153 protein-coding genes, 1 tRNA gene and 2 pseudogenes are annotated in these 173,760 nt (G+C 66.7%); 93 read left to right on the top strand and 63 right to left on the bottom strand.

What is annotated here, in order from left to right; all coding sequences use genetic code 11:
• The 6 genes from EZ313_RS18055 to EZ313_RS18030 form a co-directional block, all read left to right on the top strand.
• Positions 1 to 430, top strand: a 430-nt coding sequence (locus tag EZ313_RS18055; RefSeq protein ID WP_135264640.1) for a calcium-binding protein, incomplete at its 5' end; no start/stop codon positions are given.
• 82 nt (positions 431 to 512) lie between these two features.
• Positions 513 to 839 carry a hypothetical protein gene (locus EZ313_RS18050; protein WP_135264639.1) on the top strand — a complete coding sequence of 109 codons (327 nt, stop codon included), beginning with the start codon at positions 513 to 515 and terminating at the stop codon, positions 837 to 839.
• Positions 840 to 887: 48 nt separating this feature from the next.
• Positions 888 to 2,570 (top strand): type I secretion system permease/ATPase, encoded by a 1,683-nt coding sequence (locus tag EZ313_RS18045; RefSeq protein WP_135264638.1) that lies wholly within the window; start codon positions 888 to 890, stop codon positions 2,568 to 2,570.
• Between the two features lie 22 nt (positions 2,571 to 2,592).
• Positions 2,593 to 3,927 carry an HlyD family type I secretion periplasmic adaptor subunit gene (locus tag EZ313_RS18040; protein ID WP_135264637.1) on the top strand — a complete coding sequence of 445 codons (1,335 nt, stop codon included), beginning with the start codon at positions 2,593 to 2,595 and terminating at the stop codon, positions 3,925 to 3,927.
• 73 nt (positions 3,928 to 4,000) lie between these two features.
• On the top strand, positions 4,001 to 5,728 hold the full coding sequence (locus EZ313_RS18035; protein WP_240788700.1) for a multicopper oxidase family protein: 1,728 nt from the start codon (positions 4,001 to 4,003) through the stop codon (positions 5,726 to 5,728).
• Positions 5,729 to 5,754: 26 nt separating this feature from the next.
• Positions 5,755 to 6,393 (top strand): SCO family protein, encoded by a 639-nt coding sequence (locus EZ313_RS18030; RefSeq protein ID WP_135264635.1) that lies wholly within the window; start codon positions 5,755 to 5,757, stop codon positions 6,391 to 6,393.
• A 305-nt stretch (positions 6,394 to 6,698) separates the two neighbouring features.
• Here EZ313_RS18030 and EZ313_RS23355 read toward each other — a convergent pair whose 3' ends face one another.
• The gene (locus EZ313_RS23355) at positions 6,699 to 6,992 is read right to left on the bottom strand and encodes a hypothetical protein (protein WP_167772647.1); all 294 of its coding nucleotides are present in this window, start codon (positions 6,990 to 6,992) and stop codon (positions 6,699 to 6,701) included.
• A gap of 443 nt (positions 6,993 to 7,435) precedes the next feature.
• On the opposite strand from EZ313_RS23355, the gene fcl reads away from it, so the two are divergent.
• From fcl to EZ313_RS18000, 5 genes are all read left to right on the top strand, one after another.
• Positions 7,436 to 8,461 carry a GDP-L-fucose synthase gene (fcl, locus tag EZ313_RS18025; RefSeq protein WP_135264634.1) on the top strand — a complete coding sequence of 342 codons (1,026 nt, stop codon included), beginning with the start codon at positions 7,436 to 7,438 and terminating at the stop codon, positions 8,459 to 8,461.
• A 98-nt stretch (positions 8,462 to 8,559) separates the two neighbouring features.
• Complete coding sequence (locus EZ313_RS18020) at positions 8,560 to 9,195, top strand: sugar transferase (RefSeq protein WP_420849321.1); 636 nt, start codon at positions 8,560 to 8,562, stop codon at positions 9,193 to 9,195.
• A gap of 573 nt (positions 9,196 to 9,768) precedes the next feature.
• Complete coding sequence (locus tag EZ313_RS18015; RefSeq protein ID WP_135264632.1) at positions 9,769 to 11,043, top strand: lipopolysaccharide biosynthesis protein; 1,275 nt, start codon at positions 9,769 to 9,771, stop codon at positions 11,041 to 11,043.
• Positions 11,034 to 12,464, top strand: a complete 1,431-nt coding sequence (locus EZ313_RS18010; RefSeq protein ID WP_135264631.1) for a ParB N-terminal domain-containing protein — start codon at positions 11,034 to 11,036, stop codon at positions 12,462 to 12,464. The genes EZ313_RS18015 and EZ313_RS18010 overlap by 10 nt, the downstream gene beginning before the upstream one ends.
• A 428-nt stretch (positions 12,465 to 12,892) precedes the next feature.
• Positions 12,893 to 14,059, top strand: a complete 1,167-nt coding sequence (locus EZ313_RS18000; RefSeq protein WP_240788698.1) for a glycosyltransferase family 2 protein — start codon at positions 12,893 to 12,895, stop codon at positions 14,057 to 14,059.
• A 178-nt stretch (positions 14,060 to 14,237) separates the two neighbouring features.
• Here EZ313_RS18000 and EZ313_RS17995 read toward each other — a convergent pair whose 3' ends face one another.
• The 5 genes from EZ313_RS17995 to EZ313_RS17975 form a co-directional block, all read right to left on the bottom strand.
• Entirely contained in the window at positions 14,238 to 15,389 is a 1,152-nt protein-coding gene (locus EZ313_RS17995; RefSeq protein WP_135264628.1) for a hypothetical protein, read from the bottom strand.
• 258 nt (positions 15,390 to 15,647) lie between these two features.
• A complete protein-coding gene (locus tag EZ313_RS17990) occupies positions 15,648 to 17,882 on the bottom strand; it encodes a polysaccharide biosynthesis tyrosine autokinase (RefSeq protein ID WP_135264627.1) in 2,235 nt (744 codons plus the stop codon).
• A gap of 59 nt (positions 17,883 to 17,941) precedes the next feature.
• Positions 17,942 to 18,373 (bottom strand): low molecular weight protein-tyrosine-phosphatase, encoded by a 432-nt coding sequence (locus EZ313_RS17985; RefSeq protein WP_135264626.1) that lies wholly within the window; start codon positions 18,371 to 18,373, stop codon positions 17,942 to 17,944.
• Positions 18,370 to 19,536, bottom strand: a complete 1,167-nt coding sequence (locus EZ313_RS17980; RefSeq protein WP_135264625.1) for a polysaccharide biosynthesis/export family protein — start codon at positions 19,534 to 19,536, stop codon at positions 18,370 to 18,372. Before EZ313_RS17980 ends, EZ313_RS17985 begins: the two co-directional genes overlap by 4 nt.
• A gap of 144 nt (positions 19,537 to 19,680) precedes the next feature.
• Entirely contained in the window at positions 19,681 to 21,924 is a 2,244-nt protein-coding gene (locus EZ313_RS17975; protein WP_135264624.1) for a YjbH domain-containing protein, read from the bottom strand.
• Positions 21,925 to 22,058: 134 nt separating this feature from the next.
• Between EZ313_RS17975 and EZ313_RS17970 the strand changes: the two genes are divergently transcribed.
• Positions 22,059 to 22,637, top strand: coding sequence for a hypothetical protein (locus EZ313_RS17970; RefSeq protein ID WP_135264623.1), 579 nt, complete (start codon positions 22,059 to 22,061; stop codon positions 22,635 to 22,637).
• 54 nt (positions 22,638 to 22,691) lie between these two features.
• Here EZ313_RS17970 and EZ313_RS17965 read toward each other — a convergent pair whose 3' ends face one another.
• Positions 22,692 to 23,975, bottom strand: coding sequence for a DUF3443 family protein (locus tag EZ313_RS17965; RefSeq protein WP_205960427.1), 1,284 nt, complete (start codon positions 23,973 to 23,975; stop codon positions 22,692 to 22,694).
• Between the two features lie 217 nt (positions 23,976 to 24,192).
• Between EZ313_RS17965 and EZ313_RS17960 the strand changes: the two genes are divergently transcribed.
• Entirely contained in the window at positions 24,193 to 25,485 is a 1,293-nt protein-coding gene (locus EZ313_RS17960; protein WP_135264621.1) for a glycosyltransferase WbuB, read from the top strand.
• On the opposite strand, the gene EZ313_RS23350 is transcribed toward EZ313_RS17960, so the two are convergent.
• The 5 genes from EZ313_RS23350 to EZ313_RS17940 all read right to left on the bottom strand — a co-directional run bounded on the left by EZ313_RS23350 (position 25,426) and on the right by EZ313_RS17940 (position 29,430).
• Positions 25,426 to 25,581: a hypothetical protein gene (locus EZ313_RS23350; RefSeq protein WP_167772645.1), complete on the bottom strand. Its 156-nt coding sequence runs from the start codon at positions 25,579 to 25,581 to the stop codon at positions 25,426 to 25,428. The genes EZ313_RS17960 and EZ313_RS23350 overlap by 60 nt on opposite strands.
• Positions 25,582 to 25,749: 168 nt before the next feature.
• Positions 25,750 to 26,772, bottom strand: coding sequence for a hypothetical protein (locus EZ313_RS17955; protein ID WP_135264620.1), 1,023 nt, complete (start codon positions 26,770 to 26,772; stop codon positions 25,750 to 25,752).
• Positions 26,769 to 27,380 (bottom strand): hypothetical protein, encoded by a 612-nt coding sequence (locus EZ313_RS17950; RefSeq protein WP_135264619.1) that lies wholly within the window; start codon positions 27,378 to 27,380, stop codon positions 26,769 to 26,771. The genes EZ313_RS17955 and EZ313_RS17950 overlap by 4 nt, the downstream gene beginning before the upstream one ends.
• A complete protein-coding gene (gene bet / locus EZ313_RS17945) occupies positions 27,377 to 28,648 on the bottom strand; it encodes a phage recombination protein Bet (protein WP_135264618.1) in 1,272 nt (423 codons plus the stop codon). The genes EZ313_RS17950 and bet overlap by 4 nt, the downstream gene beginning before the upstream one ends.
• A gap of 95 nt (positions 28,649 to 28,743) precedes the next feature.
• Positions 28,744 to 29,430, bottom strand: coding sequence for a S24 family peptidase (locus EZ313_RS17940; protein ID WP_135264617.1), 687 nt, complete (start codon positions 29,428 to 29,430; stop codon positions 28,744 to 28,746).
• A gap of 222 nt (positions 29,431 to 29,652) precedes the next feature.
• Here EZ313_RS17940 and EZ313_RS17935 point away from each other — a divergent pair, with 222 nt between their 5' ends.
• From EZ313_RS17935 to EZ313_RS17925, 3 genes are all read left to right on the top strand, one after another.
• Positions 29,653 to 30,003 carry a hypothetical protein gene (locus EZ313_RS17935; protein WP_135264616.1) on the top strand — a complete coding sequence of 117 codons (351 nt, stop codon included), beginning with the start codon at positions 29,653 to 29,655 and terminating at the stop codon, positions 30,001 to 30,003.
• Positions 30,004 to 30,419: 416 nt separating this feature from the next.
• A complete protein-coding gene (locus EZ313_RS17930) occupies positions 30,420 to 31,316 on the top strand; it encodes a DUF2935 domain-containing protein (RefSeq protein ID WP_167772644.1) in 897 nt (298 codons plus the stop codon).
• A gap of 131 nt (positions 31,317 to 31,447) precedes the next feature.
• Positions 31,448 to 32,893 (top strand): FAD-dependent oxidoreductase, encoded by a 1,446-nt coding sequence (locus EZ313_RS17925; protein ID WP_240788697.1) that lies wholly within the window; start codon positions 31,448 to 31,450, stop codon positions 32,891 to 32,893.
• A gap of 347 nt (positions 32,894 to 33,240) precedes the next feature.
• Here EZ313_RS17925 and EZ313_RS17920 read toward each other — a convergent pair whose 3' ends face one another.
• From EZ313_RS17920 to EZ313_RS17910, 3 genes are all read right to left on the bottom strand, one after another.
• A complete protein-coding gene (locus EZ313_RS17920) occupies positions 33,241 to 33,423 on the bottom strand; it encodes a hypothetical protein (RefSeq protein ID WP_135264613.1) in 183 nt (60 codons plus the stop codon).
• 251 nt (positions 33,424 to 33,674) lie between these two features.
• Positions 33,675 to 33,914, bottom strand: a complete 240-nt coding sequence (locus tag EZ313_RS17915) for a hypothetical protein (protein WP_135264612.1) — start codon at positions 33,912 to 33,914, stop codon at positions 33,675 to 33,677.
• A gap of 619 nt (positions 33,915 to 34,533) precedes the next feature.
• Positions 34,534 to 34,947 carry a response regulator gene (locus tag EZ313_RS17910; protein WP_135264611.1) on the bottom strand — a complete coding sequence of 138 codons (414 nt, stop codon included), beginning with the start codon at positions 34,945 to 34,947 and terminating at the stop codon, positions 34,534 to 34,536.
• A gap of 766 nt (positions 34,948 to 35,713) precedes the next feature.
• On the opposite strand from EZ313_RS17910, the gene EZ313_RS17905 reads away from it, so the two are divergent.
• On the top strand, positions 35,714 to 36,445 hold the full coding sequence (locus EZ313_RS17905; RefSeq protein ID WP_135264610.1) for a hypothetical protein: 732 nt from the start codon (positions 35,714 to 35,716) through the stop codon (positions 36,443 to 36,445).
• Positions 36,446 to 36,457: 12 nt separating this feature from the next.
• Positions 36,458 to 37,417, top strand: a complete 960-nt coding sequence (locus EZ313_RS17900) for a polyprenyl synthetase family protein (protein ID WP_135264609.1) — start codon at positions 36,458 to 36,460, stop codon at positions 37,415 to 37,417.
• Here EZ313_RS17900 and EZ313_RS17895 read toward each other — a convergent pair.
• The gene (locus tag EZ313_RS17895; protein WP_135264608.1) at positions 37,395 to 38,102 is read right to left on the bottom strand and encodes a class I SAM-dependent methyltransferase; all 708 of its coding nucleotides are present in this window, start codon (positions 38,100 to 38,102) and stop codon (positions 37,395 to 37,397) included. The genes EZ313_RS17900 and EZ313_RS17895 overlap by 23 nt on opposite strands.
• A 454-nt stretch (positions 38,103 to 38,556) precedes the next feature.
• Here EZ313_RS17895 and EZ313_RS17890 point away from each other — a divergent pair, with 454 nt between their 5' ends.
• On the top strand, positions 38,557 to 40,107 hold the full coding sequence (locus EZ313_RS17890; protein ID WP_135264607.1) for a galactose oxidase-like domain-containing protein: 1,551 nt from the start codon (positions 38,557 to 38,559) through the stop codon (positions 40,105 to 40,107).
• Positions 40,108 to 41,017: 910 nt separating this feature from the next.
• Here EZ313_RS17890 and EZ313_RS17885 read toward each other — a convergent pair.
• The gene (locus EZ313_RS17885) at positions 41,018 to 41,386 is read right to left on the bottom strand and encodes a hypothetical protein (RefSeq protein WP_135264606.1); all 369 of its coding nucleotides are present in this window, start codon (positions 41,384 to 41,386) and stop codon (positions 41,018 to 41,020) included.
• Between the two features lie 374 nt (positions 41,387 to 41,760).
• On the opposite strand from EZ313_RS17885, the gene EZ313_RS17880 reads away from it, so the two are divergent.
• The 5 genes from EZ313_RS17880 (at position 41,761) to EZ313_RS17860 (ending at position 45,118) form a co-directional block, all read left to right on the top strand.
• Positions 41,761 to 42,297, top strand: coding sequence for a DNA-deoxyinosine glycosylase (locus EZ313_RS17880; protein ID WP_135264605.1), 537 nt, complete (start codon positions 41,761 to 41,763; stop codon positions 42,295 to 42,297).
• A gap of 68 nt (positions 42,298 to 42,365) precedes the next feature.
• The gene (locus tag EZ313_RS17875; RefSeq protein ID WP_135264604.1) at positions 42,366 to 42,761 is read left to right on the top strand and encodes a VOC family protein; all 396 of its coding nucleotides are present in this window, start codon (positions 42,366 to 42,368) and stop codon (positions 42,759 to 42,761) included.
• 154 nt (positions 42,762 to 42,915) lie between these two features.
• Complete coding sequence (locus tag EZ313_RS17870) at positions 42,916 to 43,362, top strand: PaaI family thioesterase (RefSeq protein ID WP_205960426.1); 447 nt, start codon at positions 42,916 to 42,918, stop codon at positions 43,360 to 43,362.
• 179 nt (positions 43,363 to 43,541) lie between these two features.
• A complete protein-coding gene (locus EZ313_RS17865) occupies positions 43,542 to 44,534 on the top strand; it encodes an aldo/keto reductase (RefSeq protein ID WP_135264603.1) in 993 nt (330 codons plus the stop codon).
• Positions 44,535 to 44,914: 380 nt separating this feature from the next.
• The gene (locus EZ313_RS17860) at positions 44,915 to 45,118 is read left to right on the top strand and encodes a hypothetical protein (RefSeq protein WP_135264602.1); all 204 of its coding nucleotides are present in this window, start codon (positions 44,915 to 44,917) and stop codon (positions 45,116 to 45,118) included.
• A 428-nt stretch (positions 45,119 to 45,546) separates the two neighbouring features.
• Here the strand turns inward: EZ313_RS17860 and EZ313_RS17855 are convergent, their stop codons facing one another.
• Positions 45,547 to 46,767 (bottom strand): serine hydrolase domain-containing protein, encoded by a 1,221-nt coding sequence (locus tag EZ313_RS17855; RefSeq protein WP_240788696.1) that lies wholly within the window; start codon positions 46,765 to 46,767, stop codon positions 45,547 to 45,549.
• Between the two features lie 541 nt (positions 46,768 to 47,308).
• Here EZ313_RS17855 and EZ313_RS17850 point away from each other — a divergent pair.
• Together EZ313_RS17850 and EZ313_RS17845 are read left to right on the top strand one after the other, a co-directional pair.
• Positions 47,309 to 47,500: a hypothetical protein gene (locus EZ313_RS17850; protein WP_135264600.1), complete on the top strand. Its 192-nt coding sequence runs from the start codon at positions 47,309 to 47,311 to the stop codon at positions 47,498 to 47,500.
• Between the two features lie 105 nt (positions 47,501 to 47,605).
• A complete protein-coding gene (locus EZ313_RS17845; protein WP_135264599.1) occupies positions 47,606 to 47,962 on the top strand; it encodes a hypothetical protein in 357 nt (118 codons plus the stop codon).
• Between the two features lie 324 nt (positions 47,963 to 48,286).
• On the opposite strand, the gene EZ313_RS17840 is transcribed toward EZ313_RS17845, so the two are convergent.
• The 4 genes from EZ313_RS17840 to EZ313_RS23490 form a co-directional block, all read right to left on the bottom strand.
• Positions 48,287 to 48,976: a terminase small subunit gene (locus tag EZ313_RS17840; protein ID WP_135264598.1), complete on the bottom strand. Its 690-nt coding sequence runs from the start codon at positions 48,974 to 48,976 to the stop codon at positions 48,287 to 48,289.
• A 217-nt stretch (positions 48,977 to 49,193) separates the two neighbouring features.
• Complete coding sequence (locus tag EZ313_RS17835) at positions 49,194 to 50,030, bottom strand: hypothetical protein (protein ID WP_135264597.1); 837 nt, start codon at positions 50,028 to 50,030, stop codon at positions 49,194 to 49,196.
• Positions 50,030 to 50,647 carry a hypothetical protein gene (locus EZ313_RS17830; protein ID WP_135264596.1) on the bottom strand — a complete coding sequence of 206 codons (618 nt, stop codon included), beginning with the start codon at positions 50,645 to 50,647 and terminating at the stop codon, positions 50,030 to 50,032. Before EZ313_RS17830 ends, EZ313_RS17835 begins: the two co-directional genes overlap by 1 nt.
• A 42-nt stretch (positions 50,648 to 50,689) precedes the next feature.
• On the bottom strand, positions 50,690 to 50,980 hold the full coding sequence (locus EZ313_RS23490) for a hypothetical protein (RefSeq protein ID WP_135264595.1): 291 nt from the start codon (positions 50,978 to 50,980) through the stop codon (positions 50,690 to 50,692).
• A gap of 351 nt (positions 50,981 to 51,331) precedes the next feature.
• Between EZ313_RS23490 and EZ313_RS17820 the strand changes: the two genes are divergently transcribed.
• Together EZ313_RS17820 and EZ313_RS17815 are read left to right on the top strand one after the other, a co-directional pair.
• A complete protein-coding gene (locus EZ313_RS17820; RefSeq protein WP_135264594.1) occupies positions 51,332 to 51,667 on the top strand; it encodes an H-NS histone family protein in 336 nt (111 codons plus the stop codon).
• Positions 51,668 to 51,840: 173 nt separating this feature from the next.
• Entirely contained in the window at positions 51,841 to 52,206 is a 366-nt protein-coding gene (locus tag EZ313_RS17815; RefSeq protein ID WP_205960425.1) for a VanZ family protein, read from the top strand.
• A 99-nt stretch (positions 52,207 to 52,305) separates the two neighbouring features.
• On the opposite strand, the gene EZ313_RS17810 is transcribed toward EZ313_RS17815, so the two are convergent.
• The 4 genes from EZ313_RS17810 to EZ313_RS17795 form a co-directional block, all read right to left on the bottom strand.
• A complete protein-coding gene (locus tag EZ313_RS17810; protein WP_135264593.1) occupies positions 52,306 to 55,173 on the bottom strand; it encodes a valine--tRNA ligase in 2,868 nt (955 codons plus the stop codon).
• A gap of 194 nt (positions 55,174 to 55,367) precedes the next feature.
• Positions 55,368 to 55,565, bottom strand: coding sequence for a DUF2783 domain-containing protein (locus tag EZ313_RS17805; RefSeq protein ID WP_135264710.1), 198 nt, complete (start codon positions 55,563 to 55,565; stop codon positions 55,368 to 55,370).
• A 14-nt stretch (positions 55,566 to 55,579) separates the two neighbouring features.
• Complete coding sequence (locus tag EZ313_RS17800; protein WP_135264592.1) at positions 55,580 to 57,304, bottom strand: FAD-dependent monooxygenase; 1,725 nt, start codon at positions 57,302 to 57,304, stop codon at positions 55,580 to 55,582.
• 89 nt (positions 57,305 to 57,393) lie between these two features.
• On the bottom strand, positions 57,394 to 58,011 hold the full coding sequence (locus EZ313_RS17795; RefSeq protein ID WP_135264591.1) for a VOC family protein: 618 nt from the start codon (positions 58,009 to 58,011) through the stop codon (positions 57,394 to 57,396).
• A 210-nt stretch (positions 58,012 to 58,221) separates the two neighbouring features.
• On the opposite strand from EZ313_RS17795, the gene EZ313_RS17790 reads away from it, so the two are divergent.
• The 3 genes from EZ313_RS17790 to EZ313_RS17780 are packed head-to-tail and all read left to right on the top strand — an operon-like array spanning position 58,222 to position 60,635.
• Complete coding sequence (locus tag EZ313_RS17790; RefSeq protein ID WP_135264590.1) at positions 58,222 to 58,644, top strand: rubrerythrin family protein; 423 nt, start codon at positions 58,222 to 58,224, stop codon at positions 58,642 to 58,644.
• A gap of 36 nt (positions 58,645 to 58,680) precedes the next feature.
• The gene (locus EZ313_RS17785) at positions 58,681 to 60,027 is read left to right on the top strand and encodes a heterodisulfide reductase-related iron-sulfur binding cluster (protein WP_135264589.1); all 1,347 of its coding nucleotides are present in this window, start codon (positions 58,681 to 58,683) and stop codon (positions 60,025 to 60,027) included.
• A 17-nt stretch (positions 60,028 to 60,044) separates the two neighbouring features.
• Positions 60,045 to 60,635 (top strand): DUF3501 family protein, encoded by a 591-nt coding sequence (locus tag EZ313_RS17780; RefSeq protein WP_135264588.1) that lies wholly within the window; start codon positions 60,045 to 60,047, stop codon positions 60,633 to 60,635.
• Between the two features lies 1 nt (position 60,636).
• Here EZ313_RS17780 and ugpQ read toward each other — a convergent pair whose 3' ends face one another.
• The 5 genes from ugpQ to ugpB all read right to left on the bottom strand — a co-directional run bounded on the left by ugpQ (position 60,637) and on the right by ugpB (position 65,636).
• A complete protein-coding gene (gene ugpQ, locus EZ313_RS17775) occupies positions 60,637 to 61,377 on the bottom strand; it encodes a glycerophosphodiester phosphodiesterase (protein WP_135264587.1) in 741 nt (246 codons plus the stop codon).
• On the bottom strand, positions 61,374 to 62,384 hold the full coding sequence (locus tag EZ313_RS17770; protein ID WP_135264586.1) for a sn-glycerol-3-phosphate import ATP-binding protein UgpC: 1,011 nt from the start codon (positions 62,382 to 62,384) through the stop codon (positions 61,374 to 61,376). The genes ugpQ and EZ313_RS17770 overlap by 4 nt, the downstream gene beginning before the upstream one ends.
• Before the next feature lie 61 nt (positions 62,385 to 62,445).
• The gene (ugpE, locus tag EZ313_RS17765; protein ID WP_135264585.1) at positions 62,446 to 63,300 is read right to left on the bottom strand and encodes a sn-glycerol-3-phosphate ABC transporter permease UgpE; all 855 of its coding nucleotides are present in this window, start codon (positions 63,298 to 63,300) and stop codon (positions 62,446 to 62,448) included.
• A gap of 1 nt (position 63,301) precedes the next feature.
• Complete coding sequence (gene ugpA, locus EZ313_RS17760) at positions 63,302 to 64,183, bottom strand: sn-glycerol-3-phosphate ABC transporter permease UgpA (protein WP_135264584.1); 882 nt, start codon at positions 64,181 to 64,183, stop codon at positions 63,302 to 63,304.
• Between the two features lie 148 nt (positions 64,184 to 64,331).
• Positions 64,332 to 65,636 carry a sn-glycerol-3-phosphate ABC transporter substrate-binding protein UgpB gene (ugpB, locus tag EZ313_RS17755; protein WP_135264583.1) on the bottom strand — a complete coding sequence of 435 codons (1,305 nt, stop codon included), beginning with the start codon at positions 65,634 to 65,636 and terminating at the stop codon, positions 64,332 to 64,334.
• Positions 65,637 to 65,879: 243 nt separating this feature from the next.
• On the opposite strand from ugpB, the gene EZ313_RS17750 reads away from it, so the two are divergent.
• The 21 genes and pseudogenes from EZ313_RS17750 to EZ313_RS17650 all read left to right on the top strand — a co-directional run bounded on the left by EZ313_RS17750 (position 65,880) and on the right by EZ313_RS17650 (position 90,030).
• Positions 65,880 to 69,758 (top strand): DUF3683 domain-containing protein, encoded by a 3,879-nt coding sequence (locus EZ313_RS17750; RefSeq protein WP_135264582.1) that lies wholly within the window; start codon positions 65,880 to 65,882, stop codon positions 69,756 to 69,758.
• A 132-nt stretch (positions 69,759 to 69,890) separates the two neighbouring features.
• The gene (locus EZ313_RS17745) at positions 69,891 to 71,246 is read left to right on the top strand and encodes a FecR family protein (RefSeq protein WP_135264581.1); all 1,356 of its coding nucleotides are present in this window, start codon (positions 69,891 to 69,893) and stop codon (positions 71,244 to 71,246) included.
• A gap of 69 nt (positions 71,247 to 71,315) precedes the next feature.
• A complete protein-coding gene (locus EZ313_RS17740) occupies positions 71,316 to 72,956 on the top strand; it encodes a ShlB/FhaC/HecB family hemolysin secretion/activation protein (RefSeq protein WP_135264580.1) in 1,641 nt (546 codons plus the stop codon).
• 11 nt (positions 72,957 to 72,967) lie between these two features.
• Positions 72,968 to 73,378 carry a gamma-butyrobetaine hydroxylase family protein gene (locus EZ313_RS17735; protein WP_135264579.1) on the top strand — a complete coding sequence of 137 codons (411 nt, stop codon included), beginning with the start codon at positions 72,968 to 72,970 and terminating at the stop codon, positions 73,376 to 73,378.
• Positions 73,379 to 73,420: 42 nt separating this feature from the next.
• The gene (ubiE, locus tag EZ313_RS17730) at positions 73,421 to 74,152 is read left to right on the top strand and encodes a bifunctional demethylmenaquinone methyltransferase/2-methoxy-6-polyprenyl-1,4-benzoquinol methylase UbiE (protein ID WP_135264578.1); all 732 of its coding nucleotides are present in this window, start codon (positions 73,421 to 73,423) and stop codon (positions 74,150 to 74,152) included.
• Between the two features lie 49 nt (positions 74,153 to 74,201).
• Positions 74,202 to 75,215 (top strand): Tim44 domain-containing protein, encoded by a 1,014-nt coding sequence (locus EZ313_RS17725; protein WP_205960438.1) that lies wholly within the window; start codon positions 74,202 to 74,204, stop codon positions 75,213 to 75,215.
• A 106-nt stretch (positions 75,216 to 75,321) separates the two neighbouring features.
• Positions 75,322 to 75,912 (top strand): hypothetical protein, encoded by a 591-nt coding sequence (locus EZ313_RS17720; protein WP_135264576.1) that lies wholly within the window; start codon positions 75,322 to 75,324, stop codon positions 75,910 to 75,912.
• Entirely contained in the window at positions 75,909 to 77,474 is a 1,566-nt protein-coding gene (gene ubiB / locus EZ313_RS17715) for a ubiquinone biosynthesis regulatory protein kinase UbiB (RefSeq protein ID WP_135264575.1), read from the top strand. Before EZ313_RS17720 ends, ubiB begins: the two co-directional genes overlap by 4 nt.
• Before the next feature lie 62 nt (positions 77,475 to 77,536).
• A pseudogene (locus EZ313_RS17710) lies at positions 77,537 to 78,994 on the top strand (high affinity choline transporter 1).
• Positions 78,995 to 79,079: 85 nt separating this feature from the next.
• Entirely contained in the window at positions 79,080 to 79,403 is a 324-nt protein-coding gene (locus EZ313_RS17705; RefSeq protein ID WP_135264574.1) for an FmdB family zinc ribbon protein, read from the top strand.
• A 20-nt stretch (positions 79,404 to 79,423) separates the two neighbouring features.
• Positions 79,424 to 80,041, top strand: a complete 618-nt coding sequence (locus EZ313_RS17700) for a DUF502 domain-containing protein (protein WP_135264573.1) — start codon at positions 79,424 to 79,426, stop codon at positions 80,039 to 80,041.
• A gap of 44 nt (positions 80,042 to 80,085) precedes the next feature.
• Positions 80,086 to 81,888 (top strand): aspartate--tRNA ligase, encoded by a 1,803-nt coding sequence (aspS, locus tag EZ313_RS17695; RefSeq protein ID WP_240788695.1) that lies wholly within the window; start codon positions 80,086 to 80,088, stop codon positions 81,886 to 81,888.
• Positions 81,889 to 82,377: 489 nt separating this feature from the next.
• Entirely contained in the window at positions 82,378 to 82,881 is a 504-nt protein-coding gene (gene nudB, locus EZ313_RS17690; RefSeq protein ID WP_135264572.1) for a dihydroneopterin triphosphate diphosphatase, read from the top strand.
• Entirely contained in the window at positions 82,878 to 83,606 is a 729-nt protein-coding gene (locus tag EZ313_RS17685; RefSeq protein ID WP_135264571.1) for an endonuclease/exonuclease/phosphatase family protein, read from the top strand. The genes nudB and EZ313_RS17685 overlap by 4 nt, the downstream gene beginning before the upstream one ends.
• 12 nt (positions 83,607 to 83,618) lie before the next feature.
• Positions 83,619 to 84,836: a cardiolipin synthase ClsB gene (gene clsB / locus EZ313_RS17680; protein WP_135264570.1), complete on the top strand. Its 1,218-nt coding sequence runs from the start codon at positions 83,619 to 83,621 to the stop codon at positions 84,834 to 84,836.
• Positions 84,833 to 85,870, top strand: coding sequence for a ligase-associated DNA damage response exonuclease (locus tag EZ313_RS17675; protein WP_135264569.1), 1,038 nt, complete (start codon positions 84,833 to 84,835; stop codon positions 85,868 to 85,870). The genes clsB and EZ313_RS17675 overlap by 4 nt, the downstream gene beginning before the upstream one ends.
• Positions 85,867 to 87,582: an ATP-dependent DNA ligase gene (locus EZ313_RS17670; RefSeq protein ID WP_135264568.1), complete on the top strand. Its 1,716-nt coding sequence runs from the start codon at positions 85,867 to 85,869 to the stop codon at positions 87,580 to 87,582. The genes EZ313_RS17675 and EZ313_RS17670 overlap by 4 nt, the downstream gene beginning before the upstream one ends.
• Before the next feature lie 24 nt (positions 87,583 to 87,606).
• Entirely contained in the window at positions 87,607 to 88,341 is a 735-nt protein-coding gene (gene folE, locus EZ313_RS17665; protein ID WP_205960424.1) for a GTP cyclohydrolase I, read from the top strand.
• 1 nt (position 88,342) lies between these two features.
• Positions 88,343 to 88,765 (top strand): BLUF domain-containing protein, encoded by a 423-nt coding sequence (locus EZ313_RS17660; RefSeq protein ID WP_135264566.1) that lies wholly within the window; start codon positions 88,343 to 88,345, stop codon positions 88,763 to 88,765.
• 18 nt (positions 88,766 to 88,783) lie between these two features.
• Positions 88,784 to 89,215 carry an acyl-CoA thioesterase gene (locus EZ313_RS17655; protein ID WP_135264565.1) on the top strand — a complete coding sequence of 144 codons (432 nt, stop codon included), beginning with the start codon at positions 88,784 to 88,786 and terminating at the stop codon, positions 89,213 to 89,215.
• A complete protein-coding gene (locus EZ313_RS17650) occupies positions 89,212 to 90,030 on the top strand; it encodes a DUF429 domain-containing protein (RefSeq protein WP_135264564.1) in 819 nt (272 codons plus the stop codon). Before EZ313_RS17655 ends, EZ313_RS17650 begins: the two co-directional genes overlap by 4 nt.
• A gap of 142 nt (positions 90,031 to 90,172) precedes the next feature.
• Here the strand turns inward: EZ313_RS17650 and EZ313_RS17645 are convergent, their stop codons facing one another.
• From EZ313_RS17645 to EZ313_RS17625, 5 genes are read right to left on the bottom strand one after another with little or no spacing between them, the layout of a single operon-like run.
• Positions 90,173 to 91,831, bottom strand: a complete 1,659-nt coding sequence (locus tag EZ313_RS17645) for a SulP family inorganic anion transporter (RefSeq protein ID WP_135264563.1) — start codon at positions 91,829 to 91,831, stop codon at positions 90,173 to 90,175.
• A 25-nt stretch (positions 91,832 to 91,856) separates the two neighbouring features.
• Positions 91,857 to 93,179 carry a sulfatase family protein gene (locus EZ313_RS17640; RefSeq protein WP_135264562.1) on the bottom strand — a complete coding sequence of 441 codons (1,323 nt, stop codon included), beginning with the start codon at positions 93,177 to 93,179 and terminating at the stop codon, positions 91,857 to 91,859.
• Positions 93,176 to 94,132: a Bug family tripartite tricarboxylate transporter substrate binding protein gene (locus tag EZ313_RS17635; protein ID WP_135264561.1), complete on the bottom strand. Its 957-nt coding sequence runs from the start codon at positions 94,130 to 94,132 to the stop codon at positions 93,176 to 93,178. Before EZ313_RS17635 ends, EZ313_RS17640 begins: the two co-directional genes overlap by 4 nt.
• Before the next feature lie 19 nt (positions 94,133 to 94,151).
• Positions 94,152 to 95,129 carry a Bug family tripartite tricarboxylate transporter substrate binding protein gene (locus tag EZ313_RS17630; protein ID WP_135264560.1) on the bottom strand — a complete coding sequence of 326 codons (978 nt, stop codon included), beginning with the start codon at positions 95,127 to 95,129 and terminating at the stop codon, positions 94,152 to 94,154.
• Positions 95,130 to 95,143: 14 nt separating this feature from the next.
• Positions 95,144 to 96,109, bottom strand: coding sequence for a Bug family tripartite tricarboxylate transporter substrate binding protein (locus tag EZ313_RS17625; protein ID WP_240788693.1), 966 nt, complete (start codon positions 96,107 to 96,109; stop codon positions 95,144 to 95,146).
• A gap of 112 nt (positions 96,110 to 96,221) precedes the next feature.
• Here EZ313_RS17625 and EZ313_RS17620 point away from each other — a divergent pair, with 112 nt between their 5' ends.
• The gene (locus tag EZ313_RS17620; protein WP_135264559.1) at positions 96,222 to 98,672 is read left to right on the top strand and encodes a ligase-associated DNA damage response DEXH box helicase; all 2,451 of its coding nucleotides are present in this window, start codon (positions 96,222 to 96,224) and stop codon (positions 98,670 to 98,672) included.
• Positions 98,673 to 98,751: 79 nt separating this feature from the next.
• Positions 98,752 to 99,225: a BON domain-containing protein gene (locus EZ313_RS17615; protein ID WP_135264558.1), complete on the top strand. Its 474-nt coding sequence runs from the start codon at positions 98,752 to 98,754 to the stop codon at positions 99,223 to 99,225.
• A gap of 1 nt (position 99,226) precedes the next feature.
• Here the strand turns inward: EZ313_RS17615 and EZ313_RS17610 are convergent, their stop codons facing one another.
• From EZ313_RS17610 to EZ313_RS17585, 6 genes are all read right to left on the bottom strand, one after another.
• A complete protein-coding gene (locus tag EZ313_RS17610) occupies positions 99,227 to 100,381 on the bottom strand; it encodes a zinc-binding metallopeptidase family protein (RefSeq protein WP_135264557.1) in 1,155 nt (384 codons plus the stop codon).
• A gap of 61 nt (positions 100,382 to 100,442) precedes the next feature.
• Positions 100,443 to 100,757 carry a BON domain-containing protein gene (locus EZ313_RS17605; protein WP_135264556.1) on the bottom strand — a complete coding sequence of 105 codons (315 nt, stop codon included), beginning with the start codon at positions 100,755 to 100,757 and terminating at the stop codon, positions 100,443 to 100,445.
• An 86-nt stretch (positions 100,758 to 100,843) separates the two neighbouring features.
• Positions 100,844 to 101,308 (bottom strand): hypothetical protein, encoded by a 465-nt coding sequence (locus EZ313_RS17600; protein ID WP_135264555.1) that lies wholly within the window; start codon positions 101,306 to 101,308, stop codon positions 100,844 to 100,846.
• Positions 101,305 to 101,685: a hypothetical protein gene (locus EZ313_RS17595; RefSeq protein ID WP_135264554.1), complete on the bottom strand. Its 381-nt coding sequence runs from the start codon at positions 101,683 to 101,685 to the stop codon at positions 101,305 to 101,307. Before EZ313_RS17595 ends, EZ313_RS17600 begins: the two co-directional genes overlap by 4 nt.
• Positions 101,686 to 101,693: 8 nt before the next feature.
• Positions 101,694 to 101,993, bottom strand: coding sequence for a hypothetical protein (locus EZ313_RS17590; protein ID WP_135264553.1), 300 nt, complete (start codon positions 101,991 to 101,993; stop codon positions 101,694 to 101,696).
• Positions 101,994 to 102,193: 200 nt separating this feature from the next.
• Positions 102,194 to 103,543 carry a CHASE3 domain-containing protein gene (locus EZ313_RS17585; protein ID WP_135264707.1) on the bottom strand — a complete coding sequence of 450 codons (1,350 nt, stop codon included), beginning with the start codon at positions 103,541 to 103,543 and terminating at the stop codon, positions 102,194 to 102,196.
• Positions 103,544 to 103,668: 125 nt separating this feature from the next.
• Between EZ313_RS17585 and EZ313_RS17580 the strand changes: the two genes are divergently transcribed.
• Entirely contained in the window at positions 103,669 to 104,301 is a 633-nt protein-coding gene (locus EZ313_RS17580; RefSeq protein WP_013902425.1) for a response regulator, read from the top strand.
• Positions 104,302 to 104,315: 14 nt separating this feature from the next.
• On the opposite strand, the gene EZ313_RS17575 is transcribed toward EZ313_RS17580, so the two are convergent.
• Positions 104,316 to 104,702 (bottom strand): response regulator, encoded by a 387-nt coding sequence (locus EZ313_RS17575; protein ID WP_205960423.1) that lies wholly within the window; start codon positions 104,700 to 104,702, stop codon positions 104,316 to 104,318.
• 247 nt (positions 104,703 to 104,949) lie between these two features.
• On the opposite strand from EZ313_RS17575, the gene EZ313_RS23340 reads away from it, so the two are divergent.
• Both EZ313_RS23340 and EZ313_RS17570 read left to right on the top strand, forming a co-directional pair.
• A complete protein-coding gene (locus EZ313_RS23340; protein WP_167772641.1) occupies positions 104,950 to 105,093 on the top strand; it encodes a hypothetical protein in 144 nt (47 codons plus the stop codon).
• A gap of 10 nt (positions 105,094 to 105,103) precedes the next feature.
• Positions 105,104 to 107,353: an AsmA family protein gene (locus tag EZ313_RS17570; RefSeq protein WP_135264552.1), complete on the top strand. Its 2,250-nt coding sequence runs from the start codon at positions 105,104 to 105,106 to the stop codon at positions 107,351 to 107,353.
• Here EZ313_RS17570 and EZ313_RS17565 read toward each other — a convergent pair.
• The 3 genes from EZ313_RS17565 to gpmA all read right to left on the bottom strand — a co-directional run bounded on the left by EZ313_RS17565 (position 107,350) and on the right by gpmA (position 110,538).
• The gene (locus tag EZ313_RS17565) at positions 107,350 to 108,111 is read right to left on the bottom strand and encodes a HesA/MoeB/ThiF family protein (RefSeq protein ID WP_135264551.1); all 762 of its coding nucleotides are present in this window, start codon (positions 108,109 to 108,111) and stop codon (positions 107,350 to 107,352) included. The two genes, EZ313_RS17570 and EZ313_RS17565, sit on opposite strands and share 4 nt — an antisense overlap.
• 78 nt (positions 108,112 to 108,189) lie before the next feature.
• A complete protein-coding gene (locus EZ313_RS17560; RefSeq protein WP_135264550.1) occupies positions 108,190 to 109,632 on the bottom strand; it encodes a S41 family peptidase in 1,443 nt (480 codons plus the stop codon).
• Between the two features lie 162 nt (positions 109,633 to 109,794).
• A complete protein-coding gene (gene gpmA / locus EZ313_RS17555; RefSeq protein ID WP_135264549.1) occupies positions 109,795 to 110,538 on the bottom strand; it encodes a 2,3-diphosphoglycerate-dependent phosphoglycerate mutase in 744 nt (247 codons plus the stop codon).
• Between the two features lie 79 nt (positions 110,539 to 110,617).
• Between gpmA and EZ313_RS17550 the strand changes: the two genes are divergently transcribed.
• The 5 genes from EZ313_RS17550 (at position 110,618) to EZ313_RS17530 (ending at position 113,638) form a co-directional block, all read left to right on the top strand.
• The gene (locus EZ313_RS17550; RefSeq protein WP_135264705.1) at positions 110,618 to 111,025 is read left to right on the top strand and encodes a rhodanese-like domain-containing protein; all 408 of its coding nucleotides are present in this window, start codon (positions 110,618 to 110,620) and stop codon (positions 111,023 to 111,025) included.
• 38 nt (positions 111,026 to 111,063) lie between these two features.
• The gene (gene grxC / locus EZ313_RS17545; protein WP_135264548.1) at positions 111,064 to 111,324 is read left to right on the top strand and encodes a glutaredoxin 3; all 261 of its coding nucleotides are present in this window, start codon (positions 111,064 to 111,066) and stop codon (positions 111,322 to 111,324) included.
• 89 nt (positions 111,325 to 111,413) lie between these two features.
• The gene (gene secB / locus EZ313_RS17540) at positions 111,414 to 111,878 is read left to right on the top strand and encodes a protein-export chaperone SecB (protein ID WP_135264547.1); all 465 of its coding nucleotides are present in this window, start codon (positions 111,414 to 111,416) and stop codon (positions 111,876 to 111,878) included.
• Between the two features lie 19 nt (positions 111,879 to 111,897).
• Positions 111,898 to 112,890, top strand: coding sequence for an NAD(P)H-dependent glycerol-3-phosphate dehydrogenase (locus tag EZ313_RS17535; RefSeq protein WP_135264546.1), 993 nt, complete (start codon positions 111,898 to 111,900; stop codon positions 112,888 to 112,890).
• A 55-nt stretch (positions 112,891 to 112,945) separates the two neighbouring features.
• Positions 112,946 to 113,638 (top strand): hypothetical protein, encoded by a 693-nt coding sequence (locus EZ313_RS17530; RefSeq protein ID WP_135264545.1) that lies wholly within the window; start codon positions 112,946 to 112,948, stop codon positions 113,636 to 113,638.
• On the opposite strand, the gene EZ313_RS17525 is transcribed toward EZ313_RS17530, so the two are convergent.
• A complete protein-coding gene (locus EZ313_RS17525) occupies positions 113,635 to 113,958 on the bottom strand; it encodes a thioredoxin family protein (RefSeq protein WP_135264544.1) in 324 nt (107 codons plus the stop codon). The two genes, EZ313_RS17530 and EZ313_RS17525, sit on opposite strands and share 4 nt — an antisense overlap.
• 83 nt (positions 113,959 to 114,041) lie before the next feature.
• Between EZ313_RS17525 and nadC the strand changes: the two genes are divergently transcribed.
• Both nadC and nadA read left to right on the top strand, forming a co-directional pair.
• Complete coding sequence (nadC, locus tag EZ313_RS17520) at positions 114,042 to 114,902, top strand: carboxylating nicotinate-nucleotide diphosphorylase (RefSeq protein WP_135264543.1); 861 nt, start codon at positions 114,042 to 114,044, stop codon at positions 114,900 to 114,902.
• A 10-nt stretch (positions 114,903 to 114,912) separates the two neighbouring features.
• Complete coding sequence (nadA, locus tag EZ313_RS17515) at positions 114,913 to 116,028, top strand: quinolinate synthase NadA (RefSeq protein WP_135264542.1); 1,116 nt, start codon at positions 114,913 to 114,915, stop codon at positions 116,026 to 116,028.
• A gap of 19 nt (positions 116,029 to 116,047) precedes the next feature.
• On the opposite strand, the gene EZ313_RS17510 is transcribed toward nadA, so the two are convergent.
• The 4 genes from EZ313_RS17510 to EZ313_RS17495 all read right to left on the bottom strand — a co-directional run bounded on the left by EZ313_RS17510 (position 116,048) and on the right by EZ313_RS17495 (position 119,433).
• Positions 116,048 to 116,653: a 3-keto-disaccharide hydrolase gene (locus EZ313_RS17510; protein ID WP_135264541.1), complete on the bottom strand. Its 606-nt coding sequence runs from the start codon at positions 116,651 to 116,653 to the stop codon at positions 116,048 to 116,050.
• A gap of 118 nt (positions 116,654 to 116,771) precedes the next feature.
• Positions 116,772 to 118,349, bottom strand: coding sequence for an L-aspartate oxidase (gene nadB / locus EZ313_RS17505; protein ID WP_135264540.1), 1,578 nt, complete (start codon positions 118,347 to 118,349; stop codon positions 116,772 to 116,774).
• On the bottom strand, positions 118,349 to 119,146 hold the full coding sequence (locus EZ313_RS17500; RefSeq protein ID WP_135264704.1) for a segregation and condensation protein A: 798 nt from the start codon (positions 119,144 to 119,146) through the stop codon (positions 118,349 to 118,351). Before EZ313_RS17500 ends, nadB begins: the two co-directional genes overlap by 1 nt.
• Before the next feature lie 53 nt (positions 119,147 to 119,199).
• Positions 119,200 to 119,433, bottom strand: a complete 234-nt coding sequence (locus EZ313_RS17495; protein ID WP_135264539.1) for a DUF3460 family protein — start codon at positions 119,431 to 119,433, stop codon at positions 119,200 to 119,202.
• 42 nt (positions 119,434 to 119,475) lie between these two features.
• Here EZ313_RS17495 and bamE point away from each other — a divergent pair, with 42 nt between their 5' ends.
• Entirely contained in the window at positions 119,476 to 119,976 is a 501-nt protein-coding gene (bamE, locus tag EZ313_RS17490; protein ID WP_135264538.1) for an outer membrane protein assembly factor BamE domain-containing protein, read from the top strand.
• Here bamE and EZ313_RS17485 read toward each other — a convergent pair.
• Both EZ313_RS17485 and metG read right to left on the bottom strand, forming a co-directional pair.
• A complete protein-coding gene (locus tag EZ313_RS17485) occupies positions 119,973 to 121,625 on the bottom strand; it encodes a SulP family inorganic anion transporter (RefSeq protein ID WP_135264537.1) in 1,653 nt (550 codons plus the stop codon). The genes bamE and EZ313_RS17485 overlap by 4 nt on opposite strands.
• Before the next feature lie 210 nt (positions 121,626 to 121,835).
• Positions 121,836 to 123,917, bottom strand: coding sequence for a methionine--tRNA ligase (gene metG, locus EZ313_RS17480; protein ID WP_135264536.1), 2,082 nt, complete (start codon positions 123,915 to 123,917; stop codon positions 121,836 to 121,838).
• A gap of 74 nt (positions 123,918 to 123,991) precedes the next feature.
• On the opposite strand from metG, the gene apbC reads away from it, so the two are divergent.
• The 12 genes from apbC (at position 123,992) to EZ313_RS17420 (ending at position 135,861) form a co-directional block, all read left to right on the top strand.
• Positions 123,992 to 125,080 (top strand): iron-sulfur cluster carrier protein ApbC, encoded by a 1,089-nt coding sequence (apbC, locus tag EZ313_RS17475; protein ID WP_135264535.1) that lies wholly within the window; start codon positions 123,992 to 123,994, stop codon positions 125,078 to 125,080.
• Positions 125,081 to 125,089: 9 nt separating this feature from the next.
• A complete protein-coding gene (locus EZ313_RS17470; RefSeq protein ID WP_338106327.1) occupies positions 125,090 to 125,647 on the top strand; it encodes a DUF3305 domain-containing protein in 558 nt (185 codons plus the stop codon).
• Positions 125,640 to 126,326 carry a DUF3306 domain-containing protein gene (locus tag EZ313_RS17465; RefSeq protein WP_135264534.1) on the top strand — a complete coding sequence of 229 codons (687 nt, stop codon included), beginning with the start codon at positions 125,640 to 125,642 and terminating at the stop codon, positions 126,324 to 126,326. Before EZ313_RS17470 ends, EZ313_RS17465 begins: the two co-directional genes overlap by 8 nt.
• Positions 126,253 to 128,331: a 4Fe-4S binding protein gene (locus EZ313_RS17460; RefSeq protein ID WP_205960422.1), complete on the top strand. Its 2,079-nt coding sequence runs from the start codon at positions 126,253 to 126,255 to the stop codon at positions 128,329 to 128,331. The genes EZ313_RS17465 and EZ313_RS17460 overlap by 74 nt, the downstream gene beginning before the upstream one ends.
• Positions 128,321 to 128,944 carry a TorD/DmsD family molecular chaperone gene (locus tag EZ313_RS17455; protein ID WP_135264533.1) on the top strand — a complete coding sequence of 208 codons (624 nt, stop codon included), beginning with the start codon at positions 128,321 to 128,323 and terminating at the stop codon, positions 128,942 to 128,944. The genes EZ313_RS17460 and EZ313_RS17455 overlap by 11 nt, the downstream gene beginning before the upstream one ends.
• Before the next feature lie 189 nt (positions 128,945 to 129,133).
• Positions 129,134 to 129,343: a formate dehydrogenase gene (locus EZ313_RS17450; RefSeq protein WP_135264532.1), complete on the top strand. Its 210-nt coding sequence runs from the start codon at positions 129,134 to 129,136 to the stop codon at positions 129,341 to 129,343.
• Between the two features lie 23 nt (positions 129,344 to 129,366).
• Positions 129,367 to 132,354, top strand: a complete 2,988-nt coding sequence (locus EZ313_RS17445; RefSeq protein WP_135264531.1) for a formate dehydrogenase subunit alpha — start codon at positions 129,367 to 129,369, stop codon at positions 132,352 to 132,354.
• A gap of 10 nt (positions 132,355 to 132,364) precedes the next feature.
• Entirely contained in the window at positions 132,365 to 132,982 is a 618-nt protein-coding gene (gene fdh3B, locus EZ313_RS17440; RefSeq protein WP_135264530.1) for a formate dehydrogenase FDH3 subunit beta, read from the top strand.
• Entirely contained in the window at positions 132,982 to 133,206 is a 225-nt protein-coding gene (locus EZ313_RS17435; protein WP_135264529.1) for a hypothetical protein, read from the top strand. Before fdh3B ends, EZ313_RS17435 begins: the two co-directional genes overlap by 1 nt.
• The gene (locus EZ313_RS17430; RefSeq protein ID WP_135264528.1) at positions 133,190 to 134,437 is read left to right on the top strand and encodes a formate dehydrogenase subunit gamma; all 1,248 of its coding nucleotides are present in this window, start codon (positions 133,190 to 133,192) and stop codon (positions 134,435 to 134,437) included. The genes EZ313_RS17435 and EZ313_RS17430 overlap by 17 nt, the downstream gene beginning before the upstream one ends.
• A gap of 11 nt (positions 134,438 to 134,448) precedes the next feature.
• Positions 134,449 to 134,973, top strand: a complete 525-nt coding sequence (locus EZ313_RS17425; protein ID WP_135264527.1) for a hypothetical protein — start codon at positions 134,449 to 134,451, stop codon at positions 134,971 to 134,973.
• A gap of 45 nt (positions 134,974 to 135,018) precedes the next feature.
• Positions 135,019 to 135,861 (top strand): formate dehydrogenase accessory sulfurtransferase FdhD, encoded by an 843-nt coding sequence (locus tag EZ313_RS17420; RefSeq protein ID WP_135264526.1) that lies wholly within the window; start codon positions 135,019 to 135,021, stop codon positions 135,859 to 135,861.
• Between the two features lie 11 nt (positions 135,862 to 135,872).
• On the opposite strand, the gene EZ313_RS17415 is transcribed toward EZ313_RS17420, so the two are convergent.
• Positions 135,873 to 136,706, bottom strand: a complete 834-nt coding sequence (locus EZ313_RS17415) for a polysaccharide deacetylase family protein (RefSeq protein ID WP_240788692.1) — start codon at positions 136,704 to 136,706, stop codon at positions 135,873 to 135,875.
• Between the two features lie 204 nt (positions 136,707 to 136,910).
• Here EZ313_RS17415 and EZ313_RS17410 point away from each other — a divergent pair, with 204 nt between their 5' ends.
• From EZ313_RS17410 to EZ313_RS17395, 4 genes are all read left to right on the top strand, one after another.
• Positions 136,911 to 137,678, top strand: a complete 768-nt coding sequence (locus EZ313_RS17410; RefSeq protein WP_135264524.1) for a 4'-phosphopantetheinyl transferase family protein — start codon at positions 136,911 to 136,913, stop codon at positions 137,676 to 137,678.
• Between the two features lie 19 nt (positions 137,679 to 137,697).
• Entirely contained in the window at positions 137,698 to 142,269 is a 4,572-nt protein-coding gene (locus EZ313_RS17405; RefSeq protein WP_135264523.1) for a MupA/Atu3671 family FMN-dependent luciferase-like monooxygenase, read from the top strand.
• 18 nt (positions 142,270 to 142,287) lie between these two features.
• Positions 142,288 to 148,611 carry a type I polyketide synthase gene (locus EZ313_RS17400; protein WP_135264522.1) on the top strand — a complete coding sequence of 2,108 codons (6,324 nt, stop codon included), beginning with the start codon at positions 142,288 to 142,290 and terminating at the stop codon, positions 148,609 to 148,611.
• Between the two features lie 66 nt (positions 148,612 to 148,677).
• Positions 148,678 to 151,197, top strand: a complete 2,520-nt coding sequence (locus EZ313_RS17395) for an ABC transporter permease (RefSeq protein WP_135264521.1) — start codon at positions 148,678 to 148,680, stop codon at positions 151,195 to 151,197.
• Positions 151,198 to 151,212: 15 nt separating this feature from the next.
• Here the strand turns inward: EZ313_RS17395 and EZ313_RS23725 are convergent, their stop codons facing one another.
• Complete coding sequence (locus EZ313_RS23725) at positions 151,213 to 151,344, bottom strand: hypothetical protein (RefSeq protein ID WP_276606968.1); 132 nt, start codon at positions 151,342 to 151,344, stop codon at positions 151,213 to 151,215.
• Between the two features lie 180 nt (positions 151,345 to 151,524).
• On the opposite strand from EZ313_RS23725, the gene EZ313_RS23720 reads away from it, so the two are divergent.
• The 3 genes from EZ313_RS23720 (at position 151,525) to EZ313_RS17380 (ending at position 154,531) form a co-directional block, all read left to right on the top strand.
• Complete coding sequence (locus EZ313_RS23720) at positions 151,525 to 152,358, top strand: helix-turn-helix transcriptional regulator (protein ID WP_135264520.1); 834 nt, start codon at positions 151,525 to 151,527, stop codon at positions 152,356 to 152,358.
• A gap of 102 nt (positions 152,359 to 152,460) precedes the next feature.
• Entirely contained in the window at positions 152,461 to 153,522 is a 1,062-nt protein-coding gene (locus EZ313_RS17385) for an aromatic ring-hydroxylating oxygenase subunit alpha (RefSeq protein WP_135264519.1), read from the top strand.
• A 22-nt stretch (positions 153,523 to 153,544) separates the two neighbouring features.
• On the top strand, positions 153,545 to 154,531 hold the full coding sequence (locus EZ313_RS17380) for a Bug family tripartite tricarboxylate transporter substrate binding protein (RefSeq protein ID WP_135264518.1): 987 nt from the start codon (positions 153,545 to 153,547) through the stop codon (positions 154,529 to 154,531).
• A gap of 20 nt (positions 154,532 to 154,551) precedes the next feature.
• Here the strand turns inward: EZ313_RS17380 and EZ313_RS17375 are convergent, their stop codons facing one another.
• Positions 154,552 to 154,965, bottom strand: a complete 414-nt coding sequence (locus tag EZ313_RS17375) for a VOC family protein (protein ID WP_240788691.1) — start codon at positions 154,963 to 154,965, stop codon at positions 154,552 to 154,554.
• A 60-nt stretch (positions 154,966 to 155,025) separates the two neighbouring features.
• Between EZ313_RS17375 and serS the strand changes: the two genes are divergently transcribed.
• From serS to radC, 4 genes are all read left to right on the top strand, one after another.
• Positions 155,026 to 156,336, top strand: coding sequence for a serine--tRNA ligase (gene serS, locus EZ313_RS17370; protein ID WP_135264517.1), 1,311 nt, complete (start codon positions 155,026 to 155,028; stop codon positions 156,334 to 156,336).
• Positions 156,337 to 156,390: 54 nt separating this feature from the next.
• A tRNA-Ser gene (locus EZ313_RS17365) sits at positions 156,391 to 156,480 on the top strand.
• A 333-nt stretch (positions 156,481 to 156,813) separates the two neighbouring features.
• On the top strand, positions 156,814 to 157,128 hold the full coding sequence (locus EZ313_RS17360) for a hypothetical protein (protein ID WP_135264516.1): 315 nt from the start codon (positions 156,814 to 156,816) through the stop codon (positions 157,126 to 157,128).
• Positions 157,128 to 157,805 carry a RadC family protein gene (gene radC, locus EZ313_RS17355; RefSeq protein WP_135264515.1) on the top strand — a complete coding sequence of 226 codons (678 nt, stop codon included), beginning with the start codon at positions 157,128 to 157,130 and terminating at the stop codon, positions 157,803 to 157,805. Before EZ313_RS17360 ends, radC begins: the two co-directional genes overlap by 1 nt.
• A gap of 432 nt (positions 157,806 to 158,237) precedes the next feature.
• Here radC and EZ313_RS17350 read toward each other — a convergent pair whose 3' ends face one another.
• The 3 genes and pseudogenes from EZ313_RS17350 to EZ313_RS17345 form a co-directional block, all read right to left on the bottom strand.
• On the bottom strand, positions 158,238 to 159,092 hold the full coding sequence (locus EZ313_RS17350) for a hypothetical protein (protein WP_240788690.1): 855 nt from the start codon (positions 159,090 to 159,092) through the stop codon (positions 158,238 to 158,240).
• A 45-nt stretch (positions 159,093 to 159,137) separates the two neighbouring features.
• Positions 159,138 to 159,323: pseudogene (locus EZ313_RS23800) on the bottom strand (HNH endonuclease); the annotation flags it as partial.
• 102 nt (positions 159,324 to 159,425) lie between these two features.
• Entirely contained in the window at positions 159,426 to 160,460 is a 1,035-nt protein-coding gene (locus EZ313_RS17345; RefSeq protein ID WP_205960421.1) for a hypothetical protein, read from the bottom strand.
• Between the two features lie 536 nt (positions 160,461 to 160,996).
• On the opposite strand from EZ313_RS17345, the gene EZ313_RS17340 reads away from it, so the two are divergent.
• The gene (locus EZ313_RS17340; RefSeq protein WP_135264512.1) at positions 160,997 to 162,049 is read left to right on the top strand and encodes a beta family protein; all 1,053 of its coding nucleotides are present in this window, start codon (positions 160,997 to 160,999) and stop codon (positions 162,047 to 162,049) included.
• Here EZ313_RS17340 and EZ313_RS17335 read toward each other — a convergent pair.
• A complete protein-coding gene (locus EZ313_RS17335; protein ID WP_167772638.1) occupies positions 161,967 to 162,623 on the bottom strand; it encodes a sce7726 family protein in 657 nt (218 codons plus the stop codon). The genes EZ313_RS17340 and EZ313_RS17335 overlap by 83 nt on opposite strands.
• Positions 162,624 to 163,029: 406 nt before the next feature.
• On the opposite strand from EZ313_RS17335, the gene EZ313_RS17330 reads away from it, so the two are divergent.
• Both EZ313_RS17330 and EZ313_RS17325 read left to right on the top strand, forming a co-directional pair.
• Positions 163,030 to 164,055 (top strand): M48 family metalloprotease, encoded by a 1,026-nt coding sequence (locus EZ313_RS17330; protein WP_135264510.1) that lies wholly within the window; start codon positions 163,030 to 163,032, stop codon positions 164,053 to 164,055.
• Positions 164,055 to 164,678: a hypothetical protein gene (locus tag EZ313_RS17325; RefSeq protein WP_135264509.1), complete on the top strand. Its 624-nt coding sequence runs from the start codon at positions 164,055 to 164,057 to the stop codon at positions 164,676 to 164,678. Before EZ313_RS17330 ends, EZ313_RS17325 begins: the two co-directional genes overlap by 1 nt.
• Positions 164,679 to 165,004: 326 nt before the next feature.
• Here EZ313_RS17325 and EZ313_RS17320 read toward each other — a convergent pair whose 3' ends face one another.
• The 3 genes from EZ313_RS17320 to EZ313_RS17310 form a co-directional block, all read right to left on the bottom strand.
• The gene (locus tag EZ313_RS17320; RefSeq protein WP_135264508.1) at positions 165,005 to 167,236 is read right to left on the bottom strand and encodes a phage/plasmid primase, P4 family; all 2,232 of its coding nucleotides are present in this window, start codon (positions 167,234 to 167,236) and stop codon (positions 165,005 to 165,007) included.
• A 582-nt stretch (positions 167,237 to 167,818) separates the two neighbouring features.
• On the bottom strand, positions 167,819 to 168,031 hold the full coding sequence (locus EZ313_RS23795) for a helix-turn-helix transcriptional regulator (RefSeq protein WP_135264507.1): 213 nt from the start codon (positions 168,029 to 168,031) through the stop codon (positions 167,819 to 167,821).
• A 187-nt stretch (positions 168,032 to 168,218) separates the two neighbouring features.
• On the bottom strand, positions 168,219 to 168,998 hold the full coding sequence (locus EZ313_RS17310) for a hypothetical protein (protein ID WP_205960420.1): 780 nt from the start codon (positions 168,996 to 168,998) through the stop codon (positions 168,219 to 168,221).
• 292 nt (positions 168,999 to 169,290) lie between these two features.
• Here EZ313_RS17310 and EZ313_RS17305 point away from each other — a divergent pair, with 292 nt between their 5' ends.
• Together EZ313_RS17305 and EZ313_RS17300 are read left to right on the top strand one after the other, a co-directional pair.
• Positions 169,291 to 171,543 (top strand): McrB family protein, encoded by a 2,253-nt coding sequence (locus EZ313_RS17305; RefSeq protein ID WP_135264505.1) that lies wholly within the window; start codon positions 169,291 to 169,293, stop codon positions 171,541 to 171,543.
• Positions 171,544 to 171,553: 10 nt separating this feature from the next.
• The gene (locus tag EZ313_RS17300) at positions 171,554 to 173,131 is read left to right on the top strand and encodes a DUF2357 domain-containing protein (RefSeq protein WP_135264504.1); all 1,578 of its coding nucleotides are present in this window, start codon (positions 171,554 to 171,556) and stop codon (positions 173,129 to 173,131) included.
• Positions 173,132 to 173,760 lie beyond the last annotated feature (629 nt).

Genomic DNA, 173,760 nt, shown 5'->3' with positions numbered 1-173,760 from the left:
TGGCAACAACGCGTCCAACGTCATCACCGGAGGCGCAGGTGACGACGTGCTCTCCGGGTTGGGCGGTCATGACACGCTGAACGGTGGCGCCGGCAACGACACGCTCCTCGGCGGCAGCGGCAACGACGTCCTGAACGGCAGTGTCGGCGACGACCTGCTCACCGGCGGCGCGGGCGTGGACACCTTCGTGTTCCACCCGTCCTTCGGACAGGACCAGGTCGTCGACTTCGACGCCGACGTCGCCGGCGGGCAGGACCGGATCGACATCAGCGCACTGGGCATAGCCGCCGAGAACTTCGGCGACGTCGGCATCGCCGTCGTCGAAGGCGTCGGGACCGTCGTCACGATCGGCACCGATTCCATCACCCTGCTCGGCGTCGACGGCACCGGCACCAACGTCATCACCCAGGCCGACTTCATCCTGGCCTGACCGCAAGAACCACGCTTCCATGGACCGGCCACGGCCGGCCCATGGAGGCGGGGCACACCCCAAACCGGAAGGAGAAACTGACATGAGCGAGCAAACCAACCCCACCGAAGTGACCCAAACCGCGGCTGTGAGCACCGAGCCGGGCAAACCGGCCGACAAGAAGCCCGCACTTCGCCCGATCTCCGATCCGCGCGAGGTCGCTGCGGTCGTCATGGGCCGCATGAAGCTGGTGAAAACCAAGAAGGACGAACTGTCGCTCGCGATCGACGGCCTGGTCGACATCACGCAGCAGCTCACGCGCGCCTATGCGGAGCAGCTGCTGACGATCGACAGGCTGCGCCGCCGCGTGAAGGAGCTGGAGCCGCCCACCACCGAGACGCCGGCGGAGCCCCGCCCGACGCTCCAGTAGTAGCAGCAGAAATCCAGCAGCGCCAGTCCGGTCAACCAGCGAGCCCCCATGAAACCTCTGCTCTCCGAACTGCGCCCCCTCATGGGCGCCATCGCGGCGTTTTCGTTCGTCATCAACCTCCTGTTCCTGGTGCCGGCGTTCTTCACGCTGCAGGTGTTTGACCGGGTGATTTCGACGAACAGCCACGAGACGTTGCTGGTGCTGCTCGCGGGCACCGGCGTGGCGCTGTTGATCCTGATGCTGCTGGACTATGTCCGCACGCGCCTGCAGAACGTCATCGGCAACCTGCTGGACGAACGGCTGTCGCCGCCCGTGGTGAATGCCATCGTGGTGCGCTCGGCTCGGGGGCCGTCGGGCGCGCGCGCCGACGGCGTGCGGGACGTCGCGTCGCTGCGGGCGATGTTCTCGGCCAATGGCCTGATCGCCGTTTTCGACACGCCCTGGGTGGCCGTGTACGTGATGGTGATCTGGATGTTCCATCCCTACCTGGGGATCGGAGCCGCGCTGTCGGCGGTGCTGATGCTCGGCCTGGCTTGGCTCAACGACCGCCTGAGCCGCCAGTCGCTGGAGAGCCTGCAAAAGGAAGGCCGGCGGGCCTCGCATTACGTCGAGAGCTCACTGCGCAACGCCGAAGTGCTGCAGGCCCTGGGCATGACCCAGCGCCTGCTGGCGCGTTGGCGCGGTCTGCAGAACCAGATCGCCACGGTGCAGGCCAGCGCCAGCCGCACCTCCGCGAGCTTCACCGTTGCAACCAAGACGGTGCGCCAGGCGATCCAGATCCTGATGCTGGCACTGGGCGCCTGGCTGGTGCTGTCGCAGGAGGCCTCGCCCGGCATCATGATCGCCACCAGCATCCTGCTGGGCAAAGCGGTGCAGCCGGTGGAGCAGCTGGTGGGTAGCTGGCGGGTCTTGACCGAAGCGCGCGCCGCCTACGCGCGCCTGACCGAACTGTCCAAGGAGTTCGACCGCGGCGAACAGCGCGTCGCCTTGCCCCGGCCCGAAGGGCGGCTGAGCGCCGAGAACGTGTCGTTCCGGATGCCGGGCTCGGACACCAACGTGCTCTCGGCCATCACCTTCTCGATGAAGGCGGGTGAGGCCCTGGCCATCGTCGGCCCGAGTGCGGCCGGCAAGTCCACGCTGGCACGACTGCTGACGGGCGTGTGGGCGCCCAGCAGCGGCCGCGTGCGGCTCGATGGCGCCGACATCGCCTACTGGCCTCGCGAGGAACTTGGGCCCCACATCGGCTACGTGCCGCAGGACATCGAGCTGTTCGACGGCACCGTGGCCGACAACATCGCTCGCCTCGGAAACCTCGACTCGGAAGCGGTGGTCGCGGCCGGCATGCGGGCCAATGCCCACGAGATGATCCTCACGCTCCCGCAGGGGTACGACACGCAGATCGGGGAGCGGGGCACGCGGCTTTCTCCCGGCCAGCGTCAGCGCGTCGCGCTCGCCCGCGCGCTCTACGGCAATCCGCAACTGGTGGTGCTGGACGAACCCAACTCCAACCTGGACGGCGCCGGCGAAGCCGCGCTCGCCCATGCGATGGGAGCGCTGCGCGAATCGGGCGTGACGACGGTGGTGGTCACCCACCGGCCTTCGCTCATCGCACACGTCGACAAGATCATGGTGCTGGCAGGCGGTCGCATCCAGCAGTTCGGCCCCGCCGGCGAAGTGATGAAGGAAATGCAGCGCCAGAACCAGGCGATCGTGGAACGCAAGGCCGCCTGAAGGCGCATCGAGGAGGACGGACATGAACATCGCAATGGCCCCGGAAGCGGGAACCGCTTCGCACAACACCCAGCGCGAGGCGGGGCGCCTCGTGCGCATCGGCGGCTGGATTCTGGTGGGGGCGGTGCTGCCCATCGCGTTGTGGATGGGCTTCGCGCCGCTGTCGATGGCGGTGGTCGCCCCGGCCGTGGTGAAGGTCGATCTCAACCGGCGGCCGGTGCAGCACCTCGAAGGCGGCACGGTGCGCGAGGTGCTGGTGCGCGATGGCCAGCACGTGAAAGCCGGCGAGCCGGTCCTGATCCTGGGCGACGTGCGGGTGGATGCGGACCGCAACCGCCTGGACTACCGAGTGCAGGTCGAGCGCGCCGCCCTGGCGCGCCTGGAGGCCGAGCAGAGGCTGGCGCCGGAACTGCGCTTTCCTGAAGACCTGCTGCAGGCGGCCAGGCTGGACTCGCGCATCGAGGAGGCGTTGACCAAGGAGATCGCCCTCTTCAAGGCGCAGCGCCACTCGCTGGACAGCGGCACCGCGCTGATGCGCACGCAGCGCGAACGCGTCGAGCAGGAGATCGCTGCGGTGAAGGCCCAGATCGAGCAGGCGCAGAAGTCGCTGGACCTGCAGCGCCGCGACCTCGAGAACAACCGCGGCCTGATCCGCGAGGGCTTCATCTCGTCCAGCCGCATCTCGCAGCTGGAAGCCACGGTGATGGACTACGCGGCCAAGATGGAAGAGCGCCGCACCGAGCTCGCGCGCGCCGACCAGCGGCTGGCGGAGATTGACCTGAAGATCCAGTCCACGCGCAACGAGTACGTCAAGGCGGCGAGCGACCAGCTGAAGGTGACGGCGCAGCGTCTCTCCGAAGTCGAGCAGGAGCAGCGCAAGTCCGAGGATGCGGCGAAGCGGCAAGTCGTCGTGGCGCCGGCCAGCGGCGAGATCATTGACCTGAAGTTCACGTCCGCCGGCGCCGTGGTGGGCCCGGGCGAAGCCATCGCCGACATCGTGCCGAGCGGCACGCCGCTGATGGTGGAAGCGCGCGTGCGGCCCGAAGACATCTCCAACGTGCACCTGGGCCAGCGCGCCCGCGTGAAGTTCACCGCCTTCAAGTACCGCAACACCATGATGGTGGAGGGCAAGGTCACCTACGTGTCGGGCGACCGGCTGGTCGAACGCCAGACCGGCATTCCGTACTACTCCGCGCTGGTGCTGGCCGATCCCAAGGCGCTTGCCGCGATCGGCGACTTCAAGCTGCAGGCCGGCATGCCCGCGGAGGTCTACATCGAGGGCTCCCAGCAGACCGCGCTGCAGTACCTGGCCGAACCGATCACGACCACGCTGCGCAGGGCCGGTCGGCAGATGTGAGACGAACCCTTACGAAACGAGGACAGCGATGGAACACAAAAAACAACCCAGCAAAGTCTCACGGCGCGCCGTGTTGAAGGCCTCGCTTGCGGCGGCGCCTATGGTGCTGACCACGCACAAGGCCGGGGCGCAGGTTCCCGTCGGGCTTCCGCCGAGTCCACCCACGACGCCTTGGGTCGAGGAGCTGCCCCTGCAGGACACCCCACTCGCTCCAGTCGCTGCGCCGGCCAATCCTTACCCGACGCTGGCCGCCAACATCGCCGGCGGCGAGTGCGGCCGGGACCCGCACCAGCGCTACGACGAACTGTGCGGGCCGGGCGGCGTCGCGGCGGGCGCGCCGCTGTTCTACGAGATGGCCGTCAAGCAGAACTCCTCCTGGCGCTTCAACGGGGACAACGCCTACTACCCGCCGCAGCCGATCTGGGGTTTCGAAGGCATCAACACGCCGGGCGCGGTCTCCCCGGGGCCGACGATCCATGCGCGCTACGGCAAGCCGATCATCTGCCGCATCCACAACGGCCTGCCGGCGCTGCACACCGGCTTCGGTTCGCCCGAGATCAACATCCACCTGCACAACATGCACACGCCGTCGGCGAGCGACGGCTTTCCCGGCGACTTCTACAGCGGCACGGTAAGCGGCCCGACCCTGTCGTCGCGGGGGAGCTTCCGCGACCACTTCTACCCCAACCTCTATGCCGGCTTCGATGAATTCGGCGGCATCGGCGACCCGCGCGAAGCGCTGGGCTCGCTCTTCTACCACGACCACACCGAGGGCGTGACCGCGCCGAACGTGCTGCGCGGCCTCGTGGGCCGCTACAACATCTTCGACGACCTCGACACCGGGGACGAGCTCACCGGCCTGCGGCTGCCCAGCGGCCCGTACGACTATCCGCTGACGATCTCCGACCGTCGCTTCGACGTCAACGGCCAGCTGACGTTCAACCAGCTCGATCCCGAGGGCGTGCTGGGCGACAAGATCGTGGTGAACGGGAAGATCGAGCCCGTGCTGCGTGTCGCCCGGCGCAAGTACCGGTTCCGCCTCCTGAACGCCGGGCCGACGCGCTACTACGAACTGGTGCTGCAGAACCGATCCGCCAACGCGATCTACGGCTTCACCAACATCGCCAACGACGGCAACCTGTTGCCCAACCCGCTGCTGCACCAGTACAACGTGCGGATGGCGCCGGCCGAGCGGGCCGACATCGTGATCGACTTCGCGAAATTCCCGCTCGGCACCGAGCTGTACCTGGTCAACACGCTGACGCAGACGAGCACCCGGCGGCCCGATCGCGTGCAGGCGCCCGGCACCCGCATCCTCAAGCTCGTGGTCGACCGCAACCCCCCGGAACCCGACATGAGCCGGGTGCCCAGCGTGCTGCGTCCGCTGCGTCCCTTGCCCAGCGAAGCGGAACTCGCGACGCTGCCGGTGCGCCGCTTCAACTTCGAGCGCTCGGGCGGCATGTGGGCCATCAACGCGCGCTTCTTCAACGTGTTCACGCCGGACGTGACCGTCCCCAAGGGCAGCGCCGAGATCTGGGAGTTCTTCAACGCCAACGACGGCTGGCAGCACCCGATTCACATGCACTTCGAGGAAGGGCGGATCCTGAGCAAGTCCGTCAATGGCACGGCCGTTCCGATCCCACCCAACGAGCGCGGGCGCAAGGACGTCTTCAACGTCGGCGAGAACATGACAGTGCGCGTCCTGTTCCGCTTCCGCGACTTCACGGGCAAGTACCCGATGCACTGCCACAACCTCACGCACGAGGACCACTCCATGATGCTCCGCTGGGACATCGTGTGAGCCCCGCGGCCCGCAAGGAGATGCACATGAACGCACGAAGACTCGGACTGGCCGGCGCTGGCGCCGCCGCCCTGTTCGGCCTGGGCTTGGGCATGCTGGGCCGGCCCGGCCCGGAAAAGGATCGCGCCGCTGCCCAGCCCGCCACCCGCGGCAACCCGGACGGCATCCCGAACGTCGCCCTCAAGACGCACACCGGCAAGACGGTGCGCTTCTACGACGACCTGCTGCGCGACAAGCTCGTGGTGATCAACATGATGTACGCGGGGTGCACCAACACCTGCCCGCCGACCACGCACAACCTGCTGCGGGTACAGCAGATGCTGGGCGACCGGGTGGGCAAGGACATCTTCATGTACTCGATCACGCTGAGGCCGGAACAGGACGCGCCGCTCGACCTGGCCGCCTACGCCAGGTCGCATGCGGTGCAGCCTGGGTGGCTGTTCCTGACGGGCTCGGCCGAGGACATCGAGCAGCTGCGCTTTGCCCTTGGCTTCTACGACCCCGACCCGAAAGTCGACAGGGAGGAGGGGCGGCACGTGGGGATGGTTCGCATCGGGAACGATCCATATCGGCGGTGGGGCATGGCGCCGGCGCTGGCCGATCCGCGGCAGATCGTGTCGTCGATCTTGCATGTGGATCGCAAGGCGACGCGACCGAACGCATGAACATGGTCGCAGGGCTGAAGTGCGCGTGATGCTGCGCGAGGACTGTTGCAAGCGACGCCATGGACGCGTACTACGAACAGCGGTGGGGCGATGGCAGACTCCGAGTGCGCCTGTGCAAGAACCGGCTACGTCAGGGCAGGAGCCACCTGGCGCGCCCGGAGCTCGAGCGACTATGGTCTGAACTGCGTTCACCGGTCCGAATGCGCCACCTCGCTAGAGCCTTTGGTCGACCTCATTCGATCCGGCTCCTCACGAATTCAGCCCGCATAAGTCGCGCGTGCGCGAATTGAAGAACAGGTGATCCTTCAGCGCAGGCTCGTAGACAATCCTCGCCTTTGGCCTTGATCCGCTTCATCACGCCCTGGATGGAGGACGCGCGGAATTTCACCTTCTGGACTGCGCAGGGCGGCCTCGACCTTACGAACTGTTCGTAGGTCGTAGTCCGTCGGCATCGCCGCGATGATGTACTCAGCCGACGCGTAGGAGGGCTTCGCGGCCTCGGAGCGATGCCGCCCATGGGCCAGGAAGTGCTCCCTTGGTTCGGTCAGGCTGTAGCACTTGTTGTGGGTGGACAACAGGCCGGCGTTCGAAAGGCCCACGTAGTTCCATTCACCTACGGCGATTTTCGGGTGCTTATCCGAAAGATTCGGACATTCAGCGCGTCCTTGGTTCTTGCGCGATCGCCTGAAAAGTGCGGCAGGCCGTCGCTACGCTGACTCACCGCCGGCGATTGCTGCACGGAATCGTCCAGCTGATCGCGTCCGCTGCAGGTTGGAGTGGCACTGCCGGGTCACCGTGCTTTGTTGTCGGAACGGGCGGCTAGAACTTTGGGCGGATTGCTGAAACAGTTCGTTGCTAATAGGATGAGCTGCTTCAATAAAGTCGTGTAACCCGGAAGTGCTCAAAGGAACTGTTCAGCCTGCATCCGATGCGGCGGCTCCGCTGCGCAAAGTGTGGGCGCTCCGCGCCCTGCAAGGGGTTCGGCGCGCTGCCGGAATCAAGACCAATACCGATCGAAGCAGTAGCAGGAGGGAATGCCGTCATGTCAGCCAAGCCAAGCCTTCAATGGGCCAACGAGCCTTTTGACCTCGACTCAAAGATCTACGTGGCCGGCCACCGCGGCATGGTGGGCAGCGCGATCGTGCGCCAGCTCAAGGCGCGCGGGTATCGCCGGATCGTCGGGCGCACGCACGCGGAGCTGGACCTCACGAACCAGGCGGCGGTGAACCGGTTCTTCACCATCGAAAAGCCCGAGCAGGTGTACCTGGCGGCGGCAAAGGTGGGCGGTATCCACGCCAACAACACGTATCCGGCCGAGTTCATCTACGACAACCTGATGGTGCAGGCCAACGTGATCCACGCTGCTCACGAGCACGGCGTGCGCAAGCTGCTCTTCCTGGGCAGCAGCTGCATCTACCCGCGCCTGGCGCCGCAGCCCATGGCGGAAGACGCGCTGCTCACCGGCGTTCTGGAGCCAACGAACGAGCCCTACGCCGTCGCCAAGATCGCCGGCATCAAGATGTGCGAGAGCTACAACCGCCAGTACGGCGAGAGCCACGGCACGGACTACCGCAGCGTCATGCCGACCAACCTGTACGGGCCCGGCGACAACTACCACCCGACCAACAGCCACGTGGTGCCCGCGCTGATCCGCCGGTTCCATGAGGCCAAGCTGGCCGGCGCTGCCTCAGTCGTGATCTGGGGGACGGGCATGCCGAAACGAGAGTTCCTGTACGTCGACGACATGGCCGCGGCGTGCCTGCACGTCATGGGCCTGAACAAGCGCGACTACCAGGCGCAAACGAAACCGCAGCAAGCGCACATCAACGTAGGTTCTGGTTGCGATATAGCGATCGGCGAACTGGCGATGCTGGTGAAGAAGACGGTGGGCTACGAAGGGCGCATCGAGTTCGACACCGACAAACCTGACGGCGCGCCACGAAAGCTGATGGACAGCGCCCTTCTGCGCAAGCTGGGTTGGACGCCCGCCGTGGACTTGCAGCGAGGTCTGGAAATTGCGTACTGCGACTTTATGTCGCAGCAGCAGGTCGAGGCCACCCTTGATTGACTGAAAGCAGGTGATCGAGGAAGCGCAACATGTATAGGACGGACGGAATCGGCGAGACCAGGGCTGCTGGGGCTAGGGAGGCGGAGTTCCGAGGCGACGTGCCCTTGCCCGAACTGCAGCGGCTTGCCGCGGTTTCGAAGCGGGCGTTCGACTTGGTGTTTGCCGGCGGCCTGCTGCTGGTCTTGTTGCCGTTGTTCGCCTTCGTCGCGTTCGGCGTGTGGCGCTCTTCCCGGGGGCCGATCCTGTATAACCAGCAGCGGGTAGGCATGCGTGGAAAGATGTTCCGCTTCTACAAATTCAGGTCAATGGTGACGAACTCCGACGAGTTCCTGACCAGCTTCCTGGAGAGCAACCCTGGCGCAAAGTCGCGCTGGGAGGAATTCCAAAAGCTCGACGACGACCCTCGCATCACGCCGTTCGGCCGCTTCATCCGGCGGAGCAGCCTAGACGAACTTCCGCAGCTCTGGAACGTGCTGAAGGGCGACATGAGCTTGGTGGGCCCTCGTCCCTGCATGGCCGACCAGCGAGCGCTCTATGGCCGGCATTGGGTGTCTTACTGCGCGGTGCGGCCTGGCATGACCGGCCTGTGGCAGGTGAGTGGCCGAAACAGGCTGACGTACCAGCAGCGCGTCGCGCTTGATACCGATTACGTCGAGCGATGGTCGCCATTCCTTGACGTGAAGATCCTCCTGCGCACCTTCATTGTCGTCCTGACAGGTGACGGTTCGCAGTAGCCCAGAACGCATCTGCGTCTGGCAGCAGTACCAAGCCGATGAACAAACTGGAACGCGCCGTGGCGCGCCACGCAAGCTGATCGACATCTCGCTGCTGCGCGATCTGGGTCCAAAGCCAGCTGCGCTCTGCCCCCGCGGGCTGCAGCAGTGCTATGAGGACCATGTGCCAACACGCGCCTCCGGTGCGGGTGCCCAGGCCCATTAACCTCATTCAAGCAACCAGCGTGACGCAAACCAAAAACGCGGTCGCCCGTGGCCGAGGCCTAAGTAGCAGTGCCGTCCGCGGCAACCGCGCCCCGGCTTTGAGAGGACGGGACGTGATGCGCGTGATCGGCGCTACGTTCGGTCGGGGTGATTGAGTAGCTACCAAGCGTAGCCCGAGCGAGAAGTGAATCAGTCAAATCGGAGCAGTGTTCATTCCCACACAAGGCGCAATGCGCGCGGACGATTTGGTGAATTCCAGGCGCTCGTTGCTCAAGTGAATGCTCCAGATCTTATGGACGCCATGATTCTGGAATCACTTTCCTAGGTGCGACTGAAGTGGGAAACACCGAACGTTCCTAATTTGGCGCCATGCAATCGTTGCCTCAGAACAATTTGGGTGCGCGGGTGAATTCCAACCACCGTGCCGGTGTCCTCTTAGCCGCAGATCAGGCGTTGGTGAGTGGAGGAAGCTTCCTGACGCTTGTGTACTTGGCGCGCGACCTTACGTCAACCGACTTTGGCGTGTTCACCATATGTTGGCTCGTCGTGCTTTTCGCTGGCACTGTCTTTTCCTCGGTAATCACATTTCCGATGATGACGACCTATCCTTGGCTAGAAAAATACGCTAGAGAGACTTACCTGATCGAGAACATGGCCTTGTTCATCTTGATAGGCGCGTTCACTCTTTTGGGCTTCGCAGTTGCTGCGATCGGCGCGTTCTTTTTTTCCGGTGCAGGATTCGGCTCAGTGGTCGCGTGGACGGGCGTGTGTGCCGTAGCGGTGCAGGCCCACGAGCTCGTGCGGCGAGTGTCAATCTTGAGGCGAGATGTGAAGGAGCTGCTGAAGATTGATACGGTGTCGTACGCTGTCCGCGCGGCCGCTTTCGTTGCGGCATCCGTGATGGCTGTGAGAAACGTTCAGGTCTCCTTGGCAATCATCGCGGGTTCTTGCCTGCTTAGTGTCTTCGTAGTTCGATTCCAAGGGTACCCAGGCGGGCGGTTGTTGAAGGTGGGTTTCGCCGCGTGGGGACGGAACAAGGCTATGGCATCGACGCTACTTCCGTCAGGCCTTCTTCAATGGGGATCAATGAACTTCTTCATGGCTGCCGCTTCCGTGATGCTGCCTGCTGCCGACGTGGGCCGTCTACGCATGTGCCAAGCCCTGACAAATCTTGCAAGTCCAATCATTCAGCTTTGTGAGAACGTGGTCCCCACGCGGGCAAGCGAAGCCATCACTCAAGGCAAGGCCGCTTTGAGCAGATATCTGCTTCGAGTACTCGGCGTGGGGCTTGCCATCCTAGCCGTCCCTGGCATCGCTGCGACTGTTTACGCCGACTCATTAATCCGTAGAATTTACGGCGTTGGATTCGACGAAGCCACGACCGTGGTCGGCTTGTTTGTTGCCGCGCAGCTGGGGATATTTGCCGCAATGGCGATTCGAGCGGGGCTCAGGGCAGCGGGAACGGCGAAGCATTGGTTGTTGGCGAACCTTGTCGCAACGATCGTTTCCGTGATCTCCGTGCTCGCCATAGGCCTGCCCACCATGAAGTATGTTCCGGCTTTGATGGTGAACGCAGTAATCGTCCTGGTCTTCTCATCGGCAATAGCGCTATATCAGAGCTTGAAAGTTAAGGCATGGAATTGAAGCTAAACCGAAACGTCGCTGCGTACGCGCAGGGGTTAGACGACCTGAACGTCGTCCTGCGCGAGCCTCTGAGTTTGCTCACCTTTTGCCGCTTTGATCTGATCCCTAAAGTGATCTATGCAGAGGATCGGCTCGGCTCGAGAAACTCAAAATGGGCCCGTGATCTCTATCTGGCACACATAGAAGCGCTGAACGGCTTTGTAGAGGCCGATGAATCTGAGAAGATTGGTGCAGACCAGTTTCTGTTCGCATTCGACGCACTGATCGATAGCATGCGTCGCAACGGTTTCGATGCGAGGAATGCAGTGCCCGTCACATCTTCAGGACGGATTCTGGACGGAGCTCACCGAGTGGCCGCAGCAATCGCACTGCGTAAGCCGGTGCCTACGATCAGTGTTTCTTCTGCCCCGCCGCATGATCTCAGCGCCGCAGCGCTGAGTTGTCGGGGTATGCGTGAACATGTGCTCGCCACCTGTGCGGCAAAGTACGCCGAACTCGATTCGTCGTCTCGACTAATCTTGGTATGGCCTGCTGCCCGCGGTGAGGAGGCCTCTCTACAGAGGATACTCAATAAGTACTGCGACGTTGTCTTCTCCAGGAAACTAAGACTGAGCCGTTTAGGGAGGCTGAATATCGTCAGAGAAGCGTATAGAGGAGAGGCATGGCTGGGCAGTTCGGCAGATGACTTTATAGGTGTAAAGAACAAGGCATCTTGGTGCTTCCCTTCAGATGGTGACCTCCGAATCTTTCTTGCAACGGGGAGTTCGAATTGGCTCGGGCTGAAGGAAGAAATCCGTGACTTATTCGCAATAGAAAAGAACTCGGTGCATATTACCGACACTGCTAATGAGGCGGTAGATCTTTGCCGATTATTGCTTACGAAGGCTGGTTTGCATTACCTGAACAACAGCGTTCCTGAGGATTACAGCTGGTTCACAACGCTGACGAATCATTTCAATGCATACTTGGCCCGAAACGCTTATTCCCCGAACGACTTCTGTCTGCTCGGCAGTTCTGTGCTTTCTGCATACGGCGTCAGAGAAGCCCGCGACCTCGACTTCGTTTCTCTTGCTCAAGTGAGCCCAACTGGATTCAAGGAAATTGATCACCACGACGGCGAACTCGAGCATTTTGGGCTTAGCGCGACTGAAATCATCTGCAATCCTGATTGTCATTTCTGGTTCGGCGGGCACAAATTTCTGGCTGCCGAGCATTTGAAGAGGATCAAGGCGCAGCGACGAGAGCAGAAGGACTTGCGGGACTTGGACCTGCTAAAGACGCTGGAGAATGATCAGATCAAGCCGCGCATACGACCAACGCTAACTGCTGCTCACGTGAAAGGGCGAGTGAAGTTTTATCTGCTGTGGGCTAGGTTCAACTTGCGCAGGCTCACAATGCTCGCTAGGCGTGCGCACATGTGAGGCCTCTTTTTTTAGAAGAGGCGCTTTTGCACGCTGACTCTTCCATGCGTTCCCCTAGCGGCGCGGGCGCCCTTGAAAACTGGTCTATTACTCCCTACCAATGAACGCGACAACGATAACTGGGGCCCCGACATATCCTTGGAGTCACCGGGCGTTTAGGCTGATCTGGAAGCTAGTCTGGCTACTTGCGGCATCGTGGACGCCGCCGCAGGCCAACTTGTGGCGGGTCTGGCTTCTTCGCTTGTTCGGTGCGCGGATTAGCTGGCAGGCCAAGATCTATTCCTCAGTGCAGATCTGGTATCCGCCTAACTTGGAAATGGCCGCGTACTCCTGCTTAGGTCCTCGTGTGAATTGCTACAGCATGGATCGGATCGCCATTGGCGCGCGGTCCGTGGTTTCACAAGGTGTGCATCTATGTGGAGGAAGCCATGACATTGAGGACCACGGGTTCCGGCTCGTTACGAGGCCGATTGTTATTGGCTCCGATGTTTGGATTGCAGCTGAGGCTTTCGTTGGGCCTGGTTCGCACGTCAATGATGGTGCAGTGTTGGGAGCACGTACCGTTCTTTGTGGCACCGCTGAAAGCCATAGTGTCTATGTCGGCAATCCTGCCAAAAAGGTTCGTGAGAGGAAGATTTACCGTGGCACTTAGTCTGGCGGCAGTTTTGCTGACGCGGAACGAGGAAATTCACCTTGAGCGGGTGCTACTGCTCCTTCGAAAGCTCGGCGCGAGGGTGTACGTGGTTGACTCCTACTCTTCCGACAGAACGGTGGAAATCGCGCAAAAACTAGGTGCGGCTATTCTGCAAAACCGGTTTGTGAATTACTCAAAGCAGTTTCAGTGGGCGCTGGACAATCACCAAATTACGGAAGATTGGATCTTGCGTATCGACGCCGACGAAGTACTTGAAGACGACCTCATTGATGAGATAAAAAATCGCCTCCCACGCCTGCCCCGGAGCACTGTTGGCATTAACTTGAAGCGAAAGCATGTTTTCATGGGGCGATGGGTACGATACGGAGGTCGATATCCGCTGGTGCTTCTTCGCATTTGGCGAAACGGATATGGACGCATTGAAGACCGTTGGATGGATGAGCATATGATCGTTTGCGGCGGTGACACCGTTACCTTCAGCGGTGGATTCGCCGATCACAACTTAAACGATCTAACGTTCTTCATTGAGAAGCACAACCAGTACGCGACGCGCGAGGCGCTCGATGCGCTCAATCAACGCCTCCACCTTTTTCCAAGAGATCATGCTCGCCTTGGATCCCCCGCTTCAAGACAAGCCGCCCTAAAGCGATGGGTAAAGGAGACCATCTACAACCGAATTCCCTTCACTGTCAGCGCCTTTGCATACTTCATTTGGCGTTACCTCTTTCAGCTCGGCTTTCTGGACGGTAAAACTGGGTTGATCTATCACTTTCTTCAGGGCTTCTGGTACAGATTTTTGGTTGGAGCCAAGATTCTGGAGCTCGAGAGCGCCGTTGCCGGCATGAGTTCGAAGGATGACATCTGCCGCGAGCTCTCAAAGCTGACTGGACGTGAGTTAGTCCAGCCGTCTGCACGTGCACCTCTGGCAGGTACGTCTTAGGCGGTTGGGGACTGTCCAAGCTATGTAGTGCCAGGTGGCGTCGTTCAACTGGCACTTTCAGCGTGCAACTATGAGCTTACCTTGCGATTAAAGACGCGGCGCACGGAGAACTTGTCTAGCGACCGAGTAAGGCGCTGCTACGCCACAACTGGAGTGCGTCGGGCGCAAAATCCAGTGGTTAGCGACGAATTGAGCCCACTCGCGCGGCGAGTTGGAGCGGCCGTAGCGCCAACATAAACATCAACCCGAGCGCTACGTACACGTTGTTGAGAGATGAAACTGAGAGTCCTGTTGCAACGATGATGGCCAGTACCGTCACGCGCACGCGACCGTTGTAATCGCGTTTGAGCAACAAGTTCACCGCGAACAGCGAGAGGGCAAAACCCAGCAGGCCATGGTCATAGATCACGCGAAGTACGAAGGAGTGGAGGATGACTGAGTAGCACTTCCACTCGCCCGTATAACTCATCAGGTTTTCGTAGTACGCGAGCATTCGACACGTACCAAGCGACAGCGGTGTCATAGCCGGAGCACCGAATAGCCACTGAGCGACCCCCCAGTCCTTCGTCTCCTCGACGAAAGCGCTGAGGAAAATGATGCGGTCAATGTCTTCGATCGACCTGTCTCCGAGTCTCAGAACCAGAACGTAGACCAGCAGACCAAATGCACCAGCGAGTACTGTCCACTGGAGTAGCTCTCGCGCCGAAAACTGCAGCCGTACGAGTACAGTTATTCCGATAGCTAGAGCCGCCATAGAAGAACGTGAACCGGAAATCGCGCACACATAGAGGAGCGCACCCCAGTCCCACGGGCTTAGCGGCTTCCCCTTCCCGTTCAGGGCCACGGCGGCCAAGATGAGCGGAATTAGTTCATAGTTGTTTTCAACAAGTACAGTCGGCCGCAGTTCGCCTATTGCGAAGCGCTCATACGTGTAAACCATAACGAACAACCACACGAATAGGCGGAGGCCCCAAGCTCCGCTCCTTGGCTGGATCCAATGATCAGATGAGACTAGCGCGAGTGCGGCCAGGTAATACAGAAATTTGTAGATCGTCGCGAAGTCCTTGAGGTCCGCTGAGGTGCTCGGAAGCGAGCTAAAGTAGCCCGCGGCTATATACGCGAGACAAACCAGAAAAATTCGAAATGGCGTCTGGAGGACTGCGGGTTCTCGCAGCACTCTCCAAGCGATAAAGGCGACGAACAGGATCTCAAGAATCAGTGTCGGTTCGCCAGAAAAGGCAAGCGCCGCCGCAGCACCCACGGCGACGCTGGAACGAACCGGCGGCCCACTAAGTGCCCTTCTCTCAGGCGTTGAATAACTCGAATACATGCGCGTGCCTCGACTGCTTTCAGTGGCAGCTTAGAGCAGCGAGCCGGTTTGCACCCGAGCATGACTCCGCGCATTCGGCCCGCATGACTCGCGTCCAACAACACTGATCCGAACGCCTTTTGGGCATCCTCCAACCTCAGGGCGTTTACCGCCTGCACCGGCGGGCATCACACTCCCTCTCGTCGTTCCCGACGAGCCTGGCAGAACAAGCGCGACGGCGCCGGGTTGGGCCACATATCCCGCTGATGCAAGCTGGGACTACTTAGCAGTAGCCCCGTAGCTGTACTGGCGATAACGGTAGGCGCCGTACTTGTAGCCATAGTTTCCGTAATGCCGTCGCGTTAGGTCCATCCCATTGAACAGCACGCCAGTCGCGTGCTTGCCCGCGTGCGCCAGGCGTCGCGCGCTCTCGTGCAACTCGCCCAGCTGCGTCTGGCCTGCGCGGGCTACCAGTAGCAGCGTGCCGACATGGGGCGCCACTGACAGGGTGTCCGCCGCGGCCAGTACCGGCGCCGTGTCCACGATCACCAGGTCGTACTCCGCGGACAAGGCTTCGAGCAGGTTGGCGAAGCTGCCGCTGGTCATCAGCTCCGCGGGATTGGGGGGCAGCACGCCGGTGGGCATGAAGTCCAGCTGCGGCAGCACATTGCGGCGGAGGGCCTTGTCGACCGGCAGGGTGCCCGCGATCAACTCCGACAGGCCGCTCGCGCGCCCGATGCCGAAATATTGATTCAGGTGCCCCTTGCGCAGGTCGGCGTCGATCAGCAGCACGCGCTTGCCCGCACTGGCCAGCACCGCGGCGAGGTTCGCGGAAACGAAGCTCTTGCCGATCCCCGGCGTGGCGCCGGTGATCAGCACGCGGTTGTTGGTCGCCTCCAGCATCGCGAACTGCAAGGCGGTGCGCAGGCTGCGCAGGCTTTCGATTGCGACATCTTGCGGCGCGGCATGGGCCAGAACGTGCACGCCCGGCTGCTTGTCGGCCACTTGGCGAGCGATGGTGTTCTGCACCTCGCTCAGCGGAATCGTGCTGTAGACGTTCAGGCCCGTATGCGCTTCGATTTCCTGCGGATTGCGGATGCCGCGGAAGAACGCGTTGCGAGCCAGGGCAAGTATCACGCCGCCCAGCAGGCCCAGGGCCATGGCCAATACCAGCGTGAGCCCGCGACGAGGCTTCACGGGGTCTTCCGGCGTCGCTGCGGGATCGATCAGGCGCACGTTCCCGACCTTGCCTTCGCGAACTAGCTGCAGTTGCAGTGCGTTGTTCCGCAGCTGCTGGTACAGCTCGTTGTTCACCTTGACGTCACGCTCCAGGCGCAGTGCGTCCTGCTGCACGCTCGGCATTGCTTTGACGCGCGCGTTCAAGCTGCCGATTTCGCGGTCCCACGCGGCGATCTGGGCATCGAGCGTTTGCACCGCCGGGTGCTCCGGCGTGAAGCGCGCGATCATTTCGCGGCGCTTCTGCTGCGACTCGACCAGCTTGGTTTGCAGTTCGACGGTGCGGGCCAGGACCAGCTTTGCTTCTTCGTCCAAGGCTACGGTGCCCTGCCGGTTGCGGTAGCGGTTGTAGGCCTCTTCGGATTCGTTCAGCTGCTTCTTGAACTGGGGCAGCTGCACGTCCAGGAACTGCAGGGTCTTCTGCGCCTCGGCTGCCTTGCGTTCGACGTTCTGCTTGACGTACTGCTCGCCGATCTCGTTGAGGATCAGGGTGAGCTGTTTCCGGTCGGAGTCTTGCAGGCGCGCGTCGATCACGCCGGACTGGCGGCCTTTCTCCGCCAGGCGCAGATTGCGTTGGAGGTCTTCGATCATCTCCAGGCGCGAGTAGCGCACTAGGTTGAACTCGGCGCCGGGCTTGCCCTCAAGGGATGCCACCAGCAGCCGGATCGGACCCATTTCGGTTTCTTGCACGAGGGGCCGGCCGACAGCGCCCGTGAGCTCTCGGTCCAGGTCAGGGTGCGTCACCGTGTACTTGCCGTCTGCATTTGCGGTCAGCCGGAAGCTCGTGCCTTCCAGCTCCTGCGGCACATCAAACGAGGTGACGCTGATCTTCTCCGCACCGGTGACATAGCCGCCGAAACCCACGAAGCCCGGGTCTGAGAGTTCCTTCGAGCGCCGCGCCAGCCAGCCCCCGACCAGCGGTAAGTACTGCGGAGTGGCGCTGATGTACAGGCGCGTGTTGTCTACGGCCTGCCCGATCACCATCCGCGAGCGAATGATCTCGATCTCCGCCGTCGCTGCCGTCTTCATCTCAAACAGGCTCGCCGCCTCGCCCAAGAAGCTCATGGGTGAGCCCGTCGAGTCTTCGACCTGGATCAGCAAGTTCGACTCGTACACTGGTTTGGCCAGGAACGCGTACGCGCCTCCGATGGCGACCGCCAATGCGGTGACCGCTGCAACCAACCAACGGTTGTCGACGACGATGTCCCAGTATTCCTGAAGGTTGATCTCGCGGTTGTCCTCGGCGGCCGCCGGCGCGGCCATCGCCATGGTGGGCATGGTCGCGGCCAGCTGCTGGTGCAGCGGATGGGGGGCATTCATCGTCGTGCCTCCTAGTTTCAAAGCTTACGGATTCGTCGAAGCCACTCGGCTACGCCCTCCTCGATGCGCGCGAGCGCGTCGCGGAAGGCCGTGTCGCCACGGCGATACGGGTCGGGGATGTCCTGGCCGGTGTATTCACCCAGCTTGAACACGCGCCCACGGGCCTGGGGGTACAGGGCCTCCAAGCGCTGCTTCTGGTCGGCATCCATCACCAGCACCATGTCGGCCTCGAGGCACAAGGCGCGGCTCACCTGCTGCGCGCGGTGCGGCGTGATATCGATGCCTCGGTCTTGCATCAGGCGGATGGCGCCGTCGTCTGCGGGCATACCGACCAGCGCTCCGAGCCCGGCTGATCGCACCTGCGCTTGCGGCAAGGCGGCGGCGAACAGCGCCTGCGCCATCGGGCTGCGGCAGATGTTGCCTTCGCATAGGACCAGGATGCGGTTCATCGCAGCGGTGCCGTGCCTTGGTTCAGCGCCGTCGCCGTCGGAACGATCAGCGAAATGATGCGGTTCCAGTTCACCAGCGGCACCGGATCGATGTACACGACGTCGCGCGCTTGGAGCGGGAAGGTCTCGGCCAATGCCAGCGCCGTCGGGGTTGCGGCATTCAGGTGAAACACTGCCGGCGCGCCACCTTGGGGTGTGTTGCGGATCACGTAGATCTGGCTGGTGTTCGCCGTGGTCAGGTTCGGGCCGCCGGCTTCACCGAGCGCCTCGTTGAGGCTCAGGCGGCCATTGCGCATCTGCAGCGCGGATGGGCGCGCGATCTCACCTGCAACGAAGACCTTGGTCTCGTCACGATGGCGCACCGTGACCAAGTCGCCGCTCTCGAGCAGGATCTGGTTGGGGTTGACGCCAAGCTCACGCAGCTGCATCAGATCGATCAGCGTGGTCTGGTTGTTCCGCGTCAGGAGCACGGAAGACCGATCGCCCGTGGCGGTGATGCCGCCCGCGCGGTTGATCGCCTCGGGCAACGTCATCGGAATGTCCGTGAAGATCTGCGTGCCGGGCGTGCGCACCTCGCCATCGACGTACGCGCGTCGGCTGCGGAACGAATTGATCCGCACCGTGATCTGTGGATCCTTGATGAAGCGCGAAAGGCGCTGGCGCACCAGCTCCGAGGCTTCGATTTCCGTGAGGCCTTCGACCTTTACGCGGCCAATGAAGGGAAACGAGATCTGGCCGTCGGCACCGACGATGAAGCCGGGTGCGGCGCTAATGCCGGTGGGGTCGGCCTGCTGGCTGATGACGGCGCCGGCGTTGGGCAGCAGCTCGGGGTGGTCGTAGACCACGATGCTGATCACGTCGCTGGGGCCGATCGTGTAGGGCTTGGGCGCCGCGAACAGCCGTTTCACTTCCGCCGGCACTTCGCGCGGTCGAGCCTGCTGCTGCGCGTTCAACAGTTGCGGCGTGATGGGCACCACCACGCCTTGCGGCGGGTTGTTTACGTCACCGGGGACGTACTGGCCCAGGGTGATGCTGGTGCGCGTCTTGGGGTCCGCGTAGTCGAACCCTGGCGCAGTGACCACGGCGCAGCCGTGCAGCAGGGCGGCCGTCACAAGCGAAAACGCCGCGCGCTGGGCGGCCGCGGCGATGGCACCTCTGTGCATGGGTCCTAGGGTCCTTTGGTGTGCTTTTTTGTTACACGCAGCCTGTGACTTTAGCGCATGGTTGAGCTCGCTGCGAGGTGCTTGCAAAACAGCGCGCGCCCTCCCCGCGAAGTGGGCACTTTGTCATGCGGCTGTGCAGCAACGTCAGCGCGCGGCGTCGCGGATGCGGCGGATGTTGTCCTCGAAGTAGGCGAGGCCGGAGCGGTCGGAGTTGAAGACGTCGTTCAGGTCGGGCGCGGGCGGGCGCATGCCATGGCCGCTGCGGATAGGGTTCCCACGCGCTTCGCGGATCGAGGTCTCGACGGAGTGCGCGAATCGCGGCGTGCCGCCCACCTGCAGGAAGGGCGAGGGCTGCCAATCCTGCCGAGGGCCGATCACCAGCGTGAGCTCGACGCCGGCAATCTGGCGCGCGGGCTGGCCCGGAAAGCTGGTGCGCTTGTAGTACACGCCGACCGAGACATCGGTGAACCACTGGCGCAGCGTGAGCTGCAGGCCGCGGTCGTTGTTCATGAACTGGCCGGCGGTGGCTTCGAGGTCGGTGCGCGTGGCCATCACGCTGTAGCGATAGCTTCCGAGCATCGGCTGGGCGCGGCGAAGCGAGCCCAGGGGCCCGCGCCCTCCTTCGAATTCGTTGTTCCGGAACACGCCGGCCTGGGCCGAGAAGCGGTGCCGGCCTTCGCCCGGTTCCCAGCGCAGCTCGCCCAGTGCGCCGTCGAAGAAGGTGCCGAGGCGGCCCACGGTGCCTTGGGCGGTGAGGGCGCCGGGGCTCCAGCGGAAGCCTTGCGATGGCTGCACCCAGCGCTCCAGCGGAACGCGCAGGGTCTGGGTGAACGAAAAGCGCTCCAGGCCCGACTGGATGCGGCGGTCGAAGAACACCCGGCCACGCTCGAAGTCGTCGGACTCGGCCAGGGGCGCGTTGACGCCGGCGTCGATGCTGGCGCCCGCCCAAAGGGGCAGCTGCGCGGCGGTGTTCACGCCAATGGCGTAGTCGAAGGCGCCGACCTCCGTGCCGACGGTGGTGCGCAGGACCGGGCTGACCCGCACGCGCACGGTTTGCCAGCCTGGCTTCTGGCGTTGCACCACCCACTGCGCGCCTGCGTGCAAGGGCTCTAGCGGCAGCGAGCCAGGCGTCGACAACTGGCCGGCCGTGCAGGTGTTGGTGGGCTGCTCGATCCATTCGCGCAGGCAGTCGGCCTGGCCGGTCACCGCCACGATGGGCACCTGGCGCTCGGTGAGGACGACGCGATAGCCGGTTCGTGTTTCGCTCAGGGTGCTTGCGACGGCGCCGAGCGCCGCACCCAGGGCGTCGGCCGAATTCCAGGTGTAGCTGGCGTTGTTGCCGCGCACGGCCACGGTGCCGTCTTCCATGCGGCCGACCCAGATTTCATCGAGGCCCTTGGCTTCGAGTGCGTCGGCCAAGGCGTGGAGTTGGGCCTCGGTCGCGGGCTGGATTGCGCGCGGCGTCGGTGCTGGCGAAGTCGCGGAGCGCGTAGGGGGAGTCTGCGGCGTGATAGATCGATCGGCCGGTGTTGCGGGCTGCGGCTGGCTCGGGACCGGTGCGGGGATGCGCGCCACATAGGCGGGCAGGGGCTGCTGGCCGGATTGCAGCGGCGGCAAAGGCGCTTGGGTGCGCCCCGGGAGCACTGGCACCTTGTAGAGCGGGATGGAGAGCGAGGCGTTCCACCAGGTCCGCTCCGTCAGGTTGTTCGAATTGAGGCGCGCGTTCGCCCCGGCGGAGAGGGACCAGCCCTCGGGCAGCCATTGCGCGGGAGCGAAAAGGCGCACGCCGGCCCAGGCGTTGCCATCCGCGTACTCGACGTGCGCACGAACGAGGGGCAGCGGCTGCCAGGCGGCCGCGGCAAACGGCCCGTCGAGAGGAGATAGCGATCCCGCGATGCCGGCGCCGCTGCGGCGTGCAATGCCTACGCTGCTTTCGAGCGAACCTTCGCTGTATGTGAGGACGCCGTAGTACGTGCGGAAGAACGTGACGGCGCCGCCAACGTCGGTCGCACCCGCGGCGATGCGGAACCGGTTGGCCGTATCCAGCCCGATGGCCAGCTTGCCGCCAGCCGACAGGTCTCTCGTACCGCACCCTGATCGGCCTAGGCAACTCGCCTGCAGCGTGTTGGTGGCCAGGCGGCCGCTGAATTCGAGGTTGGGCAAAAGCCCGAATGCCAGGACGAAGTTGTGGCCCCGAGGATTCGCGATGACGCCCGGCAACTGGCTCTCATACGAGGCTTCAAGGCGGCCCCATCCCAGGAGGTGCGCGTTGGGCGTGATGCCCAGGCCGGTGTAGCCCGCCGATGTCATGGTGGTGTCCACGGCGGCCGCCGGCAACGCGAGGAGGCCAAGCGCGATGGCGGAAAACTTCTTGGAGGGCAGGCGCATGGCGGCCGCGATGTTAGCGGCACGGCACAGTCAAGCGCCTTTTGTCCTTGCAAACTCATCCGTGCTATTTACCTCCGGATACGGCTCATGTACTCTTCCGCACCGAAACCAATCCAGACACGAGGAAGAGGGAAATGAGGATTTCGAAGTACTTGCTGGCCGGCCTGGCTGCTGCCGCCCTCGTGGCGTGCGGCGGTGGCGGTGGCGGCGACTCGACCACGCTGGTCGCGGCTGATGCGCAGCCGGTGACCGTGAACACTCAGACCGGCTCGGCTGCGGCCCAGGCCCTGAGCGGACAGGCACTGTCCTTCGCGAACGGCGTATCGACGTTCGGCACGACGGGCACCGCTACCAATCTCACTATCACGGGTGGCTCCGCCCCGACGTTCAATGTGGCGGCCGGCGGCAACACCGCCAGCGGCAACCTCACGTTCGGCTCGTGCATCTTCACCGTCACGGCCTCGACCTTCGCCTCGACGCACGCGCTTGGCTTGGGCAAAACCGCGACGGTCTCGAATTGCTCCATCGACTTCAGCACGGCTAACAAGGTCGCCACGGGGAGTGCGGTGACGGTCCAGGTCACGCTGAGCCTCGACGGCGCGATTTCGTCGCCCGTGAACACCACAATTGCCATCGAGTCGGACGGCGACATCCTGGTCAACGGCGTGAAGATCACCACGGTCAGCGTGACGCAGGTGACCGGCGGGTCCTGATCTCCGCTCGGGAAAGCAAAGGGCCCGGTAAATCCCGGGTCCTTTTTCTTTTCGCTAGAAAGCCCAGTAGGGCCCTTCCCCGGCTTGCGTTGGCGCGCCCGCGATCGCCACGTGGACCGTTCGACCGAAGAAGAACGGCAATCCGAAGTTCACGTGCGGTGTGGCCGGCCCGCCGCCGCCGATCCTTGCGCCGACCGTGCCTACCCGGAGGGATGCCGGTGATTCGAGGGTGAAGTCGATCGTCTGCGGCTGGCCCTCAGCGGCGGTGACGCTGATTGAGAGCGGCGTCGGCTGATCCGGGCAGTACAGACTGCCGCACTCGGGCAGCTCCGGGTCCGGAAACCGGACGCTGTTGGTTCCGGTGTCCAGGAAGGAGAGATACGTGGCGCCCTTGTAAGTGGCCCTCAGAAACCCCGCATCGTCGGGCGCGAACACTCGTGCGGCGCCCAGCTGGTTGTTGGTCGCGGTGGCAATCCCGAGCACCAGCACGCCCGTGATGCTGCGGGCGCCGCCCAGCGGAACCTCCGGCATCTGGATCGAAACGCCGTTGTTGTGGGCCGCCAGTGCAGCGACCGGGTTCGCCACCTGGGCGCTGCGGGCCAGCGCCGTCGCCGTGCAGCCGCCTTCGACGCACCCGAAGTAGATGGGGAGCGGCGTTTCGCCTTCGCAGGAGCCGCCGCAGTCATGGCGGCGCAAGCCTACGCCCAGGATGCCGTTGGCGTCGAGCACCCTGCTCAGGGCAACGGAGCTGGAGCAGGCCGCAGGGGCGGTCGCGTACGGGCCGGTGAAATCATCGAACACCTGGATGGCCAAGGCCTCGCCCTGCTGCCCGCCGAGCTGGACGTTTGCTCGCCGAACAGACCCCCACGTGTGGCCGCTGGCGAATTGCATGCACTGGCCCACGGGCACGTCCGCTCCCGCTGCATCACCGGTGATGGTCACCGGAGGCAGCGCCAAGCCCTTTCGCAGCGCCGACGCCGCGATCCGCAGGCCGGACGAGCCGGTGTCGAGCACCACGTGGTCGATGGTCTGGCACTCATGCGTGCCTGGAACGCAGATCGTCACGGACACGAAAGGCACGTTGAATGCTTCGCCGCGGGGGCCGTGGTCCAGGTGGATCGGCAGCACGTTCGACGCCGGCGCCAAGCCCACAGCTATTGGCGGCCGCGTGTCGGAGGCGAGTCTCGGCTGCACGGTCGCAGTGCCGTCCTGGGCGCCTCCGCCGCCGCATGCAACCTGGACGGCCAGCACCACGATCGCAAGCGCCCGGCGGAATTCCAGTGGGCGCGCACGAGGTGCGCGCTTCCGCGGCGAAATAGCCGATCGCGTGCAGGCCATAGGCCTCCTGCCGCAGCGAGTTGATGCTGCGTCGCACTCATTTTTCTGGGCGGGCGTGCCACCGTGTGTTGCACGCGTGAGCGCCGGCGCCTCAGCGATGACAGGCTGTAACGCTGAGGCTGTGTGCCAGCAGCTCAACCGTGGAACAATGTGCGGCCGCAAACGCGATTCGGTCACTTGGCGCGGCAAGCCGATCCAATTCAATCCAACCTGCAAAGTGCGCATTCTTCTCTACGGGATCAATTTCTCACCGGAGCTGACCGGCATCGGCAAGTACACGGGCGAGCTGGCGGCCTGGCTCGCGGCGAAGGGCCACGAAGTCCGCGTCGTCACGGCGCCGCCGTACTACCCGGAGTGGAAGGTCAAGCAGGGCTACTCGAACTGGCTGTGGCGCACGGAGCAGGGTGCGTCCCTTCGAGTGATGCGCTGCCCGCTATGGGTTCCGAAGAATGCCGGCGGGCTCAAGCGCATGCTGCACCTCGCCAGCTTCGCCATCACCAGCTTGCCCGTGGTGCTGCGGCAAATCTTCTGGAAGCCCCAGCTCGTTTGGGTGGTTGAACCCACGCTGGCGTGCGCGCCGGCGGCGGCCCTTCTCGCGGCGGTCAGCGGCGGCAAGTCGTGGCTGCACATCCAGGACTTTGAGATCGATGCAGCGTTCGAGATGGGGCTCCTCAAGGGCGATCACATCCGGCGTTTCGCCCTGGCCGCGGAACGCTGGTTGATGCGCCGCTTCGACCGGGTCTCGACTATCTCGGGGCGGATGATGGACCGGGCGCGCAGCAAGCAGCTGAAGCCGGGACAGCTGGTCTACTTCCCGAACTGGGTCGACATCTCGCTGATCCAGCGGCAGGTGCACAGCAGCTATCGCGCGGAGCTCGGCATCCCCGCCGATGCAGTCGTAGCGCTCTACTCCGGCAACATGGGCAACAAGCAGGGTCTTGAGATCTTGGCCGACGCCGCCCGACTTCTGCAATCGGAGCCTAGGCTGCACTTCGTCTTCTGCGGCCAGGGCACGGGCAAGCAGGAACTGGAACGGCGCTGCGAAGGCTTGACCAATGTGCGCTTCCTGCCGCTCCAGCCGCTCAGCAGGCTCAGCGACCTGCTGGCGCTGGCCGACGTCCACCTCTTGCCGCAGCGGGCCGATGCTGCGGATCTGGTAATGCCCTCCAAGCTGGGCGGGATGCTGGCGAGTGGCCGGCCGGTTGTTGCGACGGCGGCTGCCGGGACCGAGTTGTCGCAGGTGGTCGCGCAGCGCGCCGAAGCGGGTCTGGTGGTTCCGCCGGAACAGCCCGAGGCGTTCGCTCAAGCGATTAGCGCGCTGATGAACGACCCGCAAGAACGTGAGCGCATGGGCGCCAGCGGGCGTGCTTTCGCGGAGCGGGAGATCGAGTCGGGTCCCGTCCTGGGCGCCTTCGAGCGCGAGGTGCTTGCGCTGGTCGGGCAGCGGCCCTCAGAGGAAGAACGTGTAAAGGGCGTAGATCAGCAGCGCCCAAACCACCAGGCTGAGTAAGCCGCCGATCCAGAAGCTGCGGCTGGCCAGCATGCTCCTGCTGGGCTCGTGCCGCTTTTCGGGCCTGACTACCTGATCCGGCAGGTCGCGTTTCATGGCTTCATGGTCAGCCGGGTCGAAGCGCTGAGCTTATAGGACAAGACCCATCGCACGTGTCGGCCGCATTCTGCTGCGAGTCGCAGGGACGCAGTTACCGGCTGAGCTCGCGCACAGTATCTGGCTGCACCTGGTCGGCACCCGGTTACTCGCGAACCGCTTCTGAGCTCAACGAGTCAGCTGTGCGGGCAGGCCCTCCAGGGTCCCCCCAAACGCCGTCATCTGCGCCGCCCGTAAAAGCGTCGCCGGTCGGCTGGCAGCGAGGCTACGCTCCGCCGATACGTCCACGCCAGGATAGAGCTGCCCCGTGCGGCGCAGGGCTCGGGCTTGCGCGCCGAGGAACTTCTCATCGGCCTGCAGGCACTCGAGCGGCGCCTGCCCCGCCGCCACAGCACACACCAGTTGCCGCAAGTCGGTCACCTGCGCGGCATAGGTCGTACGCTCACTGATGCCTTCCAGCCGCGTGGTCGCGGCCAGCGCTCCGGCGTAGGTGACGACCTGGCCTTCCTCGGCCTGCTGTACCAGCTCCTGCGCTTTTGTCCAGCTGCTGGCCGCCCGCTGGCTGTATTCCGCAGCGCTGGCCCGCTCTTTCGCTGCCATGTCCAGATCGCCCGATCGGGCAGCATCGTTCGCGCGCGCTTGGGCCTCTTGCGCCGCATGCTCGTCTTCGCGGGCCGTCGCTTCCAGCTCGCGCTGCTCGCCCGCAAGGCGCGCCTGCTCTTCGCATTGGCGCTGCTGCGCCTCGCTGCGCTCGGCCTCTAGCCGCTCGCGCTCGGCGGCCGTATACGCCAGCATCGCCCGCTTGAGCATTGCTTCGGCTTCCTCCAGAAACTGTTTGGGCGCACGAAAGAGCGCGTTGACGGCGCGTAGCGCTTCATTGAGAGGCCGGGTAATTGCCACGCGCTGCGCCTCCACCTCGTGCTGCAGCGCCTTGACCGCCTGCAGATCTTCGCCGGCGACGCTGAACATCAGCTCGCTGTCCACCACCAGTGGCACTCGCTCGCGCCAGCTGCGGGCGCGCTCGCGTAACAACAGCGCCGCACTCGCGTCGAAGCTCACTTGACCTTTGGCGGGCGCTTGGCCTTTGGATGGGCGTAACAGTCGGCCACTTTCCGCCGCCGCCGGCGCACCGGCATTGCCGCTCGCGAGCTCTGTCTCGCCGCCTGTCTCGTGTGCATGCGAACTGCTCATGGCCTTCTCCCGTAATAAGGCGTGATCCGGTGCTGCTGACAGAAGTTGCGCAGCGTCAGCAGCGAGGCAAACACCGCCCAATCCGATGGGCTGTCGTACTCGCGCAGTTGGTAGTGGCCGCTTGCGTGCAGCTGCACCGCGAGGCGCCGGGTGCGTGCAGTCGTCGCGGGGATCGCGCGGGCGTACGCCGCCAGCTGCGGCCCCACCGACGGATACAGGCGCGACGTGGTCTTGAGATCGACCACCGCATCGACACCGTCGACAACACCATAGCGGTCCACCGTGCCGGCATAGCCCATGTCGGCGTTGAAAAGCGGCGCCTCCACCAGCTTCCAATGCGCGCCGTGCTCTTTGCAGAAGGTGCGCCAGGCGTGCAGGTGGCCGGCCAACTGCGCGTCCAGCGTGCCCTCATCCAGCGCACCCAGGTCGTCCAGCTCGCAGGCCTTGTGTACCGCGGTGCCGAACGCCGCCGCTGCGCGCAGCGCATGGATGGGCACACCGCGGAAGTCGCACAAAGGCGCCAGCACCTCGGTGACGCTGGGGACCACCCGCCCGTCCACCGTGTAGCAGTGCATCCTCGCAATGAACTGCGGCACCACCGCACTCATGCTGTCACCGCCATCAGCGCCGCCACCCCACGGCGCGTCAGATCGTCCAGCGCGTCGGCTGGCTCGAGTCCAGCGGCCTGCCGCGCCGCCGCGATGCTCCAGCCCTTGGCTTGCAGCCGCCGCTGCAGGCAGGCGCGCTCGCCGGCCGTGATGGCCCGCTCGTCGCCATCGCCCGGCGGGCCGCCCTGCAGCCGGCCCGATGCAACTGCAGCGCAGGCTTCAACACTAGCCGGAGCGGCGGCGGCAGCAGTGGGGAGCTGAGCGACCGGGCTCTCCTGCGAGTCCTTCTCCGAGGTCTCCAAGCTCTCCGAGGCATCGAAGTCTCCCAAGGCCTGCATGTTCTCTGATGCAGCGCCGGTTCTGACTGGCTCCGCCAGCGGCGCTGCGGGCGGAGCTGTCGTTCCAGCGTGCGGCGCTGTTCCGGTGCTGCGAGGCGCATCGTCCCTGCTGCGCGGCTGGTTGTCGCTGCCGCGCGGCGGCTCCGGCCGCTTGCGCGGCCCTGGTGCGCTCGGCGCCGTGCTCTGGCCAGCGTCTGGCTCGAGCACCAGCGATGCTTGCGAGCCGAGGTGCTCACCGTCTCGAGCGGCCCCGCGTGGGCCCCGTGGCTGCGGCATGGCGACGCGCGGCCGGGCGCTGGATTTGCCGCGCTGCGCGCCGCCCGCGGCGGCTTGGCCGATCGGCTCCAACAAGTTGCCTGTGAGCTCCTCGAGCACGGGCTGAGCGCCAACTTCCGGGAACCCGCGGCGGAGCGCCTGCGCTTCGGCACATTTGGCCAGCTGCCCAAACGGACGGCGGCGCCAGACTTCATTGGGCACCGCAGCGCCCGCTTCAGCGTCAGCCTCGAAGGCGACGTTCTCGGTCCAGAACTCGCGGGCGGTAAAGACAGCTACCTCACCTGCGGCTAAGCGCCGGCGCACTGTCACCCGGCACCAGGAGGGGTAGGCCACGCGATATGAGCCGAACTGCTCGGTGACTTCCGGCCCGAACTGCGGCTCGTCGATGCCCGCGCAGCCGCAGCGCGCGGCAATCGAGCGGTAGGTCCCTATGCCCGGCACGATGGCGGTGCCGTCGACGCCACCTTGCCCGTCGCGCAGCGAGACCACGTGAACGGGCCTGAGCGTCGGGTCCAGCCCCGCGGCGCGGCAGTAGCGCACGATCTGCGTGAGCATGTAGCGCTCGCACGTCGGATACACACTGGCCTGCAGCACGTCCAGCAACTGCTCGTCTTCTAGCCCGTGCAACTCGCTTGTTTCGGTGTTCGCGTTCATCGGGACCCCCCAATTGGAGGTTGAACATTACACCGTAACTAATGTGCAGACATCACTGTTTGTAAATAGCCGGTTGCCAGTTTGGTAAGCAGCGCCTAAAGCTGCTGTCCACGCCAAACCCAGACTGCTTGGCCGACGACGCGCAGCGAGCCCGCGGAGGCGATCTCGTTCGTGCCGCCGGCGGCACTGCCGGCACTGACCTCGGTGAGCCCGTCCAGGCGCGCGCGCAGGTACCTAACCAGCAGCCGTTCGCCGGCGCGTAACACATAGACGCCGTCGCGGCCGAACGCGCGCACGCCGCTGTCGACCAGCAGCAGGTCGCCGCGGGCCAGGAGCGGTGCCATGCTGTCATCCGGCATGTGCAGGTAGTGCAACTGAGGACCGGTGCTAGCCAAGACCGCTCCGACCCAATCGCCGGCGAGGAGCAGCGGCGCACACACTGGCTGCTGCGTACCAGCGGCGCCCCCGAGCGGATACGCTGAAACGATCTGACGATCGGTGGTGCCAAGCCGAGCGGGAGACTCTACCGCCCCTCGGGTCTCTAGTGCAGGCTGATCGAGCCAGCCGACTGGCAGCCCGGCGAACTGCTCGATGGCGCGCGCAATGCGCTCGCCAAACGACGCGCGCCCGCGCAGCAGGTCGCTGGTCTGGTTGGTGTTGCGGCCAATCGCGCGCCCGAGCTCGGCGGGTCCGCGCAGGCCGCGATCGGCTTGGAACTGCTTCAAGCGCGCGATGCGCGTGAGCTTCGGGGTCAGTGCTGCGCTGCTTTTCGTCTTCGGCACGGTTGCGGCCTGCAGAAGATATTACAGTAACTAATGATCATTGATCAGCTTTAAACGAGTGTAATCGCTTTCACGCCGCGCTAGCGCTTCGCGTTAGCAGTGAACGGGCGAGCAGAGCCCATGAAACGTTCTGGATTTGCGCGACCCCGCTACGTAACGCCTCCGCCAGCGCCGCCCCGCCCCTTGGCAGCCCGCGCTGTTCGCGCACGCATCAATCCGGCGGTGCCGCAGTCACCCCGACCCAAGCAGCAGGTGCTGGTGAGTGAGGAGTACCGGGCCCTGGTGCGCCAGCTGCCGTGTGCGCGCTGCGGCCACGCCGGCGCCACCCAGTTCTGCCATGCCGACCTGGGCAAGGGCGCCGGCTACAAGACTGACGACCGCCGCGGCTGGGCCGGCTGCGGCCCGCACGACGGCACCATGGGATGCCACTACCTGGTGGGCAGCAGCGGACACTACCCGAAGGAGCGCCGCCGCCTGCTCGAGGCGATCTACGCGCGCTGGACGCGCGAGCAGATCCTGCAGGCCGGCCTGTGGCCGTCAGCGCTTCCTCCTTGGGACGAGCAGAGCGAATAGGGGGCCGGCGGGCGCTTGGAACGACTTGCTGAGCTGCATGTTCAGGGGCTCGCTTACTTTCGCCTCATCGTGCCGCGCGGCTTCAGCCTGAACACACGGCGACACGGCTGCGCATTAGACACACATTTACATCACGCCGTGACATAACATCTGCTCGATTCACGGTCTGAAGACATTGGCACAGAGCCGTCTCCACCCAGCGCTGCACGCCCCCCATCAGTTGCGGGACTGCATCGCTGTCGCTCTCCAAAGCAGGAAATCTGGCATTCGGCATCCGCACGGCTACCCGCCGTGACGCGACGCTGTGAACGCGGCGCGCATGAGCGCCGCAGAACCCTTTTTTCCTCGGGTGCCCTGCGGGCACTGCAGTTCGACTGATTGGAGAGACCGAGATGAGTACGACACGCAGAACCTTGTTGAAGCTCGGTGGTGTTCCGGCGGCCGTCGGCCTGGCGGGCTGTGCCACCGCAACCGGGATCAATCCGGTGGTTCCACCGGTGGCGAAGGCGATCCAGGTCCCGGACCAGGTGCGAGCGACACCGGCCACGATGGGGGCCGCACCGGGTACGCAGTTCAATCCACGCGAGAAGCCGACCTACGTGCCGCAAACGAACGATCCACTCGGCTTTTCGATCGCGGACAACCTGTTCTGGAGCGACATCATGATGGAGCACGCGATGTTCATCGCCCATCTGATGCCCGGGCCCGAACTCGACGGGCCGCGCCGGCAGGCCGAGGAGTTCCAGCGCATGTTCGCACGCCACCTGGAGCAGGCGCGCGGTATCCGCCCGGACAACTACGTGAGCTTCAATCGCGCCTCAATCGACTTGGCCAAACGCATATCGGACTTCAAAAAGACGATGGGCGAGCAGCAGGCCGCGGGGAAGATCCGCAGTCTCGTGTGGCCCCTGTTCTTCACGCACACGGCGCGGGAGGCAGATCGCTACGCTCGGCGCCTGGAACTCTACAACCGCCGGCAGATCGAACTCGATCGCCGCGAGGTGGTGGAGTTCTGGAGCGCGACCATGGGTGAGCACTCGGCTTTCATCGCCCACCTGCTCGACCCCGACGAAAAGCTGCTGATCGAGCAAGCCAGCCGGCTGGAGAAGGCGTTCCGGCAACCTGCGCTGCGCGATGTCCGCGGTGACGACGTGATGAAGGCAGCCCAGGAAGTCCTCGACTTCAAGACGGTCGGCGAACGAGGAATCTACGCCGGCAAGATCAAGTCCATCATCTCGCCTCCCATCGCGTCACACGTGCGGCGGGAGGCCGTGCGCTTCATCGACGAGCTCAAGCGCACCCAGCCGGGCTGAAGCCCGCGGCAAGCACCGACGTTGAAGGAGACGGCATGCAGACCAATGGCAAAACGAAGTCCTTCTGGATGACGACCACGACCATGGGGTCATTCCCGAGGCTGCCGGGGTCCACCCAGGCGGATGTTTGCGTGATCGGCGGCGGCATCGCGGGGCTCACGACCGCCTACCTGCTGTCCAGCCAAGGCAGAAGCGTCGTTCTGATCGAGGCGCTGGATGCGCTGGGCGGGGGAGAAACCGGCCGCACGACCGCCCACTTCATGCCCCCCGACGACCGGTACTTCGAGATCGAGAAGTCGTTCGGTGCCGACGGCGCCCGCATGGTGGCCCGAAGCTTCCAGGCAGCGACCGACCTCGTCGAGGAGATCGCGCGCAGGGAGGCGCCCGAGTGCGAGTTCGAGCGCCTGGAGGGCTACCTGTACTGCCTGCCGGGGCAGGACCCGCAGGACCTGCAGCGTGAGCTCGAGTCCGCCTTGCGTGCCGGAGTGGCCGTCGAGCGGCTGCCGCAGGCGCCCGGACTCGCTTTTGACACCGGGCCGTGCATCCGGTTCGCCCACCAGGCTCAGTTCCATCCATTGCGCTACCTGGCCGGCCTGGCCCGCGCCTGCGTTCGACAAGGCGTGCGGCTGCACTGCGGCACGCGCGCCGTGGACATCCAGGGGACCGCGGAAGTCCAGGTGGTGACCACGCTTCGCGGCCAGATCCGGGCTCGGGCGGTGGTGGTCGCGACCAACACTCCCTTCAACGACCGCGTGGTGATGCACACCAAGCAATCGGGGTACCGCACGTACGTCGTCGGTATGGAGGTGCCGAGGGGGGCGGTCCCGCGCATTCTGCTATGGGACACCGGCGAGCCGTATTACTACGTGCGGCTCGCGTCCGCTGCTGCCGATTCGGCGACGGACACCCTGATCGTTGGCGGCAAGGACCACAAGGTCGGCCAGGATTCGCGCCCCGAGCGCCGATGGGACGACATCGAGCGCTGGGTGCGAGAGCGGTTCCCGATGGCGGGCGACGTCACCCACCGCTGGTCCGGGCAGGTGATGGAGCCCGCGGACCCTGTCGCCTTCTTCGGCCGCAACCCGAACGACGAGGGAGATGTCTTCATCATCACGGGCGACTCGGGAACCGGGATGACGCATTGCACGGCGGGCGCGATGGCCGTCAGCGACATGATCATGGGGCGCGCGAACCCGTGGGCCGATCTCTACGATCCGGCCAGAAAGATGACGCACGGCTTGGGCGAGTTCGTCAAGGAGCAAGCCAACACACTCGCCCAGTACAAGGATCTCGTCACCGGCGGCGACGTCGACGACGTGGATCACATCCGTCCCGGCGAGGGCGCGGTGGTCCGGCGCGGTGTGAGCAAGCTGGCGATCTACAGGGACGATGCTTCCATGCTGCACGTCCGTTCCGCGATATGCACCCACCTTGGCTGCGTCGTCGCTTGGAACGCGTCGGAGAAGTCGTGGGATTGCCCCTGCCATGCCTCGCGGTTCAGCATCGAGGGGGAGGTTCTTCACGGACCGGCGGGATCACCATTGCCTGAAGCGAAGCTGGATGTTCCGCCTGATTGACGCATCGGCGGCAAGACCCGCCAAAGCGTTGGCGTCTGCATTCGAGTGGCTGTGCCGACAGCCCGCATCCACTCGGAGCGCCTGATGGCACTCAACGGGGTGAACCAAGTTCAGCCAGTTTCGTTGCTGCTCGTTTCCAGTACGCAGTGACGGCCTTCACAGGGCCATGATGCGTGTGTGCCATCGCATTCTCTTGAGCAAGAGACTATCTTTTCTGGTGTCAGCAGAAGGCGAGTACGCAAAGAAAAGCCCCTGACCGGCAGGCCAGAGGCTTTTCAATCCCTCAATCACCCCAATCGCGCGCGGGCGATGTTCACACGCGTCCCACGCGCTGACTTCCCCGAAGTTCAATGCATGAGAGCCCCCCCGGGCACCACGAAAACTTGATCGGTCCCAGACTGCACAAGCGTCTTGCTGGCTGCTTGGTCGAAGGACCGAAGCATTACCTTCCAGCGTCCGCTCAGTAACTGCTCAAGCTCCACCACCCGGTATAGGTGAGGATCGTTTGCAAACCGCAGCACGTCAGCCATGCTCAGCTTCTGGATGGTTCGTCTTGCATTCCCGTTCATGTTTAGTTCCTGATGACCCATCACTCTCCTACAGATGTAGGCGATCGCCGACTGGGACGTAGGAAGTCTCCACAGGGCTGCTCGTCCATGCCCGTAACTGGCAGCCGAAGCTGTAAGTAAGCGTGCTAACACCAAACAACGCTCTCTTGCGACTGGCCTCTGCGCACCCTCCGAGCGAGGTGTCGACTTCTAGGGCGTGCCGCCGAGTGCTTCTAGGGCTCCGCTCGTTGCTCTCTTACCTCTCGGGCAAGCCTCTCCATCTCTGCGAGCGCTTCTGGCAGCAGAAAGTCTGCTCTCAAGCGCAGCGCCCTGGCGGCATCCAGCAAGTCCTGAGGAACTGGTGGCCCTCCACGGAGCTCCTGGAGGTGGGCGCGAGACAGCGCGAAGTGGGCCTGCTCCGCCGCCGCCTGTGCAGCAAGCCACTTGTCGAAGATTGGGTGGAGCTTGTCCATGCGCACCCCCGCGTAATGGAGTGCGAAGGCAACGAGGTGGCCTGCCTGTTAACCGGCGGCAGCTCAGTGCACCAAGAGAGCCGCATGGTCGAGAGAGTTGAACCTAATGTAGGCGGCGTCGGACCGAAGTAGGTCAACGCGCCGTGCTGGTCGGCCCGATGGCCTACGTGGGGCGTGCGCCCCTTTCCTTGACGCGCAACGGGCGCACGTGTGCTGATTAGCTAGACCACTGACTCCCCTGTTGGGCGTCATTTGCTGCAGGCGAGTGCTGCTTCGATGAGCCCAGTAGACGGCTGAGACAATCATCAGCAGCCCGACGCTTTTCCGAGGCGTCTCGCGTTAACGAGACTGCTTGGGGGCTGGCACTCAACTGACCTGCGTCCTTTAGCCTCTGCTCGGCTGCCCGCGCCTCGCCTTCGAGCTCACGCCAATGCTTCAACTCATCCTGAAAGGCTGGGATATCCACGGCGGCGCCTAGTCTCGTGCAGCGCGGATTATCATGCCGTGATGCAATCGCCGATGTAGGCGCCGATCTACTCAGCCTTGCCTAACACGCGCTGGTCCTTGCCACCCTGGACGCGGTCCGCACTCGCCTCAGGCTTCTTTGCCGGCCTGTAGGCTACGAGAGCGGAGTCCAATCCGAGACCCCGTGGAGCCGGAGCAACCCGGCCAACTCCTCGAAAGCCACAGGCTTGATCAGGTGCCGGTCGATGCCAGCCTGGGCGGATCGAACCCTGTCCGATTCCATGCCGTACCCCGTGACGGCCACGATCACGGCGTGCTGTGTGCGAGGGTCCCTTCGGAGTGCCTTGGCAACTTCGTAGCCGTGGATCACCGGCAAGCCCAGATCAAGCAGGATGACGTGCGGCAAAAACTCCTGGGCAACGCACAAGGCGGTCTGGCCATCCCGAGCCACCCGGACCTCGCACCCCTGCGTGGAGATCAGCTCCACCATCATTGCAAGGCAGTCCTCCTGATCCTCCACGACCAGGACGCGCCGGGCGGCTTCCTGAGAGTGAGGTACTGCGGGCATACGCTGCTTTGTAATGCTTCAATCGGCTCGGCAACAATCAGTATCAACGGCAGTTTTGCTGGGAAACGACAGCCCGCTCGCCGGACCGCTCGCCGGTTGCGTCCCGCTGGGCAGCGGGCCATCCGAAAACTTGTTCCGCACCCGTCGGCGCGAGCCGCGAACTGCTCGAAAAGGTGAGGCCCAGTGAGCGGCGCGAGATGGTTAAGAGCGCGACTGGTGTTCGCCTGCGGCCTTTGGACGCAAGGATGGCGTCGCTCTTCTGATCCGGTCTCTTGGACGCTGCAGGCGGGCAGCCGCTAGCCCCTGGCGTTCGCGGGCGGGACGCGGACCGCTTCGCGCAGGTGCCAGCCAGCCCGCCGCCGGTGCTGGGATTCAAGTTCGGAGGCGGACACGCCTCCTTTCTCGACACGCCCTTGCGCCCATAGCGAGCGTGCACTCGCGGCAGGTGTCGCGTCCCTCGGCCGATGGTGTCGGTCGCCACTACAAGGGGAGCGGAATGTCCGCATTCGACGTACAGACATGTCTCCCCAATGAGACCGATAAAGCCTTCGCTGGCGCACCGAGCGCTGGCGGCCGCAGTGCGGAGCAACGCAGCTGCTCAGGGGCGTTGCGTCTCCTGCATCGCACGCGATGCACAGAAACCTGCAACAGAAGCCACCCCCCGCTGTCGCGCGGGTCCTCGCGTCCAGCGTTCAGTATCACCCGTCACGAGCAAATCCTGTAAACATCAAGCCGACCAGGCTGGTGCCCGCCAAAGGAGGGCCTCATGAGTTATCCAGAAGAAGGGGCAAGGCTGAACGAGTGGTTTGTCCCGAGTTTCGGTCCGCTGCGATTTCGGGTCGCGATCGGTCTGCTGTTCCTGCCCTACACAGGGATGGTCCTGGCATTCACCGTAATCGGGTCGATGCTGGCCAACACTGTCCATTGGGATCGGGTGGCGGCCATTGTGGTCATCTACTTCTTGGGCTTGGGCGTAGCGGCCCATGCGCTAGACGCCGTGGGTAGCCGGGGCACCAAGCCTTGGGGCAGTGTCTTCTCACGGCGACAGCTCTGGCTGGTGGCCGCCGGCTCGCTAGTCCTCGCCTATGCGATCGGCACCTTCTACATGCTGCGCGATGCACCCATGCTCTGGTGGATTGCAGTGGCCGAGGGCTTTTTCCTGCTCGCCTACAACCTCGAGTGGTACCGCGGCCGGTTCCACACGGATGGCTGGTTCGCGCTTTCCTGGGGAGGTTTGCCCGTGCTGGCCGGCTATGTCCTGCAGACGAACACGCTTTCATGGGCGGCCATCCTCGGCGCCAGCGCGGCAGCCTTGCTGGCTCTCGTTGAGGTCAAGTCATCGCGTCCGTACAAGGACCTCAAGCGAAGGACAGGTATCGAGCCACTGTCCGAAACTGAGCGCCTCTGCGAGCAGCAATTCGAGTCGATCCTCAAGGTAGTGAGCCTGGGGGTGATCCTGCTTGGCGCAGGCCTCGCGACTTGGCGCTGGGCTGGCTGAGAAACGAACGAGATGACCCCGCTTTTTGACACTTCGTTCGAGGATTATTGGCGTGCCACTCGTGAGCGCCTCGATGACGAATTCGAACGCACCCGCCGGCGTTTTTTCGACCGGCTTCCTGCGTCCCATTTGGCCACCATCCGTGCGGTGCTGGCGGGTGGCAAGCGCCTGCGTGGCTGCCTCGTGTGCCTGTTGAACGACTCGTTGGGCGGAACGCGGGCGGCGGCCGTCCCGCGGGCGATGGCCGTGGAGTGCGTGCACGCGGCCTCGCTGATCCACGATGACTTGATCGACGGCGACACCTCGCGCCGCAATCGCCCCGCCACTTGGACCACTGAGGGCCAACGCAGGGCGGTGCTGCTGGCAGACCTGATGTTCGCCACCGCCTTGCAACGTATGGTGGAACTGAGCCCAGACGATGGTCTCACCTTGGCAGAGGCGATCGCCACCATGGCTACGGGCGCCTACCAGGAGCCGCTGGTGCCGACCGACCTGCGGGGTTTCAGTCAGGACAAGGCCCGGTTGTATCCTGAGCTCATTTACCTCAAGACGGGAGTCCTGTTCGGTACGGCGAGCCGCATGGGGGCCCTTGCGGCGGGTGTGTCCGCGCCACTTGCAGCACACGCATTCGAGTACGGCGCCCGAACCGGCGAGGCGTACCAAATTGCCGACGATCTGCAGGATCTGGTCGAGCGGGCAGCGGATCAAACCCCGACGCCGGCGCAGCTGAGTCTGCTTGCCCCTGCCGTCTGGCATTTCTGCGCCGACCTGGCACCGGAGTCTTCCTCACTCACGCCAGATCATGCGGCACGGCTGCGGCCGCAGCTTCGCAGCGCGATGCTGGCCGCGATCGAAGTACGCCTGCAGCAGGCAATGGCTGCTGCAAACCAGCTTCCAAGCGGCCCGTGCGATGTGCTGCTCGCGACCGCCCCCCGTCACATCGTGCGGGCTATGTCGCTCGGCGCGCCGTGACGATCGCCGAACCATAGAGGGTCAGGTCCAGCCGGCGGATCTCGGCGAAGCCGTGCGCCTGCAATGCAGCCGGCAACTCCTGTGGCCACCGGGACTGTTCAATGAGCTGCGGCAATCCCTGGAAGATCTCGCGCCAGGCTGGAAACAAGGGGCTGCCCAGCCGCTGCAAGGCCTTGAAGTAAAGGCGCCAGACGGACACCAGATAAGGCTTGGGCGGATAGGTGAAGTCATGCATCAGAAACAGTCCACCAGGCTCGAGCATGTCCCGCGCGTTGGCCACCAGCCGCGGCAGGTCGGCGTACTTCGCCAGATAGGAGGAGCTGATGCAGTCGAAAGGCGCCTGCGAACGGTAGTCCTCGGCGCGGCTGAGGACGAATTCGACGTTGGGCAGCGCTTGCCGGCGCGCCTTCTCCCGCGCGATAGCCAGATACTCCTCGCGGAGTTCGACTCCGACGACCTGGCAATGCGGCAGGCGGCGCGCGATCGCGAAGGTGGAAATACCCGTCCCGCAAGCCAGGTCGGCAACCCGACGCGACCGCGGTGGAACAAGTTGGGCGATCCGCCGCTTCCACAATCGATCAATGCCAAACGTGGCTGCATTGACCATCCAGTCGTAGCTGTTGCCCGTGCCCTGGAAGAATCGCTCTACCAACGCCAGCCGTGGATCTTTCGGTTCAGGCGGCATCAAAAGGGTCCTTCCAGCCTGCTGAGAACGATTGGGTGGTTCGCGGCATGCCTTTGCACAAGCCAGAATCGCCGCGCACTCGCGAAACTTAAACATCGCGCAGAGCCGGAGGGAGCGCAGTAACGAGCGGTAGGCGTGTATCACGAACTCCGACCGCAGTCGGCGGACCCGCAATCCATTGGTCAGAGCGGCTCCAGGCCGTCCGCTGCTTCGCAGGTCCGGCGCTTTGGGGCGGCAGTCACTCTGTTGAAGGATGGCGTTCGAAGGAAGGCGCTTGACGGCTCCGTTTCCCTCACCTTTGGGCGGTGGGGCGTGGGCCCCGTGGGCTGTGCGAGAAAACGAACCCGAAGGGCTGCATGAGCGCTTCTTGGCGCAGACCAAGCCATAGTCCAGAGGGGCTACTCCGGACGCCACAAAAAGTCCTATTGTCCGGGCGGGTCTGAACGGAGGCGCTATGAAGGTGGCGTTCAGGGTGGCGGTGGTCGTCGCTTCTGCCTTACTCGTCGCCCGTTGTGGCGGCGGGGGAGGCGAAAACCCGTCCCCGCCAATCTCGAGCAATGGTGTGAGGCCGGGTTCAATCAGCCTTCCTCCGCCGCCGCCTCCTCCGCCGGCTCTGCGACCGGAGCTTCCCGTCGACGCGGGCAATGTGTTGCCGCAGGCGAGCGTTACTGGCCAGTGGAGCCGGCTGCAGAATCTGCCGATCTCTTCGGTCCACAACGCTTATCTGCCTAACGGCAGGATCATGCTGGTGGGACGCAATCGCAACCAGACTCTCTGGGACCCCGTGACCCAGTCCGTCAGCGCCCTGCCGAGCCCCGGCTACGACCTATTCTGCGCAGGCCACGGCTTGCTGCCCGACGGCCGCGTGCTGCTGGCTGGCGGCCACATCGCTGATTTCGTCGGCTTGGCGAAGGCTTCGGTCTACGACCCGCGCACCAACAGCTGGACCCCGGCGCCCGACATGAATGCCGGACGCTGGTATCCGACGGTCACCACGCTGCCCAACGGCGACGCACTCGTCGTATCCGGGTCGATGAACACCTCGATGAGCATGAACACGCTGCCGCAGGTTTACCAGCGCGCGACCAACAGCTGGCGCGATCTCACCAGTGCGCAGCTGAGCCAGCCGATGTACCCGATGATGTTCGTCGCGCCGGATGGGCGGGTGGTCGACGTCGGGCCGGGCACGACGACTCGATCGCTGGACACGAGCGGCACCGGCAGCTGGTCGTTCGTCGCCAGCCGCAACCACGGCTTTCGCGACTACGGCACGGCGGCCATGTACGCACCGGGCAAGATCCTGGTGGTCGGCGGCGGTGATCCGCCCCAGGCCTCCGCCGAGGTCATCGACCTGAACGCGAGCAACCCGAGCTGGCGCACGGTACGTTCGATGTCGGTCGCGCGGCGCCACCACACCAGCACCCTCCTGCCCGACGGTACGGTGCTGGTGACGGGCGGAACCGCTGGCCCAGGCCACAACAACCCCAACTCCCCGGTTCTCTCCGCCGAGCTGTGGAACCCCGCTACCGAGACCTGGACCACGCTGGCCACCGGCACGGTCCCGCGGCTGTACCACTCCGCCGCGCTGCTGCTGCCGGATGGGCGGGTGGTCGTGATGGGCGGCGAGAGGAGTGCCTTTGCCGTGGAGCCCGCGGTTGAGATCTTCTCGCCGCCGTACCTGTTCAAGGGCGCCCGCCCGGCGATGAGCAGCGTGCCGGCGCAGCTCGCGTATGGCCAGCGGTTCACCATACAGAGTGCAGATGCTGCAGTCATCAGCAAGGTCACGCTGATCCGGCTGTCGACCGTCACGCACGCGTTCAACATGGACCAGCGCCTGAACGTGCTGCCGTTTACCGCAGGCACGGGCGCGCTCGACATCACGGCGCCGCTCAATGCAAACCTAGCACCGCCAGGCTTCTATATGCTGTTCCTGATTGATGCCAACGGCGCGCCGTCGGTCGGGAACATCCTGCAGCTCGGTGCCATTGACGCATCGACAGAGTAGCTGCCGCAATGCCAGCGGGACCGGACCGACCGCCACTCAGGGAGTCGAGTCCTGGAACAGCTGACCTCGGGCGGTCACGTCCGCTCTTGGCAAGATGATGTCCCCCTGGAGATCACGTACAACTTCGAACGCGCGCAGTGTTCGATGCTGCCTGCGTCAGGTGGCCGCGTGACCGTTGCCCTCACCATCAGCGGATCGCGCGCATTTTGCGAGGCATTCAGGGAGGTGCCTCGAAAAGGTGAGGCCCAGTGAGCGGATTGGTTAAGAGCGCCACTGGTGTTCGCCTGGGGACTTTGCGCGCAAGGACGGCCTCGCTCTTCCGATCCGGTCTCTTGGACGCTGCAGGCGGGCAGCCGCCAGCACCCGGCCATCGCGGGCGGGACGCGGACCACGAGAGCGGTAGCCGTGTATCACGAACTCCGACCGCAGTCGGCGGACTCGCAATTCCTGGCCTCGCGATCTGTTGGTCAGTGCGCTCCAGACCGGCAACGATCTTGTCTCCCGCCGTGACCGCAGCTTCGCGCGAGGTCAGCTTCTGGCCTAGCAGACAAGTGGAGGATGGCTCCAGCTTTTTGGGATGGAACGGGGTGGCCAGGAGGCGAAATAGTCCGCCATACCGCAGGTCAGGTTGACCGTCATGGAGGTCTCGAACGTCTTGCGCTGGCGGGTCTTGAACGACGCCAACAAATGGAGCAGGAAGACGCGGGCTGCGAATCGAGCAGCGGGAGGAGCGCTTGTCGGCCGCTTCCTTGTGGCACAGCACGCGCACCTGCGACTTCTCTTCCCCGGCCTTCACATCCGGCAAGGCGTGAAGCGGAACGCAAGCCATCACCATCAGGACGGCAAGCGAACGGCAAGGCCTCTCGTTGAAAGCGTGGCATCGCCATCCCCGACCAGAAGGCCGCGTTGGTCATTTGGTGGCAGGCTTTTTCGCCGACCTGCGCGCGGCTTCCAGCGCCGCCGCCTTCTCCGCGTGCTTCTCGGCGCGCGTTCTGCGCGGCTTGGGCTTCTTGGTTTCGTGGGCCTCCTGCGATTCCTTTCTGGCCTTCGGCTTGTCCTTGGCCTCGGGACGATGCGTTCGCACCAGCCGATCGAGGGCGCTCGGCCTCGGTTGCAGCGCCTGCGCCCTGCGCTTGTCGCGCTCCTCCTTGAGCAGCCGGCGCTCCTCGATCAGGGCGGACTCAGCTTCGGAGGGCTGAGCGTTCGCCCCGCCCGTTTCCATCCGGCTCATCATTGCGCGGTGAAGCGCTTGGCCGTTCGCCGCGATTCTCTTGGCCATCGATGCAGTACGAGTTGGCATGTGGCAGTTCCTCATGGTGCAAAGGCCACTGTAGGCCCGTGAGGCGCGCGACGCCAGCCTGTTTGCGCCATCGCGGCGCTTCAGGCGCATGCATGAGCAGGTACATGCTTAACGCTGCGGCAGGCCTCCGGGCGACTACCGCCCCGAAGCGGACGTCGCACGCGAATTGAGTCGGTGCCACTAACCGCGAAACGCGCGATCGGCCTCGAGTACACGCTCCTCTCTGCCTGACCCGGCATAGTGACCGTGATGTTGGCGAGCATCAATTGCTGGGCTCGAAACGAAACCCACGGATCAACAATCCGGCGGTGCGCGTGGCGTCCGCTTCTGGCCGTAAGCGGACAATGGGAAGAATGGAACCAGCAGACAGCAGCGGTTCACGGGAAGGCCTGAGATCCCGCAGCTTTCATGTGATCTCGCGCTCGGACGCTCGGATTTTGGTGCTTGGGACGCTGCCCGGGGAGCGCTCCCTCGCGTGTGGCGAGTACTACGCCCACCCGCAAAATCGGTTTTGGATGATCGTCGGCGAGGTCCTAGGCTTCGACCCACTCGGACCGTACGAAACTCGCGTGAAGCAGCTTTTCGACCATCGAATCGCACTCTGGGATGTCTGCGCCGCGGCAGAGAGGCCAGGCAGCTTAGACGCCAGCATCCGCTCAGCCAGCGTAATGCCCAATGATTTTTCCGCCTTCTTCGCTGGACATCCGGGGATCGTCCGGGTCTGCTTCAATGGGCAGCACGCAGCGAAGCTGTTCCAGCGCCTTGTACGCGAGACTCTTCCCACGGATGTGCGGTCGGAATGGGTGACGCTGCCCTCAACCAGTCCGGCAAACGCTTCGGTATCGCTGGAAGAGAAGCGACGTGCGTGGTCTCAAGCGCTTCTGAGCTGAGCTAGCCCTAGAGTACCACTGAGATAGCCGAAGCAAACGTCACGCCGAGCGCAAACGACAATGGGCCGATGCAGCAGTCGATCGGCTACGTCTCGCTGGTGGTAAGGGACTACGACGAAGCTCTGGCCTTCTTCGTCGGCACGCTCGGCTTCGAGCTCGTGGAAGACACACACATTCCGGAGCAGGACAAGCGTTGGGTCCTGGTCGCACCGCCAGGGTCCCGTGAGACGAGGCTCGTGCTGGCCAGGGCCAGCAACGACGAGCAATGCAGCCGAGTGGGTAACCAGACCGGTGGGCGGGTCTTCCTTTTCCTGCACACCGATGATTTCTGGCGTGACTACGAGCGCCTGCGCATCAAGGGCGTCGTGTTCCGCCGGCCGCCCAAGGAGGAGCCCTATGGAACGGTCGCCGTGTTCGAGGACCTCTATGGGAACCTATGGGATCTCCTTGAGCTGAGGAACTGATGTCTGCAGTCGACTGGTTGAATCCGCCGCCAAAAGCAGCCCTCAATCGAGGTGAGCAGCTGCGCACCTGTCGCTGCGGTGACTCGCGGTCGCGATAACGACAAGCACGCCAGGGCGAGGCTCCTAGATTGATCTTCCGTTTTAGGAGGATGCAATGTCCGAGACCTCCGCCTCCACTGACCCGCTGATGCTGGTCCGATCCGTCAATGCGACTGCCGCATTCAACCGATGGTGCGGCATTGAGGTGCTGAGCGCCGGCGACGGGCAGGCGGAGATCGCAATGCCCTGGCGCGCGGAAGCGGGCCAGTACGCGGGCTTCTTGCACGCCGGCTTGATAGGAGCGCTTATCGATACCGCGTGCGGCTTTGCCGCTGTCACGCTGGTCGGCCGCGTGCTGGCGTCCCACTATGCTGTCAACTGCTTGCGGCCTGCAGTCGGCGAACGCTTCATCGCCCGCGCGCGAGTGGTAAAGCCCGGCAAGACGCAGGTCTTCACTTATTGCGAGCTGTTCGCGCTCATGAACGGCTTGGAAAAGCTCGTCGCCACAGGTGAGACCCTGTTGACGCCTGTGTCACAGGAGCGCGCCTCAGACGAACACTGACAGCTTTCCGAGAGGCAGACGTTCTCCTCTGCGGCAAACAGGCCGAGCACTGGCGCCAGTGCCGCGCACGGGCCCGCCCGTCCGCCGCCCAGCCCTGGCCCTGGTACGTCAGCCGCGAGTGTTCTTTGATTCCGTCATGACCAACGATCTCGACCGCCGATCGTGGACACAATTGGGGAATGCAACACGTGCAATTTGGCCGCACCGGCCTGAAGGTGTCCCGCTTGTGCCTCGGCACCATGACTTTTGGCCTCCAGTGCGACGAGGAAACCTCCCGCGCGATCATGGATCACGCGTTCGAGGCAGGCATTGACTTCTTCGACACGGCCGACGTTTATCCCCTGGGCGGCGGCTTGGAGCTCGCGGGCCGCACGGAGGAAGTGATCGGCCGCTGGCTGCAGGGCCGACGCCACAGCGTGGTGATTGCCACCAAGGCGGCGGCGCGCGTCGGCAGCCGTGCCTGGGACGAAGGCAACTCACGCAAGCACCTGCTGGATGCGATCGACGCGTCGCTCAAGCGGCTGGGCACCGACTACGTGGACCTCTACCAGCTGCATCGGGACGACGAGAATACCCCCCTGGATGAATCGCTGGAGGCGCTGGACGTCATCGTGCGTTCGGGGCGCGCGCGTTACGTCGGCGTGTCCAATTTCGTGGCATGGCGCCTTGCAAAGATGCTCGGGCGCGCCGACTTGCTCCGGGTCGCGAGGCCTGTGTCGGTGCAGCCGCGCTACAGCCTGCTGTTCAGGCAGTTCGAGCGCGACCTGTTCCCGCTGGCGCAGGAGGAAGGCCTGGCCGTGATTCCCTACAACCCGCTGGCCGGCGGCATGCTCTCGGGCAAGTACAAAGTCGGCATGCAGCCGCAGGAAGGCACGCGTTTCACCTTGGGCAAGGCAGGGCGTATGTACCAGGAACGCTACTGGCACGAGCGCGAGCTGGCAGCTTCGACGACCTTCGCGAGCATCGCGCAGCAGCATGGCATCGTGCCAGCCCAAGCGGCGATCGCCTGGGTGCTGGCGAACCCCGCGGTCACCAGCGTCATCATCGGTGCGAGCAAGGCCTCGCAGCTCACCGACAGCGTCGCCGCCGTCGACGTGGCGCTGACGCCGGAGCTCGCGTCCCGGCTCGAAGACATGACACGCGAATTCCGCTACGGCGACGCCGTGCGCTGAGCATCGCCGCCGCTGGCGTTGTGTCTGTGTCCGGTCCCTCCGATTGCGCACATCTTGGAAGGACAGGTCAGCCGTGGTCAATGACCTGCCTTCTCCGCCGCGCATACCCAGGTAGTCAACACGAACCCTCAGTCTCTTACTGTCGTTCGAGGCCAGGTTAGCGCCGCCGCGGACTTCGCAGAACGCTGCCACCAAGCCCCCGCCTGCTCGGGCGAAACTGACTTTCACATTTCTCCTCCGGATTGAGGATGGCAGACACCTTCCTGGTTCTCTAGGCTTCATGACATAAACGCCAAACCCTGCTGCCGCTATGCGTCGCTTCAACTTCGACGCGCCTAGCAGGATGAGGACGAACGCTGCATCACTTCGGAGATAGCGACATGGACCACGTTCTTGAGCAAGTGCTCGTGCTGAAGAAAGCAATCGCGCTAGCTAGCGCTCAGCACTCGGAAGCTCTACGCGAAGTGGCGCTTCTGCGGGCCGAACAGAACAGAGTGACGCTTCCGAAAGCTCTTCGCGTGGTCAACCTCATTGAGTGTGAGATTTCTTACCTGCAGGGTGAGCTGCGCAGGCGGCTGCATTGAGGCTTGAAAGGCCGCGCCCACTCCGACGTCTGCGACCAGGCGATCTCGTGCGTGTTCGGCAGCGGCCGCAGCGCGGGGGTTCCACCTCGTCGAGACCGGGCAATCGAACGCTGATACAAGCGGAGAGCGTCGAAACACTGCGCAGAGGCTCGTATGAAGGGGGAGGCTGGGTAAAGTAAAGGCTTGTTTGGACGACAAGGAGGCTGATATCGAGAAGCGAAAAGGCATACCTTGATTTCTCTGTATCTCTCACTTGAGCCGGCCGCGTCGCCCACTGGCAGCGTGCGCCGGCTCTCTGTCGTCAGCGGCTTTAACGCACTCACGCGTGAAGTTCCGCTCTCCGGCCGCTACTGACCGACGAGCGTGCTAGACGAAGAAGGGACTCCCTATCTGATTGGAATCGTCCGTTGCTTCGAGCAACTGCGAGCTCAGCGTGATGCGCCAGCCTGCCCGGACGCGGCTTCGTCGTCTAGGGCCTGCTGCACGGCGCGGTAGAACGCCTCGCGGGCGTCGCTGGCGGTGCGGTCGGTCGCGCCACCGCTCCAGTTGGCATTGGACGCAATCACCAGCTTGCGCCTCGGGTCGATGAAGATGCCTTGGCCGAAGATACCGCGGGCCGCGTAGCTGCCATCGTCGTACGTCCACCACTGGTAGCCGTAGCCGCGGCCCGGCTGGCCGATGCCGGTGCGGGCGGTGGTGGCTTCCTGCAGCCAGCCATCTGGAACGATGGACTGGCCATTGGCGCGGGCGCCTTCCAGGATAAATAGGCCCGCGCGCGCGAAGTCGCGCGCGGCCGCCTGCAGGCAGCAGCCGCTGATCTCGCGCCCCGTGCGGCTGAGGATCCAGGTGGCCTGCTGCTCCATGCCGGCTGGCACCCAGATCTTTTCCGAAAGGTAGATCGAAAGCGGCTTCTTCGTCGCCTCGCTGACCAGCAGGCCCACGAGGTTGGTTTCACCGGTGCTGTAGCTCCAGCGTGTGCCCGCCGGCACCGCGCGGGGCAGGCGACGCAGGTAGCTCACGAGCGCGTCGACGCCCTCCTCGGGCTCGTGATTGTTGAAGCGCGCGACGTCGGAATTGGGGTCGCCGTAGTCCTCGTTCCAGCGCACGCCCGAAGTCATCGTGAGCAGCTGCCGGATGCTTACGTCGTCGTACGCGGAGCCTTTCATCTGCGGCAGGTAGTCGCTGACCTTGTCCTCCATGCTGCGGATGTAGCCGTCGCGGATCGCCGCCCCCACCAACGTGGACGTGAGCGACTTCGCCACCGAGAAGCTGGTCCAGCGCCCCCTGGCGTCGAAGTGCAGGCCGTAGCGCTCCAGCCGCACCTTGCCGTCGTGCACGATGATCAGCGCCGCGCTGCGCTGGGCGGCCATGTAGGCGTCGACATCCACCGGCATCTTGAGCGGAGCGCCGGTCGGCAACGCGCGCGGCGTACCGCCGGCTGGCACCACGCGCGCCTTGGCCAGGATGGGAAGGCGGTCCAGCGCGCGAAAGGCCGCGTCGCGCTGCGATTCGCTCCAAAACAGCAGGTCTCGGTTGGTGGGCACTGCCGCGATCAGCCCCCGAGTCTCCTTGTCCAGGCTGAACCAGCCACCGGTGCCGGCGATTGCCAAGGCGGTCAGCAGGCCAAAAGCGATTCGCTTGAGTTTCAAGGTGGCGCTCCGTGCAACTGCGGTGAGCCACATTGGACACGATGACCTCACTGAGCTCAACGTGTCCGCTGCAGCCCCGGAAATACCCGCAGCGCGCCAGCGCGCGGCACCAGCCCGGCGCCGGAAACGGGCGTGTGGGAGCAGGAGCGCCGTTCCTACAAACGGCCGTGCAGTTCCGGTTGCACAGTGCCTGCCCGAGCGCACGGAACATTCCGGCGCTTGATCCACAGTTTTCTCGGCCGGCGAGTGCCAGCTGTTTCCGGCTGCCGGTGAATGGCGTGCTGGGACAGCAGCTCGGTCGCGACCAACTATCCCGTCAGGAGGTGACGAATGGCATCGAAGAAGCCGAGCAACTCGAAGAAGTCCGAAGACCCCGGGCACCGGATCCCCCCCGAACAACAACGCCCGACGGGAACGCTGCCAACCGAGCGCCGTCGCCCGGCTGCCGAGCAGCGCACTACCCAGTCACGTCGAGACAAGACGAAGCCATACGAGCACCAGTGACGCGGGCTCGAGAGAGTCCAACCGAGGGAAACCATCCATGACCAAAGGCAAGAGCAAGACCGGCGGCCGCAGCGGCAGCGATTCGAGCAACGCCAGCCGCGCATCGGCCAGCGACCGCAAGCACGACAAGAAGAAGATGCAAGACGACAAGAGCATCAAGCTTGGAACCGAGCAGTCCGGCAAGATGAAGGACTCGCAGGGCGGCGCCAAACGCGAGAACGACAAGTAGCTCTCTCGCGCCGCGCCCCTTACGCGGAATCCGGCGAGGCGTGCGCCACTGATCGCCGACCCTGGGCATGGCCTTGGCCATGCTGGCGGAGTGCATGCTCAGAAGATGAAACTCGAGTATCTCCTCTTCGACTTCACCGATGAGGAGACCGGATCCTGCAGCTTCGATGCAATGGCGTCGGTGCTGCCGACCCGCTTGCCGGGCGTGCTCGATGAAATCAGGGCCGTGCTCAGTTGGGCGTATCGCGAGTTCGGCCCACCATCCGCCCTTGGCCAAGAGGGCGAGTGGGACTTCGAAGTGCAGGCGTCCGTCGAAGATGATGTCCCCCTGAAGATCACATACGACGTCGAACGCGCGCGGTTTTCGATGCTGCCTGCACCAGCTGGCCGCGTGACCCTAGCCCTCACGATCAGCGGATCCCGCGCATTTGGCGAGGCGTTCAGGGAGGCGTTTCCTGAATGACTAGCGCCGGGCACTTCTCAGGGTCGTCGCGCACGAGGGCACCGTCGAGTGGCGTCGGCAATCTCGTGCAAGAGCTCTTTGCAGGGGGTTGATGGCGGCCGGCGCCTCGAGCTTGTAGTTCCACATGCCCAAGTGCTCGCCGAACTTCAGCAGCGCCGGCAGCCGCGAGTTCTGCGCAGAAGCGCTCGTGCAGGGATTAGGAGCCCTGCGCAAGGCGTGATGGGGGGCTGTCTCCTCGAGCATTTCCCATGTGAACCTCCAGCGGGTGCAAGTTTCGGGTGTCGGGGAGCTACGGTGCTTCTTGTGCCGGGGGTGTGGTTCGCGTCATGCGGATGAACGAACGGCGCGGTACCGGCGTTTGACGGGCGTTGAAGCTGCACCGGGCGCAGCTTTGGCGGGCTCGGGCTCGACGTCCTGCGCGTCGCGCGGCGGGGGCAGCTCAGGGTCGTCGTGCACGATGGGGATCGTCGAGCCGCGGTCGGCAATCTCGTCCAGGAGCTTCGTCAGGGCGTTGACCGGCGCCGGCTTGAACTTGTCGTTCCACATGCCCAGGTGCTTGCCGACCTTAACCAGCGCGGGCAGCCGCGAGCGCAGCAGGATCTGCGGGCCGTGCTTGGTGACCTTCACGCTCCGCAACAGCATGCGCGCGCCCGGCGACAGGCTGCGCATGTCCTTGAGGATCACCCGTGTGTTGCCCCGGCCCGAGCACTCGGGGCACTCGGGATGGGGCTTGCGGCCAGCGTCGTAACCGGCGCCGCCCTTCTCGCGCATCGGCTTAGGATCGTAGGCCTCGCCCTCAGCGCGCTTGCGCTTGGCCTCGGATTGAACATGCTCGTGGAACGCGCGCTCGAATTCGGCCTCGGTGTACTGGTATCCGTGATACTGCCCCCAGCAGTTCCGGCACGCGCCGACGCGGATCTCCACCAGCTCGCGCGGGTCGGCGGTCGCCATCTCCCACAGCCTGACGAGCACCTGGTTCGCCGGAACGGCAGCGACCGTGGCTCGCTCGTTCATGAGAGGCTGCTGCGCACTGCCGTTAGACGAGTGGCTTGCGATGTCTGGCGGGATGTGTTTCGGCGCTTCCTTGCAGTCATCGGGGCTACTCTGCTGGGCTACGCAGATGCGAACCGGGGCAGGCGTTCATACATGCTGATGCCCTCCGGGTACTTCGTCAGGCGCGATCTGCAAGTTCCTGATTTCAACGAGCAGAGCGAGCAGCCGACGAACGACATCAGCGCCCCGACGCCGCCCGCCAAGGCCCAGACATTTCCTTGGCCGTGCTGGATGTGCTTGGCTGCAACGTGGCGCCTGCGTCAAACCGCAGCTTCAGTCCGATCGACTCGGCCCAGCGAGTGGCCTGCGCGGGATCCGCTTCGAGCCGGGCGATGCAGAATCCGATGCCATCGGCCATATCACGAACCAGCTTGATGCCAAGGAAAAGCCTCAGCTGTGTGCCCAGAAGGTCGCAGAACTCACCGGCCGCACTGGCGGACCAGTGCCTGTCGCGCCAGTTGTCGATGAAGAACTGCTGTTCGGACAGATCGACAGGAGAGGACATCCAGCGGCGGATGAGCCCGTCGAACTGCTCGTGATGCGACCACGGCGTCATGTCCACCCAGTTCTGCCAAATCGGCTCGCCGGGGGCGGCCAGCAGCTGCAGCTCGCGGCCGATCTTCTTGCGCCCGCGAGCATCGAGTTCGTCATCGAGGAATAGGCGCCGCTCGAGCGAACTCATGTGACCCAGCGCTTTGAACTGCAAGAACCGCTCAAGAGGAGGGCAGGCTCGCACCGAATCGCAGGCGTCCTGCGTGCTCACCCCCCGCCGCACGAATTCGTCGCCGCTAAACGGCGTAAAAGGTACAAACACCTCGCGGCGGCGCCGCGGGCCGCTCACGGCCGGATCACTGAGCGTCTGCACATTCACTGAGAAGTCCCGCTCCTCGGATGCCGCTTCGAGCCGCGGCCAGTTCCGCACGCACTCGAGCGCGCGGGGCTCACCCGCCCTTGCCGCCGTGATGATCCTGTCCCACGACGAGCCGGTATCACTATCGGTTCGGACTTGCTCCATTACGCACCCGGCCGTGCGTCGGGCTGCGGCTGTTGCGCCAATATGGTCGCGTCGCTGATATCCGCTTCATCTTGGCCGGGCAGCCTCAGGCGCCCAGCCGAAGCCGGCGCAGGCTGGTATACCCGCTCGATGTGCTCGATCAGGCGGCTGATCTGGCGCTCCAGGTTGATGCGCGCACGCTCGATGCTGTTGGTCCACTCGACAGGCGGCATTGCGGCATCAGCCATGATCGCCGCCGCGCTCGCGCGCCCCTGCGGCGTGTCGGGCAGCAGGCTGGCGACCGAGTTTTCCGGCCGCTCCCCCGCGATGTCCTCGGCGAACAGGCGCGCCTTCTGGTGCAAGGCGTTGTCGAGGCGCTCCAAGCGTCGCAACTTGACCGAGTTCGTAGCCAGTCGCTCGATCAGCAGCCTCACTACCGTCGTCGCCTGAGCGTATTGCTCCAGAAGCTCGCCGAAGAGTTCTTGATATTCGGCCTCTTCCTGCGGGTGATACCACCCGATTGCCGCCACCCCCGTCTTGAAAGCATTTCGGCTGGCGCTGACCTTGCCCTCCGGCGAGCGCGGCCCGCCGCTACGTCTGGCGTTTGGAATTCCCATCATCAAATCCTGGTGCGTCATTCATTTAAAAAATCAGGCGAGAAGCCAGTACTAGTTATGCGCTCAACTTTCGACGAACTCACGGTTGAGTTGAAACAGAAAAACAAATGCTCGACCAGGGCTTTGGCCGTGCCGCCGGCTGCGATGAAGGAATAAGAAGGACGCGCGCCGGCTCTTGTGCGCTGCGCAGTCTGAAGCAATAAAGAACATAATGAATCGATCAGTTACAATGGAGCTTGGTGCAGGAAGTACGCCGCGCAGAACGGACAAATTCTCATTCGGAATTGCCGGCAGCGACGGCGCCATACCGACGTCAGTGAGCGCTTTTTGGCCGATCGCCACACGCGCTGCCACGGCGAATGGCCAGTGGGCGCGCGCCTTCCTCCTGCCCGGGCTTGACGCAGCTGGTGCTCGCTCTGCCCGTAGTTGAGTGGTCAGGACGGAAGGCGCTCGGCCGCGCGCTTCTTTCATCCCTCTTTTTTCAACTAGCCGCAGGTACACCTACACACATGGACTGAAAAGACTCCTGCCACTGCTGAGGCACCGGGCTTAATTTCATTTGTCTTTTTCGCGGGTGCTGCTGCTGCCTACACATACACACATACACACATTGGAGTGAAGCAGAGCGTCAGTTGGCTGCTTCGAATTCCCATGCATCCAGCAAATGCGCTTTGATCCAATCTCTTTTTCCAGTAAGCTGCAGGTATGCCTACATACATTGAATTGAAGCAACAGGCCGAAAAGCTGATGGCGCAGGCCGAGGAGTTGCGCCAGCGCGAGATACAGCAGACCATTGAGGAGATCAAATCCAAGATGCAGGCCTACGGCATCACGCCGCAGGATCTCGGAATTGCGCAGGGCGGCCGCACGCGCGCCGCGCGAGGCAGCACCGCGAAGGCTGGCCGCAACACCGCTCCAAAGCCAATTAAGTACCGCGGCCCCAATGGCGAGGCGTGGTCCGGCGGACGAGGTCGCAAGCCCAAGTGGGTGACCGAGGCACTGGCCAGCGGGAAAAAGCTGGAAGACTTCCAGGCGCGCTGAAGTCGCTGGAGACCGAGCGTGGTGGTGTCGCGTCGAGCACGGCGGACACGACTCCTGTGCTCAGCCGCTCTGCGAGGTAGAGCGGGCGTGTTTGGCTCATGCGTGAAAATGCGCGGATGCAGCACCGACCAGCTTCACCCGCAGCAGTCTCTCTAACCCGGCGCCCCGCCGGGGTGCTGGCATTGGCCACGGTGGTCTTCATCCTGGCAGCGACCTTGATGCCGGTCGGTCCCAAGAACGACTTGCTCAGCCCCTTCCCGGCCTACCTCCATCTCGACAAGGTGGGGCACTTCCTGGGCTTCGCACTGCTGGGCGGTGCGCTACGGCTCACTGGCCGGATCGGTCCGTTGACGGCCTTCGTCATCGCCACGCTGCTGGGCGCGCTGACGGAAGCGCTGCAGTTCCTTGCCGAGGGCCGCATCGGCCGCGTCACCGACGTGCTGATCGATGGCGCGGGCGCGGCGCTGGGCATCGCTGTGGTGATGGCGCTGCTTCGCCTGCAGTTGCACGCAGGCCGGCGAGGCGCCGCCGCTCGCTGACCTGTTGGCTGTTGCTGTCACGACGCGATCGAACTCAGCCCAACCGCGCGCGCTGATGCTCAGCGCCATTGCGCCCTTTGAAGGATCAGCTCGCGCGCGTCAGCCGAGTCTCGCGAGCTGATCCTTCAGCTTGGTCAGCGTCGCCCCGAACTCCGCAATCCGCTTCCGCTCCTGCTCGATCACCGCCGCCGGCGCCTTGGCCACGAACGCCTGGTTCGCCAACTTCCCGTTCGCCTTCGCCAGCTCACCCTCCAGCCGCGCCGCTTCCTTCGACAGCCGCGCCTTCTCGGCCGCAACGTCGATCTCCATGTAGAGGCACAGGCGCGCGTCGCCGAGCACCGCCACAGGCGCGGCCTTGGCGGCGGCCGCCCAAGCCGCTTCGTCCTCGAACACCTTCACTTCACTCAACCGCGCCAGCGCCTGCAGCACCGGCGCGACCTCGCGCAGGAAAGGTGCATCGCCAACCGCATAGAGCGGCAAGCGCGTTCCCGGTGACACATTCATCTCCCCGCGCAATTGCCGGCAGCTGTCGACCATCGCCTTGAGCCGATCGACGTACGCGATCGCCGCTTCGTCGATCTTCTCGGGCTGCGCCTGCGGATACCGCGCGATGCTCACCGACTCGCCCGCGATGCCCGCGACCGGCGCCACCTTCTGCCAGAGCTCCTCGGTGATGAACGGGATCACGGGATGCGCGAGCCGCAGGATCGCTTCCAGCGTGCGGATCAGCGTGCGGCGCGTGGCGCGCTGCTCGCTCTCGCTGCCGTTTCGCAGCTGCACCTTCGCGATCTCCAGGTACCAGTCGCAGTACTGGTTCCAGACGAAGTCGTAGAGCGCGTTGGCCACGTTGTCCAGGCGGTACTCGGCGAAGCCCTGGGCGACGTCGGCTTCGGTCTTCTGCAGCATCGACGTGATCCAGCGATCCGCCTGCGAGAAGCGCAGGTAGCCGTGGAACGGACCGCCGGGGCGGCACTCTTCCTTCGTGTGTTCCTTCAGGCCGCAGTCCTGGCCTTCGCAGTTCATCAGGACGAAGAGCGAGGCGTTCCAGAGCTTGTTGCAGAAGTTGCGGTAGCCCTCGCAGCGCTTGGAATCGAAGTTGATGCTGCGGCCCAGTGAGGCGAGCGACGCGAACGTGAACCGCAGCGCGTCGGCGCCGTAGGCCGGGATGCCTTCGGGGAATTCCTTTTCGGTGTTCCTGCGCACCTGCGGCGCCGTCTCGGGCTTGCGCAGGCCGGTGGTGCGCTTTTCCAGCAGCGGCGGCAGGGCGATGCCGTCGATCAGGTCCACGGGGTCGAGCACGTTGCCCTCGGACTTGCTCATCTTGTGGCCATGCGAATCGCGCACCAGGCCGTGGATGTAGACGTCGCGGAAGGGCACCTGGCCGGTGAAGTGGGTCGTCATCATGATCATCCGGGCGACCCAGAAGAAGATGATGTCGTAGCCGGTCACGAGCACCGTGGAGGGCAGGTACAGGTCCAGGTCCTTCGTCTGCTGCGGCCAGCCGAGCGTCGAGAACGGCACCAGCGCCGACGAGTACCAGGTGTCCAGCACGTCCTCGTCGCGGCGCAGTGTCTTGCCGGGCGCCTTCGCCTGCGCTTCCTGCTCGCTGCGGGCGACGTAGACGTTGCCCTGCTCGTCGTACCAGGCGGGGATCTGGTGGCCCCACCAGAGCTGGCGCGAGATGCACCAGTCCTGGATGTTGTTCATCCACTGGTTGTACGTGTTGACCCAGTTCTCGGGCACGAAGCGCACCTGGCCGGACTGCACCGCATCGATGGCCTTCTGCGCGATCGACTTGCCGGTCGGGTCCTTGTCGCTGACCTTGCTCATCGCGACGAACCACTGGTCGGTGAGCATGGGCTCCACCACCTGCCCCGTGCGGGCGCAGCGCGGCACCATCAGCTTGTGCTTCTTGGTCTCCGCGAGCAGTCCCTGCGCCTCGAGGTCGGCCACGACCTTCTTGCGCGCGACGAAGCGGTCCAGGCCGCGGTAGGCCGCCGGCGCCTTGTCGTTGACCTTCGCGTCGAGCGTCAGCACGCCGATCATGGGCAGGCCGTGGCGCTGGCCGACGGCGTAGTCGTTCGGGTCGTGCGCCGGCGTGACCTTGACGACGCCGGTGCCGAACTCGCGGTCGACGTACTCGTCGGCGATCACCGGGATCTCGCGGTCGCACAGCGGCAACTGGACGGTCTTGCCGATCAGGTGCCGGTAGCGATCGTCCTCGGGGTGAACCATCACGGCCACGTCGCCCAGCATGGTCTCGGGCCGCGTCGTGGCGACGGTGAGCGCGCCGCTGCCGTCGGCGAGCGGGTAGCGGATGTGCCAGAGGAAGCCGTCCTCTTCCTCGCTTTCCACTTCGAGGTCGCTCACCGCGGTCTTGAGCTCGGGGTCCCAGTTCACCAGGCGCTTGCCGCGGTAGATCAGGCCCTGCTCGTACAGCCGAACGAAGGTCTCGGTCACGATCTTCGAGAGGTTCTCGTCCATCGTGAAGTACTCGTGCGACCAGTCCACGCTGTCGCCCATGCGGCGCATCTGCATGGTGATGGTGTTGCCCGACTGCTGCTTCCACTGCCACACGCGCTGCGCGAACTTCTCGCGGCCGAGGTCGTGGCGGCTCTGGCCCTCCTGCTGCAGCTGGCGCTCCACGACGATCTGCGTGGCGATGCCGGCGTGGTCGGTCCCCGGCACCCAGACCGTGTTGAACCCGCGCATCCGGTGGTAGCGCGTGAGGCTGTCCATGATGGTCTGGTTGAACGCGTGCCCCATGTGCAGCGTGCCGGTGACGTTCGGCGGCGGCAGCTGGATGGCGAACGACGGCTCGCCGTCCTTGGGCGCGCCGGTGCCGCGGAAACCCGCGCGCCCATAGCCGCGCTCCTCCCATACCGGGCCCCAGCGCGCCTCGATCGCGGCGGGCTCGAAGGACTTGGGCAGGCTGTTCAGGCCGGGTTGGGCAGGGGTGTCGCTCATGGCAGTGCGAAAAAACGAAGCGGCACCCGAAGGTGCCGTCGAGAAGCGGGGGAAGGGCCCGATTTTATTCGGGGGGACGGGAACTGCCGTTCGCAGAGGACGCAGAAAGAACGCAGAAATCGCAGAAGAACATCCATGAGGTTTTTCACCGCGCTTTCTGCGTTCTTTCTGCGAACTCTGCGTACCGAGTTTTTTCAGCTTTCGCCAGAGGGCAGCCGCGCGGCCGCTTCGATGCAGCCGCGCAGGATCGCGGCGTCGCCCACCTGGTTGGCCAGCAGCAGGATGAGCCGCGCGTTGAGCAGCTCGGACTGGTCGCGGTCCAGGCCGTGGTGGGCGTCGAGCAACTGCTCGTAGAACCCGTCGGCGTCCTGCAGGTTCAATGTGGTCTTCATGCTGGTGGGCAGCTTCATTGGGCGGCTCCGTTGGCGCCAAGGGCGCGGCTGACGGCTTGCACCAGGCCGGCATCGACGCTCTCGCCGGTGGCCGCGACGTAGCTGTCCGGCCGCACGAGCGCCCAGGCGTGGCCGAAGACGTGGCAGGCGCCCTGCAGGTGGCCTTCCGGGTCGCGCACGTGCTCCAGGGCGCCGGGCCTGTCGGTGGGACCGAGCACCTGCACGCAGCGCAGAGGCGCAGCCTGGACGAGCTCGCGCAGCCGCGCCAGCCCGGCCCGGCCGGGATCGCCGAACACCAGCAGCAGCAGCCGGCCTTCGGCCCACTGGAGCAGGTCATTGACCACGCCGCGCGTGCCGTCCGGCCAGGCGAAGGAGACGTTCTGGACCGACTGGCCGCCGGTCTTCTCGCACACGCTGGAGCGGGTGTACGGGTTGGCGATGGCCATGCGGCCGGTGTTCACCAGCTGCCGCGCGAACGGGTACTGGCGCGCCAGGCTCACCGCCGCCGTGCGAAACACCTTCTCGATGCCGTCCGCCGGCCGCAGGAAGCGGGCGGTGCGGTTGGTCACCAGCACGTTCTGCGTGGCGGCCTCGTGGCGCTCCTCGTGATAGCTGTCCAGCAGGGTGGCCGGCGCCCGGCCCTTGAGCACCGCGGCCAGTTTCCAGGCCAGGTTGTCGGCGTCGGCCACGCCGGTGTTGCCGCCGCGCGCGCCGAAGGGGCTGACCACCTTGGCCGCGTCGCCGATGAAGAACAGGCGGCCGTGCCGCATCGCGTCTACGCACTCGCTGCGGTATTCGTAAGGCCCGACCCAGACGATCTCGACCTCGCAGTCCGCGCCGAACTGCCGCGTGAGCCGCTGTCGCACCACGTCTTCACGGCTGACCTCCGCCGGGTCGGCGTTGGGCGGCATCTGGTAGTCGATGCGCCAGACGTCGTCGCCCATCAGGTGCTGCCAGACCGCCCGGTTCTCGTTGAACGGCGCCTCGATCCAGGTGTGGCGCTCCACCGGCGGATGCTTGGAGAAGCGCACGTCGGCGATGCACCAGCGGTCGTCGCCCCTCTTGGAGGTCACGGACGCGCCGACCCAGCGCCGGAAGGGGCTGTGGCAGCCGGTCGCATCGATCACGTGCTCGGCTCGCAGCTTGTAGTCGCCCGCGGGCGTGGTGACCGACAGCATCGCGCCGTCGGCGTCCTGCTCGAAGGCCGTTACCCGGTTCTTCCAGCGCAGCTCGACCCCGCCCAGCTCCTGGATGCGCTCGACGAGATAGCCCTCGATGTAGAACTGCTGGATGTTGATGAAGGGCGGCTGCGTCGAGAGGTTGTAGGCGCTCTGCTGGCGCAGGTCGAACGAATAGACCTCATCCTTGCCGGCGAAGGTGCGGCCCACGCTCCACTGGATGCCCTTGCGCGCGATGCGCTCGTAGATGCCCAGCCGATGGAAGATCTCCAGCGACTTCTGCGTGTAGCAGATGCCGCGCGACGACGCGCCCTTCACGCCGACCGTGTTGTCCTCATCCAGCACCACCGCGGGAACGCCGTACTTGGCGAGCGAGCAGGCGAGCGTCAGGCCCGCCAGTCCGGCGCCGACGATCACGATGGGGTACTCGCCGGGGCGGCCTTCGCGCAGTTCCGCCGGTTCCTTGAACGGATATTCCGGCAGCTGGTAGCCGCTGCCCTCGGTGAACTCGTAGCCGTTGCTGAACGACGTATCGGCGTAGCCGGTGCGCAACTCGTCCATGGGGTGAATGCCTCCTCGTCTTTTCTGCCGCCCGCGTGCGGGGCGCTGCTGGATTCCCGCCTGGGCGGGAATGGTGGCGATGAGCTGCCTTACTGCTTTGCGAACTCGGGGCGGTCGTTCTGCTGCGGCTTGAGCGGCTGGGCCGCCTTGCCTTCGGCGCGTTCCCGGCGCCACTGCTCCTTGCGCGCGGTCCATTCGTTCAGGCGGTCGTGGGCGGTCTTGCTCTCCTCGAGCATCTGGAACTCATCGGCCTGCTGGGCCGTGAGCTCCAGCCGCACGCCGTTGGGATCGAAGAAGTAGATGCTGTGGAAGATGTGGTGGTCGGTGATGCCGAGCACCTCGACACCGTGCGCCTCCAGCCGCGCCTTCATGTCCTTGAGCGCCTGCACGGAATCGACGCGGAAGGAGATGTGGTTGACCCACTTCGGCGTATTGGGCGAGGGCTCGCAGGCCTGGTCGTCGCCCAGGTCGAAGAAGGCGATGAACGAGCCGTCCTGCAGGCGGAAGAAGAAGTGGGTGTACGGGCAGTACTCGCCGGTGCTGGGCACATGGTCGCTCTGGATGATGTGGTAGAGCGGCAGGCCCAGGATGTCCTCGTAGAAGCGCCGGGTTTCCTCGGCGTCGCGCGCGCGGTAGGCGTAATGGTGGAGCTGCTGGATCGGCGCGGGGGCGGGAAGGGCGCCCGCGTCTTTCAGAACTGCGGCCATGGTGACTCCTGCATTCAACATTGCGTAATGCATTTACTATACCGAAATGCTGCGCTTGCCCGAAAGCACAACGGGCGCGGGTGCATGAGAGCTATCGGCCTCTTAGGCAAGCCCTATGGTGCGGCGCAGGGCGGCGGCGCTAAATTGCGCTGTCCTTCGGGCGTGCCCAGGCGCCCGGTCCCCTCCGATCAACTCATGAAGGAGTCATCCATGGCAACTCTCAAAGGCTCGAAGACGGAAGAGAACCTGAAGGCCGCGTTTGCCGGCGAGTCGCAGGCGAACCGCCGCTACCTGTATTTCGCGAACAAGGCCGACGTCGAAGGGCAGAACGACGTGGCCGCCCTGTTCCGCTCCACCGCCGAAGGCGAGACGGGCCATGCGCACGGTCACCTCGAGTGGCTGGAGCAATGCGGCGACCCGGCCACCGGGCTGCCGATCGGCGCGACGCGCGACAACCTCAAGGCTGCCGTGGCCGGCGAGACGCACGAGTACACCGACATGTACCCGGGCATGGCCAAGACGGCGCGCGAGGAAGGCTTCGACGAGGTCGCCGACTGGTTCGAGACGCTGGCCAAGGCCGAGCGCTCGCATGCGAACCGGTATACGAGGGCGCTGAACGAGCTGGTCGACTAAGGCGCGCGGCCCCCCGGGGCCGCTTTGCTACCCACCATGGCCCCACGCGAAGGCAGCCTCGAGGCGCCCACCCGGCATCCGATCGACTGGCGCAACCCCGAGTTCTACGACGAGCCGGCGGCGTTCAAGGAGCTGGAACGCATCTTCGACATCTGCCACGGTTGCCGCCGTTGCGTGAGCCTGTGCGGATCGTTTCCCACGCTGTTCGACCTGGTGGACGAGGGCAAGACGGGCGAGGTCGACGGCGTCGACAAGCAGGACTACTGGAAGGTCGTCGACCAGTGCTACCTGTGCGACCTGTGCTTCATGACGAAGTGTCCGTACGTGCCGCCGCACGAGTGGAACGTCGACTACCCGCATACCATGCTGCGCGCCAAGGCGATCAAGTTCCGCAAGGGGCTGCCCGCCGGCGAGAAGTTCCTGGCCTCCACGGACACGCACGGCAAGTTCGCGGGCATCCCGGTGGTCGTGCAGATCGCCAACGCCATGAACCACACCAAGCCGGCGCGCGCCGCGATGGAGAAGGTGCTGGGCGTGGACCGCGACGCGTGGCTGCCGGACCTGGCCACGCGCAAGTTCCGCTCCGGCGCGCCCAAGTCGAAACCGTTTGCGGTGCAGGACGGCGCCAAGTCGCCCGGCAAGGTGGCGATCTATTCCACCTGCTACATCAACTACAACGAGCCCGGGATCGGCCACGACCTGATCAAGGTGCTCGAGCACAACCAGGTGCCCTATGTGCTGGTGGAGAAGGAGAGGTGCTGCGGCATGCCCAAGCTAGAGCTGGGGGACCTGGAAGGCGTGGACAAGCTCAAGCAGGTGAACATCCCGGTGCTCGCCCGCTACGCGCGCGAGGGCTACGCCATCCTGTCGGCCGTGCCCAGCTGTACGCTGATGTACAAGCAGGAGCTCCCGCTGATGTACCCCGAAGACGCCGACGTGCAGGCGGTGAAGGAGGTGATGTGGGACCCCTTCGAGTACCTCTCGGCGCGCCGGCGTGACGGCCTGCTGCGGACCGACTTCAGCCAGCCGCTGGGCAAGATCAGCTACCACACGCCGTGCCACGGCCGCGTGCAGAACATGGGCAAGCGCACGGAGGAAGTGCTCAAGCTCGTGCCGGGCACCCAGGTGTCGACGCACGAGCGCTGCTCGGGGCACGCCGGCACCTACGGCGTGAAGAAGAACTACCACCAGATGGCGATGAAGATCGGCAAGCCGCTGTTCCGCAAGATGTCGGAACACCCCGCCGGCGGCGCGCCCGACTACATCAGCTCCGACTGCCCGCTGGGCGGCCACCACATCGCGCAGGGCTTCGAGGTGAACCAGCTCGGCGAACCGAAGCTCGCGCATCCGTTGAGCCTGGTGCGCAAGGCGTACGGCATCTGAAGACGCAATCCTTCCCCATGCAACTGACCGGCAAGATCACCCGCGACAGCCTCATGACGCTGGAGGCCTACGCCAAATGGCGCAAGGCCCACAAGGCGGAGGTGATCGAGCACCGCAAGCTGCGCACGGTGCACCTGGGCGAGCACATCACGGTGCAGTTCGAAAGCGAGATGAGCATCCGCTACCAGATCCAGGAGATGCTGCGCCTGGAGAAGATCTTCGAGGAGGAAGGCATCGAGCAGGAGATCGAGGCTTACGTGCCGCTGGTGCCGGAGGGCAGCAACTGGAAGGCCACGATGCTGATCGAGTACCCCGACATCAGCGAGCGCAAGCGGGAGCTGGCGCGCCTGATCGGCGTGGAGGACCGCATGTTCGTCGAGGTCGAGGGGCACGAGCGCATCTACGCCATCGCCGACGAGGACCTGGACCGCGAGAACGAGGAGAAAACCTCGGCCGTCCACTTCCTGCGCTTCGAGTTCAAGCCGGTCGCCGTCCAGGCCGTGAAGGCCGGCGCGGCGGTCAAGCTGGGTTGCGACCATCGCAACTACCCCGCGCACGTGGTGATCCCGGCCGAGACGCTGGCGTCGCTGGCCGGCGACCTGAAGTAGCTCAGGCCGGCGAGAACAGGTCGACGCGGTCCGTGATGATCGCGTCGGTGCCCAGCGCCAGCAGGCGCTCCGCCACCCACTCGTCGTTCACCGTGTAGCTCAGGCAGCGCATGCCGGCGCCTTTCACTTGTGCGACGGTCTGCTCATCCCACAGCGCGTGGTTGCAGACGATGGCCACGCAATCAAGCCGGCGGGCGATGTCGAGCCATCCGGACCAGAGCGAGTCCAGCAGCAGGCCACGCGGAAGTTCCGGCGCGGCTTGAAGTGCGCCCTGCAGCGACTCGGGCCGGAACGAGGTGAGCAACGGCGGCACCGGTGCGCCTGTCCATAGACGCGCGGCTTCCCGGCCCACGACTTCGCCGGTGCGCCGCTCAACGCCGGGCGTGGGCTTGATCTCGATGTTGAGGAAGTGGTCGTTGGCGCGGCAGAAGCGGGCCAGGTTCTCCAGCGTGGGCAGCGGCTCGCCGGCGTAGGCGCGCGAATGCCAGCTGCCGGCGTCGAGCTGCGAGAGTTCGCTCCAGGGCCGCGCGCCGCCGAGGCCGAGCGCATTCGTCGTGCGGTTCAGCGTCGCGTCGTGCATCAGGAACACCACTTCGTCGGCGGACAGCTTGGCGTCGCACTCGAACATGCGGTAGCCGTACTCAGCCCCGAGGCGGAAGGCGGCCAGGGTGTTCTCGGGCGCGAGCCGGCCGGCGCCGCGGTGGGCCACCCAGCGAGGGTAGGGCCACGGGCGGGTGGTCATGCCTGCAGCCGCTTGCCGCTGGCCGCGTCGAACCAGTGCAGGCGGTCCTGCCGCGGCGTGACGCGGATGACGCTGTCCGGCGCGGGCGCCGGATGGCCTTCCTCGTTGCGCACGATGATCTGCTCGTCGCCCAGGCGGCCGTAGATCAGGCGCTCGGCGCCGAGCAGCTCGATGGTCTCGACGCGCACTTCCCAGCCCGGCCCGCCGATGTCCAGGTGTTCCGGCCGGATGCCCAGGATGGAGCCGGCGCGGCCGCCCGGCGCGTTCTTCAGCAGGTTCATCGGCGGCGAGCCGATGAAGCTGGCGACGAAGGTGGACGCGGGGCGGTGGTACACCTCCTCGGGCGTGCCGAACTGCTCCATCACGCCGGCGTTCATCACCAGCATGCGTTGCGCCAGCGTCATCGCCTCGACCTGGTCGTGCGTGACGAACAGCGAGGTGATGCCCAGCTCGCGGTGAAGCTTCTGGATCTCCAGCCGGGTCTGCGCTCGCAGCTTGGCGTCCAGATTGGACAGCGGCTCGTCGAACAGGAAGACCTGCGGCTGGCGCACGATGGCGCGGCCCATGGCGACGCGCTGGCGCTGGCCGCCGGAAAGCTGCCGCGGCTTGCGGTCCAGCAGGTGGCCGAGTTCGAGGATCTTCGCGGCCTTGTCCACGCGGGTGCGGATCTCGTCGACCGGCATCTTGCGGATCTTGAGGCCGTAAGCCATGTTGTCGAACACGCTCATGTGCGGATAGAGCGCGTAGTTCTGGAACACCATGGCGATGTCGCGCTCGGCCGGTTCGAGCTGGTTGACCACCCGCCCGCCGATGGAGATCTCGCCGCCGCTGATCTCTTCCAGCCCGGCCACCATGCGCAGCAGCGTGGACTTGCCGCAGCCCGAAGGCCCGACGATCACGATGAACTCGCGGTCGGCGATGTCGGCGTTGACGCCGTGGATCACCTGGAGCTCTTGCTTGCCTTTGCCGTATTTCTTGACGACGTTCTTGAGCGCAATTGAAGCCATATTTATCCAGTCGAGGACAGAGCAACCGCGCTTCGCGCTCGTTGGTCTGTCCCCGAAGTCCTTACTTTTCTGTATCCACCAAACCCTTGACGAACCACTTCTGCATCAGGATCACCACGACCGCGGGCGGCAGCATGGCCAGGATCGCGGTCGCCATGACCACGTTCCACTCGATGTAGACCTCGCCGAAGATCAGCCGCTTGATGCCCATGACGATGGGGTACATGCGCTCGTCGGTGGTCACCAGCAGCGGCCAGAGGTACTGGTTCCAGCCGTAGATGAACTGGATGACGAACAGGGCCGCCATCGAGGTCTTGGACAGCGGCAGCAGCACGTCCTTGAAGAAGCGCATCGGACCGGCGCCGTCGATCCGCGCGGCCTCCACCAGTTCATCCGGCACGGTGAGGAAGAACTGGCGGAACAGGAAGGTGGCGGTGGCCGAGGCGATCAGCGGGATGGTCAGGCCGGCCATCGAGTTGAGCATCTTCAGGTCCGAGATCACCTCGTAGGTGGGGCCGATGCGCACCTCCACCGGCAGCATCAGCGTGACGAACACCATCCAGAACACCAGGCCCTTCGCCGGGAAGCGGAAGTAGACGATGGCGAAGGCCGACAGCAGCGAGATCGCGATCTTGCCGATGGCGATGATGAGCGCGCTGCCCAGCGAGATCATCATCATCGGCAGCGCCGGCGCGACGGTGGCGCCCGCTTCGGTCTTGCCGCCGAACAGCGCGAAGCGGTAGCTCTCGAAGAAGTTGTCGCCGGGCAGCAGCGAGATCGGGTTGCTGGACGAGATCTGCTGCGCTGTCTGCGTGGACCCGATGAAGGTGACGTAGATCGGGAAGAACACCAGCGCGACCCCGACGATCAGGATCAGGTGGGTGAAGAAGTCGAGGATGGGACGGCGTTCAATCATGTCAGTAGTGCACCTTCTTCTCGACGAAGCGGAACTGCACGACCGTCAGCGCCACGACGATCGCCATCAGCACCACGGACTGCGCGGCCGAGCCGTTGATGTCCATGGCCTTGAAGCCGTCGTAGTAGACCTTGTAGACCAGGATCGACGTCTCCTTGCCCGGGCCGCCGTGCGTGGCGGCGTCCACGATGGCGAAGGTCTCGAAGAACGAGTAGATGATGTTGATCACCAGCAGGAAGAAGGTGGTGGGCGACAGCAGCGGGAAGACGATGCTCCAGAAACGCTTCCAGGGAGACGCGCCATCGATGGTGGCGGCCTCGATGAGCGACTGAGGGATCGACTGCAGCCCGGCCAGGAAGAACAGGAAGTTGTAGGAAATGTGCTTCCAGATCGCCGCCATCACGATCAGCGCCATCGCATGGTCGGCGTTGAGCAGGTGGTTCCAGTCGTAGCCCATCTCGATCAGCGCGTAGCGGATCACGCCGTAGGGCGACGCGAACATCATCAGCCACAGCACGCCCGCCACCACCGGCGCGACGGCATAGGGCCAGATCAGCAGCGTCTTGTAGATGCCCGCGCCGCGGATCACGCGGTTGGCCATGACGGCCAGCAGCAGCGACACGGCGAGGCCCCCAACGGCCACCAGCACCGAGAAGATCGCGGTGATGCGGAAGGAGTCGAGATAGCCGGGATCGTTGAACAGCCGCTCGAAGTTCTCCATCCCGACGAAGATGCTGCTGGAGCCGAAGGCGTCCTGCTGCAGCACGCTCTGGTACAGCGCCTGGCCCGCAGGCCAGAAGAAGAACACCAGGATGACGGCCATCTGCGGCGCGATGAGCACCCAGGGCAGCCACGCCGACTTGAACAGGACCCTCTTCTCCATGTCTCGTATTGTGCCGAACGGTTGAGTAATCCCAAGCGGCATCGTTCCCGCGGAGGCGCCGGACCCAGCGGCTTCCAAGAGAAAAGCCCCGCGTCGCGGGGCTTCCTCGAAACGCCGTGGTTCCCGGCTGCGTGGGAATGACGGGCGGTCAGCCCTTGTTGGCCTTTTCGAAGCGCTCCAATTGCTCGTTGCCGCGCTTGACCGCCGTATCGAGCGCCTCCTTCGGCTGCTTCACGCCGCGCCACACGCCTTCGAGTTCCTCGTCGATGATGGTGCGGATCTGCACGAAGTTGCCCAGGCGCACGCCGCGCGATTTGTCGGTGGTCTTGCGGACCATCTGGTTCACCGAGACGTCGTAGCCCGGGTTCTGCTTGTAGAAGCCGGACTTGTCGGTCAGCTCGAACGACGCCTTGGTCACCGGGAGGTAGCCGGTGCGCTGGTGGCTCTTGGCCGCCACTTCGGCGTTGGACAGGTACTGGAAGAACTGCGCCACGCCCTTGTATTCCTCGGGCTTCTTGCCGGACATGACCCACAGGCTGGCGCCGCCGATCACGGTGTTCTGCGGCGCGCCGGGCACGTCGGGGTAGTAGGGCAGGGTGCCGATGCCGTAGGCGAACTTGCCGTTGCGCTTGACGCTGCCGGCCAGGGCCGAGGAACCGGTGGCCATGGCGCACTCACCCGAGACGAAGGTGGCGTCGGCGGCGTTGTTGCGGCCCTTGTAGACGAACAGGCCGCTCTTGGCCATGTTGGCCAGGTTCTCGATGTGGCGCACGTGCAGCGGGCTGTTGAACGCCAGCCGCGCGTCGGTGCCGCCGAAGCCGTTGTTCTTGGTCGCGTACAGCACGTTGTGCCAGGCCGAGAAGCTCTCCAGCTGCGTCCAGCTGATCCAGCTGGTGGTGAACGGGCACTTGTGGCCGGACGCCTTCAGCTTGGCGGCGGCCAGGGCCACCTCGGGCCAGGTGGTCGGCGGCTTCTCCGGATCCAGCCCGGCGGCCTTGAAGGCGTCCTTGTTGTAGTGGAAGACCGGTGTCGAGCTGTTGAACGGGAAGCTCAGCATCTGTCCGTTGGGCGCGGTGTAGTAGCCGGACACGGCGGGCACGTAGACGCCCGGATCGAACTTCAGGCCGGCTTTGCTCATCACCTCGGCAACCGGGACGATCGCGCCCTTGGACGCCATCATGGTCGCCGTGCCGACTTCGAACACCTGCAGGATGTGCGGTGCGTTGCCGGCGCGGAAGGCCGCGATCGCCGCGGTCATCGACTCGTCGTAGCTGCCCTTGAAGGTGGGCGTGACCTTGTAGTCCTTCTGGCTCGCGTTGAAATCCTTGGCGAGGTCGTTCACCCACTCGCCGAGGGCGCCGCCCATGGAGTGCCACCACTGGATCTCGGTCTGCGCCGACGCGGGCAAGGTGAAGGCGGCGGCCAGCGCCACCGCGGCGAACTTCAGCTTCATGAAGAAAACTCCTGGATGTGAAGGGGACGGGTCACGGGGCGTGACTCTACGGTCGTTTTGTGACAGGTCATTAAACAGAGCTGACGGCCGCGGTACAACGGGGTTTGCCATGAGGGTCGATGCCTGCGGCGCCCGTGGGCCGCACGGGTCTTGTTGCACTGCGGTAACATCCCCCGTCAGCCGCCTCCCGCACTCGTTTCGGCTGACACCCGCCCCACGCCTCCAGGGGCAAGACCCGCAACGATGAACGCACCGACCAAGCTCGACCAGCTGCTGGTGGCGGCTTCCGACGAAGCGCCCCGCCTGCGCGAGATCCCGTACAACTACACCTCGTTCTCGGACCGCGAGATCGTCATCCGCCTGCTCGGCCCGCGCGCCTGGGAAGTGCTCTCGCGCCTGCGCGACGAGCGCCACACCGGCCGCTCCGCCCGCATGCTGTACGAGGTGCTGGGCGACATCTGGGTGGTGCAGCGCAATCCCTACCTGCAGGACGACCTGCTGGACAACCCCAAGCGCCGGCGCCTGCTGGTCGAGGCCCTGCACCACCGGCTGGCCGAGATCGGGAAGCGCCGCACGCCGCAGACCGACCCCGAGCGCGATGCCCTCGTCGGTGAGTTGCTCGTGGCCGCGCAGCAGGCCGTGCAGACGTTCGACGCTTCCTTCCGCGAGACGGCCGACCTGCGCCGCCACGCGCAGAAGGTGCTGCGCCGGCACACGGCGCGCGACAACATCAAGTTCGACGGCCTCTCGCGCGTTTCGCACGTCACCGACGCCACCGACTGGCGCGTCGAGTACCCCTTCGTCGTGCTCACGCCCGACACCGAGGCCGAGATGGCCGGCCTCGTCAAGGCTTGCATCGAGCTGGGCCTGACGATCATCCCGCGCGGCGGCGGCACCGGCTACACCGGCGGCGCGATCCCGCTCACCTGGAAGAGCGTGGTCATCAACACCGAGAAGCTCGAGGCCATGAGCGAGGTGGAACTGGTGTCCATCCCCGGCCACCCGCAGCCGGTGCCGACGGTCTGGACCGAAGCGGGCGTCGTCACGCAGCGCGTGTCGGACGCGGCGGAGCGGGCCGGCTTCGTCTTCGCGGTCGATCCGACTTCGGCCGAGGCCTCCTGCATCGGCGGCAACATCGCCATGAACGCGGGCGGCAAGAAAGCCGTGCTGTGGGGCACGGCGCTGGACAACCTGGTGTCCTGGCGCATGGTGACGCCGCAGGCCGAATGGCTGGAGATCACGCGCCTGGACCACAACCTGGGCAAGATCCACGACGCGCCGGTGGCCAGCTTCGAGCTGGTGTACTTCGCGCCGGACGGCCGCACCGAGCGGCGGCGGGAGACGCTCGCGATCCCCGGCGCCACCTTCCGCAAGGAAGGCCTGGGCAAGGACGTCACCGACAAGTTCCTCTCGGGCCTGCCCGGCATCCAGAAGGAAGGCTGCGACGGCCTGATCACCAGCGCGCGCTGGGTCGTGCACCGCATGCCCGCGCACACGCGCACGGTCTGCCTCGAGTTCTTCGGCAATGCCCGCGACGCGGTGCCCAGCATCGTCGAGATCAAGGACTTCATGTTCGCGCAGAAGGACCGCACGGGTGTCCTGCTCGCGGGCCTGGAGCACCTGGACGATCGCTACCTGCGCGCCGTGGGGTACTCGACCAAGTCCAAGCGCGCCGGCCTGCCCAAGATGGTGCTGATCGGCGACATCGTGGGGGACGAGCCCGATGCCGTCGCGCGCGCGACTTCGGAAGTGGTGCGCATCGCCAATTCGCGCAGCGGCGAAGGCTTCATCGCGATCAGCCCGGAAGCGCGCAAGAAGTTCTGGCTGGACCGCAAGCGCACCGCGGCCATCAGCAAGCACACCAACGCCTTCAAGATCAACGAGGACGTGGTGATCCCGCTGCCGCGGATGGCCGAATACACCGACGGCATCGAGCGCATCAACATCGAGCTGTCGCTGCAGAACAAGATCCGCTTGGCCGACGAACTCGAAGCGTTCTTCCGCCGCGGCCACCTGCCGCTGGGCCGGCTGGACGACGCGGGCGAGATCCCTTCGGCCGAACTGCTGGAAGACCGCGTGGGCCAGGCCCTCGCGCTGGTGCAGGAGGTGCGCGGCCAGTGGCAGACCTGGCTGGCCAACGTGGAGTCGCTGTTCCCGCAGCTGCAGGACCACAGCCTGCGCGCCAGCTGGAAGACGCAGATCCGCGCGCCGCTGGAGCAGATCTTCTCGGGCCAGCCGTTCCGGCCGATCCTGGAGGAGGTGCAGGCCATCCACAAGCGCGTGCTCAAGGGCCGGGTGTGGGTCGCGCTGCACATGCACGCCGGCGACGGCAACGTGCACACCAACATCCCGGTCAACAGCGACGACTACGAGATGCTGCAGGCCGCGCACGGCGCGGTGAAACGCATCATGGCGCTGGCGCGGTCGCTGAACGGCGTGATCTCCGGCGAACACGGCATCGGCATCACCAAGCTGGAGTTCCTGACCGACGAGGAGATCGGCCCGTTCGCCGACTACAAGGCCAAGGTCGATCCCGAAGGCCGGTTCAACCAGGGCAAGCTGCTGCGCCCGTCCACCCAGCAGGACGGCCCCATGTCGGTGTACGCCGACCTGACCAACGCGTACACACCCAGCTTCGGCCTGATGGGGCACGAGTCGCTGATCATGCAGCAGTCGGACATCGGCGCGATCTCCGATTCCATCAAGGACTGCCTGCGCTGCGGCAAGTGCAAGCCGGTGTGCGCCACCCACGTGCCGCGCGCCAACCTGCTTTACAGCCCGCGCAACAAGATCCTCGCCACCTCGCTGCTGGTCGAGGCCTTCCTGTACGAGGAGCAGACGCGCCGCGGCGTGTCGATCAAGCACTGGCAGGAATTCGAGGACGTGTCGGACCACTGCACGGTCTGCCACAAGTGCGTCAACCCCTGCCCGGTGAAGATCGACTTCGGCGACGTGTCGATGAACATGCGCAACCTGCTGCGCAAGATGGGGCAGAAGAGCTTCCGGCCCGCCAACGCGGCGGCGATGTTCATGCTCAACGCCACGAACCCGGACACGATCAAGCTGGCCCGCGCGGCCCTGGTCGACGTCGGCTTCAAGGCGCAGCGGCTGGGCAACGACCTGCTGCGCGGCCTGGCCCGCAAGCAGGTCACGCTGCCGCCTTCGACGCACGACCGCGCGCCGCTCAAGGAGCAGGTGGTCCACTTCATCAACAAGAAGCTGCCGGGCGGCCTGCCCAAGAGGACTGCGCGGGCGCTGCTGGACATCGAGGACAAGGACTACGTCCCGATCATCCGCGACCCGAACGCCACAACCACCGACAGCGAGGCGGTCTTCTACTTCCCGGGCTGCGGCTCCGAGCGCCTGTTCTCACAGGTCGGCCTGGCGACGCAGGCGATGCTGTGGCACGCCGGCGTGCAGACGGTGCTGCCGCCCGGGTACTTGTGCTGCGGCTATCCGCAGCGCGGTGCCGGCCAGTTCGACAAGGCCGAGAAGATGATCACCGACAACCGGGTGCTGTTCCACCGCGTGGCCAACACGCTGAACTACCTGGACATCAAGACGGTGGTGGTCAGCTGCGGCACGTGCTACGACCAGCTGCAGGGTTACGAGTTCGAGAAGATCTTCCCCGGCTGCCGCATCGTCGACATCCACGAGTACCTGCTGGAAAAAGGCATCACCCTGCCCGGCGGCGGCGCCTACCTCTATCACGACCCTTGCCACACGCCGATGAAGCTGCAGGAGCCGATGAAGACCGTGAAGGCGCTGGTCGGCGAGAACGTGCGCAAGTCCGAGCGCTGCTGCGGCGAGTCCGGCACCTTCGGCATCAGCCGTCCCGACATCTCCACCCAGGTGCGCTTCCGCAAGGAGGAACAGCTGCGCGCGGACGAGGCCGCGCTGCGCGAGGCCGGCGCCATCGGTGAACGCGAGAACGTGAAGATCCTCACCAGCTGCCCCAGCTGCCTGCAGGGCCTGTCCCGCTACGGGCACGACCTGCAGAACGGCCTGCTGGAAGCCGACTACATCGTGGTCGAGATGGCCGGCAAGATCCTGGGCGAGAACTGGATGGCGGAATACGTGCATGCCGCCAACGCCGGCGGGATCGAGCGCGTGCTGGTCTGATCCGAGACTTTCTTCCTCAATCCAGCGCGCATCCGCGTGAATTCCGCACGCCCAGCCTGACTTCCGCCCTTGCGCGGTGATTCGCGCCAGCCCAGCCGCTGTATCCTCTGGTTACATTTTCCGGAGGTTGCGATGGACTCGCACAAGATCGGCCGCACATCGTTCGGGCTCGCGTTGGGACTGCTTCTGGCGCTGGCGGGCAGCACAGCGCTCGCCCAGTCCGCCGGAGAGGTGGAATTCGCGCGCGGCGTTGGCTTCGCCCAGGCGCCCGGGCAGGCGCCCCGCACGCTGGGCAAGGGCCTGCCGCTGCGCGAGGGTGACCGGCTGACGACGTCCGAGGGCGCGTCGGCCATCGTCCGGCTCGAGGACGGCACCCGCATGACGGTGCGGCCGAACTCCGAGATCGTCATCTCCCAATACCAGTTCCGCGAGAACGCGCCGGACAACGGCATGCTGCTGCAGATGATTCGCGGCGGCTTTCGCGCCGTCACCGGCCTCATCTCCAAGGGCTCGCCCAACGCCGCCCGCATCCAGACGAGCACCGCGACCATCGGCATCCGCGGCACCGACTTCGACGCGCGCCTGTGTTCGGTCGACTGCGGCGCCGAGGCCGCGCGGGTGCAGGAATCGGCCCGGCCCAACGCGGTGCTGGCCAGCGCCAAGGTGGTCCAGTCGCAGGGCGCCGTCTACGCCGTGGACGCGAACAACGAGCGGCGCCGGGTGGTCGACGGCGGCAGCATCTATCCCGGCGACGTCATCGAGACGGCGCCCGGTGCGCGCGCCGTGGTCGCTTTCCGCGACGAGAGCCGCATCACGCTCGGTTCGTCCACGCGCTTTCGCGTCGACAACTTCGTCTACGACGAGCAGAACGCGGGCGAGGGGCGCTTCCTGGCTTCGCTGCTGCGCGGCTCGGTGCGCGCGCTAACCGGCCTGATCGCCCGGGCCAACAACCGCAACGTGGGCTTCTCCACGGCGACAGCCACCATCGGCATCCGCGGCACCGGTTTCGATGCGTCCTGCGGCGGCGACTGCGAGCAGGGGCAGCTGACGCTCTTCACCTGGCTCGGCGCGATCGCCGTCACGCCCCAGGGGCAGACCGCGTTCCAGGTGCTGCAGGCGGGCCAGGGGCTGTCCATCTCGCCCACCGGCATGCAGCCGCTCACCGCACCGCCGTCCATGGACGGCCCGCGACCCGACGAGGTCAACGTGCCGCCCAAGCTGTTCGCCAAGGAGAACGTCTCCGACGCGCAGGAGGGCCTGTTCGTGTTCGTGCGCGACGGCCACATCGAGGTGGCCACGGCGGGCGAGGTGCTGCACCTCGGCCGCGGCGAAGCCGGCTTCGCCGGCCAGGCGGGCACCGCCGCGCGGCCGTTCACGATCCCGAAGTTCATGGACTTCGACTTCGTGCCGATGCCCACCAGCCGCAATCCGCTGCTGCAAAGCGTGCTGCAGGACAACAACATCAAGGCCAGGAACACCTGCAGCTGATGCAACAGGGGCTCGCCGCTCGGCGGGTGAGAGACAATCCCGCAAGACTGAGAAGAGGGGCGAGAGGACATGAGCAAGGGCAATCGCGCGCCCGCCGCGCGGCGCTGCGCCGCGGCCGTGAGCGTGCTGGCGGCTGCACTGGCCGGCACATGGGGGCCGGCCTTCGCCCAGACCCGTTCGCCGACCAGTCCGCCGCCGCTTCGCTCCGCGCCCGAACCGGTCTTCCAGATCCGGGGCTTCCATGTCACGGGCGACAACCCGCTGCCTGCGGGCGAAACCGCCCGGGTGCTGGCCCCCTTCCTGCGCACCGAGGCGACGATGTCGACGCTGCAGCAGGCCACCGTGGCCCTGGAAACCGCGCTGCGCGAGGCGGGTTACGGGCTGCACCGCGTGGCGCTGCCGCCGCAGGAAGTGGGCAGCACGGTGCGGCTGGAAGTCGTTCGCTTCACCGTGAGCAGGGTGACCATCGAGGGCGCGCAGATCAACGGCGAGGGCAACATCCGGCGCACGGTGCCCGAGCTGCAGGAAGGCCAGACGCCCAACTTCAAGCGGCTCGCGGTCCAGACGGCCATCGCCAACGAGAACCCGAACAAGCAGGTGCAGGTCGGCCTGCGCGAGGCCGACGAGCCGGACCGCATCGACGCCACGATCACGGTGAAGGAAAGCCGTCCCTGGAACGTCCTGGTCAACGCTTCCAATACCGGCTCGGACTCCACCGGCCGTGACCGCCTGACGGTCGCGGGCAGCCACAGCAACCTGTTCGATCGCGACCACCAGTTCACCGGCGCGTACACCACGTCGGTCGAGCGCACGTCCGACGTTCGCCAGCTCGGCCTGGCATACCGCGCACCGCTCTACGAGCAGGGCGGCGTGCTGGGCGCGAGCTACACGCGCTCCGACGTGGTCGGCAGCTTCGGTGCGTTTACCAGCACGGGCGCGGGCCACACCACGGCCGTGAACTACACGCATTACCTCGCACCCCAGGGCGGCCGCCGCAGCTACCTGAGCCTCGGGCTGGAGGACAAGGTTTTCAACGCCGCGAGGATCAACGACGTCGTGGTGCCCGGCGCGCTCGACCGCCGCAGCCGGCCCCTCGTCCTGGGCTACAACGCGCGCACGGAGACCAACACGTCGACGTGGGGCTACAACCTTGCGCTGGCCTTCAACACCGGCGGCGGCCGCGCCAACAACCTCGTCTCGTACCAGAGCGAGGACCCGCGCATCACCACCACGAGCTGGAAGGCGCTGCGGGGCAGCTTCAACTACGCGACGCCGCTCGAAGACGGCTGGCTGCTCTCCTTCCGCACCGAATACCAGTACAGCCCGGACGTGCTGATCTCGGGCGAGCAGTTCGGCATCGGCGGCTACGGCTCGGTGCGCGGCACCGCCATCGAGCGGCCCCTGTCCGCGGACAAGGGCGTTGCCGCGACCCTGGAAGCGCTCACCCCCGAACTGCTGCCGGGCCTGCGCCTGTTCGGCTTCGCCGACGCCGGCCACCTCTGGAACAACGATCCCAACGGCCTGAACAAGCCGTCCACCGACCGACTGGCCAGCCTCGGCCTCGGCCTGCGCTACAACCAGGGCGCCTTCGTCGGCTCCCTCGAATACGGACGCCTCGTGACGGGCAGCCGCGTTCCGGTCGAGCTGAATTCGGCCGCTCCCGAGCGGGGCGACGACCGGCTCTACGTGAACCTCGGCCTGCGTTTCTGAGTCCCACCTCCATGGCAGCAACCACTTCCAGCGGCGCGACGCCGCAATCGCTCACCTTGCACGGCCGCTCGCGCGTGCTGGAGATCGGCTTTTCCGATGGCAGCCTGTTCCGCATCCCGTTCGAGCTGATGCGCGTCTACTCGCCTTCGGCCGAGGTGCAGGGCCACGGCCCGGGGCAGGAGGTGCTGCAGACCGGCAAGCGCGAGGTGGACATCGAGACGCTCGAACCCGTGGGCAACTACGCCGTGCAGCCGCGCTTCTCGGACGGCCACGACAGCGGCATCTTCTCGTGGGACTACCTCTATTTCCTCGGTTCGCAGCAGGACCAGCTGTGGGCCGAGTACGAGCGCCGGCTGGCCGAAGCGGGCGTCGACCGCGACGCGCCGATGGCCGCAGCGGGCGGCCACGGTTGCAAACACTGACACACGGAGCGGCTGAACGGGGATTGCCCCTACCATGACGGCATGAGCAGCACCCACTTCGGCTACCAGACCGTCGACGAGAGCGAGAAAGCGCGCCGGGTGCGGGGCGTCTTCGATTCCGTGGCGCCGCGCTACGACCTGATGAACGACCTGATGTCGTTCGGCCTGCACCGCGCCTGGAAGGCCTACACGGTGCTGGTCGCCAACGTGCAGCCCGGCCAGCAGGTGCTGGACATCGCCGGCGGCACCGGCGACCTGGCCCGCTCTTTCGCGCGCAAGGTCGGTCCCACCGGCATGGTGCTGCACACCGACATCAACGAAGCCATGCTGCGCAACGGCCGGGACAGGCTGCTGGACGCGGGCGTGGTGCTGCCCACCCTGGTGTGCGATGCCGAGCGGCTGCCGTTCGCCTCCGGCCGCTTCGACCTTGTCAGCGTCGCCTTCGGGCTGCGCAACATGACGCACAAGGACGCCGCGCTCGCCGAGATGCAGCGGGTGCTCAAGCCCGGCGGCAAGCTGCTGGTGCTGGAGTTCTCCCGGGTGGCTCGGCCGCTCAAGTCTGCCTACGATTGGTATTCGTTCAGGGTGCTGCCGCGGCTGGGCCAGGCGGTGGCGGGCGATTCGGCCAGTTACCGGTATCTCGCCGAATCGATCCGCATGCACCCCGACCAGGAAGAGCTCAAGGCCCTCATGAAGAAAGCCGGTTTCGGCCATGTGGACTATCACAACCTGACGGGCGGCGTCGTCGCCCTGCATGTTGCAATCAAGTGCTGAAGCCCCATCTGGGGACCAACGACATCCGAGCAGGAAGAAGGAAGGACCGATCATGAAGCTGTGGACCGCCGTACTCGCCAGCATGCTGGTGTTCGCAAGCGTCGACGCCGACGCCGCACGCCGCCTCGGCGGCGGCAGCTCGATCGGCCGCCAGTCAGGCAACGTCACCCAGCGCGATGCCGCGCGCCCCGCGCAGCAGCAGCCGCCGGCCAACAACACGGCCACGCAGCAGCAGCCCGGACAACCGGCCCAGGCGGCGCAGGCCCGTCCGGGCACGCCCGCCGCGGCGCCGCAGGCGGCCGGATCCCGCTGGGGCGGCATGCTCGGCGGCCTCGCCGCCGGACTGGGCCTGGCGTGGCTGGCCCACGCGCTGGGCTTCGGCCCCGAGCTCGCCCAGTTCCTGATGTTCGCGCTGATCGCGCTGGTGGTGATGGCCGTCATCGGCTTCGTGATGCGCAAGCGCGCCGGCGGCGCGGCCGGCGGCCGCCCGATGGCCTACCAGGGCGCATCGCCCGCCGATTTCGCCACTTCGCCGCGCCAGTACAGCCCCGACAAGGTGGGCAACGACTCCTCGGCTCGGCCGTGGGAGCGCGGCGTCACCCCGTTCGAGAACACCAAGTACATCGGCGGCGGCGTGCAGATCGGATCCGGCCTGGCCGGCTCGCAGAACTGGGGCATCCCCGCCGGCTTCGACGTGCAGGGCTTCGTCGAGGCCGCCAAGCGCAACTTCCTGACGCTGCAGGACGCCTGGGACCGCTCGGACATCCCGAACCTTCGCTCGATGATGACCGACGAGATGCTGTCCGAGATCCGCCACCAGCTGGCCGAGCGCGAGAAGCACATGGACGGCCAGCCGAACAAGACCGACGTCGTCCTGCTCGAAGCGCAGCTGCTCGGCATCGAGGACCTGGGCGACGGCTACATGGCCAGCGTGGAGTTCTCCGGGATGATCCGCGAGGAACCGTCCGCCGGGCCGAGCCCCTTCCGCGAGGTCTGGAACATGACCAAGCCGAAGAGCGGCAACAGCGGCTGGCTGGTCGCAGGGGTCCAGGCGCTCCAGTGATCGCCGCGCTCCGCGCATGAAGGACAGGGCTCCCACGGGAGCCCTTTTCGTTTGCACGGCCCTTTCCTGCGGCCGAGCAGGCGGCCATCATCAATAATCCGGGACCATGGCAACACGGTCCCCCTTCCCCTTCGTGGACAGCCTGCTGGACGCCTTCGGCCAGCGGTTCGCGCCGCCGCCCTGGGCGGTGCAGGAGGCGCAGCGCCGGCTCGTGCTGCTGCTCAACCACGTCCTGATGCAGGAGCCGCAGGCCATGGAGCGGCTGCGCCGCCAGGCCGGCCGCATCGTCGAAGGCCGCTGGCGCGTCTTCCACGTCCGCCTGGTCGCCACGCCGGCCGGCCTGCTGGACCTGGCCAGCCCCGCGGGCGCTCCGGACCTCACCCTCACCATCACCGAAGAGTCGCCCTGGGCACTCTCGCAGGCTGCGCTGCGCGGCGACAAGCCGCCGGTTCGGATCGAGGGCGACGTGCAGTTCGCCGCTGAGGTGAACTGGCTCGTGGACCACGTGCGCTGGGACGTCGAAGAGGACCTGGCCCGCGTCGTCGGCGATGCGCCGGCCCATGCGATCGGACAGGCGGCGCGCGGCATGGCCGACGCACTGCGCCGCTTCATCCCGGGGGCCGCTCCCGCGGCGCCCGCCGGCCCGGCGCCTGCCACAGGCACCACGGCCGGGGCCGGGGGCCCGGGACCCGCATGAGGAGGTACCTGCGCGGCGCCTTCATCCTCTGGGTGATCCTGCGCTACGGGCTCGACGAGCTCGTCCTCAACAGCTTCCAGCGTCCCTGGCTGCACCGGCTGGCGCGCATCGTCAGCTTCGGCCGGCGGTTGCACGCGCCGCGAGGGCAACGCCTGCGCGAGGCGCTCGAGCGGCTGGGCCCCATCTTCGTCAAGTTCGGCCAGGTGCTGTCCACGCGCCGCGACCTGCTGCCCCCCGACGTCGCCGACGAACTGGCCTACCTGCAGGACCGCGTGCCGCCGTTCGATCCGGCGATCGCGATGGCCACCATCGAGCGCGCGTTCCGCCGTCCGGTGGAGACGCTGTTCGCGAGCTTCGAGCGCGAGCCGGTCGCCAGCGCGTCGATCGCGCAGGTGCACTTCGCGACGCTGCGCGACCGCCAGGGGCTCACCCGCGAGGTGGCGGTCAAGGTGCTGCGCCCCGGCATGCTGCCGGTGATCGAGAACGACCTGGCGCTGATGCGCATGATGGCCGGCTGGATCGAGGGCCTGTCGTACGACGCCAAGCGGCTCAAGCCGCGCGAGGTGGTCGCCGAGTTCGACAAGTACCTGCACGACGAGCTCGACCTGCTGCGCGAGGCGGCGAACGCCGCGCAGCTGCGCCGCAACATGACGGGCATGGACCTGGTGCTGATCCCCGAGATGTTCTGGGACTGGTGCCATCCCGAGGTGATCGTGATGGAGCGCATGTACGGCGTTCCGATCAGCCAGAACGAGCGCCTGGTGCAGGCCGGCGTCGACCTGCGCCGGCTGGCGCGCGACGGCGTCACCATCTTCTTCACCCAGGTGTTCCGCGACGGCTTCTTCCACGCCGACATGCACCCGGGCAACATCCAGGTGAGCCTGGATGCGGCGACCTTCGGCCGCTACATCTCGCTGGACTTCGGGATCATCGGAACGCTCACGGAGTTCGACAAGGAATACCTCGCGCAGAACTTCAACGCGTTCTTCCGGCGCGACTACAAGCGCGTGGCGGAGCTGCACATCGAGTCGGGCTGGGTGCCGCCCACGACGCGCGTGGACGAACTCGAGTCCGCGGTGCGCGCCGTGTGCGAGCCGTACTTCGACCGGCCGCTCAAGGAGATCTCGCTGGGCATGGTGCTGATGCGCCTGTTCCAGACCTCGCGCCGCTTCAACGTGGAGATCCAGCCGCAGCTGGTGCTGCTGCAGAAGACGCTGCTGAACATCGAAGGCCTGGGCCGCCAGCTCGACCCCGACCTGGACCTGTGGGCCACGGCCAAGCCGTTCCTGGAGCGCTGGATGCTCGAGCAGGTCGGCCCGCAGCGACTGATCGACGAACTGCGCGACCAGGCGCCGCGCTACGCCAAGCTGCTGCCCGAACTGCCGCGCCTGATGCACGACTACCTGCGCCGCCGCGCCGAGCCGGAACGGCGCGAACTGCAGACGCTGATCGACGAACAGCGCCGCACCAACCGGCTGCTGCAGGCCTTCCTGTACGGCGGTGTCGGGTTCGCGCTGGGCCTGCTCGCGATGCAGGTTCTGGTGCGCGTCCGGCTGTTCTAGCGCGCCACTGCCGGGCATAATTTCGCGGGCCCGCCTACGGGCCTTCCAAAGGAGGACCGCTGGTGAACTACACGCTGATCTCGTTCGTAGTCCTGTACCTGCTCGGCACGCTGGCCATCGGGGCCTGGGCCGGCACCCGGATCAAGAACACCGCGGACTTCGCCATCGCCGGCCGCAGCCTGCCGCTGGTGATGGTCGTCACCACCACCTTCGCGACGTGGTTCGGCGCCGAGACGGTGATGGGCATCCCGGCCAAGTTCGTGCAGGGCGGCCTGAACGCCGTCGTGGAAGACCCGTTCGGCGCCGGCACCTGCCTGGTCCTGGTCGGCGCCTTCTTCGCGGCCAAGCTGTACAAGCAGAACCTGCTGACCATCGGCGACTTCTACCGCCAGCGGTACGGCAAGGGCGTCGAGGTGTTCTGCTCGCTCGCCATCATCCTGAGCTACCTCGGCTGGGTGGCGGCGCAGATCACGGCGCTGGGCCTGGTGTTCTCGGTGCTGACCGGCGGCGCGATGTCCGAGACCACCGGGATGATCGTGGGCACGATGGCCGTGCTGGTCTACGTGGTGATCGGCGGCTTCCTGGCCGTGGCCTGGACCGACTTCATCCAGATGATCGTGCTGGTGGTGGGCCTGGCGATCATCGCCGTCTTCGCGGCCGACCTGGCCGGCGGCGCGGGGTAGGTGATCTCGATGGCCTCCACCCAGAACCTGTTCAACTTCCTGCCGCCGCCCACCTTCACCGACATCGCCTTCTTCATCGGCGCCGGCCTGACCATGATGCTGGGCAGCATCCCGCAGCAGGACGTGTTCCAGCGCGTGATGTCGGCCAGGGACGTCGACACGGCGCGCAACGGCGCGATGATCGGCGGCTTCAGCTACATCCTGTTCGCCTTCGTGCCGATGTTCATCGTGGCCAGCGCCGTCGTGGTGATGGGCAACAGCGCGATGGAGATGGCCAAGGACGACTACCAGCGGCTGCTGCCCACCTTCGTGCTGACCAAGATGCCGCTGATCATGCAGATCCTGTTCTTCGGCGCGCTGGTGTCCGCCATCAAGAGCACCTCGTCGGCCACGCTGCTGGCGCCCTCGACCAGCTTCGTCGAGAACATCCTGAAGAACCTGCGCCCCGGCATGAGCGACCGGCAGCAGCTGCTGGCGATGCGCATCACCATCGTGGTGTTCACCGCCATCGTGCTGGCCTACGCCATCGCGATGAAGGGCACGCCCATCTACGACCTGGTGTCGTCGGCCTACCAGGTCACGCTGGTCGGCGCGTTCATCCCGCTGGTGATGGGCCTGTACTGGAGGCGCGCGACGACGCAAGGCGCGATCGTCTCCATCGCCCTGGGCATCGGCACCTGGCTGCTGTTCTTCCCTCAGCTCAACGAGAAGCTGGGCGAAGCCTTCCCGGGCCAGCTCGCCGGCCTGATCGCCGCCTTCCTGGGCATGGTGATGGGTTCGCTGGCGCCGCAGGTGCTGCGCAACCGGCACGAGCCGCGCGCGCCGCTGCACGCCTGACGCGGCGGGGTGGCCGGCGGGGCTTGAGCTTCGCCCCGCCGCCTATAATTGAGGGCTTTGCCACCCTGCACCACTTCCTGACGCCATGCCCATCTACGCCTACAAATGCGGCTCCTGTGGCCATGCCAAGGACGTCCTGCAAAAAGTGTCGGATGCGCCGCTGACCGCCTGCCCCGCCTGCGGCGCCGAAACGTTCTCCAAGCAGATCACCGCCGCCGGCTTCCAGCTCAAGGGATCGGGCTGGTACGCCACCGACTTCCGCGGCAACGGCTCCAGCGCCAAGAGCGAAGCCTCGGGCGACGCCAAGCCGACCGAATCCAAACCCGCCGAGGGGGCGAGCACCCCGTCCAAGCCCGACGCGCCTTCCGCCTCGGCCGGCGGCTGCGGCAGCGCCTGCGCCTGCCACTGAAAGGCCGGGTCCCCCACGCGATGGCCGCTCTCCGCCGCTGGCTGTTTGCCGGCCTTCTCGTCCTGGCGCCGCTGGGCATCACGCTGTGGGTGCTGCAGTGGATCATCGGCACGCTGGACCAGACGCTGCTGATCCTGCCGATGGACTGGCAGCCCGACCGGTTGCTGGGCTACAAGGTCCCGGGCCTGGGCGTGCTGCTCGCACTGGCCATCCTGCTGGCGGTCGGCGCCATCACCAGCAACTTCGTGGGCCGCAAGCTGGTGGCCTGGAGCGACGCGATCCTGCACCGCATCCCGGTGGTGCGCTCGATCTACTCCAGCGTCAAGCAGGTCTCCGACACGCTGTTCTCGCCCTCGGGCAACGCATTCCGAACCGCGGTGCTGATCGAGTGGCCGCGGCCCGGCATGTGGACCATCGCGCTGGTCACCGGCACGCCGGGCGGCGACGTGATCAACCACCTGTCGGATGACTACGTCAGCGTCTACGTGCCCACCACGCCCAACCCGACGGGCGGCTACTTCGTGATGCTTCGCCGCAGCGACTGCATCGAACTCAAGATGAGCGTCGACGAGGCCCTGCGCTACGTCATCTCCATGGGCGTCGTGGTGCCCTCCAGCCCCGCGCTCAACGTCCGCTGAACGCGCCCAAAGCGCGCGCAGCGTCCTTCCGGAAGGTTTCTCCCATGTCCTCACAGCAAATGCGCACCACCTACTGCGGCCTCGTGGACGAGTCGCTGCTCGGCCAGACCGTCACGTTGTGCGGCTGGGTGAACCGCCGGCGCGACCATGGCGGCGTGATCTTCGTGGACCTGCGCGACCGCGAGGGCTACGTGCAGGTGGTGTGCGATCCCGACCGGCCCGACATGTTCAAGGCCGCCGAAGGCCTGCGCAACGAGTTCTGCATCCAGGTCAAGGGCCTGGTGCGCGCCCGGCCGGCCGGCACCGTCAACGATCACCTGCGCAGCGGCCGGATCGAGGTCCTGTGCCACGAGCTGAACGTGCTCAATCCGTCCGTCACCCCGCCGTTCCAGCTCGATGACGAGAACCTGTCGGAGACCACGCGCCTGGTCCACCGGGTGCTGGACCTGCGCCGTCCCTACATGCAGAAGAACCTGATGCTGCGCTACAAGGTGACGATGGAGGTGCGCAAGTTCCTCGACGCCAACGGCTTCATCGACATCGAGACGCCGATGCTCACCAAGAGCACGCCCGAAGGCGCGCGCGACTACCTGGTGCCCAGCCGCGTGCACGACGGCATGTTCTTCGCGCTGCCGCAGTCGCCGCAGCTGTTCAAGCAGCTGCTGATGGTGGCGGGCTTCGACCGCTATTACCAGATCACCAAGTGCTTCCGCGACGAGGACCTGCGCGCCGACCGCCAGCCCGAGTTCACCCAGATCGACGTGGAGACCTCCTTCATGAAGGAGGAGGAGATCCGCACCATGTTCGAGGGGATGATCCGCAGCACTTTCCAGAACGTGCTGGGCATCGACATCGGCGCCTTCCCGGTGATGAAGCACACGGATGCGATGCGCCTGTACGGCTCGGACAAGCCGGACCTGCGCGTGAAGCTGGAGTTCACCGAACTCACCGACGTCATGAAGGACGTCGACTTCAAGGTGTTCTCCGGCCCGGCCAACCAGGAGGACGGCCGCGTGGTCGGCCTGCGCGTGCCCGCCGGCGGCGAGATGAGCCGCGGCGAGATCGACGGCTACACCGAGTTCGTCAAGATCTACGGCGCCAAGGGCTTGGCCTGGATCAAGGTGAACGACGTGGCCGCCGGGCGCGAGGGCCTGCAGTCGCCCATCGTCAAGAACCTGCACGACCGCGCGATCGCCCAGATCCTCGAGCGCACGGGTGCGAAGAATGGCGACCTGATCTTCTTCGGCGCCGACAAGGCCAAGGTGGTCAACGACGCCATCGGCGCGCTGCGAGTGAAGATCGGGCACAGCGAATACGGCAAGTCCCGGGGCCTCATCGAAGGCGAGTGGAAGCCGCTGTGGGTGGTCGACTTCCCGATGTTCGAGTTCGACGAGGAGGCGCAGCGCTGGAACGCCGTGCACCACCCGTTCACCTCGCCCAAGGACGGCCACGAGGACTGGCTCGAGACCGATCCCGGCCGCTGCCTCGCCAAGGCCTACGACGCGGTGCTCAACGGCATTGAACTCGGTGGCGGCTCCGTCCGTATCCACCGCGAGGACGTGCAGAGCAAGGTGTTCCGCGCGCTCAAGATCGGCGAAGAGGAAGCCAAGGCCAAGTTCGGCTTCCTGCTGGACGCGCTGCAGTACGGCGCGCCCCCGCACGGCGGCATCGCGATCGGCCTGGACCGCTTCGTGATGCTGATGACCGGCGCCGAGTCTCTGCGCGACGTGATCGCGTTCCCGAAGACCCAACGCGCGCAGGACCTGCTCACGCAGGCGCCGGGGCCGGTGGATGAGAAGCAATTGCGGGAACTGCACATCCGGTTGCGCAATCCGGCGGTGGCCTGACCTGTCTTCCTCCCTCTCCCCCCGGGAGAGGGCTGGGGTGAGGGCACGCACCGGCGCTTGCGGTGGCTCGAAGCTCATTTGGCCTTGCGCCCTCGCGTCAGGCGGTGCCTGGCCCGGGCTCATGCTGTGCCGGTCCGGCGTGCTCGCCTGGGGCTCGCACGCGGACGCGCGTGGCCTTCAACGCGGCCCGGCCTCCCGCGGTAGAACTCACAGAGAGAGCGGCCTGAAGGCCGCTCTCTCTGTTCAGACACCTCCCGCGAGTCAGAAGTTGAAACGGACTCCGCCCTCGCATGCGCGAGGGCTCGCGTCGGCCGGGCCGCTGCGGCCCCGCTCGTCCCGGAAATCGCCCGGTCCAGGCACCGCCTGCCGCGTGGGAACACTGTGCTTCATCGACGCGAAAACCGATCGCTCCACTCCCGCGAAGGCGGGGATCCAGTGCTTCCCGACCAGGCCGTGAAAGCGGACGCACTGGATTCCCGCCTCCGCGGAATGACGGGTTTGGGCTCGTCCCTCCGAAGAGCCGCAGGTGGGCAGAATGTCCGCGTGCCCAAGCCGTTCAAGATCCCCCAGTCCGTCCTGGTGGTGATCCACACCCCCGCCCTCGACGTCCTGCTCATCAACAGGGCCGACGCGCCCAACTTCTGGCAGTCGGTCACCGGCGCCAAGGACCGCGAGGACGAGCCGTTCGAGGAAACCGCCGTCCGCGAAGTGTTCGAGGAGACCGGCATCGATGCACGCAAGGGCGTCCTCACCGACTGGGGCCTCGAGAACGTCTACGAGATCTACCCGCGCTGGCGCCACCGCTATGCCGACGGCGTGACCCACAACACCGAACACGTGTTCGGCCTTCGGGTCCCGGAAGGCACCGACGTCAGGCTCAACCCGCGCGAGCACACCGGCTTCATGTGGCTGCCCTGGCGCACCGCCGCCGACCACTGCTTCTCGCCCAGCAACGCCGAGGCCATCCTGCTGCTGCCACAATTTGCGAAATGACGTTGTTGCGCGTCGCCACGTACAACATCCACAAGGGCGTCCAGGGGTTCGGTCCGGCGCGGCGGCTGGAGATCCACAACCTCGGCCATGCGGTCGAACAGCTCGATGCCGACATCGTCTGCCTGCAGGAAGTGCGCAAGCTCCATCGCCGCGAGGAGCGCTACTTCAGCCGCTGGCCCGAGCTGCCGCAAGCCGAATTCCTGTGTCCGGAAGGCTATGCCGCCGTGTACCAGACCAATGCGACGACACGGCACGGCGAGCACGGCAACGCGTTGCTGTCGCGCTGGCCGGTCGTGTCGCACGGGCACGAGGACATGTCGGACCACCGCTTCGAGCAGCGCGGCCTGCTGCACGTGCAGGTGCGCGTCGCGCGGCACGTGGTGCACGTCATCGTGCTGCACCTCGGGCTGATCGCGTCCAGCCGCCTGCGGCAGATCGAGCAGCTGGGCCGCTACGTCGACCGGGAGATCCCTCGCCGCGCGCCGCTGATCGTGGCCGGCGATCTCAACGACTGGGGCGGGCGGCTGCGGCCCGCCATGAACGACATCGGCCTGCGCGACTTCCAGGGCGACAAGGCGCGCACCTATCCGTCGCGGCTGCCGCTCACCCAGCTCGACTACGTCTATGCGCGCGGACTCCGGCCGCAGGGACTGGAGATCCCGCGCGGGCGTGCGTGGGGGCAGATGTCGGACCACCTGCCGCTGATCGCGACCTTCTCGATGTAGAGAGACGCCGCCATGCCGCACCGCATCCCGCCCCTGCGCGCCGGCCATTCGCTGCAACTGCTGGAGGGCAGCGCGGAGTACTTCCCGGCGCTGGTCACGGCCATCGATGCCGCGCGCCAGGAAGTCTGGCTGGAGACCTACATCCTGGACTTCACGGCGGCGAGCGCCGAAGTGGTGTGGGCGCTGGAGCGCGCCGCGCGGCGCGGCGTGAGCGTTCGCGTGGTGGTCGACGGTTTCGGCAGCGGACCCATGCCGGCGGCCTGGCGAGAGCGGCTGCTGGAGGCGGGCGTCGACTGGCGGGTGTTCGCGCCGGTCGGGCGCTTCGGCGTGCTCACGCCGTCGAGCTGGCGTCGCCTGCACCGCAAGCTGTGCGTGGTCGACGAGCGCGTGGCCTTCTGCGGCGGCATCAACATCCTGGACGACCTGCACGATCCCAACCACGGCCCGCTGCCGGCGCCGCGGCTGGACTTCGCCGTGCAGGTCACGGGTCCGCTGGTGGCGCAGGTCCGCGCGGCCATGCTGCGCCTGTGGCAGCGCATGCGCGCCTTCGAGGCATTGCGGCGCGGCGGGCTGAGCGGCGCGCTGACCTCCCTGCGCGCCTCGCGACCCGCCGAACCTCTCCCCCGGGCCGCCCCGACGGCGCGGCAGGGCAGCCGTGCGGCGCTGGTGCTGCGCGACAACTTCCGGCACCGGACGAACATCGAGCGTGCTTATCGGCGCGCCATCGGCCGCGCGCGATCCGAGGTCATCATCGCCAACGCCTACTTCGTGCCCGGACGCAAGATGCGGGAAGCACTCATCAATGCCGCGCGACGTGGGGTGCGCGTGGTGCTGCTGCTCCAGGGCCGCTACGAATACTTCATGCAGTACTACGCGGCGCGACCGATCTACGGCGCGCTGCTGCGTGCAGGCGTCGACATCCACGAGTACTCGCCCAGCTTCCTGCATGCCAAGGTCGCCGTGATCGACGGGCGCTGGGCGACTGTCGGTTCCTCCAACATCGACCCGCTCAGCCTGCTGCTGGCGCGAGAGGCCAACCTGGTGATCGAGGATGCCGGATTTGCGCAGGCGCTGCGCGCGCGGCTGCTGCATGCGGTCGCGCAGGAAGGCGAGCCGATGGAGGCGGAGCAGTACGCGCAGCGGCCGCTGCGGCAGCGGCTCCTGGAGCGGATCGCCCAGGTCGTGATGCGCCTGGCGCTCACCATCGAAGGCAAGAGGACGTACTGGTGAAGCCGCAGGACCTGGTCGTGCAGCGCCCGGAAGGCCTCTACTGCCCGCCGGGCGACTTCTACATCGACCCATGGCGGCCGGTTCCGCGCGCCGTCATCACCCATGCGCACGCGGACCATGCGCGGATGGGCAACGGCCACTACCTCGCGGCCGCGCCCGCCGAAGGCGTGCTGCGTGCGCGGCTCGGCGAGATCGAACTTCAGACGCTGCCGTACGGCGAGGCGATCACGCACCACGGCGTGCGCGTGTCGCTGCACCCGGCGGGCCACGTGCTCGGCTCGGCCCAGGTGCGGCTGGAGCACGGCGGCCAGGTGTGGGTGGCCAGCGGCGACTACAAGGTGGCGCCGGACCGCACCTGCGACCCTTTCGAGCCGGTGCGCTGCGACGTGTTCATCACCGAATCGACCTTCGGGCTGCCGATCTACCGCTGGTGCGCCGACCACGAGCTGTTCGCGCAGATCAACGGCTGGTGGTCCCGCAATGTGCTGGCGGGCCGCGCGAGCGTGCTGGCCTGCTACAGCTTCGGCAAGGCGCAGCGCATCCTGAGCGGAGTCGACCCGACCATCGGGCCGATCATCGTGCACGGCGCGGTGCGTCCGCTGAACGATGCCTATCGCGCGGCCGGCGTGGCATTGCCCGACACGCGCATGGTCACCGAGGTGAAGGACCGCGCCGAACTGCGCCGCGCCCTCGTGCTGTGCCCGCCCAGCGCCGTCGCCAGCACCTGGCTGCGCCGCTTCGGCGAGAGCAGCACGGCTTTCGCCAGCGGCTGGATGCGACTGCGCGGCGCCCGCCGGCGCGGCGGCTACGACCGCGGCTTCGTGCTGTCCGACCACGCCGACTGGCCCGGCCTGCTGCGCGCGATCGGCGCCACCGGCGCGCAGCGCGTCATCGTGACGCACGGCAGCGTGCCGGTGATGGTGCGCTACCTGCAGGAGCAGGGGCTGGAGGCCGAGGGTTTCGACACCGAGTACGGCGACGACGTGGTGGAAGCGGACCAGTCGGCGCAGGAGCCGGCCGGCGAGGGCACGTGAAGCAGTTCTCCCAGCTCTTCGCCGAACTCGACGCCACCACCTCCACCAACGCCAAGGTGGATGCGCTCCAGCGCTACTTCGCGGCCGCGACGCCGGCGGACGCGGCGTGGGCCGTCTACTTCCTCGCGGGTGGCAAGCCGCGCCAGGTGATGAACATGGGCATCCTCGCGCAGCTCGCGTGCGAGGAGGCCGGCATCGAGCCCTGGCTGTTCGACGAGTGCTACCAGGCCGTGGGCGACCTGGCCGAGACCATCGCGCATGTGCTGCCGCAGGCAGCCGAGACGTCGGACGTCGGGCTGGCCGTGTGGGTGGAGGAGCGCCTTCTTCCCTTGCGAGGACTGCCGCCCGACGAGATCGCGCAGCGCGTGCGCATCTGGTGGCGCGAGCTGGACGACATGGGCCGTTTCCTGCTCACCAAGCTGGTGGGCGGAGGCTTTCGCGTGGGCGTCAGCAAGCTGCTGGTGCAGCGCGCGCTGGCGGCGCACGCGGGGATCGATGCCAAGCGCGTGGCCCAGCGCATGATGGGCTACACCGACGGCAAGGTGATGCCCTCGGCCGAGCGCTTCGCGGCGCTCGTTGCGCAGGCGGAGGAGGGCGTGCACGAACGCGTCGACGAGGGCCAGCCCTATCCGTTCTTCCTCGCGCACCAGCTGGACGGGCCGGCCGAGGTGTTCACCGCGCGGCTCGGGCCGGTGAGCGACTGGCAGGTCGAGTGGAAGTACGACGGCATCCGCGGGCAGATCGTCAAGCGCTCGGGAAGGATCTGGGTCTGGTCGCGCGGCGAGGAGCTGGTCACCGAGCGCTTCCCGGAGATCGTCGCGCTGGCGCAGTCGCTGCCCGATGGCACGGTGCTCGACGGCGAGATCATGGTGTGGAAGGAAGAAGAGGGAGGCTTCGGCCGGCCGGCGCCGTTCGCGCTCCTGCAGCAGCGCATCGGCCGCAAGACGCTGACGAAGAAGGTGCTCGCCGAAGCGCCCGTCACGTTCATGGCCTACGACCTGCTCGAGCAGGGCGGCCTCGACATCCGCGAGCTGCCGCAGCGCGAGCGGCGTGCGCGCCTCGAAGCGCTGCTGGCCGGATCGCGCATGAAGCTGTCGCCCATCGAGTCCGCCGCGTCCTGGCTGGCGTTTGCGCAACAACGTGCCCGCTCGCGCGAACTCGGCGTGGAAGGCTTCATGCTCAAACGCCTGGACGCGGCCTACGGCACCGGGCGCACCAAGGCCGACGGCCTGTGGTGGAAGTGGAAGATCGACCCGATGAGCGTGGACTGCGTGCTGGTCTACGCCCAGGCAGGCCACGGACGCCGCGCGTCGGTCTACACCGACTACACCTTCGCGGTGTGGAGCCGCCCGCCCGCCGACAAGGCCGAGGCCGACGCGGTGCTGGAGGCCATCGCGCGCAAGGAGCCGCCGCAGCCCGGCGCGCTGCAGCTGGTGGCCTTCGCCAAGGCCTACTCGGGCCTCACCGACGAGGAGTTCCGGCAGGTCGATGCCATCATCCGCCGCACCACCCTGGAGAAGTTCGGTCCGGTGCGCAGCGTCCGGCCCACGCTCGTGTTCGAGCTGGGCTTCGAGGGCATCAACCGCAGCAGCCGGCACAAGAGCGGCATCGCCGTGCGCTTCCCGCGCATGCTGCGCATCCGGCACGACAAGCCGCTGCATGAGGCCGACACGCTGCAGCAGCTGGAGGCCCTGCTGGGCGCCGGGCGCTGAGCGGCCAACCTTGCTACCATCCCGATGCTCATGAAAGCAGATCCGACCCAGCAGCTCCAGCCTGCCGCCGACGAAGGCACGCCCGTGTCGGTCAGGATCCGCGAGCGCCTCCTCGCGGCGCGCAAGCGCTTCCATTCCAACGACAACATCGCCGAGTTCATCGAGCCCGGCGAGCTCGAGGCGCTGCTCGAGGAGGTCGAGTCCAGGATGCAGGGCGTGCTGGACAGCCTGGTGATCGACACGGCCAGCGACCACAACACCGGTGACACCGCGCGCCGCGTGGCCAAGATGTACCTGAACGAGGTGTTCAGGGGCCGCTACACGCGCCCACCCAGCATCACCGAGTTCCCGAACGCCGAGCACCTGAACGAGCTGATGATCGTCGGCCCGATCACCGTGCGCTCCGCCTGCAGCCACCACTTCTGCCCCGTGATCGGCAAGGTCTGGATCGGCGTGATGCCCAACGAGCACACCAACGTCATCGGCCTGTCCAAGTACGCGCGGCTGGCCGAATGGGTGATGGGCCGCCCGCAGATCCAGGAAGAGGCGGTGGTGCAGCTGGCCGACCTGATCATGGACAAGACCCAGCCCGACGGCCTTGCGATCGTGATGGAGGCCAGCCACTACTGCATGGCGTGGCGCGGCGTGAAGGACATGGACAGCAAGATGATCAACTCCGTCATGCGCGGCGTGTTCCTGAAGGATGCGGCGCTGCGCCGCGAATTCCTCGCGCTGATCCCCAAGCGCAACGGTAACTGAGATGCTTGTTCGACTTCTGTATTGCAGCCGCGCGGTCGACACCTCGCCCGCCGCGATCGAATCCATCCTGGCGCAGGCGCGCCAGCACAACCCGGTCAGCGGCATCACGGGCATCCTCTGCTACGGCGGCGGCATCTTCCTGCAGGCCATCGAGGGCGGGCGCATGCAGGTGTCGGACCTGTTCGGCCACATCCAGAAGGACGACCGCCACAAGGACGTGGCGCTGCTCCACTACGAGGAGATCCTGGAGAGGCGCTTCGGCGGCTGGACCATGGGCCAGGTCAACCTCAACAAGCTCAACCACTCGATCCTGCTCAAGTACTCCGAGAAGCCCGAGCTCGATCCCTATGCCGTCTCGGGCAAGGTGTCGCTCGCGCTGCTGGAGGACCTGATGGCCACCGCCGCCATCTGCGGCCGCGTCTGACGAAGCGCCGGGACTGCGATGGCAGCCGTCACCTTCCGCCTGCGCCGCTCGCTCAGCTGGGGCGACTGCGACCCGGCCGGCATCATCTTCTATCCCACCTACTACCGCTGGATGGACGCGGCCACCTGGTCGCTGCTGGCCGAGTGCGGCTGGCCCGGCACGCGCATGCGCGAAGAGCACCTGAGCATTCCGCTGCTGGACTCGCAGTGCGCCTTCGTCGCTTCCCCGCGGTTCGGCGACGAGATCGAGGTGCGGTCCACGCTCGAGCGCATCGGCCGCAGTTCGTTCGCGCTCCGGCACGAGTTCTTCCTGCTTGGCGAGGACAGGGTGCTGGCCCGCGGAATGGAAGCCCGCGTGTGGGCGCGCTACGAAGCGGGCCCTGGCACCACGCTGAGGAGCACGCCCGTTCCCGACGAGCTGCGCGCCGCGCTCGGCGGCACTCCCGCGTGACCCAGGCGGCCCTCGTCGGCTGCGACTTCTCCAGCAGCCCGACGCGCCGAAAGCCCATCGTGCTGGCCACGGGGCATGCGGACGCCGGCCGCGTGGTGCTCGACCGGCTGGTGGCGCTCGACAGCCTTCCGGCCTTCGCCGCCTGGCTCGCGCAGCCCGGTCCGTGGATCGGGGGCTTCGACTTCCCGTTCGGCTTGCCGCGCGAGCTGGTCGAGCACCTGGGCTGGCCTGTCTCCTGGCGCGAATGCATCCAGCACTACGCAGGACTCACGCGCGCCGAAATCCGCGAGACCTTCGCCGCCTTCTGCGCGGCCCGGCCGGCCGGCAACAAGTTCGCCAACCGCCGGTTCGACCGGCAGGCCGGCTCGAGTCCCTCGATGAAGTGGGTCAATCCGCCGGTGGCGTACATGCTGCACGCGGCCGTGCCGCTGCTGCTGGCCGCCGGCGTGCACATGCCGGGGCTCCACGAGGGCGATCCCAACCGGGTCGCGCTCGAAGCGTATCCGGGCCTGCTCGCCCGCGAGCTGATCGCGCGCCGCAGCTACAAGAGCGACGAACGCAGCAAGCACACGCCCGAACGCCTGATCGCGCGCAAGGACATCCTCACCGCGCTGGAAGCGGGCCGCACGCGGCTGGACCTGCGGCTGAAGCTGACGAACGCGCAGCGCGACACGCTGGTGCACGACGCCAGCGGCGATTCGCTCGATGCGGTGCTGTGCCTGGTGCAGGCCGCGTGGGCCGCGCGGATTGGGCCACCGAGCTGGGGCCTGCCGGAGGAGCTGGATCCGCTCGAAGGCTGGATCGTTTCGGCGTGATCGCCCGACAGAATCAAACAGCCGTACGCAGAAAGCGCGGAAAGGACGCAGAAAGCGCTGAAGAAATAGATGGAAGGATTCTTCTCTGCGTCCTCTGCGTCCTTTCTGCGTTTTCTGCGTACGGCTGTCCTCTCCCCCGCCGTTACGGGCTCAACCGCCCGAACGCCAGCAGCGCCTCCACATCCGTCCGGTACAGCTTCAGCAGCGGTCCTTCCTGCAACTCGCCCGCCTTGCGCAGCACCGTCTCCACCGGCAGCTTCATGCCGCTGACGTGCAGGGTCATGCCGCGTCCCTGCACCATGCGCCGCAACGTGCTGAACACTTCGACGCCGGTGGCGTCGATGCGGTTGATCGGCTGCGCGAACAGCACGACATGCTGCGTGTCCGGATGCGCCGCCAGGTGTTCCACCATCACCCGCTCGAGATCCGAGGCCGAAGCGAAATCGAGCTCCGCATCCATGCGCAGCGCATACGTCTGCGGCGCGATGGGCGCAAGCTGCCACAGGTGGCGGTCGCGCAGGCTGCCGTCGGGATGCAGGCCCACTTCGATGATGCGCGGATGCAGACGCGTGTAGAGGAAGTGAGCGAGGCCCACCAGCACGCCGCTGAGCACGCCCCAGTAGATGCGAGGCGCGGACAGCAGCGTGACCGCGAAGGTGATGCCGGCGGTCACGGCTTCGACCCGGTTGATCTGCCAAAGCGACGAGAACACGCGCGGCTTGAGCAGGCCCATCACGGCGGCGACCACGACCGCCGCGAGGACTGCTTTCGGCACGTGGTACAGCGCCGGCGTGGCAACCAGCAGCACGAGCAGCACGAACGCCGTGACCGCCACGGTGGCCCAGCCCGTACGCGCGCCCGAATGCAGCGTGATGGCCGAACGCGAGAAGGAGGTGCTGGTCGGAAAGCTCCCGGAAAACCCGGAGACCAGTTTGCCCACGCCTTGGCCCACCAGGTCCTGGTTGGCATCCCAGCGCTTGCCGTCGCGCTGGCTCTCGATCTTGGCGCTGGCGGCCATTTCGAGCGAACTGACCAGCGCGAGGACGACCGCGGGGGCCAGCAGGTCGCGCAAGGTGTCCCATGCCGGCAGGCCGGGCCAGTAGAAGTTCGGCAACCCGGCCGGGAGTTCGCCGACCACCTGGCCGCGGTCCGCGTAGCCGGTTGCAGCACTTGCCGCCGCAGCGGCCGCCAGCACCAGCAGCACCATCGGAACGCGGGGCGCCATCCGCTTGCCCAGCTCGAACAGCAGCACGCTGCCCAACCCGTACGCCAAGGCTTCGGTGTCGATCGACGCGGGGCCCTGAAGGATCGACGAGAGCGGGCCGCGCAGGCCCAGCAGCGAAGGAAGCTGCGACGCGATGATGAGGACGGCGGCCGCCTGGCTGAAGCCGGTGAGCACGGGCGAGCTGACCAGGTTCAGCATCCAGGCGGACCGGCTGGCGCCCACGGCCAGCTGGATCGCGCCCGACAGCAGTGCAAGCCAGACCGCCAGCTCCACCCAGCGGCCGCTGCCGGGCTCGGCCAGGCCGACCAGCGATGCGCCGATCAGCACGCAGCTCAAGGCAGACGGCCCGACCGAGAGGCGGGTCGAACTGCTGAAGAGGACGGCTGCCAAGGCGGGCAGGAAAGTGGCGTACAGGCCCGTTACCAGCGGCATGCCGGCCAGACCGGCGTAGGCCACCGACTGCGGGATCATCACCACCGTCACCGTGAGGGCCGCGATGATCTCGCCGCGCAGCAGCGCCCCGGTGGGCCGCGGCCAGCGGAGGAAGGGCAACCAGCGGGACAAGCTCGGCGGCATCACGCGAGCTTAAGCGACCGTCGACTCACCGCTGCGGCATGTCCTTGATGCCGTAGCCCAGGCTCACCGTTGCGTCGCCAGGAATCGGCGGCATGTCCGCGTTCCACGCCTCCCACTGCGCGCGCATTCGCTCCAGCCGCTGCGGATCGCGCGATCCGAGGTTGGCGCGCTCGCGCTCGTCGGCTTCCACGTCGAACAGGTAGTCGTGGCCGTCCACGCGCAGGTACTTCCAGCGGCCCTCGCGCAGTGCGCGCTGGCCGCGGTGGTTCATGCGCCAGTGCAGCGGACGCTGGAACGTCGCACCCGCGTCGCGCAGCACCGGCAGCAAAGACACGCCGTCCAGCGGGTAATCGGGATGTGCTCGGGCGCCGGCCGCTTCGATCATCGTGGCCGACCAGTCCATCGTCATGCAGTGCTGCGGCGTCACGCCGCCCGGTGCGATCACCGCCGGCCAGTGCGCGATCCAGGGCACGCGGATGCCGCCTTCGGTCAGGTCCATCTTGCCGCCCACCAGCGGCCAGTTGTCGGAGAAGCGTTCGCCGCCGTTGTCGCTGGTGAAGACCACCAGCGTGTCGTCGGCGAGGCCGTGGCGGCGCAGCGCCTGCATCACCCAGCCGATGCCTTCGTCCATGTGGTGGATCATGCGGCGGTAGGTGTGGATGTTGCCGCCGTGCAGGTGGAACAGGTTGTCCTTCACTTCGCCGGCCAGGTGCGCGTCGTCGCGCGTCTCCCAGGGCCAGTGCGGCGCCGTGTAGTGCAGGCTCAGGAAGAAGGGCGCGCCGCCGGCCGCCATGCGGTCGATGTAGTCCACCGCGCGCTTCGAGATCAGGTCGGTGAGGTAGCCCTCCTCGTGCTTCTCTTCCTCGCCGACGTAGAGGTCGTGCGTGCCGTTGTTGCTCGCGTGGCTGAAGTAGTCGACGCCGCCCGACATGGGGCCGAAGAACTCCTCGTAGCCCGACTTGAGCGGCCCGAACACCGGCGGATAGCCCAGGTGCCACTTGCCGATCAGCGCCGTGCGATACCCCGCGTCGCGCAGCAGCGAGGGCAGGGTGGGATGCTCCGGCGGCAGGCCGAGCGTGGTGCTGCCCTTGCTGCGGCTGCTGATCGGTTCTTCCGCCGCGCCGCGCAGCCGGTACTGGTAACGCGCCGTCATCAGCGCGAATCGCGTCGGCGAACACACGGGCGAGTTCGCATAGCCCTGCGTGAACTTCAGCCCCGCGGCGGCGAGCCCGTCGAGCACCGGCGACACCGCACCGAAGTCCGCTTCGCGGCCGCCGTAGCAGCCCAGGTCGGCGTAGCCGAGGTCGTCGGCGACGATGAAGATGAAGTTGGGGCGGCGCGGAATCATTCGACCTTCATCCCCGTGGCGCGGATCACCTTGCCATAACGCTCCGAGAGGTCGGCCAGCCGCTTGGCCGCGGCCGCGCCTTGCTGCCCCTCGTGGTGCATGTCCAGGCTTTGCAGCCTGGTGCGCATCTCGGGCCGTGTCAGGGCCTCGGCCACGCCCTGCTGCAGCTTCTGTGCGATGGGCTCGGGCGTTGCCGCCGGCACCATGACGACGTAGAGCACCTCCTGCTCCAGCTGCGGCAAGCCGGCTTCGCCGACCGTCGGCACGTCGGGCGCGAGCTGCGAGCGCTGGCGGCTGGTGACGGCCAGCGGCGTGACCTTGCCGGCCTTGACGTGCGGCAGCATCCCCGGCGTCGCCAGCACGCCGCCGGTGACCTCGCCCGAGAGCACCGCCGTCACCGCCGGCGCGTTGCCCTTGTAGGGCACGTGCGTGATCTTCATGCCGGTGGCGTCGGTGAACATCTCGGCGGCCAGGTGGCCGGGGCTGCCGCTGCCCGCGCTGCTGAAGCTCACGCCCTTGGCCTTGCCCGCGGCGACGAGGTCGGCCATCGTCTTGAAGCCGTTCGACGGGTGCACGCCCACCAGCAGCCCGGAGGAACTCATCACCACCAGCGGCCGCAAGTCCGCCGGCTTGAACGCCATGCCCTTGTAGATGTGCGGATTGACGGTGAACGTCGAGTCGATGCCGAACAGCACCGTGTGGCCGTCCGCTGCGGCCTTGGCGACGGCGTCGGCGCCGATGTTGCCGCCGGCTCCCGCGCGGTTCTCGACGACGAAGGGCTGCTTGAACTGGCCTTGCAGCGCCTCGCCGACCGAGCGCGCCAGCACGTCGAGCGGGCGGCCTGCGGGGAAATTGACGATGAGTTTCACCGGCCTGGAGGGCCAGTCGCCCTGCGCGAATGCGGCGGGCACGGCTGCCAGCGCGAGCGCCGCGCCGAAGACCAGTTGTTTCATGGAATGAGCTCCTTGCACGTCAGTCCGCCTTGAGGTCCAGCCGCTTGACCAGCGGCTCCCAGCGCGCGATCTCCGTCTTCATCACCTGCTGCGCCTGGGCCGAAGTCGTGCCCTGCGCCACCAGGTCCGATGCCTGAAGCCGGGAGCGGACCTGCGGGTCCTTCATGATCTCGGCGGCCGCGCGCTCGATCTGCGCGACGACGGCGGGCGGCGTGCCGCTGGGGGCCTGCAGCACGAGACGGAAGGTCGCGTCGAGCTCCGGCTGGTTGAGCGCCTTGGCCAGCGTCGGCACATCGGGCGCCAGGGGCGAAGGGGTGGAGGAGGACACGGCCAGGGCGCGCAGCTTGTCGGCCTTGACGTGCTGGATGACCGTCGGCGTGGCCAGGAATCCGCAGTCCACCTCGCCCGCGAGCACCGCCTGCGTCGCCGGAGCGGGCCCGCGGTAAGGCACGTGCTGCATCTTCGCGCCCGAGGCCTGCAGGAACATCTCGGCCGCCAGGTGTCCCGGCACGCCCGGGCCGCCGCTCGCATAGGTCATGCGATCGGACTTGGCCTTGGCCGCGAGTTCGCCGAGCGTCTTCACGCCGACCTTCGGGTTGCACACCAGCATCTGCGTGAAGCTGGTGAGCACCGAGACCGACAGCAGGTCGTTGCGCGCGTCGAAGTTCTGGTTGCGGTAGACCAGCGGGTTCACCGTGAGGACCGTGTCGGGGCTGAGCACGAGCGTGTGCCCGTCGGCTTCGGCTTTCGCGGCGACGCCGGCCGCGAGGTTGTTGCCCGCGCCGGGCCGGTTCTCCACCACGACCGGCTGGCCGCCGCGCTTGTTCAATTGTTCGGCGAACAGGCGCGCCGTGATGTCGGACGGGCCGCCGGGCGGCGAGCCCACCAGGATCTTCACCGGCTTGCTGGGCCAGGCGGGGGACTGTGCCGCGGCCGGTGCCGTGGCGGCGGCAAGAAGGGCGCTCGCGACCGCGAGCAGCGAAATGCGTTTGTTCATCTTTCGTCTCTCCTTCAGTCCAGCACCACGCCGGTGGACTTGATCGGCTTCTCCCAGCGCGCGAGGTCGGCGCGCTGCGCCGCGGCCAACTCGGCCGAGGTCGAGCCGATCGGCTCATAGCCCAGCTTCAGGAATCGCTCGCGCAGTTCGGGCGTCTTTACCGCCCTGGAGACGGCGCGTTCCAGTCGGGCCAGCGCTTCCTGCGGAACGCCGGCCGGTGCATACATCGCGAACCACGCCGTGGCTTCCATGTTCACGCCCGATTCCTTGAGCGTCGGCACTTCGGGCACCTGCGGATCGCGGCTCGCGCCGGTCACCGCGATGATGCGCACCTTGCCGGTGCGGTGCAGTTCGGCCGTCTCCGACACGACGTCGAACTTGTAGCCGATGTGCCCGCCCAGCAGCGCGTTGTTGGCCGGCGCGCCGCCCTGGAACGGCACGTGGGTGAAGGGGATGCCGGTACTCTGCTCCATCAGCACGCCCATGAAGTGCGGAAGCGTTCCCTGCCCCGGCGAACCGTAGGTCGCGCTCTTCGGATCGGCCTTGGCCTTGGCCAGCATTTCGGCCACCGTCTTCACGTTGCTTGCGGGACCCGAGACCACGCCGAACTGGAACCGCGCCAGCTGCGAGACGGGGGTGAAGTCCTTTACCGGGTCGTAGTCCAGCTTCCGGTACACGTGGGGGAACAGCACCATCGGGCCGCTGGGCAGCACGATCACGGTCTGGCCGTCGGGCTTGGCCTGCTTGACCGCGGCGAGCGCGATGCGGCCGCCCGCGCCGGGGCGGTTCTCCACCACGATGGTCCCGAAGTCCTCGCGGATCGCATCGCCCACCAGGCGCGCGATCACGTCGGCCGAGCCGCCCGGCGGGAAGCCGACCAGGATGCGCAGCGGCGGCTTGTCCTGCGCGGCGGCATGCGGTCCCCATGCGCCGAGCGTCGCGATGAACAGGACGGGAAGTATGCGAAGGCGCATGCGCATGGGCTGGTCTCCTCGGGACGGAACCGATCACTCTAGCCGCACAATCGACCGATCGAATCGATCTATCCCTCAAAACCCTGTGTCCCGCCGGCTGGATGAGCCCGACCATGAGATGAGGTCCACGAGCCCCGGCCGGGAGTGGATGGCTGCTCGCGGCTGGCAGCCCTTCGCCTTCCAGCGCGACGTCTGGCGGGGCGTTTCCGAAGGCCGCAGCGGATTGCTGCACGCGACGACGGGCGCGGGGAAGACGTACGCGGTGTGGCTGGGCATGCTCGACGCGCTGCTGCAGCGGCATCCGCCCGGCCGCTCGGCCGAACCCCTGCGTGCTTTGTGGCTCACACCGATGCGCGCGCTGGCGGCGGACACCACGCGCGCTCTCACGCAGCCGCTGCAGGACCTTGCGCCCAACTGGACCATCGGCCAGCGCACCGGCGACACGGCCGCGGGTGAGCGGGCGAAACAGGACCGGCGCTTCCCCACCGTGCTGGTGACCACGCCCGAGTCGCTCAGCCTGATGCTCACGCGCGAGAACAGCCGCGACGAACTGGGCGCCGTCGAGTTCGTCGTGGTCGACGAATGGCACGAGCTGATCGGCAGCAAGCGCGGCGTGCAGGCGCAGCTGGCGCTCGCCCGGCTGCGCCGCTTCAATCCCGGCCTGGTGACCTGGGGGCTGAGCGCGACGCTCGGCAACCTGGAAGAGGCGATGAAGGTGCTGTGCGGCGAAGCCGCGCAGCCTTCGCCGGTGCTGGTGCGCGGCAAGATCGACAAGCAGCTCGTGATCGACACGCTGATCCCGCCGGACCCCGGCAAGTACTCCTGGGCCGGCCATCTGGGCAAGCGCATGCAGGAGCCGGTGGTGGACGAGATCGCGCGGGCCGAGGGCACCACGCTGGTCTTCACCAACGTGCGCTCGCAGGCGGAGATCTGGTACCAGCTGCTGCTGGAAGCCAGGCCGGAGTGGGCGGGACAGATCGCTCTGCACCACGGCTCGCTGGACCGCGCCACGCGCGAGTGGGTGGAGCTGGGCCTCAAGGACGGCACGCTGCGCGCGGTGGTGGCGACCTCCTCGCTCGACCTCGGCGTGGATTTCCTGCCGGTCGAGCGCGTGCTGCAGATCGGATCGGCCAAGGGCGTCGCGCGGATCATGCAGCGCGCGGGCCGCAGCGGCCACGCGCCGGGCCGCGCCAGCCGGCTCACGCTGGTGCCCACGAACACGATGGAGATCATCGAGGCGGCGGCCGCGCGCTGCGCCGCCTACGAAGGCCGCATCGAACGACGCGAGTCACCGGCCAAGCCCCTCGATGTGCTCGTGCAGCACGTGGTCACGATCGCGCTCGGTGGCGGCTTCACGTCCGATGAGCTGTTCGACGAAGTGCGCACGGCCTGGGCGTACCGGACGCTCACGCGCGAGGAGTTCGACTGGGCCCTGACGTTCTGCGAGCGCGGCGGCGAAAGCCTGGCGGCGTATCCGGACTACCACCGCATCCGCCGCAACGACGAGGGCGTGTGGCATGTGCCCGATCGGGGCATCGCGCGCCGGCACCGAATGTCGGTGGGCACCATCGTGAGCGACGCGTCGATGCAGGTGAAGTACCTCTCCGGCGGCACGCTCGGCACGATCGAGGAAGGCTTCATCGCGCGCCTGCGCAAGGGCGACTGCTTCTACTTCGCCGGCAAGCTGCTGGAGTTCGTCCGCGTGCAGGAGATGGCCGCGTACGTTCGGCGCGCGACGCGCAACAAGGGCACGGTGCCGACCTGGAGCGGCAGCAAGATGGCGCTCTCGACCGAGCTGGGCGACGCGGTGCTGGAGATGATGCAGACGGCCGCCGCCGGCCGCTATCCGCATCCGGAACTGCAGGCCGCGCGGCCGATGCTCGAAACGCAGGCACGGCTGTCGCGCATCCCGACGCCGCTCACCGTGCTGGTGGAGAGCTTGCGCTCGCGCGAAGGCCAGCACCTCTACATCCATCCGTTCGCGGGGCGCCACGTGCACCTGGGGCTGGCCAGCCTGCTGGCCTGGCGGCTCGCGCGCGACCGGCCCAACACCTTCAGCATCTCGGTGAACGACTACGGCTTCGAGCTGGTGAGCGCCGAGCCGTTCGACCTGGCGCCGGTGCGCGACAAGGGCATCTTCGCCACCGGCGACCTGCTGCACGACGTGCTGGATTCGCTCAACTCGTCCGAGCTGGCGCAGCGGCGTTTCCGCGAGATCGCGCGCGTGGCCGGGCTGGTGTTCGCCGGCTACCCGGGCCAGCCCAAGAGCATGCGGCAGCTTCAGGCGTCCAGCGGCCTGTTCTACGAGGTCTTCCGCAAGTACGACCGTGGCAACCTGCTGCTGTCGCAGGCGGAGCAGGAGGTGCTCAGCCAGGAGCTGGAGATCTTGCGGCTGCGCTCGACGATGGAGCGGATCCGCGAGCGCGAGCTGGTGCTGGTGGAACTGCGGCATCCCAGTCCCATGAGCCTGCCTTTGATGGTCGAGCGGTTTCGCGAGAAGCTCACGACCGAGCAGCTGTCCACCCGGCTGGATCGCATCCTGCGCGACATGGAGCGCGACACTCGATGAGTTGCTGCGCGAGTGCTCCTACAGGAGCTTGCGTGGATGCGAGACGACACGCCGTGCATCTCCGCGCCTACAGTGGGCCATGGACATTCGACCGATCGGCTTCGCCATCTGGATCACCTCCGTGGTCGCGGTGGCCGCCTGCAGCCCTCGCGAGGACGAGCGCGACCTGCACACTCCCGTCGCGCAAGACGCCGCCACTCGCGCGACGGCAACGCGGCAGCAGCAGACCGGCATGAGGCAGGCCACCAACCCGGCTTCATCCACGTCATCCACTGCGCAGCGCGCCGGCGATCCGACCACCGTCATGGGCGGTGCGTCGTCTTCCGCCGCGCCGCGCGCCGACGATGCTCAGATCACCGCGCGCGTGAAGGCGGAACTGGCCGCCGCGCGCGACCTCGCCGGCGCGCGCATCGACGTGGACACGCGCGATGGCGTGGTGACGCTGAGCGGACCGGTGCGCACCGCGGCCGTGAAGGCGCGCGCGAGCGAGATCGCGCGCATGGTGCCGGACGTTCGCGACGTGAACGACCAGCTCACACTGGTCATGAGCTGATTCAGGTCGGCTGCGGCTGCGGCTGCGCGGCGGGCTCTTCCTGCGCCATGGCGGACTCGTCCGCCGGCTGCGCCTGCCTGGCGCGGCGCGGGCTGTGGATCACCTCGTGCACGAAGCGCAGTTTCTCCAGCGAGGCGCTGGTCAGCGCGAAGGGATAGGCGTCCTCCTGGCCCAGGCTGCGGTTGAGGCTGTTGACCAGCAGCGTGACCGGCACCCATTGCTCGACGAGCTTGTCGAAGTCGGCCTCGCTGGTGGCGAACGGGTCGTCCACCTCGTCGCTCTCGCCGCCCGGAACTTCCACGCGCGTGTTGTACGAAGCCGCGGTCTCCAGCAGGTCGACCATGTGCAGGTAGTGGGCCCAGGTCTCGGCCCAGTCTTCCCAGGGATGGGAAGTCGCGTAGGCGCTGACGAAACGCTCTTCCCATCCGGGGGGGTGGCCGCCGCTCGCATAGTGCCGCTGCAGCGCCTGCGCGTAATCGATGGATTCGTCGCCGAAGAGCGCGCGGAATTCCGGCACGCGGCCTTCCTCGTCGATCAGGCGGTCCCAGTAGTAGTGGCCGGACTCGTGCCGCAGGTGGCCGAGCAGGGTGCGGTAGGGCTCGTGCAGTTCGATGCGGCGCTTCACGCGCTCCGGGTCGTCGGCCTCGGCGACGTTCAGGGTGATCACGCCGTCGGCATGGCCGGTCATCACCATGTGGCCGGGCGTGTCGGCGAGGAACTCGAACACCGGGCCGTCGCGCTCGCCGTTGGGCGGGCAGACGTTCACCAGGCGCAGCTGCGCCAGCGTGTAGAACAGCCGGCGCTTGGCCACCTCGACCTTGTACCAGCGCTCCACGTTCTCCGGCACGGAGAGGTCGGGCAGCAGGCGCGTCTGCCGGCAGGAAGCGCAGTACGGGTTGGGGTCGTCCTCCGGCACCGCGAAGTTGCAGGCCTGGTGCTCGGTGTGGTTGCGGCACAGGCGCCAGAAACGCGCGGCGGGCTGCCGGCGTTGGGGCAGCTTGCGCTGGAAGAGCCCCTCCTCGCGATCGGGCGCCGGCTCGATGGCGCACAGCGCCAGCCGGTCGGGCAGGAAGGCCAGCGCGCTGCCGCACTGCAGGCACTGCACGTTCTCGAAGAAGAGGGGATGGCCGCAGTTGTCGCAGCGGAAGGTTTTCATGCTCGCTCGATTCAGGCAAGGGGCGTGCCGCCGGGCGCGAGCGGCCGGCGGCGCCGCCGACTCAGGGACGGACGATGATGGCGTTGCGCACGGAGCGCACGCCCTTGGTGTTGCGCGCCAGGTACTCGGCCTGCGCCTTTTCGGCGTTGGACTTGGCGAAGCCGGACAGCTGCACGGTGCCGTTCAGCGTCTCGACCCGGATGGCTCCGGCGTCGACGGTCTTGTCCTCGACGAACTTGGCCTTCACCGCGGTGGTGGTGGCCGCGTCGTCGACGTACGCGCCCGCGGTTTCCTGGCCCCGGACCACCGCGCAGCCGGTGCCGGCCAGTGCCGCGACCGCCAGCGCCGCGGCGGCCAGCAGGGTCCTTGCGTTCATGTTCATCATCGACTCCCGAACATCCGTTCCGGTGCGCTCCTGCATCGTGCTCGCCGGCCGGTCCGCACCAAGCCGCCGGTTCGCCTTCATTCCTGCACCGGCTCGTCGTCGCGCGGGTTCTGCGAGGCGGACATGGCCTGCATGACGAGCTGCGCCACGTGCGGGGAGCGGGCCAGCGCCACCAGCACGCCGGTGATCGAGATCAGTTTCCAGGGCCGCATGAAGAACAGCCCCGCGCCGAGCAGCGCGGCCGCGCCCAGGTAGGTCGCCGGGTTGCGGCGGGCATAGGAGCCGAGGGCGGGGCGCGCGATATCGAAGGCCATGTGCGCCGGGTGGTACTTCCACCAGTCACTGACCACCTCGCGCAGCGTCTCCAGCCAGCCGCCCGCGCCGGGCCGGTGCGCCCGCCGGTGGCTTTGCCAGGTGCCTTCGTCCGCGTGCTCGGGACCGGTGTCTTCCGGCGCACGGCCGCGGCGGCGCTGCTCCTTGTTGTGGAGGTGCTCGAGGATGGCGAGCCGGCTGCGTTCGAGGCGATCCGAGCCGGCGCTCACGGCCGGCCTCCAAGCGTGCGCAGCACCTGCGCGTCGGCATCGATCTGCGCCTTCAGTTCGGCGAACGCCTTGGCCGGCATCGGCTGGCGGGCCTTGCCGAAGGCGACGGCCGCCACCGCCAGCGGGATCGCCGGCACGATGACCAGCGCCCAGTGGAATTCCTCGTGCATGGCCCCGAGCATCACCGCGACCCCGGCGAACACCAGGAACAGCAAGGCGCCGACGCCGCATGCGGCCCACGCGGCGGCGCGCTTGGCGACCTCGGTACCCGCGGACGTCGCTTCCTCCTGGACCAGTGCCGCGTAGCCGGCGACGTGGTCGATGACCAGTTCGGGCTTGCTCACCAGCACCGAAAAGATCGGGTGCACGAGGCTCATCGTGCCGCTCAGTAGTAGTAGCGGTTGCGGCGGCTGCGGGCCACCATCACGATCGCCGCGACGGCGGCGCCGACGGCGGCTGCGATCAGCGCCGACTTGACCGGCTGCTCGCTGACGTACCGTCCGGTGACGCTCGCGTAGCGGCCCAGGCGCTCCTGCGCGACCTGCGCCGATTCGCCGACGGCGCTCAGGCTGCGATTGGCCAGGTCCTGCACGCCATAGCGCAGGTCCCGCACCCGCTCGAGCGCGTCGTCGGCCAGGGATTGGGTGGTGGCTCCGGCGCGAGCCGATCTCGTTGCAATGGCCATGTCGTGTCCTCTCGTTCGTGGTCGTGATGCAGCCGCGTGGCGTGCGCGGCCCCGTCGCAAGCGCTGCGCGAGCGATGCGCTTTTCGAGAGGTGAGCGTACGCGGCGAGGTCAGCCGTAAATGATCAGCCGCAGGCGTGACCGGCTGTCGGTGGGCAAGGTGCCGACCTGTAGGAGCCCGCCGACAGCACGACGGGCCTTTTCAGGCCTGCAGTACGCGGGTGGGAAGCACGGCCGAAACGCGCGTTCCGGCGCCCGGTTTCGTGTCCAGCGTGAGCCGGCCGCCGGCCGCCTCGACCCGGTGGCGCATGCCCGCCAGCCCGTGCGTGGAGGGGCGGATGCGGGCCGGATCGAAGCCCTTGCCGTCGTCGCGCACCGAAACTTCTACATGGTTGGCGTACGCGCGCACCGTCACCTCGGCATGGCGTGCATGCGCGTACTTGGCCATGTTGGTGAGCGACTCCTGCACGAGGCGGTAGACCGTGAGCTGGTGCGACTCGTCCAGTTCCACCGGCTCGAGGCTGGTGACCACCTCGACCCCGGAGCGCTCGGAGAACTCGCGCGCCAGGATCTCCAGCGAGGCGTGCAGGCCGAGGTTCGACAGCGACGAGGGACGCAGGTCTTCGATGATGCGGCGCTTGAGCGCGATGCCGCTGTTCAGCGTCTCGGTCAGGTGCTGAAGGCGCTGGGACACCTCGGCCGGTTGCGAACCCAGGCGCGACTTCAGCCGTGCCACGTCCAGCTTGGCCGCAGTGAGCAGCGCGCCGAGTTCGTCGTGCAGCTCGCGCGCCAGGTGGCCGCGTTCCTCCTCGCGCACCTGCTGCAGGTGGGTGGCCAGTTCGGCCAGGGTGGCGGTGCGATCGCGCACCTGCTGCTCGAGCAGGTCGCGTTCCTGCTGCAGCGCGCGCTGCTGCTGGTCGCCTGCGGCGCGCAACGCGGTGGTCTGCCGCAGGTACAGCCAGAACGCCAGCAGAGCGGCAAGCGTGACGACCGCGATGCCCAGCCTTGAGTACAGCAGCGAGGTCCTCACCTGGTCGTCGCTGGCTTCGATGCGCCGCGCGGTGGACTCCAGCAGCCGGCCGGACTGCGCGCGGATCGACTCCATCTGCTGCTGCCCGACGTCCGAGAGCACCACGAACTTCCAGGCATCCTCGTTGCCCTGCCTGCGCATGCGCACCGACAGCTCCATCTCGGCCAGCTTGCGCTGCACGTCGGCGCCGAGCTGCTGCAGGATTGCGGATTCCTGCGGCCAGTGGGCGTATGCTGCGTGCAGTGCGTCCAGGCTTTGGCCGATACCGGCCACCGCGTTGTCGTATGGAGCCAGGTACCGTGCATCCCCTGTCAGCAAGAACCCGCGGGAACCCGTTTCAGCATCCAGCACCTGCTGCAGCAGACGACTCATCGCGGTGCGCGTGGCGAAGCCGCGCTCCATGTTGTCGAGTTCGGCGCGCGCGCGGTTGTGGGCGGTTTCGTTGATGCCGATCAGTACGCATGCGGCCAGCAGAGCCAGCAGCAGACTGATCGCCGTCTTCGGTAGTGCTTTCGAGTGGATGAAGTTCACCGGCAAGCGCACCCAATGACAATAAAATCCAGAATAATCATGACTGAAGGGTAGGCGATTCCAGCAGATGCTGGCCGCCCGGGAAGCCCGCGAGAGGGCGCTGAAAGAGAACAGACATGATCAAAGTCGGCATTGTGGATGACCACGCCATCGTCCGGTCGGGACTCAAGCAGTTCTTCTCGGAGCAGGTCGACCTGCGCGTGGTGGGAGAAGCGGCCAGCGGCCGCGAAGCCATCGACCTGGTCCGCACCACGGAGCTCGACGTCTTGGTGATGGACCTGTCGATGCCCGGCCAGAGCGGAATCGATGCGCTCGGCATGATCCGCGCCAAGGCGCCGGACGTCGGCATCCTCATCCTCTCCGGCTACCCGGAGGAGCACTACGCGATGAACCTCATCCGTCAGGGCGCCAGCGGGTACCTGAACAAAGAGTGCGAGCCGATGGAGATCGTCAACGCGATCCGCACCATCGCCCTGGGCCGCCGCTACATCTCGCCGGCCGTGGCCGAGCTGCTGGCGCAGCAGCTCAATCGCAAGGAAGGCGGCGCGCCGCACGAGCAGCTGTCCGAGCGCGAGTTCCAGGTGTTCCTGAAGCTCGCCAAGGGCGAGACGGCGGGCGACATCGCCAAGGCCCTCTCGCTCAGCGTCAAGACGGTCAGCACGTACCGCACGCGGCTGATGGAGAAGATGAGCCTCGCCTCGAACAGCGACCTCACCTACTACGCCCTGAAGAACAAGCTGATCGACTGAGCCGCACGCGCAAACTAGGCGCGCGAGCGGGCATCGGCCTGCTGCACGCAGTAGTCGATCAGGGCGTCGATCTCGTTGGACTTGTCGAACACCGCATCGGCGCCCAGCTGCGAGCAGCGTTTTCGCATGTCGGTGGTGGCGTAGTTCGACAGCACCACCACCCGCTGCCCGGGCGAGCGTCCGCGGCACGCTTCCAGCACTCCCAGCCCGCTGCCCTGTTTGAGGAAAAGATCGATGACGGCCAGGTCCCACTGCTCATGGGACTTGCGCAGCCACGCGCGCGCATCGGCTTCGTTGTCGGCCCACCCGAGCGCCTTGATGCACGCGAGCTCCTCCAGCGTCCCGATCAGGTTCTCGCGGATGGTGACGTTGTCCTCGACGAAGAAGGTTCGCAGTTCCAAGGGCAGGCTCGTTGCGGGCGCGGACCAAAGCGTGCATGCGGCGCACGACGCGGCGATTGTGCCAGCCGCCTCCCAGCGCGGCCGTAGGATCGCGCCTACCGATGCCCTTCCGAAAGAGCCCCCTTCCATCCGGGCGCGGCTGTAGGCTCGGGACGACGACACCTGACGCACGGCACTGACCGGAAGCGCTCTCCTCAACAGCCACACTCGCCGCAACTTGCATGCGTGCGTCCGCACGCCATTCGGCATGAAGCTGGTCCTGCACACCCTCATCGTTTTTTTCGGCACGCTCGCCGCGGCCGGGCTCGTGGCCCTGGGCGAACCGCTCGAGGCTGCGCTGCAGTCGTTGACCTCGCCGCAGGCGGTGCCCGCGCCGTTCCACGACGAGTGAAGGCACTCGCATGAGCACCGCCGCCGCGTCGCCCCTTCGCAACCGTCTCTGGTTCAAGGTCGTCGCGGGGATCGTGCTCTTCCTGCTCGCGCTGGTGCTGCTGGCCGTCTTCTTCCCGTGGGACACGCTGCGCGGCCCGGTCAACCGCTACGTCACCGAGAAGACCGGGCGCCAGTTCGAGATCACGCGCCACCTCGACGTGAAGCTCGGGAGGACGACGCGCGTGATCATGGACGGCATCGAGTTCGCCAACCCGCAGTGGGCGCAGGATCGCCACCTCGTGAAGGCCGAGCGCGCCGAGGTCGAGGTGCGCCTGTGGCCGCTGCTGTTCCGCCGCGAGATCGTCCTGCCTTCGATCCACCTCACCAAGCCTCAGCTGGGCCTGCAGATCGAGCCGGATGGCCGCCGCACCTGGGCGCTGGGCGAAGACACCAAGGACGAGCGCAACGTGCCGTCGATCGGCGCGCTGGTGATCGACGAAGGCAGCGCGCACTACGTCGCGCGGCACCAGGGCGCGGACATCCGCCTGCAGTTCGCGATGGACCGTCAGCAGGCGCAGGCGGCAGCCACCAGCACGGGTTCGCGCATGCCGCTTCGCTTCAAGGCCGATGGGCGCTGGCGCGAACAGGCCTTCAATGCCGAAGGCCGCACGGGCGACGTGCTGTACCTGAGCGCACCGTTGCAGCAGCCTTTCCCGGCGGAGGTGCACGCCAATGCCGGCGGCACCCAGCTGCACGCCCGCGGCTCGATCGCGAGCCTCGCGACGCTGGACGGCGCCAACGTCAACTTCCAGCTGCAAGGCCCGAACCTCGCCGAGCTGTACCGGCTGGTGGGCGTCACGCTGCCCGACACCCCGCCCTACAGCGTGGCGGGGCAGCTCTCCAAGCAGGGCGAGGTGTGGCGCGTGCGCGAGATCGGCGCGAAGCTGGGCAAGACCGACATGGCGGGCGAGCTGGCCTTCGACAATTCGCAGAAGGTGCCGCAGCTGGCGGGCAAGCTCCAGTCGCGCACGCTGGACTTCGAGGATCTCGCGCCGGTGATCGGCCTGAAGGACGAGCGCCGCGGTCCGCCCGGTGAGCAGCAGCGCGTCGCCAAGGCGCAGCCGCAGGACGCGAAGGCCAGGGACGGCAAGAAGGAACCCAAGGACCCCAACCGCAAGGTGCTGCCCGGCGCGCCGCTGGACGTGAGCCGCCTCAATTCCATGAACGCCGACGTGCGCGTCGACGCGGCGCGCGTGGTCAATGCCAAGGGCCTGCCGCTGGACCGCATGGGCGTGCACGTACGCCTGCAGAACGGCTTGCTGGTGCTGGACCCGCTCGACCTCGGCGTGGCCGGCGGCCGGGTGGCGGGGCAGGTGCGCATCGATTCGAATGCGAAGCCCGTCGCGGTGCAGACCAGGCTCGATGCGCGATCGCTCGAATTGAACCGCCTCTTCCCGAAATCGGAGTCGGCCCGCAACAGCTTCGGCAAGATCCAGGGGCAGGTGGACCTCACGGCCCGCGGCGGCTCGGTGGCGCAGATGCTCGCCAACGCGAACGGCAACGTCGCACTCCTGATGGGCAGGGGCGAGATCAGCAACATCCTGCTGGAATTCGCCGGCCTCGACGGCGGCGAGATCCTCAAGTTCCTGGCGCGCGGCGACAAGCGCGTGGAACTGCGCTGCGCGGCCACGGCGTTCGACGTGAAGGACGGCGTGATGACGTCGCGCGCGCTGGTGCTCGACACGGACGACACCGTCTTCCACGGCGGCGCCGAGATCAACCTGGCGCGCGAATCGATGAATGCCCTGATCAAGCCGCAGCCCAAGGACACCAGCATCCTGAGCCTGCGTTCGCCGCTGAAGGTCGCGGGCACGTTCGGCGCACCCGACGTCGGGCTGGAGAAGAGCGCGCTCGCGGGGCGTGCCGCCCTGGCCATCGGCCTGGGAGCGATCAACCCGCTGCTGGCGCTGGCGGCGACGATCGAGACCGGCCCCGGCAAGGACGCCGACTGCGTGGGCACGTTGAAGGAAGCGGCCGCGTCGCGCGCCGAGACGCGAGTCGGAAAGTCGGCGCCGCCGGCCGAGGGACCGGGCACCAAGCCGTCCGAAGCACCTGCCGGCACGCGAATGGGCGCGGGGCCCGCACCCAACAACAGCAACGCGCGTGCCGCCGGCAACAACGCTGATGCCCGCCGGCCCGGCAACACGCAGGCGGCCGCTCGGGCGCCCGCAGCCGATGCGCTGGGCACCGGCACGCCCGGCAAGCCGATCGCGCCCTAGGCGGTCATCGCCCGGGTCGCACAGACGGGGCAGTCCGCGCGGCGCGGTGTTCGCATCCGCGTCCATTCCATCGTCCGCGCATCCAGCATCAGCAGCTCGCCGGCGAGCGATTGACCGGCACCCGAGAGCAGCTTCAGCGCCTCGGCCGCTTCCATCGACCCGATGATGCCCACCAGAGGCGCGAACACGCCCATCGTGGCGCAGCGCGTTTCTTCCGGCGCGCTGTCGGCGGGGAAGAGGCAGGCGTAGCAGGGCGAGTCCGCACGCCGCGGGTCGAACACGCTGAGCTGCCCGTCGAAGCGGATCGCGGCACCCGAGACCAGCGGCACGCCGTGCCGGAAGCACGCGGCATTGACGATCTGCCGCGTGGCGAAGTTGTCGCAGCAATCGATCACCACATGCGCCTGCGGCACCAGCCGGTCGAGCAGCGAGTCGTCGGCGCGCTGCACGATGGCTTCGACCTGCACGTGCGGGTTGAGCGACGCGATGGCTTCGCGCGCGGAGTTCGCCTTGGGATGTCCGACGCGCGCCATCGCATGCGCGATCTGGCGCTGCAGGTTGGTGACATCGACGCTGTCGTGGTCCACGAGCGTGATGCGGCCGACGCCCGCGGTGCCCAGGTAGAGCGCGACGGGCGATCCGAGGCCGCCCGCGCCGATCACGAGCGCATGGCCTTGTCCCAGCTTCTCCTGGCCTTCGACGCCGATTTCCTCGAGCAGGATGTGGCGCGAGTAGCGCAGGAGTTCGTCGTCTGTCATGGCGCGCATTGTCGGCAAAAAGAAAAAGCCGGCTGGCGCCGGCTTTCCTGGACAGGTTTGGGCTACGACCCGTCGGGATCAGTTTTCCTTCTTCTCGGCCTTGTTCTCGATGATCTGCGTCTTGCTCACCAGGACCGGGCGGCCCTTGAGCTGGTTGAGGGCTTGCACCAGCTGGAAGTCCTTCTCCGGCGTGCCGAACTCCGGCGTCTTGCGCTCGGAGACCGGCTTGCGGGACTCCTCCTCCGCTCGCTTGCGCGCTTCTTCGCGCAGGCGCTCGCGCAACGGGTCCTTCGCTTCGGGGCCCTGGCCGCTGCCCAGGTGCTTGTCGAGGTCGGCCTCGCGCGTGCGCAGCATCGAGAAGATGTTGCCTTCCTCGCTCTCGTCGACCAGCACGTCGGGCACGATGCCGCGGGCCTGGATGGACTTGCCGCTGGGCGTGTAGTAGCGGGCGGTGGTCAGCTTCAGGCCCGTGTCGGGGCCGAGCGGGCGCACGGTCTGCACCGAGCCCTTGCCGAAGGTCTGGCTGCCCAGGATCATCGCGCGCTTGTGGTCCTGCAGCGCGCCGGCCACGATCTCGCTCGCCGAGGCCGAGCCTTCGTTGACCAACACCACCAGCGGCACCGTCTTGATGGAGGCCGGCAGGCGGCGCAGCGGGTCGCTGCCGGAGCGGCGCTGATAGAACTCCGGCGACGCCTTGTAGACGAACTTGCTCTCCGGCAGCTGGCCGTTGGTGGACACCACGGTCACGTTCTCCGGCAGGAACGCCGCAGACACGGCGACGGCTGCATCGAGCAGGCCACCGGGGTCGTTGCGCAGGTCGAGCACCAGGCCCTTGAGGTTGGGATCGGCCTTGTAGACCTCCTCGACCTTGCGCACGAAGTCCTCGACCGTGCGCTCCTGGAACTGCGACAGGCGGATCCACGCGTAGCCGGGCTCGACCACCTTGCCCTTGACGGACACGGTCTTGATCTCCTCGCGCGTGATCGTCACCGGAAAGGTGCGGTTCTCGTCCTTGCGGAAGATCGTGAGCGTCACCTTGGTATTGGGCTCGCCGCGCATGCGCTTGACCGCATCCGACAGCGACAGGCCGCGGACCACGGTGTCGTCGATCTTGGTGATCAGGTCATTCGGCTTGAGGCCGGCGCGGTAGGCGGGCGAGCCTTCGATGGGCGACACCACCTTGACCAGGCCTTCTTCCTGCGAGATCTCGATGCCAACTCCGACGAAGCGGCCGGACGTGCCTTCGCGGAATTCCTTGTAGCTCTTCTTGTCGAAGTACTGCGAGTGCGGATCGAGGCTGGCGACCATGCCGGCGATCGCGTCACTGATGAGCTTCTTTTCGTCAACGGGCTCGACGTAGTCGCTCTTGACCATGCCGAACACGGCGGCCAGCTGCTGGAGCTCTTCCAATGGCAGCGGGGCCAGGGAGCCACGGGCGACGGTCTGCAGCGAGACCGTGGTCAACGCGCCGGCCAGGGCGCCCGCCGAAATCCAGACGGCGATCTTCAGTTTGTGGCTCATAGGGGAAAACTTCAGTCCTCTCGACTTTCAATATACACCTGAGAAGACACTATGACGCGCCCGTTACCGGCGGGTTCCGGAAGAGCGCGCCATCGCGTGAAAAAAGGCTTCCGGCCTTGGTCTGGCGCAAACTCGGCAGCAGCCTGGCCGAGCCTTGGTTTGTCAGGCCTTGCCTTGGTTCGCCACGGCCGCGGCAGCCTTGGCCGCGGCTTCCGCGTCCCCCAGGTAATAGTGGCGCAGCGGTTTCAGGTCCGCGTCCAGTTCGTAGACCAGCGGGATCCCGTTCGGGATGTTCAGGCCGACGATGTCCTGGTCGGAGATGCCGTCGAGGTACTTGACCAGCGCGCGGATCGAGTTGCCGTGGGCCGAGACCAGCACGCGCTTGCCGGAGCGGATGGCCGGGGCCATCGCCTCGTTCCAGAACGGAAGTACTCGCGCCACCGTGTCCTTCAGGCATTCGGTCAGCGGCACCTCTCCTGAAGCCAGCCGGGCATAGCGCGGATCATTGCGCTCGCAGCGCGGATCGTTCGCTTCCAGCGCCGGCGGCGGGATGTCGTAGCTGCGGCGCCAGACCAGCACCTGATCGTCGCCGAATTTCTTGGCGGTCTCGGCCTTGTTCAGGCCCTGCAGTGCACCGTAGTGGCGCTCGTTGAGCCGCCATGACTTGACCACGGGCAGCCACTGCCGGTCCATCTCGTCCAGGCAATGCCACAGCGTGTGGATGGCCCGCTTGAGCACGCTGGTGTGGCAGACGTCGAATTCCCAGCCCTCGGCGCGCAGCAGGCGGCCGGCGGTCTTCGCCTGCGCGATGCCGGTGGGCGTGAGCGGGACGTCGGTCCAGCCGGTGAATCGGTTCTCCAGGTTCCAGGTCGATTCGCCGTGGCGGATCAGGACGAGCTTGTGCATGCGCAAGGCCCATGCCGGGCAAAAAACGTCGATTCTAGAATCACGCCTTTGCGCCGAGGGGGCGCTTCTCAGGACAACGATGGATTTCGTGATCAACAACTGGATGCTCTTCGCCGTGGCTTTCGCCTCCGGAGCCATGCTGCTGTGGCCCGTGGTGCAGGGCGGCGCGGCGGGCGGGCTGTCGACTTCCAATGCCGTGCAGCTCATCAACCGCGAGAAGGCCGTCGTGGTGGACGTGAGTGAGACGGAGGAGTTCGCCGCCGGCCACATCGGCGGCGCGCGCAACATCCCGCTGAACCAGCTGGAGCAGCGGCTGCCCGAAGTGGTGAAGAACAAGGCGCTGCCGGTGCTGCTGGTGTGCCCCAATGGCATGCGCGCCAATCGCGCGCTGGGCGTCGCGAAAAAACTCGGCTACGAAAAGGCCCAAGTGCTGGCCGGCGGGCTGAAGGCGTGGAAAGAGGCTAACCTGCCCGTCGAGAAGGCCTGAGGGCCGCTTCGACAACCGCAGAGAAACCGTCGACCGACATGCAACCCGTCACCATGTACACCACCGCCGTCTGCCCGTACTGCATCCGGGCCAAGCAGATCCTCAAGGCGCGCGGGGTGGAGAACATCAACGAGATCCGCGTCGACGCGCAGCCGCAGGAGCGGCTGAAGATGATGGAGATCACCGGCCGGCGCACCGTGCCGCAGATCTTCATCGGCGACACCCACGTGGGCGGCTGCGACGACCTGATGGCGCTGGACAGCCGGGGCGGCCTGATGCCCCTGCTGAACGGCGGGTAGGGCCTGAGATAATCCGGCCCCGACCCGAATCCCGGCCCGCTTCGGTTGCACCCGGCGGGCCTTTTCCTTTGCACGAAAGCACCACTGCCATGGCCGACTCCCAGGACCCCGTCTTCCAGATCCAGCGCGTCTACCTCAAGGAAGCTTCGCTGGAACAGCCCAACTCGCCCGCGATCCTGCTGGAGCAGGAGCAGCCCAACGTGGACATCCAGCTCGGCGTCGAGGCCACGCAGGCCGCCGAGGGCATGTTCGAGGTCGCCGTGACCGCCACTGTCACGACCAAGATCAAGGAGCGCACGGTGTTCCTGGTCGAAGTGAAGCAGGCCGGGATCTTCGAGATCCGCAACGTGGGCGACCAGCTCAACGCCATCATGGGCATCGCCTGCCCGCAGATCGTCTACCCGTACCTGCGCGGCAACGTGGCCGACATCATCACGCGCGCCGGCTTCCCGCCCGTGCACCTGGCCGAGATCAACTTCCAGGCCATGTACGAGCAGCAGCAGTCGCAGCTGCAGCAGCAGGAACAGCCCTCGCGCATCATCACCACGGCCTGACGGCGGGGCGGCGGCTTCGATGCGGCTGCTCGTGCTCGGCGCCGGCGCCTGGGGGACGGCCCTGGCCGCCAACGCCACGGCGCGCCACGACGTCGTGCTCTGGGCGCGCGATGCCGACCAGGCGCGCGACATGCAGTCGCGCCGCGAGAACACGCGCTATCTGGCCGGTTTCGCGCTGCCGCAGGCGTTGCGCATCGCATCCGGCGACGTCGGTGCGGTCGCGCAAGACCGTGAACTGCTGGTCGTCGCCACACCGATGGCGGGCTTGCGCGAGATGCTCGTGGCGCTTGCGCAATCCAACGCGCCGGTCGCATGGCTGTGCAAGGGCTTTGAAGCGCGCGAGGACGGGCCGGGCCTGCTCGGGCACGAGGTCCAGCAGCAGGTCGCGCCCGGTCTCGCCGCCGGCGTCCTGACCGGTCCCAGCTTCGCGCAGGAAGTGGCGCGCGGGCAGCCCACCGCGCTGGTCGCGGCGAGCGCGCGCCCCGAGGTGCGGCAGGCGCTGGTCGAGACGTTCCACGGTCCGCAGCTGCGCGTCTATGCGAACGACGACGTCGCCGGCGCGGAGGTCGGCGGCGCGGTGAAGAACGTGCTGGCCATCGCGACCGGGCTGTGCGATGGCCTCTCGCTCGGCCTGAATGCCCGCGCCGCGCTCGTCACGCGCGGGCTGGCCGAGATGACACGGCTGGGCATCGCGCTCGGCGGCCGCGCCGAGACCTTCATGGGACTGTCGGGCCTGGGCGACCTGGTGCTCACGGCGACGGGCGACCTCAGCCGCAACCGGCGCGTGGGCCTGCTGCTGGCTCAGGGGCAAAGCCTCGACCAGGCGCTGGCGGAACTCGGCCATGTGGCCGAGGGCGTCTACTGCGCGCGGACCGTGGTGAAGCGCGCCGCTCAGCTGGGCATCGAGATGCCGATCGCGGAGGCCGTTGCCGCCGTGCTCGAGGGTCGCTTGCAGCCGAGGCAGGCCGTCGCCCGGCTGATGCAGCGCGACCCGACTCCGGAGTCTTCCTAGGGCGCACGCGGCGGCTGCGGCGCTAGCCTGCGTTCTCCACTCCAGGAGACGCCCCATGCAACCCCTGCCCGCCGTTCTCGCCGCCGTTTGCTCCGCCACGTTGTTGTCCGCCTGCGCCGGATCGCCGCCCGCGGGTTCCGGCGCAACCGGTGGAACCGCGGCCCGGAACAACATGAGTTTCTTCGTGACGAGCGCGAACCCCGGCAAGGGCGCGGACTTCGGCGGCATCGCCGGCGCCGATCGCCACTGCCAGGCGCTCGCATCGAGTGTCGGTGCCGGTCAGCGCACCTGGCGCGCCTACCTCAGTTCGACGGCGGGCGACGGCCGCACGCCGGTGAACGCGCGCGATCGCATCGGCCGCGGCCCCTGGCAGAACGCCAAGGGCGCAGTCGTCGCAAGCAACGTGGACGAACTGCACGGCCAGAACAAGCTGACCAAGGAAACGGCGCTCACCGAAAAAGGCGAGACGGTCAGTGGCAGCGGCGACCCGGTCAACCAGCACGACATCCTCACCGGCAGCACGCCCGACGGCCGCGCCACCACGGCGGCGACCGGCGACACGACGTGCCGCAACTGGACGTCCGGCGCGGAAGGATCGGCCATCGTCGGGCACCACGACCGCAGGGGCCTGCGCGACGACGAGCCTTCGCGCTCGTGGAACTCGTCGCACGGCTCGCGCGGCTGCAGCCTGGAAGCCCTGCGCGGCACGGGCGGCGGCGGGCTGATGTACTGCTTCGCGGCCGACTAGCGCGCTTCGATCTGCGCCAGCGCGTCGGCGATCGCCTGCGGGTCCTGCGGCCGCACCAGCCGGGCCACCTCGCGGCCGTCGCGCAGGAAGACCAGCGTCGGCCACAGCTTGATGCGGAACGAGCGGCCGAGCGGGCGGCCGGGGCCGTCTTCGACCTTCACGTGCCGCACCGACGGATGCGAAGCGAGCGCCTGCGCGATCTTCGGCTGCGCGCTGCGGCACCAGCCGCACCACGGCGTGCCGAATTCGAGAAGCGCGGCGCCGGGCCAGGCATCGACCTCCGCGCGCGCGGGTTCCTTGTCGAGATACGCGGTTTCCATGCGCGGATTGTCCGTGCGGCGGCCGGGCACGCCCGTCAGCCGGGATGCCGACGAAGGCATCGGGCAAAGGCTATGCTCGCCGCATGCAACGCTTCGATTTCAGCCCGGCGGCGATCGCCGAACTGGCCCGGCAGGACGCCGCCCGCGCGCTGGCCGAGGACGTGGGCGAGGGCGACCTCACCGCCAGCCTGGTCCCGGCCGCGCGGCAGGCGCAGGCCGTGGTGATCGCGCGCGAGGCCGCCGTGGTGTGCGGCGGCCCGTGGTTCGTCGCCGCGGTGCGGCAGCTCGAGCCGCAGGCCACGATCACTTGGGCGGTGCCGGAGGGCCGGCGCACCTCCGTGGGCCAGCCGGTGGTGGAGATCCGCGGCTCGGCGCGTGCGCTGCTGACCGCCGAGCGCACTGCGCTCAATTTCCTGCAGTTGCTCAGCGCAGTCGCCACGCGCACCTCGACATACGTGGAGGCCGTTCGCGGAACGCGCGCCCAGATCGTGGACACGCGCAAGACGCTGCCGGGCCTGCGCCTCGCGCAGAAGTACGCGGTGCGCACCGGCGGCGGCACCAACCACCGCATCGGCCTGTACGACGCAATCCTCATCAAGGAGAACCACATCGCCGCGGCGGGCGGCGTGACGCCGGTGCTGCGCGCCGCAAGCGAGCTCTCTCGCTCCGCCGGGTTCGTGGAGATCGAAGTGGAGACGCTGGCCCAGCTGCAGGAGGCGCTCGCCGCAGGCGCGAAGATGGTCCTGCTCGACAACATGGACCTGCCCACGCTGCGCGAGGCCGTGCGCCTGAACGAAGGCCGTGCCATCCTGGAGATTTCCGGCGGCGTGACGCTGGAGCGCGTGCGCGAGCTTGCGGAAACCGGCGTCGACCGCATCTCCATCGGAGCGCTCACCAAGGACGTGAAGGCCACGGACTATTCGATGCGCTTCAAGGACCTCTGAACCGAACCCCATGAGCGCCGTCATCCCCATCTTCGACGTCGAGTACGAACAGCCCGTCGGCAATGCCTGCGATACCCGGCATGCGTGGGCGCGTATTCCACAGGAGCCCACGCCCGCGGAGCGGACCGAGCTCAAGGCGCGCATCAGGCGCCTGCTCAAGGAGCGCAACGCCGTCATGGTGTCCCACTACTACGTGCATCCGGACCTGCAGGACCTGGCCGAGGAAACCGGCGGCATCGTCAGCGACTCCCTGGAGATGGCGCGATTCGGCCGCGATCACCCGGCGCAGACGCTGGTGGTCTCCGGCGTGCGCTTCATGGGCGAAACGGCCAAGATCCTGTCGCCCGAGAAGCGGGTGCTGATGCCGGACCTGGACGCGACCTGCTCGCTGGACCTGGGCTGTCCGATCGCCGAGTTCAGCGCTTTCTGCGACCAGCATCCGGACCGCACGGTGGTGGTCTACGCCAACACCAGCGCGGCCGTGAAGGCGCGCTCGGACTGGCTGGTCACCTCAAGCTGCGCGCTGGACATCGTCAACGCGCTCAAGGAGAAGGGACACAAGATCCTGTGGGCACCCGACCGCCACCTGGGCAGCTACATCCAGCGCGAGACCGGCGCCGACATGGTGTTCTGGAGCGGCTCGTGCATCGTGCACGACGAGTTCAAGGCGTTCGAGCTGGAGGCGCTGAAGAAGGAGCATCCGCGGGCCAAGGTGCTGGTGCACCCCGAGTCGCCCGCCGACGTGGTGGCGCTGGCCGACGCCGTCGGCTCCACCTCCGCCATCCTGAAGGCCGCCCGCGAGATGGATGCCAAGGAGTTCATCGTCGCGACCGACAACGGGATGATGCACAAGCTGCGCACGCTCAATCCCGGCAAGGTGTTCTTCGAGGCGCCCACGGCGGGCAACAGCGCCACGTGCAAGAGCTGCGCGCACTGCCCCTGGATGGCGATGAACGGGCTGGCCGGCCTGGCGCAGGTGCTGGAGACCGGCGCCAACGAGATCTTCGTGGACCCGGCGGTCGGCCAGCGCGCGCGCGTGCCGATCGACCGGATGCTGGCCTTCACGGCAGCGCTGAAGAACGGCCAGCCGGCCGGCGCGCTGGTGCCGCATTTCGGCGCGGCCTGACCGCCGCGCCGCCGCGCGCTCAGAGCGGCTTGATCTCGACCTTGCGGAACTTGACCGTTCCGCGGCCCCACTGCAGCGCGACGGGCCCGCTGGCGAACTTGCGGTCGCGGTGGTCGACGGTCTTCTCGCCGTTGAACATCACGACCAGGTGGTCACCCTTGGCCGTCACTTCCATGGTGTTCCACTTGCCGCCCGCCTTCGGCGGCGGCTGGCGCACGGGAGCGACCTTGACGATGGAGCCGGTGCCGTAGGTCGGGTCCGGCCGCTGGTCGAATACGTTGGCCTCGTAGCAGTTCTCGTCGGTGATCTGCTGCGGGTTCTGGCAGCGCACGAAGATGCCGCTGTTGGCGTCGTCGCTGGCCCAGAACTCGGCGCGGATCGCGAAGTCCTTGTACGACTCGCGAGTGACGAGGAAGGCCGGGGTGCTGCCGCCGCGCGTGGCCTGGATCGCGCCGTCAACCACCGCCCAGTCGGCCTCCCCGACACGGTTGAACCGCTCCAGCCCCTTGCCGCTGTCGACCAGCGGCACCCAGCCGCCACCGCCCATCATGTTCGCGCAGCCCGCCAGAGCCACCGCGCCGGTCAGCGCTGCGGTGCGTAGTGCGCTCCTGATCCTGGTGCCCATGTGCCGTCTCCTGGTTCGTGTGGGAGGGCCATGCTAGAGCCGCGACGCTCGGCAGAGCACCGGGTGCAAACCCGCATGCGAAGTCGGCCCGATCAGCTCAGCGGTGCCAGGAGCGAACTTATCGCTGAGGCGTCAGGGTGGTCGGCTGCGCGTCCGCGTCCATGGACGGGTAGTCGCGGCTGAAATGCAGGCCGCGGCTCTCATGCCGCGCCTGCGCCGACCGGACGATCAGGTCGGCCACGGTGACCAGGTTGCGCAGCTCGAGCAGGTCGCGGCTGATGTGGAAGTTCGCGTAGAACTCCTGGATCTCCTCCTGCAGCAGCCGGATGCGGTGCGCGGCGCGTTCCAGGCGCTTGTTGGTGCGCACTATGCCGACGTAGTCCCACATGAAGCGGCGCAGCTCGTCCCAGTTGTGCGAGATGACCACCGATTCGTCGGGGTCTGTGACGCGGCTCTCGTCCCAGACGGGCACCGGCGGCACGGCCGGCTCCCGCGCTTCGCGGATGTCCAGCGCGGCGGAACGGGCGAACACCATGCATTCGACCAGCGAGTTGCTGGCGAGGCGGTTGGCGCCGTGCAGGCCGGTGTAAGCCGTCTCGCCGATCGCATGCAGGCCCGGCAGGTCGGTGCGGCCGGCCAGGTCGGTGTGGATGCCGCCGCAGGTGTAGTGGGCCGCGGGCACCACCGGGATCGGCTGGCGCGTGATGTCGATGCCCAGCTCCAGGCAGCGCGCGTGGATGTTGGGGAAGTGCTCGCGGATGAAGGCCGCCGGCTGGTGCGAGATGTCCAGGTACACGCAGTCCAGGCCGTGCTTCTTCATCTCGAAGTCGATGGCGCGGGCGACCACGTCGCGCGGCGCGAGTTCGGCGCGCTGGTCGTGCTGCGGCATGAAGCGCGTGCCGTCCGGCAGCAGCAGCCGCCCGCCTTCGCCGCGCACGGCCTCGGTGATCAGGAAGCTCTTGACCAGCGGGTGCCACAGGCAGGTCGGGTGGAACTGGATGAACTCCATGTTCGTCACCCGGCAGCCGGCGCGCCATGCCGCCGCGATGCCGTCGCCGGTGGCCGTGTCGGGATTCGTGGTGTACAGGTAGACCTTGCCCGCGCCGCCGGTGGCCAGGATGGTCTGCGGCGCGCGGAAGGTGACGACCTGGTCCGCCTGCTCGTCCAGCGCGTACAGGCCCAGGCAGCGCTGCGGCAGCTGGCCGATGCGGCGGCTCGTGATCAGGTCCACCAGCGTGTGGTGCTCGAAAAGGCGGATGTTCGGCGTGCGCCGCACGTGGTCGATCAGCGTGTGCTGCACGGCCGCGCCGGTGGCATCGGTGACGTGCACGATGCGGCGCGCGCTGTGGCCGCCTTCGCGGGTGAGGTGCAGCTGGCCGTGCTCCTGCGAGAACGGCACGCCCAGTTGCTGGAGCCAGGCGATGCTTTCGGGCGCGTGCTCGACGACGAAGCGCGTGGCCTCCGGATCGGACAGCCCGGCGCCGGCCACCAGCGTGTCGTCGACGTGCGATTCGAAGCTGTCGCCCCGGTCCATCACGGCTGCGATGCCGCCCTGGGCCCAGCCGCTGGAGCCGTCGGCCAGGCCGCGCTTGGTGATGACGGCGACCCGGTGCGTGGGCGCGAGATGCATCGCGGCGGAGAGGCCGGCCAGTCCGCTGCCGACGATGACGACATCGAAGTCGAGCGAGGTTTCCATCAGGCGGGCTGGTAGGCCAGGCGCACGTAGATCGGCGCGAAGGCTTCCGCCTGCGTCACCTCGATCAGCGTCTCCTTGGCCAGTTCCAGCATGGCGATGAACGTCACGATCAGCACCGGCATGCCGCGGCTGGTGTCGAACAGGTTCTCGAACTCCACGAACTTGCGGCCCTGCAGCTTGCGCAGCACGATGCTCATGTGCTCGCGCACCGAGAGCTCCTCACGCGTGATCTTGTGGTGCTGCACCAGCCGGGCGCGCTTGAGGATGTCGCGCCAGGCTTCCTGCAGGTCGACGACGTTGACGTCCGGAAAGCGCGGCTGCATCGACTGCTCGATGTAGACCTGGGCGCGCAGCACGTCGCGGCCGACCTGGGGCACCGCGTTCAGGCGCGCGGCGGCCATCTTCATCTGCTCGTACTCCAGCAGGCGGCGCACCAGCTCCGCGCGCGGGTCCTCCGGCTCCTGGCCTTCCGCCGTCTTCTTGGGGGGCAGCAGCATGCGCGACTTGATCTCGATGAGCATGGCCGCCATCAGCAGGTATTCGGCCGCCAGTTCCAGGTTGCGCGAGCGGATCTCGTCGACGTACTGGAGGTACTGGCGGGTCATCGCCGCCATCGGGATGTCGAGGATGTTGAAGTTCTGCTTGCGGATGAGATACAGCAGCAGGTCCAGCGGGCCTTCGAATGCCTCGAGGAAGATCTCCAGCGCATCGGGCGGGATGTACAGGTCCGTCGGCATGGCGAACAGCGGTTCGCCGTAGAGACGCGCCAGCGCGACCTGGTCGACCACGTCGGGCATGCCCGGGACGTCCGCGGAAGCGCCTTCGGGCAGGCTGGTTCGTTCGCTGTCGTTCACTTGGAATCCGACGAGTCGCCGCCGCTGCCGTACACGTAGGGCTTCTGCGGCACGCGGGCCTTCTTCCAGTCCCCCAGCGCCTCGCGGTCGATGTGCTTGTCCCACCAGATGGCGCGGCCGGCGCGCTGCTGGGCTTCGATGTCGGGGCGCTGCGCCTTCAGCTGTTCGATGAACTGGGTGACGTCGGACTTGTAGTCCGGCCGGCGGAAGATGCGGAGCAACTTGGACATAGACTCGATCGGGTGAGCAGGCAATTTTACCTACGGTGCTCGATGGGACTCGTCAGTGGATTGCTAGCCGCGCTGGCCACGCTGGTCGGCTGCGACCAGCGGCGTATCGAAAAGCTCGAGGAAGGCGTCTCGACCGAGGCGGACGTTCGCGCCCAGTTCGGCAACCCGGAGAACATCTGGGACGGCCCCGGCGGCGCCCGCGTCCTCGAATACAACCGCAACCCCGCGGGCCACCAGAACTACATGATCACCATCGGCGCGGACGGCAAGATGTCCGCGCTGCGCCAGGTGCTCACCCCCACCACCTTCGCGCAGGTGCAGGCCGGCATGTCGATGGAGCAGGTGCGCCGCATGCTCGGCAAGCCCGCCAAGCGCACGCCGTACGCGCTCAAGCGCGAGGAGGCGTGGGACTGGCGCTACATGCAGCCGCCCAACACCTCGATGATGTTCACCGTCTGGTTCGACCCCGACATGCGCGTGGTGCGCACCTCCACCGGGCCCGACCCCGAGGCGCCCGAGAACCGCGGCGGGCCGAGCCGCTAGACGGCCACTTCCGGCGAGGCCAGGTGCTGCGTCAGCTCGGTGCCGAAGCCGGATCGCTCGATCACCTCGCGCGGCTGCTCCTGCAGGTTGTCCAGCCGCAGCGTGCCGCCGCGCAGCAGCACCACCTTGTGAAGCTGGCGCAGGGCGTCCAGGCCCGACGTGTCCAGGTGGACCAGCTGCAGCGCGTCGAGCACCACCACCGGCGCAGGTCCCGAGCCCTCGACCGCCTGGACGACCGTGTCGATGCGCGCGACGGCGCCGAAGAAGAGCGAGCCGTACAGGCGAAAGCGCAATTGCGCTTCCTCGCCCGGCACCTGCTCCACGCGGAACAGCGAACTCATCTTGCGGATGAAGAGCGCGCAGGCGGCGACCAGCCCGACCTCCAGCGCCACGGTGAGGTCGAACACCACCGTGAGGAAGAAGGTGCCCAGCATCAGCACCCGGTAATGCGCGCTGTAGCGCTTCAGGTGCGCGAACTCGCGCCACTCGCCCATGTTCCAGGCCACGAACAGCAGGATGCCCGCCAGCACCGACAGCGGAACATGCAGCGCCAATGGCGCGGCGGCGAGCACCAGGATCGCGAGCGTGACCGCGTGCACCGCGCCCGCGACCGGCGTGGTGCCGCCCGAGCGGATGTTGGTCACGGTTCGCGCGATGGTGCCCGTGGCCGGCATGCCGCCGAAGAAGGGCGCCACGAAATTGGCCACGCCCTGGGCCATGAGTTCCTGGTTCGGGTCGTGCCGAGGCAGCCCGCTCACCTGGTCGGCCACGCGCGCGCACAGCAGCGATTCGATGGCGCCGAGCAGTGCGATCGTCAGCATGGGCGTCACCAACTGCTTGACCGTCTCCCACGAAAAGTCCGGCAGCGCCAAGGGCGGCAGGCCGGCCGGAATGCCGCCAAAGCGGCTGCCGATGGTCTCGACCGGCAGCTTCAACGCGAAGGCCAGGGCGGTGAGAGTGACCAGCGCGACGATCGGGCCGGGCACGCGAGCGGCCACCTTGACGGCCTGGCGCATGCCCGGCAACTCCAGCGCCGGCCGCACCGGCGACTCGGCGTTCCACAGGCGCGGCCACAGGAACAGCCCGGCCAGGCAGGCGCTGCCCAGCGCGAAGGCGTGAAGGTCGAAGGTGTGCAGGTGGCCGGCGATCACCCGCAGCTGGGCGAAGAAATCTGCCGGCATGCGATCGACCTCGAGCCCCAGCCAGTCCTTGAGCTGCGACATCGCGATCAGCACCGCGATGCCGTTGGTGAAGCCCACCACGATGCTGACCGGCACGTACCGCACCAGCGAGCCCAGTCGCAGCAGGCCCAGCGCGAACAGCAGCACACCCGCGCAGGCCGTGGCGATCAGCAGGTTGGCGACGCCGTACCGCTCGATGATCCCGTAGACGATGACGATGAACGCGCCCGCCGGGCCGCCGATCTGCACGTTGGAGCCGCCCAGCAGCGCGACCAGCAGACCGGCGATGATGGCCGTCCACAGCCCGGCCGAAGGCGGCAGGCCGGAGGCGATGGCGAAAGCCATGGCCAGGGGCAGGGCGACGACGCCGACGGTGAGGCCGGCGCCGAAGTCGCGCAGGAAGCGTCCGCGGTCGTAGCCGCGCAGCGCATCCAGCAGTCGCGGGCGGAAGGCGAAGGACGGGGCCAAGGCTCAGGCGCGCCGGTTGCGGCGCGGCCGGCCTCGCAGCGAACCGCTGCACTCGGCCCGCAGGCGGCCGGCATAGCAGCGGAGGCTGCGGCGGGACAGGCGGTGGCGGCGCGGCGACATGGGCGGCTGGATCCGGAACTTACGGATGAGCCGCATTCTATGGATGAGTTGTAACGCGGCCGTGCGCCGCGGTAAGCAGCCGTTGAGCGCTCAGCGCACCCGCATGCCCGGCAGCGCGCCGGGCGTGGGCTCCAGCACGAAGATGCCGGGATTCGCCTTCTCGTCGGCGTGGCTCGCGGCCAACACCATGCCTTCGCTCACGCCGAACTTCATCTTGCGCGGCGCGAGGTTGGCGACGACCACCGTCAGCTTTCCAACCAGCTGCTCGGGCTTGTACGCCGAGGCGATGCCGGAGAACACGTTCCGCATGCGGCCTTCGCCGACGTCCAGCGTCAGGCGCAGCAGCTTGTTCGAGCCCTCGACGGCCTCGCACTGCACGATCTTCGCGATGCGCAGGTCGATCTTCGCGAAGTCGTCGATCGTGATCGGCGCAGCCAATGCCTCTCCCCCGGGCAGTTCACTCGCTCTCCCACCCGCCGCAGAGGGCTGGGGTGAGGGCTGCTCCGCTTCCGCCGGCGCCTCGAACAACGCATCCACCTGCTTGGCATCCACCCGCTGCATCAGGTGCTTGTACTCCCCGATGACATGCCCGGCACCGAGCGGCCGGACCGCGTTGTCCCAGTCCAGCGGCTCGCATTTCAGGAACGCCTCGGCCTCGCGCGCGAGCGCAGGCAGGATCGGCTTCAGGCAGGCGGTCATCACCTTGAACGCCTCGAGGCATTCGGAGCAGACCAGGGCGGCCTTCTCCTGCTGGCCTTCCTTGGCCAGCTTCCACGGTGCGGCGCCGTCGAAGTGCAGGTTCACGTCGTCGGCGAACGCCATGATCTCGCGCACCGCCTTGCCGTATTCGCGGCCTTCGTAGAGGTTGCGCACCTCGTCGACCAGCCGCGTGGCGCGTTCCTCCAGCACCGAGAACGGACCGAGCAGCTTGCCGCCCGGCACGAACTTGGCCGCGCGGCTGGCGATGTTGACGTACTTGCCGATCAGGTCGGCGTTCACCCGGGCGATGAAGTCCTCGGGGTTGAAGTCGACGTCCTCGACCTTGCCGTTCAGCTTGGCGGCGATGTAGTAGCGCAGCCACTCGGGATTCATGCCGAGCGACAGGTAGCGCAGCGGGTCGATGCCGGTGCCGCGGCTCTTGCTCATCTTCTCGCCGCTGACGGTGATGAAGCCGTGCACGTTCACCTGCGTGGGCGTCTTGCGGCCGGAGAACTGCAGCATCGCCGGCCAGAACAGCGTATGGAAATAGACGATGTCCTTGCCGATGAAGTGCACTTGCTCCACGGCGGGGTCCGCCACGAACTCCTCGAAGCTCGCCTTCGTGCGCGAGGCCGCATGCCAGTGGTCCTTCGCCTGGCCCTTGTCGAAGTGGTTCTTCAGGCTGGCCAGGTAGCCGATGGGCGCGTCGAGCCAGACGTAGAAGTACTTGCCGGGGGCTTGGGGGATCTCGATGCCGAAGTAGGGCGCGTCGCGGCTGATGTCCCAATCGGCCATGCCGGCCTCGAACCATTCGCTGGCCTTCTTCGCCACCTCCTGCTGCAGCTTGCCGTCCTGCGTCCAGGCCTTCAGGAAGTCGACCACCTTCGGGTCGGACAGCTTGAAGAAGTAGTGCTCCGAGCTGCGCAGCTCGGGCCTGGCGCCGCTGAGCGTCGAATACGGCTCGATCAGCTGCGTGGGCGAATACACGCTGCTGCACACCTCGCAGCTGTCGCCGTACTGGTCCTTGGCGTGGCAGGTGGGGCATTCGCCCTTGATGTAGCGGTCGGGCAGGAACATGCCCTTGACCGGGTCGTAGAACTGCTCGATGGTGCGCGTGGCGACGAGGCCGCGCGCCTTCAGCGCCTTGTAGATGCCCTGCGCTAGCTCGGTGTTTTCCGGGCTGTCGGTGGAGTGCCAGTTGTCGAAGCGGACGTGGAAGCCGTCCAGGTACTCCTTGCGGCCCGCGGCGATCTCGGCGACGAACTGCTTCGGCGTCTTTCCCGCCTTCTCGGCCGCGATCATGATCGGCGCGCCGTGCGCGTCGTCGGCGCCGACGAAGTGGACCATGTGCTCGCCCATGCGCTGGTGCCGCACCCAGATGTCGGCCTGGATGTATTCCATGATGTGGCCGATGTGGAACTTGCCGTTGGCGTACGGCAGGGCCGTGGTGACGAAAAGCTTGCGCTGGGGCATGGTGGGTATTGGCGCGGGGAGCCGGCGATTTTAGGCGGCTCGTTACACTGGCTGGTTCAGTAGTCAATTCAGCCATGGCCACCACCGACCAAGTGCTCGCCGCCCTCGCGGCCGTCAAGGACCCGAACACGGGCCAGGATTTCGTTTCGACCAAGGCGGTCCGCAACCTGCAGGTGAACGGAGGCGATGTCGCCTTCGACCTCGAAATGGGTTATCCGGCCAAGAGCCAGGTGCCCGCGCTGCGGCAGGCCGCCATCGCGGCCGTGCGCGCGCTGCAGGGCGTCAGCAACGTCTCGGTGAACATCAACACGAAGGTCATCGCGCATGCCGTGCAGCGCGGCGTGCAGCTGATGCCCAACGTGAAGAACATCATCGCGGTCGCCTCCGGCAAGGGCGGGGTGGGCAAGAGCACCACCGCCGTCAACCTGGCGCTGGCCCTCGCGGCCGAGGGCGCTTCGGTCGGCGTGCTCGATGCCGACATCTACGGCCCCAGCCAGCCCATGATGATGGGCATCGATGGGCGCCCCGAGAGCTCGGACGGCAAGACCATGGACCCGCTGGAGAACTACGGCGTGCAGGTCATGTCGATCGGCTTCCTGGTCAACCCGGACGAAGCCATGATCTGGCGCGGCCCGATGGCGACGCAGGCGCTGGAGCAGCTGCTGCGGCAGACCAACTGGCGCGAACTCGACTACCTCGTGGTGGACCTGCCGCCCGGCACCGGCGACATCCAGCTGACGCTGTCGCAGCGCGTGCCGATGACCGGCGCCGTGATCGTGACCACCCCGCAGGACATCGCGCTGCTCGATGCGCGCAAGGCGGTCGCCATGTTCGAGAAGGTCGGCGTGCCGATCCTGGGCCTGGTGGAGAACATGGCCGTGCACATCTGCAGCAACTGCGGCCACGCCGAGCACATCTTCGGCGAGGGCGGCGGCAAGCGCTACGCGGCCGAGCGCAACCTGGAATACCTGGGCGCGCTGCCGCTGGACATGAGCATCCGCGTGCAGGCCGACGGCGGTCGGCCCACCGTGATGGCCGACCCGGATGGCAAGCTCGCGGGGATCTACAAGGAGGTCGCGCGCAAGGTGGCGGTGCGCGTCGCGGCCAAGGCCAAGGACTTCTCCTCGAAGTTCCCGACCATCACCGTCTCGAAGAACACGTAAGGAGTCGCCGTGAGCGCGCGCCCGGGCCTGAACGTCGCCGTCGTGATGCGGCGCGTGCGGCTGGCCAACCGCTGGCAGCCGTACCGCTGGGAGCTGCACGAGGTCGTGCCGCATGAAGAGGCGTTCGGCAGCGAGCCGCGCCGCATCTTCGGGGACGACCACGAGGAGCGCTGGCTGCACCCGGGTTACCGCGTGGAGCTCTACGCCGACGACGCCGAGGGCTACTACCTCAATGCCACCGTCGACACCCCGTGCTGGTTCGTGCTGTGGCGCATGGAAGAGGCCGCCACCGTCGCCGAGGAGCCGATCGCCCGCCCCGAGGTCGTCACCGTGAGTTATCACGATGCCGGGCGGTGGCTCGACGCGCAGGAGAACGTGGAGCAGGTGCCCGCGCCCGCGGAGGTGGTGGCCTGGTTCCGCGAGTTCGCCGACGCCCATTACGTGCCCGAACCGCGCAGACGCAAGCGGCCGGAAAGCTTCCGGCGGCTGGAAGACCGGTTCGGCAATCCGGCATCAGTGTCCACGGGCAAGAAGTACGGCGGCGGCGAAGGGGGCGGCGGTGGCTGACGGTTTCCTGGGCCGCTGGTCGCGGCGCAAGCTGGATGCGAAGGAGGGCAAGCCGCTGGAGGCGGAGCCGGTTCGCAAGGCCGAGCCGGAGCAGCCCTCACCCCAGCCCTCTCCCGCAAGCGGGAGAGGGAGTGAGGCCGCTTCGGTTTCCGGCGTGGCGGGTTCCTCTCCCTCTCCCCTCGGGGGAGAGGGCAGGGGTGAGGGGGCTCCGCTGCCCGAACCGCCCCCTCCGCCTACGCTCGAAGACGCAAACGCCCTCACATCCGACTCCGACTTCACCCGCTTCGTGAAGTCCGACGTCCCGGCCGACGTCCGGAACGCCGCGGTCAAGAAGCTGTTCGCCGATCCGCACTTCAACGTGATGGACGGACTCGATACCTACATCGACGACTACACCAAGGCCGATCCCATCCCCGAGTCGATGCTTCGGCAGCTCGCCGCGGGCCGCTTCCTGGGCCTCTTTCGTGAAGAAGAGCGCAAAGATGAGCCAGGAGCCGAAGCAAGGGAAGATGCCGAGGGGCAAGCGCCGCAATCCGTGGCACAGTCGCACCCGCCCGCGGCCCCCGAGCCCGCGGCCGATCCCCAAGCAGTACCCCCCGAATCCCATGCCGACCCTGATCTGCGACTGCAACAAGACGATGCCGCTCGACCCGGCGAAGCTGGGCGCGGCACTGGGTGAGCCGTCGCTTGCCCTGCACAGCAGCCTCTGCCGGCGCGAGGCTGCCTCGTACCAGCAAGCCATTCGCTCCGGCGAGGAAGTCATCGTCGCCTGCACCCAGGAAAAGAAGCTGTTCGCCGAAGTCGGCGCGCAGACCGAAGGCGCGGTGTCGCCGGTGCACTTCGTCAACATCCGCGAGACCGGCGGCTGGAGCCGCGACGCGCGCGAGGCCATGCCCAAGATCGCGGCCCTGCTCGCCGCTGCGCGCCTGCCCGAGCCGGACCCGGTTCCCACCGTCACCTACAAGAGCGGCGGCCGCGTCCTGATCATCGGCCGGCTGCAGGATGCCGAACGCGCCGCGTCGATGGTCGAAGACGTCCTCGACGTCACGCTGTTCTCCACCGGCGGTCCGGGCGCGCAGGAGCGCAAGTACCCGGTGGTGTCCGGGCGCATCGATTCGCTCACCGGCTGGCTGGGCGCTTTCCAGTTTGCGTGGACGCCGACGAACCCGATCGACCTGGACCTGTGCACGCGCTGCAATGCCTGCGTGGCGGTGTGCCCTGAAGGCGCCATCGGCCTGGACTACCAGATCGACATGGACCGCTGCAAAGGCCATCGTGCCTGCGTGAAGGTGTGCGAGGCCGCCGGCGCCATCGACTTCCAGAGGGAGGCGCAGGCGCAAACCGAGACGTTCGACCTGGTTCTCGACCTTCGCGAGACGTCCGAGTTCGCGCAACACGCGCCACCGCAGGGCTACCTGCGCTGGGACGGCCGCGACCTGCCCACGCTGCTGAAACTGCGCGAGCTGGTGGGCGAGTTCGAGAAGCCCAAGTTCTTCGTCTACAAGCAGAAGCTGTGCGCCCACAGCCGCAACGAGAAGATCGGCTGCAATGCCTGCGTGGAGATCTGTTCGGCCGCCGCGATCTCCAGCGAGGCGTCGCGGCAGCAGATCAAGGTCAATCCCAACCTGTGCGTCGGTTGCGGCGCCTGCACGACGGTGTGCCCGACGGGCGCGCTCACCTTCGCGTACCCGCGGGCGAGCGACCAGGGGCAGAAGCTGCGCACGCTCCTCGGGTCGTACCTGCAAGCCGGCGGCCGCGAGCCGACGATCCTGTTCCACAGCCAGGAAGCCGGCCAGGCGCTGGTCGAAGACCTTGGGCGCGCAGCGCGCCTGGGGCAGGCACAAGGTGTTCCGGCCAACGTGATCCCGGTGGCCCTTTGGCACACCGCCAGCACCGGCGCGGACCTGTGGCTGTCGGCCGTCGCTTTCGGCGCGCGCCAGGTGGTCGTGCTCACGACCGGCGAAGAGGCGCCGCAGTACCTGGCGGGCCTGAAGGCGCAGATGGCGGTGGCGCAGGCCATCCTCAGCGGCCTGGGCTACGCCGGCGTCCATTTCGAGCTGCTGCAGGCGCAATCGGCCCTGGCGCTGGACAAGGCGCTGCAGTCGCTGCGCAGCACGCGCCAGCAGGGACCGAAGGAGCCGGCGCGGTTCGCCGTCGCGGCCGAGAAGCGGGCGACCCTCGAACTGGCGCTGGACCACCTGGTGGCCTTCGCGCCTGCCCGGCCCGAGGCCATCGAACTGCCGCCGCAAGGCTCTCCCTTCGGCAGCATCGCCGTCGACAAGGACAAGTGCACGCTGTGCATGAGCTGCGTGAGCGCCTGCCCGTCCAGCGCGCTGCAGGACAACCCGCAGGCGCCGCAGCTTCGCTTCATCGAGAAGAACTGCGTCCAGTGTGGCCTTTGCGCCGGCACCTGCCCGGAGAACGCAATCACGCTCAAGCCGCGCCTGCTGCTCACGCCCGAGCGGCGCGAGGCCCGCGTGCTGAACGAAACGAAGCCCTATGGCTGCATCCGCTGCGGAAAGCCTTTCGGCACGCTCAAGGCAGTCGAAGCGATGCTCGGCAAGCTCGCCGGGCACGCCATGTTCCAGGGTGCGGCGCTGGAGCGCCTGAAGATGTGCTCCGACTGCCGCGTGATCGACATCTACTCGGCCCAGGACGAAACCAAGATCTCCGATGTCCGCTGACACGCTGCTGCCGGCCAGCTCCGCGCTGGACGAGGAAACCGCCCGGGCCGAGGTGTACGGCCTGCTCTCCCAGCTCTACTACGCGCCGCCCGGCCCGGAGCTTCTCGGCGCCCTGCGGGTCGCCGTGACCGAGGCGCCCGCCGCCGGTGGCTTCCTGGAGGAGCCGTGGCGCGAACTGGTCGGCGCAGCGCGAGCGGAGCCCGATGCCGAAATCGCCTCGGAATACGACGCGCTCTTCGGCGGCGTCGGCAAGCCCGACGTGTACCTGTTCGGCTCGCACTACCTGAGCGGCTTCCTGAACGAGCGGCCGCTCGCGCAGCTGCGCGACGACCTGCAGGCGCTTGGCCTCACTCGCGACGAGGCCATGCCCGAGACCGAGGACCACATCGCCTATCTCTGCGAAGTGATGCGGTACCTGATCGCCGGCGACGACGTGGCGGTCGCCAACCTCACGCGCCAGCGCGAGTTCTTCACCCGCCACTTGCAGCCCTGGTTCGGCGCCATGTGCGAGGCGATCACGGGCCATCCGAGCGCCCGGTTCTACGCGGCGCTCGCGGCTTTCACGCAAGCCTTCTTCAGCGTGGAGCAGCAGGGGTTCGACCTGCTGGAGTGAGGGGTTTGCCACATTGGGGTTTGTCCGGATGGAACACGCGTACAGCGAGGCGTGGCGCGGCGTACGCTGCACATACCCGAGCAAACCTTTTGGTTGAGGCAATTACCCTGTGCCCCTCTTCGGTGCGTTTGGCTATGCTCGGGCCTGCATAAGCATGCCAACAGCGTTAGCAGTCCAAGGAGACCAGCAATGAGCCAGTCCCAGAGCAAGCTTTCCCGCAGGACCCTGTTCGGTGCGGCCGCCACCACCGGCGCCGTGGCCGCAGTCGCGAGCCTGCTGCCCGCGCAGCGGCCCGATGCGGAGGCCGTGACAGAAAAGCCCCAGGAGCCGCCCTCGCGCGGCGGCGGCTACCAGCTCTCCGAGCACGTCAAGCAGTACTACCAGACCACCCGCATCTAACCCGCCTGTCCCGGGAGCCTTCCATGTTGCTGACCAAGAAATCGGGTGCCGCCCACGGTGTGGCGCGCGTCAACGGCGAATCGCGTTCGCCTTTCATCCACAGCCTGCAGCGCGGCCTCTCGCACGCGCTGCCCACCATGGACCGTCGCGCGTTCCTGCGCCGCTCGGGCCTGGGCGTCGGCGTCGGCATCGCCGCCGGCAGCCTGACGCTGGTGAAGAAGGCGAAGGCGGCTTCGGCCAACGGCCCGGCGGTCGGCACCGGCAAGATCGAGGTCAAGCGCACGGTGTGCACCCACTGCTCGGTGGGCTGCGCGATCGACGCGGTGGTCGAGAACGGCGTGTGGGTGCGGCAGGAGCCGGTGTTCGATTCGCCGATCAACCTGGGCGCCCACTGCGCCAAGGGCGCGGCGATCCGCGAGCACGGCCACGGCGAGTTCCGCCTGCGCTATCCGATGAAGCTCGTCGACGGCAAGTACCAGCGAATCAGCTGGGACCAGGCGCTCAACGAGATCGCCGGCCGGATCCAGGAGATCCGAAAGGCGAGCGGCCCGGATGCCATCTACTGGATCGGCTCGTCCAAGCACAGCAACGAGCAGTCGTACCTGATGCGCAAGTTCGTGAGCCTGTTCGGCAGCAACAACTGCGACCACCAGGCCCGCATCTGCCACTCCACCACCGTGTCCGGCGTCGCCAACACGTGGGGCTACGGCGCGATGACGAACTCGTACAACGACATGCAGAACAGCAAGGCTGCGTTGTACATCGGCTCGAACGCGGCCGAAGCGCACCCCGTCTCGATGCTGCACATGCTGCACGCCAAGGAGAACGGCACGAAGATGATCGTGTGCGATCCGCGCTTCACCCGCACGGCGGCGAAGGCGGACCAGTACATCCGCTTCCGTTCGGGCACGGACATCCCGGTCCTCTTCGGCATCCTGTACCACGTCTTCAAGAACGGCTGGGAAGACAAGAAGTACATCAACGACCGTGTCTACGGCATGGACAAGGTCCGCGAGGACGTGCTGGCCAAGTGGACGCCCGACAAGGTGTTCGAGGCTTCCGGCGTGCCGGAGGAGGCCCTGTACAAGGCGGCCGAGACGATGGCGAAGAACAGGCCGTCCACCATCGTGTGGTGCATGGGCCAGACCCAGCACTCGATCGGCAACGCCATGGTGCGCGCCTCCTGCATCCTGCAGCTGGCGCTGGGCAACGTCGGCGTCTCCGGCGGCGGCGCGAACATCTTCCGCGGCCATGACAACGTGCAGGGCGCGACGGACATCGGTCCCAACCCCGATTCGCTGCCCGGCTACTACGGCATCACCGAAGGATCGTGGCGCCACTACGCCACGGTCTGGGGCGTCGACTACGACTGGATCAAGGGCCGCTTCGCTTCGCCCGCGATGATGAGCAAGCCTGGCATCACGGTGTCCCGCTGGATCGACGGCGTGCTGGAGAAGAACGAAGTCATCGACCAGGATCCCAACCTGCGGGCCGTCGTGTACTGGGGCCACGCGCCCAACTCGCAAAGCCGCGGCGCCGAGATGAAGCGGGCCATGGACAAGCTGGACCTGCTGGTGGTGGTCGATCCCTACCCGTCGGCCACTGCGGCGATGGCGGCCATGCCGGGCAAGCCGGAAGACCAGAATCCGAACCGGGCCGTCTACCTGCTGCCGGCAGCGACGCAGTTCGAGACCAGCGGCTCGGTGACGGCTTCCAACCGGTCGATCCAGTGGCGCGAGAAGGTGATCGAGCCGCTGTGGGAGAGCCGCAGCGACCACATGATCATGTACCAGCTGGCCGAGAAGCTCGGTTTCGGCAAGGAACTGGTCAAGAACTACAAGATGCAGAAGGTCAAGGGCATGGACGAACCCGTGCCCGAGGACATCCTGCGCGAGGTCAACAAGTCGAACTGGACCATCGGCTATACCGGCCAGAGCCCCGAGCGGCTGAAGGCCCACATGAAGCTGATGGCGCACTTCGACGTGAAGTCGCTCCGCGCCAAGGGCAGCGTCAAGGATCCGGAGACCGGCTACGACATCCAGGGCGACTTCTTCGGCCTGCCATGGCCCTGCTGGGGAACGCCGGAGCTGAAGCACCCCGGCACCCACGTGCTCTACAACCCCTCCCTGCCCGTGATGGAAGGCGGCGGCTGCTTCCGCGCGAACTTCGGCGTGGAGAAGGATGGGGTCAACCTGCTGGCCGAGGACGGCTCCCATCCCCAGGGCTCCGAGATCACCACGGGTTATCCGGAGATCGACCACGTCTTCGTGAAGAAGCTGGGCTGGTGGGGCGAGCTGACGCCGGCGGAACAGGCGCTGGCGGAAGGCAAGAACTGGAAGACCGACCTCTCCGGCGGCCTGATCCGGGTGGCCATGAAGAATCACGGCGTCTATCCGTTCGGCAACGCCAAGGCGCGCGCGATCGTGTGGAACTTCCCCGACGGAATCCCGCAGCACCGCGAGCCGATCTACAGCACCCGGCCCGACCTGGTGGCCAAGTACCCGACGCACGACGACAAGAAGGCGTTCTGGCGGCTGCCCACGCTGTACAAGACGCTGCAGCAGAAGAACCTGCAGGACAAGGTCCACGAGAAGTTCCCGCTGATCCTCAGCTCGGGGCGCCTCACGGAGTACGAGGGCGGCGGCGACGAGACCCGCTCCAACCCGTGGCTGGCCGAACTGCAGCAGGAGGCTTTCGTCGAGATCAATCCGAAGGCCGCGGCCGAGCGGAACATCCGCAACGGCGACAGGGTGTGGCTGAAGACGCCGACCGGCGCGCAGCTGAACGTGCAGGCGCTCGTCACCGAGCGCGTCGGCCCGGACACCTGCTGGATGCCGTTCCACTTCGCCGGCCGCTGGATGGGGACCGACATGCTGCCGTACTACCCCAGCGGCGCGGCGCCGGTCGTGCGCGGCGAGGCCGTCAACACGGCGACCACCTACGGTTATGACAGCGTGACGATGATGCAAGAGACCAAGACCACGATCTGCAACGTGGAAAAGGTCGCCTGAGGAGCAAGACATGGCACGAATGAAATTCATCTGCGACTCGGAGCGTTGCATCGAGTGCAACGGCTGCGTCACCGCATGCAAGAACGAGCATGAGGTGCCGTGGGGCGTCAACCGCCGGCGCGTCGTGACGCTGAACGACGGTGTGCCGGGCGAGCGCTCGGTCTCGGTCGCGTGCATGCACTGCTCCGACGCGCCCTGCATGGCGGTGTGCCCGGTCAACTGCTTCTACCGCACCGAGGAAGGCGTGGTGCTGCACGACAAGGACACCTGCATCGGCTGCGGCTACTGCAGCTACGCCTGCCCGTTCGGCGCGCCGCAGTTCCCGGCGGCCGGCACCTTCGGCGTGCGCGGCAAGATGGACAAGTGCACGTTCTGCGCCGGCGGCCCCGAGGACCACGGCTCGCAGGCCGAGTTCGAGAAGTACGGCCGCAACCGGCTGGCCGAAGGCAAGCTCCCGGCCTGCGCCGAGATGTGCTCCACCAAGGCCCTGCTCGCCGGCGACGGCGACGTGGTGGCCGACATCTTCCGCAACCGCGTCCTCAAGCGCGGCAAGGGCGCCGAGGTCTGGGGCTGGGGCACCGCCTACGGTTCGCGCCAGGCCGGCCAACCGCAAGGACAGAAATCGTGATGCGCACCCTCCTCATCACCGCCGCCGTGCTGGGCCTTGCCGCTTGCGGCGAGGACCCGCAGATCGCCAACCGCGTGAAGCAGGACGCCGCTTCCTTCCAGGGCACCGGCAAGGCCGCCCCCTACATGGCTTCCGGCTGGAAGGCCGGCGACCGTGGCAGCTGGGAGGCGCAGCTCAAGACGCGTACGCAGATGGGACAGAACGACTATGCCAAGGTCAACTGAGCTGCTCGCATCGGCGCTGATCGCGCTGGCCGCGCTGTCGGCTGTTCCGGCGGCGCTGGCGCAGGCGCCCGCGCAGCAGGGGCAGAGCGCGGCCACGCAGCCGGCCAAGCCCGTCGTCGACGACCCCGCCCCGGGCCAGCAGCCCGGCGGCATCCAGGGCCAGAACATCTTCGACGTGAAGCCCGAGGTCAAACGCGATGCGTCCAACGACCCCGGCTACATGGACCAGACCAATGGCCAGCGCAATGCGGTGCAGCCCGGCAACAACGCGCCCATGTGGCGTGACGTGCAGCGCGGCATGGCGGGCTATTCCAGCCTGCCCAGGAGCCAGGCGCCCGAAGCGGGCGTGCTGATCCAGGCACCGGTGCAGTACCCGGGTTCGCGCATGACCACGGCCGGCGAGGCGTGGCGCCAGGTGCGCAACAACTGGTTGATCCCGTACGGCGGCGCGCTGATCCTCATCTCCATCGTCGCGCTGCTCATCTTCTGGTTCGCGCGTGGCCCTATCGGCCACAACGAGGCCGTGGGTGGCGGCGGGCGCCGCATCGAGCGCTTCACGCCGTTCGAGCGCGCCGCGCACTGGACGAATGCGATCGCCTTCGTGGTGCTCGGCATCTCGGGCATCGTGATGGCGTTCGGCAAGTTCTTCCTGCTGCCCATCATCGGGGGGACGCTGTTCGGCTACTTCACGTACCTGCTGAAGAACCTGCACAACTTCTTCGGGCCGCTGTTCGCGGTGTCGCTCCTGATCGTCATCATCACGTTCATCAAGGACGAGTTCCCGCGCAAGGGTGACATGGGCTGGCTCGCGAAGGCCGGCGGCGTGTTCAGCAAATCCGGCGAGGAGCCGCCCACGCACCGCTTCAACGCGGGTGAGAAGGTCGTGTTCTGGATCGCCGTGGTCCTGCTCGGCATCGTCACGGTGGGGTCCGGACTGGTGCTGGACAAGCTGATCCCGTCGATGGACTACCTGCGCAGCACGATGCAGCAAGCGCACATGGTCCACGCCGTGGCCGCCATCCTGATGATCTGCCTGATCGGCTTCCACATCTACCTCGGCACGGTCGGCGTGCGCGGCGCGTACCGCGCCATGCGCGAAGGTTACGTGGACGAGGCCTGGGCCCGCGAGCACCACGCCTACTGGCACGAGGACATCCAGGCCGGCAAGATCCCCGCGCAGCGCAGCACGCAACAGGGCGCGCCGCTCACCGAACCCGTTCGCACCGCCTAAGGCAAGGAAACATGAGCAAGCGCCTCCTTTCCCTCCTCCTGGCCGCCGCCTTCGGCGCCACCGCGCAGGCCAAGCTGCCCGCCCCCCAGCTGGACGATGCCGCCAAGGCCAAGGCGGCCGAAGCCGCGGCCCGCACAGCATGGCAGGCCAAGGTCGACGCGTTCCAGCTCTGCAAGGCTCAGGACCGGGTGGCCGCGAAGGTCAAGACCGGCGGGAACAAGTCGAACGACGCCAAGGCGACGCCCGTGGTCGCCAAGTCGGCGCCCGCGCCGGCTGCGGCTGCCTCCGCTCCCGCCGCGGCTGCTTCGGGCGCGACCACCCCGACGGCCTCCGCACCGCCGGCCCCCTGCGTCGAGCCCGGCCCGTTCGCCTTCAACCCGCCGGAGCAGAAGCCGCTGGAAACCTCGGGCGCGCACTCGCCCACGGGCACGTCCGGCGGTCCGCCGAGCGTGCGGTCCGAGTCGGCGCAGATGGCGCCCGCCAAGCCGACGACCGGTCCTTCCGGCGGCGCAGCAGCCCCTGCCGCCCAGAAGTAATCGTCATACCCCGCGCGGCCTCGTGCCGCGTCTGAACTGCCCGCGATGCTGCCTCGGCTGACCCAGGCGCGCGCGCCCCTCACGCGCGAAGTGGACGTGCTCGACGAGCACGGCCGGCAGCAACGCATCTCCATTCCGGCCGAGCGGGACCTCACGGTCTACGTCGACAAGCGCGAACTCGTCACGCTGATGACGCTCGGCGCCCATCCGGAGTGGCTGGTCCTCGGCTACCTGCGCAACCAGCGGCTGGTGCGCTCGGTCGAGGAGGTCGAATCCGTGAGCGTCGACTGGGAAGTCTCCAGCGCGGCAGTGAAGACGCGCTCCGGCATCGACCAGATCGAGGAACGCACCTCGCGCCGCGTGGTCACGACCGGCTGCGGACAGGGCAGCGTGTTCGGTGCGCTGATGGATGAGGTCACTTCCCTGCGGCTTCCGCCCGCCGTGCTCGACCAGGCCACGCTGTACGCGATTCTCGAAGCCATCCGCCGCCAGGAGAGCACCTACAAGTCCGCCGGCTCGGTGCACGGCTGCGCGCTCTTCCGCGGTGCCGAGATGCTGCTGTTCGTCGAGGATGTCGGTCGCCACAACGCCATCGACACCATCGCCGGCTGGATGTGGATGCAGGGTCTCGCCGCCGAGCAGGCGCGAGAGGATGAGCCCTACGTCTTCTACACGACGGGCCGGCTCACCAGCGAAATGGTGATCAAGTCCGCGCAGATGGGCGTGTCGATCGTGGTCTCCCGCAGCGGCACCACGCAGATGGGCCAGCAGATCGCGCAGCAGCTCGGCCTGTGCACGGTGGGACGGGCGCTCAACCGGCGCTTCATCTGCTACACGGCGCCCGAGCGACTGCGCTGGCAGCCGGAACTCGCTGCAGCGCCCGCCTGAAGGCGACAGGTTCAGTGTGCGGCCGCGCCCTGGCCGGCGCCGCCGCCCATGACGTAGTAGCCGCGCGAAGTCGGCTGCGCGTCCCAGCGCCGCATCCGCCAGTCCTCGTAGTTCGTCGTGACCCGCGCGACGAACGAAGGCAGCCGGTCGTACAGGTGGACGGAGATGCGCGGCAGGCGCATCAGGTCGTCGCCGGCACGGGCGCGCGAACTCACGATCGCCGTGCCGCTCGTATAGCCGGCCTGCCGCACCATCTCGGCATGGTCGGCGCGATGCTCGCCGTAGGGGTAAGCGAAGCTGCGGACCTCGGTGCCCAGCAGCCGCTCCAGGTCATTCTTGCAACCGGCGATCTCATCGCGCGCCGTCGAGTCATCACAGCGGCAGAGGTTGACGTGGTTGCGCGTGTGCGCGCCGATCTCCATGCCCGCCGCCAGCCAGGCGCGGAGGTGGTCCGCGTCCATCAGCGGAACGGCAGGCGCCCCCACGGGCTGGTCCCAGACATTGGTGCCGCCGATCTGGCCGCTGACGATGTACGCCGTGGCGGTGAAGCCGAGCTCGCGCAGCAAGGGCAGGGCGTGCTCGAAATTGTTCACGTAGCCATCGTCGAGCGTGATGCCGAACACCTTGCCCGTCTTCTCGCCCAGCAGATAAGGCTCCAGGTCCCGCATCGAGAGGCCCTGCCAGCCCAACAGGCGCAAGGTGCGCAGCTGCAGGCCGAAGCGCCACGGTGGCAGCACGAGCGATCGCACCGGCGTGCCTCGCCGGGGCGTGGGCGACGTCTGGTGATACGAGAGCACGGCGATCGGGCTCGACGGACGAGCTGCCGCTCCACGGGTTTGTCTCACTTCGTTGTCCATTGCGACCTGCTGTAGCTGTGCAGTCGCAATGATCAGGCAGGAGCGGACAGGGCCTGTAGGCGCAAGTCCCGTGCCACTGTAGGCCTGCAAGGCGGTAGTCCGACCGGGCCACTCTCGCGCCCACACAAGCGATGGGCCGCGTGTGAACATCCCCTGTGACAGGACGCAACGTGGGCGTCCCAGGGATGTTGAATGCAGTCAAGTGGCGTGGAGGTATGGACGGCGCAGCCGCAGAGGCTGGGGAGCGATGCATGCGCGGAGCTCGCGGCGGTCCTCGACCAGGAGGAGCGTGAACGCGCCGGCCGCCTGCGTTTCGAACCGGACCGCCGCGCCTTCGTCGTCTCGCATGCGATGCGCCGCATCGCCCTCGGCCTGGTGCTCGCCGCCGACCCGCACGAACTGCGCTTCGCGAGCGGTGCGCAGGGCCAGCCCATCCTGCTGGACGCCCGCGCGGGCGCGCTCTCTTTCAGCCTTTCGCGCAGCCGCGAGCTGGTCGCCTTCGCGTTGTCCGCCGGGGGACCGGTGGGCGTGGATGTCGAGGCCGTGCGGGACGGCGTCGATGCGGCGCTGCTCGCGCCCTACATGGACCTTCGCGATGTCGGAGAGCCGATCGGCATCGAGGACTTCTACGTGCGCTGGACGGCGCTCGAAGCGTACTGGAAGGCGCAGGGGCTTGGCCTGTCGCGCACCCATCCGCGCATCGCGCTGAACGCCACCGGTGACAGCTGCATGGAAGTGCGCATCGGTGCGGGCGTGCGGCCCTCCGGCCTCTTCGCCGTCCGGCTGCCCGCGCCGCCGACGCATGTGCTGAGCGTGGTGTGCCGCAAGGTCGACAGCGTGCGGATCGTCGAGCTGGAGAAGCTCGCGCCGCCACCGGCCATGGACCCCGGGACGAACGACTCGGGTCGCAGGGAGGGCCACTTCGTGGTGGCTGGTGCTCCGAGGATTTTCAGTTCATAACGTGACGATAGGGAGAGGGATGGTGATCACAAACGCGGTGTTCGTGGGGGACGGAAGCCTGCTGGTGCAGTGCGCCGACGCGTTCCGCAAGGCAGGGCATGGCATCGTGGCGGTGGTGTCCGCCAGCCAGCCGAATCTCGACTGGGCGGCGGCCGAGGGCCTGCCCGCGATCCGGATGGAAGGAGACTGGGGCGCGCAGCTCGATGGCCTCTCGTTCGACTATCTCTTCAGCGTGGCCAACCTGCGCATGCTGCCGCAGCCGGTGCTGGACCGGCCTCGCCGAATGGCCATCAACTTCCACGATGCGCTGCTGCCACGCTATGCCGGCCTCAATGCCACGTGCTGGGCGCTGATGGCGCAGGAGCCGGTGCACGGCATCACCTGGCACGAGATGACGGCGAAGGCCGATGCCGGCCGCGTGGTCCGGCAGGCCTCGTTCGAGATCTCGCCCCATGAGACCGCGCTCAGCCTCAATGCCAAGTGCTACGAAGCGGGACTCGCGACTTTCGAGCAGATCGCGCAGGACCTCGCGCGCGGCGAGCTGACTTTGTCTGCGCAGGCCGGCGAGCGCCAGTACTTCGGGCGGCACAAGCGGCCCGAAGCCTTCGCGACGCTGGACTTCCGCAAGCCTGCGCGCGAGCTCGCGGCCCTCGTGCGCGCGCTGGACTTCGGCACCTACGCCAACCCTCTCGGCCGCGCGAAGGTGTTCGACGGCACGCAGCTTCTGCTCGTTCGCGGCGCGTCGGTGATCGAGCCGACGGCCAATGCAGCTGCGGGCACCGTGCTGGCGGTCGAGGGCGACACGCTGCGTGTCGCCGCGATCGGCGGCGACGTGACCCTCACCGGCTGCACCGACTTCGAAGGCCGCCCGGGCGCGCCAGGACTGCGCGTCGGCAGCGTGCTGCAATCGCCGTCGTCCGATGCGCTCGCGAGGCTCTCGCAACGCACCGAGCAGATCGCAAAAGGCGAGCAGCATTGGACGGACGCGCTGCACACTGCCGCGCCGGTCGAGCTGCCGTACCCGCGCCGCAACGCCACCGAAGCCGCGCAGTTCCTTCGCTTTCCGCTGGGCACCGCCCCGCGCGGCTCGACCACCGTCGCCGCCTTCGCGGCCTGGCTCTCGGCGCTGACGGGCCAGGAGCGCGTCTCCGTGCTGTACACGGACGCGACGCTGCTCGATCAATGCCTGGGCCTCCAGCCGTGGCTGAGCGCCTGGGTGCCGATGACGGCGGAGAACGCGCCGCAGAGCACGACGCTGGAAGCGGCGGGCCGCACTGAAGCGCTGGTGGCGCGCAGCCGCGCCGCCGGTCCGATGACGCGTGACCTGCCGCTGCGCATGGGGGACCGCCATTCGCCGCTGCCCGCTGTCGCCAAGGTCGCGTTCTCCCTTGCGCGAATCGAGCCGCCCGCAGGCTGCGAACTGCTGCTGACGCTCGATGCAAGCGGGCAGGGCCTGGAACTCGTGGTCGATGGTGCGGTGTTCGGCGCCGGCACGGGCCTGGCCATCGCCACGCACCTGGGCGTCTGGCTGAAGGCGTTCGCACAGTCGAACGCCGAGCTCGCGCAACTGCCGCTGCTTCCCGCCGTGGAGCAGCAGGCGCTGGACCAGTTGAATGCCACTTCGGTCGCCTTCGACGCAACCGGCACGGTCGACCAGGCGATCGTCGCGCAGCTGCGCCGCACGCCGGACCAGCTGGCGGTCACCACGGGCCCGGATAGCCTGAGCTGCCGCGAGCTGGACGAGCAGTCCACCGCGCTCGCCCACCGGTTGCTCGGGCGAGGCGTGAAGCCGGGCGACATCGTCGGCCTGTGCCTGCCGCGCACGCCGCAACTGCTGGTGGCGGTGCTGGGCGTGATGAAGGCGGGCGCCGCCTACCTGCCGCTGGATCCGGAGTACCCGCGCGACCGCCTGCAGTTGATGGTGGAAGACTCGCGTGCGCCCGTCGTGCTGGTGAGCGCGGCGACTGCTGCGTCGCTGGAGCTGGAGCCCTCGCGACAGGTGCGCATCGACGACGGCGAGACCCCGGAGATCACTCGCGAGCTGCCCGCGCCCGATGCACGCCGCCCCGCGTACGTGATCTACACCTCGGGTTCGACGGGCACGCCCAAGGGCGTCGTGGTCACGCACCGCAACGTGATGAACTTCTTCGCGGGCATGGACGAACGCGTGCCGCACGAGGCCGGTTCGCGCTGGCTGGCCGTGACCAGCCTGTCGTTCGACATCTCGGTGCTGGAGCTGTACTGGACCCTGGCACGCGGCGTCACCGTTGTCCTGCATTCGGACATGGCCGCCGAGGCCGCCAAGGCGCCGGAGTTCAGCCTGTTCTACTTCGCGAGCGACGATTCGCGCGACCCGCGGCAGCACTACGAGCTGCTGATGGAGGGTGCGAAGTTCGCCGACCGCGAAGGCTTCACCGCGGTCTGGACGCCGGAGCGCCACTTCCACGCCTTCGGCGGCCTGTACCCCAACCCCGTGGTCACGAGCGCGGCGATCGCCGGTGTCACGTCGCGCGTGCAGATCCGCGCCGGCAGCTGCGTGATCCCGCTGCACCACCCGGTGCGGGTGGCGGAGGACTGGGCCTTCGTCGACAACATCTCCAACGGGCGCGTGGGCATCTCGTTCGCTTCGGGCTGGCAGCCGAACGACTTCATCCTGATGCCCGACGCTTTCGCGAAGCGGCAGGACGAGATGGTGGCGCGCATGGACATCGTGCGGCGCCTCTGGCGCGGCGAGGCCGTTGCCTTCCCGGGCCCGAACGGCAACCTGGTCGAGACGCGCACGCTGCCGCGGCCGGTGCAGAAGGAGATCCCGGTGTGGATCACCGCGGCGGGCAATCCCAAGACCTTCGAGCAGGCCGGCACGCTGGGCTGCCGACTGCTGACCCACCTGCTCGGGCAGAAGGTCGAGGACGTCGCCGAGAAGCTGCAGATCTACCGCGCCGCCTGGCAGAAGGCCGGCCATCCGGGCAACGGGCACGTCACGCTCATGCTGCACACCTTCATCGGCGCGGACGAAGACGCAACGCGCGAGACGGCCCGCGGGCCGATGAAGAAGTACCTGCGCAGCTCGGTGGACCTGATCAAGAAGGCCGCCTGGTCGTTCCCGACCTTCGTGCAGCGCGGCGCGGCCAGCGGCAAGACGCCGCAGGAAGTGATGGAGTCGGCCCCGCTCTCCGACGGGGAGATGGACGCCCTGCTGGACCACGCGTTCAATCGCTACTACGGCACCAGCGCGCTGATCGGAACGCCCGAGCGCTGCCTGGAACTGGTGGACAAGGTGCAGGCCGCCGGCGTGGACGAGATCGCCTGCCTGATCGACTTCGGCATCGCGCCCGCGACCGTGATCGAACACCTGCGTGACCTGAAAGGCCTGATGGAACTGGCTCGCGCGCCGCGCGCCTCCGCCCGCCGCGTCTCGGTCGCCGAGCAGGTGCTGCAGCACGACGTCACGCACCTGCAGTGCACGCCTTCGATGGCCGCGATGCTGCTGGCCGACGCGCCCGGCCGCGCCGCGCTGTCCAGGCTGAAGGCGATGATGGTCGGTGGCGAGGCGCTGCCGCTGGAGATGGCCACGCAGCTGCGTTCGCTGGTCCCGGGTGAGCTGCTCAACATGTACGGCCCGACCGAGACGACCGTGTGGTCCACCACCTGCAACCTGCAGCGCGTGGAGGGCTACGTGCCGCTCGGCCAGCCGATCGCCAACACACAGCTGTCGATCCGCACGCCGTGGGGTGCGGAGTGCCCGGCCCTCGTGCCCGGCGAGCTGTATATCGGCGGCGACGGCGTCACCGACGGCTACCTGCACCGCCCCGAGCTGAACGCCGAGCGCTTCGTCGCCGACGCAGCCGATCCTGGTCAGCGCTGGTACCGCACCGGCGACCTGGTGCGCCGATTGCCCGACGGCGCGATCGAGTTCCTCGGCCGCATCGACCACCAGGTGAAGATCCGCGGCCACCGCATCGAGCTGGGCGAGATCGAGAGCGTGCTGCTGCGGCAGGAAGGCGTGAAGCAGGCCGTGGTGGTGGCGCGCACCGACACCGCGGGCCAGACATTCCTGGCCGGCTACGTGACGCACAAGCCCGGCGCCATGCTGCACGCCGCGAAGCTGCGCGAAGCGGTGTCGCAGGCGTTGCCCGAGATCATGGTGCCGCAGGCCGTGCTGGTGCTGCCCTCGCTGCCGATGACGCCCAACGGCAAGATCGACCGCAAGCTGCTGCCGGACCCGCGCCTGTCGAGCGATGCCAAGCCCGCCGCGGCGGGTGCGCCGGCCGCGACGCCCGGCAACGAGATGGAGCAGACCATCGCCGCCATCTGGCAGGAAGTGCTCGGGCTCGAGACCGTGGGCACCACGGAGAACTTCTTCGACCTCGGCGGCCATTCGCTGCTGGTGGTGCAGGTGCAGCGGCGCCTGCGCGAGGCCACGGGCCAGGAGGTCGCGATCACCGACATGTTCCGCCTGCCCACCATCCGGGCGCTGGCGGCGCACCTGGGCGGCGGCGGCGCTTCGACCGCCGTCGCGCAGGGACAGAGCAGGGCGCAGGCGCGCCGGATGCTGCGCAACCGCAGCATGCAGGCGCAGCCGACGACATGAGGCAGTGAGGGAGACCGTATGACAGAAAACGTTTCGCAAGGCATCGAACCCGGCTGCGTGGCCATCGTGGGCATGGCCGGTCGCTTCCCGGCCGCGCGCACGCCGGCCGAGCTGTGGAAGCTGCTGGCCGGCGGACGCGAGGCCACCCAGTGGCTCACCGACGAGGAGCTGCGTGCCGCCGGCGTGAGCGATGCCGAGCTGAACGACCCAAACTACGTGAAGGCCAGCCTGGTGCTGCCCGACATGGAGATGTTCGACGCCGAGTTCTTCGGCTTCTCCAGGCGCGACGCCGCCATCCTGGATCCGCAGCACCGCCACTTCATCGAGTCGGCGTGGGAAGCGCTGGAGGACGCCGGCCATCCGCCAGAGAAGTTCGAGGGCGCCATCGGCGTGTTCGCCGGCTGCGGCATGCAGGCCTACCTGCCGTATAACCTGCTCACCAATCCCGAGCTGAAGAAGTCGGTGGGCCTGTTCCTGCTGCGGCACACCGGCAACGACAAGGACTTCCTGTCGACCCGCGTCTCCTACCTGCTCGACCTGAAGGGCCCGAGCCTGGGCATCCAGACCGCCTGCTCCACGTCGCTGGTGGCCGTGCACGTCGCGTCCCAGAGCCTGCTGGCCGGCGAGTGCGACATGGCCCTGGCCGGCGCGTCCAGCATCGAGCTGCCGCACCGCCATGGCTACCGCTTTGCCGAAGGCGAGATCCTCTCGCCCGACGGCCACTGCCGCGCGTTCGACGAGAACGCCAGCGGCACGCTGTTCGGCAGCGGCGCCGCCGTGGTGGTGCTGCGCCGACTCGAAGACGCGATCCGCGACCGCGACAACATCTACGCCGTGATCCGCGGCTCCGCCGTCAACAACGACGGCTCGCAGAAGGCCGGCTACCTGGCGCCGAGCGTCGATGGGCAGGCGCGCGCCGCCGTCGAAGCGCTGGGCGTGGCCAACATCGAGCCCGCGAGCGTGCAGTACATCGAGGCGCACGGCACCGGCACGCCGGTGGGCGACCCGATCGAGATCGCGGCGCTCACGCAGGCCTACGGCGAAGGCGGCCGCGGCTTCTGCGGCATCGGCTCGGTCAAGACCAACATCGGCCACCTGGACACGGCCGCCGGCGTGGCGTCGCTGATCAAGGTGTCGCTCGCGCTGCGCAACGAGCTGATCCCGCCGTCGCTCAACTTCACCCGCCCCAACAGCCGCTTCGACATCGAGAAGACGCCGTTCCGCGTCGTCGACCAGCCGCGGCCCTGGACGCGCGGGCAGCAGCCGCGCCGCGCCGCGATCAACTCGCTCGGCGTGGGCGGCACCAACGCGCACGTGATCGTGGAGGAGGCGCCCCGCCTCGTTTCGCAGGCGCCGGCGCAGCAGCCGCTGCAGGTGCTCACACTGTCGGCGCGCACGCCCGCTTCGCTGGAGCGCCTGAAGGCCAAGTGGAGCGACTACCTCGCCCAGCGGCCGGCGGACTTCAGCCTGTTCGATGCCGCCTTCACGCTGCAGGAAGGCCGCCGCGCCTTCGCGCATCGCTGCGCCATCGTCGCGCAGGACGTGGAAGGCCTGGCCGCCGCGCTGGACACGCGCAACCATCCGCGGGTGGCCGCGGGCAAGTCCGGCACGAGCGCCCCGGGCGTCGTGATGATGTTCCCCGGCGGCGGCGCCAGCTACGCGGGCGCCGGCCGCGAACTGCTCACACAACCGGCGTTCCGCGCCGCGGTGGACGACTGCTTCCGTCGCATGCCCGCCGACGTGCCGTCCGACCTGCGCTCGGTGATGTTCGAGCGCGAGCCCGGCGACGAGCAGGGCGGCCGCGTGCTGGAGCAGCCGCGCTACAACATCCCCGCGCTGTTCGTCCTCGAGTACGCCATCGCGAAGCTGTGGGAAAGCTGGGGCGTCAAGCCCGCGGCCGTGATCGGCCACAGCGCGGGCGAGTACGCCGCGGCGGTGATCGCGGGCGTGATGAGCCTGGAAGACGCGCTCAAGGTCGTGGTGCTGCGTGGCCAGCTTTTTGAGCAGGTGCCCTCCGGCGCAATGCTGTCGGTGGACCTGCCGGAGTCCGAGCTGCGCACGCTGATGGAGGGCCTGGAGCTGGACATCGGCGTGATCAACGCGCCCGACCTGTGCATCGCTTCGGGTCCCTCCGCATCGATCGACGAGCTGGCCAGGCGCCTGGCGGCGCAAGGCCGCGAAGGCCGGCGGCTGCACATCAAGGTGGCTGCGCATTCGCGCCTGCTAGACGGCATCCTGGAGCGGTTCCGCCAGGGCGTTTCGAGCATCCGCCTCTCGCCGCCGACGATCCCCTTCATCTCCAACCTGAGCGGGGACTGGGCCGATGCGGCACTGCTGTCCGATCCGGACTACTGGGTGCGCCACCTGCGCCAGCCGGTGCGCTATGCCGCGGGCCTGGCCAAGGTGCTCGAGATGGGCGACGCCGTGCTGCTGGAAGCCGGTCCGGGCCAGGGCCTGTGCGCTCTCGCCCGCCAGAACCTGCAGGGCCAGCAGCGCACCGTGCTGCCGTCCACGTGCAAGGCGCAGGAGCCGAATGCCGACCTGTCGCTGATGCTGACTTCGCTCGGCGCGCTGTGGACCCGCGGCATCACGCCGGACTGGAACGCGGTGCGCGGCGGCGGTTCGCCGCGCCGCATCTCGCTGCCCACCTACGCTTTCGATCACCAGCGGCACTGGATCGAGCCGGGCAGGATCACGCACGAGGAAACTTCGCAGCAGGACGCCGTGCCCGTGCAGTCCGTGCGCCGCCTGCCGCAGATGGACGACTGGTTCGGCGTACCGCAATGGAGTCCCGCGCCGCTGCCGCACGTGCCGGCCGCGCAACCCGGCCAGCAGTGGCTGGTGTTCGGCGGCAACGACGCCACGACGGCAGGCGTGCTGCGCCGCATCGCCGAAGAGGGCGGCAAGGCCACGCTGGTGCGCCACGGCGACGCGTTCGCCTCCGGCGCCGACGGCTACACCGTCCACCCCGACGACGAAGCCCAGTTCGAACAACTCTTCACCGCACTCGACCAGGCGGGCCGCTCGCCCGACCACATCGTCCACCTCTGGTCGCTGGAGACCGGCGCGCAAGGGCGCGGCGAGGGCCTGCTGCTCGGCCAGGCGCTGGCCTTCGACAGCCTGGTGCACATCGCCAAGGTGCTGCAGACGCTGGACGTGCGCCAGCCGGTGCGGCTCACGGTGATCGCCGCCGGCAGCCAGGCGGTGAACGGCTCGAAGGTGGAGCATCCGGTGCGAAGCCTCGCGCTGGGGCCGTGCCGCGTGATCCCGCGCGAGCTGCCCAATGTCAGCACCGTGCTGGTCGACCTCGACCCGCGCGACACCGCTTCGGCCGCGATCTGCCGCGCCGTCGTGTGCGAAGCGCTGGCGGCACCGGGTGCCGACCTCGTCGCCTTGCGCGGAGGCACGCGCTGGGTGGCGCAGCTGGTGCGCTCGGCGTCTTCCACGTCGGCCAAGCCGCTGGTGCGCGAAGGCGGCGCCTACCTCATCACCGGTGGCCTGGGTGACATCGCACTGGAGCTCGCATCCTTCCTGGCGGGCCGCTATAAGGCGCGCCTCGGGCTGGTCAGCCGGCGCGCACTGCCGGAGCGTTCGGCCTGGCAGGCGCTCGCGTCCAGCCGCGACCAGGGCGAGCCGGCGCAACTGGTGCGCCGCCTGCTGGAGATCGAGTCCTCGGCCGGTGCGCAACTCGCGACCTACAGCGCCGACGTCACGGATGCGGCCGCCATGTCGCGCGTGGTCGAGGACATGCGGCGCCGCTGGGGCGCGATCAACGGCGTCTTCCACGCCGCGGGCGCGCTGCAGGATGCGCCCATCGCCGCCAAGACCGCCGAGTCGCTGCGCAAGGTGATCGCGCCCAAGGCGGTCGGCGCCCAGGTGCTGCACGAGCTGCTGCCGCCCGGCCAGCTGGACGTGTTCGCGGTGTTCTCCTCCACCAGCGTGTACCTCGGCCCGCCGGGACAGGTCGACTACGTGGCGGCCAACGCCTTCCTCGATGCGCTCGCCGCGGCCCGCCCGGACGGCCTGGCCATCCACTGGGGCATCTGGGGCGACAAGGGCATGGCCGCGCGCGCCTACGGCCGCACACCCGCCCCTCCGTTGCCACAGGGCGGGCATCCGCTGCTGGGCGTGCGGCGCGACACCGAGAACGGTCCCGCGTTCGAGGCGACCTACTCGGCGCAGGACCTCTGGGTGCTGCGCGAGCATGCCGTCGCCGGTCGCCCGGTGCTGCCCGGCACGGGCTACATCGAGATCGCGCGTGCCGCGATGGCGCAGTTGCATCCCGGCGCAGGCGTGGAGATCCGATCGCTCTCCTTCGAGGAAGCGATGGTGTTCGACGCCGGCGGCCGCCGCGAGGTGCGCATCGAGATGCAGCGCAGCGGCGAAGGCTACGAGTTCGTGGTGCGCAGCCGCGCCGAGGCGCGCGAGCCGTGGCAGGAACACGCCCGTGCCCTGGTGGCCCGCTTCAACGGCACGCTGCCGCCGAACACGCAGCCCCCCGCCGGCGCCTGGCAGGAAGGTCGGCTGCCGCAGGACGGCGTCGCCTTCGGTCCGCGCTGGCACAACATCGCGCGCATGCAGCTGGACGGCCACCGCGGGACCGCGGAGATGGCGCTGCCGGAGCGCTTCGCGGCCGACCTGCAGCCCTATGCGCTGCATCCTGCGGTGACCGACATCGCGGCGACCTTCGGACTGCACCTGCTCGATGAGCAGAACCGCCGCGACAGCCTCTTCGTGCCGCTGTCCGTGGACCGCATCCGCATCGTGGCGCCGCTGCCGCTGCGCAGCATCAGCCGCGCCGAGCTCAAGGGCCCGGTGAAGGACCGCTTCGCCGCGTTCGACGTCAGCCTGCACACGCCCGAAGGCGCGCCGATCGCCACCTTCGAAGGCTTCAGCCTGCGCGGAGTCGACCCGCAGGCGATGTCGCGCAACGCGGCCAGCCATGCGCGCAAGGAACCCAGCCTGGCCGAGGCGATGCTGGCGTGCGGCCTGCGGTCCGAGGAAGCGCCCGCGCTGTTCGAGCGCGTGCTGTCGGGCGGTGCGCGTGACGTGGTCGTGTCCTCGATCTCGCTGTCGGCCGTCAAGCGCGCGATGAGTGACGCCGCGCCCAAGCCGCTGCCGCCGGTGGCGGCCTCGCGTGCGCCTGCTGCTTCGGCGGCGCAGCTCAATCCGGTCGAGTCGGTCATCGCCGAGGTGTGGCGCGAGCTGCTCGGCGTGGACGAGGTCGGCCGCGATGACGACTTCTTCGCGCTGGGCGGCCATTCGCTCGCGGCGGTGCGCCTGTTCGCGCGCATCCGCAAGCAGTGGAACGTCGACCTGCCGCTGGCCACGCTGTTCCAGGGCTCCACGCTCGCCGGCCTGGCCGCGATCGTGGCCGAAGCCGGCCGCCTGGACACCAGCATGCCGACTGCGCCTGCGCCCACGGCAGCGCCCGCCGCCTCCAACGTCATCCAGCTGCCGCGCGCCTGGTCGCCGCTGGTAGCGATCTGCCGCGGCTCGGCCGAGCGGCGCCCGGTGTTCTGCGTGCACGGCGCGGGCGGCAACGTGCTCAACTTCAAGGTGATCTCCGACCGGCTCGGGCCGCAGCAGCCGTTCTACGGGCTGCAGGCCCAGGGTGTGGACGGCCGGCTGCCGCCGCTGACCAGCGTCGAGGCGATGGCCGCGCAGTACGTGGAAGCCATCCGCACGGTGGACCCGGCCGGCCCGTACCGGCTGGCGGGCTACTCCGGCGGCGGCGTCATCGCGTACGAGATGGCGCAGCAGCTGCGGCGCGAGGGCCGGCAGGTCGACACCATCGTCATGATCGACACGCTGGCGCCCGAAGCGGCGCGACGCAAGGTGCCGCTGCTGCAGAAGGTCTGGCTCAAGCGCCACTGGAACCTGGAGTTCCTGCTCGACTGGCCGGCCCGGCGGCGTCGCGGCCGCGAGATGCAGCGTCAGTACCAGGTGGCGATGGAGAAGGTCGCGCGCGGCGAGCCGCTGCCGCCAGAGCTGGCCGACTTCCACCTGTTCCGCAACTTCACCGACGCGCAGGAACGCTACCAGCCGCAGCGCTACGAGGGCGACATCGTGCTGCTGCGCGCAGCGCAGGCCGAGACGGTCTACCTGTTCGCCGGGCCGCAGCTCGGATGGAACGAGCTCGTGTCGGGCGAGATCCGCGTCACCGAAGTGGGCGGCTCGCACTTCTCGATGATGGCCGAGCCCGGCGTGTCGGAGGTGATCGAAGCTTTCCGGCGCGAGCTGGCGCGGCTGGACGGCGAGGGCCCCGCGGGGAAGGGCACGGCGGAAGGCCGCAAGGGCCTGCGGTCGGTTGGGTCGCGCGGATTGAGTCCGGTGGCCTGACGCCCGCGAGGGCCGGCGTCGCGATCGTCATGCCGGCCTAAGCCAAGCCTGCTAAGGTCGGCCGTCATGGAGACCTCTGCCTGGCGCCTTGGCTGGCGCACCCTCGGCCGCGACCTGCGCGCCGGTGAGCTGCGGCTGCTGATCGTCGCGGTGATGCTGGCGGTCGCGGCGCTCACCGCGGTCGGGTTCTTCGCCGACCGGCTCAAGGGCGGGCTGGCCCGCGACGCGCGCCAGTTGCTGGGCGGCGATTCCGTCGTCGTCAGCGACAACCCGACGCCGCAGGCATTCCTGGAAAAGGCGCGCTCGCTGGGGCTGCAAAGCGTCACCACGATCCTCTTTCCGACGATGGCACGGGCGCCCGACGACAAGGGCGGCGGTGCGCGGCTCGTGGCGCTGAAGGCGGTCGAGCCGGGGTATCCGCTGCGCGGCGGCCTCACGGTGGCCGACCAGCCGGACGGGCCGGGCGAGGCGACGAGCGACGTGCCGCGCGCCGGCGAAGTCTGGGTCGACCGCGCGCTGCTGGAAGCGCTTGGCCTCGCGCCGGGTGACCGGCTGCTCCTCGGCGACGCCAGCCTGCGCATCGCGCGCGTCGTGGTGCTCGAGCTGGACCGCGGCACCGGCTTCTCCACGTTCGCGCCGCGCGTGATGGTCAACCAGTCGGACCTGCCGGCCACCCGGCTGATCCAGCCCGCGAGCCGCGTTGCTTATCGCTTCGCCGTCGCGGGGCCCGACCGCGCGGTCAAGAGCTTCACCCAGTTCGCCACGGCCGAGGCGACCCGCACCCAGGTGCGCGGCGTGCGCGTCGAGTCGCTGGAAAGCGGCCGGCCCGAGATGCGGCAGACGATGGACCGCGCGGAGAAATTCCTGAACCTGGTGGCGTTGCTGTCCGCGTTGCTGAGCGCGGTCGCGGTGGCGCTGGCGGCGCGCGGCTTCGCCGCCAGCCACCTGGACGATTGCGCCATGCTGCGCGTGCTGGGACAGTCGCAGCGCACCATCGCCGCCGTGTACACGGTGGAGTTCGGGCTGATCGGCCTGGCCGCGAGCCTGCTCGGTGTCGCGATCGGCTTCGCGGTGCACTTCGTGTTCATCCTGCTGCTTTCCGGCCTGGTGGAAACGTCGCTGCCCGCAGCCAGCCTGTGGCCGGTGGGCTTCGGCCTCGGCATGGGCCTGACCTTGCTGTTCGCGTTCGGGCTGCCGCCGGTGCTGCAGCTCGCGCAGGTGCCGCCGCTGCGCGTGATCCGGCGCGACGTGGGCAACCTCAAGCCCGCTTCGGCCCTGGTGCTGGGCGTCGGCGTCGCGGGCTTCGCCACGCTGCTGCTGGCGGCCAGCAGCGACCTGAAGCTGGGCGGCATCGCGGTGGGCGGCTTCGCGGGCGCGGTGCTGCTGTTCGCGCTGCTGAGCTGGGCCGCCGTGAAGCTGCTGCGCGTGTCGGTGAACGAGGTGACCGCGCCGCGCTGGCTGGTGCTGGCCACCCGACAACTCTCGGCGCGGCCGGTGTACGCGGTCGTGCAGGTGAGCTCGCTCGCCGTCGGGCTGCTCGCCCTGATGCTGCTCGTGCTGCTGCGCACCGACCTCGTCGCCAGCTGGCGCAAGGCCACGCCGCCGGATGCGCCCAACCGCTTCGTCATCAACGTCATGCCGGAGCAGGGCGAAGCCTTCCAGCAGGCGCTGCGCGCGGGCGGCGTGAACCGCTACGACTGGTACCCGATGATCCGGGGGCGGCTGGTCGCCGTGAATGGTCGCGCGGTCGGTCCCGACGACTTCACCGACGATCGCGCACGACGCCTCGTCGATCGCGAATTCAACCTCTCGCACTCGGCCACTGCACCCGCCCACAACATGGTGGTGGCCGGCCGCTGGCAACCGGAAGAGGCCGACGCCGTGAGCGTCGAAGAAGGCATCGCGGAAACGCTAGGCCTGAAGCTGGGCGACACGCTGCGCTTCGACATCGCCGGCGTCACGAGCGAGGCGAAGATCACCAGCCTGCGAAAGGTGGACTGGGGTTCGATGCGCGCCAACTTCTTCGTCATGTACCCGGTGAGCCAGATGCCCGATGTGCCCAGCACCTACATGACGTCGTTCCGCGCCCCCGAGCGCAAGGGCTTCGACAACGCGCTGGTGCGCCAATTCCCCAACATCACCAACGTCGACATGACCAGCACGATCAACCAGGTGCAGGCGGTGCTCGACAAGGTGGTGCGCGCGGTGGAGTTCCTGTTCGGATTCACGCTCGCCGCCGGCGTGGTCGTGCTGTTCGCGGCTGTCACCGCGACGCGTGAGGAGCGCGCGCGGGAGTTCGCGATCATGCGCGCCGTCGGAGCTCGCGGCTCCTTGCTGCGTCAGGTGCAGCGCGCCGAGCTCGCGGGGGTGGGGCTGCTGGCGGGCTTTCTGGCGAGCGTCGTCGCTTCGGTTGTGGGCTGGGGATTGGCGCGCTTCGTTTTCGATTTCCAGTGGACCGCTTCGCCGCTCGTTCCGCTGGCGGGCGCGCTCACGGGCGCTGCGCTCGCGCTCGGTGCGGGCTGGTGGGGACTGCGCGAGGTGCTCAGGCGGCCGGTGGTCGAGACCCTCCGCCGCGCGGCGGAGTAGGGCGCGCGCGGGGGCTTAGCGCCCCAGCGTCGGCAGGTCGTGGCCCCAGGCTTCGATCTCGTCGGGAAAGTGCATGCGGCTGCCGGAGGCGCAGCCCGACAGCGCGAACGCCGCGAGGCAGGCAAGGGCGATCAGACGTCGGCTCATGGTCGTGCTCCTGGCGGCCGGCGGGCGTCACGCAGCAACGTCCGGCTCGGCCTGCTCCGGAGTCTCCGCCGCGAACCGGCGCACCGGGGCTGCCATCGGCGCAAAGCCGCGTAGGAGAGCCGCCCCGCGTCAGGGTAAACGTCGCCTCCCCGCGTGCGCGGCCACTCCTATCATGGGCGCGTGCAGACATGGCACCTGGACCCGACGCCCGCGCCGCAACCGCTTGCGGCGGACTCCGTGGCGCTGCTGTTGCAGGCGCCGCAAGACGACGCGCCGGGCGCCACGCTGCTGGCCTTCCTCAATCGACTGACTGCCGTCGACTACCTCTCGCTGGTCGAGTACCTGCCCCAGCCGCGAAGTCCTCTCGCCGCGCCGGAGCTGGTGGAAGGCCATGCGCGCCCGGGCCTTGCGAACGTCACGCCCGATTGCTTCCAGCGATACCGGCAGTGGTTCTGGCGCGAGGACGAAGGCACGCGGCTGGCCCACCAGGCCGACCGTCGCGGCGGCGGCCTGGCCGCGCTGCACGTGCAGGCAGAGGACATCCACGTCGCGTCATGGCGCAGCGAGATCTACGACCGCGCGCACCTGTCCGCCCGCTTGAGCTTCTTCTACGAACCCGTGCCGGGCACGACGTTCTCGATGAACCTCTACCGCGACCGCTCGCACGGCGGCTTTGCCGCGGACGAGATCGCCCGATTGCTGGCAGTCGCCCCGCTGTTGCGGCAGGCGCATCGCTGCGTGCTCCGCAGCTCCCCGGCTGCTGCCCGCCCAACGAGCCGCGACCAGCAGGTCGAACGCGCGCAGGCGACTCTGCGGCGCAAGGCCCCGGAACTCTCCGCGCGTGAGCTGGCGGTGTGCGCGCGAATCGCCTGCGGGATCTCCGCCGACGGCATCGCGGCGGAGCTGGACGTTGCGCCATCGACCGTGATCACGCTGCGCAAACGTGCCTATGCCAAGCTGTCCGCGCGCGGCGTCACCGGCGGACGGCTGCAACTGGCCGCCTTCCTGCACTAGCCCGGCGATAACCGCACTCGTCCCCTTTGCGGGGGACAAGGGCCCGCCACCCGCCGCGCCAGCATCGAAGGCGGTTGAACGACTTGCCTGGAGGATGACGGCATGTGGCTTCGCAACTGCTGGTACGTGATCGCGTGGGACCATGAGATCCCCGCGGCCGGTTCGCCCGAGCTGTTCACGCGCACCGTGCTGGGCGAGCCGGTGCTGGTGATCCGCCGCGAGAGCGGCGAATTCGCCGCGCTGGAGGACCGCTGCTGCCATCGCCTCGCGCCGCTGTCCAAGGGCCGCCGCGAAGGCGACTGCGTGCGCTGCGGCTACCACGGGCTGAAGTTCGACGCGCAGGGCCTGTGCGTCGACGCGCCCGGCATCCCCATCATCCCGGAGAAGGCGAGGGTGCGCACCTATCCCATCGTAAACAAGAACCGCTGGGTGTTCGTCTGGATGGGCGACCCGGCCAAGGCCGACCCCGCGCTGCTGCCCGACAACTTCTCCTGCGATCACCCGGACTGGAAGCACAAGCCGGGCTACCTGCACTACGACACGCCCTACCTGCTGATCTGCGACAACCTGCTGGACTTCTCGCACCTGTCGTACGTGCACGAGAAGACGCTGGGCGGCTCCACCGCCATCGCGCAGGCCAAGGCCGAGACCGAGCGCGTCGACGGCCCGGGCATGCCCGGCGTGAAGGTCACGCGCCGCGTGCCCAACGTCCCGGTGCCGCCCTATTACCGCAAGATGCGCAGCTTCACCGAAGGCGCTCTGCTCGACCGCTGGTTCATCTACGAATTCCTGCTGCCCGGCACGCTGCTGATGAACTCGGGCGGGCGCCCCGTGGGCGATCCGCCCGACGACTTGAGCAACGCGGTGCGCCTGCACAGCTGCCAGACGCTGACGCCCGAGACCGAGACTTCGACGCACTACTTCTTCGAGCAGTCGCATCCTTCGAACCAGGGCGACGACAGCCTCACGGAAGGCATCTTCCAGAGCATCGTCACGGCCTTCGAGGAGGACCGCGACATGATCACCGCGCAGCACCGCAACATATTGCGCGACCCGGCCAAGGCCATGGTGCCGCTGCCGATCGACGGCGCCCTGGTGCAGTTCCGCCGCATCCTGTCGCAGAAGGTGGCAGCTGAGAGCGGCCAAGCGGCTTCCGCTTCCTGACGAACACAACCCGGAGACAGCCATGCGCCGATCGTTCCTTCTCCCCACCCTGGCCGCCGCCTTGTCGCTCGCGGGCGGCGCCGCAATGGCGCAGGCGGCCTGGCCGACCAAGCCGATCCGCTTCGTCGTGCCCTATCCGGCGGGCGGCGGCACCGACTACGTCGCGCGCCTGATCGGCGAGCGCCTCTCGAAGTCGCTGGGGCAGCCGGTGGTCGTGGACAACAAGTCGGGCGCGGCCGGCGGCATCGGCGTGGCCGAAGTCGCCAAGGCCGAAGCCGACGGACACACGGTGCTGGTGACGATCAACGACCCGCTGGTGAACAACACGGCGCTGTTCAAGACGCTGCCCTACGACCCGCAGAAGGACTTCGCTTTCGTCGCGCAGATCGTCCGCAGCCCGGCGCTGATCTCCGCCAACCCCACGCTGGGCGTCAAGAGCATCGACGAACTGCGCAAGCTCGCGCAGTCGGGCAACAAGCTCAGTTACGCGTCCTGGGGCATCGGCAGCCTGGGGCACTTGCTCGGCGAGACGCTGAACCGCGAACTCAAGGCGCAGATGGTCCACGTGCCGCAGCGCGGCGAAGGGCCGGTGGTGCAGGACCTGCTGACCAACACAGTGAGCGTGGGCCTGTCCAGCGTGGGCACTGCCAAGCAGCACGTGGCGGGCGGCAAGATCGTGCCTTTGGCCGTGATGGGCAGCGAGAACGGGCAGCGCCTGTCAGCGCTGCCGCAGGTGCCCACGATGAAGGAACTCGGTTTCAACGACCCGCTGTACGGATCGAGCGTGTGGATGGCGGCGCTGGTGCCGTCCCGCACGCCGCCGGCGGTGGTGCAAAAGCTCTCGAGCGAGATCCGCGCCATCGCCAATGCGCCCGACATCCGCAACTTGCTCATCGACCGCGGCTTCGAGATGCACGTGACCACGCCGGAGCAAGCCACGGCCAACTACAAGGCGGAGTTCGAGATCATCACGAAGCGCATCCGCGAACTCGGCATCGAGCCGCAGTGACCCCGAGGGGCTCGCGATGCTCAGTGCTCCGAGCTCACCATCCAGGGCACGCCGAAGCGGTCCGTGAGCATGCCGAAGTGGCCGCCCCAGAAGGGCGGAGCGAACGGCATCGTGACCTTGCCGCCTTCGGCCAGCGCATCGAAGGCCTTGCGGGCTTCGTCTGCGCTGCCGGGCACGTAGACCGACATCGCGAAGCCCTGATAGGCGGGCTTGGGCTGCCCGGGCATGGTGTCGCTGGCCATGAAGCGCGCGCCCTTGCTCTCGAAAGTGGAGTGCATCACCTTCTGCTTCCACTCGCGCGGCAGCTGCGCGTTGTCCATGGGCGAGCCTTCGTAGCGCATGAGCGTGACGATCTCTCCGCCCAGGCAACGCTTGTAGAACGCGAGCGCTTCCTCGCAGTTGCCGCCGAAGAACAGGTAGCTTTCGATCTGCATTCGTGCCTCCTTCGTGCCAAGGGTCCCAGATCGTAGGAGGGCGCCGAATAAAATCCAGTGATGCTCGACATCTCCCTGCTAAGAAAAGACCTGGGCGCCGTGGTTTCGCGGCTCGAGGCGCGCAAGACGCCGCAGCCCTACCTGGACGTGGATGCGTTCAAGGCGCTCGAGGCCGAGCGCAAGACCATCCAGACCCGCACGGAGGAGCTTCAGGCCCGCCGCAACCAGCTCTCAAAGCAGATCGGCCAGCTCAAGGCCAAGGGCGAACCGGCCGATGCGGTGATGTCCGAGGTGGCCAACATCAAGGTCGAGCTCGACCGTTCCGCGCAGCGGCTGGAACAGATCCAGCCCGAGATGCAGGCGCTGCTGCTGTCGATCCCCAACCTGCCGCACGAGAGCGTGCCGGCCGGCGCCGATGAGCATGCCAACATGCAGGTGCGCGCCTGGGGCAAGCCGCGCGAATTCGACTTCGCCGTGCGCGACCATGTCGACGTCGGCGAGAAGCTGGGGCTGGACTTCGCCACCGCCATCAAGCTCAGTGGTGCGCGCTTCTCCGTGATGAAGGGCCCGATCGCACGGCTGCACCGCGCCATCGCCCAGTTCATGCTCGACGTGCAGACCGGCGAGCACGGCTACACCGAGTGCTACACGCCGTACGTGGTGAACGAGGCCACGCTGCGCGGCACCGGCCAGCTGCCCAAGTTCGAGGCCGACCTGTTCGCCGTGAGCAAGGGCGGGCAGGAGGGCCTGACGGAAGAGGACAAGCAGCCGCTGTACCTGATCCCCACCAGCGAGGTGTCGCTGACCAACTTCGTGCGCGACGAGGTGCTGGCCGAAGCGCAGCTGCCGATCAAGCTCACCGCCCACACGCCGTGCTTCCGTTCCGAAGCCGGCAGCGCGGGCCGCGACACGCGCGGCATGATCCGGCAGCACCAGTTCGACAAGGTCGAGATGGTGCAGATCACGCATCCCGACAGGAGCTACGAAGCGCTCGAGGAGATGACGCGCCACGCGGAGGCCGTCCTGCAGAAGCTGGGGCTGCCCTATCGCGTGATGCTCCTGTGCACCGGCGACATGGGCTTCGGCGCCGCGAAGACCTACGACCTCGAGGTCTGGCTGCCGGCACAGAACACGTACCGCGAGATCAGCTCGGTTTCCAACTGCGAAGCCTTCCAGGCACGGCGGCTGCAGGCGCGCTTCAAGACGGCGCAAGGCAAGAACGAACTCGTCCATACCCTCAACGGCTCCGGCCTCGCAGTCGGCCGCACGCTGGTGGCCGTGCTCGAGAACTACCAGAACGCCGACGGTTCCGTCACCGTGCCCGAGGCGCTGCGCCCCTACATGGGCGGCCAGGAGCGCCTCGCTCCCTGAGCTTGCCCCTGCGTTAGAATTGCGGGCTTCGCACCACGCGATACCGAATGAACCGGAGCGGTGGCAGAGTGGTCGAATGCGCCGGACTCGAAATCCGGTATACGGTTTACCGTATCGAGGGTTCGAATCCCTCCTGCTCCGCCAGGAATACCAAGCGCCATGCGGGTTTCAGCCCGATGGCGCTTTTTTACTCCCTTTCATACCCCCTTTTTGTTTTGAGCTGTGTTGGACGGCTTTGGACGGCGCGGTAAAACGAAAGTTAGAGCGCGGGGCGCGGCTGGGCGCGGTAGGAAATGCGAGGGGCAGGCTGTAGTGTGTGGGAATGCCCCTGGAAAACAGCCAAGACAGCACCCAGCAAAAAGAGCAGCCCGGCAAAGCGCGGCGCGAGCGGAGGCCCCGCCGACGGCAGGTAGACACTGAAAACCAGGGGCTGCCGGGCGGGGCACGCGACACTTGCTGCCTGAGTCGCTGCGGCACATGCAGGAGCTGGTCGAGCTGCTGCCGCGCCTTAAATTGGACGCGGCGGGGGAGCCAGACGTCCGCGCCACCGATCCTGAGGTGCTCAGCGCGATCGCGGAGCACGCCGCGGCGTCGGCGGCGGCAATTAATCTTGGCCTGTCGGCGGTGGGATCGCTGATGGCGTACGCCGCGCCGCAATGTGAAGACCGGGCCATCAACTCGGATGCGGTAGAGGCGCTGGGCTGGTTGTTCGCGGAACTGGGCGCCACGACAGCACTATTCGTCCGCCTGGCCGCAACTTGCAAGCAGGTTCAAGTCGGCGTGCATGGCTAGTGCGCGTGGACATCCTCGTCTCCGACTCTGGCTATCGCGAGAAGCTCCTCAGAGTTGGACCAGCCGCTTTATCGGACGCTGAGTTGCTCGCCGTAGTGCTCCGGACGGGGGCCCCAGGCAAGACAGTTCACTCGGTTGCTCAAGGCCTGCTGGAAGTGTTCGGCGGTGTTGGAGGCCTTCTCCATGCCTCACCGAAGCAGCTCGCGCAGCACAAGGGCCTCGGCGGAGCCGCGCGACGAGCGGAACTGCTTGCCATTTTGGAGCTTGCACTGCGCTCGCTTGGGCAGCAGCTCCGTGCGGGCGAAGTTTTCAGAACGCCCGGTGTGGTGAAAAACTACCTGCAACTGCACCTTGGCCGCATTCCGCATGAAGTATTCGCGGTGCTGTTTCTTGATACGCAGAACCGCCTCATCGAGATGGAAGTGATGTTCCGCGGCACGCTCACCCAGACATCGGTGTACCCGCGCGAGGTTGTTCGACGCGCCATGGATCACGACGCCTCAGCAGTGGTCTTTGCTCACAACCATCCCAGCGGGGAAGTAGAGCCGTCCAGAGCCGACGAAGTTTTGACGCAAACGTTGCGGGAGGCACTTGCGCTCATCGACGTTCGAGTGCTGGATCACGTCATCGTTTCTCACGGAGCCGCACTCTCAATGGTGGAACAGGGTCTGGTTTGACCGGCTGTACCTGGGCGCGACTTCTCTGTACCCGGCCCGTAGGCGATGTCGCGAGCGATCCTCACGCCCGCATAGGGTTCCTTGCGCGCGATTGGCGCGTAGGAGCGCGGCAGTTCGCGGTGGGGCGAGCACGCGTCCCAACTTCCGCAGGCTGGCCTCAACTTCGGGCGGCACCTGGGAGGGCACGTAGTCCGGCGGCGGCGGCGGCACTGCGGCGCAGGAGGCAAGGAGGAGTCCGGCAAGGGCAGCAGCGTGGCGCACGGCTGTCCTTCCGCAAGTAAGCTGCCCTCTGGAATGTAGCGGTTGTTCCCGCGATCAAACCTGCGGGCGTGCCAGTGCAAGCCAGGGGCCGAGGCCGACGCATTGGATGTCCGCTCCGGGGTCGGAAGCAGACATCCGCGTTGATTCGTGCTTAGGTCGGAATACCCGCCACTAGACGCGCTTAGACGGCCGCCATGAAGAGTCGGCCCAGGCTGTGATACCGAGGAGCAACTTGGCTTCGATCCAGTTCGGAGCCAGCCTGAATCTGAGGTGGCCGGTGTGCTCTTTCAGCATGGCGTCCATACGCTCTCTCGACCTCACTTGATCCATCCCGTTGACGCACCGGAGCATTCGTTCCGGAGGCAACTCGAGCCCCTGAATCTCCCTCGCCAAGAACTCCTCCCTCAAGGTGATCATGTCAAGCCTGCCCACGATGGAGAAATCCGGGCCTCGATAGTCAGTGCTGACGTGAGCGTATAGCGTGACAAGGTCACACAGGCAGAGGACGCCAACGACACTGCACGTAGCCGCACATCCTTCCACGGCTATGTAGTGGGAAGGCCGCCGCTCAGTCTGGACTTTCGTGTTCACGCCGAGCCGCACGCGGATGTCAGGTTCGTGAGCAGAACAGCTGCCCCCTACTAGCCACTTTCGCAGGCCATCGCTGACGATTTCGGAGCCGATTCCGAAGCGCGTCATAAGGGCTATGTACGACTTCACCGCTAAGCGTCGGATATCGTTGTCGAGCCGGATCCGCAATACGCCTCGGATCTGGTCACCAGGGATCTGACTGACGCGGCGCGTCGCCGTTTGAGGATACTTTCCACGTTGAGCTCTCTCGAATCCGGCTGCGACTCTCAACGCCTCCGCTGATGAAGACGCAATGATCCTGCTGCCCCCGCTGGGGTGAGCTACAACATGGACACCAGATGCCCGCATCGTGAGACCGGGGTGTAAGTCGTACGAGATCCCATCCGCATCCACAAACGCCTTCTTCCACGCAAGATCTTTCTTGGGCAGCTTCACGCCATTGAGGGATAGTGCGACGAGTAGCGGTGTAAGGGACTTGTAAATTCGCCCTTCGAAACTCTGACCAAACGAGTTGTTGCACGTCCTGCAAGCGCGAATGACTGTCGTTCCGCCTAGAAAGGCAGGGAAGATGTGATCCCCTGAGTCTGAAGCGCGGTTTCGGCAGTAAGGGCACAGGGAACCCTGCGCCGTGCTGCTACCTTGGCTCGATGACGTGCTGCTCTGCATCGCGGGTTCTGAGGCGGAAGTTTCTCCAACGTCGTTTTGCACGGCAACCTACTCAGGGAAGTTCGTTCATAGAGGTGAAGGCAGCGAAGAGGCCGCTTCAGCTCACTGACGTAGCGTGCGGCTCGGATCTCTCGCTTGCTCACCTGTCCCCGTCTGCAGGGTCGAGAGCTGAATGAGCCGGGCTCCCTTGAGATCGAGAACAAGCGCGTCATCCTGCCGAGGGCGGTACAGGACCACGTTCTCGCCTCGCGCAAGGACCAGCCGGCCGCGGAGCACGGCGCCAGTAGCGGGAACCACCTCCACACACGTTGCCGCGTATCGGGTCGCTCGGCTTCTTCGCTGCTGCGGACGCTGGACTGCGGCCCAGCGCGTGCCAGGCCCAGGTAAACAGGAATCCGCTTGGAAGACTGTCGCAGCGAGGTAGTTGTCCGCCCCGCTCATGCCGAGCATCGGGGCGGCGGATAGAACGGTCAGCAGAGCGAGGGCCGCGACTAAACTCAACCAGCGGAGGGCGGCCCCGCTAGCCATCGCTATGAAGACCGCGAGGCTAAAGAACTTCACGATGGGACGCACGGTCGCATCGTCGAAGGCTTGCGTGACGGCTCGCCAGAGCTCGCTGTTTCGCAGACGCGGGACCAAGTGCTGCACCACAAAGTAGGCGGCAGCAGCAAGCAACGAAAGGACTAGCACTGCGAGGCCACAGACGGCACCCGCTTCGAGGATCTCATCAGAGCCCAGGTCATCAAGCGCCTTAAGCAGGAAGAGAAAGTGGCCAAGCAGTCCTCTGCCGGCGAGCACAAGGAGGTCTAGCACTGAGTTGAAGAACACTCCGGGATCGAGTCCGAGCCTTGATGCCAATCCGAGTGCGACCCCGTATCCGTACAAAAGCCCAAGGGGTGTGAGCGCGGCAAGTACGACCGCAGCGGTCTGTAGGACCCGGAGCGCAGTGCGCGCGAAGGTGATAGCGGACGGACTCGGTGCGATCTCCCGCACTGCGGCAGCGGCAGCCGATCGACCTGCGCCCCGGCGGGCCAAAACTCTTCCCATTCTTCCCCTCTCCTGATCGGCCGCTATTCTGTGGCACACCCAAGCGGGCGTGCGGCCGAAAAATGCCCTGAGTAGCCTCAGCTCGTGCAAGAGTTGTGCAGGCAGGCCACACCAACGGCGTCCGGGCGTCGCCTGCGCCAGGCCTGCGTGAGGCTTGCGGAAGGGCCTGCGAAAGTGCCTGCGGCGGCGCCCGTTTCTTACTCGCGTAGATGCCTAATTAACGCGGGTTACCTCCCTATGCACACTGGCGGTAACGCACAGCCCGGGTTACCGTCAACCAACGTACACAGGCGTGCGCAGTAAGGCGCCGCGGCGCGACATGCCGATCTCGCTCGCTTCTGCGATGAGTGACGCCCTACTGGAGCGATGATGGCTGGTCGTCAGAGTGTCTTCCGGTGCCCGCAACTGCCACACATGAAGCAACGCGCCTCCCAAGCGTTCTGCTTGATCGAGATTGGCGCTCGCGAAATGACAAGGTCCCGGCCCTGTCAATCCTACTAGGGCATAGACGCCGAACGGCTTGAATCGCCATCGTAGCTCATCCATACTGCCGTGGGTGAATCTGCCCGCATCTCATCTCAAGGGCTTCAACGAGAGCAGCCACACGATTAACGCAGGGAAGAGGAATGGCTACGACTTGGAAATACATGCCCATCCTGAAATGGAAGCAGGGTGAGCGCATTGCGCTGAAGAATTTGACGCCAGTCCAGTGGGAACATATCGTTCCGCTGCTCGAGCTGCTGCCCATCATCGCGACACCCGATTCCGTAGGTCTGCGTGCGGAACTCCCGGCCTACCTAGAAAAAGCCAGTAAGCAGCTCGTGGAGGCCTTGCACGAGGATGTGCCGCTCGTGATCGATGTCAGTCACGTCGCGCCGGCTTATCCGCACCAAGCCAGACTCTTGCGGGTTGTTTGCGATTCGCTGCGCAAGTCGACGAAGCGCCAGATCATCCCTGTTATCACGCAAGCAACGCTGTCAGGCTCCCCCGCTGACGTTCAGGCTTTGGCGACCTTCGCGGAGTTCGTTGTTCGAATTGCGGCTCCGTTCAACCACGCGGAGGCGGTCACGAACATCGTGAAGCTGTGTGTCGGCGCCGCTCTGCCAAAAAAGTCGCTGCACCTGGTGGTCGACCAGCGCTCGATCGTCTCGCAAGCTCCGGCGCCCAAGTGGACGGCGATCCAGCCATACCTGACCAGCGCACTTGCCAGCGGCTGCGCGAGTACCACTCTGGCCGGAGGATCCTTCCCGATGAATTTGATCGGCATCAAACAGGGCATTCACGACTTGCCACGAGTCGAGTGGCAAATCTGGAAGCTGCTGCGTAAGCACTCCGAATACGACGTCGTACGTTTCGCAGACTACACTGTGAGCAACCCGGAGCTAGGTCCGGACGTCGATCCCCTGCAGGTCAATCCGTCTGTGGCTATTCGGTATGCGGCAGATAGCTTCTGGCGCCTGTACAAGGCCGGCGGCTTCAAAAAGGGTGCGCCCAACCAGTACAAAAGCCTATCGAAGCTCTTGATCAGCGATCCGATTTACAGCGGGTCCACCTTTAGCTACGGTGACAAGCAGTACGAGCAGGCCGCTACGAACCCTAAAGTTGGAAACGGGAATCCAAGTAGTTGGCGTCGGGATGCGACAAGCCACCACTTGGTGCTGACCGCGTCGGCACTTTGATGCTAAAAGTCCGGTTCAGCAGGAACTGAGCCACGGCAGTTCGCAGTGCGCTCAATCCGAGCGTGCGTGCGAGCTCAGCCTGCAGCTGCGTGCGCGTGGCGCGTGTGCTGGTCTTGTGCTGTTCGGCTTCAGCCTGCAGTGCCAGGAGGGCCTCATCCCGCCACAAGAGCATGGCTATGCTCTGAGGATCTTGCCGATCGTGCAAGCTTGCTTCGCGCAGCGTCTCACCCACCAGCGCCCCGGCGGCATTCCGGCTTACGCACATGACCCCCCACCAGGACGGAACGATCTTCAGCGCACCTTGGGCATGAAGCGGTCCAGTCACGATGGTGATGCGATCGAACACACGGTTGTACGCATGGATCTGATTGTGCAGCCGACCGAAGTCGTCCGCGTCGCTCTTGAGCTCGTACGCTTGTAGCTCCGAGCCAATCAAGGCCAAGTCGACCCGGGCGGAGCCGTGCTCAATCTGGAGTTCTTCGAACATGCGCGAGCCTTCTCGCATTGCGCGCGAAGCGAGCAAGTCCCGTATGTACGCACGAAGCTCCCTCTCGGAGATTGACGTCGGCTGCATCACGGCGATTATACTAGGAATATATGCCCAGAATCGCACGCCCGCCGACGGCAGAAGCCATCAAGGCGCGCGCAGCGTTGGAGCGCTATCTGGCAGCGGCCGACATGCCGGCGAATCGACTCGCGCGTGAGGCCAACGTCGCGCAGCCAACCCTTTCCAAGTTCATGACGGGGCGCACGAAGTCGGTGCCGCCCAGCATCCGGAAGGTACTCGCCTATGCTCATATTGAGCTGAAAACGGGAATAGACTCATCTCCGGCGCAGGTGGATAATCGAAGGCTACGTGACGCACTAGCCCGTACTTGGGATGGCTCCGCCAGTCATGCCGAGGCGCTGGCAGCAGTAATCGAGGCTGTCGGTCCTGTACTCCTTAGGCACGTTCATCAGAGATCCAGAGGGAGACAGCCGTGACGTTAGCCGCCAAGACACTCTACGAAACAGTTGCCCAGCTTGGCCTGACGCGCGCGCAGGTGCGCAAGTTGTTGCCGCATTGGTGGGACCCGGTCCTGGAAAAGTCGGCGGATGGAGTGGCCGAACTCGCCGTCCACCTAAGTCGGCGTTTGAGCGTGGAACTACAGGCACTGACCGAAGGGCGTCTCGTACCTAAGGGGGCGGTCTCTCGGCTAGCCTATAAGCACAGCAGCAATCTCCCCGAATCCTCCCTAGCCTCGGCCAGCTTCATTGCTTCCTCCTTGGCGCAGGCGGTTCTTGGATCAATGGAGCAGCCCTACAGGCAGCTGCCGCAGGACACCGCCGAGTTGCGGCGCCTCGCCAGGAGCGTGCAGTCTGGATTGCTTAGCTTTGACGGTCTGCTCGAGATGTGCTGGTCGCACGGCATTCCGGTTATTCCGCTGCCGCACCTACCGGTGGGCGTGCGCAAGATGGATGGCGCCGCGCTGCAGGTGGGCGACCGCCCGGTGATCGTCGTGGCCAAGAAGAAGTCTTCGCGCGCTTGGCTTAGCTTCATCCTGGCTCACGAGATAGGTCACATCGTGCGTGGTCACCTGAAGGCCGGCAGCAGCATCGTGGACATCTCACTCCAGGAGACGACCGAGTACCTGGCTGAGTCCTCCTCGGATCCCCAGGAGACCGAGGCAGACGAGTTCGCTTTGCAGCTCTTGGGGGGCAAAGAGGTTGAATTAGAAGTGGCAACGTGGCCATCAAACGCCTCGCCGGTCGAACTGGCCGTGAAAGGGCGAGAGGCGGCTGCGCGGTTCCGGATCGAGGCCGGGCACTTTGTGCTGCGCAATGCGTTCCTCTCCAAACGTTGGCCGGAGGCAATGATGGCCCTGCGCTTCCTTAGCGAGGACGTCAATCCTGAGGCGACGCTGATCGGGCACCTGCAGGCGCATCTGCGAATGGACCTGATCGCAGAAGACCTCCAGGAGCTAGTAGCCCGGATCACCGGCTGGGCCGCGGTTCAGCAACGATAGTGAGACTTGCGATCGACATCGACGCGGCTGCAAAGCTGGCGCACTGGGGGCTGCTGCCGCATATCCCCGCTCTGCTGAACACAGATTGGAAGGGGTGCATTACGCTCACCTCGTTGCGATTCAGGGCGCAGAAGGCGCTTCAAAAGCCCGACGGGCGGGTGTTCCACTGCACCGAAGCTGCCCAGGTTGCGCTTGATCTTTGCGCCTCCGTCGGCCTCCCACCTGATGTCACTCTTCTGACCGAACTGCAGGACGTGCAAGGCATTGACGCTGGAGAAGCCGTGTTGCTTTCTGCGATGCACATGGATCGTGATCTGTGCCTGCTGACAGGAGACAAGCGAGCCCTCCGCGCGCTCTCGGCCGCCGCGCCCGAATTGCGAGGCGTTTTCGCAGGCAGGGTGGTTACTGTGGAACAGGTGCTCGGTGCCGCGCTGAACCGATTCGGGCTCCTTTGGCTGCGACAAAACGTCTGTCCGTACCGGCATATCGATAAGGCCATCCTCATCATCATGGGGAGCAGGTGCGATGCGGGTGAGCCGAGCGTGCGGGAGGCGATCGACGCGTATGTCATGGAGGTGCGGGCTCTGTGTGATCCTTCATTGCTCTACCCTCTTGGCGATTGACCGACCAGACGGCTGGCCGCCCTCAGCGAACCTACGCAATTTGCAAGCAGTCAAACGCTCAGGTCTGACGCTCTGAATATCCGCCGCATTGAAGCGTGTGCCGCGACCTGACCCACGTAAACGCCTAGTTATCCTAAGTTGACTGCGTGGGCGACCTGCTGCGCTCGATCGCGGAGTGGCCAGCTCTGCGTTCCAGCACAGAACAACCGATGATCAGGGGCGCCGACGCGGCGCTTATCGTGTCGGGCCGGCCGGCCCGCCGCTGCGGCCGTGCAGTCCACGCCCGCCGCGCGAATGCGCGCGGCGGACTTGAAAGCCCGGACACCTCAGCTCTTGAGTCTCAAGCCCACGTAGTACATGCCTTGCGCGTCTCGACGTGCCTCAAAGCCGAGATCCCTAAGCCGGCGAGACCACGCCCTCACATCAACGCCGGGAACGCCCTTGGCATCAGCGAAACGCAAAAAGTGCGCGTGTGCATCGGCGGCCCGCATTTTGCTGCGTTCATTTCGCACGCACGCTGTACTGACCCACCACTGCACCGGGTCCGCCTCGCGCCGAAGACTGCGGATGAAGTTCTTAGACGCCTCTGAAGTAGCTAATCCGCCATTGGCGTGGTACTTGACCGCAGAATGAACCAGCAGACGCAGAATCCCAACGCGCTCATCAGCCCAGAGCTTCTCCTCCAAGGCGGTATCCACCTGGGCGTCCCGAAATGATGCGTGAAACGGGAGCGGAGCGATGCGCCGCCACATCGCACCGTCGTCGTGAGCAATCCTGGGCGTTCGATTGGTGGTCAGCCAAAGCTTTCCGGTCGGCTTGAAGGTGCACATCGGGCCGTACGCATGCCGTGCCGTGATCTCGTCGCCACCGGCGATCTGCTTCACGAATGCATCGTCGACCGCGCCGCTCGACACGCCCTCGGAACACAAGATTAGACGTGGACCCTGCAGTTGGGCGAGGGCTGGGCTTGGCGAATTCGGATTTCCTGAGTAGGCCCTCGCCAAAACATTCGGCGCGATCGTCGCCGCGTACGTTCCCATTACACGCTTCACCAAACGAGTGAACACGCCCTTTCCATTCGAGCCGCCGCCATGAAGCATGAAGAACTTCTGTTCCCTCGTGTGCCCGAACATGGTGTAACCAACGCACAGCATCAGGTCCCGCACGAGTTCCTTGTCTGCTTGACAAACCTGAAGCACAAATGACTTGAAGCGTGGTGCCGTTGCACCTTCTTCGAACGGCGCGTCGGCCTGGAGCCGAAGCATGTCTTCGGGACGTGCGGCACGGAACAAACCGGTGCGCAGGTCGACCACACCATTACGGACAGCGAACAGGTTCGGGTCTGCATCGAAGTCGGCGACATTGACGTGAAGGTAGCGAAGAAGCTCCATGTGGGAGATCACGGCGCGCATCGCCGCCGCAGTGCGCATCCGCTTCCCAAGACCGAGTTCATCGAGGCCTCTGGGCGAACGACTTACACGTTTTACGAAGTCGTGAAGCTCTTGGAGGGCCGCATCCTTGCTTTCGACCCACACAACGCCTTCAAACCGGTACCAGCGGTTTGACTGCGGGTCGAAGCGCAAAGTCTTTTCATTGATTTTCGCGAACATCTCGGCGAAGTCCATGTCGTCCGTGACGGAAGACTCCCATCCACCCTTGCCAGCCATGTGGAAGATCGTCCGAACAGTGAGACCGCGGGACGCATCAAAGCCAACCCAAGCCCGCTGTTGTTCGCCGGCCTCGAACTTCGCCGACCTCCTTGACCAAACATCCCAGACCTGGCGGGCACGTTGCTCATCCCCGGTGCTGTGCAGTGCCATCCCCACTGCCAACCAGTTGCTGCGGCTCTCGGGGTCAATCGACTGAAGCGCGCTCTCGACATCGTGCCAATCGATATCGGTTGGATGGCGCGCGTCCGAACTCGCCACGGCGGCCGGCGGGGAGACGAGCGGCCGCAGGCCGAGTCCTTGCACCAACTGCTCAACCGAGTACCGCGCGCGACTGAGGTCGCAGGCCAACATCTCAGCCATGAATGGCGGATTGACCTTCCAGTTCAGCGTGCCCGGCATCCGCATGGCTCGAGGAGTGTCGTGGATCACCGCATCCGTCGAGAATCTTGCGGCGAGTTGTTTCTGAAGCTGTCCGAAGTCCGCGACCGAGCAGTCCGAAACGAGCCAGTGCGCGTGGTACTTGCCGGGCGACGTGCGAACAAGGACGTGCGGGGGGCAGGGGAGATCGATGTACGTGCTCGGCTCGCTGTGTCCGGAGTCGTCATCGATAAACACAGCATTGATTCGCTCGACATCTTCAGAACGACGGCGCCCGCCTTTGACTGTGTTCACCGTGAGGGCGACTCCATAGCCGCTGGCGTTCGCGCGGCTGATCTCGTTATCGAGCTTGTTGAGCGTGCCGGAGAGCGTTCGAGCGCTGCCCGCGGAACCGGGCGACGGGATAAGCTGAATCACCGCTTTCCCTTTGCCGTGAAACGCCTTCTTGAACCTCAGGCGGGTTTTCTGTTGTTCCACGAGACGCGCGAGATTTTCTTGATTGTGCTTCATGATGATTTGTGTAGGCGGTGTAGCAAGTTCGCGCCCCTCCCCAACGGGGACGCGAGGAACGTGCTTGTTTGATTGGTCTAAAGAAAAAAAGAGAGTGCGGAGCGCTTACACCCCACACTTCCTACACGGGGCAGTCTCTAGTGGTTGTCGTGGGGGCGCGGCCGCGGGCAGCACGCCTCTCACCTGTGCGGTGATGTAGTCGTCCACGTCGCTGGGGCTCCCACCGTGCATGTAGCCGTTCGGACGAATGGAGATTCGCCGCCGCGATGCGGTCGCAGAAGGCGAACGGCACCGCCCAACCCTTCATGTGGTGATGACACTGGGTTTCTCCTGTGGCGGCGAGGCGTGGATGCCTCAACCGCAACCATTTACAGTTTGCGAGTCGTCAGGCGACCGTGGAGTACACGCGCTGCTCACGCGCGGCCGCCCGCAAGAGATCGCCCACACGCGAGCGATGTGCGCGCACGCCCGGTGCGCCACGAGCACGTGCCGCACTTATTCCAGAGTGCAACCGCCTGCCGCGGTTGGGGGAAAAGAGACAAGGACGCGCGATGCTCCGCGCATCTATGTGGATGCACGGCGCTACGTCGCCTGCGTAGCATCCCGTTCGGCGATGCGCCTCTTGATGAAGGCGTCTACCTCTGTCGCCACCCACCGAACCGTGCGAGGTCCCACACGGACTGGCCGCGGAAAGCGACCGTCCCTCATGGCAGCGTAGAGACTCGAGTGCCCCAATCCTGAAATCACCTGAACTTCGGCCTCGCGCAAGAGCGCGGCCTTCACCTTCGAAGGCATACCCTTCATCCTGAACTCCGTTGAACTGAGGTTCAGTGGACTACATGGTCGGCGTTAGGTGTCGAACTTGCAGCGTCGCAAGTCCAACTTGCGACAAGCGGAGCGGGTGCGGGGCCCGCTCAGATCGGACGTTGATGAACGTGCGCCGCAGCAAATCGAACTTGCGGCAAAGCGGGCCGATAAACCGCTACTGGCCGAAGCCGCCTGTCTTCAGTCGATTGCGAGCGCTACTGATGTGTTTCGCCATGGTGCCCGGCTTCTTAACGAACTCGAGCGTTTTCGGGAAGGCGGACGCGGCAATCTCATGCAGTATTCTGCTGACGGCTTTAGCGTCCAAGCGCTCGCCGTCTAGCACACTTCGAGGCTCTCGATCTCCGCGAGCGATCTCCTCAAGCAGCTCCGCCAACAGACCGAGCGTGGGGTAGGCGTACCGGTCCCCTTTCTTCTGCAGAACGGGTGCCGGTGAATCGAAGAAACCTTCGCTCGCGTCGTCTACGTTCGCGGTCGGCAGCGGGCTAGGCCGGCGCCCAGTAGCGGCCATTTCGTAAGCTGCCACTGCGTCGCTGGGAGTCGTGGCCGTGAACGATGGGCTCGCGACAAGCGACTTTAGTCCTTCGGGCGGCTCGATCAGCCCTTGAAAGGGGCTTAAGGGAGACCTCACCAGCGCCACGAAATGGCTAAGGGAGATCCAGGTGGCTAGAACCTGCTCACGATACATCGACGGCTCACCGAGTAACGGCTTCAGGCACGGATTGCCAGCGATCATCTGCAAGGCGGCTACCTTGAGCAGCTGGTCGTACAGGGTAGCAAGCGGATGATCAGACTCGGTGTCGTGTATGCCAGCTCGTCGCGCATCTCCGGGACGGACATTGAGAAGGTAGAACAAGCAGTCGCGGACCCTCGCAGCCGGCCTCGTTGCTACGACGTTCCAGTTTGGGCTCGGCGTGTCGGTGTCAGTGGACAGCACGGGTGCAGCTCCGCGTCGCCCAGACCCTCCCGCTGCAGTTTCAGTAGCTCCCGCCTTTGCGTTCACCAATTTTGCCATCGCGTCCCACTCCCATCTCCACGTGCCGGGTGTAGCGCCCTGCACGTCGGGCGCGTAAGCGAAGTGGAGAGATGTTCAACTCACGAAATCGCCATATTATGAGTAGTGGAGCCGTCCCTGATGCCGAAAGGGCGCGGCGCCGTGAGGCTAGTCCGCGACGCGTGATCAGAGAGCGCGCGCTGTGCGGCTATGACAAGGGGACAGGGGGACATACATGGCTGGAAAGCTCGACTCAGATGGCGCGCTCAAATCTGCGATCGATTCGGTGCAGGCCGCAACGGCAACTGCGGCGTGGGCGCAGGAGTGGTACGCGCGACTAGGTGCGTTTCTCGTGGAAGTCAGGGCTGCGGCTCCATCAAAGCTCGCCGACCCGGCGTTCCTGCTGCGCCTATGGGACGAGAATCCTGTGGCAGGCACAGGAGCAGGCACGGTCAAGATTGCGCCGGCGCTGAAGAACGAGCAGTTCCGGGCTTGGTTCGCAGAAGAGGCTTCGCGCGCATTGCCCTCCGACCGGGTCCAGGCGGAGGCGCAGCTGAAGCACTTCTACACGGAGCTGCGCACACGAACGAAGGAGCTGTGCGGGCGCACGCCGAGTCTGAAAATCAACAGGGTGCTGTGTGCGCTGTACCCCGACCATTTCACGTGCCTGGCGGACGTGGGCGCGCTGCTTACTCTGCACAAGGAGATGGGAGGATCCACGACCGATCACCCGATCGACGCCCATCAAGCTATCCGAAGCCGTGTGGACACTGTGCTTGGCGCCGCGGCTGCGGACGACGAGGAGGTGCGGAGGATCTGTCTGCCTTGGCTTCTCTACGATTGGCTGAATCGCGAGAACGTAGGTGAGTCGGAGCAGGCGGAACTCGGAAGCCCAGCGACCTTGAAGCCCTTGCCGGCCACTCTCCGGCGGAAAGGGCTCACTGCCATGAAAGGCGGGTTCCAAACTCTCCTTAGTTTCATGGAGGATCTTCGGGAGGGGCTAACCCGGGAGGAGTTCGCTAGCTTGATGCAACAGGCGAACCCGGATCTGGCATCCGGCAGCCTAGGCGCTGCAATCAATGTCGTTGCGCGCGAGTTCGATCTGTGCCGCAGAGAAGGCGACACGTATCGGCTGAGCGCACGTGGACTGAACCTCCTTGAGACCCAGGACCCTGATGAACTCAGAGACCACCTGCTGACGAAGGTACTTGGGATCGATCACGTTCTGACGCGGCTCGCGCGTGAACCTTCCACAAAGCCTGAGCTTGTTTCTCTGCTGCAAACGATCCATCCGGGATGGACCTCCGACTTCGCGCCAACCTCATTGCTCGGTTGGCTCGTGAGCCTTGATCTCATTGCGCTTCGTAGTGACCGGAAGTACGCGTTAACACCTCGAGGCGTGCAGTGGGCCGAGCTGGTGACCTGGACTCCGCAGGCACTGCCTAGTCAACCAGACGTCCCAGCCGAGAAGCTGCAGCCGGTCAGCGCCGGCACGCTAGGCCTTCCTTCGTTTACCCAGCTCACCCAGCGCATAGCTGCGCTTGCTGGATCCGGAATGAGATTTGACCCACTGCTAGTCAGCCAGCTGCACGCGGGTCTTTGGGCACACCCAGTTAGGCACTTTGCGGTGCTTAGCGGAATCTCCGGTTCTGGAAAGACCCAGCTTGCAGTGAACTATGCGCTTGCTCTCACTGGCAGCGAACAGGCGACAACCACAAACGTCCGCATTATCCCTGTTCAACCAGGCTGGTTCGACCCCAGCCCGCTCCTCGGGTACGTGAATCCGCTGCAGGAGACCTCGTATAGGGGCGCGCCGTTTCTCGAGTTGCTACTGCGGGCCGTGGACGACCCGACGCAGCCCTACGTGGCAGTTCTAGACGAGATGAATCTCTCCCACCCGGAGCAGTATTTAGCGCCGGTCTTGTCCGCGATGGAAACGCATGGATGGCTCGATCTGCATCAGCTCGGTCAAGATGCGATTGCTGTGCCTGCACGCGTTCAGTATCCCGCCAACCTGGCGATCATCGGCACGCTTAACATGGACGAAACGACGCATGGCCTCTCCGACAAGGTGCTTGATCGCGCGTACACCTTGGAGTTCTGGGACATCGATGTCGATGGCTTTCCCGGCTGGAAGACGGCGGATCTGCCCACAGCATTGAAGGAGAGGACGAGGGCGGTCCTGAACGGCCTCGGCAAAGCGCTCTCACCTGTGAGACTTCACTTCGGCTGGCGAACGATCGATGACGTCGTCAGGCACATGGAGTTCATGGCGACAGTGACGACGGTCAACGGCGACACACTTGATGCCGTGATCTACGCCAAGGTGTTGCCCAAGCTTAGAGGGGACGCGAACCCGCGATTCCAAGACGCGTTGCAAGACGCGCGTAAGGTACTCGGAGACCATGATCTGAAGCGTTGCGAGCGCAAAGTTAAAGAAATGCAGGAGGACCTCAAGCAGACTGGCTCCGCCCGATTCTGGCGCTGAGGCCCGGAAAATGTTTGCTCTGAAGCAGACGAAGCTGCCGCAGCAGCCCCCCCTGTTCTGCACAGGTGAGGGCAGCGTTGTGAGCGGACTGCGGGAAGACGTCGACTACACAATCGATTGGTCGCCGCAGTCTCCGGGAGACCGTATTTTCATTGATGATGTCGAGATCACATTCAATCCTGACGGCCGCTATCACTGGCGGCCAGCCTTCTATGCCGGCAGAGTTCCGGCAGACCTAATCGGAGCCAGCGGTGATCTCCGTAGGTACTGGCTTGATGTCGGCCCATCTCCGCTGAAGTCCGGTGATGAGTGCTTTGCTGAGATGGTCCGCGACATCCGGCAGTTTGATCCGGGTCTGCTGCTTGGGGATGCCGCAGCTGGTATGGTTTTTGGTCGGGAGGGCAAAACCGGCCTGTTCACCGACGACGTTCTACTCTCAAGGGTCCGCACCTACGGCCCGAGGTTCCTCGGCGCGGTGATGGAGATCGTGAAGGTACCGCACAGGGCGCTCTCGTCGGAGACTCACAACCTACCGCTATCCCGAATTCGGCGCCTTCATCCTGGGGCACTGCGCGACCGCCGGCTTCTCGCGCTTGCCGCCGGCAAGTCTCAGCCGGGGGAGGATCTGGACTCAGTGCAAGTTCGGAGCCTCTCTATTGCCCCCACCTTCGATACACCGGCGAACAGAAGCCTGGTGGCGCTTCTGAGTCGGATGCTGGCTGTACTGCGGCGCCTGCAAGGCGTAGTGCTGCAGTGCGGCTTGGGAGCGGCGCGTGAGGAGCAAGAGGTGAGGCGCGATCGCCGCCTTGCGGAACTGGGCTCATTGGAAGCACGCGTCATCGCCATCATGAGGGCTCTTCCCTTTTCGGAAGTCACGCGCGCGCAGACATCCGCGGCGGGCTTGACCCAGATCGCTGCACAGCCTCTGTACAGCCGCGCTTACAGGGCGGGGTGCACTGCGTTGCGGACTGGCGTCGAAGGAGATGACCAGTTCGACCTACTGCACGTCACGCCCTCATGGGGCATATATGAGACATGGTGCTATCTGGCAGTGTTGCGCGCCCTCGCAGAAGTCACTGGCAGGCCCGGCGAGGTTTGCAGGGACAGGTTGATACCTTCGCAACTTGCGTATCGGTTTCATCTGGGCGGAGGTGACTCTTTGGACGCGTTCTTCCAGGCGACCTTCTTGGCGGAAGGACCAACTGCGGCGCGCAGGGCGTACAGCATCAGCAGGGAGCGAAGGCCTGACATAGTGCTGGTTCATGCCACCCCTAGCTCCAGTCGCGCGATGGTGCTGGATGCGAAGTGGCGAAGTGGGCGCGACAGGATCTTGGAGTCCATGGAGTCGGCGCACATCTACCATGATGCGTTGCGCTTCGATCAGAGGTGCCCCGAGCCATGCCTCATCCTCCTACCCGCCCCCACGAGCGTTCCATCCTTGGAAACAGCAAAGTTTGTCGGGGAACACGGCGTTGGCGCACTGAGCGCGTTCGCGGTCGGTCTACCTGGACGCGCGAACCTCGTAGCCTTAATGGCGGACTGGCTCGCGGCGAAAGGGGTGCCACAAGGAGCAGCGCAGGCTCGGTGAATGAGCGGAACGACACACGCAAGCCGGGACAACACAGCTCTGTAATCGACAGTGGGCTTTGACGGGTGTCTCGTGCAGATGACTGGCTGCTGCGGACGTGCAAGTGGGGGCGGGCGGTCTCTCGATACCCATCGCAGCGGTCCACACATTGCCGCGCGGTAACTCTGGATAACAAGGCATTTACGTGAGTTAGCGGTACTAGGCGCCCCAGAGGAGGTTTCTGGGAGCCGCCTTGGCGCCGCTGCTTGGGTTGGCGGGCGGGCAACGCGGTGCAGCGATGCGCTACCGGCCTCCGCCGCACGAAGCCGCGTTGAAAAGGTGAGGGCGCAAACCCGCGCAGGCATAACCTCGACCCCGTGCGCGTTGCGCATCAAGGGCCTTGAGAGGGCTGACGGAGTCCAACTCAGGAATCTGAGGAGCGATATGGAGCGCGCATGCACCTTTTCTTTCTCGCCTGCTGCCACAAAGCGGCGGAGGTAGGGCAGGGGGAGCGCATTCAGCTTCAAGCACTCCCGAGTAGCCGATTGGTGCAGCCGACGTGCGCTCCCCGCTGAGTACGTGCTGCTAGTGAGAAGAGGGTTCACGAGTTGGCTCCGACTGGCAGCTGCTGATGTGCGACTCTAAGCACG

Source organism: Ramlibacter henchirensis (assembly GCF_004682015.1).
Classification (GTDB): domain Bacteria; phylum Pseudomonadota; class Gammaproteobacteria; order Burkholderiales; family Burkholderiaceae_C; genus Ramlibacter; species Ramlibacter henchirensis.
The sequence above is the reverse complement of the archived record's forward strand: the minus strand, read 5'-3'. Positions and strand labels throughout refer to the sequence as shown.

What these genes read in the sequence shown, in the direction of transcription:
- EZ313_RS17780 (WP_135264588.1), top strand. Translation starts at nt 60,045, where the DNA reads ATGCAACTGACCGGCAAGATCACCCGCGACAGCCTCATGACGCTGGAG.
- EZ313_RS17900 (WP_135264609.1), top strand. Translation starts at nt 36,458, where the DNA reads ATGACCCCGCTTTTTGACACTTCGTTCGAGGATTATTGGCGTGCCACT.
- EZ313_RS18000 (WP_240788698.1), top strand. Translation starts at nt 12,893, where the DNA reads ATGACATTGAGGACCACGGGTTCCGGCTCGTTACGAGGCCGATTGTTA.
- apbC (WP_135264535.1), top strand. Translation starts at nt 123,992, where the DNA reads ATGGCCACCACCGACCAAGTGCTCGCCGCCCTCGCGGCCGTCAAGGAC.
- metG (WP_135264536.1), bottom strand. Translation starts at nt 123,917, where the DNA reads ATGCCCCAGCGCAAGCTTTTCGTCACCACGGCCCTGCCGTACGCCAAC.
- EZ313_RS17455 (WP_135264533.1), top strand. Translation starts at nt 128,321, where the DNA reads ATGTCCGCTGACACGCTGCTGCCGGCCAGCTCCGCGCTGGACGAGGAA.
- EZ313_RS17820 (WP_135264594.1), top strand. Translation starts at nt 51,332, where the DNA reads ATGCCTACATACATTGAATTGAAGCAACAGGCCGAAAAGCTGATGGCG.
- EZ313_RS23795 (WP_135264507.1), bottom strand. Translation starts at nt 168,031, where the DNA reads ATGCCTTCGAAGGTGAAGGCCGCGCTCTTGCGCGAGGCCGAAGTTCAG.
- EZ313_RS17435 (WP_135264529.1), top strand. Translation starts at nt 132,982, where the DNA reads ATGCGCACCCTCCTCATCACCGCCGCCGTGCTGGGCCTTGCCGCTTGC.
- nadB (WP_135264540.1), bottom strand. Translation starts at nt 118,349, where the DNA reads ATGGAAACCTCGCTCGACTTCGATGTCGTCATCGTCGGCAGCGGACTG.
- EZ313_RS17610 (WP_135264557.1), bottom strand. Translation starts at nt 100,381, where the DNA reads ATGAAAACCTTCCGCTGCGACAACTGCGGCCATCCCCTCTTCTTCGAG.
- EZ313_RS17645 (WP_135264563.1), bottom strand. Translation starts at nt 91,831, where the DNA reads ATGCCGCCGAGCTTGTCCCGCTGGTTGCCCTTCCTCCGCTGGCCGCGG.
- EZ313_RS17840 (WP_135264598.1), bottom strand. Translation starts at nt 48,976, where the DNA reads ATGAACGAGCGAGCCACGGTCGCTGCCGTTCCGGCGAACCAGGTGCTC.
- EZ313_RS17430 (WP_135264528.1), top strand. Translation starts at nt 133,190, where the DNA reads ATGCCAAGGTCAACTGAGCTGCTCGCATCGGCGCTGATCGCGCTGGCC.
- EZ313_RS17905 (WP_135264610.1), top strand. Translation starts at nt 35,714, where the DNA reads ATGAGTTATCCAGAAGAAGGGGCAAGGCTGAACGAGTGGTTTGTCCCG.
- EZ313_RS17745 (WP_135264581.1), top strand. Translation starts at nt 69,891, where the DNA reads ATGGACTCGCACAAGATCGGCCGCACATCGTTCGGGCTCGCGTTGGGA.
- EZ313_RS17790 (WP_135264590.1), top strand. Translation starts at nt 58,222, where the DNA reads ATGGCAACTCTCAAAGGCTCGAAGACGGAAGAGAACCTGAAGGCCGCG.
- ubiE (WP_135264578.1), top strand. Translation starts at nt 73,421, where the DNA reads ATGAGCAGCACCCACTTCGGCTACCAGACCGTCGACGAGAGCGAGAAA.
- EZ313_RS17605 (WP_135264556.1), bottom strand. Translation starts at nt 100,757, where the DNA reads ATGAACGCAAGGACCCTGCTGGCCGCCGCGGCGCTGGCGGTCGCGGCA.
- EZ313_RS18050 (WP_135264639.1), top strand. Translation starts at nt 513, where the DNA reads ATGAGCGAGCAAACCAACCCCACCGAAGTGACCCAAACCGCGGCTGTG.
- bamE (WP_135264538.1), top strand. Translation starts at nt 119,476, where the DNA reads ATGGGACTCGTCAGTGGATTGCTAGCCGCGCTGGCCACGCTGGTCGGC.
- EZ313_RS17565 (WP_135264551.1), bottom strand. Translation starts at nt 108,111, where the DNA reads ATGACAGACGACGAACTCCTGCGCTACTCGCGCCACATCCTGCTCGAG.
- EZ313_RS17500 (WP_135264704.1), bottom strand. Translation starts at nt 119,146, where the DNA reads ATGCCCGACGTGGTCGACCAGGTCGCGCTGGCGCGTCTCTACGGCGAA.
- EZ313_RS17980 (WP_135264625.1), bottom strand. Translation starts at nt 19,536, where the DNA reads ATGCACAGAGGTGCCATCGCCGCGGCCGCCCAGCGCGCGGCGTTTTCG.
- serS (WP_135264517.1), top strand. Translation starts at nt 155,026, where the DNA reads ATGCTCGACATCTCCCTGCTAAGAAAAGACCTGGGCGCCGTGGTTTCG.
- EZ313_RS17635 (WP_135264561.1), bottom strand. Translation starts at nt 94,132, where the DNA reads ATGAAACAACTGGTCTTCGGCGCGGCGCTCGCGCTGGCAGCCGTGCCC.
- EZ313_RS17410 (WP_135264524.1), top strand. Translation starts at nt 136,911, where the DNA reads ATGCAGTCAAGTGGCGTGGAGGTATGGACGGCGCAGCCGCAGAGGCTG.
- EZ313_RS17305 (WP_135264505.1), top strand. Translation starts at nt 169,291, where the DNA reads ATGGCTGGAAAGCTCGACTCAGATGGCGCGCTCAAATCTGCGATCGAT.
- EZ313_RS17750 (WP_135264582.1), top strand. Translation starts at nt 65,880, where the DNA reads ATGAACGCACCGACCAAGCTCGACCAGCTGCTGGTGGCGGCTTCCGAC.
- EZ313_RS17510 (WP_135264541.1), bottom strand. Translation starts at nt 116,653, where the DNA reads ATGGGCACCAGGATCAGGAGCGCACTACGCACCGCAGCGCTGACCGGC.
- EZ313_RS17735 (WP_135264579.1), top strand. Translation starts at nt 72,968, where the DNA reads ATGGCAGCAACCACTTCCAGCGGCGCGACGCCGCAATCGCTCACCTTG.
- EZ313_RS18045 (WP_135264638.1), top strand. Translation starts at nt 888, where the DNA reads ATGAAACCTCTGCTCTCCGAACTGCGCCCCCTCATGGGCGCCATCGCG.
- ugpA (WP_135264584.1), bottom strand. Translation starts at nt 64,183, where the DNA reads ATGGAGAAGAGGGTCCTGTTCAAGTCGGCGTGGCTGCCCTGGGTGCTC.
- gpmA (WP_135264549.1), bottom strand. Translation starts at nt 110,538, where the DNA reads ATGCACAAGCTCGTCCTGATCCGCCACGGCGAATCGACCTGGAACCTG.
- grxC (WP_135264548.1), top strand. Translation starts at nt 111,064, where the DNA reads ATGCAACCCGTCACCATGTACACCACCGCCGTCTGCCCGTACTGCATC.
- EZ313_RS17525 (WP_135264544.1), bottom strand. Translation starts at nt 113,958, where the DNA reads ATGGAAACCGCGTATCTCGACAAGGAACCCGCGCGCGCGGAGGTCGAT.
- EZ313_RS17495 (WP_135264539.1), bottom strand. Translation starts at nt 119,433, where the DNA reads ATGTCCAAGTTGCTCCGCATCTTCCGCCGGCCGGACTACAAGTCCGAC.
- EZ313_RS18010 (WP_135264631.1), top strand. Translation starts at nt 11,034, where the DNA reads ATGGAATTGAAGCTAAACCGAAACGTCGCTGCGTACGCGCAGGGGTTA.
- EZ313_RS17560 (WP_135264550.1), bottom strand. Translation starts at nt 109,632, where the DNA reads ATGAGCCACAAACTGAAGATCGCCGTCTGGATTTCGGCGGGCGCCCTG.
- ugpQ (WP_135264587.1), bottom strand. Translation starts at nt 61,377, where the DNA reads ATGACCACCCGCCCGTGGCCCTACCCTCGCTGGGTGGCCCACCGCGGC.
- EZ313_RS17385 (WP_135264519.1), top strand. Translation starts at nt 152,461, where the DNA reads ATGTGGCTTCGCAACTGCTGGTACGTGATCGCGTGGGACCATGAGATC.
- EZ313_RS17640 (WP_135264562.1), bottom strand. Translation starts at nt 93,179, where the DNA reads ATGATTCCGCGCCGCCCCAACTTCATCTTCATCGTCGCCGACGACCTC.
- EZ313_RS17580 (WP_013902425.1), top strand. Translation starts at nt 103,669, where the DNA reads ATGATCAAAGTCGGCATTGTGGATGACCACGCCATCGTCCGGTCGGGA.
- EZ313_RS23725 (WP_276606968.1), bottom strand. Translation starts at nt 151,344, where the DNA reads ATGAGCCGACGTCTGATCGCCCTTGCCTGCCTCGCGGCGTTCGCGCTG.
- EZ313_RS17915 (WP_135264612.1), bottom strand. Translation starts at nt 33,914, where the DNA reads ATGGACAAGCTCCACCCAATCTTCGACAAGTGGCTTGCTGCACAGGCG.
- folE (WP_205960424.1), top strand. Translation starts at nt 87,607, where the DNA reads ATGCTCATGAAAGCAGATCCGACCCAGCAGCTCCAGCCTGCCGCCGAC.
- EZ313_RS17655 (WP_135264565.1), top strand. Translation starts at nt 88,784, where the DNA reads ATGGCAGCCGTCACCTTCCGCCTGCGCCGCTCGCTCAGCTGGGGCGAC.
- EZ313_RS17445 (WP_135264531.1), top strand. Translation starts at nt 129,367, where the DNA reads ATGTTGCTGACCAAGAAATCGGGTGCCGCCCACGGTGTGGCGCGCGTC.
- EZ313_RS17535 (WP_135264546.1), top strand. Translation starts at nt 111,898, where the DNA reads ATGCGGCTGCTCGTGCTCGGCGCCGGCGCCTGGGGGACGGCCCTGGCC.
- EZ313_RS17995 (WP_135264628.1), bottom strand. Translation starts at nt 15,389, where the DNA reads ATGTATTCGAGTTATTCAACGCCTGAGAGAAGGGCACTTAGTGGGCCG.
- ugpE (WP_135264585.1), bottom strand. Translation starts at nt 63,300, where the DNA reads ATGATTGAACGCCGTCCCATCCTCGACTTCTTCACCCACCTGATCCTG.
- EZ313_RS17835 (WP_135264597.1), bottom strand. Translation starts at nt 50,030, where the DNA reads ATGGAGCAAGTCCGAACCGATAGTGATACCGGCTCGTCGTGGGACAGG.
- EZ313_RS17595 (WP_135264554.1), bottom strand. Translation starts at nt 101,685, where the DNA reads ATGAGCCTCGTGCACCCGATCTTTTCGGTGCTGGTGAGCAAGCCCGAA.
- EZ313_RS17425 (WP_135264527.1), top strand. Translation starts at nt 134,449, where the DNA reads ATGAGCAAGCGCCTCCTTTCCCTCCTCCTGGCCGCCGCCTTCGGCGCC.
- EZ313_RS17720 (WP_135264576.1), top strand. Translation starts at nt 75,322, where the DNA reads ATGGCAACACGGTCCCCCTTCCCCTTCGTGGACAGCCTGCTGGACGCC.
- clsB (WP_135264570.1), top strand. Translation starts at nt 83,619, where the DNA reads ATGCCGCACCGCATCCCGCCCCTGCGCGCCGGCCATTCGCTGCAACTG.
- EZ313_RS23340 (WP_167772641.1), top strand. Translation starts at nt 104,950, where the DNA reads ATGAAGCTGGTCCTGCACACCCTCATCGTTTTTTTCGGCACGCTCGCC.
- EZ313_RS17375 (WP_240788691.1), bottom strand. Translation starts at nt 154,965, where the DNA reads ATGCAGATCGAAAGCTACCTGTTCTTCGGCGGCAACTGCGAGGAAGCG.
- nudB (WP_135264572.1), top strand. Translation starts at nt 82,378, where the DNA reads ATGACGGGTTTGGGCTCGTCCCTCCGAAGAGCCGCAGGTGGGCAGAAT.
- EZ313_RS17865 (WP_135264603.1), top strand. Translation starts at nt 43,542, where the DNA reads ATGCAACACGTGCAATTTGGCCGCACCGGCCTGAAGGTGTCCCGCTTG.
- EZ313_RS17910 (WP_135264611.1), bottom strand. Translation starts at nt 34,947, where the DNA reads ATGCCCGCAGTACCTCACTCTCAGGAAGCCGCCCGGCGCGTCCTGGTC.
- EZ313_RS17300 (WP_135264504.1), top strand. Translation starts at nt 171,554, where the DNA reads ATGTTTGCTCTGAAGCAGACGAAGCTGCCGCAGCAGCCCCCCCTGTTC.
- EZ313_RS17590 (WP_135264553.1), bottom strand. Translation starts at nt 101,993, where the DNA reads ATGGCCATTGCAACGAGATCGGCTCGCGCCGGAGCCACCACCCAATCC.
- EZ313_RS17975 (WP_135264624.1), bottom strand. Translation starts at nt 21,924, where the DNA reads ATGCGCCTGCCCTCCAAGAAGTTTTCCGCCATCGCGCTTGGCCTCCTC.
- EZ313_RS17420 (WP_135264526.1), top strand. Translation starts at nt 135,019, where the DNA reads ATGCTGCCTCGGCTGACCCAGGCGCGCGCGCCCCTCACGCGCGAAGTG.
- EZ313_RS17705 (WP_135264574.1), top strand. Translation starts at nt 79,080, where the DNA reads ATGCCCATCTACGCCTACAAATGCGGCTCCTGTGGCCATGCCAAGGAC.
- EZ313_RS17320 (WP_135264508.1), bottom strand. Translation starts at nt 167,236, where the DNA reads ATGAAGCACAATCAAGAAAATCTCGCGCGTCTCGTGGAACAACAGAAA.
- EZ313_RS17685 (WP_135264571.1), top strand. Translation starts at nt 82,878, where the DNA reads ATGACGTTGTTGCGCGTCGCCACGTACAACATCCACAAGGGCGTCCAG.
- EZ313_RS18015 (WP_135264632.1), top strand. Translation starts at nt 9,769, where the DNA reads ATGCAATCGTTGCCTCAGAACAATTTGGGTGCGCGGGTGAATTCCAAC.
- EZ313_RS17830 (WP_135264596.1), bottom strand. Translation starts at nt 50,647, where the DNA reads ATGACGCACCAGGATTTGATGATGGGAATTCCAAACGCCAGACGTAGC.
- EZ313_RS17805 (WP_135264710.1), bottom strand. Translation starts at nt 55,565, where the DNA reads ATGAAGACCACATTGAACCTGCAGGACGCCGACGGGTTCTACGAGCAG.
- EZ313_RS17785 (WP_135264589.1), top strand. Translation starts at nt 58,681, where the DNA reads ATGGCCCCACGCGAAGGCAGCCTCGAGGCGCCCACCCGGCATCCGATC.
- EZ313_RS17700 (WP_135264573.1), top strand. Translation starts at nt 79,424, where the DNA reads ATGGCCGCTCTCCGCCGCTGGCTGTTTGCCGGCCTTCTCGTCCTGGCG.
- EZ313_RS17405 (WP_135264523.1), top strand. Translation starts at nt 137,698, where the DNA reads ATGGTGATCACAAACGCGGTGTTCGTGGGGGACGGAAGCCTGCTGGTG.
- EZ313_RS17615 (WP_135264558.1), top strand. Translation starts at nt 98,752, where the DNA reads ATGGACATTCGACCGATCGGCTTCGCCATCTGGATCACCTCCGTGGTC.
- fdh3B (WP_135264530.1), top strand. Translation starts at nt 132,365, where the DNA reads ATGGCACGAATGAAATTCATCTGCGACTCGGAGCGTTGCATCGAGTGC.
- aspS (WP_240788695.1), top strand. Translation starts at nt 80,086, where the DNA reads ATGTCCTCACAGCAAATGCGCACCACCTACTGCGGCCTCGTGGACGAG.
- EZ313_RS18040 (WP_135264637.1), top strand. Translation starts at nt 2,593, where the DNA reads ATGAACATCGCAATGGCCCCGGAAGCGGGAACCGCTTCGCACAACACC.
- EZ313_RS17875 (WP_135264604.1), top strand. Translation starts at nt 42,366, where the DNA reads ATGCAGCAGTCGATCGGCTACGTCTCGCTGGTGGTAAGGGACTACGAC.
- EZ313_RS17660 (WP_135264566.1), top strand. Translation starts at nt 88,343, where the DNA reads ATGCTTGTTCGACTTCTGTATTGCAGCCGCGCGGTCGACACCTCGCCC.
- EZ313_RS17920 (WP_135264613.1), bottom strand. Translation starts at nt 33,423, where the DNA reads ATGGCTGACGTGCTGCGGTTTGCAAACGATCCTCACCTATACCGGGTG.
- nadA (WP_135264542.1), top strand. Translation starts at nt 114,913, where the DNA reads ATGAGCGCCGTCATCCCCATCTTCGACGTCGAGTACGAACAGCCCGTC.
- EZ313_RS17340 (WP_135264512.1), top strand. Translation starts at nt 160,997, where the DNA reads ATGGCTACGACTTGGAAATACATGCCCATCCTGAAATGGAAGCAGGGT.
- EZ313_RS17810 (WP_135264593.1), bottom strand. Translation starts at nt 55,173, where the DNA reads ATGAGCGACACCCCTGCCCAACCCGGCCTGAACAGCCTGCCCAAGTCC.
- bet (WP_135264618.1), bottom strand. Translation starts at nt 28,648, where the DNA reads ATGAACGCGAACACCGAAACAAGCGAGTTGCACGGGCTAGAAGACGAG.
- EZ313_RS17335 (WP_167772638.1), bottom strand. Translation starts at nt 162,623, where the DNA reads ATGCAGCCGACGTCAATCTCCGAGAGGGAGCTTCGTGCGTACATACGG.
- EZ313_RS17800 (WP_135264592.1), bottom strand. Translation starts at nt 57,304, where the DNA reads ATGGACGAGTTGCGCACCGGCTACGCCGATACGTCGTTCAGCAACGGC.
- EZ313_RS17985 (WP_135264626.1), bottom strand. Translation starts at nt 18,373, where the DNA reads ATGAACCGCATCCTGGTCCTATGCGAAGGCAACATCTGCCGCAGCCCG.
- ugpB (WP_135264583.1), bottom strand. Translation starts at nt 65,636, where the DNA reads ATGAAGCTGAAGTTCGCCGCGGTGGCGCTGGCCGCCGCCTTCACCTTG.
- EZ313_RS17630 (WP_135264560.1), bottom strand. Translation starts at nt 95,129, where the DNA reads ATGAACAAACGCATTTCGCTGCTCGCGGTCGCGAGCGCCCTTCTTGCC.
- EZ313_RS23350 (WP_167772645.1), bottom strand. Translation starts at nt 25,581, where the DNA reads ATGAAACGCGACCTGCCGGATCAGGTAGTCAGGCCCGAAAAGCGGCAC.
- ubiB (WP_135264575.1), top strand. Translation starts at nt 75,909, where the DNA reads ATGAGGAGGTACCTGCGCGGCGCCTTCATCCTCTGGGTGATCCTGCGC.
- EZ313_RS17845 (WP_135264599.1), top strand. Translation starts at nt 47,606, where the DNA reads ATGAAACTCGAGTATCTCCTCTTCGACTTCACCGATGAGGAGACCGGA.
- EZ313_RS17965 (WP_205960427.1), bottom strand. Translation starts at nt 23,975, where the DNA reads ATGGCCTGCACGCGATCGGCTATTTCGCCGCGGAAGCGCGCACCTCGT.
- EZ313_RS17450 (WP_135264532.1), top strand. Translation starts at nt 129,134, where the DNA reads ATGAGCCAGTCCCAGAGCAAGCTTTCCCGCAGGACCCTGTTCGGTGCG.
- EZ313_RS17550 (WP_135264705.1), top strand. Translation starts at nt 110,618, where the DNA reads ATGGATTTCGTGATCAACAACTGGATGCTCTTCGCCGTGGCTTTCGCC.
- EZ313_RS17880 (WP_135264605.1), top strand. Translation starts at nt 41,761, where the DNA reads ATGGAACCAGCAGACAGCAGCGGTTCACGGGAAGGCCTGAGATCCCGC.
- EZ313_RS17360 (WP_135264516.1), top strand. Translation starts at nt 156,814, where the DNA reads ATGCAGGAGCTGGTCGAGCTGCTGCCGCGCCTTAAATTGGACGCGGCG.
- EZ313_RS17970 (WP_135264623.1), top strand. Translation starts at nt 22,059, where the DNA reads ATGAGGATTTCGAAGTACTTGCTGGCCGGCCTGGCTGCTGCCGCCCTC.
- EZ313_RS17990 (WP_135264627.1), bottom strand. Translation starts at nt 17,882, where the DNA reads ATGCCCACCATGGCGATGGCCGCGCCGGCGGCCGCCGAGGACAACCGC.
- EZ313_RS17395 (WP_135264521.1), top strand. Translation starts at nt 148,678, where the DNA reads ATGGAGACCTCTGCCTGGCGCCTTGGCTGGCGCACCCTCGGCCGCGAC.
- EZ313_RS17850 (WP_135264600.1), top strand. Translation starts at nt 47,309, where the DNA reads ATGACCAAAGGCAAGAGCAAGACCGGCGGCCGCAGCGGCAGCGATTCG.
- secB (WP_135264547.1), top strand. Translation starts at nt 111,414, where the DNA reads ATGGCCGACTCCCAGGACCCCGTCTTCCAGATCCAGCGCGTCTACCTC.
- EZ313_RS17400 (WP_135264522.1), top strand. Translation starts at nt 142,288, where the DNA reads ATGACAGAAAACGTTTCGCAAGGCATCGAACCCGGCTGCGTGGCCATC.
- EZ313_RS17795 (WP_135264591.1), bottom strand. Translation starts at nt 58,011, where the DNA reads ATGGCCGCAGTTCTGAAAGACGCGGGCGCCCTTCCCGCCCCCGCGCCG.
- EZ313_RS17380 (WP_135264518.1), top strand. Translation starts at nt 153,545, where the DNA reads ATGCGCCGATCGTTCCTTCTCCCCACCCTGGCCGCCGCCTTGTCGCTC.
- EZ313_RS17740 (WP_135264580.1), top strand. Translation starts at nt 71,316, where the DNA reads ATGAGCAAGGGCAATCGCGCGCCCGCCGCGCGGCGCTGCGCCGCGGCC.
- EZ313_RS17570 (WP_135264552.1), top strand. Translation starts at nt 105,104, where the DNA reads ATGAGCACCGCCGCCGCGTCGCCCCTTCGCAACCGTCTCTGGTTCAAG.
- EZ313_RS17860 (WP_135264602.1), top strand. Translation starts at nt 44,915, where the DNA reads ATGGACCACGTTCTTGAGCAAGTGCTCGTGCTGAAGAAAGCAATCGCG.
- fcl (WP_135264634.1), top strand. Translation starts at nt 7,436, where the DNA reads ATGTCAGCCAAGCCAAGCCTTCAATGGGCCAACGAGCCTTTTGACCTC.
- EZ313_RS17625 (WP_240788693.1), bottom strand. Translation starts at nt 96,109, where the DNA reads ATGCGCATGCGCCTTCGCATACTTCCCGTCCTGTTCATCGCGACGCTC.
- EZ313_RS17950 (WP_135264619.1), bottom strand. Translation starts at nt 27,380, where the DNA reads ATGAGTGCGGTGGTGCCGCAGTTCATTGCGAGGATGCACTGCTACACG.
- EZ313_RS17890 (WP_135264607.1), top strand. Translation starts at nt 38,557, where the DNA reads ATGAAGGTGGCGTTCAGGGTGGCGGTGGTCGTCGCTTCTGCCTTACTC.
- EZ313_RS17895 (WP_135264608.1), bottom strand. Translation starts at nt 38,102, where the DNA reads ATGCCGCCTGAACCGAAAGATCCACGGCTGGCGTTGGTAGAGCGATTC.
- EZ313_RS18030 (WP_135264635.1), top strand. Translation starts at nt 5,755, where the DNA reads ATGAACGCACGAAGACTCGGACTGGCCGGCGCTGGCGCCGCCGCCCTG.
- EZ313_RS17530 (WP_135264545.1), top strand. Translation starts at nt 112,946, where the DNA reads ATGCAACCCCTGCCCGCCGTTCTCGCCGCCGTTTGCTCCGCCACGTTG.
- EZ313_RS17955 (WP_135264620.1), bottom strand. Translation starts at nt 26,772, where the DNA reads ATGAGCAGTTCGCATGCACACGAGACAGGCGGCGAGACAGAGCTCGCG.
- EZ313_RS17460 (WP_205960422.1), top strand. Translation starts at nt 126,253, where the DNA reads ATGCCGACCCTGATCTGCGACTGCAACAAGACGATGCCGCTCGACCCG.
- EZ313_RS17770 (WP_135264586.1), bottom strand. Translation starts at nt 62,384, where the DNA reads ATGGCTTCAATTGCGCTCAAGAACGTCGTCAAGAAATACGGCAAAGGC.
- EZ313_RS17885 (WP_135264606.1), bottom strand. Translation starts at nt 41,386, where the DNA reads ATGGCCAAGAGAATCGCGGCGAACGGCCAAGCGCTTCACCGCGCAATG.
- EZ313_RS17620 (WP_135264559.1), top strand. Translation starts at nt 96,222, where the DNA reads ATGAGGTCCACGAGCCCCGGCCGGGAGTGGATGGCTGCTCGCGGCTGG.
- nadC (WP_135264543.1), top strand. Translation starts at nt 114,042, where the DNA reads ATGCAACGCTTCGATTTCAGCCCGGCGGCGATCGCCGAACTGGCCCGG.
- EZ313_RS17870 (WP_205960426.1), top strand. Translation starts at nt 42,916, where the DNA reads ATGTCCGAGACCTCCGCCTCCACTGACCCGCTGATGCTGGTCCGATCC.